The 204,122-nt window shown below is 53.6% G+C and carries 181 protein-coding genes, 4 tRNA genes and 1 pseudogene; 130 read left to right on the forward strand and 56 right to left on the reverse strand.

The annotated features are described in order from the left end of the window. Positions 1-317 (forward strand): EAL domain-containing protein (locus tag BMW46_RS09980; protein WP_143121448.1); only part of this gene is annotated, 317 nt, incomplete at its 5' end. Positions 318-692: 375 nt separating this feature from the next. On the opposite strand, the gene BMW46_RS09985 is transcribed toward BMW46_RS09980, so the two are convergent. After that, on the reverse strand, positions 693-2,705 hold the full coding sequence (locus tag BMW46_RS09985) for a polysaccharide biosynthesis protein (protein WP_074708405.1): 2,013 nt from the start codon (positions 2,703-2,705) through the stop codon (positions 693-695). Between the two features lies 1 nt (position 2,706). After that, entirely contained in the window at positions 2,707-3,735 is a 1,029-nt protein-coding gene (locus BMW46_RS09990; protein ID WP_256377034.1) for an MraY family glycosyltransferase, read from the reverse strand. A gap of 203 nt (positions 3,736-3,938) precedes the next feature. On the opposite strand from BMW46_RS09990, the gene BMW46_RS09995 reads away from it, so the two are divergent. The 3 genes from BMW46_RS09995 (at position 3,939) to BMW46_RS10005 (ending at position 9,496) form a co-directional block, all read left to right on the forward strand. Further along, entirely contained in the window at positions 3,939-5,207 is a 1,269-nt protein-coding gene (locus BMW46_RS09995) for a dicarboxylate/amino acid:cation symporter (protein ID WP_074708022.1), read from the forward strand. A gap of 336 nt (positions 5,208-5,543) precedes the next feature. After that, the gene (locus BMW46_RS10000; RefSeq protein WP_081355766.1) at positions 5,544-6,767 is read left to right on the forward strand and encodes a sialidase/neuraminidase family protein; all 1,224 of its coding nucleotides are present in this window, start codon (positions 5,544-5,546) and stop codon (positions 6,765-6,767) included. 251 nt (positions 6,768-7,018) lie between these two features. Beyond that, a complete protein-coding gene (locus tag BMW46_RS10005) occupies positions 7,019-9,496 on the forward strand; it encodes a TonB-dependent receptor (protein ID WP_256377035.1) in 2,478 nt (825 codons plus the stop codon). A gap of 46 nt (positions 9,497-9,542) precedes the next feature. Here the strand turns inward: BMW46_RS10005 and serB are convergent, their stop codons facing one another. Further along, the gene (gene serB, locus BMW46_RS10010; protein WP_074708027.1) at positions 9,543-10,373 is read right to left on the reverse strand and encodes a phosphoserine phosphatase SerB; all 831 of its coding nucleotides are present in this window, start codon (positions 10,371-10,373) and stop codon (positions 9,543-9,545) included. Positions 10,374-10,874: 501 nt separating this feature from the next. On the opposite strand from serB, the gene BMW46_RS10015 reads away from it, so the two are divergent. Further along, positions 10,875-11,738: an SH3 domain-containing protein gene (locus BMW46_RS10015; RefSeq protein ID WP_074708029.1), complete on the forward strand. Its 864-nt coding sequence runs from the start codon at positions 10,875-10,877 to the stop codon at positions 11,736-11,738. A gap of 3 nt (positions 11,739-11,741) precedes the next feature. On the opposite strand, the gene BMW46_RS10020 is transcribed toward BMW46_RS10015, so the two are convergent. The 4 genes from BMW46_RS10020 to BMW46_RS10035 all read right to left on the reverse strand — a co-directional run bounded on the left by BMW46_RS10020 (position 11,742) and on the right by BMW46_RS10035 (position 20,337). Then, positions 11,742-13,379: a sensor domain-containing diguanylate cyclase gene (locus tag BMW46_RS10020; RefSeq protein WP_074708032.1), complete on the reverse strand. Its 1,638-nt coding sequence runs from the start codon at positions 13,377-13,379 to the stop codon at positions 11,742-11,744. A gap of 187 nt (positions 13,380-13,566) precedes the next feature. Continuing rightward, positions 13,567-17,034, reverse strand: coding sequence for a transcription-repair coupling factor (gene mfd / locus BMW46_RS10025; protein WP_074708034.1), 3,468 nt, complete (start codon positions 17,032-17,034; stop codon positions 13,567-13,569). A 225-nt stretch (positions 17,035-17,259) separates the two neighbouring features. Beyond that, the gene (gene recJ / locus BMW46_RS10030; protein ID WP_074708037.1) at positions 17,260-19,101 is read right to left on the reverse strand and encodes a single-stranded-DNA-specific exonuclease RecJ; all 1,842 of its coding nucleotides are present in this window, start codon (positions 19,099-19,101) and stop codon (positions 17,260-17,262) included. 72 nt (positions 19,102-19,173) lie between these two features. Continuing rightward, entirely contained in the window at positions 19,174-20,337 is a 1,164-nt protein-coding gene (locus BMW46_RS10035) for a DUF1207 domain-containing protein (protein ID WP_081355776.1), read from the reverse strand. A 337-nt stretch (positions 20,338-20,674) separates the two neighbouring features. Here BMW46_RS10035 and BMW46_RS10040 point away from each other — a divergent pair, with 337 nt between their 5' ends. Further along, complete coding sequence (locus tag BMW46_RS10040; RefSeq protein WP_081355768.1) at positions 20,675-21,004, forward strand: DMT family transporter; 330 nt, start codon at positions 20,675-20,677, stop codon at positions 21,002-21,004. Positions 21,005-21,249: 245 nt separating this feature from the next. After that, complete coding sequence (locus BMW46_RS10045) at positions 21,250-22,368, forward strand: PEP-CTERM sorting domain-containing protein (protein WP_074708042.1); 1,119 nt, start codon at positions 21,250-21,252, stop codon at positions 22,366-22,368. 377 nt (positions 22,369-22,745) lie between these two features. Here BMW46_RS10045 and queF read toward each other — a convergent pair whose 3' ends face one another. Then, positions 22,746-23,165 carry a preQ(1) synthase gene (queF, locus tag BMW46_RS10050; protein ID WP_074708045.1) on the reverse strand — a complete coding sequence of 140 codons (420 nt, stop codon included), beginning with the start codon at positions 23,163-23,165 and terminating at the stop codon, positions 22,746-22,748. Between the two features lie 143 nt (positions 23,166-23,308). Between queF and smc the strand changes: the two genes are divergently transcribed. From smc to def, 7 genes are all read left to right on the forward strand, one after another. Continuing rightward, the gene (gene smc, locus BMW46_RS10055; protein ID WP_074708047.1) at positions 23,309-26,872 is read left to right on the forward strand and encodes a chromosome segregation protein SMC; all 3,564 of its coding nucleotides are present in this window, start codon (positions 23,309-23,311) and stop codon (positions 26,870-26,872) included. A 7-nt stretch (positions 26,873-26,879) separates the two neighbouring features. After that, a complete protein-coding gene (locus BMW46_RS10060; RefSeq protein WP_074708050.1) occupies positions 26,880-28,205 on the forward strand; it encodes a cell division protein ZipA C-terminal FtsZ-binding domain-containing protein in 1,326 nt (441 codons plus the stop codon). Positions 28,206-28,234: 29 nt separating this feature from the next. Continuing rightward, the gene (gene ligA, locus BMW46_RS10065; RefSeq protein WP_074708416.1) at positions 28,235-30,313 is read left to right on the forward strand and encodes an NAD-dependent DNA ligase LigA; all 2,079 of its coding nucleotides are present in this window, start codon (positions 28,235-28,237) and stop codon (positions 30,311-30,313) included. A 12-nt stretch (positions 30,314-30,325) separates the two neighbouring features. Continuing rightward, the gene (gene galU, locus BMW46_RS10070) at positions 30,326-31,210 is read left to right on the forward strand and encodes a UTP--glucose-1-phosphate uridylyltransferase GalU (protein WP_074708052.1); all 885 of its coding nucleotides are present in this window, start codon (positions 30,326-30,328) and stop codon (positions 31,208-31,210) included. Between the two features lie 64 nt (positions 31,211-31,274). After that, positions 31,275-31,820, forward strand: a complete 546-nt coding sequence (locus BMW46_RS10075) for a hypoxanthine-guanine phosphoribosyltransferase (protein ID WP_074708055.1) — start codon at positions 31,275-31,277, stop codon at positions 31,818-31,820. 16 nt (positions 31,821-31,836) lie between these two features. Continuing rightward, complete coding sequence (locus tag BMW46_RS10080; protein WP_074708058.1) at positions 31,837-32,583, forward strand: S-methyl-5'-thioinosine phosphorylase; 747 nt, start codon at positions 31,837-31,839, stop codon at positions 32,581-32,583. Then, a complete protein-coding gene (gene def / locus BMW46_RS10085; protein WP_074708060.1) occupies positions 32,573-33,106 on the forward strand; it encodes a peptide deformylase in 534 nt (177 codons plus the stop codon). The genes BMW46_RS10080 and def overlap by 11 nt, the downstream gene beginning before the upstream one ends. Before the next feature lie 55 nt (positions 33,107-33,161). Here def and BMW46_RS10090 read toward each other — a convergent pair whose 3' ends face one another. From BMW46_RS10090 to BMW46_RS10110, 5 genes are all read right to left on the reverse strand, one after another. Next, a complete protein-coding gene (locus BMW46_RS10090) occupies positions 33,162-33,749 on the reverse strand; it encodes a shikimate kinase (protein ID WP_177171081.1) in 588 nt (195 codons plus the stop codon). Between the two features lie 102 nt (positions 33,750-33,851). After that, positions 33,852-34,142: an EF-hand domain-containing protein gene (locus BMW46_RS10095; RefSeq protein ID WP_143121449.1), complete on the reverse strand. Its 291-nt coding sequence runs from the start codon at positions 34,140-34,142 to the stop codon at positions 33,852-33,854. Positions 34,143-34,416: 274 nt separating this feature from the next. Beyond that, positions 34,417-34,764 (reverse strand): hypothetical protein, encoded by a 348-nt coding sequence (locus BMW46_RS10100; RefSeq protein WP_074708065.1) that lies wholly within the window; start codon positions 34,762-34,764, stop codon positions 34,417-34,419. Further along, complete coding sequence (locus tag BMW46_RS10105; RefSeq protein WP_074708068.1) at positions 34,761-35,129, reverse strand: hypothetical protein; 369 nt, start codon at positions 35,127-35,129, stop codon at positions 34,761-34,763. The genes BMW46_RS10100 and BMW46_RS10105 overlap by 4 nt, the downstream gene beginning before the upstream one ends. Positions 35,130-35,166: 37 nt before the next feature. After that, entirely contained in the window at positions 35,167-35,580 is a 414-nt protein-coding gene (locus tag BMW46_RS10110; RefSeq protein WP_074708070.1) for a DUF883 family protein, read from the reverse strand. A gap of 528 nt (positions 35,581-36,108) precedes the next feature. On the opposite strand from BMW46_RS10110, the gene rpsB reads away from it, so the two are divergent. From rpsB to BMW46_RS10175, 13 genes are all read left to right on the forward strand, one after another. Continuing rightward, a complete protein-coding gene (rpsB, locus tag BMW46_RS10115; protein WP_074708073.1) occupies positions 36,109-36,855 on the forward strand; it encodes a 30S ribosomal protein S2 in 747 nt (248 codons plus the stop codon). Positions 36,856-36,934: 79 nt separating this feature from the next. Beyond that, the gene (gene tsf, locus BMW46_RS10120) at positions 36,935-37,843 is read left to right on the forward strand and encodes a translation elongation factor Ts (protein WP_074708075.1); all 909 of its coding nucleotides are present in this window, start codon (positions 36,935-36,937) and stop codon (positions 37,841-37,843) included. A gap of 15 nt (positions 37,844-37,858) precedes the next feature. Beyond that, positions 37,859-38,575: a UMP kinase gene (gene pyrH, locus BMW46_RS10125; RefSeq protein ID WP_074708077.1), complete on the forward strand. Its 717-nt coding sequence runs from the start codon at positions 37,859-37,861 to the stop codon at positions 38,573-38,575. A 135-nt stretch (positions 38,576-38,710) separates the two neighbouring features. Next, positions 38,711-39,268, forward strand: a complete 558-nt coding sequence (gene frr / locus BMW46_RS10130) for a ribosome recycling factor (protein ID WP_074708080.1) — start codon at positions 38,711-38,713, stop codon at positions 39,266-39,268. Positions 39,269-39,384: 116 nt separating this feature from the next. Continuing rightward, positions 39,385-40,182, forward strand: a complete 798-nt coding sequence (uppS, locus tag BMW46_RS10135) for a polyprenyl diphosphate synthase (RefSeq protein ID WP_074708082.1) — start codon at positions 39,385-39,387, stop codon at positions 40,180-40,182. A 44-nt stretch (positions 40,183-40,226) separates the two neighbouring features. Further along, entirely contained in the window at positions 40,227-41,039 is an 813-nt protein-coding gene (locus BMW46_RS10140) for a phosphatidate cytidylyltransferase (RefSeq protein ID WP_074708085.1), read from the forward strand. Positions 41,040-41,041: 2 nt separating this feature from the next. Beyond that, entirely contained in the window at positions 41,042-42,229 is a 1,188-nt protein-coding gene (gene ispC / locus BMW46_RS10145) for a 1-deoxy-D-xylulose-5-phosphate reductoisomerase (RefSeq protein ID WP_074708087.1), read from the forward strand. A 304-nt stretch (positions 42,230-42,533) separates the two neighbouring features. Next, positions 42,534-43,901, forward strand: a complete 1,368-nt coding sequence (gene rseP / locus BMW46_RS10150) for an RIP metalloprotease RseP (RefSeq protein ID WP_074708090.1) — start codon at positions 42,534-42,536, stop codon at positions 43,899-43,901. Positions 43,902-43,904: 3 nt separating this feature from the next. After that, on the forward strand, positions 43,905-46,187 hold the full coding sequence (gene bamA / locus BMW46_RS10155; protein ID WP_074708093.1) for an outer membrane protein assembly factor BamA: 2,283 nt from the start codon (positions 43,905-43,907) through the stop codon (positions 46,185-46,187). Between the two features lie 14 nt (positions 46,188-46,201). After that, on the forward strand, positions 46,202-46,729 hold the full coding sequence (locus tag BMW46_RS10160; protein ID WP_074708095.1) for an OmpH/Skp family outer membrane protein: 528 nt from the start codon (positions 46,202-46,204) through the stop codon (positions 46,727-46,729). 109 nt (positions 46,730-46,838) lie between these two features. Continuing rightward, positions 46,839-47,279, forward strand: coding sequence for a 3-hydroxyacyl-ACP dehydratase FabZ (fabZ, locus tag BMW46_RS10165; protein ID WP_074708098.1), 441 nt, complete (start codon positions 46,839-46,841; stop codon positions 47,277-47,279). A 32-nt stretch (positions 47,280-47,311) separates the two neighbouring features. Then, entirely contained in the window at positions 47,312-47,911 is a 600-nt protein-coding gene (rnhB, locus tag BMW46_RS10170) for a ribonuclease HII (RefSeq protein ID WP_074708101.1), read from the forward strand. 215 nt (positions 47,912-48,126) lie between these two features. Beyond that, the gene (locus BMW46_RS10175; RefSeq protein ID WP_074708103.1) at positions 48,127-48,621 is read left to right on the forward strand and encodes an FKBP-type peptidyl-prolyl cis-trans isomerase; all 495 of its coding nucleotides are present in this window, start codon (positions 48,127-48,129) and stop codon (positions 48,619-48,621) included. 44 nt (positions 48,622-48,665) lie between these two features. On the opposite strand, the gene mutS is transcribed toward BMW46_RS10175, so the two are convergent. From mutS to BMW46_RS10190, 3 genes are all read right to left on the reverse strand, one after another. After that, positions 48,666-51,383, reverse strand: coding sequence for a DNA mismatch repair protein MutS (mutS, locus tag BMW46_RS10180; protein WP_074708106.1), 2,718 nt, complete (start codon positions 51,381-51,383; stop codon positions 48,666-48,668). A 36-nt stretch (positions 51,384-51,419) separates the two neighbouring features. Next, positions 51,420-54,116, reverse strand: a complete 2,697-nt coding sequence (locus tag BMW46_RS10185) for an MGH1-like glycoside hydrolase domain-containing protein (protein ID WP_074708109.1) — start codon at positions 54,114-54,116, stop codon at positions 51,420-51,422. Positions 54,117-54,258: 142 nt separating this feature from the next. After that, positions 54,259-55,080, reverse strand: coding sequence for an inositol monophosphatase family protein (locus BMW46_RS10190; RefSeq protein ID WP_074708111.1), 822 nt, complete (start codon positions 55,078-55,080; stop codon positions 54,259-54,261). A 226-nt stretch (positions 55,081-55,306) separates the two neighbouring features. Here BMW46_RS10190 and BMW46_RS10195 point away from each other — a divergent pair, with 226 nt between their 5' ends. The 8 genes from BMW46_RS10195 (at position 55,307) to galU (BMW46_RS10235) (ending at position 64,256) form a co-directional block, all read left to right on the forward strand. Beyond that, positions 55,307-56,107 carry an RNA methyltransferase gene (locus BMW46_RS10195; RefSeq protein WP_074708421.1) on the forward strand — a complete coding sequence of 267 codons (801 nt, stop codon included), beginning with the start codon at positions 55,307-55,309 and terminating at the stop codon, positions 56,105-56,107. A gap of 310 nt (positions 56,108-56,417) precedes the next feature. Then, positions 56,418-56,891, forward strand: coding sequence for a Fe-S cluster assembly transcriptional regulator IscR (iscR, locus tag BMW46_RS10200; protein WP_074708114.1), 474 nt, complete (start codon positions 56,418-56,420; stop codon positions 56,889-56,891). 61 nt (positions 56,892-56,952) lie between these two features. Further along, a complete protein-coding gene (locus BMW46_RS10205) occupies positions 56,953-58,110 on the forward strand; it encodes a cysteine desulfurase family protein (RefSeq protein WP_074708116.1) in 1,158 nt (385 codons plus the stop codon). Positions 58,111-58,796: 686 nt separating this feature from the next. Continuing rightward, positions 58,797-59,585, forward strand: coding sequence for an MlaA family lipoprotein (locus BMW46_RS10215; RefSeq protein WP_256377036.1), 789 nt, complete (start codon positions 58,797-58,799; stop codon positions 59,583-59,585). Positions 59,586-59,775: 190 nt separating this feature from the next. Continuing rightward, positions 59,776-60,180, forward strand: a complete 405-nt coding sequence (locus BMW46_RS10220; RefSeq protein ID WP_074708125.1) for a DUF4870 family protein — start codon at positions 59,776-59,778, stop codon at positions 60,178-60,180. A gap of 391 nt (positions 60,181-60,571) precedes the next feature. Then, a complete protein-coding gene (locus tag BMW46_RS10225; RefSeq protein ID WP_074708127.1) occupies positions 60,572-61,351 on the forward strand; it encodes a Crp/Fnr family transcriptional regulator in 780 nt (259 codons plus the stop codon). Between the two features lie 225 nt (positions 61,352-61,576). Further along, entirely contained in the window at positions 61,577-63,121 is a 1,545-nt protein-coding gene (locus tag BMW46_RS10230; protein ID WP_074708130.1) for a cytochrome B6, read from the forward strand. 100 nt (positions 63,122-63,221) lie between these two features. Continuing rightward, a complete protein-coding gene (gene galU / locus BMW46_RS10235; protein WP_074708132.1) occupies positions 63,222-64,256 on the forward strand; it encodes a UTP--glucose-1-phosphate uridylyltransferase GalU in 1,035 nt (344 codons plus the stop codon). 205 nt (positions 64,257-64,461) lie between these two features. Here the strand turns inward: galU (BMW46_RS10235) and asd are convergent, their stop codons facing one another. From asd to BMW46_RS10260, 5 genes are all read right to left on the reverse strand, one after another. Next, positions 64,462-65,331, reverse strand: a complete 870-nt coding sequence (asd, locus tag BMW46_RS10240) for an archaetidylserine decarboxylase (protein ID WP_074708135.1) — start codon at positions 65,329-65,331, stop codon at positions 64,462-64,464. Between the two features lie 130 nt (positions 65,332-65,461). Continuing rightward, positions 65,462-67,282: an ABCB family ABC transporter ATP-binding protein/permease gene (locus tag BMW46_RS10245; protein ID WP_074708138.1), complete on the reverse strand. Its 1,821-nt coding sequence runs from the start codon at positions 67,280-67,282 to the stop codon at positions 65,462-65,464. 173 nt (positions 67,283-67,455) lie between these two features. After that, entirely contained in the window at positions 67,456-68,418 is a 963-nt protein-coding gene (cbbX, locus tag BMW46_RS10250; protein WP_074708140.1) for a CbbX protein, read from the reverse strand. Between the two features lie 185 nt (positions 68,419-68,603). Beyond that, positions 68,604-69,038 (reverse strand): ribulose bisphosphate carboxylase small subunit, encoded by a 435-nt coding sequence (locus tag BMW46_RS10255; protein ID WP_074708142.1) that lies wholly within the window; start codon positions 69,036-69,038, stop codon positions 68,604-68,606. Positions 69,039-69,061: 23 nt separating this feature from the next. Then, positions 69,062-70,531: a ribulose-bisphosphate carboxylase large subunit gene (locus tag BMW46_RS10260; protein ID WP_074708145.1), complete on the reverse strand. Its 1,470-nt coding sequence runs from the start codon at positions 70,529-70,531 to the stop codon at positions 69,062-69,064. A gap of 141 nt (positions 70,532-70,672) precedes the next feature. On the opposite strand from BMW46_RS10260, the gene BMW46_RS10265 reads away from it, so the two are divergent. Continuing rightward, positions 70,673-71,608 (forward strand): LysR family transcriptional regulator, encoded by a 936-nt coding sequence (locus BMW46_RS10265; protein ID WP_074708147.1) that lies wholly within the window; start codon positions 70,673-70,675, stop codon positions 71,606-71,608. A gap of 64 nt (positions 71,609-71,672) precedes the next feature. Here BMW46_RS10265 and BMW46_RS10270 read toward each other — a convergent pair whose 3' ends face one another. From BMW46_RS10270 to BMW46_RS10290, 5 genes are all read right to left on the reverse strand, one after another. Next, the gene (locus BMW46_RS10270) at positions 71,673-74,846 is read right to left on the reverse strand and encodes a multidrug efflux RND transporter permease subunit (RefSeq protein WP_074708149.1); all 3,174 of its coding nucleotides are present in this window, start codon (positions 74,844-74,846) and stop codon (positions 71,673-71,675) included. After that, positions 74,843-76,078, reverse strand: coding sequence for an efflux RND transporter periplasmic adaptor subunit (locus tag BMW46_RS10275; protein ID WP_074708152.1), 1,236 nt, complete (start codon positions 76,076-76,078; stop codon positions 74,843-74,845). Before BMW46_RS10275 ends, BMW46_RS10270 begins: the two co-directional genes overlap by 4 nt. Before the next feature lie 127 nt (positions 76,079-76,205). Then, on the reverse strand, positions 76,206-77,630 hold the full coding sequence (locus BMW46_RS10280) for an efflux transporter outer membrane subunit (RefSeq protein ID WP_081355769.1): 1,425 nt from the start codon (positions 77,628-77,630) through the stop codon (positions 76,206-76,208). Then, a complete protein-coding gene (locus BMW46_RS10285) occupies positions 77,627-80,743 on the reverse strand; it encodes an efflux RND transporter permease subunit (RefSeq protein WP_074708154.1) in 3,117 nt (1,038 codons plus the stop codon). The genes BMW46_RS10280 and BMW46_RS10285 overlap by 4 nt, the downstream gene beginning before the upstream one ends. Positions 80,744-80,777: 34 nt before the next feature. After that, positions 80,778-82,019: an efflux RND transporter periplasmic adaptor subunit gene (locus BMW46_RS10290; RefSeq protein ID WP_081355770.1), complete on the reverse strand. Its 1,242-nt coding sequence runs from the start codon at positions 82,017-82,019 to the stop codon at positions 80,778-80,780. A gap of 95 nt (positions 82,020-82,114) precedes the next feature. Between BMW46_RS10290 and BMW46_RS10295 the strand changes: the two genes are divergently transcribed. The 18 genes from BMW46_RS10295 (at position 82,115) to BMW46_RS10385 (ending at position 103,706) form a co-directional block, all read left to right on the forward strand. Beyond that, the gene (locus tag BMW46_RS10295) at positions 82,115-82,738 is read left to right on the forward strand and encodes a TetR family transcriptional regulator (RefSeq protein ID WP_074708428.1); all 624 of its coding nucleotides are present in this window, start codon (positions 82,115-82,117) and stop codon (positions 82,736-82,738) included. 445 nt (positions 82,739-83,183) lie between these two features. After that, on the forward strand, positions 83,184-83,702 hold the full coding sequence (locus tag BMW46_RS10300; RefSeq protein WP_074708157.1) for an Rrf2 family transcriptional regulator: 519 nt from the start codon (positions 83,184-83,186) through the stop codon (positions 83,700-83,702). Between the two features lie 67 nt (positions 83,703-83,769). Next, positions 83,770-84,114, forward strand: a complete 345-nt coding sequence (locus tag BMW46_RS10305; RefSeq protein WP_074708159.1) for a HesB/IscA family protein — start codon at positions 83,770-83,772, stop codon at positions 84,112-84,114. A 110-nt stretch (positions 84,115-84,224) separates the two neighbouring features. Continuing rightward, entirely contained in the window at positions 84,225-85,661 is a 1,437-nt protein-coding gene (sufB, locus tag BMW46_RS10310) for a Fe-S cluster assembly protein SufB (RefSeq protein WP_074708162.1), read from the forward strand. Further along, positions 85,658-86,446: a Fe-S cluster assembly ATPase SufC gene (sufC, locus tag BMW46_RS10315; RefSeq protein ID WP_074708165.1), complete on the forward strand. Its 789-nt coding sequence runs from the start codon at positions 85,658-85,660 to the stop codon at positions 86,444-86,446. The genes sufB and sufC overlap by 4 nt, the downstream gene beginning before the upstream one ends. Continuing rightward, entirely contained in the window at positions 86,443-87,765 is a 1,323-nt protein-coding gene (gene sufD / locus BMW46_RS10320; protein ID WP_081355771.1) for a Fe-S cluster assembly protein SufD, read from the forward strand. Before sufC ends, sufD begins: the two co-directional genes overlap by 4 nt. Beyond that, a complete protein-coding gene (locus BMW46_RS10325) occupies positions 87,762-89,021 on the forward strand; it encodes a cysteine desulfurase (protein ID WP_074708170.1) in 1,260 nt (419 codons plus the stop codon). Before sufD ends, BMW46_RS10325 begins: the two co-directional genes overlap by 4 nt. Next, positions 89,021-89,503: a Fe-S cluster assembly sulfur transfer protein SufU gene (gene sufU / locus BMW46_RS10330; protein ID WP_074708172.1), complete on the forward strand. Its 483-nt coding sequence runs from the start codon at positions 89,021-89,023 to the stop codon at positions 89,501-89,503. The genes BMW46_RS10325 and sufU overlap by 1 nt, the downstream gene beginning before the upstream one ends. 22 nt (positions 89,504-89,525) lie before the next feature. Next, positions 89,526-90,086, forward strand: a complete 561-nt coding sequence (locus BMW46_RS10335; RefSeq protein ID WP_074708175.1) for a NifU family protein — start codon at positions 89,526-89,528, stop codon at positions 90,084-90,086. 240 nt (positions 90,087-90,326) lie between these two features. Next, positions 90,327-90,740 (forward strand): protoporphyrinogen oxidase HemJ, encoded by a 414-nt coding sequence (hemJ, locus tag BMW46_RS10345; RefSeq protein ID WP_074708180.1) that lies wholly within the window; start codon positions 90,327-90,329, stop codon positions 90,738-90,740. 100 nt (positions 90,741-90,840) lie between these two features. Beyond that, positions 90,841-91,941, forward strand: a complete 1,101-nt coding sequence (gene aroB / locus BMW46_RS10350) for a 3-dehydroquinate synthase (RefSeq protein WP_074708182.1) — start codon at positions 90,841-90,843, stop codon at positions 91,939-91,941. Then, on the forward strand, positions 91,934-93,055 hold the full coding sequence (locus BMW46_RS10355) for a deoxyguanosinetriphosphate triphosphohydrolase (RefSeq protein WP_074708185.1): 1,122 nt from the start codon (positions 91,934-91,936) through the stop codon (positions 93,053-93,055). Before aroB ends, BMW46_RS10355 begins: the two co-directional genes overlap by 8 nt. Positions 93,056-93,248: 193 nt before the next feature. Next, complete coding sequence (gene hemE / locus BMW46_RS10360) at positions 93,249-94,346, forward strand: uroporphyrinogen decarboxylase (RefSeq protein WP_074708187.1); 1,098 nt, start codon at positions 93,249-93,251, stop codon at positions 94,344-94,346. Positions 94,347-94,426: 80 nt separating this feature from the next. Next, positions 94,427-95,110 (forward strand): response regulator transcription factor, encoded by a 684-nt coding sequence (locus BMW46_RS10365; RefSeq protein ID WP_041352815.1) that lies wholly within the window; start codon positions 94,427-94,429, stop codon positions 95,108-95,110. After that, positions 95,049-96,365 (forward strand): sensor histidine kinase, encoded by a 1,317-nt coding sequence (locus BMW46_RS10370; protein ID WP_256377037.1) that lies wholly within the window; start codon positions 95,049-95,051, stop codon positions 96,363-96,365. Before BMW46_RS10365 ends, BMW46_RS10370 begins: the two co-directional genes overlap by 62 nt. Positions 96,366-96,754: 389 nt before the next feature. Next, a complete protein-coding gene (locus tag BMW46_RS10375) occupies positions 96,755-99,502 on the forward strand; it encodes a YbcC family protein (RefSeq protein WP_074708194.1) in 2,748 nt (915 codons plus the stop codon). After that, a complete protein-coding gene (locus BMW46_RS10380; RefSeq protein ID WP_074708197.1) occupies positions 99,499-101,391 on the forward strand; it encodes a proton-conducting transporter transmembrane domain-containing protein in 1,893 nt (630 codons plus the stop codon). The genes BMW46_RS10375 and BMW46_RS10380 overlap by 4 nt, the downstream gene beginning before the upstream one ends. Before the next feature lie 662 nt (positions 101,392-102,053). Continuing rightward, positions 102,054-103,706, forward strand: a complete 1,653-nt coding sequence (locus BMW46_RS10385) for a SulP family inorganic anion transporter (protein WP_074708199.1) — start codon at positions 102,054-102,056, stop codon at positions 103,704-103,706. A 171-nt stretch (positions 103,707-103,877) separates the two neighbouring features. On the opposite strand, the gene rsgA is transcribed toward BMW46_RS10385, so the two are convergent. From rsgA to BMW46_RS10400, 3 genes are read right to left on the reverse strand one after another with little or no spacing between them, the layout of a single operon-like run. Then, the gene (gene rsgA / locus BMW46_RS10390) at positions 103,878-104,819 is read right to left on the reverse strand and encodes a ribosome small subunit-dependent GTPase A (RefSeq protein ID WP_074708202.1); all 942 of its coding nucleotides are present in this window, start codon (positions 104,817-104,819) and stop codon (positions 103,878-103,880) included. Then, positions 104,816-105,157, reverse strand: a complete 342-nt coding sequence (locus BMW46_RS10395; protein WP_074708204.1) for a 4a-hydroxytetrahydrobiopterin dehydratase — start codon at positions 105,155-105,157, stop codon at positions 104,816-104,818. Before BMW46_RS10395 ends, rsgA begins: the two co-directional genes overlap by 4 nt. 31 nt (positions 105,158-105,188) lie before the next feature. Next, complete coding sequence (locus tag BMW46_RS10400) at positions 105,189-106,445, reverse strand: M48 family metallopeptidase (RefSeq protein ID WP_074708207.1); 1,257 nt, start codon at positions 106,443-106,445, stop codon at positions 105,189-105,191. A 108-nt stretch (positions 106,446-106,553) separates the two neighbouring features. On the opposite strand from BMW46_RS10400, the gene orn reads away from it, so the two are divergent. Both orn and glgP read left to right on the forward strand, forming a co-directional pair. Beyond that, positions 106,554-107,108, forward strand: coding sequence for an oligoribonuclease (gene orn / locus BMW46_RS10405; RefSeq protein WP_074708430.1), 555 nt, complete (start codon positions 106,554-106,556; stop codon positions 107,106-107,108). Between the two features lie 81 nt (positions 107,109-107,189). Continuing rightward, positions 107,190-109,748 (forward strand): alpha-glucan family phosphorylase, encoded by a 2,559-nt coding sequence (gene glgP / locus BMW46_RS10410; RefSeq protein WP_074708209.1) that lies wholly within the window; start codon positions 107,190-107,192, stop codon positions 109,746-109,748. A gap of 78 nt (positions 109,749-109,826) precedes the next feature. Here the strand turns inward: glgP and glgA are convergent, their stop codons facing one another. The 4 genes from glgA to BMW46_RS10430 all read right to left on the reverse strand — a co-directional run bounded on the left by glgA (position 109,827) and on the right by BMW46_RS10430 (position 114,350). Next, a complete protein-coding gene (gene glgA, locus BMW46_RS10415) occupies positions 109,827-111,317 on the reverse strand; it encodes a glycogen synthase GlgA (RefSeq protein ID WP_074708212.1) in 1,491 nt (496 codons plus the stop codon). Positions 111,318-111,509: 192 nt separating this feature from the next. Then, a complete protein-coding gene (gene glgB, locus BMW46_RS10420; protein WP_074708214.1) occupies positions 111,510-113,750 on the reverse strand; it encodes a 1,4-alpha-glucan branching protein GlgB in 2,241 nt (746 codons plus the stop codon). 64 nt (positions 113,751-113,814) lie between these two features. Further along, positions 113,815-114,039 carry a hypothetical protein gene (locus BMW46_RS10425; protein WP_143121451.1) on the reverse strand — a complete coding sequence of 75 codons (225 nt, stop codon included), beginning with the start codon at positions 114,037-114,039 and terminating at the stop codon, positions 113,815-113,817. Positions 114,040-114,128: 89 nt separating this feature from the next. After that, a complete protein-coding gene (locus tag BMW46_RS10430; protein WP_074708219.1) occupies positions 114,129-114,350 on the reverse strand; it encodes a hypothetical protein in 222 nt (73 codons plus the stop codon). Positions 114,351-114,728: 378 nt separating this feature from the next. On the opposite strand from BMW46_RS10430, the gene glgC reads away from it, so the two are divergent. From glgC to BMW46_RS15595, 3 genes are read left to right on the forward strand one after another with little or no spacing between them, the layout of a single operon-like run. Then, positions 114,729-116,006 (forward strand): glucose-1-phosphate adenylyltransferase, encoded by a 1,278-nt coding sequence (gene glgC / locus BMW46_RS10440; RefSeq protein ID WP_074708224.1) that lies wholly within the window; start codon positions 114,729-114,731, stop codon positions 116,004-116,006. A gap of 44 nt (positions 116,007-116,050) precedes the next feature. Continuing rightward, complete coding sequence (locus BMW46_RS10445) at positions 116,051-117,751, forward strand: glycoside hydrolase family 57 protein (RefSeq protein WP_074708227.1); 1,701 nt, start codon at positions 116,051-116,053, stop codon at positions 117,749-117,751. Then, on the forward strand, positions 117,717-117,878 hold the full coding sequence (locus BMW46_RS15595) for a hypothetical protein (RefSeq protein ID WP_218141788.1): 162 nt from the start codon (positions 117,717-117,719) through the stop codon (positions 117,876-117,878). Before BMW46_RS10445 ends, BMW46_RS15595 begins: the two co-directional genes overlap by 35 nt. A 193-nt stretch (positions 117,879-118,071) precedes the next feature. Here the strand turns inward: BMW46_RS15595 and BMW46_RS10450 are convergent, their stop codons facing one another. After that, the gene (locus tag BMW46_RS10450; RefSeq protein WP_074708230.1) at positions 118,072-118,482 is read right to left on the reverse strand and encodes a hypothetical protein; all 411 of its coding nucleotides are present in this window, start codon (positions 118,480-118,482) and stop codon (positions 118,072-118,074) included. Positions 118,483-119,261: 779 nt separating this feature from the next. Between BMW46_RS10450 and BMW46_RS10455 the strand changes: the two genes are divergently transcribed. The 8 genes from BMW46_RS10455 (at position 119,262) to BMW46_RS10490 (ending at position 131,953) form a co-directional block, all read left to right on the forward strand. After that, entirely contained in the window at positions 119,262-120,224 is a 963-nt protein-coding gene (locus tag BMW46_RS10455; protein ID WP_256377038.1) for a DUF6733 family protein, read from the forward strand. 504 nt (positions 120,225-120,728) lie between these two features. Then, a complete protein-coding gene (locus BMW46_RS10460; RefSeq protein WP_074708232.1) occupies positions 120,729-121,211 on the forward strand; it encodes a hypothetical protein in 483 nt (160 codons plus the stop codon). A 522-nt stretch (positions 121,212-121,733) separates the two neighbouring features. Further along, positions 121,734-122,057, forward strand: a complete 324-nt coding sequence (fdxA, locus tag BMW46_RS10465; RefSeq protein WP_074708235.1) for a ferredoxin FdxA — start codon at positions 121,734-121,736, stop codon at positions 122,055-122,057. Between the two features lie 25 nt (positions 122,058-122,082). Next, positions 122,083-124,875 (forward strand): PD-(D/E)XK nuclease family protein, encoded by a 2,793-nt coding sequence (locus tag BMW46_RS10470; protein ID WP_074708238.1) that lies wholly within the window; start codon positions 122,083-122,085, stop codon positions 124,873-124,875. Further along, on the forward strand, positions 124,872-128,474 hold the full coding sequence (locus BMW46_RS10475; RefSeq protein ID WP_074708240.1) for a UvrD-helicase domain-containing protein: 3,603 nt from the start codon (positions 124,872-124,874) through the stop codon (positions 128,472-128,474). Before BMW46_RS10470 ends, BMW46_RS10475 begins: the two co-directional genes overlap by 4 nt. A gap of 121 nt (positions 128,475-128,595) precedes the next feature. Then, on the forward strand, positions 128,596-129,684 hold the full coding sequence (gene mltB / locus BMW46_RS10480) for a lytic murein transglycosylase B (RefSeq protein WP_074708243.1): 1,089 nt from the start codon (positions 128,596-128,598) through the stop codon (positions 129,682-129,684). Between the two features lie 173 nt (positions 129,685-129,857). After that, a complete protein-coding gene (locus tag BMW46_RS10485) occupies positions 129,858-131,288 on the forward strand; it encodes an ATP-binding protein (RefSeq protein ID WP_074708246.1) in 1,431 nt (476 codons plus the stop codon). Between the two features lie 11 nt (positions 131,289-131,299). Continuing rightward, a complete protein-coding gene (locus BMW46_RS10490; protein ID WP_074708248.1) occupies positions 131,300-131,953 on the forward strand; it encodes a response regulator in 654 nt (217 codons plus the stop codon). A gap of 161 nt (positions 131,954-132,114) precedes the next feature. Here the strand turns inward: BMW46_RS10490 and BMW46_RS15600 are convergent, their stop codons facing one another. The 3 genes and pseudogenes from BMW46_RS15600 to BMW46_RS15965 all read right to left on the reverse strand — a co-directional run. Continuing rightward, positions 132,115-132,381 carry a hypothetical protein gene (locus BMW46_RS15600; RefSeq protein ID WP_218141789.1) on the reverse strand — a complete coding sequence of 89 codons (267 nt, stop codon included), beginning with the start codon at positions 132,379-132,381 and terminating at the stop codon, positions 132,115-132,117. Next, a complete protein-coding gene (locus BMW46_RS15820) occupies positions 132,381-132,533 on the reverse strand; it encodes a hypothetical protein (RefSeq protein ID WP_256377039.1) in 153 nt (50 codons plus the stop codon). The genes BMW46_RS15600 and BMW46_RS15820 overlap by 1 nt, the downstream gene beginning before the upstream one ends. Before the next feature lie 17 nt (positions 132,534-132,550). After that, a pseudogene (locus BMW46_RS15965) lies at positions 132,551-132,652 on the reverse strand (hypothetical protein); the annotation flags it as partial. 626 nt (positions 132,653-133,278) lie between these two features. Between BMW46_RS15965 and BMW46_RS10505 the strand changes: the two are divergent. The 4 genes from BMW46_RS10505 to BMW46_RS15605 all read left to right on the forward strand — a co-directional run bounded on the left by BMW46_RS10505 (position 133,279) and on the right by BMW46_RS15605 (position 134,985). Next, a complete protein-coding gene (locus tag BMW46_RS10505) occupies positions 133,279-133,596 on the forward strand; it encodes a DMT family transporter (RefSeq protein ID WP_074708251.1) in 318 nt (105 codons plus the stop codon). Positions 133,597-134,130: 534 nt separating this feature from the next. After that, entirely contained in the window at positions 134,131-134,340 is a 210-nt protein-coding gene (locus BMW46_RS15150) for a hypothetical protein (protein WP_143121452.1), read from the forward strand. A gap of 265 nt (positions 134,341-134,605) precedes the next feature. Further along, entirely contained in the window at positions 134,606-134,809 is a 204-nt protein-coding gene (locus BMW46_RS10515; protein ID WP_074708256.1) for a S24/S26 family peptidase, read from the forward strand. Then, on the forward strand, positions 134,797-134,985 hold the full coding sequence (locus tag BMW46_RS15605; protein ID WP_218141791.1) for a type II toxin-antitoxin system RelE/ParE family toxin: 189 nt from the start codon (positions 134,797-134,799) through the stop codon (positions 134,983-134,985). The genes BMW46_RS10515 and BMW46_RS15605 overlap by 13 nt, the downstream gene beginning before the upstream one ends. Before the next feature lie 201 nt (positions 134,986-135,186). Here the strand turns inward: BMW46_RS15605 and BMW46_RS10525 are convergent, their stop codons facing one another. Both BMW46_RS10525 and BMW46_RS10530 read right to left on the reverse strand, forming a co-directional pair. Continuing rightward, positions 135,187-135,420 carry a hypothetical protein gene (locus BMW46_RS10525; RefSeq protein ID WP_143121453.1) on the reverse strand — a complete coding sequence of 78 codons (234 nt, stop codon included), beginning with the start codon at positions 135,418-135,420 and terminating at the stop codon, positions 135,187-135,189. 108 nt (positions 135,421-135,528) lie between these two features. Further along, positions 135,529-136,290 (reverse strand): Kazal-type serine protease inhibitor domain protein, encoded by a 762-nt coding sequence (locus BMW46_RS10530; RefSeq protein ID WP_074708261.1) that lies wholly within the window; start codon positions 136,288-136,290, stop codon positions 135,529-135,531. Between the two features lie 1,262 nt (positions 136,291-137,552). Here BMW46_RS10530 and BMW46_RS10540 point away from each other — a divergent pair. Further along, the gene (locus BMW46_RS10540) at positions 137,553-137,972 is read left to right on the forward strand and encodes a response regulator (RefSeq protein WP_074708266.1); all 420 of its coding nucleotides are present in this window, start codon (positions 137,553-137,555) and stop codon (positions 137,970-137,972) included. A 289-nt stretch (positions 137,973-138,261) separates the two neighbouring features. Here the strand turns inward: BMW46_RS10540 and BMW46_RS10545 are convergent, their stop codons facing one another. After that, positions 138,262-138,675: a hypothetical protein gene (locus BMW46_RS10545; RefSeq protein WP_074708269.1), complete on the reverse strand. Its 414-nt coding sequence runs from the start codon at positions 138,673-138,675 to the stop codon at positions 138,262-138,264. A 571-nt stretch (positions 138,676-139,246) separates the two neighbouring features. Here BMW46_RS10545 and BMW46_RS10550 point away from each other — a divergent pair. Beyond that, positions 139,247-139,705 (forward strand): hypothetical protein, encoded by a 459-nt coding sequence (locus BMW46_RS10550; protein WP_074708272.1) that lies wholly within the window; start codon positions 139,247-139,249, stop codon positions 139,703-139,705. Positions 139,706-140,022: 317 nt separating this feature from the next. On the opposite strand, the gene BMW46_RS10555 is transcribed toward BMW46_RS10550, so the two are convergent. Genes BMW46_RS10555 through BMW46_RS10565 form a run of 3 tightly spaced genes read right to left on the reverse strand, consistent with a single transcriptional unit; the run spans position 140,023 to position 143,869 of the window. After that, entirely contained in the window at positions 140,023-141,096 is a 1,074-nt protein-coding gene (locus BMW46_RS10555) for an ABC transporter ATP-binding protein (protein WP_074708274.1), read from the reverse strand. Positions 141,097-141,123: 27 nt separating this feature from the next. Beyond that, positions 141,124-142,833: an ABC transporter permease gene (locus tag BMW46_RS10560; protein WP_081355774.1), complete on the reverse strand. Its 1,710-nt coding sequence runs from the start codon at positions 142,831-142,833 to the stop codon at positions 141,124-141,126. A gap of 22 nt (positions 142,834-142,855) precedes the next feature. After that, positions 142,856-143,869, reverse strand: a complete 1,014-nt coding sequence (locus tag BMW46_RS10565) for a Fe(3+) ABC transporter substrate-binding protein (RefSeq protein ID WP_218141792.1) — start codon at positions 143,867-143,869, stop codon at positions 142,856-142,858. Positions 143,870-144,315: 446 nt separating this feature from the next. Between BMW46_RS10565 and BMW46_RS10575 the strand changes: the two genes are divergently transcribed. After that, the gene (locus BMW46_RS10575) at positions 144,316-144,636 is read left to right on the forward strand and encodes a heavy metal-binding domain-containing protein (RefSeq protein WP_011380091.1); all 321 of its coding nucleotides are present in this window, start codon (positions 144,316-144,318) and stop codon (positions 144,634-144,636) included. Positions 144,637-144,691: 55 nt separating this feature from the next. On the opposite strand, the gene BMW46_RS10580 is transcribed toward BMW46_RS10575, so the two are convergent. After that, positions 144,692-145,393 (reverse strand): SDR family oxidoreductase, encoded by a 702-nt coding sequence (locus BMW46_RS10580; protein WP_074708279.1) that lies wholly within the window; start codon positions 145,391-145,393, stop codon positions 144,692-144,694. A 245-nt stretch (positions 145,394-145,638) separates the two neighbouring features. Between BMW46_RS10580 and BMW46_RS10585 the strand changes: the two genes are divergently transcribed. Together BMW46_RS10585 and BMW46_RS10590 are read left to right on the forward strand one after the other, a co-directional pair. Further along, positions 145,639-146,463 (forward strand): SDR family NAD(P)-dependent oxidoreductase, encoded by an 825-nt coding sequence (locus BMW46_RS10585; RefSeq protein ID WP_074708282.1) that lies wholly within the window; start codon positions 145,639-145,641, stop codon positions 146,461-146,463. 117 nt (positions 146,464-146,580) lie between these two features. After that, the gene (locus BMW46_RS10590; RefSeq protein WP_218141793.1) at positions 146,581-148,014 is read left to right on the forward strand and encodes a carotenoid oxygenase family protein; all 1,434 of its coding nucleotides are present in this window, start codon (positions 146,581-146,583) and stop codon (positions 148,012-148,014) included. Positions 148,015-148,092: 78 nt separating this feature from the next. Here the strand turns inward: BMW46_RS10590 and BMW46_RS10595 are convergent, their stop codons facing one another. The 6 genes from BMW46_RS10595 to BMW46_RS10625 form a co-directional block, all read right to left on the reverse strand. Next, positions 148,093-149,163: an AI-2E family transporter gene (locus tag BMW46_RS10595; RefSeq protein ID WP_074708287.1), complete on the reverse strand. Its 1,071-nt coding sequence runs from the start codon at positions 149,161-149,163 to the stop codon at positions 148,093-148,095. 287 nt (positions 149,164-149,450) lie between these two features. Beyond that, positions 149,451-149,861 (reverse strand): GlcG/HbpS family heme-binding protein, encoded by a 411-nt coding sequence (locus BMW46_RS10605; protein ID WP_074708292.1) that lies wholly within the window; start codon positions 149,859-149,861, stop codon positions 149,451-149,453. A gap of 88 nt (positions 149,862-149,949) precedes the next feature. After that, entirely contained in the window at positions 149,950-151,980 is a 2,031-nt protein-coding gene (locus BMW46_RS10610) for a sodium-translocating pyrophosphatase (RefSeq protein WP_074708295.1), read from the reverse strand. Positions 151,981-152,136: 156 nt separating this feature from the next. Then, positions 152,137-153,396: a 6-phosphofructokinase gene (locus tag BMW46_RS10615; protein WP_074708440.1), complete on the reverse strand. Its 1,260-nt coding sequence runs from the start codon at positions 153,394-153,396 to the stop codon at positions 152,137-152,139. A 191-nt stretch (positions 153,397-153,587) separates the two neighbouring features. After that, complete coding sequence (gene adk / locus BMW46_RS10620; protein WP_074708298.1) at positions 153,588-154,241, reverse strand: adenylate kinase; 654 nt, start codon at positions 154,239-154,241, stop codon at positions 153,588-153,590. 111 nt (positions 154,242-154,352) lie between these two features. After that, complete coding sequence (locus tag BMW46_RS10625; protein WP_074708301.1) at positions 154,353-157,133, reverse strand: valine--tRNA ligase; 2,781 nt, start codon at positions 157,131-157,133, stop codon at positions 154,353-154,355. Positions 157,134-157,835: 702 nt separating this feature from the next. Here BMW46_RS10625 and BMW46_RS10630 point away from each other — a divergent pair. Beyond that, positions 157,836-158,945: a hypothetical protein gene (locus BMW46_RS10630; protein ID WP_081355777.1), complete on the forward strand. Its 1,110-nt coding sequence runs from the start codon at positions 157,836-157,838 to the stop codon at positions 158,943-158,945. Positions 158,946-159,031: 86 nt separating this feature from the next. Here the strand turns inward: BMW46_RS10630 and BMW46_RS10635 are convergent, their stop codons facing one another. From BMW46_RS10635 to BMW46_RS10645, 3 genes are all read right to left on the reverse strand, one after another. Next, positions 159,032-159,439, reverse strand: a complete 408-nt coding sequence (locus tag BMW46_RS10635; RefSeq protein ID WP_074708304.1) for a hypothetical protein — start codon at positions 159,437-159,439, stop codon at positions 159,032-159,034. A 77-nt stretch (positions 159,440-159,516) separates the two neighbouring features. Further along, positions 159,517-159,939, reverse strand: coding sequence for a DNA polymerase III subunit chi (locus BMW46_RS10640; RefSeq protein ID WP_074708307.1), 423 nt, complete (start codon positions 159,937-159,939; stop codon positions 159,517-159,519). Then, on the reverse strand, positions 159,936-161,492 hold the full coding sequence (locus BMW46_RS10645) for a leucyl aminopeptidase (RefSeq protein ID WP_074708309.1): 1,557 nt from the start codon (positions 161,490-161,492) through the stop codon (positions 159,936-159,938). The genes BMW46_RS10640 and BMW46_RS10645 overlap by 4 nt, the downstream gene beginning before the upstream one ends. A gap of 192 nt (positions 161,493-161,684) precedes the next feature. Between BMW46_RS10645 and BMW46_RS10650 the strand changes: the two genes are divergently transcribed. The 3 genes from BMW46_RS10650 (at position 161,685) to BMW46_RS10660 (ending at position 163,997) form a co-directional block, all read left to right on the forward strand. Continuing rightward, positions 161,685-162,188 (forward strand): methylated-DNA--[protein]-cysteine S-methyltransferase, encoded by a 504-nt coding sequence (locus BMW46_RS10650; protein WP_074708445.1) that lies wholly within the window; start codon positions 161,685-161,687, stop codon positions 162,186-162,188. Further along, positions 162,175-163,086 carry a site-specific tyrosine recombinase XerD gene (gene xerD / locus BMW46_RS10655; protein ID WP_074708312.1) on the forward strand — a complete coding sequence of 304 codons (912 nt, stop codon included), beginning with the start codon at positions 162,175-162,177 and terminating at the stop codon, positions 163,084-163,086. Before BMW46_RS10650 ends, xerD begins: the two co-directional genes overlap by 14 nt. Positions 163,087-163,319: 233 nt before the next feature. Next, a complete protein-coding gene (locus tag BMW46_RS10660) occupies positions 163,320-163,997 on the forward strand; it encodes a YiaD family glycine zipper/OmpA-like lipoprotein (RefSeq protein WP_074708315.1) in 678 nt (225 codons plus the stop codon). A gap of 166 nt (positions 163,998-164,163) precedes the next feature. Here BMW46_RS10660 and BMW46_RS10665 read toward each other — a convergent pair whose 3' ends face one another. Continuing rightward, positions 164,164-164,640 (reverse strand): YbaN family protein, encoded by a 477-nt coding sequence (locus BMW46_RS10665; protein WP_081355775.1) that lies wholly within the window; start codon positions 164,638-164,640, stop codon positions 164,164-164,166. Positions 164,641-164,809: 169 nt separating this feature from the next. Here BMW46_RS10665 and BMW46_RS10670 point away from each other — a divergent pair, with 169 nt between their 5' ends. The 50 genes from BMW46_RS10670 to BMW46_RS10920 all read left to right on the forward strand — a co-directional run bounded on the left by BMW46_RS10670 (position 164,810) and on the right by BMW46_RS10920 (position 201,431). After that, a complete protein-coding gene (locus BMW46_RS10670; RefSeq protein ID WP_074708317.1) occupies positions 164,810-165,292 on the forward strand; it encodes an FKBP-type peptidyl-prolyl cis-trans isomerase in 483 nt (160 codons plus the stop codon). 172 nt (positions 165,293-165,464) lie between these two features. After that, positions 165,465-165,549: transfer RNA gene (locus BMW46_RS10675), tRNA-Tyr, on the forward strand. A gap of 172 nt (positions 165,550-165,721) precedes the next feature. Beyond that, positions 165,722-165,795: transfer RNA gene (locus BMW46_RS10680), tRNA-Gly, on the forward strand. Positions 165,796-165,883: 88 nt separating this feature from the next. After that, positions 165,884-165,958: transfer RNA gene (locus BMW46_RS10685), tRNA-Thr, on the forward strand. Positions 165,959-166,004: 46 nt separating this feature from the next. Then, positions 166,005-167,195, forward strand: a complete 1,191-nt coding sequence (tuf, locus tag BMW46_RS10690) for an elongation factor Tu (protein ID WP_074708320.1) — start codon at positions 166,005-166,007, stop codon at positions 167,193-167,195. A gap of 94 nt (positions 167,196-167,289) precedes the next feature. Next, a tRNA-Trp gene (locus tag BMW46_RS10695) sits at positions 167,290-167,365 on the forward strand. Positions 167,366-167,530: 165 nt separating this feature from the next. Then, complete coding sequence (secE, locus tag BMW46_RS10700; protein ID WP_074708322.1) at positions 167,531-167,875, forward strand: preprotein translocase subunit SecE; 345 nt, start codon at positions 167,531-167,533, stop codon at positions 167,873-167,875. Continuing rightward, the gene (nusG, locus tag BMW46_RS10705) at positions 167,875-168,408 is read left to right on the forward strand and encodes a transcription termination/antitermination protein NusG (protein WP_074708325.1); all 534 of its coding nucleotides are present in this window, start codon (positions 167,875-167,877) and stop codon (positions 168,406-168,408) included. Before secE ends, nusG begins: the two co-directional genes overlap by 1 nt. A gap of 117 nt (positions 168,409-168,525) precedes the next feature. After that, positions 168,526-168,957: a 50S ribosomal protein L11 gene (rplK, locus tag BMW46_RS10710; RefSeq protein ID WP_011380112.1), complete on the forward strand. Its 432-nt coding sequence runs from the start codon at positions 168,526-168,528 to the stop codon at positions 168,955-168,957. Between the two features lies 1 nt (position 168,958). Beyond that, positions 168,959-169,651 carry a 50S ribosomal protein L1 gene (gene rplA / locus BMW46_RS10715; protein ID WP_074708327.1) on the forward strand — a complete coding sequence of 231 codons (693 nt, stop codon included), beginning with the start codon at positions 168,959-168,961 and terminating at the stop codon, positions 169,649-169,651. A gap of 428 nt (positions 169,652-170,079) precedes the next feature. Next, a complete protein-coding gene (rplJ, locus tag BMW46_RS10720) occupies positions 170,080-170,604 on the forward strand; it encodes a 50S ribosomal protein L10 (RefSeq protein ID WP_074708330.1) in 525 nt (174 codons plus the stop codon). 78 nt (positions 170,605-170,682) lie between these two features. Next, positions 170,683-171,063 (forward strand): 50S ribosomal protein L7/L12, encoded by a 381-nt coding sequence (gene rplL, locus BMW46_RS10725; RefSeq protein WP_011380115.1) that lies wholly within the window; start codon positions 170,683-170,685, stop codon positions 171,061-171,063. Between the two features lie 168 nt (positions 171,064-171,231). Beyond that, complete coding sequence (gene rpoB / locus BMW46_RS10730; RefSeq protein ID WP_074708333.1) at positions 171,232-175,305, forward strand: DNA-directed RNA polymerase subunit beta; 4,074 nt, start codon at positions 171,232-171,234, stop codon at positions 175,303-175,305. 102 nt (positions 175,306-175,407) lie between these two features. Then, a complete protein-coding gene (rpoC, locus tag BMW46_RS10735; protein ID WP_074708336.1) occupies positions 175,408-179,637 on the forward strand; it encodes a DNA-directed RNA polymerase subunit beta' in 4,230 nt (1,409 codons plus the stop codon). An 89-nt stretch (positions 179,638-179,726) separates the two neighbouring features. Then, entirely contained in the window at positions 179,727-181,136 is a 1,410-nt protein-coding gene (locus BMW46_RS10740) for an aspartate aminotransferase family protein (protein ID WP_074708338.1), read from the forward strand. Between the two features lie 421 nt (positions 181,137-181,557). Beyond that, positions 181,558-181,935: a 30S ribosomal protein S12 gene (rpsL, locus tag BMW46_RS10750; protein ID WP_011380119.1), complete on the forward strand. Its 378-nt coding sequence runs from the start codon at positions 181,558-181,560 to the stop codon at positions 181,933-181,935. 86 nt (positions 181,936-182,021) lie between these two features. Further along, on the forward strand, positions 182,022-182,492 hold the full coding sequence (gene rpsG, locus BMW46_RS10755) for a 30S ribosomal protein S7 (protein ID WP_011380120.1): 471 nt from the start codon (positions 182,022-182,024) through the stop codon (positions 182,490-182,492). Positions 182,493-182,622: 130 nt separating this feature from the next. Then, complete coding sequence (fusA, locus tag BMW46_RS10760) at positions 182,623-184,713, forward strand: elongation factor G (RefSeq protein ID WP_074708343.1); 2,091 nt, start codon at positions 182,623-182,625, stop codon at positions 184,711-184,713. A gap of 23 nt (positions 184,714-184,736) precedes the next feature. Further along, complete coding sequence (gene tuf, locus BMW46_RS10765; protein WP_074708320.1) at positions 184,737-185,927, forward strand: elongation factor Tu; 1,191 nt, start codon at positions 184,737-184,739, stop codon at positions 185,925-185,927. Positions 185,928-186,013: 86 nt separating this feature from the next. Beyond that, complete coding sequence (rpsJ, locus tag BMW46_RS10770; RefSeq protein ID WP_011380122.1) at positions 186,014-186,322, forward strand: 30S ribosomal protein S10; 309 nt, start codon at positions 186,014-186,016, stop codon at positions 186,320-186,322. Positions 186,323-186,431: 109 nt separating this feature from the next. Beyond that, entirely contained in the window at positions 186,432-187,142 is a 711-nt protein-coding gene (gene rplC, locus BMW46_RS10775; RefSeq protein ID WP_074708346.1) for a 50S ribosomal protein L3, read from the forward strand. Beyond that, complete coding sequence (gene rplD, locus BMW46_RS10780) at positions 187,142-187,762, forward strand: 50S ribosomal protein L4 (RefSeq protein WP_074708450.1); 621 nt, start codon at positions 187,142-187,144, stop codon at positions 187,760-187,762. Before rplC ends, rplD begins: the two co-directional genes overlap by 1 nt. Further along, positions 187,759-188,094 carry a 50S ribosomal protein L23 gene (gene rplW, locus BMW46_RS10785; protein WP_074708348.1) on the forward strand — a complete coding sequence of 112 codons (336 nt, stop codon included), beginning with the start codon at positions 187,759-187,761 and terminating at the stop codon, positions 188,092-188,094. The genes rplD and rplW overlap by 4 nt, the downstream gene beginning before the upstream one ends. Next, positions 188,094-188,927, forward strand: coding sequence for a 50S ribosomal protein L2 (gene rplB, locus BMW46_RS10790; RefSeq protein ID WP_074708351.1), 834 nt, complete (start codon positions 188,094-188,096; stop codon positions 188,925-188,927). The genes rplW and rplB overlap by 1 nt, the downstream gene beginning before the upstream one ends. A gap of 6 nt (positions 188,928-188,933) precedes the next feature. Continuing rightward, complete coding sequence (gene rpsS / locus BMW46_RS10795) at positions 188,934-189,215, forward strand: 30S ribosomal protein S19 (protein WP_074708352.1); 282 nt, start codon at positions 188,934-188,936, stop codon at positions 189,213-189,215. A gap of 11 nt (positions 189,216-189,226) precedes the next feature. Further along, positions 189,227-189,574, forward strand: a complete 348-nt coding sequence (gene rplV, locus BMW46_RS10800) for a 50S ribosomal protein L22 (protein ID WP_074708355.1) — start codon at positions 189,227-189,229, stop codon at positions 189,572-189,574. A 15-nt stretch (positions 189,575-189,589) separates the two neighbouring features. Next, complete coding sequence (rpsC, locus tag BMW46_RS10805) at positions 189,590-190,450, forward strand: 30S ribosomal protein S3 (RefSeq protein ID WP_074708357.1); 861 nt, start codon at positions 189,590-189,592, stop codon at positions 190,448-190,450. Next, a complete protein-coding gene (gene rplP / locus BMW46_RS10810; protein ID WP_074708360.1) occupies positions 190,434-190,850 on the forward strand; it encodes a 50S ribosomal protein L16 in 417 nt (138 codons plus the stop codon). The genes rpsC and rplP overlap by 17 nt, the downstream gene beginning before the upstream one ends. A gap of 2 nt (positions 190,851-190,852) precedes the next feature. After that, positions 190,853-191,053 carry a 50S ribosomal protein L29 gene (gene rpmC, locus BMW46_RS10815; protein ID WP_074708362.1) on the forward strand — a complete coding sequence of 67 codons (201 nt, stop codon included), beginning with the start codon at positions 190,853-190,855 and terminating at the stop codon, positions 191,051-191,053. Continuing rightward, entirely contained in the window at positions 191,050-191,316 is a 267-nt protein-coding gene (gene rpsQ / locus BMW46_RS10820) for a 30S ribosomal protein S17 (protein ID WP_074708365.1), read from the forward strand. Before rpmC ends, rpsQ begins: the two co-directional genes overlap by 4 nt. 197 nt (positions 191,317-191,513) lie before the next feature. Then, complete coding sequence (gene rplN / locus BMW46_RS10825; protein WP_011380133.1) at positions 191,514-191,882, forward strand: 50S ribosomal protein L14; 369 nt, start codon at positions 191,514-191,516, stop codon at positions 191,880-191,882. Between the two features lie 22 nt (positions 191,883-191,904). Further along, positions 191,905-192,222, forward strand: a complete 318-nt coding sequence (gene rplX, locus BMW46_RS10830; protein WP_074708367.1) for a 50S ribosomal protein L24 — start codon at positions 191,905-191,907, stop codon at positions 192,220-192,222. 34 nt (positions 192,223-192,256) lie between these two features. Further along, a complete protein-coding gene (gene rplE / locus BMW46_RS10835; RefSeq protein WP_011380135.1) occupies positions 192,257-192,796 on the forward strand; it encodes a 50S ribosomal protein L5 in 540 nt (179 codons plus the stop codon). Positions 192,797-192,802: 6 nt separating this feature from the next. Further along, positions 192,803-193,108 (forward strand): 30S ribosomal protein S14, encoded by a 306-nt coding sequence (gene rpsN, locus BMW46_RS10840; protein WP_074708370.1) that lies wholly within the window; start codon positions 192,803-192,805, stop codon positions 193,106-193,108. A gap of 145 nt (positions 193,109-193,253) precedes the next feature. Beyond that, entirely contained in the window at positions 193,254-193,649 is a 396-nt protein-coding gene (rpsH, locus tag BMW46_RS10845) for a 30S ribosomal protein S8 (RefSeq protein WP_074708373.1), read from the forward strand. A gap of 11 nt (positions 193,650-193,660) precedes the next feature. After that, positions 193,661-194,194: a 50S ribosomal protein L6 gene (rplF, locus tag BMW46_RS10850; RefSeq protein WP_074708376.1), complete on the forward strand. Its 534-nt coding sequence runs from the start codon at positions 193,661-193,663 to the stop codon at positions 194,192-194,194. 11 nt (positions 194,195-194,205) lie between these two features. Beyond that, on the forward strand, positions 194,206-194,562 hold the full coding sequence (gene rplR, locus BMW46_RS10855; RefSeq protein ID WP_074708378.1) for a 50S ribosomal protein L18: 357 nt from the start codon (positions 194,206-194,208) through the stop codon (positions 194,560-194,562). Positions 194,563-194,582: 20 nt separating this feature from the next. Next, the gene (gene rpsE, locus BMW46_RS10860) at positions 194,583-195,125 is read left to right on the forward strand and encodes a 30S ribosomal protein S5 (RefSeq protein WP_074708381.1); all 543 of its coding nucleotides are present in this window, start codon (positions 194,583-194,585) and stop codon (positions 195,123-195,125) included. Continuing rightward, entirely contained in the window at positions 195,122-195,310 is a 189-nt protein-coding gene (gene rpmD, locus BMW46_RS10865; protein ID WP_011380141.1) for a 50S ribosomal protein L30, read from the forward strand. Before rpsE ends, rpmD begins: the two co-directional genes overlap by 4 nt. After that, positions 195,311-195,742 carry a 50S ribosomal protein L15 gene (gene rplO, locus BMW46_RS10870; protein WP_074708383.1) on the forward strand — a complete coding sequence of 144 codons (432 nt, stop codon included), beginning with the start codon at positions 195,311-195,313 and terminating at the stop codon, positions 195,740-195,742. It abuts the gene before it with no gap. Positions 195,743-195,759: 17 nt separating this feature from the next. Continuing rightward, positions 195,760-197,088, forward strand: coding sequence for a preprotein translocase subunit SecY (secY, locus tag BMW46_RS10875; protein ID WP_074708386.1), 1,329 nt, complete (start codon positions 195,760-195,762; stop codon positions 197,086-197,088). 17 nt (positions 197,089-197,105) lie between these two features. Beyond that, positions 197,106-197,324, forward strand: a complete 219-nt coding sequence (gene infA, locus BMW46_RS10880; protein WP_011380144.1) for a translation initiation factor IF-1 — start codon at positions 197,106-197,108, stop codon at positions 197,322-197,324. A gap of 17 nt (positions 197,325-197,341) precedes the next feature. Next, on the forward strand, positions 197,342-197,455 hold the full coding sequence (gene rpmJ, locus BMW46_RS10885; protein ID WP_074633734.1) for a 50S ribosomal protein L36: 114 nt from the start codon (positions 197,342-197,344) through the stop codon (positions 197,453-197,455). Between the two features lie 52 nt (positions 197,456-197,507). Continuing rightward, positions 197,508-197,885 (forward strand): 30S ribosomal protein S13, encoded by a 378-nt coding sequence (gene rpsM / locus BMW46_RS10890; RefSeq protein WP_074708389.1) that lies wholly within the window; start codon positions 197,508-197,510, stop codon positions 197,883-197,885. Positions 197,886-197,930: 45 nt separating this feature from the next. Next, a complete protein-coding gene (rpsK, locus tag BMW46_RS10895) occupies positions 197,931-198,320 on the forward strand; it encodes a 30S ribosomal protein S11 (RefSeq protein ID WP_011380146.1) in 390 nt (129 codons plus the stop codon). 9 nt (positions 198,321-198,329) lie between these two features. After that, entirely contained in the window at positions 198,330-198,956 is a 627-nt protein-coding gene (gene rpsD, locus BMW46_RS10900) for a 30S ribosomal protein S4 (protein ID WP_011380147.1), read from the forward strand. A gap of 33 nt (positions 198,957-198,989) precedes the next feature. Continuing rightward, a complete protein-coding gene (locus tag BMW46_RS10905) occupies positions 198,990-199,994 on the forward strand; it encodes a DNA-directed RNA polymerase subunit alpha (RefSeq protein WP_074708391.1) in 1,005 nt (334 codons plus the stop codon). Next, a complete protein-coding gene (gene rplQ, locus BMW46_RS10910) occupies positions 199,981-200,373 on the forward strand; it encodes a 50S ribosomal protein L17 (protein WP_074708394.1) in 393 nt (130 codons plus the stop codon). Before BMW46_RS10905 ends, rplQ begins: the two co-directional genes overlap by 14 nt. A gap of 210 nt (positions 200,374-200,583) precedes the next feature. Beyond that, positions 200,584-200,943, forward strand: coding sequence for a hypothetical protein (locus BMW46_RS10915; protein WP_074708396.1), 360 nt, complete (start codon positions 200,584-200,586; stop codon positions 200,941-200,943). A 59-nt stretch (positions 200,944-201,002) separates the two neighbouring features. Further along, positions 201,003-201,431: a hypothetical protein gene (locus BMW46_RS10920; RefSeq protein ID WP_074708399.1), complete on the forward strand. Its 429-nt coding sequence runs from the start codon at positions 201,003-201,005 to the stop codon at positions 201,429-201,431. Between the two features lie 61 nt (positions 201,432-201,492). Here the strand turns inward: BMW46_RS10920 and BMW46_RS10925 are convergent, their stop codons facing one another. Continuing rightward, positions 201,493-202,620, reverse strand: a complete 1,128-nt coding sequence (locus BMW46_RS10925) for an NAD(P)/FAD-dependent oxidoreductase (protein WP_371113505.1) — start codon at positions 202,618-202,620, stop codon at positions 201,493-201,495. 174 nt (positions 202,621-202,794) lie between these two features. Then, on the reverse strand, positions 202,795-203,706 hold the full coding sequence (gene gluQRS / locus BMW46_RS10930) for a tRNA glutamyl-Q(34) synthetase GluQRS (RefSeq protein ID WP_074708403.1): 912 nt from the start codon (positions 203,704-203,706) through the stop codon (positions 202,795-202,797). Positions 203,707-204,122 lie beyond the last annotated feature (416 nt).

Consider the following 204,122-nt stretch of genomic DNA (forward strand, 5'->3'; position numbering starts at 1 on the left):
TGGCTATTGACGATTTCGGTACCGGCTATTCCAGTTTGTCCTATTTGCGGCAATTTGCCATCGACCGGCTAAAAATAGATCAAAGCTTCGTTCGTAATCTTCCCGAGAACATCGACGCCAAAGCTATTATTTGCGCCATTGTAGCGATGGGGCGCAGCCTTGGCCTACGTGTAATGGCGGAAGGTGTAGAGACGGAAGCGCAAGCTCGCTTTCTTCAAGACATCAATTGTGCGGAAAGCCAAGGTTATCTATATGCAAGCCCCATGATGCCAAATGATTTTGAAGCGTGGCTAAAAGGCAGGAAGCCAGGTTTTTAGGTGCTCGCACTACCATTCATTAACCCCTCTGCCGGGGGTCACTTTTTAAGCATTAACAGCCCTAATGGAAGCCCCTGGTATTAGCAGGCGTCTGTGGTATTAGCGCGAAGGCCGCAAGGTGATGGATTTTTCCCGCAATACCTTTTATCGCTACCCATCAGTGATGGAATCAGGTGTATTGATGTCGCTATGGACGTCGGAGAAAGTCGGATGTCAAGAATTCGATTGAAGAAGCAACTGAGCCACTATAGCCATTTTGCCACCTTGCTCTATCACGCACCCTGGTATCCATCTCAAACGGCGCAATCGCAAGCATTCCACCCGCACTCAGCTTTGTGTCAAAAGCTGCAATGGCAATGTAACAAGAAGCAACGCCTATGCGATACGGGACTGGCGAACCTGGGAAACGGGAATAATTGATTCCGCACTCGAATATTCCGGAACCCATCTGGGCAGCTCCCGCTTGACCTCTTCGTCGCTCAGGACCGGATGCTCCTCAAGCCATGCCAGCAGAGCCGTCAGCCATTTTTTGTCTACCTGACGCGCTTGCGCGATACGCAATTTGGGGTGGGGTGTGGGAAGCGTATTTTCGTCATCCGCCAACAGTTCTTCGTAGAGTTTTTCACCGGGACGCAAGCCATTGTAAACAATTTTTATTTCATCCTCGCTCAATCCGGAAAGACGAATCAGATCTCGCGCAAGATCGGCGATTTTGATCGGTTCGCCCATATCCAGCACGAAAATTTCGCCTCCACGCCGCTTTCCGCCCATCAACCCCGCCTGTAGAACCAACTGCGCTGCTTCGGGTATGGACATGAAATAACGGGTGATTTCCGAGTGCGTTACCGTTATCGGTCCCCCTTTTTCAATCTGCTCCCGGAACTTGGGAATCACGCTGCCCGCGCTGCCCAGCACATTACCGAAACGCACCATGACGAATCGCGGCTCCTGCCTCCTTTCAAGCCTGCTGCCCAGAACAATTTTCCCGGAGGCATTTTCGACAGGACTGTCAGGAGATGCAATCGACTGCTGTAACGCCTGGCATACCATTTCAGCCAGGCGTTTGCTCGCACCCATGACATTGGTCGGGTTGACGGCCTTGTCGGTCGAAATCAGGACGAATTTCTCCACTCCGTACCGGATGGCGGTTTGCGCGAGGACATAGGTTCCACGCACGTTGTTCAGCACCGCCTGCCATGCATTTTCCTGTTCCATCAGGGGCACATGCTTGTAGGCGGCTGCATGAAACACGATAGCCGGTCGGTATTGCAGGAATACCTGTGATAAACGCGCTTCATCCTTGACATCGCCAATGGCGAATATCATGGGAATCTCTGGAAAATCGGCCTGGAATTCCTGTTCTATGCTGTACAGCGCAAATTCATTCAATTCAAACAGCACCAGTTGAGCCGGTGTAAATTTGGCGATCTGCCGGCATAACTCCGATCCGATCGAACCACCCGCGCCTGTAACCAATACCGTTTTTCCCGTCAGTAAATCGTGTAGTCCATCGTTATCCAGCACGACGGGATCCCGCCCCAGCAAATCTTCCGGCTCGACCGTCCGGATTTGTGACACCTTGATGTTGCCGCTCACCAGATCGTTATAGGAAGGGACGATCAAAGCCTTTACCCCTGCCGCCGCGCACAGTTGCAAGGCTCGACGACGGTCGCGCAGGAGGCGGTCGGGACGGCGGCGATCAGAGTGGGCGCGATAGGATTTGCGGCGATCTGAAGCGGAGGAGGTGAGGGCGATAATGGCATGCGCGACACCCAGTTTCCGGGCTACCTCCGGCAGATCGTTGATGCGGCCCAGCACTTTGAACCCGTGCAGCATCAGCCCCCGCTTGGCCGGATCGTCGTCAAGGAAGCCTGCGACGCGCCATTCCACATTGCGCGTCAGCTCTTTTACCAAACCGACAGCAGCATCACTTGCTCCTATCACAAGGACGAGACTGCCCCCCGTTTTACTTCGACCGTAGAGCCGGTGCTCTTTCCAGAACCGGTAAGCGAGACGGCTGCTTCCCATGATGAACAGCAGCAGGATGGGAGCCAGTATCAGCACCGTTCTGGGGACACCGACCAGTATCTGGAACATGTATAGCACCAATGGGACGGCTGCGGCCGAGGCGGATACGGCAAACAGGATGCGCCGCAGATCAGGCAGGCTTGCGTAATGCCAGAGTCCACGATACAGGCCAAAGAATAAGAAGGCCGCTGCGTGTATCGGGACCACCCACGGCAGGATCTCTTCTAAAGATGCCAGATAAACGAAGGGTATCTCGAAATTGAAGCGGAACAGGTAAGCCAGCGACCAGGCGATGGCGGCAGCTACAACATCATGCCCGAATGCAATAACCGTTCTTATGTTGAGTTTGGGTGCTGGCATGCTATGAACCGTCTGCGCCATGCCCCAGACGGCGATCGCAAAGGCGCATCATGATCAGATAAATTCCGATCCACGCGATCACCATTCCGAACTGGACGTTCGTGTGTTGCCGAGTCGCCCAGAGGGCGCTGATGGCTGTGGCTGACATCAGAACGTAACCGATCAGAGCCGTATTGCGATGACCCAGACCGCTTCGCACCAGGCGCTGGTAATAATGCTCGCGATGCGCCCGCCAGATTTTTTCGCCTCGCAGTCCGCGTTTTATCAAGGTGACGGAAGCATCGACGATAAACGGCGAAAATACGAGCAAGGGAAACCAAGCGGGCCAGCAGCCATTCATCCATCCCATCATACCTAATGCCGCAGCAAGGAACCCGAGCGGAATCGAGCCCGCGTCTCCCATGAAAATGCGCGCGGGATGAAAGTTAAACAACAGAAAAGCCGCTGCTGCTGCGGCAATGCAGAAGTTGGCAATTGCAAAGGTCTCGTTTCCGGAAATCCATGCTGTCGCTCCATAGCAACTGAAACCGATCAGTGTCATGCCGCCTGCCAGTCCATCCGAACCATCCATGAAATTATAGAGGTTGAGCATCCAGGTAATACCGAGTGCGGCTGCCACGGCGACAAGCCAGCCGTGAGCGGTAGCAAGGGTCACGGCAGAAAACCAGGTTCCGAGCGCCGTATAGATGACAAGCCTTGGCCATACAGGCAGGCTGCGAACATCATCGGCGAAAGATATCGTTACCAGCAGCACAACTGCAATCCATATCGACACCGGTGGTTTTACCGGCAGAAACGTCCATGAGACGAAAATCCCCGACATCAGCCCCAGGCCTCCTGTGCGGGGAACGGGACGAGTATGCAGCGATCGGGAGTTCGGCTGGTCCAGGATTTTGAGAACATTCCCTTTGATCAGATACGAAATTGTCCCTAGCGACATGGCAAACGCTATGAATGGTGGGATCAGATATGAAATCGAGGAGCCGGAATTCATGATCGGATTATAGCCCTGATGACTTATGAGGCGCATGCGTGCATACTTCAGGCCATGCCAGTCCATTGCGCGGGGAGGATGGGGTCAATAATAACGATTTTCGATCCTCCCTCGCCAGCACCTCATTTGCTCTGCACAGTCCACTTCCAGCCCGCGATTATGTTCGACATTGTCGGAAGAATATTCTGAAAATGTCTGTACGAGTTCGCACATAGCAGCGCACGTCATAAAAAACATTGATGAAAAAAATCTCGCTCAATACGCAAATATTGTGGGGTGTATTCGCCGGACTCTTCCTGGGTCTGGGTTTATCCCTGCTCGATGAAGAGTCAGCTACTTTTCAGGTCGGATTATATGCCGCCGAGCTGCTTGGAACGCTGTTTATCGACCTGCTGAAAATGGTGCTCATTCCGCTCGTGTTCACATCGATCGCAGTAGGTGTGGCCAACTTGCGGGTGCACCAGCAGATGCATAAGGTATGGAAAGCAACCCTTGGTTTCTTCCTGCTTTCGATGGCGCTGGCTGTTCTGCTGGGTTTGACTGCCGCCAACATTGTCCGGCCCGGAGAAGGGTTGCAGCTTGCAATGTTCCAGGATGACATGCAGAAGTTTCAGGCCGCGCAGATGCCTTTAACGGAGTTTATTGCGCAACTGCTTCATTCGCTGTTTCAGAACCCCATGACAGCCCTGGCTCAGGGTAATGTGCTCGCAGTGGTCGTTTTCGCACTCTTGCTGGGCATTGCAATGGTGGTGGGCGGGGACCGCTACGCCAACATCCTCATACTGCTGCAGGAGCTGCTAGAGCTGATGCTGATGCTGGTTGGCTGGATCATGCGCCTTGCTCCGCTCGGCATCATGGGGCTGCTGGTAAAACTCGCTGCCACACAGGACGTGGCTTTACTTGCCACGTTGGTCGAGTTTATCGTTGTAGTGATTGGGGCCACTCTGTTGCACGGAATAGTAGTGCTTCCGCTGATTCTTTATCTGGTCACGGGAATGACGCCGTTCAAATTCTGGCGCGGCGGCCGCGAAGCACTGATAACAGCTTTTGCGACCAGCTCCAGCTCAGCCGCTTTACCCGTCACGTTACGCTGCGTGGAACAGCACCTGCATGTCAAACGCGACATTGCCGGATTTGTCATCCCATTAGGTGCAACATTGAATATGGATGGCACCGCTTTGTACGAAGCCGTGGCAGCATTGTTTGTGGCCAACCTTGTCGGGATAGAACTTAATCTCGCACAGCAGATGATCGTGTTTTTGACTGCGATGCTGGCTGCCATGGGTGCTCCGGGCATACCCAGCGCCGGAATGGTCACCATGGTGGTCGTGCTGCAATCGGTCGGCTTGCCGGCGGAGGCTATCGCCATTCTGCTGCCTGTCGACCGCTTACTGGATACATTCCGCACCGCTGTCAATGTCGAGGGGGACATGGTGGGGAGTCTGGTCGTGCAGAAATGGGTGAGGAAGGAGTCTATGGGTGGTTCCAGAAGTGGTTCCGAAGGGTAAGAGATATTAAGGGCCCGAAGAGGGGGTAGCGGTTTCCCGGCTACTTTCTCGAGGACAGATTGGACTGCGGTGACAGCCAGACGCGCCGAGCTCAATATGGCTTTACCGGTCTTCCTCGCGACGTTCTCCATCGAAGTTCTCTCCATAGGTGCATGGATTACCTCCTCTTCATCGTGTGACTCTCGATCATTCCCGATTTGCTGGCAAGACCTGTAGCGGGGTTGCAAGGCCCTTCATTTCGAAAATGCCCGGAAGCTCTTCAGGTGCGACAATTTGTCACATTCCCACCCTTTCCGAAATCGATTATTCTTGTATCGCTATTCCATGAGGAAGTCGATGTTTGCCATCCCGGGTTTTGCCGGACTCTTTCTGGCGCTTGTTTCCACAGCTGCCGTTGCAGCAGAGCCGCATTCGACCGGTGAAACCCATCATCATCCGGCAATGCATTCCGCAAAATCCGCCAAGACCACGTTGGCGGTAGGGGTGACCCTGGATCAGGATGGGCGGTTATGGCTGGCGAGAGTTGTCGACCAGCGCTTGCTGGTTTCCTGGTCGGAAGACGGCGGGAGCAGTTTTTCCGAGCCCGCAGTTGTAACACCTGAACCGGAAAACATATCCATTGATGGCGAGAATCGTCCCAAGATCGAAGTTGCGCGTGATGGCAGCGTACTTGTGACCTGGACGCAGGTCCTTCCGCAGAAATATTCCGGCAATGTGAGGTTTTCACGTTCAACCGACTCGGGCCGGACGTTTTCAAAACCCATTACCCTCAATGACGATGGCCGCGTGACCAGTCACCGCTTCGACTCTCTGGCAATCGACGGGGACGGGAGGGTGATGGTTGCCTGGCTGGATGCGAGGGATCGTGATGCAGCAAGGGAAAAAGGCGAAGAGTACCGGGGTGTATCGCTCTATACCACGCAATCGCTCAACAATGGTGAGAGTTTTGGCCGGAATCGAAGAATTCAGGAGCACACGTGCGAATGCTGTCGGACAGCGCTTACCTGGAGCAGGGACGGACCAGTCGTTTTACTGCGGAATATTTTTGGGGCCAATACCCGTGATTTTGCCGTAGTCAATCTCGATAAGGGCGGCATAAGAAGGGTAAACCGTGACGAATGGCAGGTCGATGCGTGTCCGCACAATGGAGGAAGCCTTGCAACGGACCGAAGGGGGCAGTTGCATCTCGTCTGGTTCACAAATGGCACGGCAGATCAGGGATTGTTCTATAAGCGGATCGATGGCAATTGGGAATCGAAACCCAAGCCGATAGGCAACCTGGACGCGCAGGCAAATCATGCTTCAGTGGTTGCCGATGGAGAAACCGTCATTCTTACCTGGCGCGAATTCGATGGAAATGCTTATTCCGCAAAGATGATGTACTCAAATGATAGTGGCGAATCCTGGAGTGAACCGATGCGCGTGATGGAATCCGCTGGCGCGACCGACTACCCTGTGCCGCTGATCGATAACAGGAAAGTTCTGATCGTCTGGAATACTGCAAAGGAAGGTCTGCGTATTTTACCGATCGAGCGGGTGACCGCCCGATATTCCGGTTAGCCTAAATTCCCCTCTGGATAGACAACGAGCGGCGGATGCGTGGCGCGGAAAACGAGTGCAAGCATCCGGCATGGCTGTGCTTATCAATAATAAATAAATCGAGAAAGATAATTCAGGTCATGAAACGGATTCCTTTTGCTCTGGTTGGTTTGCTTTGCGTCCCGTCAACGTGGGCGATTCAAGAGATAGAGCAGCCAAAACAGTTTTTCCAGAAAAGAATTCCCGCTCGTCTACCGGCCAACAGTTCATCCATGAATCCGCCGCAGGTAGATGCACCCGTTTCACTAGTGGGAAGTGAGATGCGCTCGGGAACGCTGGTGGCGGAAACGACAGCCGCAACGACATCCGGTCAACTGCAGATCGATGAAACCGGTGGCAGCGGCAAACCGGATAAGGATAGAGAGGATAAGGAGGACAAGGGGGATAAGGGGGACAAGGAGAAGAAAGATGATACGCCAGCGGTTCAAAAAGAAACCGTCTTCAAGGAAATGGTTGTCACCGGTGAGACGGAGCGGGATACGCACTTTACTTCCCCCTCGACACGCGTGACGCGGACTCAGATCGAACGACAGAATGCGCAGACTACGGAAGAAGTGCTCAAGTACATGCCCAGCTTGCAAATCCGCCAGCGCTACGTGGGCGATCCCAACGGTGTTCTGGGCATCCGCGGTGCGGACATGTTCTCGACCGCGCGCAACATGGTTTATGCCGATGGTCTGCCTTTGCACAACTTCCTGCAGGCAACCTTCAATGGTGCGCCGCGCTGGTCACTGGTGGGACCGAACGAGATCGATTCTGTCGATGTCGTATATGGTCCCTTCTCGGCTGAGTATAGCGGCAACTCGATTGGCGGCGTCATCAACATAAAAACTCGCATGCCGCACAAGCAGGAATTCTACGTCGAGAGCAGTCTTTTCATCCAGCCGTTCAAGATTTATGGGCCGGACAAAGGAACGTTCATAGGCGATCGGCAGTATGTCTCGTACGGTAATCGGATTCAGGACAAGTTTACGGTATTTCTTGCCTACAACCGGCTGGAAGCGCAGAGCCATCCGCAGTCTTATTTTATCGACAACACTGGACTATTTGATGTGCCGGGGGGAACGCCGGTTAGCGGCGGCGTCCGAACCCCGGATACGCGCGGGACGCCCAGCGTCATTTATGGCGATACCGGACCGGAAAAGGTGAATACTCACCTGTTCAAGGGTAAATTCGGGTATGACATTACTTCCAATCTTCAGGCGCTCTTTACAGTGGCGTATGAAGATCGAACCCGCAACCAGAATCACCCCCGCAATTACCTGCGCGATGCGAGTGGGCAGCTGTTCTGGGGTGGGACTGCTCCCCCCTGCTGTGCAGACCCAGGCAATGCGTCTCTGAGTGGTGCCCGTTTCGATGTGGTGCAGCGTGGTTTTGGCGGCAGCCAGGACAAGCGCGAGACGCTGAATCTGGGTTTGTCGCTTCGCGGCGCTCTGACCCCTGACTGGAACATCGATACTACCATGAGCTATTTCGATGTCCTGAAGGATATTCGCGCTTCGGCCTTTTTCAATCAGGGTGATCCGGCCAATACCGGGGCCGGGCAGCTGCAGGATTTCCGGAGATTCAGCTGGTTGAATTACGATCTCAAGTTGAGCGCGCCTGTGCTGCTGGGTAATGACAAAGTATCGTTTCTGGCCGGATATCACTTCGACCAGTACAACCTGAGTTTCCGGCAATATTCCCTGACCGATTATTCGACCTTGGCCCGAGGCGCATTGCAGGCCAATCGGAACAACGATGGGCAGACATCGATGCATGCAATGTTTGCGCAATCCACGTTCCGATTCCTGCCACAATGGGATGTTACCGCGGGAGTACGCCAGGAGTGGTGGGCAGCAACGAAAGGGGTGGTGGGTAACCTCGCGGTGCCGGATCGCTCCCAGGCGGCAACCTCACCCAAAGTTTCAGTAGGATATGAACCAGGACAGTGGAAATATCGCTATTCTTTCGGGCGCGCCCATCGTTTTCCGGTTATTGCGGAGCTTTATCAATCCTTAAGCACCCCCACGAGCATACTGACCGCGAATGCAATGCTCAAGCCCGAAAATGGCGTGCACCATAACTTCATGGTCGAGTATGGGCTGCCTAAAGGCTATATCCGGGTAAATGCCTTTCGGGACGATATCAAGGATGCCATTCAGCAGGTAAATACTGTCTCGGGTGTAGTTATTACCAGTGGATTCCAGAATATCGGCGAGGTCAGTACGACTGGAGTGGAACTGATCTACGATCAAAGGCGGGTTCTGGGTTCAAAACTCGATTTCATGTTCAATGGCACCTGGATGAACGCGAAAGTGGAAAAAGGACCGATCGTGGATTTCACTACATCTACCGGCGTACCCGCTGACTATAATCTAACCGGTAAGCAAATCATTCGTCTGCCACACTGGCGAGCCAATTTTTTTGGCACTTATCATATGACTGAGGCTTGGGATATCTCTCTCTCAGGCCGGTATACCAGCGACTCGTTCAACGACCCCGACAACGGGGATCATGTAAACAACGTATTCGGCTCCCAGAGCGATTTCTTCTTCATGGACTTCAAGACCAGCTATCGTCACAAGTTCCAGAACGGTCTGAAAAGCCGGTTTTCATTTGGCATCAGCAACCTCAACAACGATAAGGCCTGGGTGTTTCACCCCTATCCGCAACGCACATACCTGGTCGAGGCCGCGTTCAGTTATTAGGGAGATCGACTGGGGCGGAACCCGGTTCCGCTACTTCTAGCATTGTTCACTGGAACAGATTGACTACGCCATCGAGCCCGACATGGTTGAGCGCGTAAGTAGCTTTCGCCTGTACCACCGGTTTTGCATGATAAGCAATGCTGACCCCTGCCTCCTCCATCATTTTGAGATCATTGGCACCATCGCCGATGGCAATGACCTGTTCCCGCTTCAGTCCCAGTTCTTCGCGCACTTTTTTCAGCACTTCCCCTTTTCCGCTCGCCCCGATGATATCTCCCAACACCTTGCCTGTCAGTTTGCCATCTGAGACCTCAAAGCGATTGGCCGCGGCATAATCGAGATCCAGCCTGGTTTTTACTCTGTCAGTAAAAAAAGTGAAACCACCGGAAATGACCATGGTTTTGAGACCAGCGGATTTCATGTGTTGCAGCATCTTTTCCGCTCCGGGGCTCAACCGAACCCGTTCGTCATATACCCGCTGCAGGGCGTCTTCATCCAGTCCCTCCAGCAATGCCGTTCGGAGTCGCAGGCTTTCTGCAAAGACGATTTCCCCACGCATGGCCCTTTGGGTGATTTCCGCAACCTGCGCCTTTACGCCCTGCATATCCGCGATCTCATCAATGGATTCGATCGCGAGCAGGGTTGAATCCATATCCATCGCAACCAGGCCAAAATCGGATAGCCGAGCCGATGGGTCGACGAAAGCAAAATCAAGATCCGCTTCAGCACAATATGCGGCCACCTCTTCCCGCCGGGCTGCATTTTTAAGCCGGAAGGCTTGCCCCGTGATACGTTCGATATGGTTTGCGTCGACCAGTTTCGCCAGTTCCCTTAAATCGCTGTTCTGGATTTCAAGTCCTTGTATGATGAGGTTCATGTTGTTGTTCCAATTATTGTCAAGAATGTCCGACAGCCGTGCAAGGAAAGCCGAAGGAACTCGTTCGGCGGTGGCGTTTCCTGCGAATGGGCGTGGAGCAGTTAGAGCGTTGCCCCTGTATGCGGGTGGCGGCAATCAAAGTTAACATTTACCGCCTGAAATGTTCAATGTTGAAAGAAGCGCGTGTTTTTAGCGGAAGCGGATATTTTTCATAAACCTAGCATTTTGCCATCAATCTCCAATAACTTCCATATGCATTCTCTCTCTATCTTGATCTCTTCGCAATCTCTCGAATAATGAGGTGAACCCGGCCTGATTCTCGAAGAAGCCCACTTTGCAGGGCTATATAATCCTAATCCTGATATCAGCTTCTTCCAGTTTCGAGCGATCATTGGGCATGTTAACCGGGATCGCACAATCGGTTCTTTCAGACGTGCGCCTGACGTCGGGTAATAATAATCATCCAAAGTATTTCTATATAAGAATCGGAGTTGAAAAATCGTGCAATTACTCAGACAGGCCCTCAGACTTTACAGATATCTGAAAATGTGGCCGGAGAAAATATCCGCTCAAGTCGTATTCGTGCTTATTGGTATGAATATTGCCGCGTGCAGCCATATCCAGAAAGTGCATTCAACCGCACCCGAGCCCACAGGAAATTTCCCCCTCGCCCGTGAAATGGCACAGTTTGAATTCGGCTGCAGCAACCTGCGTGCGGAAAGGGAGGCACAGCAGCAGGAAATTCAACGCTTGCAGAAGCTGCTGGCAGAGAAAGAGGCCTATATTCGCAGTCAGGAAGTGCGGCAGCAGGATCAGCAGAAGGCGTTGCAGGAAACCAGCAACCGCGCCGCGCATGCTCAAGTCAGGCTCAGGCGGCTGGCCACCCGCCCTACCGCCGCCTCCACCATAGCAGAGGTTGAAATGGGCATGGAAAACCTGAAATCTTCCTCCTTTACAGGTTCCGAACCGATTCTGCAAACCCAGGCGCAGCGTTTGCTGGACGCGGCCGCTCACGCGTATGCGGTGGACAATTATGCCGCTGCAATGGATTACGCCTCGCAGGCGCGTGAATTCATCAACATGATGAGGAACAACAGTACGCGCAAAGCCTCCGATCCACAACAGGTCACCGTGCTGTTCCAGGTACCCATTCCGCTGCGCGCCATTGCCAACAGTAAGCTGCGTGAAAAACCGGGGCTGAAGGCACCGATTCTGGGAGTGCTGAAAAAAGAGTCGGCAATGACGGCAGAGGCCTATAGAGGAGAGTGGTTGCAAATTCTTACCGCAGATGGCCGGTCGGGATGGATATTCAGTACGCTGGTGGAGGCGCAGGTGGCCAAAGGAATCGATATGGTTGTCAAATAGGATTTAGCGGGAGAAGTATGCCCGATTGCGGCCGGTGCGCTTGGCTTCGTAAAGTGCATTGTCGGCGCGGGAGAATACTGCTGTCGTTGTGCTGTCGTCGGGTCGGCACTCCACGGCCCCGATACTTACCGTGATTGATATCGTCGATTTTCCGACCCGGTAGGTCAGGTTTTCCACATGGGCGCGGATGCGCTCAGCGGTTTTGACAGCCTGATCGATGTAGGTCTCGACCAGGATGATGATAAATTCATCGCCCCCGTAGCGCGCCGCATAATCAATACTGCGGATCGACTGGAGAAGGATTTGCGCAACCTTGGCCAGGATTTTGTCGCCGGTAATATGGCCGTATGTGTCATTGAGTGTCTTGAAGTGGTCGATATCCAGCATTAGCAGTGCAAAGGGCCGTTGCGTGCGTCTGAATCGCGCGAGTTGATCGGCCAGGATGGCATCGAGCTTGTTGCGATTATAGAGGCCGGTGAGGCTATCGGTAATCGAGAGTGTTTCAAGCATCCGGTTTTGTTGCTGCATGGCTTCATGCGCAGCCATGATTTCGGCGTGGTTCCGGCGCAATCTGTCTGCCATCTGGTCAAATACCTTCGTGAGGTGACCGATCTCGTCATTTCGCGTTGCGGAGAGCCGCACTTCCAGGTCACCATCTGCGATCCGGTCCGCCGCACGCATAAGACGTTGCAGCGGCACGACGATTGAGCGCCCCATCTGGAATGCCGCAGCGGCTACGATTAGAACCAGCGTGCCGACCAGTATCAGGAGCATATTGCGCAGTTCGATCCAGTCGCCATAGACGGCAGCCCGGTCGCGCTCCGCCAGAATGGTAAGGGGGAATTCACGGGATACATCGGCCAGACCGATTACTTCATGGCGTGTCAATCCCCCGAAAAACAGGGATTTGCCAGGTCGTGCGAGAAGATCCCGCAACGAGGAGGCATCGAGTTGCGCCATGGTTTCTCCCTCTGTCGGGGTGCCGATGAGAACACGACCGTCCGGATCCAGCAGAAATACCTCGCCCGGCGGTGATGTCGAAGAACTCTTCAAATGGGGCTGCAGGTTGCGCAGGTCAAGCACGGCTATCAGGGCGCCCATCAATACGTTGTCGTATGACAATACCGGAACCGCGACGCTGAGAGTCGCAGTGCTGTACTGCTCGTTCCAGTGAGGGGGGGCGATCACAAGACCTTCCGTGACCGAGTTTTGCGGCCACTCATCGGGGAGGGTTGCTCCCGCGGGTTTTTCGGCGCTGCTGGCGATAATTTTTCCGGATGCGTTCATCACGGTCAATTCCCGTATCGCATCGAGTTTTCCCTGAACAGACTGCAGGTAACGCGCGAGAGCTCCCGGGTATTTGGCCGACATATCCGTGCGGCGCTGATAAGATGCGGATAATGCTTCGATGACCGCCCCGGATGCTGCGGTAACGTGCGCTTCATGCGCGCGCCTGTCGAGCCAGAATTCTATTTCCCGGCCCGCATAATCCGTGAGCGCGCGAAGCTCGCGTGTGACATTGGCGTTGATCTGCGCTTCACTCTGCCTGAATGTCAATAATCCGAGCCCCAGCGACGGGATCAGCGTAGCCATGGTGGCGAACACCACGAGTTTGCTTTTAATGCTCTTTAGAAGCGCCATTGGACGGAGTTCCGGATAAAGGTTACTTAATGGACAAATACTGTCAAAAATTCAGCAGAATTATTCCGAAAAACAGCGATTGAAATGAGGCTGCAGATCGCTAGATCAATGTCCCCGGGACCGACGCAATTCTATATACCCCGTTTCCGCCTCCATCTACTGAGAATGCGTCGCTTTCCACCCTATCTTATGTGCTCAATTCGATAAACAAGTCCATTATCCGCCTGACCCGTTCTCTCGCCTCCGCGATGCACGTTTTTATTTTCAATCGATCAGGTCCGGAAAGCTGGTAGTCGCGGCTGCGCTGAAGAAGGGCGACAATCCTTGCAGCATCCACGGGGGGATTGGGTGTAAATTGAACCTGAATGGATTCGCTGCTTGCCTCAACACGAATGATTCCCAGCGGCGCTGCAGCGATACGTAAACGGTGGCAATCGAGCAATGCCTTGACCGGATCCGGTAATAGGCCGAAGCGATCCGTCAATTCAATCTGCATTTCATCCAGTTGCTCATCGCTGGTGCAATTGGCCATGCGTTTGTACAGGATCAGCCGCTCATGTATATCACTGCAATAATCCTCCGGCAGCAAAGCGGGAACATGCAAGTTGATTTCCGTGGCAACCCCAAGGGGGTGTTGCATGTCGGGCTCCTTGCCTTCCTTCAGTGATCGCACGGCCGCATCCAGCATACTGGCGTAGAGGCTGAAGCCGATTTCCTGTATCTCGCCGCTTTGGGATTCCCCGAGGACTTCACCGGCGCCGCGAATCTCGAGGTCGTGCATGGCGAGGTAGAAGCCGGCCCCGAGCTCTTCCATGGACTGAATGGCCTCCAGGCGCTTCCTGGCCTGAGTCCCCAATGCCTCTTCCTCCGGTACCAGCAGGTAGGCGTACGCCTGATGATGGGAGCGTCCTACCCGCCCACGCAGTTGATGCAGTTGCGCCAGCCCGAATTTATCCGCCCGATGAATGATAATGGTATTGGCAGTGGGCACATCGATGCCGGTTTCGATGATGGTTGTACAGAGCAGCAGATTAAACCGCTGCTGGTAGAAATCTTTCATCACATGCTCCAGCTCGCGTTCCCGCATTTGTCCGTGGGCGATGCCTATTCGCGCTTCGGGCAGCAGGCGGGCGAGCTTGTCATGCATCGTCTGGATGGTACTCACCTCGTTATGTAAAAAATATATCTGCCCGCCCCGCTTCAACTCCCGCAGACAGGCCTCGCGAATGATTCCCTCGGAAAAACGGTTTACAAAGGTTTTGATGGCCAGCCGCCGTTGCGGCGCCGTTGCAATGACGGAGAAATCGCGCAATCCCTCCAATGACAAGGCCAGTGTGCGTGGAATAGGCGTGGCGGTAAGTGTCAGGACATCCACTTCGGAGCGGAGGCTTTTCAACTGTTCCTTGTGGCGCACACCAAAACGGTGCTCCTCGTCGATAATGACCAACCCCAGGTTTTTGAATCTGACGCCTTTCTGGATCAGCTTATGCGTACCGATCACGATGTCTATCTGCCCGTCCGCGAGGCCCGCCAGCGCCTGGGCCTGCTCCTTGCCTGAACGGAAACGCGACAGCTCGGCAATTTTAACCGGCCATTCTTCCGCGATCAGGCCGAAACGATCCGAAAAATTCTGGAAATGCTGTTCCGCCAGCAGCGTGGTAGGAACCAGCACCGCGACCTGCCTGCCATCCGCGACCGCGACAAAAGCCGCCCTTAGCGCCACCTCCGTTTTGCCAAAACCCACATCTCCACAGATGAGCCTGTCCATGGGGCGGGCGGAGGTCAGGTCGTCGATTACCGCAGCGATGGCGCTCGCCTGATCCGGGGTTTCCTCGAATCCGAAACCTTCGACGAACGCCTCGTAATCCTGCTCTTTCAGCCGAAATGCGTGGCCAACGCGGGCGGCACGCTGGGCATAGATGTTGAGCAGTTCCGCCGCGGTATCGCGTACCTGCTGCATCGCCTTGCGCTTTGCCTTATCCCACTGGCCGCTGCCCAGCTTATGCAGGGGTGCGGATTCCGGTGAAGCGCCGCTGTATCGTCCGATAAGATGCAGTTGCGAGACAGGTACATACAACTTGTCGCCACTAGCGTATTCCAGCGACAGAAACTCCGTTTCGCCTTCTCCCAGATCCATGCTGACGAGCCCGAGATAACGACCTATGCCGTGTTGTTCATGTACGACCGGATCGCCCGCCTTGATCTCTGACAGATCGCGCAGAACGGCATCGGCGACCGCGCTGGTCTTGCGCGAATCCCGTTCACCCCGGCCGTGCAGGTGTCTGGCATAGAGCTCGCTCTCGGTTACAAAAGCTATTCCTTTCGCCGGGTGTATGAAGCCATTGTGCAACGGCCCCACACCGAGCACGAAGGGTTTAGTGCTTGCGCGAAATTGCGCATAGTTGTCGCATATGTCCGGATTGAGCCTGTATTGCCTCAAATGATCGGCAATCAACTCACGCCTGCCCAGACTTTCGGCAAGGAGCAACGTTCTTCCCCCTCCGGAGGATTCGAATTCAGCAATAAAGGCAGAAAGTTTTTCCGCCGGATTCACGGCGCGACGATCGACCTGGAGCGGGGGCAAAGGAATGCTGAAACCTTGCATCTCGACTCCACCGGTTTTCTTCGCCAGTTCTTCCGACGGGATCTCGATGCGCGGGTAGGGTTTCAACGCGCCGAAGAATGCTTCCGTGGTAAGGAACAACTCTGCGGGTTTCAGTAGCGGCCGGTCGCTGTCGCCCCGCAGAAGCTGATAGCGCGCCTGAGTGTCATGCCAGAAACTCTCTACCATTTGATAAAGTTCATGATGCAGGCACAACAGCGCTGTTTGCGGCAAATAATCGAACAGTGTGGCAGTATGCTCAAAAAAAAGAGGCAGATAGTACTCGATACCCGCGGGACTGCCACCCTTGCTGATATCCTTGTAAATGAGGCTTCTGGAAGGATCTCCCTCGAATTTTTCACGGAATCTGCCTCGAAAGCGGGTACGGCCTTCTTCATCGAGAGGAAACTCGCGCGCCGGCAGTAATCGTATCTCGGTAACCGGATAAACGCTTCTCTGGGTATCGACGTCAAAGGTGCGGATGGTTTCGATTTCGTTATCGAGCAGGTCGATCCTATAGGGCAACGGGCTTCCCATCGGAAACAGGTCGATCAGTCCGCCACGTACGCTGTATTCCCCCGGTGAAAGTACCTGAGTCACATGGCTGTAGCCAGCCAGGGTCATCTGGCTGCGCAACGCGTTCAGGTCAAGGGTTTCGCCGCGAGCGAGAAAGAAAGTGTGTGCTGCCAGGTACTCGGGCGGCGGCATGCGGTACAGGGCCGTGGTGACAGGCACAATCAATATATCGCAGGCGCCATTCATGAGTTGGTAGAGCGTCGCCAGTCTTTCGGAAACGAGGTCCTGATGCGGCGAAAAAGTATCGTAGGGCAACGTTTCCCAATCCGGCAGTAGCCGGGTTCTCAGCTCCGGGGCAAAAAAAGGTATTTCCTCCAGCAGTCTTTGGGCGTCCAAAGCGCTTGCCGTAATAATGGCAACGGGCTTTGCTTTCGCTTCCAGCGCCAGTTGGGCGAGGACAAGCGAGTCGGAAGATCCGTCAAAGTGACCGTAGCGAATAGTCGATCCGGATGAGGGAATGGTCAGCTTGAATGCCATTCTGTTTTAATTTGAGTCAGGTGGTTTTAATAAATGACAGCAGGTAACAATAGGGTGAGCGCCGGGCGCGAAAAGTCAATGGATTGTAATCAAACAGGAATTGGACAACCACCCCAACGGAATTTGACCCTCGCGGCATCATGCTAGCCGGTCGAATATTATATGTCAGCCATGGAGCGGATATTCTGGGTAAACGCGGCGTACGAAATGAACGAGGATTCGTGATTACATCATGGTTGCTTCTGACCAATGCTCCAGGACAAATTGCAGGGAAACGTCACCCTTGAAGTCATTTACCTGTAACCGATAAACGGCATCTATTACCCCGGGAAGAGGCCCGTCGTGGAGGAACAGTATGGCGTCATAAAGAAAGACTGATTTCTCCGGCTGGTCGTTTCCGGTTTCGGCCCCCGCCTTTCTTAATTTTAATTTAAGGTGCTTTTGTCCGACGACACGCTGGTCTTCCACATGAAAGCGGCTGCGAAATGCAGGTTGCGGGAATCCTTGTCCCCATACCTGCCGCACGAGCTGTTCCGCCAGTTCCAGAGTTATTTCGGATTCGTCCAGATCCCCGTCGGTTTCGATGACTCGTTTGAGATCCGCCGGCCCCAGCAGTTCCCTGGCAGTTTGTTCGAAGGCGTCACGGAATTTTTCGAAATCGCATGTACGAATGGTCAGACCAGCTGCCGCGGAATGACCTCCGAATTTAAGCAAAAGTCCGGGACAGCGTTTGGAAACCAGATCCAGCGCATCTCTCAAGTGGAAGCCCGGTATGGACCGTCCCGACCCTTTCAGCTCATCCTGGCCTCCCGGTGCAAATGTGATAACCGGGCGATGAAATTTATCCTTTATGCGCGACGCCAGTATGCCGATTACCCCTTGATGCCAGCCAGGATCGAAGAGGGTCAAGGCATAGGTGTTCGTCGCCTCTTGCGAGGAATCATTTGAGGGGAATACGCCTGACCCCTGGGGCATATTCGATGGCCGCAGGGGGGACGAGTCCTGCAAACTACTGCTACCAGAAAAGATATTCTCCAGCATGTTCAGCGCACTATCCCGCATGTCGGATTCAATTTCCTGCCGCTTCCGATTGAATGTGTCCAGTTGCAGCGCAAGCTGGGCAGCGCGCGAGGGGTCATCGGTAATGAGGCACTCGATTCCCAGGGACATATCGTCCAGCCGTCCTGCCGCGTTCAGTCTCGGTCCAATCATGAAACCCAACTCGTAGGCGGAGGTTTGCCTGAAATTCCGGCAGGCGATGTTGATCAGAGCATTGATGCCCGCGCATCCGCTTCCCTTGCGAATGCGTTTCAAACCCTGCTGTACCAGGAGCCGATTGTTGTCGTCGAGCTTCACGACATCTGCCACCGTGCCCAGCGCAACCAGATCCAGCAGGCTTCCCAGATTTGGTTCCTGCTGCGGAGATACAAACATGCCTTTTGCGCGCAACTCGGCCCGCAGCGCGAGCATGACATAGAACATGACGCCCACACCGGAGAGGTGTTTGCTGGGAAAATCACAGTCCGGTTGATTGGGATTGACGATGACGACCGCCTCAGGCAGCGTATCGCCTGGAAGATGATGATCAGTGACGAGAACCTGCATTCCGAGGCGATTAGCCTCGGCAACGCCTTCCACGCTGGCGATGCCATTATCGACCGTAATCAGAATATCCGGGCGATGAACACCGGCGGCAGCCACTCGTACGATCTCCGGGGTAAGACCATAGCCGTACTCGAAGCGATTGGGGACGAGGTAGTCGACCTGGGCGCCGAATTTCCTCAATGCGCGTATTCCTACGGCACAAGCCGTAGCGCCATCCGAATCATAATCGGCTACGATCAGCAGGCGCTTGCGGAGTGCAATCGCCGTCGCCAGAAATTGCGCCATTGTCGTTGCATTCTTCAGGCGTGCAAAGGGGATTAGCCGGGACCAATCGATCTCGAGCTGGCCTGGCTCTTCGATACCGCGTGCAGAATAGACACGGGCCAGGACGGGGTGGAAACCGTGCCGGATTAGTGTATCAAAAGTCTGATGAGGGTAATTGCGGACGATGATATTGGGCATGTCAGGGATAGAAGCTCAGACACGCCCAGTATAACGCTTTACACTTCCCGGTTTTTTTACAGTGATGAGCGGTCAGAAATGGTAGTGCGCTCCAATACCGAGATAGTCCACCCGCTGCCTGAAAAACTGGCCCGTCGGGGAGTTTCCGTGAAAATACTCAACCAGGAACTGAAGGTTGCGGCCGAATGCCCGGAAGTGATCCAGTTGAACCCCTGCCCGCGCGGATACATCGGCATTCCAGTCGTTCTGCTGATGGTTCTTGAGGTCAACCGCCACGATCGGCCGCAGCGGTAAAAACGCGATCCGCCATGGGCTTCGAAACTCGACACCATATTGTATAGACCAAGGCTTGATGGTGGAGGGTTCCTTGTGGAAGATTCCACCTCCGCCGCCGTAAACCCTCACCCCGTACGGAAGTTCATAAGACAGCCTGAGATCGGCTCCCTCATAGCTGAGGTTGATCCGCTCCAGGTCGGTTAACCTGCGCAGTAACAATTCATCCCCAAGATGAGAGCTTTGATGATAGATACGTCCGAAAGCAGAAAAGTGACCTGCCCGCACGCTTCCATAAGCGGATGCTATGAAATCGGTATTGATGAGATCGGCCGAAGGCGCGCCGAGGTTGAAATCGCTGAAGACGGCAGCTTGAAGACCTGCTTCCCACTGTACAGTGGATTGTCCGAAATTCGCGCGATAGAAGGGAATGGTTTCACCAAAGCTGACAGCGGCATTGTTATTTCCGTCAATATTGTTTCCGACATAATTGCGATATGCGGCGGAGAAATGCGCCCAGCGCGGATCCGCCAGTAAAGGCTTGAACAAATGCCCTTCGGGTAGCATTCCGGTTGCCAAAACGGTGGGACCCGCCGCGGGTACGCCTGCTTCGGTCTCGGTCGTTCCCGCTCCAGGCTCCCGAGAGGTGACGGAAGGGTGTTGAATAGGCTTGAATGCCTCGCGCTCCGCGGTCCTGCTGACACTTTCTTCCGCTATGGTGACCCCGGCCACTCCCGGAATTTTCGATAGTGCCTGAACAATCTGCGCACGGTTCTCGGATTTCAGTTTATCCTCGCTTACAGTAATGATGCCATCTTTCACCACCAGAGTCGGAATCTCCATTCCAAAGCCATGTTTCAGGACACCCGCTGCGTAACCGGCGATATAGGCATCCTCCGTTACTGCAGCATGGACAGTTGAGGTAAAAAACAACATGACTGCGATGATATTCAGATAACGCACGGTTTCCCCTTTTTTGATATTCAATCGAGAACAGAATGCGACATTTAGCCTTTCTGCTGCTTTGTGTGCTTCGCGACTGGCTCTTTGCTCGCCAGAGCGGTGTATAAGAAATAATGTGCTAAAAGACCGGGAAGTAAAAAGACTTCGGGTTCCATTTTAAAATAGTGTTCACGTTGCCGCCCGTAAACTCCGCGCTCAATGGAGGAGCCCGCAAACCGCGGGGACCGTGGAATGCTAGTGGAGAACCCCTGACAAGTCGGTATGATTGCGCACACATCGCGCATTGAGACTGATTGTCCTCATTGCGCTTTTCTGAAATGGCTTGAGGATGCCCGGTATGCAATGGTTTTTCCTGTCTGTTGCAATTGTCAGTGAGGTGGTGGCAACCTCAGCCCTGAAATCGAGTAATGGTTTTACGCAGTTCTGGCCATCAGTAGTTGTCGTGGCGGGCTATGCCGTTGCTTTCTTCTTTCTCTCCCTTGCCTTGCGCACCCTGTCTGTGGGAATCACATACGCTGTCTGGTCTGGCGTCGGCATCGTCCTCATATCGCTTGTCGCCTGGTTCTTTCTCGGGCAAGCGCTCGATGGTCCTGCTATCCTGGGTCTCGCGCTCATTGTTGCCGGCGTGGTTATCCTGAACGTATTTTCCAGATCCACCATTCATTGACGGATATTCTGGTCCGAGAAGGAAACTCCGGGAAGAAATACAGGACTAATTCTCCATTTCCCCGTTCGTCCACTTTTATCGCCGCTTTCTTCACCCGGTGTACCAACGTCCAATTGTTTTGGCAGTGGGAGTTGCTACGATTCGATTCACCTGCCCGCCCGGCTTGTTACGGCCTCTCCAATCGGCAATAACGGAATACGAGACCGAACCGGCATTGTGAGAATGGGCTTGGGATCGGAGATCGAATGATGAGTATCAGGAAAATTGTCTGGCAGTTGAGCATGTGTGCGGGGATTACGCTTTCGGCAAATGCGTACGCGCTCGCGTTATTTCAGTCCGAATCCGTCGCGTCTGCCGCCCCACAATTCGAATATCATATTTCCTGGGGCAGGGGGGAAGCGGATGGTCCTGAGGGTACAGCGGGACATTCAAGTCATCCATCCTGGAACCGGTCGCCGAACTTCCTTCTGCCGTTGGCTGCGGGATATTTCGATATGCTTCCCCCGTTCGAGAATCTTGCTTCTCCATCAACCGGTTTATATCTTACTCTGCTCAAAGGGGATGAAGCTTTCGTCGTCAATATTGCAGGTTTCACCAATGATGAGGCAGGGCTGGTAAACATGCTCGCCCTTCCGGATCTGTTCATGCAAGCACAGTGGCAGCCCGTCGAAGGCAACTCACAAATTACACCGTTTACCCCACATTCTTCTTATAGTGGCAACGTAGCTCGGGCAAGAAATACGCCGCAAGAATGCGCGCAACTGCGCGAGGTTCGGAGAAGCAGGCTGGAGCTAAGGGATGGGGACTGCATTGGCTTCGGGGGTGGTTCGGATGGAAGCGGTAATGCGAATAGAAATGGGAGCAGGGCTGGGGGAGGCTCCAACGCCATCATCGCTCGAAATAGAAATGCCCGTGACAGCAATGCCGGTGATGGCGCCTATATCGGAGGTAGCGGTGGCGGAGGTGGAGGTGGACCGGGGGGGGGGCGTGACGCTGCCACTCCAGGTACAGACGAGAATGGCAATGGCGGCGGCATGTCTCCACCAAGCAGTAATAATTCTGACCCGGATAATGGCAGTGAAGGCAATCCGGGCGGAACCGAAGGGAGCGGGTCCAACCAGGATAATGAGAATGGTGGAACGGGCGAAGGCAGCAATGGGGGAGGAGGAACCGGAGGAGAGGACGGAAGTAGCGGGAATGGCGATACCGGGAACTGGAACAACCCGGAGGAAGGGGAGGGTCCGCCCCCAAGCGAAGTAACGGAAGTAACGCTCCTCCCTGAGCCCGCTACACTAGCGCTTCTCGCACTGGGTCTGGCTGCGCTGTACGCCGTGCGCAGAAATCAGGGCAAGATTGCCGGCTGAATCTGCCCGGAACTTATAAAAGGAGACTGCAGCACATACTGTCACAGACGCGATCATTTCGCGTAAGATTTCCTGCCCTTTTTCCACGCCGTCGCCGTGGTTCGTCCCTTTTTACCTGGCATGGAAGCCGAAAAAGTGTCAATCTGCTTTCCGATGCCAGGTCGAATTCTGATTAGCCGGGATAAAATCGGCTAGAGCGTTTCTTTCATTATTCAAATCAGTGCTGGCGATGTTTGCCATTCGTGCAACTTCCCGACAGGGCGCCGCGATTATTTCATCCGCATGTTTCTTCAGGTGGATCGCCGGCTGGCATGGCGGCGGGTGTCACTTGCTGAACAGGGTTGCATCCCGTGGCGGATTGGTGGTGGATGGCAGACTCATCCGCGCGTGGAGGGTTGGCTATCGAAACGGAAGAGGTCTACGGAGGGCAAGGGAGCCCAGCCGGATTGACGGTGGTCTGCAACGACCGTGGTGAAAATGCCGCCACGCACGTAGAATTTTGCTGTGAGACGTAGATAACGAGGCTCCAGGGTTGTGGCCAAGTCATCGACAATCCGGTTTGTCACCGCTTCGTGGAAAGCGTTCTCGTCACGGAAAGACCAGATATAGAGCTTGAGGCTTTTAAGTTCGACACACTTCTTGTCAGGAATATAATCAAGAATCAGGGTCGCAAAATCGGGCTGGCCGGTTTTGGGGCACAAGCAGGTAAACTCGGGAATCTCCATATGGATATGGTAGTCCCGCTCCTGAGTAGGATTGGGGAAGGTTTCCAGGTTTTTATCGGGGTGGCTGGGCATTCTCTTATCTCTGTCAAAATCGGTTAGAATGAGCTCCCTTGGGAGGCTTTTCCCAGGATGATTCGAAATGTTCCCGAACCGGAAGCTTCATCCAGGAGGTTACCTTCTGCGGCTGCACATTATAACTGCTTGCAAACGACAAATTGCGTCTCTCCCACATCAAACTCGCTGGTTTCAAATCCTTTGTTGATCCTACGGAAATTCCCCTTCCAGGGGATCTAGTGGGAGTCGTGGGCCCCAATGGGTGCGGGAAATCCAATGTCATCGACGCTGTCCGCTGGGTTCTGGGGGAATCAAGAGCCTCCGCGCTACGCGGTGAATCGATGCAGGACGTCATTTTTAACGGCTCCACGACCCGCAAGCCCGTGGGCAGGGCCAGTGTGGAGCTGGCGTTTGACAACAGCCTTGGCAAGGCAGCAGGGCAGTGGTCGAGTTATGCGGAGATTTGCATCAAGCGGGTACTGAGGCGCGACGGAGAATCCACATACTACATCAATAATATTCATGTGCGGCGTCGCGATATTGCCGATATTTTTCTTGGCACCGGGTTGGGAGGGCGCGGCTACGCCATCATCGAGCAGGGAATGATTTCCCGCATCATCGAAGCCAAGCCGGAGGAGCTTCGTGTATTTCTGGAGGAAGCAGCCGGTATTTCCAAATACCGGGAGCGGCGGCGTGAGACGGAATCGCGCCTGGCGGATACCCGCGAAAATCTTCTGCGCGTAAACGATATCTGCCAGGAGTTGGAAAAGCAATTAGTGCGTCTTGGGCAGCAGGCGGAAATAGCCCGCCGGTTCGAGGACTTGCAGAGTCGATTGGACAAGGCACAAAATCTACTGTGGTTTGCCCGTAAACAGGAAGCTGCCTCGCAACGGGCACTGGCGGAAAAGGAAATTCAATCTCTGCAAACAACCCAAGAAGCCGAGGCGGCGGCGTTGCGCAGGGCCGAAAGGCAGCTTGAGGAAAAGCGCGCGGACCATTTTGCGGCGAGCGATCTTTTGCATGATGCTCAGGGCGAGCTGTATGCAGCCAATGCCGAAGTGGCGTACACTGAACAGCAGATACAGCACGTGCGGGAAAATTATCAGCGCATCGCGCAGCAGATTGCCGCAATGAGGCACCAGCTTGAGCATTATGCCACGCAGGCCGATACTGCGGCGGACAGCTTGAATCGCTGGCGCGAGGAGTACGAACAGGCGCGATCGGGCAGCGAGGCGAGCAAACAGAAAGCCACGGTGGAGAATGAAAAATTGCCGCTGGCCGAGACCGCTTTTCGCACGCGTCAGGAAAAGCTTGCCGAGGTGCAGCGTGACCTGCTGCTGGCGGAGCAGTCGGAGCAGCTCGAAAAGAGCCATCGCGCCCATGCCGAAGAAGCACTTCAGCAGCTCGAAATACGCCGCAAGCGATTGCTGGTTGAGTACGCCGCCTTGCCTGAATCAAAGATCGAGGAGTTATCGGATCTGACCCGCGAGGCGGAAGCGACTGCTCACGATCTGAAACAAAAGCAGGAGGAGTTTGGGCAAACAGAAAATCTGCTGCTTGACGCTGAGGAAGTCAAACGCGAGTTTGTGCGCAACGTGCAGGCGCTGGAACAGCAGGTCGTGCAGGCTGAAGCGCGGCTGAGCGCGTTACAGCGTCTGCAGGGACGTCTTGAAAGCAGTGAAGGACTGAATACCTGGTTTGCAAGGCATCGGCTCGATTCTCTACCGCGGTTGTGGCAAGGCATACAGATAGAGAAAGGGTGGGAAGACGCGCTTGAAGCTGTCCTGCGCGAACGTTTGAACGGTACACGCGTGGCGCAGTTGGAGGTGGCGCTCGAGTGGACCAATCCTCCGCCAGGGAAGTGTGCGCTGTTCGAGCCGGCAGGGATGAGGCTGCAAAAGGCTGGAAAGGTAGCAGAGGCTGAAGAGGGAGTCGACAAACCTGCCAGAGACGGGGAAGCAGGAGTCGCATTGCGGTCCTATCTGACCTGCAGCGATACGAGCGTAAAATCTGTAGTGGATGAATGGCTGAACGGTATATTTGCGATTGATAGCCTTGAAGCAGGGCTCTCCCGGCGAAACCTGCTCTCGCCGGGTGAAATGCTGGTGACACGGGAAGGTTGTGTGGTTACCTCTCATAGCCTCACCTTTTACTCCCCTGACTCGCAGTTGCATGGCGTGCTTGCACGGCAGCGGGAGATCGCGCAGATTGAAGTGGAAATGGAGGCGTTGAGAGCGAAGCTCGATGTCGAGCAGTCGGCGCTCGATACCGCAGGAAACACGTGTTACGATCTGGAGTCATCCCTGTCCAGTCTGCGCCAGGAGAATGAACAGCTTCAGCAATTGCACCATAATGTGCAGATGCAGGCATTGAAGCTGACACAGACGGTCGAACGCAGCGAGCAGAGACGCAAGCAGATCGATAGCGATCTGGCGGAAATCGAGCAGCACGCAGAGGCAGAGGCTTCCCGTCAGGGCGGTGCCGAAGCAAGGCTGAGCGAGCATGGCGTGCGGATCAAATTCCTGCAGGAGCAGGTACGAACGGAACAACTTGCGCGAGATGCCGCTGAAGAGTCGCTCATCAGTCAACGCCGTCTGGCTCAGAATGCATCAAGGGAAATGCAGGAAGCTGTCTTTCATGAAAAAACCTGCGAGCATAAGATTGCTGAAGCGGAAAATGCTATCGAGGGAATCGAGCGGAGCGTGGGTGAACTCAAAGCTCACCTGGAAAAATTGCAAGTCGAGCAAGACAGTTTCGATGAAGGCCAGTTGGTTGGAATGCTGGAGGAACGGCTGACGTTGCGTGAGCAGCGTGAACAGAAACTGGCGGAGGCGCGTAATGCCCTCGAAGCCCTTGCTACGGAATTGCGGCAGATAGAGCAGGAGCGAATGGCTTCCGAACAAAAATTGCATCCGTTGCGGGAGGCTATCAACCACATGCGTCTCAAGGAGCAGGAGGCGCGAATTACCGAGAATCAGTTTTGCGAACAACTGCAGGGATGCGAAATTCCTGAAGAAGAATTGATAAACTCTCTGGGAAAGACGCGTCCTGCCGCATTGCAGAGCGAGGTGAACCGGCTGCGTGGCGACATCACTGCGTTGGGGCCGGTCAATACCGCCGCGCTCGACGAATTGCAGTCTTGCCAGACTCGAAAGACCTATCTCGATTCACAGGCGCAGGACCTGGAAGAGGCGTCGGAAACACTCAGGAATGCAATACGGCGCATAGATCGTGAAACCCGCGAGCGGCTGCTCGAAACGGTTGAGAAGGTCAATGCTCATCTGGGCGACATGTTCCCCACCATATTCGGGGGTGGCCATGCGAAGCTGATGCTGAGGGGTGAAGAAATTCTGGATGCGGGCGTACAGATTGTCGCTCAACCGCCGGGCAAGAAAAACAGTTCGATTCATTTGTTATCCGGTGGCGAAAAGGCGCTGACCGCGCTGGCGTTTGTATTCTCTCTATTTCAACTCAACCCGGCACCCTTTTGCATGCTGGATGAAGTGGACGCTCCCCTGGACGACAGCAATACTGAACGTTTCTGCAATCTTGTGCGGAAGATGTCGCGTCAAACCCAGTTTGTATTTATCAGTCATAACAAAATTACCATGGAAATGGCGCAGCAATTAATAGGGGTTACCATGCAGGAGAAAGGTGTGTCGCGCGTGGTGGCGGTAGAAATGGAGGAGGCTGTAAGACTGGGCGATACAGCCTTGGCAACGTGAAGCGACCATGGGCAACCTAAGTGAATTGCAAATCAGCCTGATCGGCATTGGCATCGTCGTGGTGCTCGGCGTAATCGTTTTTAACTGGACGCAGCAACGCCGCTACCGTCGGAAAGCAGAGCAGGCATTCAGCCGGGAGCACGAGGATATACTCCTGGGAGCGGGTGTATCTGCCAAAGGAGAGGAAAGAATAGAACCTCGCCTCAGCACCGGCGCCGAACCACACGATCCCGAAGCCGAACCCAGTACGCATTCGAGTGCTTCCCCGGAAGTAGCCGAACCGGCCCAGAAAGCGAACGTCAATCCAGCCCTCCATCCTCCATCCAGGCCGAAGGCCGGGAAAGCGGGTGAGCGCACCTGGTTTAAAGGACCTGCTTCATTCAGTGTGCCTGCCCGCAGATCGGTCGATGAAGATTCCCGCCATGAAGGAGCCGTTGTTCGCGAAAGATTCAGTATACCTGCCGCCCCATCGGGTGATGAGGAAAGGCCGGTCGAAGGGGACAATGTCTCCGAAGCAGTGGATTATGTGGTTGAGATCGCCCGTGAGACACCGTTCGCGGATTTAACCCTGGCGGAAGTACTGGATCGTAAATTTGATTTCAGCAAGCCGGTGCGGTGGATGGGGAAGCAGGAAGCAGATGCATCCTGGGAAGAAATCGCGCCGGATACACGTGGCCGGGAGGGCAGGGCGAGCTACGTCAGTCTGAAGGGTTGCCTGCAACTGGCTGATCGCGCAGGACCTGTGAGCGAAGTGAGCCTGGGTGAATTTCGCGACATGGCGGAAAATTTTGCGGCTCGCGTCAATGCAACTGCCCGTTGCCCCGACATATATAAGAGCTACAGGCGGGCCTTGATGCTCGATGAATTCTGTACCCAGGTGGATGTCATGGCCGGCATCAATATCATCAGCAGGGATAACAGCGTTTTTACCGGCGCCAAGATCCGCGTCATGGCGGAAGCATGCGGATTCAAACTGGGGAACGAGGGGATGTTTCATTACCGGGACGAAAACAACGTTGTTTTGTTTTCCCTGGGCAATTATGAGCCAGCTCCTTTGCTTCCCGACAATATCCGAATGCTCACCACTCGTGGCATCACACTTTTTCTTGATGTGCCGCGAGTTGCCAATGGTGAACGCGTTTTCAACCAGATGGTGCATCTGGCTGAAACTTTCTCCGAAGCGCTCGGAGGCTTCATGGTGGATGACAACCGCGTACCATTGAGTGACAGCGGTATCCGGAAAATCAAGCAACAATTGAGCAGCATTCAATCCGTGATGATATCGCGCAATATCCCGCCAGGGGGCCAGATAGCGCTGAGGCTGTTTGCGTGAGTGAACGCCTGAGCGAGATATCGCGCCATATGCGGGAATTGCGCGATGCAATCGAACTACATAATATCCGTTATTACGAGCTGGACACTCCGACGATTCCCGATGCGGACTTCGACAAGCTGTTCCGCGAACTGGAGGAGCTCGAGCAACGTCATCCGCAACTCATAACGCCCGATTCCCCCACTCAGCGCGTTGGTATTCCTCCCCTCAAGGCGTTTCCCCAGGTCGTTCACCGTACGCCAATGCTTTCCCTGAGCAATGCATTCACCGAGGGTGAGGTAGAGGCATTCGATCGGCGTGTACGCCAGTCCCTCGGCATCGCACACGTCGAGTATGCGGTAGAGCCGAAATTCGATGGTCTGGCCATAAGCCTCTGCTATGAGAACGGCATGCTTGTCTCGGGAGCCACCCGCGGGGATGGCTACATCGGAGAGGATGTGACCTTGAACCTGAAAACCATTCGCAGCATTCCTCTTGGCCTGAGGGTAGGAGATGGGGGCGCCGAAGTTCCTGCATTTCTGGAGGTCCGGGGTGAGGTATTGATGTTGAAAGCGGATTTCGAGCGATTGAATCGGCAGCAGCGTAAAAAGAACGAAAAGACCTTTATAAATCCGCGCAATGCTGCCGCAGGTTCCTTGCGGCAACTCGATCCCCGTATTACTGCCAATCGCAACCTGAGGTTCTTCGCATATGGTATCGGTGTCTGCGAAGGGGGAAATATTCCCCATGATACACACAGCCACTTGCTTGACTATCTCTCGTCACTGCGTTTTCCTGTAATGCGTGAACGCAGGACGGTCACGGGCGTTGCCGATTTGTTGGAGTATCATCATGAAATAAATGGATTGCGCGAACAATTGCCTTATGACATCGATGGTACGGTGTACAAGGTCAACGAATTGGAATATCAGGAAAAACTCGGTTTTGTATCGCGCGCCCCGCGATTCGCGCTCGCCCATAAGTTTCCAGCGCAGGAGGCAACGACCGAGTTGCTTGGAATCGATGTGCAGGTGGGCAGAACGGGAGCACTGACTCCGGTGGCGCGCCTCAAGCCCGTATTCGTCGGAGGCGCGACTGTCACCAATGCGACCCTGCATAACGAAGATGAGATCCGGCGTAAGGACGTCATGATCGGTGATCGGGTAACGGTAAGGCGAGCGGGAGATGTGATTCCGGAAGTGGTCGCAGTTCAGAAGGAAAGCCGGCCGTCGAACGCGAAACCTTTCGTGATGCCTGAGCACTGTCCGGTGTGCGGCTCCAGGACGATTCGCCTGCCCGGAGAAACCATGACCCGCTGCACGGGCGGATTGTTTTGCCCCGCTCAACGGAAACAGGCAATTCTGCATTTTGCCTCGCGTCGCGCCATGAACATCCACGGGCTGGGCGACAAGCTGGTGGATCACCTGGTGGACAATGCCATCATTCGAACCCCCGCAGACTTGTATAAGCTGGGGCTGGCCGCGCTCGCAGCGCTGGATCGGATGGGGGAGAAATCGGCGGGAAATATTATCAATGAAATTGAAGAAAGCAAAGACACGACCCTGGCTCGATTCATCTATTCCCTGGGTATTCGCAACGTGGGCGAGGCTACTGCGAGAGACTTGGCCCGCTATTTCGGAGGACTCGATCGCCTGATGGACGCAGATGTAGAAACTTTGCAGCAGGTATCGGATGTAGGGCCGGTCGTCGCCCAGAGCATTGCCGATTTTTTTGGCGAAAGGCACAATCGTGAGGTTGTAGAGCAACTGCGCGCCGCGGGAATCCGCTGGAAAGAAGATGGGGGAACACAGACAACAGATCATGCAGCCGGTTCTGCACATCCGGAAGCAGACGCGGCAAGCAGCAAAATTGCCGGCAGGATCTTTGTACTGACTGGAATACTGCCGACCATGAGCCGGGAGGAGGCCAGGGAGAAAATTGAAGCGATGGGAGGAAAGGTTGCGGGCAGCGTGTCCAAAAAAACCGATTACGTCGTCGCAGGCGCGGATGCGGGCAGCAAGCATGACAAAGCGCTTGAATTAGGAGTGACACTTCTCGACGAAGCCGAATTGATACGATTATTGCAGGCTTCACAAGCAGATAACAGTTCGACGCAAGCGGATTCCTGAACGGGTGGTTTAATGCCAAAAATACGTAAAGCAGTTTTTCCGGTGGCAGGAATGGGTACCCGTTTTCTCCCCGCGACGAAGGCAAATCCCAAAGAAATGATGCCTGTTGTAGACAAACCGCTGATTCAGTACGCGGTTGAAGAGGCGATCGCAGCGGGTATCACGGAGATGATTTTCATAACGGGCCGTCACAAGCGTGCCATTGAAGACCATTTCGATAAAGCGTACGAAATAGAAAGCGAGTTGGAGGCCCGTGGCAAAAATGAAACGCTGGAAATGCTGCGCAGCATCCTGCCCAAAAACATTCATTGCATTTACATCCGGCAATCGGAAGCACTGGGGTTAGGGCACGCTATCCTTTGCGCGCATCCCGCGGTAGGAAATGATCCTTTTGCCGTGCTGCTGGCAGACGACTTGCTCGTGGGCGATGAGCCGATCATGCGGCAGTTGGGCAAGGTGTACGAGGAGAACGGTTGCTCCATTCTGGCCGTACAGAATGTCGAGCCTGAAGATACCATCAATTATGGCATTGTGAAATGCGGGCCCGGAATGAACGGCTTGCATCCCATTACCGGCATCGTGGAAAAACCTGACCCGAAGAATGCTCCCTCTAGGCTGGGTGTCGTCGGACGTTATATTTTGACCCCGAAAATCTTCGAGCACCTGGAAAGGGTGCAGCCGGGCGCCGGAGGGGAGATTCAGCTGACCGATGGAATCGCCTCACTTTTGCGGGAAGAGCGGGCGCTGGCCTATGAATTCCACGGAACGCGTTACGATTGCGGGAGCAAGATAGGATACCTCAAGGCAACGATTGCGCTGGCGCTCCAGCATCCGGAGGTCGGGCGTGAGTTTGCGGCGTATCTCGACGCCAGATGCACGGGGCATACCAGCGTCTAGCCATCTATCCGCTGCCCGATCGAATTTTTCCTGTTCCTTATTCTTCATCAGATTACCCGTGCCGATGCTCCCATACCAGGATGCACAGAAAATTCTGAGAGAAGCAGAGCAGATATTTCCTGCCGATGTTGTAGTGGAAACCGTCAGGCGTATGGCAGCCGATATTACGGCTGTCCTGGCACATCGTTATCCTCTGGTGTTGAGCATCATGGGGGGCGCCGTCGTGTTTACCGGGCAACTGCTTCCCCTGCTGCAATTCCCGCTTAATTTCGACTATCTTCATGTCAGCCGTTACGCTGAAAAGACGCACGGTGGCAGGATCGACTGGAAAGTCTCGCCGGGCGAGAATGTGCAAGACCGGGTCGTACTAGTGGTGGATGATATCCTTGACCAGGGAATCACGCTCGCCGCCATCCGTGAATGGGTGATGAGCCACGGCGCAGCAGCATTTTATAGCGCCGTTTTTGCCGAAAAGGATATTGCTAGTCCCAAGCCGGTCAGCGCGGATTTTGTAGGTCTTGTGGTTCCGAACCGCTACGTCTTCGGCTTCGGCATGGATATCTATGGGGCATGGCGAAATTTGCCCGCCATCTATGCCTTGAAAGAGTGAGGTAAAATCCAGAAATATGCTTGCAATTATTGGCGGGACCGGAATGGCCCAGCTTGAGTGCCTTGAAATTTCCCATCAGAAAGTTGTAACGACTCCTTATGGGGAACCATCAGGTCCTCTGACTTTTGGCAAGATACGTAACAATACCGTCGTTTTTCTGGCGCGTCATGGATACGGCCATACGATTCCCCCCCACGAGGTGAATTACCGCGCCAACCTGTGGGCATTGCAGTCGGTGAACCTGACAAGGGTGATAGCGGTTGCTTCGGTAGGGGGAATCCGTCCTGATCTCGCACCGGGTACGGTAGTGATTCCCGACCAGATCATCGACTATACCTACGGTCGCAAATATACCTATTACGATGGCAAGGACCGGTCAGTGACCTACATCGATTTCACCGAGCCCTACTGTCCTTTGACTCGCAAGCGTCTCTTGGAAGCAGCAGGACGTGCCGGCGAAAAGGTGCTTGATGGAGGGGTTTATGGGGCGACCCAGGGGCCGCGACTTGAAACTGCAGCTGAAGTCAACCGGCTGGAGCGGGATGGGGTTGACATGGTTGGAATGACCGGTATGCCTGAGGCCGCCCTTGCCAAGGAGTTGGGCCTGTGCTATGCAACCATGGCAGTAGTCGCAAATTACGCGGCCGGCCGTAAAAGCAGTGCTCATCTCATCCGTCTGGATGAGGCCCATGCCGTTCTGGAAAAAACGATGGTCAGGGTCAGAAATATTCTCGAATGGGTGGTAACGCTCGATGCCGATTAAACCTGTCCTCAAAATGGGGGATCCCCGCTTACTGGAAGTGGCTCGGAAGGTGGAGAATTTCAGCACGCCTGAGTTCGAAGCATTGCTGCGAGACATGCATGATACGATGGAGGCGCTGGAGGGTGCCGGCCTGGCTGCGCCACAGATCGGGATCGGCCTGCAGGTTGTCATTTTCGGGGTGAAGCGTAATTCGCGCTATCCGGATGCGGAGGAGGTGCCCTACACGGTATTGGTAAATCCGGTCCTGACCCCCCTCACGGAATATATGGAGCAGGATTGGGAAGGCTGTCTGAGCGTTCCCGGCATGCGCGGGATGGTTCCCCGGTATGCCAGAATACGTTACGAGGGTTTGGATCAATATGGTAATAGCATAGACCGGACGGTGGAGGGGTTTCACGCGCGCGTGGTGCAACACGAATGCGATCACTTGCAGGGGATTCTCTACCCGATGCGGATTACCGATTTTCGTACGTTCGGTTTTACCGATGTGCTGTTCCCGGACAGACCGCCCTTAGCCGAGTAGCGGTTTTCCAACCGGCGGAGAGGGAAACGAACAGAACTTCCAACCGGTTTTGATTTTATCCGGTGCGGGATGAGATCGTCAGTTGTTGTGCCAGCGATTGAGCTAGATGCCGGGGGCTTCGTTTCCCGCTCTCAACCACGATATGCGCTGTCTCCCGATATAACGGGTCACGCTGCACAAACAGTTCAGCCAGTCTCGCGCGGGGGTCGGAAGTCTGCAGCAGCGGACGGTTCTTGTCATGCCGGGTGCGGCGCCACAGGTCATCGATGGATGCTCGCAGATATATCACGGTGCCGCCGTGCTTCAGCATTGTCCGGTTTACTCCACTCAATACGGCTCCGCCTCCCGTTGCCAGAATGATATTCCTTGCATTCATGAGTTCGGACAGTATCTCGGTTTCGCGCCTGCGAAAGCCTGCTTCTCCTTCGATCTCGAAGATCGTGGGAATGCTGACACCCGTTCGCTTCTGTATTTCCCGATCCGAATCGTAAAAGGTTTTTTCCAGGAAATGGGAGAGGAGCCTGCCCACCGTCGTTTTTCCGGCACCCATCATCCCAACCAGGAAGATGTTTCCGGTGACTGTGCGATCGTCAGCCTCCCCTTTCGCATCAACTGCGGGAGCAACTGCATCTGTTGAAATCATTGGGGGAATTGTAGCGGAAATATAAGTGTTGCACCTATTCCACCACCTCGAGTTTTCGGTATTCCGCCCGATTTTTCACAGGAATATCAAAAAGGCCGCTACTTACTTCTCCCGGATAGGAGGTGCTTTGGTGAACTCATTCCTGTTCAACCTGCCATCCCGATCGATATCAAGACTATGGAAAACCTGGGGAGACATTTTCTGCACCGCGGCTTCCTTCATGGTTATGTACCCATCCTCGTCGGCGTCGTACAGTTCCCAGGGGGGTGTGATAACCTCACGCGCATCCGGTTTTCGTTCCGCGGAAACTTCCGCGAGAACCACCGCCGGAAGGCTGAAAGCAATGATGATCAACGGAATGGTGAGGCTTCCTGATATATAGCGATTTTTCAAGTCAGCTCCACTGAATTGCGGTTGGGTTGCGGTTGCATGTAGGGAGGGGGCGGAGGAAGCAGAAAACTCCGCCCAGCCGTATGGATTGGGATTCCTCACCTAATTCATCAGAAAGTAAACGATGATTAAAACAAACGCAGGTACACCCAGAAGCCAGGCGATAAAATATTTTCCCATCATAATTCTCCCGAGAAAATTGGAAAACCTTTCTCCATGACCAATTTTTTCCTGTGCTTTTTAAGTGCTGTTGCTTTTATTACTCCTACACTCGAAGTTACATCCGCCGCCGGGAATTCAGCGATCTTATTACCGCCGGCAGAACCTCACGCATGATCAGCGTTCTCGCGCTGCTGCCGAGGGCGCCGGAGGACAGAGCAATGCCGCTTTTTACCGCTTTGCTCAACGATCTGGAGGGTACTGCGGACAACACGACTAACAGACCCAGCGAGATAGAGTAGGGGTGGCGCGCTATGAACCTGAATGTCCGGCTCCGCGGAAAAACATCGTCGCCCATCGCCTGCGTCTGCTCATCCTCATGTCCATACCTGGATCGATATTCCCTGCGGCTGGCATGCATCCGCTCCAACAGCGCCTTTTTTTCATATTCCAGCGAGGTGCTCATACGATATCCTTCATCAGCTTGATATCCTGCTGTAGTTCATCACGCACGGTATCAAAAGCTGAAACAGGATCTGTCTGACCGGGGGTTGCGAAATAAACTACAAAGGCAGTCAATGCATAGAAAGCGACAATTCCCCAGGCTGAGACCACGCGATAGGGGGTGTCCCAGAAAGTAACTATAACGGCAACTCCCGCGAACACAAGAGTCAGGACGGAGAGAAACGTTATTACGACGTAGCCGATCAGCCGTCGCTTGAAGTTCCTCCCCTGAATCTCCACGGATATTTTTACCAGCTCAATGTATTCGCTGAGGCGTTCCAGGATGAGAACTCCAATTTCTTTCGCTTTTTTAATGGTCTCAAACATGGCGGTTCATCTCGAACTAAGTGGCGGAACGCGTAGCTTAGCGACGGGCCAGCAACAGGCCGATTATCAGGCCGATCCCAGCCGCGTAGCCAACCGATTGAAGAGGGTGTTCACGTATGCACTCCTTCGAGCACTCGACGGCATAGTCGAATTGCTCTTGGGCATCCTCCGCCAAGTCGTGGGCAGCCTCGCGGGTGTCAGCAATTTTTGCCATCAGTTTTTCCTTAGCTTCTTCCAGGTCAACGTCTGACAGATTGGGAATGCGGGAAATGAGATCATCCAGGTCAGCTCTCAGCTTTGCAAATTCGTCCCTTGCCACCGATCCGACTTCCTGGCCTGCCGATTTCGCTGCCCGGCCTACATGCCGGGCCGCATCGCCCGCATGCTGAGTCATATTTTCTGCAGCTTCCCGAGTATCGCTCGCCGCATTCTTTGAGTTATCCTGTGCCATATTCTTCTCCTTTTACTTTTAATTGGTTTCATTGAAAGATAGGCGGTACTTGTTCAGTACGCGTCAGGTGCCAGTTTCCGGCAGTTGCAATTGCCGGTCTGTTCGTTGACACACATAGCACATCCGTAGGTTCCAATCCACAGATTCCTCTCGGTTCCCCTTCGCCAGAGGGCGCTCCTTTTCTGTGAATAGTGGAAATAGTGGACCACTGTATCCGTACCCTGGCGTTACACAAGTTCAATTGAGTGAATCAATTCAGGAATGGTATAATCTATAGTTAACTCGGTCTCGCCCAGTTTTGCAGAGTCAGGTTTGTTTGCAAGATTGCGTCCTGCTGCCATTTTTCCCGCGGGTACTGCTTCGCGCCGCTACAGTTGCTGCGGTAGCGTTGATTACTGCATGCAGATGGGACGGCCAAGTTAAACGTCAGTTCAAATTCACACATCTGCCTGTTTCGAAAAGGGTGCTCTGCATTGAAGGGGAGCGACTATGGCGGATGGAGGCTCAACCCTTAAAGGAGAAAATTTTATGTCAGTAACGATGCGGCAAATGCTGGAGGCGGGCGTTCATTTCGGGCATCAGACCCGCTTCTGGAGTCCCAAGATGGCGCCCTATATTTTTGGTCATCGCAACAAGATACACATCATCAATCTGGAAAAAACGCTGGTGATGTACCAGGAAGCAATGAATTACGTGCGTCAGTTGGCGGCCAACAAGGGCACGATTTTATTTGTCGGAACCAAGCGCCAGGCACGGGATATCGTGCACGAGGAAGCGATGCGCTGCGGGTCGCCCTTCGTCGACCAACGCTGGCTCGGTGGAATGCTCACCAACTTCAAGACGATCAAGCAATCCGTTAAAAGACTCCATGATATGGAAACGATGATGGAGGATGGAACGCTCGACAAGCTTTCCAAGAAAGAAGCATTGGATCTGCAGCGCGAACTGGAAAAACTCAATCGCAGTCTGGGAGGCATCAAGGACATGAAGAGCCTGCCGGATGCCATGTTCGTCATTGATGTCGGCTATCAGAAAGGAGCGATAACCGAAGCCAGGAAGCTTGGTATTCCTATTGTCGGTATTGTGGACAGTAACCATAGTCCGGTCGGCGTGGATTATGTCATTCCCGGCAACGACGATTCCAGCCAGGCCATTCGCCTATATGCCCGCGGTGTTGCGGACGCCATCCTGGAAGGCCGGAATCAGGCCATCCAGGAAATTGTACAAGGCGATTTCGAGGAAGCGGATGAGGCAGTAGCCGGCGAACAGGGATAAATTTCGTCGGAGTGGGGCACGTGAATCCGTGCCGGGCGCACATCCAGCGCTTCTTTTTTGAAAATTATCTGGAGCGAATATGGCGGAAATCACCGCACAAATGGTGAAGGAATTGCGCGAGATGACTGGTCTCGGCATGATGGAGTGTAAGAAGGCCTTAACTGAAACCAGCGGAGACATGAAAGCCGCAGAAGACCTTCTGCGGATCAAAAGTGGCGCCAAGGCGAGCAAGGCAGCCGGACGGACTGCAGCGGAAGGGATGGTGGCGGCCCATATCGTGCGTGACGGCAAGAGCGGTGCACTGGTGGAAGTCAACTGCGAAACCGATTTTGTCGCAAGGAACGAAGACTTCATCAGCTTTGCGCACAGTCTTGCAGAATTGCTGACAACGGAAAGCATAGCGGACAACGAGGCGCTCGCAAATGCCAGGTTGTCAAACGGTGAAAGCGTGGAGGAGTTCCGGAAAGCGCTGGTAATGAAGCTGGGCGAAAATATCAGCATACGCCGTTTTGCGCGCCATCAGGTAGCCGGTTCGCAGGATCGTCTTGCTTCCTACCTGCACGGTGCAAAAATAGGCGTCATGGTCGATTATACGGGTGGCGATCAGGCCCTGGGCAAGGACCTCGCGATGCATATCGCCGCCAGCAAGCCGGTATGCGTGTCAAGCGAGCAGGTTTCTCCGGAGCTGCTGGAGCGTGAACGCCAGATATATACCGCCCAGGCAGCGGAGAGCGGGAAGCCAGCCGATATCGTTGCGCGCATGGTCGATGGCCGTATTGCCAAATATCTTGCCGAGATAACGCTTCTGGGGCAGCCGTTTGTCAAAAATCCCGATCAGACGGTGAAACAACTGCTCGCAGAAAAATCCGCCCAGGTCAACGGTTTTACCTTGTATATCGTTGGAGAAGGGATAGAAAAGAAATCTGGCGATTTTGCTGCCGAAGTCATGGCGCAAGTGGGTCAGGCCAAACAGGAAAAAGCGTCTTAGCCCGCCGGATTGATTATGACCATACCCGCTTATAAGCGCATCCTGCTGAAGCTCTCGGGCGAAGCTCTCATGGGTGACGATAGTTATGGCATCAACCGGGATGTAATCGAACGAATCGTGGCCGAGATAGCCGAAGTGAATCAGCTGGGTGTCGAGGTTGCGGTAGTGATAGGCGGTGGCAACATTTTCCGGGGGATGACCTCCTCCGCGGAAGGCATGGACCGGGCGACCGCGGATTATATGGGGATGCTGGCTACTGTCATGAATGCGCTGGCGTTACAGGATGCGATGCGGCGGGCCGGGCTGGTGAGCAGGGTGCAATCCGCCCTCCGCATCGATCAGGTGGTGGAACCGTATATTCGGGGCAAGGCAATACGCTACCTGGAGGAGGGCAAAGTAGTCATTTTTGCCGCCGGCACCGGTAATCCATTTTTTACGACCGATACAGCGGCGGCTCTACGGGGAATGGAGATGAACGTGGATATCGTGCTCAAGGCCACCAAGGTCGATGGCGTATATACCACCGATCCCAAAATAAATCCGGATGCAGAACGCTACCAGAGACTGTCGTTCGATACAGCCATTGCCGAGAATCTCAAGGTGATGGACGCCACGGCACTGACGTTGTGCCGCGACCAGAAGCTTCCGCTCAAAGTCTTCAGTATCTTCAAGGCGGAGGCATTGAAACGGGTAGTCATGGGTGAGGAAGAGGGTACGTTGGTGGAGGTCTGAGTGCTTTCTGGCTACCTTGGCTATCTGGCCGGACTATAGGGGGCTACAGCTTGAATTGTCGGCATCGTGCTGCGGCATGGACGCCGAAACAGGGACGTCCCGGGTTATATATCATTTACGTCATTTCTAACTACTATGATTGCCGAGATAAAAAAATCCGCCGAGCAGAAAATGCAGAAAAGCCTGGAAGCATTGAAACTGGATCTGGGCAAGATACGAACCGGACGTGCCCACACAGGTCTGCTGGATCACGTCACTGTGGATTATTACGGGAATCCCACAGCAATCAACCAAGTGGCAAACATCAACCTTGCGGATGCCCGCACCATTACCGTGGCCCCATGGGAAAAAAAGATGCTGGGGTCGATAGAAAAAGCTATCCGCAATTCAGACCTGGGGTTGAATCCCGCGACCGTAGGCGAATTGATCCGCGTCCCCATGCCGCCGCTTACCGAGGAACGGAGGCGCGATCTCACCAAGGTGGTAAAGCATGAAGGGGAAGCGGCGCGCGTGGCAATGCGAAACATTCGCCGGGACGCAAATGCTCATCTCAAGGACTTGCTCAAGGAAAAGAAGATTGCCGAAGATGAAGAACGCCGGGGGCAGGATGATATCCAGAAGCTTACCGATCGCTATATTGCAGATATAGACAAGCTCCTCCAGGCCAAAGAAGCCGAACTGATGGCCGTATAAATGGAGTAATATTGCGGGAAATGAAAGCATATGTTTCCGCTTGCCTGTTCTGGAATAGCCGGACCCTGAAATAAAAATACCTTTGATTTCAATTTTGAATCTCAACCGTATTCTCCATGCCAGCCATCATCAGTTCGACCCGGGAAATACCTGAAACTGGGGAAGTTCCCCAGCACGTCGCCATTATCATGGATGGCAATGGACGTTGGGCAAAAAACCGGTTCATGCCGCGCATGGCAGGCCACAAGCGTGGGGTGGAGACAGTACGCTCCGCAATCCGGGCCTGCATGGAGCGAGGTGTCAAATACTTGACATTATTTGCCTTCAGCAGCGAAAACTGGCGCAGGCCACCTGAAGAAGTCGCGTTCCTGATGCAGTTGTTCATAAGCGTGCTGGAGCAGGAGGTATCCAAGTTGCATGAGAACGGTATCCGTTTCAAGGTAATCGGAGATCTATCGAAATTCGAACCGAAGATAGTCGACTTCATACGCAACGGCGAAGCGCTCACGGCTGCCAATGAACGCTTTACGCTTACTATCGCGGCCAATTACGGCGGGCGGTGGGATATCATGCAAGCTGTTCGAAAAATGCTCGCCGAATGCCCTCATCTGGCGACCACTTTCGATGAAAAAGACCTGATGCAGTATTTTGCCCTCAACCATGCGCCGGAACCCGATCTATTCATTCGTACGGGAGGCGAAAAGCGCATCAGCAACTTCCTTCTCTGGCAACTGGCATACACCGAACTCTATTTTACCGACACGTTGTGGCCGGATTTTGATGCGCGCGCCCTGGATCTCGCCATCCAGTCCTATCAGCAACGCGAGCGCCGATTTGGACGAACCAGCGAGCAGCTTCAGGCAGCGTCATCCTTGCGTGGAGGCAGAGAAGTCGCCGTGAAAGCGACGGCATAGCTTCCACACGTTCCGATCCGTGCTTTTTACTGATCGTCTCAACTATGCTCCGGGCACGGATTCTTACCGCCGTCATTATGCTATCCGTCTTTCTGGCGGCGTTATTCTATCTATCTTCCATCTTCTGGATGGCGCTACTGCTTGCGCTGACAACCGCCGGCTCGCTGGAATGGACCCGGCTTGCCAGGTTCTCTCTCAACCATACCATCGCTTACCTTTTATTAACGGTACTGCTGGCAAGCGAGCTCCTGTATGGATTGAGCGACGCAGTTGCTGTTGATCCCTATACGCCCTCATTTCTGGGGGTTTACGTTGCATCGCTGATATTCTGGATCTTCGGCGCGACGATTTTCCTGAAATCGAAGCGTCCTGTCGGGAGTGCCGTCCTGCTGGCGTTTATCGGCTGGCTGGTACTGTTGCCGACCTGTCTTGCGTTATACCAGCTGCGCGCAATCGATCCGCTCCTCCTGCTCGGTTTCATGGGCACCATTTGGCTATCCGATACAGCCGCGTATTTTTCCGGACGCACCTGGGGAAAAAACAAGCTCGCGCCGAGCATCAGTCCCGGCAAAACCTGGGAGGGGGTGGCTGGAGCCCTTGTTGCGGTACTGGTTTATGCGCTTATCTGGAGCTACAGCGAGGACGCGATTCCTGCCACGTTATTGATCCCGCTGCTGCTGCTTCTTGCCGCGCTGGGAATCGTGGGCGATTTATTTGAATCGCTGATGAAGCGTCACGCCGGACTCAAGGACAGCGGCACTATTTTGCCTGGCCACGGTGGTATACTTGACAGGATCGATGCACTGACTTCAACTCTGCCCATTGCGGCTCTGGCACTTCTCCTGCTACATACCTGATCATGATCGCTGTTCGTCATCTCACCATTCTGGGTTCCACAGGAAGCATCGGCGTAAGCACGCTGGATGTAGTGGCGCGTCACCCCGACCGCTTTCGCGTCGTAGCCCTTACCGCGAACAAGGGCGTCCAGAAAATTCTGGAACAATGCCGGCGTTTTGAGCCGCGCTATGCGGTGCTGCTGGATGAGGCCAGTGCGGAACGGCTGCAGATGGAAATTCGCGAGGCTGGCCTTGCCACTGAAGTGCTTTGGGGGGTGGATTCGCTGGAAAAGGTCGCTTCGCTGCCGGAGGTTGATACAGTGATGGCAGCGATCGTGGGCGCGGCCGGGATACGTCCGACATTTGCAGCGGCTGCGACCGGCAAGCGGGTATTGCTTGCCAACAAGGAAACAATGGTGATGGCCGGGCGCATATTCACGGACGTGGTCAAGGAAAATCACGCCACGCTGCTCCCGATCGATAGCGAACATAACGCCATTTTCCAGTCCCTGCCGCAGCACTTTAGCGGCGATCTGCGCGCGGTGGGGGTGCGTCGCATTCTGCTGACCGCATCAGGCGGGCCTTTTCGCCAGATGCCGCTGGCCGCACTGGAAAATGTAACCCCCGGGCAGGCGTGTGCTCATCCCAATTGGGTAATGGGGCAGAAGATTTCGGTCGATTCCGCTACCATGATGAACAAGGGGCTCGAAGTCATCGAAGCGCACTGGTTGTTCGAAGCCTCGCCCGAGCAAATAGAGGTCGTCGTTCACCCGCAGAGTATCATTCATTCCATGGTCGAGTATGTGGATGGCTCGGTATTGGCACAACTCGGCAATCCTGATATGCGTACTCCCATTGCCCATGCCCTCGGTTTCCCTGAACGGATCGAGACTGGAGTCAACCCCCTGGATATGTTCAAGGTCGCCCGGCTGGATTTCGAGGCCCCCGATTTTGAACGCTTTCCCTGCCTGCGGCTGGCATATCAGGCACTGGCAAGCGGGGGAAGCGCGCCGGCTGTGCTGAACGCCGCCAATGAAGTGGCGGTGGATTCCTTTCTCAGAGGTCTAATGCCATTCACGTCCATTCCCGCCATGATCGAGGATGTCATGCAGACAATTGGCCGCAGGGACATCGCGACTCTGGATGATGTGCTGGCGGCAGACGGCATGGCGCGCGAAGCGGCCCAAGAATGGCTGACGTGCCTCGCGTAAAGTGTCACAATCATCGGGCTTTCCGGCAGGTCGGACAACGGTTTATCCACCCGTTCTAAGGAAAGCTTCTCATTCATCCGGGAGCCGGACAGTTGGCTGGTTCCGTTAGCGCTTATGCGGGCACTATGGCAGATGTGAGCCCGCGGGGCGGCGGATTCGTTTGGGGGGTCAGCTCTACTAGTTTCGCCGCTTGCGCAAGCCCCATCAGTCCCAATTGCGGCTTCCATTTCATCCATGCGAAGATGGAAGACTTCTTTTATTTCCCCGTATCAGAGAGTCTGCCGGAACGCAGACCTGTAGAGGCATGACATTCCTTTTCACAATTGCTGCTTTCGTCGTTGCTCTCGGCTTGCTGATCGTGTTTCATGAATTCGGCCATTACCTCGTCGCTCGCTGGTGTGGAGTAAAAGTATTGCGTTTCTCCATTGGTTTCGGTCACCCGTTGCTGCGGAAGCAGGTAGGAAAAGACCAGACCGAATGGGTTATTGCCGCCTTTCCTCTTGGCGGCTATGTGAAGATGCTCGATGAACGTGAAGGAACGGTTGCGCCGGAGGAGTTGCCACGCTCATTCAACCGCCAGCCGGTTTTGCAGCGATTTGCTATCGTCGCCGCGGGGCCGGTCGCGAATTTTCTGCTGGCGATCGTCCTTTACTGGCTGTTGTTCATGCTGGGCATCAATGCGATGAAGCCTGTTCTCGGGCCTGTTGCTCCCGCAACCCCGGCAGCATTTGCCGGCTTGGAGAAGGGTGACATTCTGAGGCGAATCGAGGGCGAGCCGGTCGAAACCTGGCAGGATGCGCGCTGGCTGCTATTGTCCCATGCCGTGGAACGGCCTCCTTCACTTGCCGTAGAGGTGACTGACATCCATGGTCAGAGCGGGCTGCGGAGGCTGGATTTGAGCAACATCCAGGCGGATGATCTGGACGGGGAGTTTTTAAAGAAAATCGGCCTCAGCAGTTATCAGCCCGAGGTTAAACCCGTCATTTCGCAGGTGATACCCGATAGTGCCGGAAGCCGCGCCGGGTTGCTGCCGGGCGATGAAATCCTGGCAGTAAACGGGCGGAAAATTTCCCTGTGGCAAGACCTGGTGCAACAGGTGCGAGACCGGCCGGGATCATCGTTCATGCTGGAAATCCAGCGTGACGGTGCTGTGATCGACAAGGAGGTTGTTCCCGACAGCGTCACGGAGAATGGAGAAAAAATCGGGAAAATTGGAATTGCGCCGCGGATTGATTCCGATGAGATCGAAAAGCTGTTGATCGAAGTGCGCTATCCCTTGGGCACCGCTTTTACCAAGGCGGTAAACAAAACCTGGGAAACTTCGAAGTTCACCTTGCAAATGTTCGGAAAAATGCTGGCAGGTGAGGTGTCCTGGAAGAATGTAAGTGGCCCCATCACTATTGCCGACTATGCAGGAAAATCTGCCCAGATGGGTCTTTCGCCTTATCTGGGTTTTCTCGCCCTGATCAGTGTCAGTTTGGGAGTATTGAACCTGCTGCCCATTCCCGTATTGGATGGAGGGCATTTAATGTATTATGTCATCGAAATCGTCAAGGGCAGTCCGCTCTCCGCGAAAGCGATGGAAATCGGTCAGCAGGTGGGGATGGCACTCTTGTTTGCCCTGATGGCTTTTGCCATTTATAACGACATAAACCGCCTCATCCCCGGTTAAAGCATGAAAGTCAGGTATCTGGTCGCGCTTGTTTCTGCTTTGTGCGCTTCGGCTTCATGGGCACGCGAGCCCTTCGAAGTCAAGGACATCCGGGTGGAAGGCATACAGCGCACCGAGGCCGGAACCGTGTTCAGTTACCTGCCGGTGAAGGTCGGGGATGTGCTCGACGATGAAAAGGCTGCGGCGGCGATCAAGGCACTTTATGCCACCGGTTTTTTCAAGGATGTGCGGCTCGAATCCGAGAACGGTGTCCTGATCGTGGTGATAGAGGAGCGGCCGGCGATTGCTCAGATCACCATTGTCGGCGCCAAGGAGTTTGAGAAAGACAAGCTCAAGGAGGGACTGAAACAGGCAGGCCTGGCGGAATCCCGCATTTTCGATCGCTCGACGCTGGAAAAGGCCGAACAGGAACTCAAGCAGCAATATATGGCGCGCGGCAAATATGCCGTAAAAATCACCACAACCACAACCCCGCTTGAACGAAACCGGGTGGGCATTACCTTCCATGTGGACGAAGGTAGAACCGCCAAGATTCGCAAGATCAATATCGTTGGAAATAAAGCTTTCAAGGAAAAGGATCTGTTGAGTGCATTCTCGCTGCGGACTCCTGGCCTTTTGACATGGCTCACCAAGGAAGACCAGTATTCCAAGCAGAAGCTCGGCGGCGATCTCGAATCGCTCCGTTCCTATTACCTGAATCGCGGCTACCTCGAATTCAGCATAGAATCGACGCAGGTATCGATCACACCCGACATGCAGGATATTTACATTACGGTAAATATCGTCGAGGGCCCCAAATATGATGTTTCCGAAATCAAGCTTGCCGGTGAACTGCTGGTTCCGGAAGAGGAACTGCGCAAGCTCATACAACTCTCGGCGGGAGATACGTTTTCCCGCGAGAAACTGACGGAGTCCATCAAGCTCATCACCGACCGGCTCGGCGATGACGGCTACGCATTCGCCAATGTCAACGCCTCTCCCCAACTGGATAAGGAAAAGCAGCAGGTGGCGTTCACCTTTTTTATCGATCCCGGCCGTCGCGTCTATGTCAGACGCATCAATATTACTGGTAACTCCCGAACCCGGGATGAAGTGATACGGCGGGAAATGCGCCAGTTCGAGGGGGGCTGGTATTCAACCAGCAAGATAAACCGCTCCAAGACGCGGGTCGACAGATTGAATTACTTTACCGCCGTCAATGTAGAAACCCCGGCGGTTCCCGGTACCACGGACCAGATCGATGTGAATGTCGAAGTCAAGGAAAAGCCGACGGGCGCCGTCATGTTCGGTGCGGGCTATTCCAACATGGAAGGACTGATACTGAGCGGGTCTGTTGCGCAGGACAACATATTCGGTACCGGCAAGTTCGTCAATCTCATGGTGAATACCGGTAGCGTCAACAAGACCTATTCATTGTCCTATACCGACCCCTATTTCACCAAGGATGGTGTCACGGCAGGACTCGATCTCTATAAGCGGGTGCTCAACACGCGTACCCTGTCCTCCGTGATGAACTTCAATACCGACACGCTGGGTGCAGGTCTGCGTTTCGGCATTCCCATCAACGAAAATGACAGCATCATGGGGGGGCTGGGAGCGGAACAAACCACGATCGATCTTGGGCCTGACAGCCCCCAGCGTAATATCGATTTCGTGAACAAATTCGGGCGGACCACGATCAACATACCTGCAACGCTCAGCTGGAGGCGGGATGGCCGTGACAGTGCAATCTGGACAACTTCAGGAACCACGCAGCGCGTGTTCGCCGAGGTGGGCCTGCCGGGAGGAGACCTCACTTATTACAAATTGAGTTATGACCTTCGCTGGTATTTTCCCATCACCGAGATATTTACGCTGATGTTGAATGGAGAACTCGGATATGGGGAGGGCTATTCCGGTAAAGAGCTTCCCTTTTTCAAGAATTTCTTCGCGGGCGGCAATACCTCCGTGCGGGGTTACAACATCAGTTCGCTTGGTCCCAGGGACGCAACCAACAGAACCTTGGGAGGCAACAAACGTGCGGTAGGTAATATCGAGGTTCTGTTTCCGATGCCCGGCATGAGGAATGACCGCACGGTACGCCTGAGCGCGTTTCTGGATGGCGGCACGGTCTGGGGGCCTGGCGGGGTAAGGCCGGAGCAGGAGGGCTTGCGCTATTCTGCCGGTGTCGCCGTTACCTGGATATCCCCTATGGGACCGCTCAAAATCAGCGTGGCCCAGCCCTTGAACAGCCAGCCCGGCGACAATATACAGCGTTTTCAGTTTCAGTTTGGGCAACAATTCTAGATCCGGAGATAAAATTGAAACACAAGATACTGGGACGAACTTTAATCGCCATAACGTCCATTCTCGTCGCATCTATCTACGGAACCGCAAGCGCGCTGGCAGAAGATATCAAGATCGGGATTGTCGACACGGAGCGCATTCTGGCTGAATCCGCGCCCGCTGTCAGAGCGCTTAGAAAAATCGAAAAGGAATTCCTCCCGCGGGACCAGGAGCTCAAGAAACTTGCAATACAGGCGAAGGAGCTTCAGGATTTGCTGGAAAAAGAAGGAAAGCGCATGCCGGAAGCGGAACGCCGCAGCAAGGAGCGCGACTTGGCTGCGCTTAACCGGGAATACCAGCGCGGGCAACGGCAGTTGCGCGAAGATCTGAGCCTGCGCCAGAACGATGAGGTTGCGGCGCTTCAGTTGACCGCCACCAAGGCCATTCAAATCATTGCCGAGACCGAGAAGTACGACCTCATATTGCCCCTGCGCGATCTCGTCTACCGAAGTCCGCGAATCGATATTACTGACAAGGTACTCAAAGCGCTGGCCGACAAGTAGCTCTGTCGGGCAGGTGCAACGGCACATCCGCCTCTCCTCCGGATCATTCTCAATCCTCTGATCATCCTTTATTCACTTCTTATCAAGAACCCGGGAAAACATCGCGCTAATGGATATCCATGAAATTCTGAAATACCTTCCTCACCGTTACCCCTTGCTCCTCGTCGATCGCGTTCTCGCTTTCGAACCGGGAAAGAGTCTCACCGCGCTCAAGAATGTAACGATCAACGAACCTTTTTTTACAGGACACTTTCCTCATCATCCCGTCATGCCCGGGGTATTGGTGATCGAAGCGCTGGCGCAGACTGCTGCTCTTCTGACGCTCAAAACAGCCAATGTGGAAGCCGACGAGAATTCCATCTATTATTTCGTCGGCATCGATAATGCGCGTTTCAAGCGCCCGGTGGAACCGGGCGATCAACTGATACTCAAGGCTACAGTTCTGAGGGAGAGGATCGGAATCTGGAAATATGCGGCACGAGCGGAAGTGGACGGCCGCGTTGCAGCCGAGGCCGAACTGATGTGTACCGTCAGGCCAAAAGAGACCTGAAATACCTACGGAAGAGCGGGTGGAGTTGATGCATGTGCAGCAATGAATACCATTGGGTCTGCGGTGTGGATGAGGCAGGCAGGGGGCCGCTGGCAGGACCGGTGTTCGCTGCCTGCGTGATACTCGATCCGGCGTCTCCTATAAATGGCTTGGCGGATTCGAAAACGCTTACCGAGGGAAAGCGCAACAGTCTGACTCTTGCCATAAAGGCGCATTCGATTGCCTGGGCTATCGGGTTCGCATCCGTCAGGGAAATAGACCGGCTGAATATACTGCAAGCAAGCCTGCTGGCGATGAAACGCGCGATCGGAAAATTGCAGGTGACGCCAGCGCGGGTATTGGTGGATGGAAATCACAGTCCCCGCCTGAAATTTCCCGTCACTACCATCGTAAGGGGCGACAGCCTGGTGCCGGAAATTTCCGCTGCCTCGATTCTTGCCAAGACCGCTCGCGATGCCGAGATGATGGCGTTACACCGGCGTTTTCCCCGTTATGGCTTCGATCAGCACAAAGGATATTCCACGGAGCAGCATCTTGCCGCACTGAAAATTCACGGCGTTTCCATTGTGCACCGCCGCAGCTTTGCGCCGGTAAGAGAACTCATGGCAAATGAAAAAGCCCCGGAATCATGAATAAATCCTGCCCTGAATCATGTTTCCGCCAGGCTCCTGCTTCCGGCAATTTCCATTCCGCCTGACCGCCTGCCCTGCAAAAAAGCCATATTCCATTTAAGGACTGCGAATGCAATAATGAATGATTCTCGATGAAGGCATCGAGAGCATGGCTCTTAGCATTTTTATCATTTCCTGAGGAAATTCCTTATAACCTAACTTGCAGGCTCAACGATATGCGAATTGAAAAAGGCACCGTGGTATCGCTCAATTATATTTTGTCTGATTCAACTGGTGAAATTCTGGAGAAATCCAATTTTCCTGTAAGCTACCTCCACGGTGGTTACCATGATGAAATGTTTCCGAAGGTGGAAGAGGAGCTGACTCACAAAGAAGCAGGGTACCGTTGCCTGGTCGTGATGGAACCGGAGGATGCTTTTGGCGAATATGACAGCGATCTCGTGCGGGTCGAGTCACGTAGCCGCTTTCCCGAGGATGTCGTGGTGGGCATGAAGTTCGAAGGGGGCGAGGAAGAGTCGGACAATGTCCGGATTTATACAGTGACAGACATTGCCGAAGACAAGGTCGTGGTGGACGGCAATCATCCTCTGGCGGGGCAGTCGGTTCGATTTGAATGCCAAGTAACCGATGTGCGTCCCGCTACTGCCGAAGAGCTGGCTCATGGCCATGCTCACGGTCCGCATGGTCATGGCCACGGGCATGAGCATTAAGACGTGAGCCCGGTGGAGATCACCGTTAGAGATATAAGTCGAAGCTATTCTTTCTCTGCTGCCTTCTTCAAGGCGTAGAGCTGCTCCAGGGCCTGTTTCGGGCTCAAATCGTCGGGAACGATAGTGCGTAACAGTGCAAGTACGGGATGCTCCGGCGCGCTGTCATTTTTGTCAACGGAACCTTCCGGTATCCTGTCCTGCTTCCAGAAGAGATCGCCCCTGGAGAACAAGTCTCCCTGCGGCTGATTGCTCAACGCTTCCTGCTCAAGTTTCAGCAGATATCTTCTCGCTGTTCTTATTACCGGATCAGGCACCCCGGCCAATGCTGCCACCTGGAGACCGTAGCTCTGGCTGGCGGGCCCCTCGTTGACGGCGTGCAGGAACACGATATGATGCTTGTGCTCCACTGCGCGCAGGTGCACATTGGCGACCTGTGCAAACTCCTCCGCAAGCCGAGTCAATTCGAAATAATGTGTGGCGAATAGCGTGTAGCTGCAGTTCTTTTCCAACAGATAACGGGCGATTGCAAAAGCGAGCGCCAGTCCATCGAACGTAGAAGTTCCCCGACCCACTTCGTCCATCAGCACCAGGCTTTGTGCGGTGGCGTTGTGCAGGATATTCGCGGCCTCGGTCATTTCCATCATGAAGGTGGAGCGCCCTCCCGCGAGATCATCGGATGCGCCAATCCTCGTGAAAAGCTGATCGAGCGGTCCAATAAGTGCGCTTCTCGCGGGAACAAAACTCCCGCAATGGGCGAGCAGCGCAATCAGGGCAACCTGGCGCATGTAGGTAGACTTTCCGCCCATGTTGGGTCCGGTAATGACGAGCATCTGCCGCCTGCCACTCGCGCGAGCGCCAAGCTGGACATCATTGGCGATGAAGCTGTCCACTTGTTTTTCAACTACCGGATGCCGCCCTGCCTGAATTTCGATAATGCTGTCACTGGTAAAAAGGGGCAGGGTGTAGTCAAGTGCCAGTGCCCGTTCGGCAAAGGTCGCAAGGACATCCAGTTCGGCCACGCTGCGGGCAACCTGCTGTAGATGGTCGATATACTGCGAGAGGATATCCAGCAGCTCGCCATACAGCAGTTTCTCCCGCTCCAGTGCCCGGCTCTGCGCAGAAAGCGCCTTTTCCTCGAATGCTTTGAGCTCAGGCGTAATATAACGCTCGGCATTCTTCAGTGTCTGCCTGCGCCGATAGTCGTCGGGGATTTTCTCGGTGTGCGCATGCGTCACTTCAATGTAAAAACCATGCAGCCGGTTGTATTCCACCTTGAGATTCGCAATACCGGTACGGGTCTTTTCGCGGGTTTCGAGTTGCAGCAGGAATTCATCGCAATTGTTGTGTATCGCGCGCAGCTCATCCAGTTCGGCATCGTAGCCATCGGCAATCACGCCCCCGGTACGCAGCATCACCTCCGGTTCTTCCTTCAGCGATTTCTCCAGCAGCGCAATGAGAGCATTGTCTGGCGCCATCAAGTGGATGAGTGCCGCGACATGAGCGCTTACGTCACTGCCGTCGCTGCTGTCACTGCTTGTAGTGGCAGTACCGGCAACGGCGTTGTTGACTGCGGGCAGCCGTTTCAGGCTCTCGCGCAGCCCGGATAAGTCCCGTGGCCGTGCCGATTTCAGTGCGATACGAGCAGTAATGCGCTCGATATCCGTCACACGCTTCAAGCAGTCACGCACCGAAAGGCAGGGGCCTGATCCTGCTTCCCCCATTAAAAAAGATACACCGTTGAGCCGATTCTGGATCAGCCCGCGGTCGCGAAGCGGATGATGCAGCCAGTGGAGCAACAGCCGACTGCCCATGTTGGTCGAACAGGTATCCAGCAGGGACAATAAAGTGGGCGCCGCCTCGCCTCGTATGGTTTCGGAGATCTCCAGGTTGCGGCGAGTGGCGGCGTCCATGCGCAGATAAGTATCCTCCCGCTCAACCCGCAACCCCTTGATATGACCTATGCTGGCACCCTGCGTCAGCCGGGCATAATCCAGCAACGCGCTTGCGGCGCCGAGAGAAACATCCAGATCCTCGCAGCCGAAACCGGAAAGGTCATGGGTACCGAACTGCCGGGAGAGATTGCGCACAGCCGCGCCGGTATCGAACTGCCATGCCGGCAAATGCTTCACGCATAACTTCTCCTGCATCACCCTGTCGTTGATCCCGGCGAGATTCAGCGATTCCGGCAAAAGAATCTCGGCAGGCTTCAAGCGTTCGAGTTCGGCTGTGAGATTGTTCACCGAAGTCTCCATTACAGAAAATTGCCCTGCTGCAAGATTCAGCCACGCTAACCCCAGGGTGGATTCATGCACGAGCAAGGCAAGCAGGGCGCTGTCGCGCTTGTCCTCCAGGAGCGCAGCATCCGTCAGAGTGCCGGGGGTGATGATGCGTGTCACCTGGCGTTCTACCGGTCCTTTCGAAGTGGCGGGATCGCCCACCTGTTCGCAGATGACGACCGGTTCGCCAAGCTTGACGAGCTTTGCCAGATACTGCTCTGCCGCGTGGTAAGGCACCCCTGCCATCTTGATCGGCTCTCCCGCGGAGGTGCCGCGACGGGTCAGGGTGATGTCGAGCAGCTTCGCCGCCTTTTCTGCATCATCAAAGAACAGTTCGTAGAAATCCCCCATCCGGTAAAACATCAGCATATCCGGATGCTGCGCCTTGATGCGCAGGTATTGCTGCATCATGGGGGTATGGTTATTCAATACCACTTCAAATACTGTGGGATCGGTTGAAAGTCTAGCTTTACTGGATTGAGACATTCATTTATTTCTTTGTGAAGTAACCATTTAACCATGCTAAGTCTTTGCAGAACCCTGTTGCTTCCAAAACTCCGGAATCCCCTTCCGATATCGCCGCATCACCAGGTTCGCCACCAGGCCGGTCCAGCCGGTCTGATGAGCCGCGCCTAACCCCCGCCCGGTTTCACCGTGAAAATACTCATGGAACAGCAGCAGGTCGCGCCAATGAGGACTCGTCTGATGCGGGCTCTTTTCGGGGAAGGCCGGGATCAGCCCGGATTCATCACGGCGGAAAATATCCACCAGCCGTTCCGTCAGCGTATTGGCAGCGTATTTGAGGTCGATTTTGCAATGATTCAGGCAGGGGGCGGGAAAAGTAAAGGCATCACCGAGGTAACGGTGCATCTTTTCGATAGTCTGAATCAGCAGATAGTTGGTCTGCATCCACACCGGTCCACGCCAGTTCGAGTTGCCGCCGAAAAGGGGGGAGTCGGATTCGCCTGGAACATAACGGATGACAGCATTGCCGACGCCCGGGATATGGCCGAGGCTTCCTTGCGTGGCATGCCGCTTGGAGACGCTGCGCACGCCATGGGGTGAAAAGAATTCTTCTTCATCAAAAATCCGGGGCAATATCTTGACGAACATCGCAGGGGTCACCAGGGAGAGCAGATGTTCGCCCCGTTCATTGGTGTCGATGGGGCAGGCGCATATCACGCTCCCATCGAACATGCCGCCCTTGTGTTCCCATAGCAGTGCGGTGAAACGTTTGCGGTTTGCAAGCAGCCGGGCATCCACGACCTCACACGCAAACAGCGGAATGATGCCCACCCAGGAGAAAACGTCGATGCGGTGCGTCCTTCCATCCGGTTCTACGACAAGATCCTTGAAGAAGCCGTCGGTGTCGTCCCACAGGGAAACGCCTGCTCCGGTATGTCCGGCAATCGTATTGGCAATTGCCAGGAACTGGCTATAGGATTGGACAGCGATATTCTCATAGGCGGGATCTTCCACCGCAATTTCCAGCGCCATGACAGTCAATTGCAGGGAAAACATCGCCATCCAGCCGGTTGCATCAGCCTGTTTGAGTGTGTAACCCGGCGGGAGCGGCTCGGAGCGATTGTATACCGAGATATTGTCCAGTCCGAGGAATCCTCCCTCGAATACATTCGTGCCTGTTGAATCCTTGAGATTGATCCACCAGGTATGATTCAGCAAAAGCTTGTGCAGCACGCGTTTGAGGAAACCGATATCACCCCTGCCGCGCTGCACTCGCTCGGCCCGGAATACCTTGAGCGCGCCCATTGCGTGCACCGGCGGATTCGCATCGCTAAATGTCCATTCATATGCGGGGATTTGCCCGTTGGGATGCAGGTAGTTTTCATTCAGCAGCAGTTCGATCTGTTCCTTGGCAAAATCCACGTCGATGAGCGCCAGCGTGGCGCAGTGAAATGCGAGGTCCCAGGCGGCAAACCAGGGATACTCCCACGTGTCCGGCATGGAAATGACATGGGTCGCCTTGAGGTGGGGCCACGCGTGGTTGCGCACCTGCTGCCTTGATGCCAGCGGTGTTGCCTGGTCTCCTTTCAGCCAGCCGGAGACGTCGTAGTGATAGAACTGCTTGGTCCATATCATGCCCGCCAGTGCTTGCCGCAGGATGCGCTGGTCCTCGCTGGGGGCGTCGTCTGTCAGGAACGTGTGGAAAAAAGCATCGGCTTCGGCGCGGCGCTGCGCAAAAATCCTGTCCTGATTTTCGAACGGCTGAAGGTTAGGTTCAGCCGTGAGCACCAACTCGATCATGCCTGTTTTGCCAGATGGGATTGCGAGTTTATGCGCTGCGCCGAATTTTGTTCCCTTTCCCGCGGGATTTACAGCGGATTGCTCACCCTGCACGAGATAACGGTGAAAGGCATCCTTAACATATGCTCCGGCATTGGGTACGCCCCATAACCTGGTATTGTTGGTTTCATTCTCCGTATAGAGAAGATCGGCTTGCTGCCGGCCGTAGAGATAGTAGTTTCCCAGCGCGGGATGCTCTGCCATCACCCCCCAGGCAGCATTCCGGGGCGCGGAGGCGGCGTGCAGGAGAGGTTTTACCTCATCTTTTCCGGACCAGGACCAGTAATTGCGAAACCACAATTGCGGCAGCAGCCACAGTAAAGCTTCGTCTTTTCCTCGGTTGCTAGCAACTATGCGGATATGCAATTCATGAGGGGACGCCTTGGCGTAGAAGATTTCCACATCCCAATACCGGTCTTCCGAGAAAGCGTTGCTATCAATCAAGTTGAACGGCGGCTCTGCGCGCGAACGGCGAGCATTTTCCTCGATCAGCTGCGTATAGGGGAATGGGGATTGCGGGTATTTGTAGAGGTAATGAAGCCAAGCGTGAGAAGGCGTGGCGTCGAGGTAGAAATAGCATTCCTTTACGTCTTCTCCCCGATTACCCTGGTTTCCGGCGAGACCGAAGGCGCGCTCCTTGAGGATGGCATCCTTTCCGTTCCAGAGCGCCAGTGAGAAACAGAGATGCTGCGCTTCGTCCGAGATACCGCCCAGCCCGTCCTCATTCCAGCGATAAGCGCGCGAACGTGCCTGGTCATGGTCGAAATATTCCCAGGGCGTTCCATCCGGACTGTAGTCCTCCCGCACGGTGCCCCATGCGCGTTCTGAGAGGTAAGGTCCCCATAGACGCCAGGCTTCCCGGCCTTGCCGCTGGTTTTCCAATCGCTGCCGTTCGGCATCCGGGGAGGGGGACATGATGTTATTTCTCCGGTTGTTTCACACACCTTCCTTGCGTTGCCTATCTTCCTCGAACTGCCTGTCAGGATTGACGGCGATGAGTCGCGCCAGGAAAACTGAGATTACCGCTTCCGTCTTTTCACGGACGTCCCCGTCGGCATCATCCCGCGCCTTGAGCCGTCTTCAGTTCCGATGTCAGGTGTGGGGCAATAACCTGCAACAGTTGGCCGAAGACTTTCGGATTACCCGCAACCACGTTGCCGCTTTGCAGATAGGTATCGTTGCCTTCCATGTCTCCTACCAGTCCGCCCGCCTCGGTAATGAGCAGGCAGCCAGCCGCCATATCCCAGGCTGACAGCCCGAACTCCCAGAAGCCATCGTATCGTCCTGCCGCGACGTAAGCTAGGTCGAGCGCGGCGGAACCCGGGCGCCGGATCCCCGCCACCCGGGGCATGATATCCTTGAACATGGCAAGGTAAGCCTCGGCATGCGTGAATTCGCGAAACGGAAAGCCCGTGCCGATCAGGCAGTCGCCAAGCTTAGTGCGCTTGCTTACGCGCAAGCGGTGGTCATTGAGATAGGCGCCTGCTCCACGGCTTGCGGTGAATAATTCGTTGGCAGTCGGGTTGTAGACCACTGCCTGCGACAAAACGTTTTTATGCATCAATGCGATCGAAACCGAGTAATGCGGGAAACCATGAAGAAAATTGGTGGTACCGTCCAGAGGGTCAATGATCCACTGATATTCAGACTTGCTAGGATCACCTTGAGCGCCGCTTTCTTCTGCTAGAATGGAATGGCTGGGATAGGCATCGAGCAGCGTCTCGATAACCGCGTTTTCTGCGGCGCCGTCTACTTCGCTGACAAAATCGTTGTGCGCCTTGCGCGAGACATTCAGTAAATCCAGGTTCTGTGCAGCACGATTGATGATGCTGCCTGCGCGGCGCGCGGCCCTTACCGCGATGGTGAGCATGGGATGCATTTGTCGGAATTCAAAATAAAGTGAATAGTGGATTTTAACCCAGATAATCCATCAGGACGCGAGATGATAACGGGGCAAGTGGCGAGACGATTCTATCAATCGGGAAAAATCCGCAGCCAGGTCCATGAATCCGAGCGGGCGAAATGGCTACAAACTGACTGCTACGCTCGCACAGCCTCAGGAGGCCATCTCTAATGGAGCCTTTGATGGGCTATCCGGATTAAATGTGAATCCCCTCCATCTGCTCGATAAAGTCCGAATTATCCTGAGCCATACCAGCCATCCCGGTAACCTCGGGGGAGCGGCCCGGGCAATGAAGACCATGGGGCTGGATTCGCTCTATCTTGTGAATCCCAAGTTTTTCCCTGACAAGGAAGCTGAAAGACGGGCCACCGGCGCATTGGATATCCTCCATAAGGCAAAAGTCTGCGACACGCTCGATGAAGCGCTCAGCGGGACTGTTCTGGCAGCGGCAGTAACGGCCCGACCACGCGATCTCTCCCATGAAGTTTTTGATGGCCGGCAGGGCGCGGCCAAACTGCTCGATCTTGCGCAAAAGGATTTCGTTGCGCTGGTGTTCGGTACGGAAATGTCCGGACTTACCACGCTTGAGGTCAGCAAGTGCCAGATTATCATCCATATTCCAGCCAACCCGGAATATTCATCTCTCAATCTTGCCAGCGCTGTGCAGGTCATGGCGTACGAATTACGCACGGCCTGCATGGGTTTGGTGGAAACCACGCCTGCTTCGTCGACCCTGCGTGGCGGCGGGATGGCGGCCACGTTCGATGAAATCGAGTTGCTTTACGCTCACTTGGAGCAAGTCGCAATCAGTAGCGGTTTTCTCGATCCGCAGGAGCCGAAACGGCTGATGCAGCGCATGCGAAGGCTGTTTGCCCGCGCGCGGCTGGAAAAGGAGGAGGTCAATATATTACGGGGGATACTGAGCGCCTGTGAGAAGCGGATGCAGGCGAAGGCTGCCGCTTCCCTGCTTACTCCTGATGCTCCCGAATGCGAACGAAATTGAATGATGACGGGAAGAGTTGACGGCAGTCAGGTCTAAACGAAAGTAGCCGGACAAAATAGTTGACCATGACAAAGGGGATTTATATACTTGATCAATGTTGTCGGGTATTGGTTGTCGGGTATTGGAATTGTTTACGTGAGAAAGGCGTTCGGAGGGAGCATCTGCATTCAGGACGGGTGCGCGACGGGCGCTTTCGTTGAATTGAATCAGGAAGATTTGTTCGGAACGCTTTGTTCCGGCAACTCTGCGGGATTTGTCGCCGATTATTTTGTGGTTTCACTCAGTGTCAATTTCTATTCGGGAGCAGAAAATGCGGTTAACAACCAAGGGCCGTTTTGCAGTAACGGCAATGATCGATCTTGCGTTGCACAGCGCGGACGGGCCGGTTACATTGGCGGGTATCAGTGAACGTCAGAAAATTTCATTGTCTTATCTTGAGCAGTTGTTCGGAAAGCTGCGGCGCAGCAAGCTGGTGGGCAGTGTGCGCGGCCCTGGCGGCGGCTATCGCCTGACCAAACCCATGAACGAGGTATCTGTAGTAGACATTATTCTGGCTGTGGATGAGCCCATCGACGCCACCCAGTGCGGAGGCAAGGAAAACTGCCACAATGATCAGCGCTGCATGACCCACGATTTATGGGCGAACCTGAATGCGCGGATACGCGATTACCTGGCGCTGGTTACACTGGAGCAGCTCGTATCAAACCCCAAGGTGAAGGATATTGCTGTCTTGCAGGATTTGAGAGTCTGCTCCCCATCGCAACATCGTACAGTTCCTGCCTGAACGGTAAGCCGGTGGTTTCAAGTCCGATTCTCCATTTCGACGAGTTTGAAGGATCCGGTCGATGACTTACACCTATTTCGACCATAACGCCACGACTGCTGTCGATAAAACCGCGCTTGATGTCATGTTGCCGTATTTCCAGGAGGAGTACGGCAATCCCTCCAGCCGGCATGCTCCTGGCATTGCAGCTCGCCGGGCAGTTGATCGCGCGCGTGAGCAGGTGGGGGATGCAGTGGGGGTGCAGCCATCGCAGGTAATTTTCACCAGCGGCGGGTCGGAAGCCAATAATCTGTTTATTCAGGGTGCCGCGGGTTACATGAAGCCGGGACAGATTGCGATAAGCGCGATTGAGCATCCCTGCGTGATGAAAACTGCGCAGGAATTAGCGCGGGCTTCGCGCGGAAGCTGGAATCTGCGCCGGCTGGCAGTCGATAATCAGGGACGACTGGATCCGGCTGACCTCGACGAGGCACTGTCGCATCAACAGTCGGGGCTGGTTTCAGTCATGCTGGCAAACAACGAAACAGGCGTGATTCAGGATGTTTCGATGGTGGCGGAGAAGGCCCGCGCGCGAGGTGCCTGGATTCACACGGACGCGGTGCAGGCGTTTGGCAAGATATCTGTCGATTTTGCCTCGCTCAATGTACATGCCCTGACACTGTCATCCCACAAGATTTACGGTCCCAAGGGCGCCGCGGCACTTATCATGGATAAGCGGCTCCTGCTCAAACCTCTTATCTACGGGGGGGGGCATGAAAGCGGATTGCGTTCGGGTACCGAAAACGTTCCCGCAATTGTGGGATTTGGCGTGGCGTGCGAGTTAGTCAAGAGACGAATAGCGGAACATACCACGCATATCTCGGCATTGCGCCAGCAACTGGAGCGGGGCCTGCTGGAAATGGGCGGGACTGTTTTTGGTCTCGGCGCTTCCCGTCTGCCCAATACCTGCTATTTTGCGCTACCGGGTATCGAAGGAGATACTCTGGTAGTACGTCTCGATAAGGCGGGTTTCGCGGTGGCAAGCGGTGCGGCCTGTTCCAGTGTCAACCCCGGCCGAAGCCATGTGCTGGAAGCGATGGGGGTGGATCCCGCCCTGGCTCGTTGCGCTGTCCGGGTAAGTCTGGGCGCCTCCAATTCTTCGGAGCAAGTTGCTGATTTCCTTCGCGCTCTCAGTGCTATCGTGGGGGAACTGGAGCAGATGAGCGCACTTTCGATCTGATTGTTTCACTTGATACCCGTGAGGAGAGACCCTCGCGTGGTCATGTAGAGGTTAAAGAGGTTATACACGTTCACAGTTGAGTGGCTGGATGCATAGAGTATAAAGCGTCCAAAAGCTTTTACGAATCTCTCCTCACCGTATTTCCCCATCCGTTTCTCTTCCTACTCTCATTCTCTTCCCGCTGCTGGCCGGAAATTAGCAGCCAAGGCCCTGAAGGATTGCGGTCACTGGTTTAACGGATTGAAACTTTATTTGCCAGCTTCTTTCAGTTCTTCCAGGATTACATCTGGACTCCTTATCCGAGAACACCGGGAGCGAGGAATTCCGGCACCTCGCTCATGTCAAAACATCGTCATATCTGCAAAAGCGGGCGTCCCGATTTTTTTACGCGAGGATATGATAAGTCAATGGATTTCCGCTTCCGCGGAAATGATGATCAAGGTTTTGCTCAAGGGATTCTGTCCCTGCTACAAAATGGCTGCCTTTTGTCCGTGCAGCCTTCTGTCAACAATTTTGTTCCGGACAGTAGCGAGCCTCTTCCGTAAATTTTTCGCAGTGCCTGTCAGCCCATTCCCGGGCCCGTCTTTTTTATCTGCCATCAGAACGATTTATGTTTATACTTTGCGTTAGATGCCTCGCCATGTTTCATTGCTCCGTATCCTTTTTGTCATTTTCATTCATAATCCGTGACATATAACCGTATCACTGTCCTCTTGCTGCTTGCCTGCACAATGCTCGTCACAGGGTGTGCTACTACCCGCACGCAGGGATCGACAGCGCCGAACGATCAGAGCACAGACTATACGGATTCGATCGACCCATTTGAGGGTATCAATCGCAAGTTTTACACTTTTACCGATGTGATCGACCGGAAAATCGTCGAGCCGGTGGCGGAGGTTTATATTGATCACGTCCCCGTCCGGGTGCAGCGCTCAGTCGGGAATTTTTATGACAATATCCAGTATCCGAACGTCGTCCTGAATGATTTCCTGCAAGGCAAGGTACGCCAGGGGTTTCGTGACGGTCTGCGCTTCGTCGTCAATTCCACCATTGGTATCGCCGGGCTCTTTGATCCGGCTTCTTCCATGGGTTTCACCCAGCACGATGAAGATTTTGGACAAACACTGGGGGTGTGGGGGGTGAATGCAAACACTTACCTTTTTGTTCCCTTGCTTGGGCCTAGCAGCAATCGCGATGTTGCCTCATATCCAGTCGCTCTATTTACGAATGTCCTTTTCTATATCGGAACTTATGTGATCGGTGCCCCCCTCACGGTGCCGCTTTCCGTTTTGGGGGTCATTGACAAGCGGGCAAGATTGTCCGGTCCGATGAAAATCCGTGATGAAGCAGCGCTTGAGCCTTATCTGTTCGTACGCGATGCCTATTTGCAGCAGCGCAAGCATTTGATTTACGACGGAAATCCCCCTCCCGAGATTTACGACGATCCCGCGGAGGAGGAGCCAGCGGCTAAATAGCGTCCTATTAGCCGCCTGTTGCATGCGAATGTAGTAGCGCATGAGCTTGAGGCATGCGAGTCGTACGTTTTTCTGCCCGACGGAGTAGTGATCCGGTGGCGTATCCCTTGAAATCCTGCAAACGTGAGGCTGAGCAGGATGTATTGTTCTCCCCTCTTCCTTACCCGTAAAAGCGCGAGGAGCGTCAACCATGAGCGAGTTCGACCGAAGGATGGAACGTCCTGTATCTGCTGGACCGCTTCATCTCAGCCATCTCGTCTATCTGTTGCATGGTTTCAGCGTTCTGATGGGAATGCTGGGACCGGCATTCATCATTACGACCTTTCTCACCGGGTGGCCCTCGATCGTCGCAGTGATTCTCAACTACGCGAAGCGGAGCGATGTGCGCGGCACCTGGCTTGATTCCCATTTCGGCTGGCAGATACGCACTTTCTGGTACACCTTGCTTTGGTTGGTGATTGCAGCCCTGTTGTTTGCGACCATCATCGGCATCGGGCTTGCGTACATTCTCATCGTGGGCACAGGATTCTGGGTGGCATACCGCCTCATTCGCGGCTGGCTGGCATTGACGGAGGGCAGGCCCATGCCGATGTGAACGCACACTTCAGTCAACCCAATCGTCCTGGCTTTTGTATTCGCCTGTCCGATTCTTTCCCCTTGCTAGGTTCGTTTCCATTTCTGTCATCTTTCTTTGCCGGTCTTATCAATAGGACTTCGGAAGTTTATGTGTGCCACCGTACAGAATTCGGTAATTGCACTCGCTAATATCTACCATTCTGATTCTCCGGGTAGTAGAGATAAATGTTCTGAAGTCCTGAAATTGCAGAATGAAAATTGAAGACTGTCTTATGCCCGGAGAGGGGCAGAGTTGCAAAGGAATAAGCTCAGGCCTAGAAATACTGCTAATACTGCTATAAAACGACAAGCGTTATGGGCGACATGTACCGGCTACATTTTCCGATGCCAGACCTATATTGAAGTTCATCATGCTTCCACCGCAGAGTCCCAAGCAGAACAAGATTCTCGCAGCGCTGTCTCCCGGGAGCTATACCCGCTTACTGCCTCTTCTTGAGCATGTGCCCATGCCAGCCGGTCAAGTCATCTACGACCCTGGTCTTCCTTTCAAATATGTGTATTTCCCGACAAACTCCGTAGTTGCACGTCTGTATGAGACGGCAAGCGGAGCGTGTACACAGACCGGACTCATCGGAAACGAGGGGTTGGTCGGTGTTTCGGCGCTGCTGGGCGGGGAGAACTATTCTGCTCGCGTTCTGGTGCTGAGCACCGGTAAGGGTTATCGCATTAAAACCAGCTTCGTAAGGGATGAGTTTGAGCTGGGCGACGAACTGAGGCAATTCGTCCTGCGCTTTGCCCATGCTCTGATGGTCCAAACCGAACAGGTAGCCGTTTCCAATCGGTACCATACGGTTGATCAGCAGTTGAGCTATCTTTTATTGATGAGTCTGGATCGTCTGCCGGGAGATGAGCTTCATATAACCCACGAGCAGGCGGGAATCATGCTGGGTGTACGTCGCGAAAGTGTAACGGTTGCAGCGCACAAGCTTCAGGCAGCCGGTGCGATTCGCTGCCGCCGCGGACATCTTGCAGTTGCAGACCGCCAGCAACTGGAAGCAAGCGCGGGCGAGCAGTATGAGGTCGTAAAAAAAGAATACGAATGTCTGGCAGCGTTTTATGCTTCGCATGCTGTCCATTCTTCCGAACTGTCTCCTGCAAGATTCAAACGGTTTTTTCAGTCAGCCGAGTAAGCCAGGACATTGTCCGGCTGTCCGGCGCCTTCTGCCAGAAGTACTGGAATACTGCCTCCTCCCGATCCTGGCCTGACCGCGCGATCATGTGTGCGGTTTCGAACAGAGTTGTTTTCCTGGACATGACATTATTTCAATCGTTTAGCTGAATATGGGAAATCCGGACAAGAAAATGCGGGAATAAGTGCGTACTGGCTCCCCGCAGGTAAGAAAGGAGGATCGACAATGAAAAATATGAATATCCTTATCCTGAGTGCAGGATTCCTCAGCTTGAGTGCGGGAATGAATGGCGCCCTGAGTCAGGACGATCGCGCAAAGCATTCCGCAAATCGTGCCCCGCATGATGCGGTTGAAGATGCCCAGACACCTCGCCGCGTCTCTGTCACCCGGTCGGAGCAGAAAAAAGACGAACATGATCGTTCCAATATTTTTGATGCAAAGAATGCAATGCCTTCCTCGCCAGCTTTTGGGAACCAACCTGATAACGGAAAGGTTCTGGGATTTGATTTTTCCCGGGATCCGTTCAACGCCAAAAAGCCGATGCAAACTTTTGAGGAAATCATGAAAGCAGATGTGGCTGAGCGCCCAAAGGTAATGCAAACGCAGCGTGAATTGCTGCAGCGGCGATATGATTTGAAGCCCCGGCTGGATAAGGAGGCAAAAATGTCGCGCGGCAAGCCGCTGGCGGTGGGCCCCACGGCACGCTTATCGTCGGGCATGACGTGGCAAAAACTCGCCGGAATGGCGCCTGAAGAGATAAAGAGCAAAAACGCATTTCCATATCCAGCCCTTCCGCATCCCAAGCAATCCACGGGGGGTCAGGTGTTTCCCCAAATGCAGATCGACATGTTTCCCAGGCTGCAACGATTTGATGTCGATTTCGATTTACCTGAAGCATTCTTGCCGGAGTTTCCACCAGCGATATTCCTCCAGAATCGGCCTGAGTTAGGGGATGTGTCGCGGGGAGAGGTGGTTTCCATCAATAATTTTCATAGGTTATTTAAAGACATCTTGACCCCCGTCCAGCTCAACGGGTTGCAGATGCTACTCACGCCACTGCCTCAGGAAGAATTCAATCCGACGGACGATCGTAAAAGTACCGAACCGAGTCTTGGAGTAACTTGCCTCGATTGCCACATCAACGGCCACACGACCGGGCAATTTCATCTGAGTCCCGATATCCGCCCGGAAGAACGCCGATTCCGTCTCGACACGGTAAGCCTGCGCGGTATGTATAACCAGCAGATACACGGTTCGAAACGTAGCCTGCGTTCAGTGGAAGACTTCACAGAGTTCGAATTCCGTACCGCTTATTTCAATGGCGATCCGATCCGTGCAATGAAAAAAGGCTTTCCCGTATTTGACCGGATTCATGTAAGTCATATGGCACAGCTTCAGAACATGTTCGATTTTCCGCCCGCACCAAAACTCAAGAGTGACGGGAGACTTGATCCAGCCAAAGCCACGGAAAAGGAAATGCGCGGGGAGAAACTCTTCTTCGGAAAGGGGCAATGCGCAAGCTGCCACCAGCCTCCCACATTCCTGGATCATCAGATGCACGATCTGAAGCTCGAACGCTTCCTGAATGAACCAGGAGATGGACCGATAAAGACTTTCACACTGCGGGGTATCAAGGACAGCCCCCCGTACCTGCATGATGGCCGTTTGCTGACCCTTGAAGATACAGTCGAGTTTTTCAATCTGGTACTGGGGCTCAAGCTTACGGATGAGGAGAAGTCCGACCTGGTCGCGTATATGCGTCAACTGTAATTGATGCTCCCAAGGGAGCATATCTTTCGAGTTTCGCACTTTTGTAACGTCATCAGTGTATATATAGATGATATAGATGAAGTTTTAGGGGAGATCACTCATGAGCATTACTGCCACACCTGTAATAAATCGAAAAGATGTGCTTTCGTTGACTGCTGGACCCGCTGTTCGCAAATCCCCGCGAGCCGTGCGCAAGGCTGTGTTTCCCGTAGCTGGACTTGGCACCCGCTTCCTGCCCGCGACCAAGGCAGTAGCCAAAGAAATGCTGCCCATAGTGGACAAGCCGTTGATCCAGTATGCGGTGGAAGAAGCGGCTGCGGCAGGTATCGAAGAAATCATTTTCATCACCCATCGGAGCAAGCGCGCCATTGAAGATCATCTGCACCGGGCCGTGGAACTGGAAAGCGAATTGGCCTCCCAGGGAAAACATGCTTCGCTGAAAATGCTGCGACAGTTGACGCCGGGTGGCATTCATTTCAGCTTTGTCCGGCAGGAGGAGCCGCGGGGTTTGGGGCATGCAATTTACTGCGCCCGACATCTCGTGGGCAACGAACCGTTTGCCGTACTGCTTCCGGATGATTTGATCGATGGAGATCCTCCTGTGCTCGCCCAGATGGTGTCCCAGTATGAACAAGTCCAAAGTAGCCTCATAGCGGTGCGTCAGGTTACGCGCGAACAGACGCGGCGGTATGGAATCGTGGATGCTTTTGATGCAGATGCAGAGAACGATACCCTGAAAATCAGAGGAGTAGTGGAAAAGCCTTCTCCTGACGCTGCGCCATCCACGATGGCTATCGTAGGTCGTTACGTTTTGTCACCCGCCATCTTTGACTGCATCAGCAATCTCAACCCGGGAACAGGGGGGGAAATTCAGCTTACCGACGGAATCTCCCGTCTTCTCAAGCTGGAATCTGTCCTGGCCTACCGTTACCAAGGGAAGCATTATGATTGCGGCAGCAAGGCAGGCTTCCTGGAGGCAACCATCGCCTATGGTTTGCAGCACCCGGAAGTGGCGATGGAGTTCAGGGAAACCTTATTAAGGGTAGGACAGGAACTCATTCAGGAGTTTCAACATGATCCGGAACCTGTCGCCACTGTTGCGGACGAACCCATATTGAAGGCGGCTCAGGCATGAGCGGTTGCCTGAGAGAGTGACGATTCTTCAAAGATTGACCTTCCTCCTGACTCGCTCGACTCCATTCCGGGTCGTGCGGGCCATCGTGGAGATCAAGGAGGCTCATTACTTCCTGTATTTTCTTAGAGCACTTCTTTCAGTCCGCCTGCCCGTCGTCTCTGCGAGCAAGAGGAAAATGAGGAAAGTTTTTCTTTCTCTTTTCTCTTTATTTGGCAGGATCAGCTTTGGCCGCCATCGTTTCCCCGAACCGTATGGTTCGGCCGGGAGCCCAGGTAGGATTAAACGCTATTTCGTTTTTCGGGAATAACATTACCACTGTTGATCCCAATTGGAATCTGCCCATTTCATCCCCTTTTCTGAGCACCAGATCCGCGGAATCATACCGCCACTCGCGCACATCGCGCGCCCCTTCCGAATCCCGCGGGTTGACCACTCCATGCCATACGGTGGCTACACTCCCGACAATAGTGGCGCCCACCAGCACTAAAGCAAATGGTCCGAATTCCGATTCAAATATGCAAATCACCCGCTCATTGCGGGCAAACAACCCCGGGACGCCACGGACCGTTTTCGCGTTCACGGAGAACAGATCCCCCGGAACATAGATCATTCGGCTCACACGTGCATCTACAGGCATGTGGACCCGGTGATAATCCCTCGGGCTCAGATACAGTGTGGCAAAGTTGCCCCCATAGAATTTTTCTGCCAGCCGGGTATCCCCTCCCAGCAGGGCGGCAGCGGAATAATTGTGTCCCTTGGCTTGAAATATCTGGTCGCCGGAAATGACACCGAGCTGGCTTACGACGCCGTCGGCTGGACAAACATAATCCGCGTCAGATATCGGACGGCTTTCCAAAAGCAGCGGGCGGGTAAAAAACTCGTTGAAGGTTCGATAGCTGCGAATATCCGGGTTAACCGCTTCATTCATATTCACCCCGTAGCGCCAGACAAACCAGCGGATAAGAAGCGTGGTGAGATCACCGGCATCGGCATTGGCAATACGTCCCGCCAGCAGTGTCAGCGCATGTTTAGGCAATAAGTACTGAGGAAATACAGAAAGAGAAGCTGTCTGCATGGCAATTTTTGAGATAGAAATAGAGGCTATTATAGTGTATTAAGCGATCAATCTTCGTAAGTCGATTTTACTCCAGATTCGCGTCAACCAGATGTCATAATGTCCTTTCCGCCCGGATGCGAACCCCCTATTATAGCCTGTGTCCCAGGCCGCCGCTTACAAGTTGAAGTCTGGTTTGTTCTTCCTGTTGCTGTAGTTCCCACATATAAGTATAGGCTCCATTCATCGACAGGAGTTCCCGGTGAGTACCGCGCTCGACGATGCGACCATGATCCATCACCAGAATCTGATCGGAATCGACGATAGTGGATAAACGATGGGCAATCGTCAGCGTGGTGCGATTGGCAGCGATACGGCGCATCTCCCCCTGAATGCTTTTTTCCGACTTTGAATCCAGGGCAGAGGTGGCCTCATCAAAGATAAGGATTCCGGGATTTTTCAAGACCGCGCGAGCTATCGCTACCCGCTGCTTTTCACCGCCGGAAAGTTTCAATCCTCTTTCCCCCACGACCGTCTGGTACTTGTCCGGCAGACTCTCGATGAAATCGTGAAGATGAGCGGATCTTGCGGCTTCAAATACCTCCTCCGGGCTCGCCTCAGGATTGCCGTAGGAAATATTGTAATAAATGGTATCGTTGAACAGGACGCTGTCTTGCGGAACAATACCTATCGCCGCTCTCAGGCTGCTCTGGGAAACATCCCTGATATCCTGTCCATTTATCAGGATGCGCCCGCTGCTGACATCGTAAAAGCGAAAGAGTAACCGTGCGAGGGTGGACTTGCCTGATCCACTATGACCCACTACTGCGATGCTGGAGCCTGCGGGAATGTCAAAGCTGACATCAAACAGAATCTGGCGGTTCGGCTCATAACTGAAATTTACTGCTTCGAAGCGTACGGGTGCGTTTCCGGCAATAAGGGTTGCTGCACCTGGTTTATCCTGGATCTCTTCATTCTCCGCCAGTAAATTGAACATCTTTTCCATGTCCGCCAGAGAATGCTTGATTTCCCGGTAAACGAATCCAAGAAAATGCAGTGGCATATAGAGTTGGAGCATGTAGGCATTGACGAGCACCAGGTCTCCCAACGACATGGAACCCTGAATCACGCCGTCGGCGGCAAGCCACAGCAGCGCAGTTATTCCTATTGCTATGATGGCGCTCTGTGCCGAGTTGAGTACGGCCAAAGAAGTCTGGTTACGAACCGCCGCAATTTCCCATTTTTGCATGTGCTCATCGTAGCGCCGCGCTTCCCAGGATTCATTGCCGAAATACTTGACTGTTTCGTAGTTCAGAAGGCTATCAATTGCCTGAGTATTGGCTTTTGAATCCATGTCATTCATGGTTCTCCGAAAAATCATTCGCCATTCAGTCACGATGAGCGTGAGCGCAATGTAGGCTGCCAGCGTGCCAAGGATGATCACGGAAAACCAGATGCTGTACCCGGAGATGAGGATGATTGCAACTAGACTGATTTCCAGCAGAGTCGGGAGGATGTTGAACAGCATGAAATTGAGGAGAAACGAAATACCGCGGGTTCCCCGCTCAATATCCCGCGACATTCCTCCCGTCTGCCTTTGCAGGTGAAAGCGCAGCGACAGTGCATGCAAATGGCTGAATACCTTGATTGCCACGCGGCGAATGGCGCGCTGGGTTACCTTGGCGAACACGGCGTCACGCAACTCTCCGAAGAGTGTGCTGCAGAGACGCAGGAGACCATACGCTAACAGCAACAGAATCGGCAAGACCAGCAGGGCGCGGGGACGGTCAAGCGCGTCTATAATTTCCTTCAGTACCAGCGGTATTGCCACGTTGGCAAGCTTGGCCATGAACATCAATACCACTGCCGCCATTACCCTGCCTTTGAATTCCCATAAATAGGGCAGCAGCGTACGGACGGTCTTCCAGTCGTTCCGGTTGGTGGGCGGCTTTTCCAGACGGGTAGGGCGCATCGTTGAATTCCAGGTAATGAGGGTGGTTCAGAAGGAGTATAACGCGCCCTTATGTTAAGGCAGGGCAGATAAAAAAAGGCGCCCAATCGGGCGCCTTTTTGATCAATGCTGCAATGATAAACTACTGAATTTATAATATCGACAGATTCATGAGAGCGGCGTAGGAAGCGCTTTTATGTCGATTCCCCGGATAATTCCTGGCTTGCGCCCTCATCTCCATCCAGGTCGACAGCGCCTTCCAGGAATACACGGCTTGCCCGGATATCCTCCGCTTCGATGGTGATCAGATCGGTGCGTGACAGGTTTTTCTTTGCTCCTTCGAACAAACGGTTGGCTTGACGCAGCCTTGCGCGATCGAGGGCATTGCGTACGGAACGCGCATTGGCAAAATGCTCCATTTTCATCCTCAAGCGGATGTATTCGCCAAAGGTCTTTTCCGCTTCTGCACTGAAACGGTAATTCTGTGCTGCCAGCATAAGCTTGGCGATGGCCACCAGTTCATCCGGAGAATAGTCGGGAAAATCGATGTGGTGAGCTATCCGCGACCGCATGCCGGGATTGCTGCGGAAGAATTTGTCCATGCGGTCCTTGTAACCGGCGAGGATGACAACCAGATCCTCCCGGTTGTTTTCCATCACCTGCAGCAGGATTTCGATCGACTCAGCCCCATAATCGCGTTCATTCTCGGGTTTGTAGAGGTAATAGGCCTCGTCGATGAACAGCACGCCGCCCATGGCCTTCTTTATAACTTCCTTGGTTTTGGGCGCGGTATGACCGATATATTGGCCCACCAGATCGTCGCGGGTAACGGAAACAAGATGTCCTTCACGCACATAGCCCAGGCGGTGCAGGATCTCGGACATACGCTGCGCCACCGTGGTTTTTCCGGTGCCCGGATTGCCAGTGAACGACATGTGCAGACTGGGCGCACCGGCGGTAAGGTCCAGTTTCTTGCGGACACGATCCACCAGCAATAGGGCAGCGGTTTCGCGGATGCGGGTTTTCACTGGTTTCAAGCCAATCAGCTCGCGATCAAGCTTATCCAGTACTTCCTTGATGTTGGATGCTTGAAACTCGGCTTCCAGATCAATGGAACCGGTATCAGAAGGGGGAATTTCTTTCAGTTGTGTTGTCACGTTTAATCCACCCAAAAGGAAATAAAATATTAGGACCCGTACCTCGGTTATTGGTTTACCGGAAAGCGGCCTTCCATGGGATTATCAGGAAAATCAGGTCGATTGAGGCAGCAGGCCGGTTAAAGCGCCCGCTGCCCTGTCCGAAGTTGGCTATCCCCTTCCGGGGAAGGAAGGGGAGGAAGTCATCAGTACCGCTCGGATTCCGGCTTCTCGGTGGCGTAGGAGTGGACGGTGTAACGAATGTTACGGCCTTCCGTTTCCTGACGGACCAGGCCGAAGCCAGGCTCGTTCTTCGGACGGTTGACGATGTAGGACATAGCCGGGCTCTCCACACCGCGCGATGAGTCGAAAGCTGTGACACGGATGTAGTGGTTCGGATAGGTCTTCCGGCAATCGTTGATCTCCTGCAGGATACCGGCGGGGTCCTTCAGGTCGAACATCGGGTTGCCGAACATTTCCCAATACGTGTTGCGGGGATGTGGATCATCGGTATATTCAATCCCGATGGCCCAGTTGTTCTTCAGCGCGTATTTGATTTGCGCCGAAATCTGCTTGTCCGTCAGCGGGGGCAGAAAGGAAAATTGCCCTTGCGTGAGACGGTTTTGAAAATTGGTCATCATGATGTGGTTTCTCCTTGATACGATTAAACGCTGGCCGTTTCGCTCGGCACGAAGTCGGCGGTGTCGGTGGACTCATAGTTGAAGGTGATATCCTTCCACGTTTCCAGCGCCTGCTTGAGCGGCGTGCACCACCTGGCGGCTTCTTCCAGAATCTTAGGGCCTTCCTTCACATAGTCACGGCCTTCGTTGCGTGCTAGTACCATTGCTTCCAGCGCAACGCGATTGGCAACCGCACCGGCTTGAATGCCCTGAGGGTGCCCGATGGTACCCCCGCCAAACTGCAATATCACGTCTTCGCCGAGATAATCCAGCAATTGGTGCATCTGCCCGGCATGAATGCCGCCGGAAGCAACCGGCATGACCTTGTTCAGCGAAGCCCAGTCCTGCTCGAAGAACAGGCCATGCTCCAGGCTTACCGGGGTATGGCGGTCGCGCAGGGTATCGTAGAAGCCCTTGATCATGAGCGGGTCGCCTTCCAGCTTGCCGACAACCGTGCCTGCGTGAATGTGATCCACACCGGCCATCCGCATCCACTTGCAGATGACACGGAAGTTCATGCCATGGTTCTTCTGGCGCGAGTAGGTGGAGTTGCCGGCGCGGTGCAGATGCAGAATCATGTCGTTCTTGCGCGCCCACTTTGCCATCGACTGAATTGCGGTGTAGCCGATCACGAGGTCGATCATGATGATGACAGAGCCAAGGGACTTGGCGAATTCCGCACGCTCGTACATGTCTTCCATGGTGCCAGCGGTGACGTTCAGGTAATGGCCCTTGACTTCACCGGTAGCAGCAGAAGCCTTGTTGACTGCTTCCATACAGTACAGGAACCGGTCACGCCAGTGCATGAAGGGTTGCGAGTTGATGTTCTCATCATCTTTCATGAAGTCGAGACCACCCTTGAGTCCTTCATATACGACGCGGCCGTAGTTGCGACCGGAAAGACCCAGTTTCGGTTTGGTCGTTGCGCCGAGCAGCGGCCGCCCAAACTTGTCAAGGCGCTCGCGCTCCACGATGATACCGGTTGCGGGGCCCTGGAAAGTCTTCAGATAAGCCACAGGGATGCGCATGTCTTCGAGACGAAGCGCTTTCACCGCCTTGAAGCCGAATACGTTGCCGATGATGGAAGCCGTCAGGTTGGCGATGGAGCCCCCTTCGAATAAGTCCAGGTCGTACGCTATATAAGCAAAATACTGAGCTTCGGTCTTGGTACCGGGACCCGTGTTAGGCACCAACTCCGAACGATAGGCCTTCGCGCGATACAGTTCGCAGGCGGTGAGACGGTCGGTCCATACCACCGTCCAGGTTGCGGTGGAAGATTCGCCAGCGACAGCGGCGGCGGCTTCCTCATGATCTACCCCTGCCTGGGGCGTGATACGGAACAAGGCGATGATATCCGTATCCTTCGGTACATAGTCGGAATCCCAGTAGCCCATTTTCTTGTATGGAATTACGCCGGATTTGTAGCGTTCCTTGCCGGTAATTTCTTCACTCATGTCAGTTCTCCTCATAGGGGTAGTTAAAGGTGCTACGGAAAGAATTGTAACGGGTATTACTATAAATAACAGTCACATGTTTTGATTGTTATGATAATATTTTGCTTATATGCTTTCACTCTCCCATGAACCAGAGGCAAGATGCTGCATATTACGCTGCGGCAGTTAAAGGTCTTTGAATCGGTTGCCCGTCATCTGAGTTTTTCGCGCGCGGCAGAGTATTTGCATCTTACCCAGCCGGCAGTCTCCATGCAGATCAAGCAACTGGAAGACACTATTGAACTCCCGTTGTTCGAGCAAATGGGCAAGAAAATCTATCTGACCGACGCGGGACGCGAACTTTATCATTACAGCCGTGCCATCTCCCAGCAACTGGCAGACATGGAACTGGCGCTTGATGAACTGAAAGGGCTGGAACGGGGCAGGCTCAATATTTCAGTGGTCAGCACCGCCAACTATTTTGCTCCACATTTGCTGGCAAAGTTCTGCCAGCGCTACCCGCATATCACCGTCAGCCTCAACGTATCCAATCGGGAAATAGTGCTCAAGCAACTGTCCGACAACGTGATCGATCTTGCCATCATGGGTCAGCCCCCGGAAGGGCTGGATATTGCAACCGAATCATTCATGGAGAATCCCCTGGTTGTCATCGCTCCGCCGGAGCATCCGTTATGCAAGGTGCGGAAGATTCCCGTCAAGCGACTGGAGCAGGAAACATTTCTCGTGCGGGAACCGGGATCCGGCACACGCAGCGCGATGGAACGTTTTTTTGCATCGCACCATATTTCGCTGAGCAGGGGAATGGAAACGGACACCAGCGAGGCGATCAAACAGGCGGTCCAGGCGGGTATGGGCCTAGGCATCACCTCGCTGCACACGGTGGAACTGGAACTGGAAACGAAACGGCTGAAGATTCTCGATGTCGAGGATTTTCCCATTATGCGCTACTGGCATATCGTTCATCGAAAGCACAAGCGGCTCTCCAGCGTTGCGCAGGCATTCCAGGAATTTCTGCTGAAAGAGGCTCGCGGATTGATGCCGATGTCACACAAAAGGGCGGCCGAAGCCTGGTTATAGCTTTCTCCCCGTGGGCGTTCCAGCACCGGATGCTGCCGGTAGGAATGTTACCTGTTCAGGATGTTCACTCGTTTTCGACGGTGGAAGGAGGCTTACCCGACGTGGTGGGTGACGCTCCAACTTCTGGCTGCCTGCGCCGATATGTCATTTTTCTTATCACTACGAAAAAGAGAGGTACGAAAAAGATGGCAAGAAAGGTCGCAGCCAGCATTCCCCCGAAAACACCCGTCCCGATGGAATTCCGACTAGCGGCACCTGCGCCGGAAGCGATCACCAGCGGAAACACACCCAAGATAAAAGCCATAGAGGTCATGATAATGGGACGGAAACGAAGCCGTGCGGCCTCCATCGCCGCGTCGAGCAGAGGCTCTCCGTTTGCATATCGCTGATTGGCGAATTCCACGATCAAGATCGCGTTCTTTGCGGACAATCCGATCAATGTCACCAGCCCGATCTGGAAATAGATGTCGTTGGTCAATTCACGAACCCAGATAGCCAGTAATGCGCCTAAAATTCCGAACGGGATTGCAAGAATCACTGCAAGCGGAACTGACCAGCTCTCGTAAAGGGCGGCCAGCACCAGAAAGACCATGAGCAAGGCGAAGGCGAATACCAGAACCGATTTCCCTCCTGCCTGGCGCTCCTGAAAGGATATTCCGCTCCAGTCGATCGTATAACCTTTTGGCGTCAATATCTCATCTGCGATCTGTTCCAGCGCATCCAGGGCCTGCCCCGAGCTGTAGCCGGGGGCGGCGCCACCCAGTACGAGTGCGGAATTGAATCCGTTGAAGTGGGTGACGGGATCAGGCCCGCTGGTGAATTCGGTGGTGATCACCGAATTGAGTGGGATCATGACGTGGCCTTTGTCGTTCTGTGCACGCACGTAAACCTTCTCGATGTCGTCCGGGTTCGAGCGGTACTCCGGCAGAGCCTCTGTCTGGACGCGATAGATGCGCCCATATTTCACGAAGTCGTTGACATAAAGGTTACCGAAATAAGCCTGCATACTGTCGAAGACTTCAGAAATCGGCACGCCCAGGGCTTTGGCGCGTTCCCGGTCCACGCGCGCGTAAAGCCGGGGCGCACTTACGCGAAAATTGGTGCTGGCAGCGGCGATAGCAGGATGCTCCACAGCCTTGGCAATGAACTGCTGAGTAATCTCGGCAAACTCCGCGAAATCGCCTCCGCTCGGATCCTGCACTTGCAGGGTGAAGCCTCCAGTGGAGCCCAATCCTTGGATGGATGGGGCATTGAAGGCAAGAATCAGCGCTTCCGGTATCTTTGCAAACTCCTGGAAGGCGGATGCGATAAGGCCGGTGACATGTTCCCCGGCACTCCTGCGCGTGTCCCAGGGCTGGAGCGGAACGAACATCGTCGCCTGGTTCGCTCCCCGCGTGCCAAACACGAAGTTCTGTCCGGCCAGCACATCCGTTGAGTGTACCGCGGGAATCGACAGGAAGTATTGTTCGATCTTGCGCAATACATCAATCGTGCGTTCCCTGGAGGCTCCGTCCGGCAACTGGACAACGGTAATGAAATAGCCCTGATCTTCTTCCGGGAGAAAACTGCCGGGGATCGTTCTGAACAGGCCAAGGAGGACAAATATCATCACGGCAAAAATGCAGAGAGCGATCATGGATCGTTTCAATACCATCCCGACACCGTTTGTATAGCGTGTCTGCATCCAGTCAAACGACCGGTTGAACAGCTTCCAGTGCTTTGCGGGCTCACCATGCCCCGGTTTGAGAATAAGCGCACAGAGCGCGGGACTCAGGGTAAGCGCCACGAAGCCCGATAGCGCAACGGACAGGGCGATGGTAATCGCAAACTGTTTGTACAGTTCACCGGTGATTCCACCCAGAAAAGCGACTGGAACAAACACCGCGCCCAGCACCAGGACGATGGCAATGACGGGACCCGCCACTTCATCCATGGCGATCCTGGCCGCCTCCTTGGGCGGCAACCCCTCCCGCATATGTCGCTCGACATTTTCCACCACGACGATCGCATCATCCACCACGATCCCGATGGCAAGCACCAGGCCGAACAGAGTCAGGGTGTTGATTGAAAACCCAAGCGCTGCCATCCCGGCCAGGGTTCCGATCAGTGAAATAGGAACCGCGACCGCTGGAATGATCGTCGCCCTCCAGCTTTGCAGAAAAACAAAAACGACCAGTATGACCAGGAGCGTTGCTTCGACCAGTGTCTTCAGGACCTCCTTGATGGAAACATCGACGAATGTGGTGGTGTCATAGGGTATGTCATAGGAGACACCCGTTGGGAAACTGCGCGCGAGCTTGTCCATTTCCTGGCGCACCCGGTGAACTGTATCGAGCGCGTTGGCACCGGGGGCAAGAAAGGTCAGAATAAAGGTGTTGGGCTTTCCATTCCACCTCCCTTCGAGATCATACGACTGCGCACCCAGTTCTACTCTCGCTACATCCTTCATTCGCACCATGGAACCGTCGGGATACGCCCTTACGATCATATCCTCGAATTCCTTCACTTCGGTCATGCGGCCCTGGGTAATGACCGGGATGGTAAGCTCCGTTCCCTTGGGCGAAGGCTCCCGTCCTATCCTGCCGGCGGGAAAATCCCGATTCTGCTCGCGTACCACGGCCGCAATATCGGTGGGAGTGAGGTCCAGTTGCGCCATGCGGACCGGATCCAGGATCAGCCGCATGGAGTAATTCTGGCCGCCGAAGATAATGGCATCCCCTACGCCCGGAAGACGCTTGACGTTGTCAAGAACCCGCAGCAGCGCGTAGTTCGAGAGGTAAATGGTATCGTGCCGCGGGTCGGAAGAACTCAAGGCAATGACCGCCAGAAGATCAGGCGATGTTTTTTTCACGGTGATACCCTGGCGTACGACTTCGTCCGGAAGTTGCGGTTCGGCAAGGCGTTGCCGATTCTGCGTCTGGACCTGCGCGATATCCACGTCCGTTCCGATCTCGAACGTGAGCTTCATGGTCATATGCCCGTCGTTCGAGCTGGTGGATTCGTAATAAAGAAGATTATCGATCCCCGGAAGCTGGACCTCGATGGGGCGCGCGACGGATTCCGCAACGACTTCCGCGCTCGCCCCGGGGTAATCGGCGTCGATCTGCACCACGGGCGGAGTGATTTGCGGAAACTGCGCGATCGGCAGGCTTCTCAGCGCAACGAGCCCCACCACCACAATAATGATGGACAGGACGGACGCGAAAATTGGACGATCAATAAAAAAGCGGGAGCTCATGACGATTTCCCGCCCGCTTCACTCTCGGGCTCGCTGTGACTCGTGGGATGATCCTCCTTGTAGGGAATGGCCTTCACCGGGTTTCCAGGCTGAATCCGATGCAATCCTTCCACGACCACTTGCTCGCCTGGGCGAAGGCCGTTTTCGATCAACCAGTCTTTGCCATGCCAGGAACTTGCCGTGACGGGTCGAGATTGCGCCTTGCTCTCGGCATCGACGATATAGACGAAGGAACCCTGGGGTCCCAGTTGCACAGCCCGTTGCGGAACCAGGATCGCATCTGTCCGGATATAACCCTTGACACGGACATGAACGAATTGCCCCGGATAAAAATAGGATTGTCCGGGAGAAAAACCTCCTTCCGGATTCGGAAACGTGAATCTTCCCTCCAGGGTGCCGGTTTCCGGTCGTATGGATACGTCGGAGAAATCGAGCACGCCTTCCTGCGGGTACACGCTTCCATCGGAAAAGGTGATTACGCCCCGCAACTGGAAAATATCCGGCCTTTGCACTTTCTTCTCCGCCAGCTCACGCCGCCTCCTGAGAAGATAGCTTTCAGGAACATTGACATTGACGTACATGGGATCGAGCTGGTCGATGGTGGTCAGCAGGGTTGTCTGGGCGGATACCAGGCGGCCCTCATAGAAATGGCTGCGTCCTATCCGTCCGTTTACCGGGGCTGTGATGATCGTATTATCCAGATCGAATTTTGCCCTGATCAGGTCGCTTTGTGCTGCCTCCAGTCCTGCTTTGGCTGCCAGTGTTTCCGCGACTGCGTCATCGACACTCTTGCGGCTGACAGCCTGTTCCTCGAGCAGCGGTTTTACGCGCGCTTCTTCCTGCTCTGCCTGAACGACGCGGGCCTGGGCCTGCGCGACTCTCGCCTTTCCGCTGAAATAGGCCGCCTCGAAGGGCACCGGATCGATCAGGTAAAGCTTGTTGCCCTTCTTGACATTCGTCCCCTCGGTAAAAAAAACTTTCTTGATTATTCCCGTCACCTGCGGGCGAATCTCGACGGGACGAAAAGCCTGGGTTTGCCCGATAAACTCAGGCTCGTCGGGAACAGTCTGCGTGGTGACGGTAATCACTTCCACTTCGGGGACAGCCGGGGCCGGAACAGGCGGCGTTTTTTTGCAGCCGGAGAAAGAGGTCAGGATAAGGGCTGCGCCTATAGCGATGACAGCGGCGGCAGATGGGCGATTGAAAGGGGACCATGGGTGGGACAGATTCATGTACGCATCTCCTGCGGGCTGCCCTGAAAACCGAGGAGTAGCGATCCGCTGGTTAAGTGAGGGTGATGATAAGCAGTATTTTTATGGCAGGTCAGTTTTCAGATCTGCCGGTCTGACCCCTATGTCGTCAGACCGGCGTCCATCCGCCACCGAGCGCTTTGTATAGCTGGACCACGGATATCAGATGGAGGCGGTGCGTTGCCGCAAGGGCGAATTCTGCATCGAACAGATTCCGTTTGGCCAGTAGCACATCCACGTAACTGGTAATACCCCCTTTGTAGCGCAGATCAGCGATATACAGAGCCGAGCGCAGTGCATCCACTTGCTGTTCCTGCGCCTTGCGCTGTTCATTGGCGGTGCTTACCGCCACCAGGGCATCCTCAACTTCCCTGAATGCGAGCAGGATGGTTTGTTCGTACTGGGCAAGCATCTGCCTGGCTTGTGCTTCCACGGCACGCTGTTCCATTCCCAGAGCCTGCGCGTTGATCAATGGAACAGCCAGACCCAGTCCGCCTACCCCGAATTCGCTTCCGGAAAGGAGGAGATTGGACAGCGCCGGACTTGCCACACCCAGGAAACCGGTAATATTAAGCTTGGGAAATCGCGCCGCCTGGGCTGCGCCAATCCGGGCGGTTGCTGCTGCAAGGGTTTGTTCCGCCTGCAGGATATCGGGGCGTCGCTGCAGCAGTTCGGAAGGAAGTCCGGCTGGCACCTCTGGTATCAGCAACTGCTCCGTGAGGGAGCGTCCTCGCTCTATCGAAACCGGATTTCTCCCCAGCAATACACTCAGTTCGTTTTCCTTCTGGGCAGTCAGCCGTTGCAGTTCTGCCACCCGGGTGGCAGCATTCGCGCGCTCAGCTTCGAACTGATCTAGATCCAGCCTGGAGATGACCCCTCCCCGCAGTTGGGCTCGCGCAAGTGCCACCGACTCCTCCCATGAGTGCAGAGCATTGCGCGCAATATTCATCTGCATATCGAATTGCAGGAGATCGAAATACGCCTGCGCTACTGAACTTACCAGGGTCAGAACCACAGCGCGCCGATTTTCTTCCCGCGCCATCAAGTCAGCCAGGGCGGCTTCGTTTGAACGGCGGATGCGACCCCAGATATCGATTTCCCAATTCAGGGTTGTCTGACCGAAATAGCTGTAAGGCGTGGGAAATCCAGGGAATTTGAATCCTCCAAGGGTTCCGAAAGCAGGTGCATTGGCATTTGCGTCCATTTTCGGGAGGAAATCCATGCGTGCGGTAGCAAGGCGTGCCTCCAGTTCTTCAACGCTTGCTACCGCCTGCTTGAGGTCCTTGTTCTGGGCCAATGCGAGACGGATGAGCTGTTGCAGCTGATTATCATGCAGCAATTCCCACCAGGACAGGTTCGCAATGGACTGCCCCTCCGTTTGCGCCATACGAAACTTTTCGGATGTTTCGACATGAGGGCGAATATAGTCAGGCCCCATTGCGCAGGATGCAAGGAGCAGAGTGGAGAGCAACAACCCCATCCTGCTCCGCAGGCGTTCTCTCATGCCACGATGGCTCGTCACGATGTTTCTCATGATGTTTCCTGCGACAGGTTTTCGACTGGCTTACCTTTATTCTTGCGTGAAAGCCAGGTAAAAAACAAGGGAATAAATATTGTGGCAACAAAAGTGGCAAGCAGCATTCCCCCAAACACGCCGGTTCCCATGGAGCGACGCGCGGCAGCGCCTGCTCCCGTTGCGATCAATAGTGGCACGATACCCAGCACAAAAGCCATGGACGTCATGACGATGGGCCGGAAACGCAAACGCGCAGCCTCGACCGCCGCCTGTGCCACAGGCAGACCTTCAGCCATTTTCTGCGTAGCAAACTCGACGATCAGAATGGCATTTTTTGCAGCCAGGCCGATGAGCGTGATCAGGCCGATCTGAAAATAGATATCGTTCGGCATGCCTCGGGTCAAAACGGCAAGCAGGGCCCCCGCAAGAGCAAAAGGCACCGCCATGATAACGGCGAGCGGCAGGGCCCAGGTTTCGAACTGGGCAGCAAGAATGAGAAATACCATTATGATCGCGAAGCTGAAGGCAAAAATTGCGGCTGAACCGGTCCGCTTTTCCTGATAAGCCTGTCCCGTCCACGCAATCTGGTAGTCATCAGGCAAATTTTTTGCCGCAATCTCCTCTACAAGCCGGATAGCGTCGCCTGAACTCACACCAGGCGCACCGCCTCCCAGAATCTTTGCGGCAAGGAGGCCGTTGTAGCGTTCGAGCTGCTCCGCGCCCACAATGGTGCTGAGTTTGCTGAGGGCGGACATGGGTACCATCGCGCCGGATTGTGAGCGTACATACACCCTGCCGAGATCCTCGGGATGCATCCGGTATTGCGGTTCTGCCTGCATTTGCACCCGGTAGGTACGACCGGAGTAATTGAAATCGTTGATATACAGCGACCCCATCGTACTTTGCAGCGTGGCGTAAATGTCCGCGATTCTCACTTGCTGAGAAATCGCTTTTTCCTCATCCACTTCAACGAAGAATTGCGGCACGGTGGGACGGAAAAAGGTATTGATGCCGGCCAACCTCGGTTCCTGGTTCAGTGCAGCGATAAGATTGTTCACCACTGTGGATAATTGAACCGGATTAGCGCCTCCACGGCTTTGCACATAGACTTCGAAGCCGCCTGCGGTTCCCAGCCCGCGGATGGTGGGCGGGTTGAAGGAGATCGCGATTCCATCCGGCTGCTGCATTCCGATACCCATCAGCTTCTGGATGATGTCCTCCGCTGTTGCGTTCCGCTCCGACCAGTCCTTGAATGCGACGAACATGGTAGCAGAACTGGTTTTATTTCCGCCACCGATCAGGTCGAAGCCGTTTACAACGAATTGATGGGCCACGGCTGGATCATCCGCAATGCTCGCGCGTACCGCTTCCGCGGTTTTTGTCGTTCTGGCTAGTGTGGCGCCATCCGGCAGAATGGTTGCGGTGACAACATAGCCCTGATCTTCCGGTGGCACGAAACTCTCCGGTACTGTTTTGAACAGATAGGCCGATAAGACAATGATACTTAGGAATACGAAGGCACCGATAACCTTATGCCGCAGCGTGATATTGACCATGCGGATGTAAAAATTCGTCACCCGCTGAAAACCGCTGTTGAACGCAAGAAAGAACCGGGATTCACCGTGGGTATGCTTGAGCAGAATAGCGCACAAGGCAGGTGTCAAGGTCAGTGCCACCAGGCCGGAAATGGTTACCGCCACGGCGACGGTAACTGCGAACTGGCGATACAGTTCGCCTGCGATTCCCCCCATGAATGCAACCGGCACAAATACGGCGCACAGTACCAGGACAATCGCAACCACCGCGCTTGCAACCTGTTCCATGGAACGGATGGCGGCTTTCAGCGGCGACAGCTTCTCTTCGTCCATCAGCCGCTCGATATTTTCCAATACGACGATTGCATCATCCACCACAATGCCGATGGAAAGCACCATGGCGAAAAGCGTAAGCGTGTTGATGGAGAAGCCGAATACCCACAATCCGGCGAAAGTGCCCACGAGGGAAATGGGCACGGCAATAATGGGAATCAGCGTGGCGCGCCAGCTTTGCAGGAATAGATAAACAACCAGCAGAACAAGCACCATCGCTTCGCCGAGCGTCTTGACCACCTCCCACATCGAAGCTTTGACGAACAGACTTGTATCGTACGGCACCACATAGTCCATTCCCTCCGGAAAGTGTTTCTTCAGCTCTTCCATTTTGGCGACTAGCGCGTTTTTCGTGTCGAGCGCATTCGCACCGGGTTGCAGGAAGACGGGAATGCCGGCGCCGGGCTGACCATTCAAGGCCGTGCGAACATCGTAGCTTTGTGCCCCCAGCTCAATACGGGCGACATCCTTGAGGTAGAGGACCCCGCGCGGACCGTCCGCCCGCAAAATGATGTCACCGAACTGTTCAGGTGTTATCAGCCGACCTCTTGCATTTACGGTGTAAATCAGTTGCTGATCAGGCGGAGCCGGTTCCTGACCGATCTTGCCGGCAGCATATTGGGCGTTCTGCGCCTGGATAGCGGCAGTGATGTCCGTGGTAGTCACGCCCAGTTGGGCCATACGATCAGGATGCAGCCAGATGCGCATGGAGTAATCCTGGCCGCCAAAGACAGTGGCATCACCGACTCCATCCGTACGCCTCAGCTCGTCCATTATGTTGAGCGTGGCATAGTTGCTGAGATAGAGCGGATCATATTTGCCTTTCTCGGTCGAGATCAGCATGAAAACTATCAGGATGTCGTTGGAGCGCTTCTCAATTTTCAGGCCGGTGCGGCGCACTTCATCCGGCAGTCGTGGTAGCGCGACATTTACGCGGTTACTGATATTGAAAGTAGCCTGATCAACGTCCGTGCCGACCTCGAACGTTGCAGTAATGGTCAGCGTTCCGCTGGAGTCGGCGCTTGAGCTGAAATACAAAAGGTCCTGGACACCGCTCAATTGCTCTTCGATGGGGGCGGCCACTGTTTTGGTTAAGGTTTCAGCGCTGGCGCCAGGATAGGTCGCGGTTATCAGCACCGTAGGCGGCGCGATCTCCGGATATTGCGCAATGGGGAGCTGCAATGCGGCGGCGAGTCCGGAAAGAACGATGATAATGGAGATAACCGACGCAAATATTGGTCGCAGAATAAAAAATCTGGTCATGATTTATCCGGTGGTTTTCCGCCCGGTTTTTTGCTCAAACGGCTTTGCCGGAACCGGAATCAGACTGGGCAGGAGGTGTTCCCGGCGCTTCTCCGGGCGCGTGAGGGGTAACGGGCGAGCCGGGGCGAAGCTTGATGATGTTATCGACAATGACTTTATCGCCGGCTTTGAGTCCGTCAAGAATTACCCAGTCCGTACCCATCCACTTCCCGGTAACCACTGGCTTGGGAGTCGCTTCGTTTTTCTCGTTGATCACATACACTGACTGACCGCGGTCAGACGTTTGTATTGCATTCTGCGGGACGAGGAATACACCGTCACGCTGGCCAACGACCACTTTCGCCCTGACAAACTGTCCCGGCAGCAATTGCTGTTCCGCATTTTCGAACGTGGCGCGCAGTTGCTGCGTGCCCAGCAGCGGGTCGATCTGGCTGGCGGCGAAATTCAACTCCCCTTTCTTTTCGTATTCCGAGCCGTCCGGCAATATCAAGGTCACTTGTTTTACTTTTTTCTCGTTCAGGGGGCCGCCGAGCTGCATCAGCTCGTTATTCGACAGGCTGAAACGCACCCAGATCGGCGACAATTGCACCAGCGTGGTTAAAAGACTGCTGTTGGCTTCCACCAGGGCGCCTTCCGAAAACTGGAAGCGGCCCGAAATGCCGTTGACCGGGGCGGTTACGGAGGTATAGGAGAGACTGAGTTCCGCATCGCGCACGCGCACTTCGGCCTGCTGCAAGGCGGCGTGCGCAATCGCGTTATCGGAGACCGCATTATCATATTCGCGCTGGCTGATTGCCTGCGTATCCAGCAGGTCTTTCAGGCGTTTTTCTTCGCGTTCGGTCTGAATGATGCGGGCTTTCTGTTCTGCCAGTTGCGCCTTCGCCTGCGCAAGCGCATATCGGTAAGGTACAGGATCAATCAGAAACAGAGGTTGACCCGCTTTTACCTCTGCGCCTTCCTCATACAGGCGTTTGAGCAGAATACCCCCCACCCGGGGACGTATTTCGACCTCCTTGGCGCCTTCGGTCTGGGCCACGGCTTCGGCACTGATCGGTACGCTGGTAGGCTGCACCTCGATTACACTTACGGGAAGGGCCGGTGGATGAGGGGGTGTTTCTGGCTTCTTGCCACAGCCGGACACCGTAACGCTCAGGACGACGCTTGCAACAACACTTACGGCAAGCCGCGCGGTAGCGTACAGTAGGTCGGGCGTTTTTATTTGGCTGCACATTAACGAGTTGCCGGGTTTGTTTTTATAATCCTGCGTGGCTGTCATCCATGCTCCGTGCAGCTAAATTTGGAACTTGCATACATACGTGTATGTATGTAAATTATAAACCAACCTTCACAGATGTAAAGAGCGATTCGTACATGGCCCGAAAAACCAAGGAAAATGCGGAATTGACACGGCAGCGCCTTATAGATGCGGCGCGCCAGGTTTTTCTGGAGCGAGGCGTCGCCCGCACTACCATGGAGCATATCGCGCGCGAGGCCGGCGTCACAAGGGGAGCGGTCTACTGGCATTTCAACAATAAAATCGAGCTGATTCAGGCCATGCGCGAGCAGGTATTCCTGCCTCTCATCGATCGCATGGACGATACTTTGCTGGTTGAAGGCGTGGACGATCCTCTCGCCTGTATCGAAAATTTCCTGTGCGGCACGATCCAGGTTCTGATGGATAGCAAGGAGACCCGCCAGACATACGAAATCATGATGATCAAGTGCGAATACGTGGATGAGTTCGCCATGGTCTTGCAGCAGATTTTATTCAACTGCGCCCGCATTTCCGAGAAGCTGAAGCTGGTTTACGAACGCGCCAGGGTTCAGGAATTACTGCATTCATCTCACGATCCCGTGCAACTGGCCATTGATACCCATCTGTTCTTTATCGGGTTGCTGCACATGTGGGTGAAGGATACGGAGGGAAATCAGTTCCGGCATCAGGCAATTGAGCTGGTAGAGGCGCATATGAGACTGCGTCGCATTCCCTTCTGAACGGACTGTTCCCTATCCCTGAATCGAATGGAAGGAAGCCCTGCAGTAGGTCCGATTTCGTCGGACAATACGATACGAGGGTTCATTGCGGAACTCCGCTACTGCAATTCAAGTTGCTCTTGCTCCGTTTGTTCCAGGACGGGCTGCTGTCAGTTCAACCCTGTCCGCGGAAGTGATCAAATTTGCACGAGTGGCAATGTGTCCATTGCCGATGATTTTCTTTCGATTCCTCCCGCCGTTGATTCTATCGATACCGATTTGATATCGATAGAGGATTCATTTCAAGATTGTATATCTTCAGAAATGATGTCCATATAGTTGACTAAATCAATCAGGTATCTTATAGTTGACTAAATCAGTCATCTATTGAACTTCTGCTGACTGAGATATTTCTGAACCTATCTACTTAATCCGTGAATCCATCGAGAGCAAAGAGGAGTTCATCATGAGGCTAACAACCAAAGGACGGTTTGCAGTAACGGCGTTGCTCGATCTTGCGCTGCAACGTCAGACGCGTCCTGTGACACTTGCGGAAATCAGCCAGCGCCAGCAAATTTCGCTATCTTATCTTGAGCAATTGTTCGCCAAACTGCGTTCCCGCGGACTTGTCGATAGTGTAAGAGGTCCGGGTGGCGGCTATTGCCTTGCGAAAGACATGGGGCAAGTGTCGGTTGCCGAGATCATTCTTGCGGTTGACGAGCCTATCGATTCAACCCAGTGCAATGGAAAGGAGAATTGCCACAATGACAGGAAATGCATGACGCACGACTTGTGGACAAAGCTCAACGAACTGATTTTCGACCATCTTGGCGCAGTCACGCTGAAACAACTGGTCGATGAGCAGAGGGAAAGAGAGGAAAAGCGGAAGGCAAGAGAGGCGGGTGTGGTGCAGATGCTGGATATGCGGAAGGTTGCGCCTGAAAAGGTCATGCCCGACCGGAGCCGCACTGCAGTTTCTGCCTGACTTCAGTTTTGAATGCCGAACGCTTACTTTCGTTGTCATAATCGCATGGAGTAGACGGAGAATGGCGATGGCAATAACACTGACTGAAAACGCGGCGAAACAGATCCAGAAGCAGCTTGCGAAGCGAGGCAAGGGATTGGCCCTGCGGGTCGGGGTCAAGAAGGTGGGGTGTTCCGGATTTGCCTATACCTACGCTTATGCAGATGAGCTGCGCGAGAGTGATCGAATGTTCGAGTCCTGTAACGCTCATGTAGTGGTTGATGTCGACTTTCTGCCGTTTCTTGATGGTTCACGAATTGACTTTGTCAGAGAAGGACTGAACGAATCATTCAGGTTTGAGAATCCAAACGTCGATAATACCTGCGGCTGTGGTGAAAGCTTCAGTGTGAAAGAAGAGCCGGTCAAGGTCTAGCCCTTGGAAGTGGGTGCCGGAAACCGGATAACAGGAGCGGCAGTATTCGTAGCAAAGGAGTTGTCCTCTATTATTAAAAGAAAAGACATTCCGATATTGGAGCGAATCTCATGAGTGCAGTACTACAGAATCTGGTCAATCAGCCATACAAACACGGTTTCGTTACCGAAATCGAGTCCGATATCGCGCCAAAAGGCCTTAACGAAGATATTATCCGGCTCATTTCGACCAAGAAAAACGAACCTGCCTGGCTTCTCGACTTTAGGCTCAAAGCCTATCAGCAATGGCTCAAGATGGAAGAGCCGAAATGGCCCAATGTCAAGTATCGGCAGATCGATTTTCAGGCGATCAGCTACTACGCTGCGCCCAAGCCGAAAAAGAAGCTCAACAGCATGGATGAGGTCGATCCTGAGTTGCTTCGCACCTTCGAGAAACTGGGGGTGCCCATGCATGAGCGCGCGGCCCTGGCCGGCGTGGCGGTGGACGTGATTTTTGACAGCGTATCCGTGGCCACCACCTACAAGCAGAAGCTCGCGGAGGTCGGAATCATTTTCTGCTCCATTTCCGAAGCCGTGCATGCTTATCCTGAACTGGTGAAGCAGTATCTCGGTACGGTGGTGCCCGTGGGTGACAACTACTATGCAGCACTCAACTCAGCCGTTTTTACGGACGGCACCTTCTGCTTCATCCCGAAAGGCGTCAAGTGCCCGATGGATCTGTCGACCTACTTCCGCATCAATACGGAAGAGTCCGGACAATTCGAGCGCACTCTGATCGTTGCCGAGGAAGGGTCGTCCGTGTCGTATCTCGAAGGGTGCACGGCCCCAAGGTTCGATACCAATCAATTGCATGCCGCGGTGGTCGAACTGATCGCACTCGACAACGCCGATATCAAATATTCGACGGTACAGAACTGGTATGCGGGCGACGAGAAGGGGGTGGGCGGCATATATAATTTCGTAACCAAGCGGGGTCTGGCGAAAGGCGCCAATTCGCGCATCTCGTGGACGCAGGTCGAAACGGGATCCGCCATAACCTGGAAATATCCGTCATGCATACTGCAGGGGGAAAATTCCGTGGGCGAATTTTATTCGGTAGCGGTAACCAACAACTATCAGCAGGCAGATACCGGCACCAAGATGATCCATATCGGGAAAAACACCCGCAGCACCATCGTCAGCAAGGGTATTTCAGCCGGGCATTCCAATAACAGCTACCGCGGACTGGTCAGGATTGCTCCCACTGCCAGCGGCGCGCGCAACTATTCACAATGCGATTCGATGCTGATCGGAGACCAATGCGGGGCGCATACCTTTCCCTACATTCAAGTGCGTAACCAGAATGCCAAGGTCGAGCATGAAGCATCAACGTCAAAAATCGGCGAAGATCAACTGTTCTACTTTGCACAGCGCGGCATCGGCAATGAGGAAGCGGTTTCCATGATTATCAACGGTTTCTGTAAAGATGTATTTCAGCAACTGCCGATGGAATTTGCGGTCGAAGCGACAAAACTGCTTGGATTCAAGCTGGAGGGAAGTGTTGGATGATTCATCAGGATAGCAAAACGATTCTGGAAGTAAGCGGACTGCGAGCGGCAGTCGAGGGTGTAGAGATACTCAAAGGCGTTGACCTCATCGTTAAAAGTGGTGAGGTGCATGCCATCATGGGAACGAACGGCTCGGGCAAGAGCACCTTTGCCAAGGTGCTTGCCGGGCACAGCGCCTATCAGGTTACCGGAGGATCGGTATTGTTTGAAGGGCAGAATCTGTTCGATTTAGAACCGGAAGAACGGGCGCGTGCAGGCGTATTTCTTGCCTTTCAGTATCCGATCGAGATACCCGGTGTTTCCAACAGCCATTTCCTGCGCCTTGCCTACAATACCCTGCAGTCGCAGCGTGGAAAGGACGAACTCGATCCGCTGGAATTCGAGGATTTTGTGCGCGAGAAAATGAAATTGCTGGAAATGAATCCCAATTTCCTGGATCGAGGCGTCAACGAAGGTTTTTCGGGCGGTGAGAAGAAGCGCAACGAGATGTTGCAGATGGCACTGCTGGAACCACGACTGGCTATCCTGGATGAGACGGATTCCGGTCTCGACATCGATGCCCTCCGAATCGTTACCAATGGGGTAAACAAACTTGCAAACAAGGACAACGCAATCATTCTGGTAACCCATTATCAGCGCATGCTCAACTATATCGAACCGGATTACGTGCATGTAATGCGCGGCGGACGCATCGTTAAAACGGGCGGCAAAGAGCTTGCGCTCGATCTCGAAACGCGAGGTTATGACTGGGTAGGGGTTGAGCGGCGTGTCCCGGCAAGCGCATGAGCATGAGCCTCGTGAATAGCAACAGTTATCTCGAAAGCCTGCTTCGAGGACAACCGCGGCTGCCGCCCAGCCCTCTCGCCTGGTTTAACCAACTGCGGGCAAATGCAGTCGACCATGCGGGAAGGTTGAAGCTGCCCACGACACGGGATGAGGAGTGGCGTTTTACTGACCTTTCCCCACTCGTTCGCCAATCGTTCCAGCCCGCTCTTGCTGCACCGGCGTTGCAGGCCGCAGATGTCGAGCGTTTTTCCCTTGCGGAAGCTGCTATCAGGCTCGTATTTGTCGATGGCAAATACATGCCGCAACTTTCTACGCCGGCAGAACGCCTCGGAAACCGCGGCTTGATTGTCACCAATCTGTCATCGGCGATAACAGCGAATGCAGAGGCAATAGAGCCGCATCTGGGTCAGTATGCGCGCTTCGAGGATAATCTGTTTGCGGCGCTTAATACCGCATTCCTGCACGATGGTGCGTTGGTCATGGTACCGCGGGGTGCAGCGATCGATACGCCTGTACACGTGTTGCTCATTGCAACGCAACCGGAAGTGGCAAGTCATCCGCGCTGTCTTTTCATCGCTGAAGCGGGAAGCGAAATTACCATCCTCGAGGATTACGTCAGCCTGAATGACGCAATCTATGTGACCAATGCCGTGACCGAGATCGCTGTGGGAGATAATGCGCAGATCAGTCACATCCGGGTACAGCGCGACAGCACCGAAGCGTTTCATATCGGGAATTGTGCCGTTTCGCTAGGGCATGCCGGCCGCTACCGCTCTGTGAGCGTAGCGCTGGGGGCGCGGATTTCACGTTACGATCTGAATACAGTGCTCGATGCGGAGGGTGCTGAGTGCGCTATCGACGGGCTGGCATTGATCAATGGCCGACAGCTTGCCGATACACACAGTTCCATAGATCATGCCAAACCGAACTGTACCAGTCGTCAATTGCATAAATGCATTGCTGACGGTAGCGCGCATGCCGTGTTCAATGGCAAGATCATGGTTCGCCCGGGTGCACAGAATACGGATTCCGCGCAATCCAGCCGCAACCTCTTGTTGAATGCGAAGGCGCGTATCGATACCAAGCCGCAGCTCGAAATATTTGCGGATGACGTGAAGTGCGCACACGGAGCAACGGTGGGGCAACTCGATAGCGAGGAGTTGTTTTATCTCAAGAGCCGCGGCCTGTCCGGAGCTGCGGCGCGAAATCTGCTGACTTATGCGTTTGGTGCCGAGATCATTGATCGCATTCCCATCGCATCGCTCAAATACCGGCTTGAACGGACAGTGCTGGAACAAACCAAGAAAACTGAGCCATGAAAATCATAGATTCCACGCTGCAACCCCAGATTGATTCGACGCTCGACGTCGCGCGTGTGCGTGCCGATTTTCCGATTCTGAAGCTTCAGGTCGAAGGAAAGCCGCTGGTCTACCTCGATAATGCAGCCTCCAGCCAGATGCCGCAGCCGGTGATCGACCGCCTGGTGCGTTACCAGACAAGCCAGCACGCAAATATCAATCGCGGAGTGCATTATTTATCCGAGACTGCGACGGCAGAATATGAGGCGGTGCGCCGTAAATTGCAGCGCTTCATCAATGCGCGTGAAGACAGAGAGGTAATCTTTACCAGCGGAACGACAGATTCCATCAACCTCGTGATGCACGGGTATGGACGCAAATTCATCGGTGCCGGCGATGAAATCATCCTGACCACCTTGGAACATCATTCGAATATCGTTCCGTGGCAGATGCTGGCGGAAGAAAAAGGGGCAAGGATACGTGTCGTGCCCATCAACGATGCCGGTGAACTTCTCATCGATGAATACGAGAAGCTTTTCAACGAGCGCACGAAGTTTGTCGGTGTGATGCACGTATCGAATGCTTTGGGGACGGTCAACCCGATCAGGGAAATGATCGCCTTCGCGCATGCCCGCGGCGTTCCGGTGCTGGTGGATGGCGCGCAGGCTGCGCCGCATATGAAAGTGGATGTCCAGGATCTCGACTGCGATTTCTATGCATTTTCGGGACACAAGATGTGTGGTCCGACAGGCATCGGTATTCTGTACGGAAAAGCGGAATTTCTGGAGCGCATGCAGCCGTTCAAAGGCGGCGGCGACATGATTCTGTCGGTGACATTCGAAAGAACCACCTACAATTCCATTCCACACAAATTCGAAGCAGGAACTCCCCCCATTGCAGCCGCTATCGGGCTTGGCGCTGCCGTCGACTATTTATCGAATGTCGGTATCGATGCCATCGCCGCGTACGAGGTTGAATTGCTCACCTACGCAACCGAACAGATGCGCCAGATACCCGGAGTGCGCATCATAGGCACAGCAGCGAAAAAAACCGCGGTGCTGTCTTTCGAGATGGCGGGTGTGCATCCGCATGATGTCGGTACGCTTTTGAATCAGGAAGGCGTTGCCGTTCGCACCGGCCATCACTGCGTGCAACCTGTGATGCTGCGCCTCAAGGTGCCTGCCACCACACGCGCTTCGTTTGCGTTTTATAATACAATGGCTGAGGTAGATACTTTCATCGCTGGCATTCGTACTGTGCAAAAGATATTTATTTAATGACTACGAAATCTCTTTATCAAGAAGTCATTCTCGACCACAACAGGAAACCCCGCAATTACGGCAAGCTGGACAAGGCAAGCCACCACGCGGTCGGGCACAATCCGCTTTGTGGCGATCATCTCGATATCGATCTGAACCTTGAAGGGGAACATATCGAAGGTATTGCGTTCCATGGTGAGTCGTGTGCGATCTGCAAGGCATCTGCATCCATGATGACCACTGTTGTAAAAGGCAAGAGCCTTGCAGACGCGGAGATGCTGATCAAGGAATTCCGTGACATGGCCACGGGCACGCTGGATCTTGCCCACCCTCACCATCTGGGAAGGCTTACCGTATTTGCCGGCGTACGTGACCTGCCTACCCGCGTCAAATGCGCGATTCTCCCATGGCACACGCTTCACGCAGCGCTCAATTCCGTCAGCACCACCTCAACCGAAGCAGAGGATGATCCCATGCACGCCGCAATAGGGGACGCCTGAGCTTTTCGTCAAGGTACCAGAAATGCCGAAGATAGTTGAAATAGAGGGAACCCCCAATCGAAATGCGTTGAAATTCATCCTCAAGGAGCCGCTGACCTGGGGGGTAACACGTTCGTATGATAATGCCGAGCAGGCGAAAGGTGATCCGCTTGCCGAAGCGCTGTTTGACATCGATCATGTCACCAATGTGTTTTATGTGGATCGGTGGATCACGGTAACCCAGGATGGCGCGGCTGACTGGCAAGACCTGGCGCGCGAAGTAGCAGATCCTATTCGTGCCGCGCCGGCGGCAGATACCCAGACAGCCGCTACAGTTGCAGCCGCAAGTGCGGAAATTGCAAATTTAAGTCCTGAGGACCAGCAACGGCTCAAGCTGATCAATGAGATACTCGATGAGGAGATCCGCCCCTATCTCCAGAATGATGGAGGCGATCTCCATGTGCTTGGCCTTGAAGGCAACCGGCTGAGTGTTCACTACCAAGGCGCTTGCGGCACCTGTCCGAGTTCGATTACCGGAACATTGCGGGGCATCCAGAACATGCTGAGGTCGATAGAGCCTGATCTGGAAGTTGTTGCGGTCTGATATCCGCGGCGACATGCTCCGATACGCATCACGAACCCAGCTTCGGCCTGATGCCACTGTAATCAACCTTCCACGGAAGGAAGCTTTTCCACTTCTCGAGTCTTTCGCGGTGTTCATGTTCCTGGCACCGCGTTAGCGACCTGTCGTCCGCTTCAGTATATTTCAGTATATAGTATGCTTTTTGTACGGCGCTCAGTTCACAGCAACTGAACGCATGGGCTGTTTCCATTCGAAAAGCATATGCTCTGGGTAAAATCTTTTCATATCGTCTTCGTGGTAGCCTGGTTCGCCGGGCTATTTTATTTGCCGCGGCTCTTTGTCTATCACGCCATGACTACGGATTCCGCAGGCATGGAGCGGTTCAAAATCATGGAAAGAAAGCTCTATTATGGGATCATGACCCCCAGCGCGGTGCTGGCGGTCGTCCTGGGCCTGTGGCTCTGGCTGGGCTATGGCATTACGGGAGCCTGGCTGCATGCGAAGCTCGCTCTGGTGGTATTGCTGATTGCATATCACGGATACTGCGGCAGGCTACTGGCCGATTTCAAACGTGACCGCAATCGGCATGGCCATGTTTATTACCGCTGGTTCAATGAAGTACCGGTACTTATCTTGATCGCTGTCGTGATACTCGTGGTGGTGAAACCATGGTGAGCTAAGCGTAGGGATAATTGCCAGGGTTATCCAAAAGAACCGCTTGGACGCTGTTTATCGAAGCGTTCGGGCAGATCGCGCCTCCTTTCCCTTCACAATAATGCAAACAGTCACTGTTAATCTTGTCTCCACGCCAGCCCAACGCGGTTATCCGATCCATATCGGTGCAAACATCCTGGCTCAGCCCGAACTCATCCTGGATTACCTCGGCCAGAAGCGGGTGGCCATTGTCACAAATACTACGGTGGGGCCTTTATATCTCGACAAATTTCGTGCGGATCTTTCAGTTCACGGGATAGTTTCAGTTCCAATCGTTCTTCCGGACGGTGAGGAATACAAGAACTGGGAAACTCTCAACCTCATTTTCGATGCTCTCCTGACCCATCGCTGCGAACGCAATACACCCGTCATCGCCCTTGGCGGAGGAGTTGTGGGAGACCTGGCCGGTTTCGCCGCCGCCACCTATTTACGAGGTGTGCCGTTCATTCAGGTACCCACCACACTTCTGGCGCAAGTCGATTCCTCAGTTGGCGGTAAGACCGGGATCAACCATCCGCTGGGCAAAAACATGATCGGGGCGTTTTATCAACCCCAGGCGGTCATGGCGGATACGTCCACGCTCGATACATTGCCCGATAGGGAACTGCGCGCCGGCATAGCCGAGGTCATCAAGTATGGCCTTATTCGCGATCCGGCATTCTTTGACTGGCTTGAATCTCATGTTGATGCCCTGCTGGAACGTGACAATTCGATGCTTATAGAAGCAATAGAAAGGAGTTGTCAGCATAAAGCCGAAGTTGTGGAGGCAGACGAGCGCGAGAGCGGCATGCGTGCCTTGTTGAACCTGGGACATACTTTTGGACATGCAATCGAGAATGCCATGGGTTACGGCAACTGGCTTCACGGGGAAGCAGTGGCTGCGGGAACGATGCTGGCAGCCGAGGTATCACGACGTATGGGTATGATAGATGAGGGGGAGGTGGAGCGAATCCGGAATCTCTATGTGAAGGCCGGGCTGCCGGTGATTGCTCCGAATCTGGGTCCGGAAAAATATTTGCGTCTGATGGGACTGGACAAGAAAGTACAAGGCGGGAAAATGCGTTTCATACTGCTCGAGAATATTGGGCGGGCGGCGGTGCATGCGGATGTGCCGGCCGCGATACTGACCGAAGTTCTGACGGAATGTACGGCTGATGCATGAGCTGGCATCCTATGCGGTATCGCCTGCCAATTCCCGCGGTCGCCGCATTGCGGAAGAACCCTCTCCCGGTCGCACGCCTTTTCAGCGCGATCGCGATCGCATCATTCATTCCACCGCTTTTCGCAGGCTTGAGTACAAGACCCAGGTTTTCGTCAATCATGAAGGGGACTTGTTCCGCACGCGCTTGACGCACAGTCTCGAAGTGGCGCAGATCGGCCGCTCCGTAGCCCGGAATTTGCGCCTGAACGAGGATCTGGTTGAGGCTATCGCGCTGGCGCATGATCTCGGCCATACCGCCTTCGGTCATGCCGGGCAGGACGCGCTGAACGAGTGCATGAAGGAATATGGCGGCTTTGAGCATAATCTGCAATCCCTGCGGGTGGTGGATGTGCTGGAAGAGCACTATGGCGCATTCGACGGGTTGAATCTGTGCTTTGAAACCCGCGAAGGCATTCTCAAGCATTGTTCAAAGAAAAATGCGCTGGAGCTGGGGGACGTTGGTGAGCGCTTCCTCACGAATCGTCGGCCTTCGCTGGAAGCGCAAGTCGCCAATCTCGCTGACGAGATTGCTTACAACAATCATGACGTGGACGATGGCTTGAGATCCGGTCTCGTCACGCAGCAGCAACTTGAGGAAGTTGGCATATTTGTGCGTCATCTGGCAATGGCCAGACAGCAATACCCGAAAATCTCCGGCAGGCGGCTGGTCCATGAAACCGTGCGGCGGATGATCAATACGCTGGCGGGAGATTTGATCAGACAAAGCGCAGTGAATATCGAGCAGGCGCGTCCCGCCACGCTGGACCAAATCCGGACTGCTCCGCCGCTGATCGGATTCAGCAGGGAAATCGCGCAGGAGCAACAGGAGCTCAAAAAGTTTCTGCGGGAGCATCTTTACCGGCACTACAAGGTATCGCGCATGAGCGCAAAGGCACGGCACATCATCCGCCAGCTCTTTGACGCATTCGATTCGGATATCCGGTTGCTGCCTCCGGAATTCCAGTCCAGATATCAGCAGGACAAGCATCAGGCCATTGCCGACTATATCGCGGGCATGACAGATCGTTATGCCATCCGTGAATACCGGCGTCTTTTCGTTGTCGAGGAAAGCTGACAGATCATTCCCATTGTTGACCTTTTCGCGAATGACGTGTGCCTCGTTGGCCATTCATGGTAAGATGAAGGGTTGAAGGGGGCCTAACGGTTCCGGGGACTTGGCAGTCTCCAAGGCATACATTTCCACTGGTAGCTCTACAGGTAGTTTGAGCATCCGGCTTTTACTGATTTTTGCGATTGATCGGGTCTGAATGACAAGATTGAAGAACGATACCCTGCTCAGGGCCCTGCTGAGGCAACCCACTGAATACACGCCGGTTTGGCTCATGCGGCAGGCAGGGCGTTATCTCTCCGAATATAATCAGACGAGGGCTCGTGCGGGCAATTTTCTCGCGCTCTGCAAGAATCCTGACTTCGCCACCGAAGTTACAATGCAACCTCTCGCGCGATTTCCTTTGGATGCGGCCATCCTGTTTTCGGATATTCTGACGATTCCTGATGCGATGGGATTGGGACTATATTTTGCGGAAGGAGAGGGCCCCAGGTTCGAGCGCCCCTTGCGCGAAGAGTGGGAGATCCGGGCCCTTACCGTCCCAGATCCTGCTGTTCATTTGCGCTACGTCATGGACGCGGTTTCGCAGATACGCAAGACTCTGGATAATCGGGTTCCACTGATCGGGTTCTCCGGCAGTCCGTTTACGCTTGCCTGCTATATGGTGGAAGGGGCCGGCGGGACTGATTTCCGGCAAATAAAAACCATGCTGTACCGCCGCCCTGATTTGCTGCATCACATTCTCGATATCAATGCGCAGGCTGTCACCGCTTATCTGAACGCTCAAATCGAGTCCGGCGCGCAGGCAGTAATGATTTTTGATACGTGGGGTGGAGCGCTTTCCCACGCCGCTTATCAGCAATTTTCGCTGCGCTACATGACCCAGATACTGGCCGGGTTGAGGCGGTATCAGGGGGCTGAGCGTATTCCGAGCATTGTTTTTACCAAGGGCGGGGGGCTATGGCTCGAGAGTATCGCGGACAGCGGGTGTGATGCAGTGGGACTGGACTGGACCGTGAATATCGGAGAGGCCCGGCAGCGCGTGGGCCACAAAGTCGCTTTGCAGGGCAACCTTGATCCTGCCGTGTTATTCGCTGAACCGGGGGTAATTGCTGCCGAAGTGGAGCAAATTCTTGCGAGTTTTGGCGAAGGCAGTGGGCACATCTTCAACCTGGGACATGGCATATCGCAGTTTACGCCGCCCGAAAATGCGCTTACGCTGGTCGAAGCAGTTCACAGCCTCAGCCGGAGATTTCATCGTGCGGATGCCGAGGGAAACAGCAGTTTCGGCAGCTAGCGGATAAACAGAATTTTTTCACTTCGAATCTACATGATATTTTGATATTTCTGCAGGTCTGATTGTTTGGAACTCTTCACGTGCGCATACTTATTATTGAAGATGATCGGGCAATAGCCAGTAATCTATACGACTTTCTCGAAGCTCGCGGTCACAGTGTCGATGCGGCGGCTGATGGGATTACAGGGTTGCATCTTGCGGTTACACAGCAGTTTGATGGCATTTTGCTCGATCTGGGATTACCGGGTGCGGATGGTATAACACTGTGCCGGAAGCTTCGTCAGGAAGCGCATCTCGATACTCCGGTCCTGATGCTGACGGCGCGCGACACGCTGGAAGACAAGCTGAAAGGTTTCGATTGTGGGGCGGATGACTATCTGGTCAAACCCTTCGCCTTGAAAGAAGTTGAAGCGCGACTGGTTGCCATGCACAAACGTCGAAAGGGCAAGGTAACCAGTCGAACGCTGGAAACGGAGGATCTTTCCTTCGATCCGAAAACCCTCACAATCCGCTTCGCGGGCGCGAACGTCAAATTGCCGCCGAAATGCATTGGCTTGCTTGCAGTCATCATGAGCGAGCCTGGCCGCGTTTTCAGCCGCAGGGAGCTCGAATCGGAAGTATGGGGGGATGTGCAGGAAACCAGCGATACTCTCCGAAGTCACATGCACGAGCTTCGCCGCGCACTGACGCGCGCGGGTGGCTATGATCCAATCGAAACCGTTCACGGTCTCGGCTATCGGCTTTCCACGCGTGCCCGTAATTAGGCGTGGGCTTCGCCTTCGTGTTGCACTCGCGTTTGCGATATTCTGTATTGTCGTTGTCGGAACGCTGGGTGTCAGCCTGTATATCGCTTCCGATGACATCGAAGAAGCTCATATCGAGCAGATCATCGAAACCGAGATGGATTACCTGCTCCAGCGCTATCGCGAGCATGCGGACTTCGTGCCGCAGGAAGGTTCCAATCTCGAAAAATACATCATCCACGATCCCTCCGAAGAATCTCGCCTTCCTTCCTATCTGCAGGGACTGAGTTACAGGCGGCACAAGGTTTTTCGCGGCCCGGAGGAAGTCCGGGTCGCGGTGCATCACGTGGACGGAGTCAAGTTTCTTGTCGCCTATGAAATAGGTCTGCACGAAGCGCGGCAACGGGAATTGAAACTGCTCATCGTCCTGTCGCTCATTTCCGTCGTAGGTGTCGCAGTCGTGGTGGGATATCTGCTGGCCGGAGTGCTGGTCAAGCAGGTGACTGATCTCGCCGAGCAGGTGAGGCATCTCGCGCCGGGTGACATCCAGGGGGAAACGCTTACCCAGCCCGGGCAGGATGAGGAAGTGGCGCAGCTCGCGCGCGCGCTGGATGACTATCAAAGCCGCATAACCCGCATGCTGCGCAGGGAACAGGAGTTTACCGCCAATATAAGCCATGAGCTGCGCACACCGATTACAACTATCCTGACAAGCTGTGAGCTGCTGGTCGCGGAACCGAATTTCTCGGAAAGAGCGCGCATGCGGATCGGCATGATCGAAAGCGCCGCAACCCGGATGGGCGAGCAGTTGCAAGCCCTGTTATTTCTTGCGCGCGAGCAGTCGCTCGGGGTAATGGAACCCGTGGACCTGGCCGAGTGTGTCTACGATGCGGCAGAATCGATATGCGGGGAGATCTATCGAAAGCATCTTACATTCGAAGTCACGGTGGAACCGAAAGCCATGCTGACGCTGAATCGGCAGGCGATTCACACGGCTCTTGTGAATCTGCTGCGCAATGCGGTGCAATATACCAATAGCGGTTTCATACGGGTAAATTTCAAAGGCAACCGTCTTTCGATTTCCGATTCCGGTATAGGTATTGAGCCTTCCTATCTACCCCTCCTGTATGAACGCTTCTTCCGCGGTTCAACGCAAGGTGAAGGTCTGGGCATAGGGCTTGCCATCGTCAAGCGCATCTGCGACTACTATGGATGGAGCATAGAAGTCGAAAGCATGCCGGGACAAGGTGCGACCTTCCATATTGTATTTCCCTGACCCTCATTTTTCCTGGAGAGAAGCATTTCCCCGCAGGTTTCCCCTGACTGCCCGACATAGCGGAAGCTCTACAGTTCTCGCTATTCGATCTTCTGCAAAATCCGCGCTTTGCGGACTATTTCCACCACTTTCTCCTTCCTGAAGACGCCACTTTTTAGTGATCGGACCGCCGGGATGCCTGCCTCACCCGGTAAGGGTGCTCGTTTAAACTCTGTTTATCAGGGTATTTATCTTCACGAATTCTTCACAGGGCGTGTGTTAATTTGATATCTGAGTAAATACCTGAGTAAATTCCTCTGTTATTTTAAGTCAATGAATCGAGTTTATTTTAGTTAAAGGGAATCCTATCAACAGGTCAGAAGGCGTTACGAAGAAGAGGAGTAAAAATTATGCCAGCAGCAATAGACAAAGATGAAAATATTCAGAAAGAGGGAAAGAGGATCGAGTTGGTGAAGGATTCTCCAAAACAGTTTGCAGCTTCCGGTGCCGCCGCGGTAAGCGCACCGACTAACTCGGATAAACGAGCGGATGTCAGTCCGCTGCACGCGGAGCGGACTGGAGTCCAGGCGCAGGAAGTCTCCGTTTCTTCCTTCAATGAAGAGGAAGTGATCCATGACCTGCAGCACTATCTGCCCTCGCAGGCTCCGCTGAAAGATTTTATTCATCATAATACATTACACGCATTCCAGAACTATCCCTTCCATGAGGGAACGCGTCGCGCAAAAAAAATATTCGGATATTTTCCCTCTCTTCAACTTCGTGAATATAGAGACCTGTATGAAGCCGGGCGTATCCGCAAGGATATTCTTGAGCGGGTCATCTCCGAGCAGAAGGGCGCACAGTATCTTGAGGATTGGATGCAGCGGCTGCTTGAGAAGGAATATGACGACTCCGTTTCCCCCCGAATAGGCAAACTGAGGGCGAACTGGAAGCGTCATTATCCTATTGACCTGGATCTGATGGTTCACCCGCTTCTGTTCAGAATCCTGTGCAGCTACCTCGATCAGGGAATTTCAATATGGGGTTTCCCAATAGGGCACAAGGGTTTTCTTGCGGCCATGAAGGAAATGGAAGAAAAAAGCTTCGCCAGTTTCTTCAAGACAAAGAGAGCTAAAAAGCTTTTGGTGTCTGGAAACTGCAAGATGGAGGATCTGCTGAAGCTCCTGGTGGGGGATGAAACCCTCTATGCGCAGTATCTGTTTGACCAGCAGTTTGCGCACCCGGGTTGGTCGGGCATGGTAGCTTCCGTCGAGGCCCAGCCCGCCTCTCTCCTGAACCCGAAGAACATTACCGTTCATGACCTGGTTGTCTTCGAGCTTCTGCTTGAGATTGACGCGCTCGATTCCTATTTCGGAGAAAGTTGGCAACCCATTGCCCGCATTCTGGAAGAGCGGCCTGAACCGTTGTTCGACGATGTGCCCGAGACTGAGGTCGATACGGTTTTTTCCCTTTGGCACGATGCTTTTGAGTGGACGTACTACGACCAGGTGCTGACTGGAATAGCTTTGCAGGACAAGACCTGGGAAAGAAAGATCGAAAACAGAAGTTTCCAGACGTACTTCTGCATCGATGACCGGTTGACATCGTTCCGCCGGTACCTCGAGCAACTGGATCCGGATTGCGAAACGTTTACCACCGCCGGATTTTTTAACGTCGAACTGTATTATCAACCCGAGAACGGCAAGTTTTACACGAAATGCTGTCCCGCGCCGGTCTTCCCCAAATTCCTCGTCAAGGAAATCGGTAACAAGCAGAAGATAAAGAAGGAAGTACATTTTTCCAAGCTCACCCATTCGCTTTTCCAGGGCTGGTTTATTTCCCAAACCATCGGGTTCGTGTCGGCCCTGAGATTGGCCTTGAATGTATTCAAGCCGGGCGCGATGCCTGCCATGGCCTCATCTTATTCCCACGTGGACAAGAACGCGCGGCTAACCATCGAAAACAAGGACCCGAACGACAAGGAAAACGGTTTGCAGATCGGGTTTACGATTGACGAGATGGTCCAGCGCGTTCAGGGTGTCCTGACCAGCACGGGGTTAAACGGGGTAGATAAAACCTTTGCTCCCATCGTTTACATGATTGGGCACGGCGCGTCCAGCGTAAACAATCCTCACTATACCGCCTATGACTGTGGCGCATGCGGCGGCCGGCCCGGATCGGTGAATGCCAGGACGTTCTGTTACATGGCCAACCATCCCAAGGTAAGGGAAGCACTCAAAGAGCGGGGCGTCGTTATTCCACCCACTACCCAGTTCCTCCCGGGGCTGCACGACACCACGCGTGACGAAGTTGCCTTCTTCGATGAAGAGATTCTCTCCGAGGAAAACGCCGGAAAACACAGGAGGAATACGCTCGTCATCAATGAAGCGCTCGATCTCCACGCGAAGGAGCGGTCCAGAAGATTGGTATCCATTGATACCAAAATGAGTCCCAAGGAGATTCACGAGGAAATTCGCAGGAGATCCGTTTCGCTGTTCGAACCCCGGCCGGAGCTCAATCATGCGACCAATGCGGTAAGTATTATCGGCAGACGGAGTATTACGGAAAACCTCTTCCTGGACAGGCGGGCGTCCACGAGCACCTATGACTACCGCACTGATCCTGAAGGTAAGTTCCTCACCATGTCCATGGGCCCCATTGCGTTGGTTATGGGCGGTATCGACCTCGAGTATTTTTTCTCCCGGACCGACAATCACAAAATGGGTGCCGGAACGAAACTGCCGCACAACGTCATGGGTCTGATCGGGGTGGCCAACGGCGCGGATGGCGATTTGAGGACAGGGCTTCCCAGCCAGATGATCGAGATCCACGATCCCGTCCGTCTCCTAGTCATCATCGAACATTATCCCGATGTGGCATTGAAGGTGATCAAGTCGCAGACGGCAAACTATTCGTTTTATGAAAACTACTGGGTGCACTGCGTGGTCGTGCATCCGGACACCGGTGAGCTTTGGTTGTACAAGGACGGTAGTTTCTCGAAGATTTACAAGCCCCTGTTAAACGATCTGGAAACCGTATCGGATCTGAGCGCATTGATGGAACGGGCTAAGAAAGCGGAATCGATCGAAACCCTGGATGCGGTTCAAGAGAATTTACCTGTCTACTTTATCGAGAAGAAGGAGAGAGTGAAAAAATGACGATGCCGCTGCTAACCTCGCTGCTTGGGTTATTCATAATCATCCCGTTGATCGGGTTTGCGCTCACCATGCTCGTGCCGAAAAAGAATGAGGATGCCATTTCCTGGATAGCCTACTCCACTGTCGGTTCGCACATGGTTTTGGCCTGGATATTCCTGGTCCTCTGGCTGTTCGGCGGATACCCGACGCTCGAGACAATTGAGCTTATCCTGTATAACACGGAAAGTTACAAGTTTTTCATTTCATTCTATTTCGACAAAATTACCGCGGTTTATCTATTCGTCGGTTCCTTCCTCTGCTTTCTGGTTACCGTCTACTCCAGATGGTACCTTCATCGTGAAAGGGGCTATAAGCGGTTTTTCAACACCATCCTGTTCTTTTTCATCGGCTACAACATCATCATTTTCTCCGGTAATTTCGAGACGCTCTTCATCGGTTGGGAAGTTCTGGGAATCACGTCCTTCCTCCTGATCGGGTTCTACAGGGAGCGGTATCTGCCGGTAAAAAATGCGCTCAAGGTATTCACGGTGTTTCGCGTGGCGGATATGGGTTTGATTCTGGTCATCTGGATGAGTCATCATCTGTGGCACGAAAACATCACCTTCTCCAAGCTCATGCATCCGGAACTGGTTGCACAGACTCTTGAGGGCAACACGACATTGGGGATTTTGATCGGGTTGATGCTCCTGCTGGCGGCCGCTGTGAAATCGGGTCAGCTCCCGTTCTCTTCCTGGGTGCCCAGAGCACTGGAGGGTCCGACCCCGTCGAGTGCAATCTTTTACGGATCGCTCTCGGTTCATCTGGGCGTCTTCCTTTTGCTGAGAACGTTCCCATTCTGGGAAAATCAGCTCGTTGTGGTAGTGCCTGTCATTCTTCTTGGCGTGGCGACCGCCGTAGTCGCGACCCTTATTTCACGCGTACAGTCCTCGATCAAGACGCAGATTGCCTACTCTTCGGTGGCGCAGATCGGCATCATTTTCGTGGAAGTGGCGTTAGGGTTTTATGATCTTGCCTTGATCCATTTGGCAGGAAATGCATTCTTGCGGACGTATCAGCTTCTGGTTTCGCCATCGGCCGTGACCTTCCTGCTCCGCGATCAGTTCTACAACTTTGTTCCAAGGGAATACATCGACAAGCACTCCACATCCAAGCAAATCGAGTATGCGGCCTATATGCTGAGCGTGAAGGAGTTCAATCTCGATTCCTTCATGTATTTCTTCTTCTGGGATCCCGTGAAATGGATCGGCAGGAAGCTGAACCTGGTGTTATCCGGAACTGGCGGTTTCGTTATCGCTACCACACTTTTCCTCGTCGGCCTCGCCTGCCTGTACTACGAGCAGTCTTTACCGGTGGGGGTCCAGCAATTCCTGCCGACACTATTTGCCTTCATCGCCCTGATCGTCGTGCTGAAGTCTTTCTCGGAAAGAATGAGTCCCCAGTTGAGCTGGTACTTCGTCATCATGAATCATCTCTGGATCGCGCTCGCCATCTCGTTTTACGACGAAGTGACGACCCGGGAGATCGTTATTTATATAAGTGGCATCCTCCTTTCAGGTCTTGTGGGATATGCGTGTCTAGCACAACTGAAGTCACTCGAGCGGAAGGTGGATCTGAAGGAACCTCAGGGTCAGGGTCATGTCTATGAATACCCTACCCAGGCTTTCATTTTCCTGCTTGCGTGTCTGGGCTTGATGGGTTTTCCTATTACCCCATCATTCTTGGGAATAGACCTGATCTTCACCCATATTCACACAGACCAGGTCGTATTTGCATTTATTCTCGCACTGAGTTTCATCATCGTCGGTCTCTCCCTGGTCAGAATATATTCGCGGATTTATCTTGGACCTCATGTTAAAACTTACCATGCCGTCCCCTTCAAAAACTCGTGAAAGTGAAATTATGATATGAAAGTGGGAGTCCACAGACAGATCTGATGAAAGGCGCCGGCTTAAACCCAGGGAATCAGAAGCCATGCGAAAGAAATCCCGGAATAAAGTCGGCGCTCAACCAGGGTCTGAAAAGGGGTCTGAAAAGGAGTGTTATCAGGAAATAAGAAGGTACCTGAGTAATGAATAATAAGTGAACGCCTCAGAAGGTTTCGGAAGATGTATCCGATCTCGCGCGAGGGAGTAATAGAGGCGTAGACAAATTCATTTCTGACCGACTTCAGCACACACAACTACGCCTCATCAGAGGTAATAAAAGACAAAGTATGCGAAGCCTTACACTTCGAAAGAAAAAAGATGCGGGGGTGTAGAGGGGGAAAAGGGAAATGCGGGGTGGTATTCCGTATTTTGAGCAACTCCTCTAAAAGAGGGATGGGATAAAGGATGAATTATATCACAAATGTGAAGACGCATGGCGCAGGACACGAAAACTTGGTTGAGATGAACACACACATGTTTTATAGACGAAAAATACCGCGCATGAAGCTCTTCAAACCCTCTGGATAGCCTGCTGCTGAGAAACTTGGCAGGCGAATGGAAATTAATGGAAATATGAGACTTTTTTATTCAGGATATTAAAATCCAATTAACAGGAGTTATCACTGATGAGTTCAGCTACTGCTTCTACCACTAAACTGACAGTACCGAAAGACGGTCTGTCCGGGATGTTGGAGAACTTCCGGTACGATTTTATGGCCGGCTTCTTTGTCTTCCTACTGGCTCTGCCGCTTAGTCTAGGTATCGCCAAAGCTGGTGATTTTCCGCCCGCAATGGGTGTGCTTACCGCCATGATTGGCGGGCTGGTAGTCGCGTTCTTTGCCGGTTCACAACTAACCATCAAAGGCCCGGCAGCGGGCTTGATTACCATTGTCGCAGGTTGTGTTGCCGAAGTCGGCGGCGGTCCGGAAGGGTGGAAAATGGCCCTGGGCGTCATGGTCGTCGCGGGCGCGCTGCAAGTCGTTATCGGCTTTATGAGGGCAGGTTCGCTTAGCGATTTCTTTCCGTTATCCGCGGTGCATGGAATGCTGGCTGCGATCGGGCTTATCATTATTTCGAAGCAGGCGCACATCCTTCTCGGAATAGACCCAGCGACACTGGCGGGAATGGGACCTGTGAAGCTTTATGCGCATATTCCCCATTCCATCATGAATCCAAACGTGCCTGTGGCAATAGTCGGGATACTCAGTCTGGTCGTCCTGTTTGGATTGCCCAAGATAAAAAGCCCTTTAGTAAAGAAAATTCCAGCTCCAATGGTTGTATTGCTGATAGCTATCCCCGCTGCTATGGCTCTGGATTTCAAGGGAACGCAACCCGCTCATATCCTCGTGCATATCGGTGATTTCTGGAAGGAAATTGCTTTTAACGCCGATTTCTCGCAAATTGGAACAGGGGCGTTCTGGAAATACGTGATCATGTTCCTGCTGGTGGGAAGTCTGGAGTCCTGTCTTACCGTCAAAGCAGTTGACAGCCTGGATCCCTGGAGGCGCCAATCCAATTTCAACAAGGACTTGATCGCCGTCGGTGCCGGCAACACACTCGCCGCTGTAGTGGGTGGATCCCCAATGATATCGGAAGTGGCACGTAGTTCAGCCAACGTCGGTTTTGGTGCACGCACGCGCTGGGCCAATTTCTTCCATGGCCTCTGCCTGTTTGTCTCGATGCTGTTCCTGATCCCCGTGATCGAGATGATTCCGAATGCCGCACTGGCAGCCATGCTGATTTTCGTCGGCTACCGGCTGGCCTCGCCGCACGAGTTTTTCAAGACCTACAAGATTGGCAGCGAGCAGTTGACGATCTTCCTGGTTACGATTGCGGTGACGGTCGCCACTGACCTGTTGATGGGTATCGGGGCAGGTATTCTCGTCAAATTCGTCTTCCATATCGTAAATGGCGCATCGCTCGGCAACCTTTTCTCGGCGCGCTATCAACTGAAGCAGACGGGAAATCAGTACTATATGAACGTTCAGGATGCCGCAATATTTTCCAACCTGATCGGCTTCAAGAAGGTACTGGCCAAGTTTGAACCCAAAAAGGAAGTCGTTCTTGATTTCAGCCAGGCAACGCTGGTCGATCATACCTTCATGGAATTCCTGGAGCATTTCGAGGAGCAATATGTCGAAAAAGGAGGAGCGGTGACGGTGACAGGTTTCGAGCGCTTCCAACCTTTCTCTGCTCATCCACTCGCGGGAAGAAAGGCGAAGAAGGAAAAAGTCAGTGCTACCACGCCCTCGCTTGATGGTAGCCCATCGAGGGAGTGATGCCTGACCAGCAGGCTTCGTAATAAAAGTAATAGAAGCACGATGGACCGGAAATACGGTCCCTCGTGCTTTTTTTTGGCTTATGGAAAAGAACGTATCGCAGCTTTTATGATACGCAATGCCCTGTTTCGTACCGCCTGTATCGAACGGAAGTAAGTGGATTGGAAACCGCTACTGGATTTTCGTCCGGGAGGAAAAAGACGGAATGCGATTCGTGCTTAACGAAGTGATGAGTTTATGGTAGAGGTCAATGCGGCGTACGCTCACCTTGTTCTCCCGCATCGCATCCACCAATGCGCACCCTGGTTCGCCTGAATGGCGGCAGTTATTGAACTTGCATTTGCCGATGTAGGGACGAAATTCCCTGAATCCCCAGGCGATATCTTCAATGCTCAGATGCTGCAAGCCGAACTGCTGAATTCCCGGAGAATCTATGATTCGGGCATTCCTGTCGAGATGATAAAGCCGCGCATGAGTTGTCGTGTGGCGCCCTGCGTCGAGGGTGGCGGAAATGTCGGCAGTGGCACGCTCAGCGTCAGGAACAAGCGCATTGATGATGGTGGATTTTCCCATACCGGACTGACCGACCAGTACGCTGAGATGGTCTTCCAGATAGGGCAGCAGGGGTTTTACGTCGTTTCTGGCGCTGATGTGCAACAGAGTATAGTCGAGCTCTCGGTAGAGTGAGAGTCCGTTCAAGGCAACTCTGCTAGGGTCTACCAGGTCTGTCTTGTTGAGTACGATCAGAACACTGAGCCGTTGGCTTTCGGCGGCAACCAGGCAGCGATTTATCAGCTCCTCGCTGAAGCTTGGGACTGGCGCCACTACAATGATTACCTGGGTGGCATTGGCTGCAATGAGTTTCTCGCGGGAGAGATCACTACGATATAAAAGGGCGCTACGCGGTAAAATCCTTTCGATAACCCCCTGCTCAGGCCCCGTTTGATAGATTTCAACCCGATCGCCGCATGCCCCCCCCCTTTTTTTTCCGCGTAACACGCATATGAGCGTCGAGTCATCCGCAGTTTTAACGAGGAAATGCCTGCCGAAGGCCGCTACGATTTCTCCATGAAGGGGAGATGAGGTAACTGATGGGCGCCCAGGCAATCTCAAATTTGAAAAAGGGTGTCAATTTTCGCGGCGCAAATAAAGTCATTCTCCGACAAACCACCGATAGCATGGGTTGTGTATTCCACCTCACATTTGTTGTAACCGACAGTAATGTCGGGATGATGATCCTCCCGGTGTGATATCCATGCTACAGCGTTAACGAATGCCATTGTTTGATAGTAGTTCTTGAAGCTGAATTCCTTGCGAATCGTTTTTCCAAAATAATTCCAGCCATCGAGCTGCCGCATCAGCTGAGTTATTTCCTCCTGTGACAAAGGAGGCATCGCTCCTTCACAAGGCTTGCATTGTTTTGTAGCGAGATCATTGACAGTGGTATCCATTCGTGCTCCTGCTGATCAATATAGAACAAAGTTAATTATGCGCCAGACTTCTCAACCGCGCTATCCTCAGTGCGGCGGGCGGGTGCGAATCATAAAATGCCGAGTGCAGGGGATCCGGCGTGAGTGTCGATGCATTGTCCTGATAAAGTTTCAGGAGCGCGCGCACGAGGTCGGCTGTGGAAGCATTGTGGGCGGCATACTCATCCGCTTCAAACTCGTGTTTGCGCGAGTACAGGCTCGCCAGTGGCTGAAACAGGAAAGTGAACACAGGCATTATCAGGAAAAACAGCAACAACGCCATCGCCGTGGAGGGCACTGTTGCAACCGAGACACCCAATCCCTGGTAAAACCAGTCCTGTTGCATCAGGTAGCCGAGCCCCCAGAGAAACAACAGACTCATGGCGAATGTCCAGACAATGCGCTTTATGACATGGTGACGCCTGAAATGTCCTAACTCGTGCGCCAACACTGCTTCAATTTCCTGTGCATCCAGCCGGGACAGCAGGGTATCGAAGAAGACAATCCTTTTTGTTTTGCCGAATCCTGTGAAATAGGCGTTGCCATGATTGCTGCGGCGCGATCCATCCATCACGAAAAGACCGCTGGACTTGAAGCCGCATTTCCGCATCAGCTCTTCAATCCGCGTCTTCAAGGAAACATCGTTCAGCGGAGTGAATTTGTTGAAGATAGGGGCGATCCAGGTAGGGAAGATCGCCAGTACCAGCAAGTTGAAGATCATCCATGCCAGCCAGGCATAAAACCACCAGTATTCACCCATCCTTTCCATCAACCACAGGACGGCAAGCAGCAGCGGCATGCCCAGCACAATTCCCAGGGTAAACCGCTTTGCCAGATCAAGGAAGAACATGCGCGGCTTCATTTTGTTGAACCCGAACTGCTCTTCTATCACGAAGGTGCGATAGTAACTCAGGGGTACGCTCACTACGCTCGCCAGGAACATGACACTCGCGATAAGCGCCACCCCCTGCATCAATGGATCGCTCGTCCAGTTGGATACAGCGGTATGGAGAGCGTTCAGCCCGCCTCCGAGGGTGAGTATCAACAGCAGCACAACATCAAGCAGGATGCTGGCGTATCCGAGACGGGTTTTCGCACAAGTATAGTCAGCTGCTTTCTGGTGCGCCTTCAATGATATCTGTGATGAAAAATCCTGCGGAACCTGATCGCGATGTGAAATGACGTGCTCGATGTGCCGTTTCGCCAGCCACATTCGCATAATAAAAGTGACGGTCAGGACGGCAAGAAAAATGATAGTGAAAATAGGCATGTGCAAATGGGAGTTGTACTGCCCCCAAATCAGGATTTACGGTTGAAGGATGACTGATCAATAGTGATATGACACAATTACATGTCGAAAATTCAGGGCGATTCAATTATGACACAAGACAATGGCCGCCTCATCTGGATCGATATGGAAATGAGCGGGCTCAGCCCGGATAGAGACCGCATACTCGAAATCGCTCTGGTCGTAACAGATTCACAGTTGGATGTTCTTGCGGAAGCTCCGGTGCTGGTCTTGTCGCAATCTGAATCGGTGCTCGAGGGAATGGATAGCTGGAATAAATCCACGCATGCAAAATCGGGTCTGGTGGAAAAGGTGCGGGCATCCGGGCTTACGGAAGCCGAAGTGGAAGTCCGTATGATTGCTTTTCTTCAAGAACATATTTCTGCTGGAGTTTCGCCAATGTGCGGCAATTCGATCTGCCAGGATCGGCGTTTTCTGGCACGCTGGATGCCGCGGCTGGAAGCCTATTTCCATTACCGGAACCTCGACGTAAGCACCTTGAAGGAACTGGCAAAACGCTGGAAACCAGAAATTCTGGCCGGTGTGACGAAACAGTGCAAGCATGAAGCGCTGTCGGATATATACGACTCCATTGCGGAGCTGAAATATTACCGTGAACATTTCATGCAGGCGGTAGAGCCATGAGCCCGGTCGATATAAAAAAATCCCGGGACTAGGCCAGCTATTTCCGTACCTCATTTTTCAACTTCTCAGGGAAGATTGAGCATGTCGAAAGGCACCTTGTTTACCATTGCTGTCACCCCGAAGATACCACCCCGGCTGGCACGTCTCGAAGACCTTGCCAACGATCTGTGGTACAGCTGGGATCGAGCCACGCGCTCGCTGTTCTCACGCCTCGATCCGAATCTGTGGGGAGCCGTCGGACATAATCCGAAGGCTTTCCTCAAGCGTGTGGATGAAACGCTACTGCTCAAGGCAGCCGAAGATCAGGTTTTCCTGGCCAATTACAATAGCATAGTGTCCGCTTATGACTACTATCATTCGGAGACGTTGTGGAATGGCATTGATGCGAGCCTGAACCCGAGCGACAAGATCGCCTATTTCTGTTTCGAATTCGGTTTTCATGAGAGTTTCCCGATTTATTCGGGAGGGCTTGGCATTCTGGCAGGTGATCACTGCAAGGCAGCCAGCGACTTGCGCTTGCCATTGATCGGCATCGGCTTGCTCTACCGTCAGGGATATTTTTTCCAGACGATCGATAACCAGGGGAATCAGCAGGTCATTTACGCTGATTCGGATTTTTCGGATTTGCCTGTTGCGCCAGTCCTGCGGCAGGATGGATCCGAAGTACGAATAGAAGTGGAGTTGTTGCAACGCCCGGTGGCGATAAAGGTCTGGCGGGCAAAAATAGGACATGTCAGTCTGTATCTGCTGGACACGGATCTCCCTGAAAACTCACCGGGAGATCGCGACATCACGCATCAGCTCTATGGGGGCGACAGAGTGATGCGCATCGAGCAGGAGATCGTGCTTGGCGTGGGCGGGATCCGCGCGCTACGAGAAATGGGCATCGAGCCTACGATATGGCACATCAATGAAGGACACGCGGCTTTCATGATGCTGGAGCGCATTCGCGGCCACGTACAGCAAGGCCTGGATTTTCGCGCAGCGCTCGAAGCTGTAGCCGCTAGCACCGTATTTACGACCCATACAGCAGTGCCGGCCGGACACGATCATTTCAGCGATGATATGATCAACGCCTATTTTGAGCCGTTCTATCGTGATCTCAAAATTACACGCGAGGACTTTATCGCGCTTGGCCGTGTCCCGGGTAGTGATGATTTCAACATGACCGATCTCGCCATTCGGGCCTCACGCTATCAGAATGGTGTAAGCAAGATCCACGGGAATGTGTCTGCGCGCATCTGCAAGGATGTGTGGCCGCAGATCGAGCCGGAAGAAAATCCGATGTCATACATCACGAACGGGGTGCATGTTCCCACGTTTCTCGCGCAGGAATGGGCCGACCTGTTCGACCGCTACCTGGGATACGAGTGGCGCAATAACATGTGCGATACGGAATACTGGTCGCGCATCGATACCATTCCTGATCATTTGTTCTGGAGTGTTCGCCAAACTCTGAAATCACAAATGTTCTATGGCATACGCGCGCGCCTCACCACGCAGAATACCCGCAATCATGGTTCTGAAGCACATCTTGACCGGCTTCTGCGCTTCACCGATCCTATCAACCCGAACATTCTGACACTTGGCTTTGGTCGGCGCTTCGCCACCTATAAGCGCGCGACCCTGCTATTCGAGGATCTCGATTGGTTACGCAGAATCATGCTCGACCAGGAACAACCGGTGATGATCCTCTTTGCCGGAAAAGCGCATCCTGCCGACGTGCCTGGACAGGATCTGATCCGGAGAGTGAGTGAAGTTGCGCGAATGCCCGAATTCGAGGGTCAGATTCTCCTGGTCGAAGACTATGATCTCCGCCTTGCCCGTCGTCTCGTGGCCGGTGTGGACGTATGGATCAATAGTCCCGTGTATCCGTTGGAGGCAAGCGGAACCTCGGGCATGAAGGCAGGCATAAACGGAACCATCAATCTGAGCGTCCTCGATGGGTGGTGGGGGGAAGGCTATGACGGAAAGAATGGCTGGGCTATCAAGCCGGGACCCGAGAATATGGATGCAATGCGTCGCGACAAGGAGGAAAGCAAGGATTTTTATGAAACGCTGCAGGATCATGTAGTCCCCCTTTACTATAACCGCGATAAGCTGGGCTATTCTTCGGGCTGGGTAAAGATGGCCAAGAACTCGATGAAGTCGCTGCTGCCGCGTTACAACGCCACCCGCATGATGACCGAATACACTACGAAGTTTTACCTCCCGGCAAAAAAGCAGGGCGCGCTTTATGCGGCGGATGACTTCAGCAACGCAAGAAAGATAGCCACCTGGAAAGCGTTCGTAAGAAAGGCGTGGGCAGGCGTTACGATCCGGCGCCTGGATACGCCTTTCAGCCAGATCAGCTTCGGCGAGGCAGTGGATTTTCGTGTCGCAGTGAGGCTGAACGGGTTACATCCGGAGGATGTGGTGGTCGAACTGCTGATTTGTCGTCGATTGAAAAAGACTACGCTATGCTCGTTCAAGCATGTCCGCTTCCAGTTCAGGGGTATCGAGGAAGAATCAGCGGAGCACCTGTTCGAACTGGATCATACGCCCGATTTGTGCGGCAAGCTGGACTACTATATCCGGATTTATCCGTATCATGCTTTGTTGACTCATCCATTCGAAATGGGCATGATGGTGTGGCTCTAGGTTTCCTTCATCTGCCTCTGTCTTCTTCTTCTCTACCTGCCTCTGTCCGTCGTGCAGATATGGTGCTTGCGTTGGCGCCTATCGTTTCTGGTTGAGCAGCGACAGGTAGATTTTCTGGTAGTCGGCTGCGCTGGCACGCCAACTGAAATCCTGCGTCATACCGTTTCGAATCAAACGACGCCACACCGGTTTGTCACGATACGCCGCAACAGTCCTCTCCAATGCGCTCAGAAAGGCCGCGGGCGTCAGTTCATGAAATACGAAACCTGTGGCGGTTCCATCAGCCAGGCTCTCCGGCGTGTAGTCAACGACAGTATCGAGCAAGCCGCCCGTTCCATGAACGAGGGGAGGAGTGCCATAGCACTGGCTGTACATCTGATTCAGGCCGCAGGGTTCAAATCTGGATGGCATCAGGAAGCTGTCAGTCCCTGCCTCTATCAGATGCGCCAGTTTTTCGTCAAAACCGATACGTACCGCCATTTTTCCGGGATGATTTCTTGCCATCCGCATCAGTTCCTGCTCCAGCGTCGCTTCGCCACTCCCCAAAATAACGAGTTGCCCCGGTATGTCAATCAGTTGTGTGACGATCCGCAAAAGCAGATCATAGCCTTTCTGATAAGTGAGGCGGCTCACTGCGCCAAACAGCGGAACATCAGGATCGACGGTAAGCCCTAGTTGCTGTTGGAGCACTGTCTTGTTGATGACTTTGCCGGACAGATCATCCATCGAATAGTTTTGCTCAAGATGGGGATCATTGACGGGATTCCACTCATCGGAGATACCGTTCACGATCCCCGTGATGCGCTCGCGCCGCAGGGAGAGCAGTCCTTCCATGCCAAAACCGAGAGGCGGAACCTGAATCTCCCTCGCATAAGTAGGACTTACAGTGACGATGTGGTCGCAATAATAGAGTCCGGCTTTGAGGAAGGACATGCCTCCATAATATTCCACCCCTTCGACATGGAAGCTCGACTGAGGCAGTCCCAGTTGAGATACAGTCTCGGGGGAAAATACCCCTTGAAAAGCGAGGTTATGAATCACCATCAGAGACGCTGCCTTTGTTCCCTTATGGAAATGGAGGTAGGCAGGTACCAGACCGCTTTGCCAGTCATTGCAATGAACAATGTCCGGATGCCAGTCCAGAGGACTGGCGTCGCTTGCCAGAATGGCGCCGATTTTTGAGAGAAGACCAAAGCGTATCGCATTATCGGGCCAGTTGTGCCCCTCGGGGTTGGTGTAGGGGCCTCCGTCACGCCAGTAGAGTTCCGGGCAATCAATAACGAACAGGGGAACATTGCCAGAGGCGCCAAATGGCAACCTTGCCGATAGTAGTGTCGCTGCCGGAAATGAGGATTGAGCGGCAAATTCCGCTATCTTCTGCTTGTTTTTCAATCCGTTGAGTATCTGGGGATAACCCGGAATGAGTATGCGCACGTCCACTCCGAGCTCATTCAAGGCGGTGGGCAAGGCAGCACTCACTTCACCCAGCCCTCCGGTTTTGTTAAGAGGGTGAATCTCGGGTGTGATGAATAGAACGTCGAGGTGCGGATGTGATTGTGCAGGAGTCATGACTTTTTCCGTTTACTGTTCATTGTCATATGGGAGCTGGAGTTAACCTGAGCGGGGAGCATAGGCATAACGCCATGTGGCGCCCGCATGCTGAGGACCATTATTGATTATTGCCGCAGCATTACCAAGGAAACCCTAAACTTCAGTGGTTCCCAAGGCTATGGACTTGTTCCGGAGGATCAACCTGCTCCCTTATCCGTCGGTGCTGGTTGCAGGCAGATCAGTATGAACGAAAATGAGCCCAGCAAGCGGGGGCAGGGTGATAACAATTGAATCCGCCCGTTCCATGGAAGGCTGGCCGGTTGTGGGGATACTTCCCATGTTACCGAGATCGCTGCCGCCATAGTAACGAGAATCGCTGTTGAAGATTTCCTGATAGCTTCCCGCTGCGGGCACACCGATGCGGTAACGGCTGCGTGGAACCGGCGTAAAATTGAGTACCACCAGAGCAAACGAACCGTTCCGTGCAAAACGCAGATAACTGATCACGGAGTTGTCCGCGTCGTGACAATCCACCCACGAAAAGCCTTCCGGCTCAAAATCACGTTGATACAGTGCGGCAACGGAACTGTACAGTTGGTTGAGGTCACGCACTGCCATTTTTACTCCCTGATGCCAGCCATTGCTCAACTGATACCAGTCGAGTTCGCGCGATGAATTCCACTCCCGCCCCTGGGCAAATTCATTCCCCATGAAATTGAGTTTTTTCCCGGGATATGTCATCTGATAGGTAAACAGCAGGCGCAGGTTGGCGAATTGTTGCCATGCATCTCCGGGCATCTTGCCCAGGAGCGAACCTTTGCCGTGAACGACCTCATCATGGGAGAACGGCAGCACAAAGTTTTCGCTGTATGCGTATAACTGGCCGAACGTCAACTGCTCATGATGGAAACGCCGGTAGACCGGATCATTGCGCATATACACCAGGGTGTCGTTCATCCAGCCCATGTTCCACTTCATGGAAAAACCCAGCCCGCCGACGTAAGTTGGGCGGGATACACCCGGCCATGCAGTGGATTCCTCGGCAAGTGTCAGCGCCCCTGGAAATTCCTGATGCACCATGATGTTCAGTTCACGCAGAAAATCGATGGCTTCCAGATTCTCCCTGCCACCATATCTGTTGGGCAGCCATTCGCCCGGAAGTCGCGAATAGTCGAGATAGAGCATGGAAGCGACAGCATCGACACGCAGCCCGTCAAGATGAAATTCCGATAGCCAGTAGTGGGCGCTGGAAAGGAGAAACGATTTCACCTCATTGCGCCCGTAGTTGAAAATGTGCGTGCCCCAGTCCTGATGCAGGCCCATGCGAGGATCCTCATGTTCATATAGGGCACTCCCATCGAATCGGGCTAGGGCGAAAGCATCCTGCGGAAAGTGTGCGGGGACCCAATCCAGGATTACCCCGATTCCCTCCTGATGACAGGCGTTGATGAAAAATTTCAGATCATCCGATGTGCCGTAGCGGCTGGTTGCGGCAAAATAGCCCGTCGTCTGATAACCCCAGGATTCATCCAGGGGGTGCTCCGAAATAGGGAGCAACTCGATATGCGTATATCCCATTTCCCGCACATACGGGATCAAGTGACCGGCAAGTTCCCGGTATGAATAAAAACTTCCATTCGCGTGCCGTTTCCATGACCCGGCGTGAACTTCATAAATATTGAGCGGAGTGGCAAGCCAATCCCATACTGCGCGCTGGGCCATCCACCGCGCGTCGTCCCACGTCATCTTGCTGTCGGGTGGGGTACGGGCAGCAGTGCCGGGACGTACTTCATAATGGCGCGCATAAGGATCCGTTTTGAGAAGGATCGCGCCGGTATCCCGATTCCGGATTTCATATTTATAAAATGAATCCGTCGGCACACTGGGGATAAACAATTCCCATACTCCGCTCGGACCATGGGAGGCCATGGGGTGGATACGTCCATCCCAGCGGTTAAAGCTTCCCACCACACTGACGCGTTCCGCATTCGGTGCCCAGACGGAAAAACGAACTCCGGCAACCCCTTCCATTTCCACCAAATGAGAACCGAGCGTCCTGTAAGCCTGATGCAAGCGGCCCTCGTTGAACAGATACAGGTCATGTTCCGAAACTTGTGGAGGGAACGCATAGGCATCATAAGTATCATACACATATGCTGGTGCTTCGAAGGAAGCCTCTTCGATGCGTAGCTGATAAGGCCGAGGCAGCGGTATAAGTCCCCACCATTCAAAAACTCCGGCAGGATGGGCTCTTGTCATGTTTTCGAAACCGCCATCTGTATTGATCCAGATGCTTGCAGCATGAGGATGGAAGGCGCGCACGACCCAATGCCCATGTTCGGCATGGGCGCCAAGGAAGCTGAAAGGATCGTGTAGGCGCCCGGCCAGCAGGGCATGCAGCCGAGGATCTCGCTTGATGGAGGGACGCTGTATTGTAGGATATGCTCGCATGGATCGATTATAGCGTGGATAGTCCGGGTAGCGATGGCGGTAACTGCATACGAGCAGGACCGATTTACACGATGGGCGCGAGATTTTTGCCAAGAAACTGCGAGAGCAGAGCTTGGAAGCAACGCTGCGGTTCACGCGGGGCGTCATCAGGAAGGTCGAACGCAACATTGCCTGTCATATGGCAAAGGGCAGACAGAATATGTTCAAGTTCGCGCTCCGTCATGATGCGCTGGAGCAGGTCTTGCGTGGCTGGCGCCATGTTTCGTTGCCCGCTCTCCCGCATGTGCACAGTGCGTTCCGTGGCTGTAGGAGTTTCCCAAACTGGACTGCGTCAAGCCGAGCAGTTGCCGGCCTTCGCGGGTTTGAGGTCATCTCCTTTTAATGGTCAGTACATAAATAGGAGAGAACATTGTCGTCCTGCTCTAGCATTTCTTCCAGGTGTGCCGCGTTCTCTTCTTCCACGTCGATAAACGCCAGATCATGTTTACCGTTATAGCGCTGGACTGCATCTCGCCAAGAGCCGTCGCATGCAAGGGCGAGTGCGTTTACTGCAAACGACCTCTGATTGTTGGCGAAGATGATTTTGTAGCTTCTGGCCACTTTGCTTCTCCTCTTGATTTGGCTTGGTTAATCGGTTACTGCATGATTCACACTACACAGGAACATTGTTCCTGTTCCCAAGAGGGAAAGAGGGATATTTTTAGGAGCGGAGAGATGTCCAAAATCCTCGCGCTAACAGCTTATCGCGCGTCCCCGCACAATAATTTTTTTCGCTATTTTAGCCCGTTCCGCAATGACTTTGGCAACCTCAGGCTTTGGCCTGAGTGGGCAGTCCATAAGAGGAGCAGGCGGGGAAGAAACAGCCCCGGCCAGACAAGGCCTCTGCGCTTCCTTCAATTTAGCTGCAGAAAACTGCTGCAACTGCAGTAATATAATGGTAAAAGAGTCGCCCATGCGACAATTCAAGGGAGGTCCTGAATGAAATTGCCGGCTGACTTGCGCTCTTATAGCCAGATCACACGTAATTCAATAGCAATGATACTGGCGGGCGGCCGTGGCACCCGACTGCGGCAGTTGACCGACTGGCGGGCGAAACCTGCGGTTCCTTTCGGGGGCAAGTTCCGCATCATCGATTTCCCTCTTTCAAATTGCGTGAATTCCGGTATTCGCCGCATTGGTGTCGCAACGCAATACAAGGCGCAAAGCCTGATCAGCCATATCCAGCAGGGATGGGGATTTCTTGACGGACGGTTTCAGGAATTCATCGAACTGTTGCCGGCACAACAGAGAACCGAAGAAAGCTGGTACCAGGGAACAGCGGATGCCGTATACCAGAATATCGACATCCTACGGAGTCATAATCCGGATTACGTGCTGATTCTGGGTGGCGATCACGTTTACAAAATGGATTATGCCAAATTACTGGCCGATCACATTGCGAAATCCGCCGAGATGACCATTGCCTGTATCGATCTTCCTCTGGAGGAGGCGAGTGCTTTCGGAGTCATGAGTGTAACCAAGGACGGAAGGGTGACAGATTTCACCGAAAAGCCTTCAGTTCCCACAGCGGTTCCAGGTCGTTCGGGTTATGCACTTGTCAGCATGGGAATATACGTTTTCAAGGCTGATTTTCTTTTCGATCAGTTGATACGTGATCACGACGATCCGAACTCGTCGCATGATTTCGGCAAGGATTTGATCCCGCATCTTGTTCCACGGAGCCGTGTGTTCACCCACCGCTTCTCGGACAGTTGCGTGAACATGGTTTCTGGCGTACCGTATTGGCGCGATGTGGGCACAGTCGAGGCGTATTGGGAAGCCAATCTCGACCTGGTTCAGGTGACGCCCGATCTGAATCTGTATGATCAGGACTGGCCCATCTGGACGCATCAGGAGCAGCTACCTCCGGCCAAATTTGTCTTTGATAATGATGATCGGCGGGGGCAGGCGCTGGATTCCATGGTTTCCGGGGGTTGCATTATCAGCGGGGCAACCGTGCGCCGCTCGCTATTGTTTTCCAATGTGCAGGTACGAAGTTACAGCATGCTTGAAGACTCGGTGATATTGCCGAACGTGGATGTAGGTCGAAATGCACGGTTGAGGCGGGTAGTGGTCGACAAGAACTGCATCATTCCTCCCGGTCTGGAGGTGGGATTTGATCCAGTGGAAGACAGAAAGCATTTTTATGTGACGGAAACGGGTGTTACGCTTGTCACTCCGGAAATGCTGGGGCAAAAGATACATTACGTAAGATAATAGAAACGGATCTGGATAAGGTTGATCAAACAGGTGTGCGAGATATGCAACCAGTACAATTAGTCTTGCTGTGGCACATGCATCAGCCGGATTATCGCAATTACGAGACCGGCGAATTCATGCTCCCATGGGTATACCTGCACGCGATCAAGGATTACAGCGATATGGCTGCTCACCTTGAGGCCCACCCCCGTATGAAGGCGGTGATCAATTTCGTGCCGGTATTGCTGGATCAGCTCGAGGACTATGCTACCCAGTTTGCTTCTGGAGAGATCCGGGATCCGCTGTTGCGGTTGCTGGCCATCCCCAGCTTGGACGACGTTTCCGAAGAAGATCGGTTACGCGCCTTCGACAGCTGTTTTCGCAGCAATCATCTGACCATGATGCAGCCGTATCCTGCGTACAAGCGTCTGTACGACATCCATGAAATGTTGAGGGAATACGGGGACGGGGAATTGACCTATCTTTCCGGCCAGTATCTTGCGGATCTGCTGGTTTGGTATCACCTCGCCTGGACGGGTGAAAGTGTGCGGCGAAGCAGTGAGGTGGTGATCCAATTGATGACCCAGGCGAAGGGTTTCAGCTATGCAGATCGGATGCAATTGCTCGATGTGATTGGAGAAGTTGTGCAAGGCTTGATTCCTCGTTATCGCAAGCTGGTGGAATCGGGGCAGATCGAGCTTTCCACCACCCCGCATTACCATCCGCTCGCACCCTTGCTGATCGATTTTTCATCCGCTCGCGAGAGCATGCCGGGTTCAGCTCTGCCGACCGAACCGGTTTATCCCGGCGGGCGAAGTCGCGTCGCATCCCAACTGGTTTCCGCCATTGAAAGCCATGCCGCGCGTTTTGGCGCAAGCCCCGAGGGAGTATGGCCTGCGGAAGGAGCGGTATCAGCACCGCTACTTGAGATACTGGGTGAAAAAGGTTGTCAGTGGTGCGCCAGTGGGGAAGGGGTGCTGGCGAACAGTTTGCGTCATTCCTATCCGGGCGAGCCTCTGCCGGAGAGGAGTCGCTTTCTTTACCGGCCATATCGGGTTGACGGAAAAGCAGGCGATGTCATTTGCTTCTTCCGGGACGAGAAATTGTCGGACATGATCGGTTTCGAATATGCCAAGTGGTTTGGGCGGGACGCTGCCGAGCATCTGGCGCGATCTCTGGAGGAGATCGGGCATAGCGCATTGCCGGGAGAGAAACCGGTCGTGAGCGTGATTCTCGACGGTGAAAATGCCTGGGAATACTATCCCTACAATGGATATTATTTCCTCAATGATCTGTACGAAATTCTGGAAAATCATCCTTCCATCCATTCCACGACCTATCGCGACTATATCGCGTCCGAGAAAGGGACGGAAGCGGCGCGCCTGCCGGTTCTGACCGCGGGCAGCTGGGTGTATGGAACTTTCTCCACCTGGATCGGGGATCGGGACAAGAACCGTGCGTGGGATCTGCTGAGCGCCGCCAAGCACAGCTATGATCTTGTCATGCAAAGCGGGCGCCTGACTCCTGACGAAAGAAGGAAAGCGGAGCGGCAGCTTGCATCCTGCGAAAGCTCCGACTGGTTCTGGTGGTTGGGGGACTATAATCCGCCTTATGCGGTATCGAGCTTCGACCAGTTATTCCGCGACAATCTTGCCAATCTTTATGTCCTGCTGAAATTGCCTGTGCCCATCTCTGTCACTGAGCCAATCAGCCACGGAGGAGGGGTGCATGAAACGAGTGGTGCAATGCGGCGTGCTTCCTAAAGCCCTGCTTTTATTCCTTGTTTCTATTCCTGCTGGGAAGCAAAGCTTGGGAAGTTTTTTTCTGAAGCGCGGCGCGATGCCAATCCATTTCCCGCTTTTAGGATTTATGCTCTACGCGTCAGCCTGAGCAATACTCAAATCTTCTCACTCAGAGAGAGAAAGGGCTATCCGGGCAGAAAAAGGCGTTGCCGGAGTCTGCGCCGCTCATAAAATGCGCCTTACCTTCCTCTTCTATATGCTCGGTTTATCGTCAGGTTCCTATGAGCAAAAGTCAGGGTTTGCAGGGGATCCTGCAGTGGCCTTAAATAACTCCGCAGACTTCAGCAATGCTCGGTTTTTGTCGGAGGGGCGCAGAATGTATCTTCCGCGAGCTGTATTGCCATTCCTCGATATGATTCGGCTTCTCTGATATGGGCCTTTGCGGCATTGTCATATTTGCGTGCCAAGGCATGAGCATGCCCTTGTAGATCTTGAGCTTGCCTTCCGTAGAGATAGCTTTTGGCCTTGTACTGCTCAAGCAGCCGTTTTTGCTCCTGCGCTTTGGTTTGCATTTCCTTTGCTGCATCCTCGTGGTTCCTTGCTCTGGCCTCATAATCATTCAGGGTTACAACACTATGAACCTTCTTGGCATCCGAATCCTCCGTCACCTCTGCAAATGAAACCGCTGTCGTCAGCAAGGCGGCCGCCATAGCAAAAATATATGAAATAGCAACGAGCTTTCCTTTTTTCATCACTGTTCCCCTCTCGGCAGTTAGTCAATTGTGATTTTTTTGTGATGTTTTTGTTATTTTAAAGTGAAGACATCTTTTCGCCCATCAAGTTCCTCCAAGTAATTTTTTCTCAATGGGGGAATTCGAGGTCTGTTGTTGTCCTGTTTGGAGTGATGACAACAGGGGACAGGGAGAGCCAGAAAGATAGCCTGACGATTAAAAATCCACAAAGGAACTGTATAGCCAAAACAAAATAACCTTTCATAAGTCATTCACAAAGCCATCTCCGCGTTTCCGCCACTACCTTCTCCTGCTCAGCAATCGTCCACTGCAGGAGCAGACGCTAGTCAGTAACACACCCTTCCTTTTCCTTCTCCACACCCGGTATTGAGATAACACCGACGCTAGGATTATTTTTTCTCCAATTTATCCCACTTTTAACACTTTTTTATGGATTTTATTGCATATCCCCCCCACTTTTTTTATTAATTTATACATTTTTCACTTTTTTTTCACATTTTATCAACTTATACTTCACATGAACTTAACAATTTCTTAACAAATGTTAAGTTCATGGACCAAATGCTGAAGGACGAATTCAACATCACTCGATTACTTAAGAGAAAGGGAAGGGGAATAGAATGTCAGCAAAATTCAAGTCAAACGAAGGATGGAGGAAAAGCTCAACAAGGGAAGTAAAGAGTAAGTGCCTGGGTCTGCTTCTGCTTCTTGGAGGAAGTTGCACCTCATCCGCAGCACTTTTAGAAACCGATGCTGAACTGAAGAAGAAGCTGGAAATCTTGGAAGCGAGAATTGCGGAGCTGGAAGAACGGCTGGAAAGGACAGGGGGGCAAAAAGAAGACGCCAGCCCCAATTTCACTCTGGAAAAAAAAGACATCGGGATGGCAGCAGCTACGGGTTCATCTAACCCGGCAGCTCCAGCACATGGCGAAATTGGAGATAAGCTACCTGTCGTAAAGACCAAGGTTGCGGATGTAAAGCCCTTTCTGGATGAAAACGGCTGGCAGGAGGGCGGGAGCAAGGGCCACGGCTTTGACCGCAAGAAATTCCACGGGGGCGTGACTTTGAAGCAGGATGCGTTCTTTGGTTTTCAGACCATCCTTGATGCGGGTTATGAGATCACCGACAACATCGATTTCACTTTCTACAGTTGGCTGTGGACGAGTCCCAACTTTGGCCGCAGCCGGGTAGTTGCAGGGCCGGATGGCATGCAGGTCGATGCGGGTGGCAACGGGTTGTGGACGGAAGTCGGCATGGGGTTGAACTTCCGATTTTTCGACGATGCGCTGAGCATCAATCCCCAGATCGGCGTTCTCAACGGCGCTCTGCTATCCAGCCGGATCGTCGGCCGGGGTATCCGGGCGGCCGAAGGTGTGGTGCCCAACATCACCATCAACTACGACGACGATTACTTCACCGGTCAGGGATACTTTGCCTACTACGCGGCCATTCGCGATGAACGGGCGCGGGACTTCATCCATAATTGGGTGAGCCTTGGGGTCAAGCCAGCGCTGTTCAATCTCAAGAATTTTCCCGTCAACTCCGTTGGAGTTCATTGGGAGCACCTGCGGTTTCACGTCGATCGCATCGACGGAGCTCCTGGAACGCTCTACAACTGGATAGGACCCTATGTCGAGCTTGCGCTGCCCATGCATCTTGCCTTGCGCTTTGCTGCCGGAGCTGATCTGAAAGGAGAGGTGGCTAATGAGTTTTACCAGGCCAGTATAAAAATGCATTTCTAGTATGTTGGAGGTATGCGATGCATGATCCGATGCAATCAGGACGATTGGACCTGGGGTAAGGAAAGTTGCTGGGCATTACAGTTTTCTCAAGACGCAGCAGGCACCTGAAACGGATGGAATTTCAGATGTACAGAGAGTCAGTCCCGTCCGGAGCCGAAGGCGGGACTGGCCTGCAATCAGGCCATTGTCTGGAGTGGAAACATGGTCGTTTATTCCATAAATGTACAGGGAGTTCACTTGGCAGGTAAAACTCCACCATCAATACCCAAATCGATAGATCATATGACGAGCGCGGAGCTGCGAGCAGTAATAGTAGAACTGCGTCCTCCGGCAGTCAGTGAACTAGTAGAATGTGACCATGAGGTGTTGGCCGCTCGTCATGCGCGGAATGCTTTGCTGGCAAGATTGCGTCAGGTTCGATTAAGGCGCGCGAGAATGGAGCGCCAGTTGTGTCGATGGCGATCAGCGCACCCATTACAAGCCCATCTTCATGAACTTGGGCTTATGTCGTTCCGGTTTCTGGAGAGATGGAAGGTAATCAAGGAAACTATCGAAAGAGTAGCGCAAAAGCTCGCTGAAAAAGCTGATCAGGTGCAGGAGCATGCGAGAAATGTGGAGAGAGCCGTAGAGGTGAGGATTATTATGGAGCAAGCTCCTCTCAGGCAGTATATATCGGATCTCGAACGTCTGGAACGGCAGAAAATCATGCAGGAACTGGTCGAACGATGGCAGACTCATGAGTTTGATAACGCCCTGACAGTTTTCAAGATGCTTGCACTCAAACGTGAAATGAAAGCTTTTGGTTATGACGATAGCGGCGTTCACTGGCAGGCACTGCCAGAATCATTCCGCAAAATCATTGACAATTTCAACTGCTTACCCCGAGGGGCGAGATCTGTAGCTTTGGAGCGGATGAGATCAACGGCCCAACTCGATGGAAAAGATGCACGAAGGCTCATGCGCGAGATGGGACTGAGTTGGGACTAGCTTGTGCATAGATGCTGACCGTTGCTTCATCCGTAGTAGCCGCGATGTCATCTGACAGTTATCCGATTTGAGAGGTGCGATATATCGAATCAAATCTGAACTTCTACAACTTATACCTGCATAAGCTACAACTTCAACCGTCCCGTTCTGAAGTCAAGCACATTGAGCATAGAACCCTTCCTTCCCTGGCGAGCTTTTTTCGCGACTACTGACCGGTAGCAATTTGCCATGATGGCGATACTCTTACGTTGGACGCCACCGCATCGCGTTCGAATATCGAGCAAGTACTTTATCGTGTACCCGTAGCCACTTGGACAAAAGTGCGCTCCGACATATTCGCGCTCATCCGCTTGGTCGAATTGCAGACTCTCCCGAGTCCGGCACAGTTCAGTGACAGGGCAGGGTGCGCCACAGGTCTTAAACCCATGATTGCAGTATGGTTCGGGGTCTTGGGGTTATAGTGGTGTTCATAAAATTTCTGGTAAAATTGCGGATTCTCCAAGAGCTCAGCAAGGATCTGTCATGACTTATGTAGTAACTGAAAGTTGTATCAAATGCAAATACACGGATTGCGTGGATGTGTGTCCAGTGGATTGCTTTCGGGAGGGGCCCAATTTTCTGGTGATTGATCCTGACGAGTGCATCGACTGCACCTTGTGTGTGGCTGAGTGCCCGGTAGAAGCTATTTACTCTGAAGACGATGTGCCGGGAAGTCAGCAACATTTCATCGCACTCAATGCTGAATTATCCAAATCCTGGAAACCTATCATCGAGAAAAAGGATGCGCTGCCTGAGGCCGACGATTGGGCAAAGGTGACGGAAAAGCTGGAAGAGCTGGAACGCTGATTCAATAGCGGTAGTTTGCCGCGGCATGTCTGCCATTCCTCATTCTCTACAAATTCCTTTCCCCGAAGTTGTTGTAAATCGTATCGCCGGATTGAAAGCCGGCGATACGGTTGTGACTCCCAACAGGCGGCTCGCCATCACCCTCAGGCGCGAGTTCGATCGAATCCAGGCAGCGCAAGGAATTTCTGCTTGGGTTTCAGCCGACATTCTGCCAGTTTCCGCATTTATCGAGCGCATTTACGAAGATGCGCTTTATTCCATTCATGCATCTCATCTACCCCAGCTGCTTACATCTGCACAGGAGCAGTTCTTGTGGGAGGAGGTTGTCGTCCAATCGGCTGCTCCCGTCTTGCTCTCGGTGGCAGAAACCGCACGGTTGGCCCGGGAGGCGTGGATGCTTGCCCATGAGTGGCAGTTGATCCCCCGGCTCGGGAAATTCGTGTTGAACGAGGATTGCAGAGCATTCAGCGCCTGGTCGCACCGCTATGAAAATGTCACCCGCAAGGCTCGCCAGATCGACCGTGCACGTCTTTGCACGCTTGTAACCGGGTTGTGTGGTTCCTCTGGTATCGCGATACCGCAACGTCTGATTTGTTATGGTTTCGACAGCGTGACGCCCCAGTGGGCTGCGCTGCTGGCAAAGCTTGAGGAAGCGGGTTGCGAGGTCGATGAGGTGAGAGGAACCGGTCCGTCCGCGCAGCGGTTCGAAATGCCATACTCCGCAAACCGGGCTGTGCACCGGGTGGAATGTGACGTCAGCAATGACGAGATTTATCATGCCGCGGTGTGGGCGCGGGCCCGAATCGAGAGGGATAGCGCCGCTCGCGTCGGCATAGTGGTTCCGCCGCTTTCGGAGTATCGGAGTAGTCTCGTACGAATCTTCAGCTCCGTGATGGATCCGGATGTCCGTCAAGCCCTTCCCGGCGCACAACGGCACATGCCATTCAACATATCCCTGGGTGTTGCGCTGAGTTCGTACCCGCTGGTACATGCTGCATTCCTTGTGCTTGAGCTCATCCAGGGAGAAATCGAGTTCGAGCGTGCAAGCCTCTTGTTACGATCTCCCTTCCTGGCGGGGGCGGAGACCGAAATGCTTCCTCGCGCGCGGCTTGATGCAAAATTGCGCAAGCATGCCGAGCCTGTGATCACACTCGAACGCCTGCTTGTACTGGTAAAGCGTGAAAACAATGCGAATTGTCCAATCCTGGTGAAGCTGTTGTGGGCCTGCGAAAAGTTCCGCAGAAAAATGTCGACAGACGTGCAGCGTCCTTCCGCGCTGGCAAGAGCAATTTCCGATATCCTGCGGCTCGTCGGATTTCCAGGTGAAAGAACTCCTGACTCTTCAGAGTATCAGACGCTCAAAAAATGGCAGGACGTCCTCGCGGGTTTAGCCCTTCTTGATAACGTTACCACCGGCATGAGCTATCGCCAGGCTATCTCGCATCTGCGCGGGATGGCTGCCGATACCTTGTTTCAGCCAGAGACGCCGGACGTTCCCATCCAGATACTCGGCGTCTTTGAAGCTGGTGGGATGATGTTCGATCATCTCTGGGTGATGGGATTGTCGGATGAGGCCTGGCCGTTGCAACCACGCCCGAATCCGTTCCTGCCGATCGAGCTGCAGCGCGCCGAAAGGCTGCCCCTGGGCTCGCCGGCAGCCACTCTCGAACTTGCGTCCCGTTTTACGGATGGATGGCTGGCTGCATCGAAGGAAGTTGTTCTGAGTCACGCCCGCCATATCGGAAGCAGCGATACGCGTGAGCTGGCGCCAAGTCCGTTGATCGCACATATTGCTGCCAGCGATATCAGGCTTTTCGGCCTGCTTCCGGATTATGTGAAACATCGCGATCTGATCCATCGGGGACGCCGACTTGAGGGAATAAAGGATGAACCGGCGCCCGGGATAGTCTCTGGCAAAGGAGGAGAGGGCAGAGCTCGCGGCGGGGTGGCGGTGATAAAAGACCAAGCCGCCTGTCCATTCCGCGCGTTGGCGCTACATCGTTTGCATGCGGAAGGCTTGAAGACGCCTCATCCTGGACTTGATGCGGGAGAGCGCGGCACGCTGGTTCACGAGATGCTTGCCCAGGTATGGAGTCAGATCAAGAATAAGAGCGCACTCGACGCTTTGGCTGAGGACGAGTTGAGAACGCTACTGACCAGTGCCGCGGGGGAAGTCATTGCACGCATGAGCGCGAGGCATTCACATACTTTGTCAGAACGTCTTGCCCGGATCGAGCAGCGGCGGCTGGCAAGATTGGCCCGAGAATGGCTCGAAGAAGAGAGGAAGCGAAGCGATTTCACTGTAGTTTCCACCGAGGCCAGAAAGAGCATCGAAATCGCTGGACTCGCATTGAACACCCGGTTGGATCGCGTGGATGAACTCGCCGATGGTCGCCGGATTGTCATCGACTACAAAACACGGGCGCCTTCCGTGAACGCGATGCTGGGGGAGCGCCCGGACGAGCCTCAACTGCCGCTCTATCTTGTGGCCGCTGAGGTGGACGCTGCCGCCATTGCCTTTGCGCAAGTCAGGGCCGGGGAAATGCGGTACACAGCGCTTGCCCGCGACAACGATCTTTTACCCGACGTAAAGGGGTTCGCGGAATCACGCCACATCGATCGATATGGCTCGTGGGAAGCGCTCGTCGCAGCGTGGTTTGAGGCTCTTGTAAGCGTCGTTACCGATTTTTCCAGCGGTCATTCGCAAGTCGACCCCAAGAAATATCCACAGACCTGCCGCACATGCGATGTTCAGCCCTTATGCCGAATTTACGAGCGCGTAGCCACGGATTTCACCGCGCAAGGGGAGGAAGAATGAGTAATGTGCTTCCGCTGCGGCAGAATGCATCGAGTGTTCCGCCGGATGAGGCGGAACGGCGCCAAGCGCTCGATCCTGCCTGCTCATTCATTGTGCAGGCCCCGGCCGGCTCCGGTAAAACCGGACTTCTGATTCAACGCTACCTCAAACTGCTGGCTTGCGTCGAAGAACCGGAGGAGGTGGTGGCGATTACATTCACGCGCAAGGCTGCTGCCGAGATGCGCCAGAGGCTGGTGGCCGCGCTGGCCTCCGCCCAAAAAGCGGCTCCCTCATCCGGAGCCCAGGAAGCCGAACAGGAAAGCGAACATGAAAAAACGACGCGAACACTGGCTTATGCGGTGCTGCGACGGGATGCGGAGGCGTGCTGGCGCCTTGCTGACCATCCTGCTCGGCTACGCATTCAAACATTCGATTCGCTGTGCGCATCCCTTACCCGGCAGATGCCAGTGCTCTCCGGATTCGGAGGGCAGCCGGAAACGGTGGATGACGCCTCCGATCTATATCTCGAGGCAGCGCGCGCCACCCTTGCTCTGCTCGATGGCGACGATGCGGTTGCCGACGATGTCGAGTGTTTGCTGGAGCACCTCGATAATGATATCGGACGTATAGAAAAACTGCTTGTAGAAATACTGGCCCTTCGGGACCACTGGTTGCGGCACCTTCATGTCAGAGAGCGGTACGAGTTGGAAGCGGCATTAAGGAATGCGCGCCGGCAGGCATTACGGCGCTTGCGGGCATTATGGGCATCCCATCCTCCTGTCGCACAGGCTGAACTGCTCGCGTTGGCGAGATATGCGGGCAGCAATCTGGCCAATGGCGCGAGCCTGTTGGTTGAATACGAGCGCCTCAGTGCGCTCGACACCCTGCCTGGTTGTGAGGAGCAGGATGTTTTCTGCTGGTGTGCCATTTCGGAACTGCTCCTCACGAAAGGAGGAGATTGGCGCAAGCAGCATACCGTCAGGGAAGGTTTTCCACCCGCTGCACCTGGTATCAAAGCCGAAAAAGAAATTGCAAAGTCCTGGAAAGACCGGGCGCTACGATTGATTTCCCAGTTGGCCGCAAATGATGAGGGTTCGCTTCGCCAGTCGCTGCACGATATTCGCCTGCTGCCACCGCCTGCGTACACCGAGGGGCAGTGGAAAATACTCGGTTCGATCACCCGGCTGCTACCCTATGCTGTTGCGCAGCTCAAGCTCGTATTTCAGCTGCATGACAAGGTGGATTTTACCGAAGTGGCGCAGGCAGCATTGCGCGCCCTGGGTGACTCCGAGGCGCCGACAGATCTTGCACTCGCACTCGATTATCGCATTCGGCATTTATTGATAGATGAGTTTCAGGATACTTCGATCAGCCAGTATGATCTGATTACAAAACTGACGACAGGATGGGAGCCGGGCGACGGACGCAGCATGTTCGTGGTGGGCGACCCGATGCAGTCCATCTATCGCTTCCGCCAGGCTGAAGTCGGGCTGTTTCTGCGTGCTCGCGCTACCGGATTTGGGAATGTGACACTCAGTCCAGTTTCACTCTCCGCCAATTTCCGGTCACAGCGCGGTATCGTGGACTGGGTTAATGCGACGTTCGCAAGTGTCATGCCGCAGCGCGAGAATATTTCAACGGGTTCAGTACGCTACTCACCCTCCGTTGCCGTGCGCCCCGCCTTGCCAGATCCTGCTGTTAGTGTGCACCCATTCTTCAACGATGATCATGGGGCCGAGGGAGCGAAAGTGGTGGAGATTGTCGCGCGGGCGCAGCGTGATGAGAATTGCTCCACCACTGCCATTCTGGTTCGAAATCGCAGTCATCTGGCGGAAATCCTGCCTCGGCTCAAAAAAGCCGGGCTACGTTTCCGCGCGATCGAAATCGAAGGACTGAGCCGGCAGCCCGTAGTGCAGGATCTATTGGTCCTCACGCGCGCGCTGATGCACCCGGCGGACCGATTGGCATGGTTTGCGCTGCTGAGAGCTCCATGGTGCGGGCTTACGCTTGCAGACCTCCATGCTCTTGTGTCGGCTGCTCCCGGTCAATCTGATGAGGCGGGCGACCCCGACACCGCGCAAGTGGGAGAGGAAAACGCCGGGGCCGGTCCCGCCACCGCGTGGGAGTGGCTTCAGGATGAAAATCGTATCGCCTCTGTTTCGGCTGACGGCTATGAACGGCTGCTGCGGGTGCGCCATGTATTGAAGGCGTGCATGGCCAATCGGGATCGGCAATCCCTGCGGGCAACGGTTGAAGCTACCTGGCTGGCGCTGGGCGGCCCGGCGTGCCTCGAAGATGAGACAGGACTGGAAGACGCTTCAGCCTACCTTGATTATCTTGAATCGCATGAGGAAGCGGGAAGCATTCGCAGTCTCGCGGCATTGGAGGAAGGATTGACAGGTCTTTCCGCCTTGCCCGACGCGAAAGCGGACGATACCCTGCAAATCATGACCATCCACAAGGCCAAGGGACTGGAGTTCGACTGCGTGATTGTACCCGGGCTTGGCCGCTTGTCGCGCAGCGATGACAAGAAGCTGTTCATGTGGATGGAGCATTTGCGCGACGAATGGCCGGAAACGGAAGAGGAAGAGAAAGAGGAAAGCAGCGGGAAGAATGATCTGTTGCTTGCACCCATCCAGGAAACAGGTTCCGGGAGTGATCCAATCTATTCGTGGATTGTAAAGCTCGATGACGAGAAGGAATGCCTGGAGGATGGACGGTTGCTCTACGTAGCTGCAACACGTGCCAGAAAGCGTCTGCATCTTCTTGGCAGTACTGGCGTTATTAGCGGCAATGAAGGCAGGGTTGAACTTAAACCTCCACCGGCCAGGACTTTGTTGAGCAAAATCTGGCCTGCGGTCGAATCCTTTTATATGGAGGCTGCAGCAAAAGCAGTTTTTTCAGACCCCCCGTCATGCGGCGACAATAAAGAGCAGGAGCCGAGAGACAAACCCGTGATCGACCAGTCGCTTCGCCGTCTGGTATCCGGCTGGGAACTCCCGCCCGCCCCGCGCGCCCTACAGTGGAAGGCAGACCGGTCTCCTTTGCCCATCTGGAGGGAAGTCGAGTATTCCTGGGCTGGCGAGACAGCCCGGCTTGTCGGCAATATAGTCCACAAATGGCTGCAACGCATTGCCGAGGACGGGCTGGCTGACTGGAACGCCGCTCGAATCACGGAACTGCGGAATATTTTCCGGCGCCAGTTGATTGCATGCGGGGCGATCAGCACGGGTAAGGATGATTCTGATGATGCCGTAAAAAGAGTGATGGCAGCGCTCACTCATGCAGTGAGCGAGCCGCGCGGACGCTGGCTACTGGGACCGCAGCAGGAGGCGCGCAGCGAGTTGCGCATGACCGGCAACATGGCGGGCCAATACATGGATTTCGTGATAGACCGTACTTTTCGCGATGCGGCGGGTCAGCGATGGGTCGTTGACTACAAGACAAGCAGCCATGAAGGCGCTGATGTGGGGGGATTTCTCGATCGCGAGCAGGAGCGCTATCGCGATCAGCTGGATCGTTACGCTGCACTCATGCAGGCAGCGGAAGGACAGTCGGTAAGGCGAGGACTTTATTTTCCCTTGCTCAAGGGATGGCGGGAGTGGGGTGACGAGACTTGAAGGATGAAAAATAGAATCGTACATTTATTTGCCGAGGTACTCTTGATACGTCCCGAACTATTGGCTATCCCGACAACCCCGGTAGGGGTAAACCATTGGATTTTTATATGCAGGTGAATTTATGCGCTTTCTGATATATGCATTCGGTTTTTTTGCACTGACGGGATGTGTGGCAACCACGGTAGCTCCTCCGGCTGCTGAGCCGCGCCCGGAGATCGAAGGAAGAATCGAAAGGAAGGTTGAAGAAGGAATCGAAAGACAGGTTGAAGGGAAGATCGAAGAGGAGACAAAGGAGGAAGCAAAAGAGGGAGTCAAAAATTTCATCGGCGAAATGGTCGAAAGACACGGCTTTGTCCAGGCTGAACTGGAGGACATTCTTGGGCAGGCACAGTATCAGGGGGGAATCATCAAAGCGATTTCACAGCCTGCTACCGCAAAGCCGTGGTATGCATACCGGCCCGTCTTCGTCACGCCGAAGCGTATTGCCGCGGGTGTAGCCTTCTGGAACACAAATGCCCCGGAACTGGAGCGTGCCCGCAGGGACTTCGGGATTCCCGAGGAGATCATCGCAGCTGTAATCGGTGTCGAAACTTTTTACGGGACGCAAAACGGCAGGCACCGCATACTCGACGCCCTGACTACGCTTGCATTCAACTATCCCCGTCGCGCGGCCTTCTTTCGCGGAGAGTTGGAGCAATATCTCCTGATGGGACGGGACCAGCAGGCTGACCTCCTGAATATCAGGGGTTCTTACGCAGGGGCAATCGGCATCCCGCAATTCATGCCGAGCAGTTACCGGCGGTATGCGGTGGATTTCAATAATGACGGCAAGATCGATTTATCCGGCAGCGCAGCGGATGCAATCGGGAGCGTCGCCAATTACCTGAAGAGCTATGGATGGGAAGCAGGCCAGCTGATAGTGGTCCCCGCAATGGTGAATGGCGAAGATTACAGGGAAGTTTTATATTCTGGATACCCCCCGCGCTACACCGTGGCGGAGATTGGACAATGGGGTGTGACGCCCCGCTGGCATGCGCCGGCTGGCCGGCTGGCGACACTACTTGAACTGGAAGCGAAGAATGGAAAGGAGCACTGGCTGGCTTTTAATAATTTCCATGTCATTACCCGCTACAATCGCAGCGTAAATTATGCAATGTCAGTGTTGCAGCTGGCAGAAGAGATTCGGGCAGCGAGAGCCTCGAATTTATAGCGGTGAGAAACTCTCGTGCGATTTCTTTTTTTATGTTTTGTAAAGCATTCTGCTTTTCCCAATATCCTTTGCCTGAAGACCGTACAGAAGAATAAACTGAGCGAAATATGCAAATTCATGCCATGGAACGGCCGAGGTGAGAGACTGAATTGATCGAACTATGAAAGCCTTCAATGATCAGCCAGGATAAAAGGCACCTCAGCTCCGCCCACCCCCTTACGGATGAGCATGCTGACGCAAGTCAGGCGCTCCGTGAGCGTCTGAAAGAAATCACCTGTCTCTACGAAATTCGCCGTGGTATGGGGCCGGAATTATCGGTGGAGAACGTTTGCCGGCAGATTTTTCAGCACCTGATACCCGCGATGCAATTTCCGGAAATTGCTACCGCCATGATCGAGCTCGACGGCAGGCGCTTCACTTCCGAGACTCACGACGAAGGTCCTACGCACGAGCTGCAATCGACGATTAACGTCAACACCCATCCCTGTGGCCAGTTACGGGTCTTCTATCCGGGAGATAAACCCTTCCTGGTGCCGGAAGAACAGCGGCTCATCGACGCGGTCGCGACTGATCTGGGAAGGTGGTTTGAGCGCAAACAGATCGACGAGGCGTTGCGCGAGCGTCTGAAAGAAATCACTTGTCTCTACGAGATTCGCCATGGCATGGGGGTGGAATTATCGGTGGACAATGTCTGCCAGCAGATTTTCGAGCATCTGATACCCGCCATGCAATTTCCGGAAATTGCTACCGCCATGATCGAACTCGACGGCAGGCGCTTCACTTCCAAGAATCACGGTCAGGGTCTTACGCACGAGCTGAAATCGAAGATTAGCGCCAACAGCCATTCCTGCGGCCAGTTGCGTGTCTTCTATCCCGAAGACAAACCCTTCCTGGTGCCGGAAGAACAGCGGCTCATCGACGCGGTTGCGACTGATCTGGGGAGGTGGTTTGAGCGCAAGCATCTCGAGCAAACCCTGGTTTCCATAACGGAAGAACACCAGCGTTCGATCGGCCAGGATTTACACGACAATCTCGGCCAACAGATTGCGGCGATTGGTTATCAGGCCAAGGCGCTGCAGAAAAAAATATCCTCATTGGGGAGTATGGATGCGGCAACGGTCGCTGCTTCCATCGCGACTCAAGCGCAGGTCGCTGTGATGCAATGCAAGCAGCTTGCGCAGGGACTGCTCCCATTTGAACTGGAGACCAACGGCTTGGTGGCCGCACTGCGGGCATTTGCATCGAGAATCGCAATCACTTATAAGATTACTTGTGATTTTATATGCAAAAATGAGGTCCTTATCAAGGATAAGGATCTTGCACTTAATATTTACCGGATTGCCCAAGAGGCTACCAATAACGCAATACGCCATGGCAGCGCACAACATGTGACTATTTCGCTGGGTTCCGAGGAAGAAATGCTCCGTCTGTCGATACGCGATGATGGCGGCGGCTTTGGCGGCTTTAACACAAAACACGGAGCGACCTCAGGAATGGGTATTAAAATCATGCAATATCGCGCCCGCCAGCTTGGCGCCACACTGAAATTCGTGTCACATCCCGAAGGTGGAGTGGAAGTACGGCTCGAAATGCGAATGATGTAGGAGTTTCCGGTATGCCAGCTTCGAAAGCACAGGTAATGCTGGTGGACGACCATGCCATGTTGCGGCACGGCATGGCGATGCTTATCAATCTCGAGCCAGATATGGAGGTATTTGCAGAAGCCGGCGACGGCGACGAAGCGCTGGCCACACTTAAAGCGGGACATCATGCCGATATCGTTTTAATGGATGTGTCTCTCAAGACTCTCTCCGGTTTTGAGGTCATAAAAAGCATACACACCCTGCTCCCCGCATTACCCGTACTCGTCGTCTCCATGCACGATGAAGGCGTGTATGCGGAACGCGCTTTGCGGGCCGGGGCGCGCGGCTACGTGATGAAGCAGGAGCCGGGTGAAGTGCTGGTAACCGCTATCCACGAGGTATTAAAGGGAAATATTTATTTGAGCAAGCCAATGCATGCCAAGCTGTTGAATCGGGTCGCAGGCGGAAACTCGGAGCCTGAGCCTTTGATTAACAGTCTGACCCCCAGTGAGTTTGAGGTACTGCATTTGATTGGATCCGGACATAGCAGTCAGGAAATTGCCAAATTGCTTAGCCGCAGTATTAAAACTATCGAAACGCACCGCTTCAACATTCGTACCAAATTGAACTTGAAAGACGGCGCCGATTTGATACGTTATGCCACCCACTGGAGCGAAGCACAATAGCATATCTCCTGGAGGATGTATGAGGACTGTACAAAAACCATCATCTTGACCGAGCAGGACGATTGGATCAAGACACAGATTAAAGGGGGCATTACATCGACGACAGCCGTAACATTCTCCTGATGAAGATGGCGCGTTCCCTGGTCTTGAGTTCCCAACCATTACAATTTGAAGCTTATGCTTTTTCCTTGCTCACGCGGAGTGATCCAGTACCTGGTGCCCCGTGGGATTTTCGGAAAAAAGGCAGGACAAATAGTTTTCAGGCTGGCAATCAACTGCCGCGGCGTGCCCAAAAGTCGGCCGGCGAAACAATAGGATACTGCTCGCAAGGCTAGCAGATCCTTATCACCCGTAATGAGGTAGCGTGCCTGAGCAGCTTTTAAGATAGCCAGCACCAGCTGGTCGGCGGGATCACGCAACGCTGGCATCAGCGATGCTTTCGTTCTTCTGCAACTAGAGTATCAATCTCGGTCAAACCTTCTTCCTCGGGCACATCCCTGTACCTCTCAGCCAGATAGTTGCTGAGTTCATCGAAGCGATCGTACATGCGGCGGATGCGGGCAAACAGTTCTGCATCCACCGGAGCGCCACCGGCTTGCCATCCTTGCTGATGACGATGCTGTCATTACGATATTGAACCTGTTTGAGCATTTCTCCCAGATTCTGCCGGAAGTTCACGGCATTGACTTCAGTGATCATTCATCAGCCTCTTATAGTAATAATCAATATGGTCATTATGGTCATGAGTGTGCCTGATGTGTAGGATCAACATACCACTGAGATAAAAAGCACATTTTTTACCATGCGAAAATTCTTTCTGTGCCCATTTAAATCAACGTTTTTATGAAGAGAATTCAGCTCTCCTCTGGTCTATCCTTAAAGAGAGCGGTTCGGTTCGTATTAGGAGCTAGTCCGCTACCATTTCCCGCCAGAAGGCACAATGGGCCGACCAATAATAGGAGGATAAATTGATACGAAAACTTGTCTTTACTGCTCTTGCTGTGTGGGTTGCACGCCGGATTTCCCACAGTGGTCCAAGGGGGCGTCGTCGTTGAGGGATCGCTTGGCGGGATACCTTCGGTTTAACGAGACCGCTCCTTGCTTCGAGCATGATTTGCGCCACTGACCGCGTTGTATTGGCTGGTGGTGGCAGCGGCAACCCGGCCTACTTGCATGGTGGGTTGGTTGGAGCACGTCTTCTTCCTCATTAGACTCGTTGGCCTGACCAATTGGACGATGGCGTACTGACCTATTGCCGGGCTGCTCATCACGAGGCACCCGATAAATTTCCCTTGACCAATAATCGTTCAGATAGGAAAAGGAAAATGAGTTGGGTATACCTCGTTCTCGCCGGCCTGCTCGAGATTGGGTGGCCAGTCGGCCTGAAGATGGCGCAAGAGCCGGGGACGCGCTGGACCGGAATCACCGTGGCGGTTGTATTCATGTCCGTCAGCGGTTTCTTGCTGTGGCTTGCGCAGCGTCATATCCCAATTGGAACAGCCTATGCCGTCTGGACGGGTATCGGAGCTGCAGGAACGTTCCTCGTTGGCGTGCTGCACTATGGCGACCCAGCTTCCTTTGCCAGATACATGGGTGTAGTGCTGATTATCGCGGGTGTCGTGACACTCAAGCTGGCGCATTAGACCTGCAATTCAACCCAGTAGATTCACAGCAGATTCACGCCAGTACTGCTCAACCGCTGCCAGGATGCTATCACACATCTCACATACCGATGCACGCACCCAACCTCCGAAAGGCCGCGAGAGAGCCGAGCTTCATTATCCTAAATTAGGACCGTGGTAATTCCCCATATGACAATTCCAGTAACCAATATGGCAACAGTAGTAAGGATAATAGTCTGCTTCACTAAATAAATTTTCCTTTAGGTGAAGTGAGCGTGAGGCAGCGGGTCGATAGCCTCAGACGGGCGCGATCAGACTACCTTTACAGGACGGTTATTACGATTGTGCTAACGGATGATATGACGGAGAGGTGGGAAACTTCCTTGATCTCTTGCAGGAGTCTGTTTGCCGACTCATTTAGGGCAGCAGGCTTTGAGGTGCTGCATTTTCGCAAATGCGAAAAATATAATCAAGCTCATCCGGAAAACCTTGTTACTTCTGATGTGCCTCCTGCCTCTAATACTTGTTCTTACTGCGTCAGTACTTTTAAGCAAGTTGGCTTGTCTAGTCTACCAGGACATCAACCAGCTCAAGTTGAAAGACGGACGTGACATGATCCAGTGCGCGGGCGACATGATCATTTACGTTGCGGGATTCCCGGCGATCTATGGGTGCCAGTCGCTCTACTTCCAGGATGCCATCTTCCAGAAGCGGGCGGAAGTGCCGGCGCCCCTGGCAAGCGACCGGTTGGGAAGAGTATCTTGAAGAGATCAGTGGCAGTTTCCGTCTGAATGAAGCGTGGACTTCTAATGGTTGTGTTCGGCCTGAGTGCCCTGAGCCTCGTCTGCTGTCTTGCAGGGCTTAAGATCAATACGACGAAGAGCATTCCGTCGGAATTTACCGGCTGACGGATGTGCCGGTAGGGAAGGGAGAGTACATGATTTTCTGTCTACCGTAGATAGCCCTGTTCGATGAGGCGCGCAGCCGCGGATATATTGGCCCGGGTTTTTGCCCGGGGGGCTACGGGTACATGATGAAGCGCGTGCTGGGTGTCGAAGGCGATGTGATGTCATCCGGTGATGAGGGGATTGCCGTCAAGGGCAAGTTGCTGCCGGCAAGCGTGCCAAAGGAATTGGATTGCGCAGGCAGAGCGTTGCCCCGCTATGAGGTGGACGCCTGGCTGGCCCAGCTCGAAGGAGGTCAGGACATTGAGCCGCCAGAATGCCACCTCTGATCTGGTCGCCTCAGGCGCTGCAGGACGTGCAGCGCCTGTATCGCTTCCTCCCTAACAAGAACGCTGCTGCTGCCAAGCGAACCGTCAAGGCGATCTGCGAAAGCGTGAAAGTGCTTGCGCACCAGCCGGGTATCGGTCGCCGGGGCGAGGATATAAAGCCAGAGTATCGAGAGTAGATCATCGACTTCTAGGATAGCGGCTATATAGCCTTGTATCGCTATGACGATGGAACTGCAGTGATTCTGACCATGCGCCACCAGAAAGAGGTTGGCTACTAATGGACTTTGGGAGGGAGTAAGCATCAGTTGCAATACCCCTGCATCAATTTACCCAGATCTCTCCGAAGGCGATAATCTCCCGCCCTCTTGCTGCAGCCTTCAAGCACGCTCAAAACTTCCTTCCAGCCAGAGCGTCATTACTTGGTCGGCAAGCTCGTCCAGATCCCAGTATGACAAATCCACGTTAGCCATATTTTCAAGCAAGATACCGTCTTTCCTTGGATCGTCTGGTGAGGGCGCTACTCTGGCCGTGATACCGGATTGATGCACGGCGACTCGGGAAATCATCTCAAGCGTCCAGAGTGAACGCCAGTTCTCGTTATCCCAGTTCATGATGTCTGCTCCGATCCCTGGCCAGGAACGCGGGAGCGTTCCCGGCATTATCAACAACAGATGTACGTCGGCTAAACAATAGCAAGTACAGAGTGCTATTTCGGACATTTACTTCACGCAAATGCCGCTACAGTCAGCCCCGCCTCTTGCCGGGTCGCAATCATCGGAAGGATCATCCACACACTTCTTGCCTTCAGGGCATGGAAATCCGGCAATACCGCCGCACATTTGCCGGGGTTCTTTTCCCCCGTAGGCAGAGATTCCCTTGGGGGGATATTCGACTCGTTTGCCTCCTCCCGTCCTGGTCGGCTCCGCGGTACCAATTTTGACCGTTTCGCGGACCTGGCGCGATTCTATCGCTTCAACATCGATCGATTCGACTTCCCCATCTGTATGACGAGCGGTATAAACTCCGACGACGTCCAGAGGCACTGGGCTTTTCACAACCAGGAAGCCCTCCAGGAACGCAAAATCAACGCATACGCCATCAATTGGACAAAAATAGCCTGCAATGTCAAAGCAATTTATTCCCACCGCTCCGTCGGGCTGAAGCTCAGCCTCCTTGAATGGTGTCACATCAAACCGCCCCGGTTCCGAGCCAAACTGTCTCGCCAGCGCAACCTTGGCGGCGACACTGATTTTCTTGTCACTCGGGTTATGAATGTTGACAGCTGTACGATAAGTCCCTTGTGCCAGCATCCCGTCCTGGTGCGGGCGCAGCAGCGAGCACACTACCTTCGCGGAATACTGATATTCGGTCTTGATCATCTTTGAAGGTTTAACGGGCTCTGCTCGGGACAGGGGACTCATGAACAAACCACCTAATCCCACCAACACGGACAAGACACCGATCATCCGCAACTGTTTCATGATAAAGCCTCCTTTTTGTTGGGCTTGTACAATCGATTGCGGCGACCCATGAAATGTTTTCGTCATAGCGAGAGTCAGCATGACTTCATAGATGATTCGCCGATCGCACTCGGGGCAAACAGGAGCAAACCACTCAATTTAGTCATAGCAGCGTTTCCTTCATAGTCAAGCGAATTAGCTTCTGCTCCTGAAGAGCATCGCCTTAGTTCGCCAACGCACAGATGGACGTAGTCGTTCAGTTATGATGTTCCCGAAAATTTCCGTCATGGAGGCGATCAACATGACTGTGCCTGGATTCACTGCGGAGGTTGCTTTATATGGGTCTGGCAGCCACTACCGTGCATTTGGAGCTGTGCAGCAAATTACAGAAGTTCAGCTAGCGCAGCTAAGGGGCGCTCCCCGAACGTCTGCGCGTAGACCGGAAATTTCGGTTGCCGATTTTCCCTTCCAGACTGCGTGGCTTGAGTGCTTCTGTTCCACAACAGAAGGTTGGTGTTCTTGCTTGCCAAGGCGGGAGGTTATTACTGCCTGAGTCAATCAGGGCAATGTCCCGTCGGTTTTATATCCGTCACCTCTTCATTGCCGGTGGAGAAAGCCACCGAAAAATTCTTGCAGAAAGAAATGGAAGAAAAGGAGTTGCAGCTGGCATTAGTGCCTTTACATAGACTCTTTATTATCTGATTCCATCGCGCACTGCTGATCTCCTTGTTAGCGGCTGAGCTATAGATGCCGTATCATACGCCTTGCATATCCGGTGATCGCCTGTGGAAGAGGAATCAGGCTTTTAGATGCTTTCGCTTAGGGAAGCGGTGAAAATCACTGGAAAACTGACTCCGGAGTCAGGAGGGGCTTAAGGAACCGTAAAAGCATGGAAGTGCGAAGGCAATCGTAAAGGACGCGGCTGACAAGCTTTGACTCCGCTTTCCGTTTTCCAGTATTCCCTCTCGCTCAAACCCGCTTCGGCGGGTTTTGTTTATTGACACCCGCTTTTAAGCCCTATCGAGGCAAAGAACATTCTTTATCGGAAGCGCACAATCGGTCTTGAACATCCTTCCCAAGACCCACCCTTCTTATCTCTTATCGTTAACATTCTTAATTAAGAACTGATATTTCTATAAAAAGTCCTCGGGAAAGGGAGGGCAGAATAGAGTGTGATATCGCACGATGGGCGCAATTAGCCCGTGATACTGTCTGCTTTGATCGTCAACCAATGCCTTCTGGCACTGCCAAGGGCAAATTATCAAATCCAAGGTAGGCTACGGATGCAGACAGAAGATTTGGCGCTTCTTTCCGGACTCAAGGTCTTGATCGTGGATGACGAAGCAGGAGCCTTGGACGTCACGAAACGCATGTTGTCTTTCTATCAAGCCCAGGTCATCGTTTGCCTCAGTGCGGACGAGGGATTGAAGCAGCTGCAAGCGCACAGGCTGGATGTGATCGTTAGTGACATCATCATGCCCCACATCGATGGCTACCAGTTCATTCAGGCTGTGCGTAATTTTCCGTCAGAGAAAGGCAGGGATATTCCTGCGGTTGCGCTCTCTGTACTAAGTGAGGGAGAGGCGCAAGTCAAGGCGATCAATGCAGGTTTCCAGAAGTATCTTTGCAAACCTGTCCGGATCGCCGCGCTGATTGAAACGGTTGCAGATGTGGCAGGCATTAATCCCAATAATGCCCATTAATGAGCTTCCGAGACCGGAGCTTCCGAGACCGGTGGGTATTTCTATAGAGAAGAAGGGATAACTGCCTTCATTGATGAAACAAGCTATACCACTATTGACTTGGTTGCTGGATGCGAACGCGTGGGTGGTTGCCAGTTGCGGAAGTGAAGAATTTGCCGCGTGAGCACTTTCGTCCTCTGTATGCGGAATCGTGATCGTCAATACCGGGTTGAGCCAACTCCCGGCAAAATCGACGTTCCAGGTGAGTTACTGAAAACCGGGCTTATCCTATATCCTGGCTGCGGTTCACTCACATTGCCGGGCTTTGGCGGTCGGACGCAGCATGATTTTCATCGAGTTTCGATGCCATTTGACGATGCAAGGCGGCTTCTTTCATGTCGACCGCGACGGTCTCCTCGTGACGACGTATTAATGCTGCAGTATGCGATTGCAGATCCTGAGCTTGCCTGCCATAAAGATAGCTTTTATTCTTATACTGTTCCAGCAATTCCTTTTCTTCCTTCACTTTTGCCTGCATTTGCATAGCAGCATTTTCATAATATTTCGCTACGGCCTCATGATCGCTCGGGGTCGTGGCTTTCTGGACAGCCGCACGAATCTCAGGAGTGTCAATGGGCTCGGCTGCAATCGCCAAGGAACTCATCGATCCCAGTAGGACTGCCATCGATAACACTGCGAAGATATTTCCTAGTTTTGTTTTCATGATAGTAATGAACCCAAACAGGATGAAAGTAGCCTTATCCTATCTCAGTCAATACTATTAAGTATATTGGGGAAACTCTGGTTTTATACTAAGGGAAACCCTTAGAGTGGCAAGATGGAAGGGTATGGCGCACGCCTAACTCTGGAGCAGCGCGAACGCTATTGTGGTCCCGATGGATTAGAGGTTCAGGACAGAGAGCAATTCGAAATCTTCATCAATTGCAAGAACTTGAGAAATAGCCATGGACGAGATACGGATCGAGCATTCATCCAATGTCAAAGCTCCCCCTCCCAATCCCTGTCTTGGCTCCTCTTCAGTTTCATTTATGGTTCTTAACTTCAAAGAGCATGATAGGCAGATTGGCTGTAGTTGAAATGATCCTACCAAGTAATCATGCAGGCATTGACTGGGCGTCTTATGTCAGGTGGTCAGGACGCTTTCCGGACTTCCGCCATATAAAACTTGCATAAGGGTTTCCCTTAGTAAAAAACCAGGGTTTCCCCAATATACTCAATAGTATGGACTGAGTTAGGATGAAGCTGCTTTCATTCTATTTGGGTTCATTACTATCATGAAAACAAAATCAGAAACAGCTGTTGCGATCTTGTCCGCGATTGCTCTATTGGCTTCCTGCGCGCAAATGAGTCCTCTCGAAGCGCAGAATGAGGATATTCACAAGGCTGTAAAGAATGCGAGAACCTATACCGACCACGATAATCTGGCGAAGCAATATCGAAATGCCGCAAAAGAAATGCTGATAAAGGCAGAGGATCAAAAGAAACTCCTCCGGCATTACGAAGAAAAAAGCTATCTTTATGGTAGACAGGCGCAAGATAAGCAATCGTATACTTCAGCTTTATTGCATAAATACGAGCGAGCCGCGGAGGAAACTTTAAAGCAGGCTGCCTTTCATCAGAGAATGGCATCGGAACTTGCTCACGGCGATTATTCCACCTCAGCGGAAACACCGCCGGAGCGAAACTACGAGAATAATGCTGGGATCGGGTCAGACTCCAAAGACCAGATCTGAAGTTCCAGCAACGCCCTGAAGGCGCGTGGATATGCACCCGTTTTTCAACGCGCAGCGGATAGGATATGACAGCTAACCGGGGATGGGGGACTGCTTGAATGGAGGGTTGCTTGTATAGGGCGCCAGCATTCCAGAATGTAATGCATAGCAGGGTGCCATCCCGCAGCGACATTTGCCTTCCTGCCGCCAGACTCCTGGCGGCTTTTGCCTTGCGCGCCCGCCAGAAATAATATTGGTATCGAGGACCTACATCAGGTCAAAATCCCTCGACCAGGAAAGGTGTTACCGATGTCCGCCGGTCGGGAACAGGACTTTGGTCATGGTACAGACTGACTGAAGGCCACAACATGCTCCGCTTCCAGCCTGATTCCTATTTTTTCCCCTATCGCATGATTATGATGGCTTGGAACGAGCGACAGGGCGGTACTGCCGCCAGGCAGTTGCAGCGTATACAGGATGTCGGCGCCCCGGAATGCTTTTTGCATAACCTTGGCTTGTACGGGACTGGCGTCATCATGCACGATATCATCCGGGCGGATCAGCACATCTACCACGTTTCCCTCCTGGCATAGCTGGCAGTCCGGAGCGCATTGATGCGGGATATCCCCGGCCAGCGTGCCCAGTTCGATTTCCACCTGCTGTCGGTCGAGCATTTTTCCGGGAAGGAAGACGCCTTCTCCAATGAAATTGGCAACGAATCGATTGGCGGGTTTGTGGTAGAGATTATAGGCCGTATCCCACTGCTGGATTTCACCGTGGTGCATGACGCCAATCTCGTCTGCAATGGCAAACGCTTCATCCTGATCGTGCGTTACCAGAATAGCCGTGGCATTCTGGCTTTTGAGGATATCGCGGACTTCCAGGCTCAAGCGACCGCGCAGACTGACGTCCAGATTCGAGAAGGGTTCGTCCAGCAGTAGCAATTCCGGACGGGGCGCCAAAGCGCGCGCCAGCGCTACCCGCTGCTGCTGCCCTCCCGAGAGCTGGTGGGGGTATTTTTTTGCGGAATCAGCAAGGCCTACGGTTTGAAGCATCTCGTCGATGCGTGCAGAACGTTCGCCTTTTTGCATGCTATGCAGGCCAAAGCCGATATTGTCCGTGACGGACAGATGGGGAAATAGCGCATAGTCCTGAAATACCATTCCGATATGACGTCTTTCAGGCGGAATCATGACGCTAGTGCTGCTGATCACGGCGCCATTGAGCAGGATTTCCCCCGCAGAAACAGGCTCAAAACCGGCAATGCATCTCAGCACCGTAGTCTTGCCGCAACCGCTCGGGCCCAGCAGGCATCCGATGGCCCCTTTCTCGAGGGTGAAGGACAGGTCGTTCACCACCCTTTGCTGCCCATAGGCATGGCGGATATAACTTAGCTCAAGCAGTGTTCCCATGACGCAATCCGACCTATTTTTTGCAAACTATTTTTCGCTTTGCCGCATGAAAAATATCAGTGGTAGCAGGCCTGCCAGCACCAGCGCCACCGCAGGCAGGGCGGCCTGCTCCCATTCGCCTTCGGAAGTCATCTCGAAAATTCTTACCGCCAGGGTATCCCATCCAAAAGGCCGGGTCATCAGCGTGATGGGCATTTCTTTCATGACATCCACGAACACCAGGGTTGCGGCGGTAAATATTCCACTCCTCAGCATCGGCAAATGGATGCGGCGCAACATCGACCATCCACTCAAGCCGAGACCCATGGCAGCCTCATCGATGCTGCTGGTGATACGCTGCATGGCGCTGTCTATAGGGCTGTAGCTCACCGCGAGAAAGCGGGTCATATAGGCGATCAGCATGGTGGCAAGCGTGCCCTGAATAAGCAGTCCGGTTTCCATATGAAATAACTGCATGGCCATTTCGCTCAACTGGTTGTCGAGCCAGGCTATCGGGATGAAAATTCCCACTGCCAGAACAGTCCCGGGCAAGGCATAGCCAAGGGTGGAAATGCGCACTGCTGCACGTGTGGCGCGGCTGGGATGGCGGCGCGCAGCATAGACCATAAGCAGCGCAACCGAGCAGGTGAGCAGGACTGCAAAACCGGACAACAGGAGCGAATGCCAGAGGAATTCCAGATATCTCTGGTCAAAATCACGTGCAAAAACGTGCGTTGTCCATACAGCGAGTTGCGCGACCGGCAGCAGGAATGCAAGAAACAGCGTGGCCGAGGCAAAACCTGTGACTCCCCACTTTTGCCAGCCAGAAAGCGTGATGAGGTGAGCCCTCGCACTCTGCCGGATTTCCGCGTAGCGCATCTGGGAGCGGAACTGTTGTTCAAGGATGATCATGGCAAAGACGATCACAATAAGCAGTGACGCGAGTTGAGAGGCTGCGGGGAGGGAAAACATGGCAAACCAGGCTTTATAAATGGCAGTAGTGAAGGTATCGTAATTGAAGACCGCTACCGTGCCGAAGTCCGCCAGGGTTTCCATCAAAGCCAGCATGGCGCCGCCAGCGATCCACGGCCGCGCCATGGGAAGCGCTACTTTGAAAAAACCTTGTGTACGGCCGAGTCCCAGCGATTGCGCTGCTTCCAGCGAGCGTTTACCTTGGGTGAGGAAGGCATTGCGAGCCAGCAGATAGACATAGGGATAAAATGCCAGAATCATGACGATGATGACACCCGTCCTGCTGCGCACATTTGGAAACCAGAAGAGGTCAGGGCCGAACCACTCGCGCAGCGCGGTCTGGACGGGACCGATATAGTCGAAGAGGCCCAGTGCGACGAATGCGGTCACGTACGCGGGCATGGCAAACGGCAGCAACAGCGCCCACGAAAAGAATCGCCGTCCGGGAAATTCGCATACGGCGGTAAACCACGCCAGGCTCACGCCCAACAGCGTTACGCCGACAAGTACGCCCAAGGCAAGCCAGAATGTATTGACCAACAGGTCAGGCAGGATGGTTTCTGCCAAGTGCTGCCAGACTTCGCCAGTGGGGGTAAAAAGCGAAGAAACGACTGTGCCGACAGGTATCAGCACGAGCGCGGCGACCAGAAGGGGTATCAGGCGCCAGCCATGGGAAGCGTGATGGTTCGAGGTGGGAAAGCTGAAAAACCCCTTTCTTGTGCCTTGACTATCCGTCGTCTCCGTTCCCGTCCCCGCCTCCATCCCATTCGGCGCTTCTACCTCCACCCGACCATCACCCGGTTATATCTTACTTGTAGCCGGCGCGATCCATCAGTTTTACCGCTTCCGCTTGCAGTTCTCCAGCTTTGTTCACATTTATCGTATTCTGTTTGAAACTGCCCCACGCGGCTACGGCAGGATCGGTTTTGACTTTGGAGTTCACCGGATACTCCATGTTTACGTCGGCAAACAGATTCTGCGCTTTTTCCGAGGATAGAAATTCGATCAGCTTGATCGCCGCTTGAGGGTGATGCGCATATTTTGTCACGCCTGCACCCGAAATATTTACATGGACGCCGCTGTTGTCCTGGTTCGGCCAGAAAATCGCAAGCGGTAGTTTCGGGTTCTTTTTCATCAGACGCCCGTAATAATAAGTATTGACAATAGTGACGTCACATTTCCCTGCAGCAACGTATTCCATAGCCTTGGTGTCATCCGAAAGAGGATCGGTTGCAAGATTGGCAACCCAGCCCTTTACAATCTGCTCGGTTTTCGGTTCTCCATGCTCGGCAATCATCATTGCCACCAGCGACTGGTTGTATACTTTCTTGGAAGTGCGTACGCACAGGCGGTTCTTCCACTTGGGATCTGCCAGCGCTTCATAGGTTGAAAGGTCGGAGGGTTTTACCTTGTTGGTGTTGTAAACGATGGTACGGGCGCGTATCGATAAGCCGAACCATCGGTTCAAAGGATCCTGGAGATGAGCGGGAACATTCGTTTCGAGTATTTCTGACTCCACCGGACGCAACAGTCCCTCCCGCGCCGCCTCCCACAAGTTGCCGGCATCGGTGGTGAGCAGTACGTCAGCCGGAGTGTTTTTGCCTTCTGCCTTGAGGCGCGCGAGCAAGGGGCCTTCCTTATCGGTGACGAATTTGACAACAATGCCGCTATCCTTGGTGAAGGCATCGAACATCGGCTTGATGAGTTGCTCTATGCGTGCCGAATAGACGACCACTTCCTCCGCCCCGGATGCATCTGCGGTAAATAGCGTGACACAGCATATCATTGCGGTAAGATAACGATTGAGGCGCGCACTGGACATTTGATTTACTCCGGATATGAAGGCAGAAAGGCTAATATTATAAATGATAATAATTATCAGCAAAGCGGCACGTTAATATATCATGGATGAACCAGAACAAGTTCTTCCGTATCAGCGCTTGCAGCAGCTCCTTGCGATACCGGAGAGGCAGCGTACCGAAGCTCAATGGGATGAGATCAACGAACTCGAAATCGCGCTTACGCCGGTAAACCGGGCCAGCACGCCGGATCGGAATGTCCGCCGTAAAGGTGCCGTACCTCCAGAACAACCCAGGTCCCGGGATGGTACGCCAGGACCAGGGAGAAGGCCCCTGAAGAAACTTCGCAAGCGGCCCCCCAAAGCAGGCGGATCATGAGCGGTATCTCCCGTTGGGGATGGAGATTCGCTACCGGTGCGATGGAAGCGTCCTGACCTTTAACAGTTCCCTAATTCTAAGCGGGAGAAATATGCAACTTACTACAACACCGGGCATCGATGGGAAGCGTATTACCCGATATTGCGGGGTGGTGGCGGGCGAAGCAGTTCTGGGCGCCAATATATTCAAGGACCTCTTTGCGGGAATCCGCGATCTGGTGGGCGGACGTTCCGGAACCTATGAGAAAGAGTTGCAGCGCGCGCGGGACATCGCGCTCGAAGAACTGCAGCAGCGTGCGCACGACCTTGGAGCGAATGCAGTAGTGGGCATCGATATCGATTACGAGGTACTGGGAAAAGAAAATGGCATGCTCATGGTTTCCGCAAGCGGCACGGCTGTAATCGTCGAATAACCGGAGCGCGGGAGCTTATTGCGGCCAGACCAGTAATCAATCCGGCAGGAGTCCTCTACCACGGCACCGGCTTCCCGTCGTACTCAATGAACCTGCCGGAATCCTTAAGGGTGAGGCGATCGATCACCTGTCGCATGCCGGATACGCTTTGAGCAGACGAGATCAAGGCATTGGCTCCCCCCATGTCTGTTTTCACCCATCCCGGATGCAGTACCACCGCAATTACTCCCGCCTGTTTCAGGTCAATCGAAAGCGATTTGACCACCATGTTCACCGCCGCCTTACTGGACCGGTACATATAGCTTCCCCCGCCATCATTGTCCTCGATACTGCCCATTTTACTGCTGATGGTCACAATCTTTTTTTGACTGCTCCGGGCGATCTGTGATGCAAATGTCTGCGCCATCTTGAGTGTCGCCATGGTATTGACCAGAAACGTGCGCATCCAGGCTTCGTAATCCTCGCTCCTGAATATTCCCGAACGATGCGCCTCTGCGTAGATGCCGGCATTGTTGAGAAGCAGATCGATGGATTCGCCGGAAAGAGACCGCCCCAGCTCGTCGATTTGCCGGTGATCGGCAACATCAAGCGCATGTACCTTCATCCGCTCCGGATGCTGGTTTGCCAACATTTGAAGTTCTCCTGCTTTCTCAGGATGGCGCGCGCAGGCAAGAACACGCCAGCCTTCCGCTGCGTATTGACGTGCGAATTCAAGTCCAATCCCGCGGTTTGCGCCTGTGATCAGTGCAGTTTTCATAATCTTCTCCTCATGGGGATATACGGATCAGGTATTCGGGAGAAACGAACTCGTGGCGTGACAGGGTACTATAAAGAAGTATCGGAGGATGAATTTCACTGCATGATAAGCCAGTATTGCGGTTCCCGGCAGAGAAATTGGGAACCTGTCCCGGTAACAAAACTAGGAATTGCCCGGCAAGCCATGTTCCTGACTCATTATGTATAGAAAGCCCAAGGAATGGCAACTCTAAAAGGAAGAAACATATGGCCGACAAGATCGCGTTGGTAACCGGTGCTTCCAGTGGTATCGGCAGGGCAACAGCAGAACTTTTTGCCCAGAACGGATATTATGTATTTGCTCTCGCCCGGCGCATGCACAGGCTGGAACAGATACGCTCCAGCCATATCGAGCCCATCTGCCTAGATGTGACCGATGATGCAACTGTCCGCCAGGTGGTAGCCCACATCATATCGACCCACGGGCGAATCGATGTGCTGGTGAATAACGCCGGGATCTGTCAGCCGGGCGCCGTCGAATGTGTTCCGCTCGAAACCGCTCATCGGCAGCTCGAGGTCAATCTTTTTGGCTATGCGAGATTCATGCAAGCGGTGCTTCCGCACATGCGGGAGCAGCGATCGGGGTGTATCGTCAATATTGTCTCCGCGCTGAGCAGGATTTCAGTTCCCGGTTTCGGTTGGTATTCGGCCTCGAAGTATGCCATCGAAGCGTTGACTGACGCGGTGCGGGGGGAGGTGATGGAGTTTGGCATCAATGTCGTGCTGATCGCCCCCGGATTGATAAAGACCGAGTTTGTGCCAAATCAGTTGAGGGCACTGGAGAGAATCCCGCACTCCACAGCCTATGAAAGACTTCTTGCGGGCGTACATAATCTGGTGGCGGGAGAACCCGAAGCGCCGGGTCCGGAAATCATCGCAAAGGCAGTATTGAGCGCGGTGAAGGTATCCAGACCTCCCGTTCGTCATGCGCTGCCTCTCGATTCCAAAATGTCGGTTATGGCAAGATGGCTGCTTGGGGGACGCCTCTTCGCCTGGGTGATTCGGCTCCGGATGAAATTTTCCCGGGGATAAGCTATCAATCGAAATGACTACCCATCTACGAGCCAGGGTTCTGTCATCGATTCGGGACTCCGCCCAGCCGATTTTCATGAACATTCGCTCTCTGCTTTTGCAACAACGGGGGGTCGAATGAAAGGAGATGCTAAAATGACATGCGATTATAAGAAAGGGTTTGCAGATCAAACAAAAGAAATCACTGTTTCTTCGCTAGAGGTAGAGGGCGTTATTCCCGACTGGCTATCCGGCACGCTCGTGCGTAACGGTCCTGCCCGTTTCCGTTTGGAAGGCAAGACACTTAACCACTGGTTCGATGGCCTGGCAATGCTGCATAAGTTCGATATTGCCAATGGCCACATCAGCTACGCGAATAGGTTCCTCGACACCCCCGCTCTTCGAGCGGCTAAAGACGGAAAAATGAAATATGGAGAATTTGCCACTGATCCCTGCCGCTCCTTGTTCAAGCGTATTACTCAAGTCTTTACAGGGTCAACATCCGGCGCCAATGCTAATGTGTCTATCGGAAAGATTGCCAAAGAATTTGTAGCTCAAACAGAAACTCCGCTACCCGTTGCTTTCGACGTAGATACCCTCAAGACTATAGGTATTGTCAGTTACAGCGACGGGCTGAAGGGGAATTTGACAACTGCTCACCCGCATCAGGATCAAGGTGATCAATTTAACTACCTGCTCAGCTTTGGTCACAAATCTACATACAATGTCTACAGGTTGTCTGATGGCAGCAAAAAGCGCCAACTGATAGGCAGCTACAGCACAGGCAGACCATCGTATATGCATAGTTTTGGACTCAGCCAGCAATATTTAATTTTGATGGAATTTCCGTTGGTGGTGAATCCAATAAGCATGTTGGTAAGAGGTAAGCCATTTATAGCAAACTACACATGGAAACCTGAGCGCGGCACGCGCTTCTCGCTCGTTGATCGCCAGACGGGGGAAGTCAGATATGCGCACACTGACGAAGCCTGGTTCGGCTTTCACCATGTCAATGCATTTGATAATAACGACCATAGCAAAATAGACCTCGACATTATTGTGTATCCCGATGCGGACGTAGTGCAATACTTCTACCTGAACTCATTACTCAACAAGCGGAACCAGGAGGCATACCCTAAAAACGAATTAAGGCGATTTACTATCGACGTGCCCGCCGGCACCGTTAGTTCCCGAAGGTTGGTTGACCATTCAGCCGAACTGCCGCGCATAAATTATGAGCAATGCAACCGCAAAACGTACCGATATGTTTACGCGAATGGTATTGCAAGACAGGGGGAATCGGCTTTTCTTGATACTGTCGTTAAATTTGATCTGACAGGCGACGTCAAGGAGTGGCGGCAGGACGGTCAATATCCTGGCGAGTCCGTATTTGTGGCACGGCCAGACGCTCGATCCGAGGACGACGGCATATTGCTGACGGTGGTCCTGGATTCTACTGCGAACAATTCGTATCTGCTGCTGCTCGATGCGCGGGATTTGTCGGAAATTGCTCGTGCAAGTGTTCCCCAGCACGTGCCATTTGGTTTCCACGGGGCGTATATTCGTTCGTAATCACGATCAGAACTCCCGTTCCTGATCCCTGTCCTGGCTTCTCTTGAACTTCATTTCAGGCGAAGCCTATCTTGCGCCTCAATCTTTTTTTTCGATCCTGGGAGTCTCCATTGATGCAGCGAAGAGATCCCATGCGGACATGAACAATGCTGCGATAACTGGCCCGATCACAAAGCCATTGAGGCCGAACAGGACCAGTCCCCCGAGTGTCGAGATGAGCACCACGTAATCCGGCATCCTCGTATCTCGTCCCACCAGGACTGGGCGTAAGAGGTTGTCAACCAATCCGATTACGAACACGCCGAACGCGATGAGAACGGTACCCTGCCAGACAGCGCCGGTAAACAGGAAGTAGATGGCCACCGGGATCCAGATGAGGCCGGCGCCGACTGCCGGTATCAGGGAAAGAAACGCCATCACGAAGCCCCACAGCGGAGCCCCTTGAATGCCGAGAAAATAAAATATCAGACCGCCCAAGGTGCCCTGAAGGGCGGCAACGACGACGTTGCCCTTGACGGTTGCGCGAATGACCGTAGTGAACTTGCTGGACAAGTGCCGTTTGTGTTCCATGGTAAGAGGCATTGCCTGCTTGATCTTTGCCGCCAGACTGTCGCCATCACGCAGCAGAAAAAATAGCACATACAGCATGATGCCGAAGCTCACGAAAAATCCAAAAGCGTTCTGACCAATGCCAAGCGCGTGCGTGGCGATGAACTGGCTGCCGCGCAAGATACCGCTTGATAGCATGTCCTGCAACTCCGCGATATTGGTGAGCCCCGAGCGGTCGAGCAGGTTGACCAACCACGGGGGCGCAGCGCTCATGATTTGCTGGAAATACATTCCGAAATTCAACTCACCGGTGCGGATTTTCTGGTAGATGAGGGCTCCTTCCTGCAGGAGCGAAATTGTCATCAGGGTGACCGGAAGAATCACGATGACCAGAACGAGCAACAATGTGATGAACGCGGCGAGGTTGCGCCGCTGTCCGAGGGCGGCCAGCAGCCTGCGATGAAACGGTGTAAATATGATGGCAAGAACGGCCGCCCAGAATACGCTGCCGTAAAAAGGCAGCAGTATCCAGATGAATGCCACGGAGACGGCAATCAACATCAGTAAAAAGGCTTTTTGCCGCAACTCGGGGGAGTTCATGTGCAGAGATGTTTAATAACCGGTTACGATGACGTTATGGAGTCATCCTACCTTAACTCAGCCTCAAGTTGATAGAGGAATACGAAAAGAAAATTAAAAGTCAACTCAGCGCGAACAGATAGAGCCGATGGCAAGGTCTGGGAGTACGAAGCCTGAGAATACGGGGTGCCCAAGAGGAAATATTCTTCTGCCGGCCTACCCCGAATTTTCTCCGGATTTGCCAGGAGGAGGGGCAGCAGGCTCTGAGCGTAGAATACCCGCTGTATCCTGCGTCCCAAGCAATCTTCTCAGGTATTTTTGAGGAGCGCCTCCAGTCCTGCCCGGGCAATCTGCGCATCCTGATGGGAGCGCACACCGCTTACTCCCACGGCGCCGATGAACTGCCCTTCCGCCACGATCGGCAAGCCCCCCTCGATGGGCAGGGTGCCCGGCAGACCAAGATAACGGATGCTTCCGGCAGCCACCTGTTCTTCCCAGATTTTGGTCGGACGGCGGAATGCAATGGCTGCCCGCGCCTTTTGTATTGCAACTTCGACACTGCCAAATTGTGTTTCATCGAGGCGCAGCAAGTAGATAAGATGAGCACCATCATCGACGATCGCAATCACCACCGGCCAGTTGTTGCGCGTGGCTTCTGCTTCCGCGGCGGCGGCAATAACCTTGGCATCGTCGAGCGTGAGCACGTTTTTTTTATTCATAAAGCAAGCCCTCCGGGTATATGTGAGATTTGGGGTCCCAAAACAAAACACGCCGGAAGGTCCGGCGTGTTTTGGAGAACGCAAAAAATTATAACAACGGCACAATCAGGAGCGCCACGATATTCATGATCTTGATGAGCGGGTTCACGGCCGGACCCGCAGTATCCTTGTAAGGATCGCCTACTGTATCACCTGTAACGGCTGCCTTATGCGCTTCCGAACCTTTTCCACCGAAATGGCCATCTTCAATGTATTTCTTGGCGTTATCCCAGGCGCCGCCCCCTGCGGTCATCGAAATTGCCACGAAAATGCCTGTAATGATTGCGCCGATCAATACCCCGCCAAGCGCAACCGGACCCAGCATGAGGCCGACGATCAGGGGAACGGCAACCGGAAGCAGGGAGGGAAGGATCATTTCCTTGATCGCCGCCCTTGTCACCATATCCACCGCACGCGAGTAGTCGGGCTTGGCTGTTCCTTCCATGATTCCAGGGATTTCCTTGAACTGGCGCCGGACTTCCACCACTACCGAGCCGGCAGCACGGCCCACGGCCTCCATCGCCATAGCGCCAAACAGGTAGGGAACCATGCCGCCGAGGAACAGGCCGATGATGACCATATGATCGGACAAATCAAAGGTCACGGATTTGCCGCCGCTCGCGAGCGCATGGGTGTAGTCGGCGAACAGAACCAGCGCAGCCAGACCGGCAGAGCCGATGGCGTAGCCCTTGGTCACGGCCTTGGTGGTATTGCCAACGGCATCCAGAGGATCGGTGATATCGCGCACTTCCGACGGCAAGCCTGCCATTTCGGCGATTCCACCGGCATTATCCGTGATGGGGCCGTAGGCATCCAGCGCAACGATAATTCCGGCCATGGAAAGCATCGAGGTGGCGGCGACGGCAATGCCATACAGACCCGCCAGTTCGTATGTGATCCAGATGGAAAGACATACAACAATAACCGGCCACGCTGTTGCCTTCATCGAAACCCCCAGACCGGCAATGACATTGGTGCCATGACCGGTGCTGGAGGCTTCTGCGATATGGCGTACCGGTTTGAATTCTGTTGAAGTGTAGTATTCAGTGATCCAGACCATCGCAGCGGTGAGCGCCAGGCCAACCAGTACAGAGAGGTAAAGATTGGTTGAGGAAACCAGTTTCCCCTCGATCATTACGCCCTCACCGAGCATGATAGTCGTGATGGGATAGTAGGCAATTGCCGCCAGTCCCCCGGCAACCGCCAGCCCACGATAAAGCGCATTCATGATTTTGCCGCCCTCACGTGCCTTGACAAAGTAACAGCCGATGATGGAAGCAATAATCGAAACGCCACCCAGTACCAGCGGATAGAGCACCGCATTCGGACTGTCGGTGATAAGCAGTCCACCCAGCAGCATGGTCGCGATAATGGTAACGGCGTAGGTTTCAAACAGGTCCGCAGCCATTCCTGCACAGTCGCCCACGTTATCGCCCACGTTGTCGGCAATCACCGCGGGGTTGCGCGGGTCATCCTCAGGGATACCGGCTTCCACCTTGCCGACCAGGTCCGCGCCGACGTCAGCACCCTTGGTGAAAATTCCTCCGCCGAGACGGGCGAAAATGGAGATCAGCGAGCTGCCGAAGGCAACCCCCACCAAAGCATGAGTGGCTTGCGATTCACTTGCGCCCATGCCGACCAGAAGGGCAAAGTAGCCAGCCACGCCCAGCAAACCCAGGCCAACCACCAGCATACCGGTAATGGCTCCCCCCTTGAAGGCAACATCCAGCGCAGCATTGAGACCATGCCGCGCTGCTTCCGCCGTGCGTACATTCGCACGCACCGATACGTTCATGCCGATATACCCGGTCAGCCCCGACAAGAATGCGCCCAGAGCAAACCCAACGGCAGTCTGCCAGCCCAAAGCAAGAAAGATTGCCATCAGCAGAATAACACCCACTATGCTGATGGTGGTGTATTGGCGGTTCAGATAAGCCGAGGCGCCCTGCTGAATCGCCGTGGCAATATCCCGCATGCGTTCATTGCCTGCTGGCAACGCTACAATCCACCTTATCGAAACCACTCCATAAAGGAGTGCCGCCATCGCGCAACCAATTGCGATGATTAAACCAGTACTCATTTAAATCTCCAGTTAAAATCGGCTATGGGGAAACGCATACAAGAAAGATGCAGCGTTATCGTTCACAGAGAGTGCTGCTCAGCGGTTGCTTTGCTGCCGGTGCACACTCCTGTGAACAATATGTATGCGCTTCCGGTTACGCCAGGTTAAAGCGGCTCAAAGTGTGAAGCCGCTCAATTTTTTCGGGACCGCCACATTCTTCAACCGTACGTAGTCCGGCAGGCCACCCTTGTAGGGCGGATAGTCTTCGCCCTCGATAAGCGGTGCCAGATATTCCCGGCACAGGTCAGTGATGCCAAAACCATCTTCGGTGATAAAGTTCTCGGGCATCATTTTTTCGACATTGGCGACTTGCGACAACTGCGCCATGCCTACTTTCCACTGGTAGGGCCTGGCGGAAATACGTTCTATGGTAGGCATCACGGAGTTGTGCCCCTGGGCTGCGAATTCCACCGCAGCCTGGCCCATGGCGTATGCTTGCTCAACGTCGGTTTTGGAGGCGATGTGACGTGCCGCGCGTTGCAGATAGTCCGCCACGCCCCAGTGATATTTGAGTCCGAGCCCCTCCTTCACCATGTTCGCCACCACCGGCGCTACCCCACCCAATTGCGCATGCCCGAACGCATCGCGCACCCCCTGGTCGGAGAGGAATTTGCCGTCATCTCCTTTTACGCCCTCCGATACCACTACCGAGCAGTAGCCGAATTTCTTGACACAACTATCCACTTTGGCGAGGAATTTCTGTTTGTCGAAGCTGATTTCGGGGAAGAGAATGACGACGGGAATTTCACGCTCCGGGCTGGACGCCAGGCCTCCCGCGGCTGCTATCCAGCCGGCGTGTCGTCCCATTACTTCCAGCACGAACACCTTCGTGGACGTTGCTGACATGCTTGCCACATCGAAGCTGGCCTCGAGTGTGGATACAGCGATGTACTTCGCCACCGAGCCGAAGCCAGGACAGCAGTCCGTGATGGGAAGGTCGTTATCCACCGTTTTTGGCACATGAATGGCCTGAATGGGATAGCCAAGTGTGCCGGACAGTTGCGATACCTTGAGACATGTGTCCGCTGAATCGCCACCGCCGTTGTAGAAGAAATAGCCGATGTCATGAGCCTTGAATACTTCGATCAGGCGTTCATATTCCCGCCGGTTCTGTTCAAGGCTTTTCAGTTTGTAGCGGCAGGACCCGAATGCTCCGGAGGGTGTGTACCGCAACGCGCTGATTGCGGCATCGGATTCCTGGCCGGTATCGATCAGATCCTCGGTAAGCGCGCCGATGATCCCGTTGCGCCCTGCATAAATCCTGCCTATCTTTCCGCTTTGCTTGCGGGCAGTTTCAATTACACCGGCTGCGGAAGCGTTGATGACGGCCGTAACGCCGCCGGACTGAGCATAAAAAGCATTTTTTGCTGCCATATTTCTCCCCCGATTATTTAAATCTTCCAACATCTACCGTCAGCGTACGCACGCTTTCTCCCGTGGCGCAACAGTGCTGGCGCCATACATGCAGACGGCAACGAGGACTACTGCCGTTGCGTATTGCTCTCTTAGCGAATTAAAACGGCGGTGATACCAGGCTTGAGTTCCACCAGGAGTTTTGACTGAAGCTATCTCAGCGACGCAAAAATGGCGTCGCGGATTGTTTCCACTGATCCGGCCCCCGTGATTTTCACATACCTGGGAGCATCTTTTTCGCCACTAGCTGACCAGCTGGCATAGTATTCTACCAATGGTTCGGTCTGGGCGTGATAGATTTCGAGCCGTTTCCGGATCGTTTCCTCTTTATCATCATCACGCTGTATCAGCGGCTCGCCGGTTACATCATCCTTCTCATCGACCCGAGGCGGACTGAATATCAGATGGTAAATACGCCCCGAGGCGGAATGTACTCGCCGGCCGGAAAGGCGCCTGACAATCTCTTCATCGGATACATCAATTTCAATGACGAACTGGACAGGCACTTTGGCAGCCTTCATCGCATCCGCCTGCGGGATGGTGCGGGGAAAGCCATCAAACAAAAAACCCTTGCTGCAATCCGGCTGTGCAATGCGCGCTTTCACCAGACCGATGATAACGTCATCCGGAACAAGACCGCCCTCGTCCATGATCTTTTTGGCCATGAGACCCAGTTCGGTGCCTTCCTTGACAGCTGCGCGCAGCATGTCTCCTGTCGATATCTGCGGAATGCCGAAATGCTCCTTGATGAAGTTGGCTTGAGTTCCCTTTCCCGCGCCGGGACCACCCAATAAGACGATTATGATTATTCCTCCTTTTTATAAAGCCCGCTGGCGAGGCGGGAGGCGAGATTCATTTTGTTGTCAAACAAGAGATTATAGCGCAGGCCATCCGCCTCTTGAACTTTTTGACCCGATTCAGCAACCCAGTTTCTGAAGTTGCTCTTTCAGTTTCCCCAATGTCGTTCCGAAACTGGCAAGGCGTTCTTTTTCCTGTTCCACCACCTTTGCCGGTGCGCGCGCCACAAAATTACTGTTGGCGAGCTTGGTTTGCGCCTTCTCCATTTCCGTCTGGACACGGTCGAGCTCTTTGGTCAGCCGCTCACGCTCCGCAGCAATATCAATCTCGATTTTCAGCATCAGCCTGAATTCACCGACGATTGCCACCGGTGCTTCGGCGGGGGGCAGATCCTGTTCGATTTCGACATCCGACAATTTGGCCAGCGCCTTCAGATAGGGAGAAAAGCTGGCGAGTGTTTTTCCGTCGCCTACGGCCAGAAGCGGTACCCTCGATGCCGGGGAGAGGTTCATTTCGCCCCGTAGCGTGCGGCAGGCGTTGATCATCTCCTTGAGCGCAGCGATATTCCCGATTGCGGTTGCGTCGAGCTTGGAGGGATCGGCTTGAGGGTAGGGTTGCAACATGATGCTCACCCCTTGCTTGCCAGCGAGCGGGGCAATGTTCTGCCACAATTCTTCGGTAATAAACGGGATGAGGGGGTGGGCAAGTCTTAAAGCCGTTTCCAGGACGCGAGCCAGGGTGCGGCGGGTAGTGCGCTGTACCACTTCATTGCCGGAATTCAGCTGTACCTTGGCGAACTCCAGATACCAGTCGCAATACTCATCCCAGACGAATTCGTAGATTTCGCGAGCTGCCATGTCAAAGCGGTAATCCTGATAAGCCTGCGCGACCGCGGTTTCCGCCTGTTGCAGCCGGCTGATGATCCAGCGGTCGGCATCCGAATATTCCAGAGGCACCGATTCCGCCACGCCGGTATCTTTGCCTTCGCAATTCATCAGCACGTAGCGCGCCGCATTCCAGAGCTTGTTGCAGAAATTCCGGTAGCCTTCGCAGCGCTGCATATCGAACTTGATATCGCGGCCGTGAGAGGCGAGGCTGGCAAAAGTAAAGCGCAGTGCATCGGCGCCGAACGCCGGGATTCCCTCCGGAAACTGCTTACGCGTGGTTTTTTCGATGGATTCGGCCTGCCGCGGGTTCATCAGACCGCTGGTGCGTTTGGCGATCAACTCCGGCAATGCAATGCCGTCGATAAGATCCAGTGGATCCAGCACATTGCCTCTGGATTTGCTCATCTTATGGCCTTCCGCATCGCGGATGAGGCCGGTGATATATACCTCCCGGAAAGGCACTTTGCCGGTGAAATGCAGGGACATCATCACCATGCGCGCTACCCAGAAAAAAATGATGTCGAAACCGGTAACCAGAACGGAGGTCGGCAGGAATGTTTCAAGCTCCGGTGTCTTTTCCGGCCAGTCCAAGGTGGAGAATGGCCACAGTGCGGATGAAAACCAAGTATCCAGCACGTCCTCGTCCTGCATCAGCTTGCGCCCGCCCGCCAGCCGTTGCGCTTCCTCCAGGTTATGCGCGACAAAGATGTTATTGTCCTCGTCGTACCAAGCGGGAATCCGATGGCCCCACCATAACTGGCGGGAAATACACCAGTCCTGGATATTTTCAAGCCACTGGTTATATACGTGCGCCCAGTTTTCCGGAATGAATTTCACTTCTCCACTTGCCACCGCCTCCAGGCCCCGCCTCGCCAGACCGTTCATGCTGACATACCATTGATCGGTCAGCATCGGTTCAACGACAGCCTGGGTGCGATCCCCGCGCGGCACCATCAGCTTGTGCGGTTTTGTTTCAACCAGCAGATTCTGTCCTTCAAGATCGGCGACAATTTTCCTGCGGGCCGCAAAACGATCCAATCCCTGATACTCGGCGGGCGCCAGGTCATTGATTTTTCCATCCAGGGTAAGAATACCGAGCGGAACGAGTTTGTGCCGCTGTCCTATCTGGTAGTCGTTGAAATCGTGCGCGGGAGTGATCTTGACGCACCCCGTGCCAAATGCCGGGTCGACATAAGTGTCTGCGATGATGGGGATGCTGCGCTCGCATAGTGGCAGGCGCACGTGGCGGCCGATCAGGTGCCGGTAGCGCTCATCGTCGGGATGCACGGCTACCGCCATATCACCCAGCATGGTTTCCGGGCGGGTAGTGGCAACAATCAGTCCTTCCGGTTTTGCCCCATCCTGATTCCCTCCGGCATCCTTTTCGAAGGGATAAAGAATATGCCAGAGCGATCCTTCTTCTTCTACCGATATCACTTCGAGGTCGGAAACGGCAGTTTGCAACACAGGGTCCCAGTTCACCAGACGTTCCCCGCGGTAGATGAGGCCTTCGCGATAAAGCCGCACGAAAACTTCAGTCACGGCGCGGGAGAGTCCCTCGTCCATGGTGAAGCGTTCGCGCGACCAGTCGCAGGAGGCGCCCATACGGCGCATCTGGCGGCTGATGGTGGAGCCGGATTCCTCTTTCCACTCCCACACACGTGTGAGAAACGCCTCACGTCCCAGATCGCGCCGGTCAATGTTCTGCTGATCCAGTTGGCGTTCCACCACGATCTGGGTGGCAATTCCGGCATGATCGGTACCAGGTTGCCATAATGTGTTATCTCCACGCATGCGGTGATAACGCGTCAGGGCATCCATCAAGGTATGTTGAAAGGCATGCCCCATGTGCAGGGTGCCGGTCACGTTGGGCGGCGGCAGCATGATGCAGTATGCGGATGCTTGATCGCCCGCAGTCCCCCCTGGTCCCGCCCTGAAATAGCCTTCGGCCTCCCAGCGCGAATACCAGCGGCGTTCGATAGTCCGGGGATCAAAGCTTTTTTCGAGTTCCATACTGTCGATCGTCTGGCGGAAAACCCGCAATTATAACGGAAGGCGCAAGGACCGAAAGCGCAGTCCCCTCTTAACTGTGCCCCCATCTTGTCCGGTCAGGGCATTCCATGAAAGCATTGGGAATCTGTCCCGCTATCCTTATTGATCCGGCCAGCAAGTACGATGAATCTCGTCGTTCCGGCCCTGACTCGGAATCCAGTCAAATCTAATGGCATGCTTCTTAGAACGTCACGGAATACCCGCTTCCGCCGTATGAAGTTTGTACTGTCTGCTCGCCGACTCCGCAACAAGCCCGTTTCGCAGGTGCCAGAGGCAGACCCTAATCAGCCCCTGCACTCTGCTGAAGGCCGCTCATGCCGACTCTTCAGCTTGCTCACTTTAAGGTCTTGCAATCTGCCTTAATCTCGCTTAAAAATAATTGAGATCGGGAAGATTTTGATTGAGGCTTTCCCCGACTGGGGGATAAGCCTGTTGATAACTCGTCAAGCCATGTCTTGGCTTGAGTTTCATTATTGCCCAAAATACAGTGCCTTGCCATCGCTGGATAGACCGATCGGCTCATATACTTTTTGCCTGACAGATTTTAAGCTGCATTGCTGTAATGGCAGGTGGAGAGCCATGTGGCGCGAAGGGGAGAGCTTTCGGTATGGGATTGGCAAATGGGAGAGCCTTGCATCCCTGAAACCATTTACTGGAGAGAGAATGATGAAAATGACCAATGACTCCAGAATGCAGGGTTTGCTCCCGCTGTTGGTCTTGAGTACCGGATTGTGCTTTGTTTCCCCCGCCTTTGCACAGCTACAACGTTTATATATTCTGGATCTCAAAAGAAACCAACTGATCACTCTTATGCCGAGTGAAATGACGGGTAACGCTACCGGCATCAATAACGCTGGCCAGGTAGCATGGTACACCATCAAGGAATATGGGCACGCTTTCATCACCGGTCCCGACGGCGTTGGCAGAACCGATCTCAAGACACTGGGCGGTGATTCCAGCGCAACCTTTGGCATTAATGATGCGGGGCAGGTGGTAGGATGCTCACAGACAGCCACAGGTAATTTGCATGCTTTTATTACCGGCCCTAACGGCGTGGGCATGACAGACCTGGGGACACTGGGAGAACATGCCAGTTACGCCACCAGCATCAATAATGCTGGCCAGGTGGCAGGGTATACCGTCAAGGAATATGGGCACGCTTTCATCACCGGTCCCAATGGCGCGGGCATGACCCATCTGGAAAGCCTGCCGGACGGACTCGCAACTGTTGCTCATGATATCAATGATGCCGGACAGGTGGTCGGGAGAGGCGTGAGGCACGCTTTTATCACTGGCCCCAATGGCGTGGGGATGACGGATCTCGGGACGCTGGGTGGAGATTACAGTGTCGCCTATGGCATCAATGATGCCGGGCAGGTGGCAGGGGGTTCCAGCACGGCTGCGGGTTATACGCACGCTTTCATCACTGGTCCCAATGGCGTGGGGATGATGGATCTCGGGACGCTAGGTGGAGGTTACAGTATCGCTACTGACATCAACGATGCCGGACAGGTGGTGGGATGGTCTACCATGGCTGCCGGTGATAACCATGCCTTTATCACCGGTCCCAATGGTATAGGCATGATGGACCTCAATTCACTGGCCTGGTTGCCGCCCGGATATGTTATAACGGGCGCCATCAGCATCAATGACAGGGGACAGGTCGTCGTTATTGCCGATCTTCCCAAACCCGAGGCCTATATGCTGATATTCGCTGGCCTGGGCCTGGTCGGGTTTCTGGTATGGTGGCAGAAGTCGGGAAGCAGAGCCTAGTATGGAGGCAGCGCCCCTGGTCCCTGCCGGTTTTCCAGGTCAAGTGCGACGGGCCAGAATGTGGTGGGCCTGCTTCACTATTGTTTTCAAAGACCGAACAGGCGTGATTTCAGTGCCTGTATCAGTGCCTTGCGTGTCTTCGAATTCAAGGCGACGCCGGTTTCTTCCAGCGCCCCATCCAGAATTTTTTCCAGCAGCACGGTTATATCGGCGGGGGAAAGTGTCGAAGGCGCGGAATGCATGACTTCCGTGAGGGTGGGTATGCTGCCGCCGGACGGGGATCGCGTGGCAGCCACCTCTGTGAGGGTGGGGATATCGTCTGCCCGTGCCTGCTTCGTCGCGGTCCCGGACAAACGGGATGAGCCGGTGGCCAGGTGGCTATCGCTGTCAGCCAGCGGCGTGGATGATGCGCCCTGATGCCTGCTCAGCAGTACTTCCAGTTTGTGCAGGATTTCGTCATATTCACCCTGCGAGGCTTTTTTACTGTTTGTCATTGAACTGCCGGCTGATAAAGGGAGGCGGGGGAATTCCGGGAATTGATGTCTGCGGCGTAATTTGACGAATTGCCAGGCTACCCGGGGCTCAGGCGGTGATGCCGTATTTCGTAGCCACGATCCTGATAGAACCGGTAGCGTTTCCTTGCCGCCTGGGTATCTTCCTCCGTGTTGCCGGCAATTTCAATCAGCCGCCGGAAACGGCTGAAGAAAGGAGGGTTTTCAGGGCCCAGGTTGAGCAATACATCATCGTGCGGCGGATTCCTTCCACTATCGCTGAGTGTTACCGGCGTGAACTCAGCCAGCTTGTCGCCTGTCTGGCAGTGTGGAATAAAATCGGTCGCAGAGAAAGTCCACAGCAACTTATCGATCTGCTCGACTGTAGCCGTGTCAGGCGCGTAAATCATGACCTTGAATCCTTTCCGTACTGCTGTTGCAACCAGACGGCAGGCGGTGTGGAGCCGATCTCCCCCGCCCGAGTAGAAGTCGATTACCGTCATTCCTTCGATTTACGCCGGCTTTTGCGGCTGCCGGTCTCGCCGGTGTTACCGGATTGTTTGGTAGTCCGGCTGATCAGAAACTGGGTGAGCAGCGGTACCGGACGTCCAGTCGCGCCTTTTTCCTTACCGGATTTCCAGGCGGTGCCGGCTACGTCGAGGTGCGCCCAGCGATATTTTTTGGTGAACCGCGACAGGAAGCAGGCGGCGGTAATGGTTCCCGCAGCGCGGCCTCCGATATTGGCCATATCGGCGAAATTACTTTTAAGTTGCTCCTGATATTCGTCGAACAGCGGCAGACGCCAGGCGCGATCCACTGCACGCTCCGAAGCATCCAGCAGTTCCTGGGCCAGTTCGTCGTCATTGCCAAGCAGACCCGAGGCAACGTGACCCAGCGCTATGACGCAAGCCCCGGTGAGCGTAGCAATATTGATGACCGATTCCGGCTCATAGCGCTCCGCGTAGGCCAGGGCGTCGCACAGGATCAGCCTGCCTTCGGCATCCGTATTGAGAATTTCTATGGTTTGCCCCGACATGCTGGTAACAACATCGCCCGGTTTGGTGGCATTGCCACCGGGCATGTTTTCGGTAGCCGGAATAATGCCAACCACATTGACTGGAAGACCCATTTTTGCTACTGCGTCAATGGTGCCCAGTACGCTGGCGGCCCCGCACATGTCGTACTTCATTTCATCCATTTCCGGCGCTGGCTTGAGGGAAATGCCGCCCGTATCGAAGGTGACGCCCTTTCCTACCAGCACAACAGGTTTTCCCTTCTTCGCCCCTCCCCAATATTCCAGGGCAATCAGCTTGGGAGGCTGGCGGCTGCCGCGCGCCACGGCCAGCAATGCGCCCATGCCAAGATCCTCCATATCCTTTTGCTCCAGCACCGTCACCTTGAGCTTGTAGGTCTTGGCCATACTCATGGCCTGCTCCGCAAGATAGGTCGGGGTGCAGATGTTAGGTGCAAGATTGCCCAGATCCTTGGCCAGACTCATGCCATCGGCCACGGCCAATCCTTGCTGCAGAGCCTCCTCACTGGCGGCCTGTTCCTCCTCGGTGAGCGACTTGATAATACCGAGGGTAATTTTTTGCAGCTTCGGTTCGGCTTCCTCGACCTTGCTTTTCAACCGGTCGAAGCGGTACATGCTTTCCAGCCCGCCGATCGCGATTTGCAGGACTTTCCAGGAGAGATCGCGGTTTTTTACGGGCGCTTCCAGCAGAAACAGGATAGCATCGGCAGCGCCAGTGTCAGATAGCGCCTTGAACACTGCGCGTACTGCATCCCGGTATCCCTTGTCGCCGAGTTCCTGCTCCTTGCCAAGCCCTACCAGCAATACGCGCTCGCAGGCGCTATTGGGCACATTATGGAGCATCAGTGTCGAGCCCGCTTTGCCTTTCATATCTCCCCGACCCAGGATGCCGGTAATGTAGCCATTTGCAGATTTATCCAGGGCTTCGGCAGCAGGGGTCAATTTTTGTTGTTCGAAAATGCCTGCAACCACACAGGCACTACGCTGCTTTTCGGGTGTTCCGTTCTTTATATTAAATTTCACAGCTTGCTCCTCGATTCAAGGCTTGCGGGCAGATTGTTCAAACCGGATAATGCTTCGATTATCGCCGGACTATTCGCATAAAGTCAAAGCAGATACGGGACCGTTTCCAAAAATCTCATAATGGAATTCCTGTTCACTCTGCAATGCGGCTGCACGGTGAGCGGCAGTGTCGGAGTGATAGGGGAGGAATGGATGATCAGACAGAAGTCGATACGGCGGGTGAAGCCGCCAGAAGATTATCAGGCCAAGCTTGCCACACCGTTTGCCGTGCTGGGCCTTCGCACGGACGAAGACTGGCTGACCGATATAGAATACCTGCCGCCGGATACGCCCACTCTCGTTCCGCAAAATCCTCTCGCCAGGGAAGTATGTGATCAGTTACAGGCTTACCTTGCCGATCCTGGTTTCGCGTTCGACCTGTCACTGCACATCGGCGGGACGATTCATCAGCGCCGTGTCTGGCAAGCCATCCAGGATATTCCGGCCGGTGCAACGCGCAGTTATGCCGCTATCGCGATGGAGTTGCATTCCGCCCCGCGCGCAGTGGGACAGGCATGCGGAGCCAACCGGCTGCCCATCGTTATTCCCTGTCATCGTGTTATCGCCAAAAGCGGGAGTCTGGGAGGTTTCATGAACGCCAGCGATGGATTGCCGCTCACCATTAAGCGCTGGCTATTGCAGCATGAGGGTATCTGAGCAGAACGCGGAACTGCTCGATGAATTTTGCGATGCGCTGTGGCTGGAAGATGGGCTCTCGCGCAATACAATGGAGAGCTATCGCAGCGATCTGGAGCAGTTCGGTGACTGGTTCGTCCGACAGAAACCGGGCGACAGCAGTTTCCTGATAGTCACGCATTCCGATCTGCTTGGATTCATGGCGGGCAGGTTTTCCGCTGGAATGAAGGCCAGCACCACCAGTCGCGCACTCTCGAGCCTAAAGCGGTTTTACCGCTTTCTGTTGCGCCAGGGAAAGATCAATGCAGATCCCACCCTCAATATCGATACACCCAGGCTTCCTCGCAACCTGCCGGTGAGTTTGACCGAGGCCGACGTGGAAGCCCTGCTTGGCGCACCCGACGTGAGCCTTCCGTTGGGATTACGGGATCGCGCCATGCTCGAGGTGCTCTATGCAAGCGGCCTTCGGGTTTCAGAGCTGGTGAGCCTGGAAAGCGGACAGATCAGCCTGGACATGGGTGTGGTGCGCATCATGGGGAAGGGGGGAAAAGAGCGCCTGACGCCGCTGGGAGAAGAGGCGCTGGAATGGGTGATCCGCTACATCAAGGAAATCCGTTCTGGCCTGCTGGATGGAAAATCGAGTAATGCGCTGTTCGTCACTTACCGCGGTGCAGGCATGACTCGTCAGGCTTTCTGGTATCTGATCAAACGCTATGCGCGGCAGGCCGGTATCACGAAGCCGTTGTCGCCACATGGATTGCGTCATGCCTTTGCGACTCATCTGCTCAATCATGGTGCCGATTTGCGTGTGGTGCAATTGCTGCTCGGTCATGCGGATATTTCAACCACGCAAATATACACTCATGTCGCACGCGAAAGATTGAAAAAGATCCACGAAATGCATCATCCGAGAGGGTGAGGCAAAATTTTACGGGCCGGAACCCCGATCGAAGAAAATTACTTTCCCCCTCCATAAGAAACAAATCCTATCGACATAGGCTCAGCTAGGCCAGATTGCCGGCAAACGGGTAATGCTCAAGATTGAACTGCCTCTGCCGTTGAATCTGCTTGTAACTCTGCTAAAGTCTAAGGAACCACTGAAGAGGCTATCAGGAATTCTCAAGCAATAATTCCCCCAAAATAGGAGAAGTCATGCGGAAGCAATTATCGGTTATTTCAATAACGACGGTTTTGGCATTGAGTGGCTGTGCCAGTTCACCCGAAACCCAGAGTACCAGAACGAGAGACACTGCCATAGGCGCCGGCATTGGCGCAGGCACGGGCGCATTGATTGGAGCAATTGCGGGTAAGGGGAAAGGCGCGGCAATCGGTGCAGCGGCTGGGGCTGGGCTCGGCGCCATCGCCGGAAACGTGTGGTCCCGGAGAATGGAAGAGCAGAAACGCGAAATGGAGCAGGCGACAGCGGGAACAGGGGTGGAAGTTGTGAAAACCTCTGATAATCGCCTGCGGCTGGATATCCCCAGCGATATTTCATTTGATACTGGCCGCGCCGCCATCAGGCCGAACTTCAGGCCTGTCCTGGATAGCTTTGCCACCAGCCTGAACAATAATCCCGTTACAGAGGTGACTGTTATCGGCCATACGGACAGCTCGGGCAGCGATGCAGTCAACAACCCCTTGTCCTTGAACCGGGCAGCCAGCACGCGGGACTATCTGGTGAGCCGCGGGGTTTCTCCAAACCGGGTAAGGATCGAAGGCCGGGGCTCGCGGGAGCCTATTGTCGCCAATGACACGCCTCAGAACAGGGCAAGGAATCGCCGGGTTGAAATTTATGTTGCTGAACCGAAAGAGGCTTCCCAGCAATACTAGGGAAAGCGATGAACATCTTACAGGTACGCGTCCTCTCGAGGAGGATGTGTACCGTCTGGGGAGCTTTTATATGTGTGGAACCGGTGTTTCCCCCGCATGGGATAGAACGGTTGTAGCAAGTATGTAATTGCCATCTTCCCATCTGGCGGCAGCGCCGCCATGCTCGTCATGCATCAGTATCCGGTTCTCTGACCGGAATTCGCCAGACGAAGGTTATCAGGATGACCCCCAGCAGAACGAGCATCCCCTGATGCCAGACAGAGGGCATCACCAGGATCGAGCTCCCCAGCGACAGCACCAGCAACAGATATACCCAACGCTTGACTTTGCGTGGGATGCTGCGATGTTCCATCCATTCGCGAATAATGGGACCAGTGATGCGATTGGTCAGGAGTTTGTCGTGGAAGTGCTTGGAACTGCGGGCAAAACAGGCGGCTGCCAGCAGCACAAATGGGGTTGTCGGGAGTACTGGCAGCACAATCCCCACCACGCCGAGTATCAGGGCGACGAATCCTGCCACGAGATAGAGGGAGCGCACAAAACGCGAGTCATGCAGGCGTGCAGGTGATCCTCCCGGCTCCCGGGAACATGTCTCTTTGCTGGTAAATATCTCTTCGACCTTTTCATTTAAGCGATCCTGCATGAACTCTCCTTCATACGCTTCACGCTCCACTAATGAGTACATGGGCAATGACCAAGGAATCCCTGAACGAAAACGAAAGCCTTCATGACGCTACAGTCGCCCTATGGGTTGGCGGTATAATAAGAGGCAGTAAGTATGAAAGGTTTTCATTTCAATTTTCGAGGTTCTCATGTCCAGGGTAAATACACTGATCAGTTTGGGAATATTCATGCTGGGCGCTTTGCTGTTGCCCCAGCCCGCCATTTCGGAAATGGGACAGACCCTTTCTGCCGTGACCCAGCCCATCAAGCAGGATACCAAAATAGGAAGCGGTGAAGAAGCGGCGGTCGGCAAGATGGTTGAATTGCACTATACCGGCTGGCTTTACGATGCGAGCGCTCCTGACAAAAAGGGTGAGAAGTTCGACAGCTCGCGTGACCGTGGTACGCCCTTCTCGTTCCTTGTTGGCGCGGGACGGGTCATCAAAGGTTGGGACCGAGGTGTGATCGGGATGAAGGTGGGAGGCCAGCGCACGTTGATCATTCCGCCCCAACTGGCGTACGGGTCGGAAGGGCGGGGAGCTGTCCCGCCAAACGTGGGAGCTATCCCGCCAAACGCTACCCTGATTTTCGAGGTAGAGCTTTTGGGAGTGCGTCAGGGTTCGACACACTGATATCACCGATTTTCGCGCGCCGTGGCTGCCCGCCGCGGGAACGCGGAATTTTACCCGATCCAGATCAACTCATTGTTTTCCCCTCGCGCGGATAATACCTGCGCCAGATTAAAAACCCTGAAATCCACGTTGACTTATCCGCGTGAAACATTCACAATTAACGGTTTCGTTTGGAGGGGTTCCCGAGCGGTCAAAGGGATCAGACTGTAAATCTGACGGCTCTGCCTTCGAAGGTTCGAATCCTTCCCCCTCCACCAGATCAGCAGCTGATAATGCGGGCGTTGTAGATTTCTGCGTCTTGAACGCTTTGCGTGGTGAGGTTGGTTTTGGTTCTGGTGAATGGGAGCGCAGGTTGTGCGGTTCGATGATTTTTTCTCCGAAGAGCTGTTGAATGCTTCGCTGGATTTTCTGGTCCTGATCGTGCTCGATGCGGGTGTAGCTCAATGGTAGAGCAGAAGCCTTCCAAGCTTACGACGAGGGTTCGATTCCCTTCACCCGCTCCAGACTCGGAGCGGAGAGATGAGTGTTAATTAAAAACATTAGAAAATTGGCAAAATTGTTGCGGAGTATTGTTTAGGCAAGGACGTGCTTGCCCATGTAGCTCAGTGGCAGAGCACTCCCTTGGTAAGGGAGAGGTCGCCAGTTCAATCCTGGCCATGGGCTCCATAGGCGTCAATTACAGAACTCAAAAAAATGCTTTAAAAGGGACATCATGGCAAAGAGCAAATTTGAGCGGACGAAGCCGCACATCAACGTAGGGACGATAGGGCACGTGGACCATGGGAAGACCACGTTGACGGCGGCGATCACGATGGTATTGGCGAAGAAGTTTGGTGGGGAAGCGAAGAGTTATGCGCAGATAGACTCGGCGCCTGAAGAGAAGGCGCGGGGGATCACGATCAACACCTCGCACGTGGAGTATGAGACGGAGAAGCGGCATTACGCGCACGTTGACTGTCCTGGTCACGCGGACTATGTAAAGAACATGATCACGGGTGCGGCGCAGATGGATGGTGCGATTCTGGTGGTATCGGCGGCGGATGGACCGATGCCGCAGACGCGGGAGCACATTCTTCTGGCGCGGCAGGTAGGAGTTCCCTACATTATCGTCTACATGAACAAGGCGGACATGGTGGACGATGCGGAGCTTCTGGAGTTGGTGGAAATGGAAGTGCGGGAACTGCTGTCCAAATACAACTTTCCGGGAGATGATACCCCGATAGTGATCGGTTCTGCATTGAAGGCGCTGGAAGGCGACCAGAGCGACATAGGCGAACCTTCGATCTACAAGCTTGCGGCAGCGCTGGACAGCTACATACCGGAGCCGCAACGGGCGGTGGATGGCGCTTTTCTGATGCCGGTTGAAGACGTTTTTTCCATATCTGGTCGTGGCACGGTGGTGACGGGGCGTGTTGAGCGTGGCGTCATCAAGGTAGGGGAAGACATCGAGATCGTGGGATTGAGGCCTACCACCAAGACGGTGTGCACGGGCGTTGAGATGTTTCGCAAGCTTCTGGACCAGGGGCAGGCTGGAGACAACGTAGGCGTATTGCTGCGGGGCACCAAGCGCGAGGAAGTGGAGCGCGGGCAGGTGCTGGCCAAGCCTGGGAGCATTACCCCGCACACCAAGTTCACAGCCGAGATTTATGTTCTGAGCAAGGAAGAAGGTGGGCGTCACACCCCCTTTTTTCAGGGATATCGTCCGCAGTTTTACTTCCGCACGACGGATGTGACGGGAGCAATCGAGTTGCCTGCGGGCACGGAGATGGTGATGCCCGGGGACAATGTGTCGGTGACGGTAAACCTGATTGCGCCGATTGCGATGGAAGAAGGTCTGCGTTTTGCGATTCGTGAAGGCGGCAGGACCGTTGGCGCAGGCGTCGTGGCAAAAATTATCGAATAGAGCGTCTTGCCCGAGGTCGACTCCAGCGTTGAAGAGCCTTACATTCGTATGTGTTCAGGTGAGTTCTTCATTTTTTTACCTTTGTTCAAAGTACAGGCCAGTAGCTCAATTGGCAGAGCGTCGGTCTCCAAAACCGAAGGTTGGGGGTTCGATGCCCTCCTGGCCTGCCATCAGGAAATGTCATTTCAAAATCGTCAATAACTGCATGTTTCCAGGGGAAGCAGGGCCTCGTAATACGTTGTTATTTCGGGTCGTGCAGTGAGGTTGCGCATGAATCTTGCTCGCGCCCCGCTTCGTCTGCTGGCAGGCATTAAAAGGCAGAGTGGGATAGGTTAGTGGATAAGATCAAGTTGGGATTCGCGCTTCTGCTGCTGATTGCGGGTATTGCCGGATTCTATTACCTGCGCGAGAGCGCAATGGTAATTCGCGTCATTTCAGTTCTCGGGGGCCTCGTTCTTGCGACCGTGGTGGTGTCGTTCACCACTCAGGGCAAGCAGTTTTACGCGTTCAGCAGGGAGTCGTGGGAAGAGACCAAGAAGGTGGTATGGCCAAACCGGAAGGAAACGGTGCAGACGACGGGTATCGTTTTTGCCTTCGTTCTGGTAATGGCCATGTTCCTGTGGATGATAGACGCGGGCCTGCTGCTGGCGGTGAAATATCTCATGGGACAGGAAGGGTAATGGAAAAGAAGTGGTATGTGGTTCATGCCTACTCCGGTTTCGAGAAGAGCGTGCAGCGTACGCTGAAGGAGCGGATCAGTCGCGCTGGAATGCTGGACAAGTTCGGGCAGATACTCGTTCCTGTGGAAGAAGTCATCGAGATGAAAGCAGGACAGAAAAATCTCAGCGAACGGAAATTTTTCCCGGGCTACGTACTGGTCGAGATGGAGATGACCGACGAAACATGGCACCTGGTCAAAAACACGCCGAAGGTGACGGGCTTCATTGGCGGTACGGCCATGAATCCTACGCCTATCAGCGAGAAGGAAGTGCAGAACATTCTCCATCAGATTCAGGAAGGGGTGGAAAAACCCAAGCCCAAGATTCTTTTCGAAACGGGCGAGGCGGTGCGTGTCAAGGAAGGACCATTTACGGATTTTCACGGCAACGTGGAAGATGTCAATTACGACAAAAGCAAGCTCCGGGTTTCAGTGTCCATTTTTGGACGTCCCACACCTGTAGAGTTGGATTTCAGTCAGGTCGAGAAAGCCTAGTATAGTAAGGGTTAAGGGTTTCCGGAAGTGCCGGAAGGCCTCGGTCACATATTGCATATCGCATATTGTTAAGCGGGGAGGGCCTCAAGGGCTCGTTTGAACCCGATAGGAGAGCAAATGGCAAAGAAAATAGTCGGCTATATCAAATTGCAGGTGCCGGCGGGGAAGGCAAACCCCAGTCCGCCAATAGGCCCTGCCCTGGGGCAGCGGGGACTCAACATCATGGAGTTCTGCAAGGCATTCAATGCGGCAACGCAGAAAATGGAAGTCGGATTGCCGGTTCCGGTCGTCATAACCGCTTATGCCGACAAGAGCTTCACCTTTACCATGAAGACCACGCCCGCTACCGTCCTGATAAAGAAGGCAGCGGGAGTGGGCAAGGGAAGCGCGAAACCCCATACAGATAAGATAGGACGGTTGACACGGAAGCAAATGGAAGAAATCGCCCAGATAAAAATGCCGGATCTGACTGCCGCAGACATGGACGCGGCAGTCCGTACCATTGCGGGTAGTGCTCGCAGCATGGGCATAGAAGTGGAGGGCGCATAACATGGCGCGCCTATCCAAACGCCTCAAGGCGATCTCGGAAAAAGTGGATCGCACGAAATATTACCCGTTGCAGGATGCGCTCAATCTCGTCAGGGAAACAGCGATCGCGAAATTCGACGAGTCCATCGATGTGGCCGTCAATCTTGGGATAGACGCAAAAAAATCTGACCAGGCAGTGCGTGGGTCTGTGGTGTTACCTGCGGGTACGGGAAAGACCGTGCGGGTGGCCGTATTTGCGCAGGGCGACAAGGCCCGGGAAGCGGCGGCAGCGGGGGCTGATATTGTCGGCTTTGAAGATCTCGCCGAGCAGATCAAGGGGGGCAATATCGAATTCGATGTGGCTATCGCCAGTCCCGATGCAATGCGTGTTGTAGGACAACTGGGGCAGATACTCGGTCCGCGTGGCTTGATGCCTAATCCCAAGGTGGGAACGGTAACGCCGGACGTGGCCGGTGCGGTAAAAAACGCGAAAGCCGGTCAAGTTCAGTATCGCGCCGACAAAGGAGGTATCGTCCAGTGCACCATCGGACGCGCCTCGTTCACGGTGGATGCCCTGACTCAGAACATAATGGCGCTGATCGACGCGCTCAATAAATCCAAGCCTGCCGCATCCAAGGGCATTTACCTAAGGAAGATATCAGTCTCGAGCACAATGGGAATAGGTGTTCGCGTGGATCAGACAAGCATGCGATAGGTGCGAGTACTGGATTCCCCGTTGTTTTAAGTATTGTAAGACTTTGGGCCGTCGGGAAGGCGCAGGGCGCTTTTCCGACGGGTTATCAAAGACCGCTGGGGTATTGGCATGGCAGGCGAAGTGGATTCGCCCAGTTTATTGCTCAGTTTGGTGTTGAGTGAGCCATTGTCCGAGACTTAATCTGCATGGTGAAGGGCCTGTGCCCGGTGTTCTGTGCCGGGCTGCATTTCCCTATTTCCCTGGCTACCCAGCGCAGATGGCGTGCCCAGAAACAGGAAAAGATTCCACTCCTGATTTAAGGTCGCCGGTTTCGCGGTGTGAGATCGCGTATGGGGGGAGGGGGTCAGAATCTCGGATCAACCCGAGGTTAAGACTCCCAAACCAGCATACCACACTTATTGCCGCATTTTAACTGATGGAGAAGTACCTTGAGTCTAAATTTAGATGAGAAAAAAGCGGTGGTCGCTGAAGTCAGCGCGCAAGTAGCCAAAGCGCAGGCCATCATCATCGCGGAGTACCGCGGACTGGGGGTCGGGCATATGACGCAGCTGCGGGCGAAGGCGCGGCAGTCGGGGATATATTTCCGGGTGCTTAAGAATTCGCTGGCACGCAGAGCGGTTTCGGACACCCCGTTTTCGGGATTGTCCGAGCATATGGTCGGGCCTCTCGCTTACGGCATCGGCAGCGATCCGGTTGCGGCGGCCAAGGTGCTGCACGAGTTTTCGAAGGGTAACGACAAACTGGTGATCAAGGCTGGGGCCATGGCAAACCATGTAATTTCCAGCAGTGAGATTGCCAGTCTGGCCTCTCTGCCAAGCCGCGAGGAGCTTCTTGCCAAGCTGCTGGGCACGATGCAGGCGCCTGTCGCCAATTTTGTGCGGACTCTGAATGAAGTTCCCGCACGTTTTGTTCGTGGCCTCGCTGCTGTTCGCGACCAGAAAGAAACCGCTTGACCCGGGGCTCAGTCACTGTGGGTCACTGTGGGACCGATATACCATCATAGTTATTGGATTAATTATCAGGAGAAAATCATGGCTATAGCCAAAGCAGAAATTTTGGATGCGATTGCAAATATGACTGTGCTGGAGCTTTCCCAGCTCATCAAGGAAATGGAAGAGAAATTCGGTGTTTCCGCTGCCGCTGCCGCGGTTGTGGCAGCGGCGCCGGCAGCAGGCGCTGCCGCAGCCCCCGCAGAGGAACAAACTGAATTTACCGTGATGCTGACTGCGGTGGGTGAAAGCAAGGTAAATGTGATCAAGGTGGTGCGTGCCGTTACCGGCCTTGGCTTGAAAGAAGCAAAAGATCTGGTGGACGGTGCACCCAAGCCAGTCAAGGAAGGTATTGCCAAAGCGGATGCGGAAGCCATCCAGAAGCAGCTTGCTGAAGCAGGCGCCACTGCTGAAATCAAATAAAAGAAAAACAGTAAAAAAAGCCGGCGGCATTACCCCATGCCGCCGGTTCTGGCGTTTTTTGAATTTTGATGGCGTGTTTTGTGCGGCAGAACACCAAGCGCGCTGGCCAAAACAAGTACTCTGTTCTCTATTTTCTGTCAATCCATCTTCTGATCTTCCGGAGAGTCCATGAGTTATTCGTTCACCGAGAAAAAACGTATTCGTAAAAGTTTCGCCAAGCGTGCAAGCGTCTTGCCGATTCCCTTTCTTCTCGCTACGCAAATCGAATCTTACGCTGCTTTCCTGCAAGCCCACGTCGATCCTGACCAACGCGCTCCGGAGGGGTTGCAAGCCGCCTTTCTGTCGATCTTTCCGATCGAGAGTCATTCCAGGAATGCACGCCTCGATTTCGTCAATTACGTACTCGGTGCGCCTCCTTTCGACGTGAAGGAGTGTCAACAACGTGGCCTTACCTATGCTTCTCCCCTGCGGGCGAAGGTGCGCTTGACCATTATGGATAAGGAGGCGTCCAAGCCGACCGTCAGGGAAGTGAAGGAGCAGGAGGTTTACATGGGCGAGATTCCGCTCATGACGAATACCGGCTCGTTTGTGATTAACGGCACCGAACGCGTAATCGTGTCCCAGTTGCATCGTTCGCCTGGGGTATTTTTCGAGCACGATCGCGGTAAAACGCATTCATCCGGTAAATTGCTTTTTTCCGCACGTATCATTCCTTACCGCGGTTCCTGGCTTGATTTTGAGTTTGATCCCAAGGATTACCTCTATTTTCGGGTCGACAGGCGTCGCAAAATGCCCATTACCGTGCTGCTGAAGGCCATTGGATATACACCCGAGCAGATCCTGGAGAATTTCTTTTCTTTTGACTCTTTCTATATATCGCGGAAAAGTATTCTTTTTGAGCTGTTACCGGAGCGTTTGCGGGGTGATACCGCGCGCTTCGATATCCTGTCGAAAAGCGGCAAGGTTATAGTCCAGAAGGACAAGCGCATTACTGTGAAGCATGTGCGCGAAATGCAGCAAGCGGGTATAGACAGGCTTGAGGTGCCGGAAGATTTCCTGTTGGGGCGGGTGTTGGGCCACAACGTAGTGGATAAGGAAACGGGAGAAATTCTCGCGCTTGCCAATGATGAAATTACGGAAACCTTGCTTGGTAAGCTGCGGGATGCCAATGTAGAAGAGATCCGTACGATTTATACCAATGATCTCGATCAGGGCGCATATATATCGCAAACGCTCAAGATAGACGAAACCGCAGATGAGATGGCCGCGCAGGTTGCGATCTACCGCATGATGCGACCGGGTGAACCTCCTACCGAGGAGGCAGTCAAAGCACTCTTCATCGGATTGTTCTATGCCCCCGAACGCTATGACCTCTCAGTGGTAGGGCGAATGAAATTCAATCGCAGGGTCGGTAAGACAGAGTTGGATGGGCCGACCACGCTATCCAATGAAGATATCATTGCAGTGATCAGGATTCTGGTAGAGCTCCGTAACGGTCGTGGGGAGATTGATGATATCGATCACTTGGGCAATCGCCGCGTACGCTCCGTGGGTGAATTGGCGGAAAACCAGTTTCGCTCTGGCCTGGTGAGGGTCGAAAGAGCAGTAAAAGAACGTCTGAGTCAGGCCGAATCAGAGAATCTGATGCCGCATGACCTGATCAATGCCAAGCCGGTATCTGCGGCGGTGCGTGAGTTCTTCGGTTCCAGTCAGTTATCGCAGTTCATGGACCAGACCAATCCACTCTCTGAAATCACGCACAAACGTCGTGTGTCCGCGCTTGGGCCTGGTGGTCTGACGCGCGAGAGGGCGGGGTTTGAGGTCCGTGACGTACACCCGACTCATTATGGGCGGGTATGTCCGATCGAAACGCCAGAAGGCCCCAACATTGGTTTGATCAACTCGCTGGCGTTATATGCCCAGACCAATGAATACGGCTTTATGGAAACGCCTTATCGCAAGGTAACAGACGGTTTGGTCACTGACGAGATTCATTTTCTTTCAGCCATTGAGGAGGGGCAATATGTAATTGCCCAGGCAAACGCCGAACTGGATGGAGACGGCAGATTCACCAATGACATCGTTTCCTGCCGCCATAAGAACGAGTTTACCCTAGCGACCCCCGACCGGATTGAATATATGGACGTGGCGCCTGCGCAGATTGTCTCGGTGGCCGCCTCGCTGATTCCCTTCCTGGAGCATGATGACGCCAACCGGGCATTGATGGGTTCCAACATGCAGCGGCAGGCGGTGCCTTGTCTGCGCGCCGAGAAACCTCTGGTCGGAACGGGAATCGAGCGCGTCGTTGCCGTCGACTCCGGCACCGCGGTAAAAGCGGTGCGGGGCGGCGTCGTGGATTATGTTGACGCGAGCCGTATCGTGGTGCGGGTGCACGACATCGAGACGCGTGCGGGTGAAGTGGGCGTAGACATCTACAACCTCACGAAATATACGCGTTCAAACCAGAATACCAATATCAACCAGCGGCCGCTGGTGAAGGTGGGCGATGTGATCGCGCGCGCAGATGTGGTCGCGGACGGCGCTTCCACCGACAAGGGTGAGCTTGCGCTGGGGCAGAACATGCTGGTCGCGTTTATGCCGTGGACCGGTTACAACTTCGAAGATTCCATTCTCATTTCCGAGCGTATTGTGGCGGATGACCGCTTTACCTCCATTCATATCGAAGAATTGTCGGTGGTAAGCCGCGATACCAAGCTTGGAACCGAAGAAATTACCGGCGATATTTCAAACCTGTCGGAGGCGCAGCTAGGCCGTCTGGATGCTTCGGGCATTGTGCATATCGGGGCCGAGGTGGAAGCCGGTGACGTGCTGGTGGGCAAAGTGACGCCCAAGGGGGAAACCCAGCTTACGCCGGAAGAAAAACTGTTGCGTGCAATTTTTGGCGAGAAAGCTTCCGATGTGAAGGATACTTCCCTGCGAGTGCCATCCGGCATCTCCGGAACGGTGATCGATGTACAGGTCTTCACCCGGGAAGGTATCGAACGGGACAAGCGTGCGCAGCAAATCATTGACGATGAGCTGAAGCGGTACAAGAAAGATCTGGCCGATCAGATGCGGATCGTGGAGGCTGACGCATTTGTCCGGATCGAGCGCCTGCTCATCGGCAAGATTGCCACCGGCGGTCCCAAAAAGCTTGCCAAAGGTGCGACCATCACCAAGGAGTATTTGGAAAGCATTGACCCCCACCATTGGTTCGACATACGGCTGGCGGATGAAGGGGCGAGTGTACAGCTCGAACAGATCGAAGAGGGCCTGGCGCAAAAACGCAAGGCATTCGATGCGGCCTTCGAGGAGAAGAAAAAGAAGCTCACCCAGGGCGATGAGTTGCCTCCAGGCGTGCAGAAAATGGTCAAGGTATACGTGGCGGTGAAGCGGCGCCTTCAGCCGGGAGACAAAATGGCCGGCCGTCACGGCAATAAGGGGGTCATTTCGAAGATCGTGCCAGTGGAGGATATGCCTTATATGGCCGATGGCACCCCCGTGGATGTGGTGCTGAATCCGTTGGGTGTACCGTCACGCATGAATGTGGGGCAGATCCTAGAGACGCATCTCGGCTGGGCGGCTAAAGGTCTGGGACAGAAGATCGGCGATATGTTGCGCGCAGGCAAGGAGGCCGCCGAGCTGCGAGCCTTTCTTGACAAGATATATAACACCAGTGGAAAACCGGAAGATATTACCTCCTTGACCGACGGGGAAATCGCGGATCTGGCAGGAAACCTCCAGGATGGAGTGCCCTTCGCCACACCGGTATTTGATGGCGCCACGGAGCAGGAAATCAAGGACATGCTTGAACTTGCCGGTTTACCGCGTTCAGGACAGGTGACCCTTCATGATGGTCGTACCGGGGAGGCCTTCGATCGCCCGGTTACCGTCGGTTACATGCATGTGCTGAAACTGCACCACCTGGTGGACGACAAGATGCACGCCCGTTCAACCGGTCCCTACAGTCTTGTCACTCAGCAGCCGCTCGGAGGCAAAGCCCAGTTCGGGGGCCAGCGTTTCGGAGAAATGGAGGTGTGGGCGCTCGAAGCGTACGGATCCGCCTATACGCTGCAAGAAATGCTGACAGTCAAATCGGATGATGTGAACGGGCGCACGAAAGTATACGAGAGCATTGTGAAGGGCGACCACAAGATCGATGCGGGCATGCCGGAATCCTTCAACGTGCTGGTGAAGGAAATCCGGTCGCTGGCCATGGATATCGACCTGGAGCGGCATTAGCAATTTTTATTCTGGAGGTATGAGAATCAGATACCTTTTTGCTGCGTTTGCTTTTTCACCGGATAATTTTTTGCATAGACCCCTGATCAACAGGAGTGACAAATGAAAGCACTGCTTGATTTATTCAAACAGGTTACCCAGAAAGAAGAGTTCGATTCGATCAAGATCGGTCTGGCTTCTCCCGAGAAAATACGTTCCTGGTCCTATGGTGAGGTGAAGAAGCCGGAAACCATCAATTATCGTACGTTCAAGCCCGAGCGAGACGGCCTGTTTTGTGCAAAAATCTTTGGTCCCGTAAAGGATTACGAGTGCCTTTGCGGAAAGTACAAGCGTTTGAAACATCGCGGCGTGATCTGCGAGAAATGTGGTGTCGAGGTCACGTTATCCAAAGTGCGGCGCGAACGCATGGGCCATATCGAACTGGCCTCCCCTGTGGCGCACATCTGGTTCCTGAAATCATTGCCATCCAGATTGGGGATGGTGCTGGATATGACCTTGCGCGATATAGAGCGGGTGCTCTATTTCGAGGCGTATGTAGTAACGGATCCGGGGCTGACGCCTCTCCAGCGATGCCAGTTGCTGACGGATGACGATTACCGGGCCAAAACCGAAGAATATGGGGATGATTTCCGCGCGAGCATGGGCGCGGAAGGTATTCGTGATCTGTTGAATACCCTGAATATTCGTGTAGAAATCGATGATCTTCGCCGTGAAATGGGAACGACCGGCTCCGAAACGAAGATGAAGAAGATTTCCAAGCGCCTGAAAGTGTTGGAAGCATTCAGCAAATCCGGCATCAAACCGGAGTGGATGATCCTGGCCGTGCTGCCCGTACTGCCTCCCGAATTGCGGCCACTGGTGCCACTGGATGGAGGACGTTTTGCAACTTCCGATCTCAACGATTTGTATCGTCGCGTCATTAACCGCAATAACCGATTGAAACGTTTGCTCGAACTGAAGGCACCGGAAATTATCGTGCGCAACGAGAAGCGCATGCTGCAGGAAGCGGTGGATTCACTGCTGGATAACGGCCGTCGCGGCAAAGCCATGACGGGCGCCAACAAACGCCCGCTGAAATCGCTTGCGGATATGATCAAGGGCAAGGGGGGGCGCTTCCGCCAGAACCTGCTTGGAAAACGCGTGGATTATTCCGGACGGTCGGTCATCGTGGTGGGGCCGCAGCTCAAGCTGCACCAGTGCGGTTTACCCAAGAAAATGGCGCTGGAATTATTCAAACCCTTTATCTTCAATAAGCTGGAGATAATGGGTATCGCCAGCACGATAAAGGCTGCGAAACGTGAGGTCGAAAACGAAAGCCCGATCGTGTGGGACATCCTGGAAGATGTCATTCGCGAGCATCCTGTAATGCTGAACCGGGCGCCGACCCTGCATCGGCTGGGTATTCAAGCGTTTGAGCCGGTCCTGATAGAAGGCAAGGCTATCCAACTGCATCCGTTGGTATGCGCCGCTTTCAACGCGGACTTTGACGGCGATCAGATGGCAGTCCACGTGCCGCTTTCGCTGGAAGCGCAAATGGAGTGCCGCACGCTGATGATGTCGACCAACAACGTCTTGTCGCCGGCTAACGGCGAACCCATCATCGTGCCGTCGCAGGACATCGTGCTGGGGCTGTACTACACCACGCGCGAGAGGGTTAATGCGCGGGGCGAGGGCATGTATTTCGCCAATATCAGCGAAGTTTCCCGTGCCTACGAGAATCGGGTTATCGAGCTGAATGCCCGAATTTCCGTGAGGATCCCTGAATATGAGCTGGGTGCGGACGGAGAGCGGCGCGAAAAGATCACGCGTTATGAAACCACGGTAGGACGCGCATTATTGTCGGAGATTCTCCCTACCGGGCTGCCTTTCCCGCTGATCAACAAGGTACTCAAGAAAAAAGAAATCTCCAAGCTCATCAATGCAAGCTTCCGTCGCTGTGGCCTGCGCGAAACCGTGATTTTTGCCGATAAGCTGATGTATGCCGGTTTCAGCTATGCCACTCGGGCTGGGATTTCGATCTGCCTGGACGATATGCTTACCCCCGCGCAGAAGGATGCGATCATCAGTGCCTCCGAGAAGGAAGTGCAGGAGATCGAACTCCAGTATACGTCCGGTCTTGTCACCCAAGGTGAACGTTACAACAAGGTTGTGGACATATGGGGCCGCGCAGGCGACCAGGTTGCCAAGGCGATGATGGATCAGCTCGGGGTCGAGCCGATCATCGATCCGGAAACTGGAGGCGCTAAAACGGGCGAGTCAGGAAAACCTCTGATTCAGGAATCGTTCAATTCCATCTATATGATGGCGGATTCGGGCGCTCGCGGTTCTGCTGCCCAGATCCGTCAGTTGGCAGGAATGCGCGGATTGATGGCCAAGCCGGATGGTTCAATCATCGAAACGCCTATCACGGCTAATTTCCGCGAAGGATTGAACGTTCTGCAGTACTTTATTTCCACTCACGGTGCGCGCAAGGGTCTGGCCGATACGGCGCTGAAGACGGCCAACTCTGGCTATCTTACCCGCCGGCTTGTCGATGTGACACAGGATCTGGTCGTAACCCAGGAGGACTGTGGCACCAGCAACGGCGTGGTGATGAAGGCATTGGTCGAAGGTGGCGAGGTCATCGAAGCGTTGCGCGAACGCATCCTCGGCCGTGTGGTGGCCAATGATATTATCAATCCGGAGCATCAGGCGGTGATTTATCCGGCAGGCATGCTGCTGGATGAAAATGCAGTGGATGCCATCGAGATGCTGGGTATAGATGAAGTGAAGGTTCGCACTCCGCTTACCTGTGAAACCCGCTATGGTCTGTGTGCCAAATGTTATGGACGCGATCTGGGGCGCGGTACCCCGGTCAATGTTGGCGAAGCGGTGGGCGTGATCGCCGCTCAGTCGATCGGTGAGCCTGGCACTCAGCTGACCATGCGCACTTTCCATATCGGCGGGGCGGCTTCCCGAACCGCGGTCGCAAGCCAGGTCGAGAGCAAATCCAACGGTATTGTGCGGTATTCACCAAGTATGCGCTATGTGACCAATGCACGTAGCGAACTGATCGCGATTTCCCGCAGCGGCGAAGTCGTGATTCAGGATGATAACGGACGTGAGCGGGAACGGCACAAGGCGCCGTACGGTGCGACCTTGCTGATTCGTGACGGAGAAGTCGTGAAAGCGGGGCAGGTACTGGCGGCATGGGATCCGCATACGCGTCCAATCATTACTGAATACTCTGGCAAGGTCCGCTTCGAGAACGTGGAAGAAGGCGTGACGGTAGCCAAGCAGATAGATGAGGTTACCGGTTTGTCCACGCTGGTGGTGATCGATCCGAAGCGCCGCGGGGTGGTGCAAACGAAGGGATTGCGTCCGGTGGTGAAACTTCTGGATGACGAGGGAAAGGAAGTGCGGCTGGCGGGCAGTAATTTGTCGGTTCACATCACCTTCCAGGTAGGTTCCATCATCACTGTTCGGGACGGGCAGCAGGTCAGCGTGGGCGAGGTTCTCGCGCGTATTCCACAGGAAAGCTCGAAAACGCGGGACATTACGGGCGGTTTGCCTCGCGTTGCGGAATTGTTTGAAGCGCGTTCCCCTAAGGATGCGGGCGTACTGGCAGAAGTCACCGGAATCGTATCCTTCGGCAAGGATACCAAGGGCAAGCAACGGTTGGTCATCACTGACCTGGATGGGGTGTCGCACGAATATCTCATTCCCAAGGACAAGCACGTGACTGCCCATGATGGACAGGTGGTGAACAAGGGAGAAAGCATCGTCGACGGTCCTGCTGATCCACACGATATTCTCCGTCTGCTGGGGGTGGAAGCGCTGGCGCGCTATATCACCGACGAGGTGCAGGATGTGTACCGCTTGCAGGGCGTCAAGATCAACGATAAGCACATCGAGGTGATAGTACGTCAGATGCTGCGCCGTGTGCAGATCGTGGATTCCGGCGATACGCGCTTCATTCCGGGTGAACAGGTTGAACGCGCCGAAATGCTTGCGGAAAACGAACAGGTTGAATTGGAGGACAAGAGGCCGGCAACCTATGAATATATGCTGCTGGGCATCACCAAGGCTTCGCTGTCCACCGACTCGTTCATTTCGGCAGCCTCGTTCCAGGAGACTACACGGGTGCTGACCGAAGCGGCTATCATGGGCAAGAAGGATGATCTGCGCGGACTGAAAGAAAACGTTATTGTAGGACGCCTTATTCCCGCAGGTACGGGTTTGACCTTTCACAATACCCGCAAGAGGCAGCGCCTCATGCTGGATACCGGGGAAGCGCCTCCTTTGAGTGAGGAAGAGACAGGAGAAATTAGAAACAGTGGATACGCTGTCTGAAAACAGGCGGGGAAAGGGAAGCTCGCGAGCCTCATCCTGCTCACTGGCAATGTTGGCATTTAGCCTAGGGTGTCTGACGGAATCGAATCATGCCCATCGATATTAATGCCATCATTGCCGAAACTCGCGGCAAAAACTTCGAGCTTTACGAAGAGCATATAAATCCGGTCTTCGTCAAGGTACTGCGTACACTTGGATTCAATCGAGCCTGGGTGAGAGGGGAGGGTGCTTATCTCTGGGATGAGACAGGCACGCGCTATCTCGATTTTCTGACCAACTGGGGTGTTTTCAATTTCGGGCGGCGGCATCCTGCTATCCGTAATGCACTGCAGCAGGTAATGGATTCCGAGTTTCCCGGCTGGGTGGGTTTTGATGCTCCGCCGCTCGCCGCGGTACTGGCGCGCGAACTGGTAAAACGAATGCCTCCGGGGCTGGATACTGTTTACTTCAGTAACTCCGGTACGGAAGCAATCGAAGCTGCAATCAAATTTGCACGTGGGTATACAGGCCGGCCCTCTACTGCACATCTCGCCAAGGCATTTCACGGCCTGACCATGGGGTCCTTGTCACTGAACGGGGAAGCAAGTTTTCGCAGGGGCTTTGAGCCAATGCTTCCTGGCAGTTCAGAAGTGAAAATGGGTGACCTGGCCGCACTGGAAGCGCGTCTGGCAAAGGGCGATGTCGCGGCCTTCGTCTTTGAGCCGATACAGGGTAAGGGTGTCAATATTGCCAGTGACGAGTACCTGCTGGGTGCACAGGAGTTATGCCGAAAATATGGCACCTTGATGGTTTGCGACGAAATTCAATGTGGTATGGGTCGCACTGGGCGTTTTCTGGCCAGTCAATGGGTTCCCGATTTCCGGCCAGATATCGTCTGTCTTTCCAAGGCGCTTTCCGGAGGCTATATTCCAGTCGGCGCGACGATTACCCGACGTGCCGTCTACGATAGTGTTTACGACAGTCTGCATCGTGCGATCGTTCATGCATCCACTTTCGGGATGGGCAATATGGCGATGGTCGCAGCTTTGGCCTCACTCAGCGTTCTGGACGATGAGAAGCTCATGGATCGGGCCATTGTACTCGGGGAGCGTTTCAGGAAAGGAATCGAGGCGATGGTGCCGCGCTTCGAATTTCTCAAGGGGGTGCGGCAGCGCGGGCTCATGATTGCAATCGAGTTTGGCCAGCCGGAATCAATGTCGCTACGAGCTGCATGGGCAATGGTCAACAAGATGGATGAAAACCTTTTTGCTCAGGCAATCGTTCTTCCGCTTCTTGACGATCATCATATTCTTACCCAGGTAGCAGGTCATGCCATGCCCATTGTCAAAATTCTGCCGCCGCTGAATATCGACGAGAGCGATGTCGACTGGTTCCTCGCCGCGCTCGAGGATGTCATGATAAAATTGCACAAGTTCCCGGGCCCCGCCTGGGAGGTTTTGAAGAAGCTCGGCAACCATGCGCTGACTGCCAAAAAGCGCGAGGCGCGAGTAACTGCATGAGATGCATGGCAGGGACACGAACTGGACTGTTCTTTATCGGGTTTCCTTATGTTGAATTCCTGACAGGTTTGCTGTATTCCGCATTTGATTGAGGTTGTTCAGGAGTTTTACCGCAGCGCAATCCATAGCTACCGCACGGTTGATTTCGACTCGCGGTCCTGTTTTGTAATCTGCTTTTGTTTCAAAGTCTCTGATGGTTGTCGAGCAGGATTTTTCCGCTTCGCACCATTTCGCCCCTGGTAAAACTGTCATTGCTTATTGAAAACAAAAAGGCTTTAGCTTGACAGGGCAAGATAAAGTCCATAGAATTCGCAGTTTTTTAGCCGCCGGCGGATCGACAGCGTGAGCGGCTGGACAGGGAAGTAAATTTATATTGGCAGCGGGACAGGTGAGTTGTCCTCCCGTTTTTCTGGAAAATAAAATGCCGACAATCAGTCAGTTAGTACGTAAGCCGCGCGCGGCGAAACCTCTGAAAAGCAAAGTTCCTGCATTGGGAAACAGTCCTCAAAAGCGGGGAGTTTGCACACGGGTTTATACCACCACGCCCAAAAAACCGAATTCGGCTTTGCGCAAGGTGGCGCGTGTCCGCTTGACTAATGGCTTCGAGGTATCCAGTTATATCGGTGGAGAAGGTCACAATCTTCAGGAACACTCGGTAGTTTTAATTCGGGGCGGTCGTGTCAAGGATCTGCCGGGCGTGCGCTACCATACTGTCCGGGGCAGTCTGGATACTGCCGGAGTCAAGGATCGCAAGCAGGGGCGATCGAAATACGGCGCCAAAAAGCCGAAGTCGGCTTAAAAACAATTTGAATTCCTGACACAACCAGACGATTGATCGAGATTGCCCCGATAACGTAAGTTGAATAATTACGCCAAGGTTAGAAAATGCCAAGACGGAGAGAAGTTCCAAAACGCGAAATTTTGCCGGACCCAAAGTACCATAATGCCGAAGTGGCAAAATTTGTCAATGTATTGATGACGCGAGGCAAGAAATCCGTGGCGGAGCGGATTATTTACGGGGCCATGGATCAGATTCATAAGAAAACGGGCAAGGATCCGGTGGAAGTATTTACGCAGGCGCTGTCCAATGTCCGTCCAATGGTGGAAGTAAAAAGCCGCCGCGTTGGCGGCGCCAACTATCAGGTTCCGGTGGAAGTCCGGTCGATTCGGCGTAACGCCCTCGCAATGCGGTGGTTACGTGATGCGGCGCGTAAAAGAGCTGAAAAATCCATGGGCGCCCGGTTGGCAGGTGAGTTGGCAGAAGCTGCCGAAGGCAGGGGTGGGGCGGTCAAGAAACGCGAGGAAGTTCATCGTATGGCCGAGGCGAACAAGGCATTTGCGCATTATCGATTCTGACGGCAATAATGGGGCAGGGAGACCTGTCATCATGACCTGGTTTGCCTGATTCGGATTGAAAAGTCGCTGATTTTTAGCTGCCGGGAGCATTGTGCCACCGGCAGTTTTCCAATTTTAAGGCTAGAAAACTGTGGCAAGAAAGACACCTATCGAACGTTACCGAAATATCGGCGTCATGGCGCATATAGATGCCGGAAAAACTACGACCACTGAACGCATCCTGTTCTATACAGGCGTATCGCATAAGCTTGGTGAAGTGCATGACGGTGCGGCTACCATGGACTGGATGGAGCAGGAGCAGGAGCGCGGCATTACAATTACCTCCGCCGCCACCACATGCTTCTGGAAAGGGATGGATCATAATTACCCGGACCATCGCATCAATATCATCGATACGCCGGGCCACGTTGATTTCACCATCGAAGTGGAGAGATCGTTGCGTGTTCTCGATGGTGCCTGCACTGTATTTTGTGCAGTGGGGGGCGTGCAGCCCCAGACCGAGACGGTATGGCGTCAAGCCAACAAATATAAGGTTCCCCGTCTTGCTTTTGTCAACAAGATGGATCGTGCCGGCGCCAATTTCATGCGTGTTTATGAGCAGATACAAAGCCGACTCAAGGCGCATCCCGTGCCCATTCAGTTACCGATAGGCGCGGAGGACAAATTCGAGGGCGTTGTTGATCTGATCAAGATGAAGGCTATTCATTGGGACGATGCCAGTCAGGGGATGAGATTCGAGGAACGCGATATTCCCGCGAATATGGTTGAAGATGCCAAATCCTGGCGCGAGAAGATGGTGGAGTCGGCTGCCGAGGCGAATGAAGAACTGATGAACAAATATCTGGAAGAAGGCGATTTGTCGCCTGCGGATATTAAGCAGGGTCTTCGCATTCGCACTCTTGCCAATGAAATCGTGCCCATGCTCTGCGGATCTGCCTTCAAGAATAAAGGCGTGCAGGCAATGCTTGATGCCGTGCTGGATTATTTGCCATCCCCAGCCGACATCGAGGCAATTGACGGCGAGAAAGAGAGCGGGGAGCACGCTGAGCGCCATGCGAGTGATGAGGAACCGTTTGCTGGTCTTGCTTTCAAGATTGCCACTGATCCCTACGTCGGTCAGTTGATTTTTTTTCGCGTTTACTCGGGAGTCGTAACCTCTGGTGATACCGTTTATAACCCGATCAAGGGGCGCAAGGAGCGGATTGGAAGACTGTTGCAGATGCATGCCAACCAGCGTGAAGAAATCAAGGAAGTCCGGGCGGGGGATATAGCTGCGGCAGTGGGCTTGAAGGAGGCGGTTACCGGGGACACGCTATGTGATCCTGGCGATGTCATCACTCTGGAGCGCATGGTATTTCCGGAGCCAGTGATTCACGTTGCGGTGGAACCGAAAACCAAGCTGGATCAGGAAAAAATGGGCATCGCATTGAATCGTCTTGCCCAGGAAGATCCTTCCTTCCGTGTGCGTACCGATGAGGAATCCGGCCAAACCATCATTTCCGGAATGGGCGAGCTGCATCTGGAAATCATTGTGGATCGGATGAAACGTGAATTTGGCGTCGAAGCCAATGTGGGGGCCCCTCAGGTGGCCTATCGCGAAGCAATCCGGAAATCGGTGGATGTCGAAGGCAAATTCATCAAGCAGTCCGGCGGCCGGGGTCAGTATGGGCATGTCTGGATCAAGATGGAGCAGAACGAGGCCGGCAAGGGCTTCGAGTTTGTTGATGCAATCAAGGGTGGAACCGTGCCCAGGGAATATATTCCTGCGGTGCAGAAAGGCCTTGAAGAAACACTTCCGAATGGCGTGCTGGCGGGTTTTCCGGTGGTGGATGTCAAAGTCACATTGTTCGACGGCTCTTACCATGATGTCGATTCGAATGAAAACGCGTTCAAGATGGCTGCCTCGATTGCATTCAAGGATGGTATGCGCAAAGCCAATCCTGTACTGCTGGAACCGATGATGGCCGTAGAGGTGGAAACGCCCGCAGACTTCATGGGGAATGTCGTAGGGGATTTGTCCTCCCGACGTGGCATGATTCAGGGCATGGACGATCTGCCTGGCCTCAAGGTCGTACGCGCAGAAGTGCCGCTGGCGGAAATGTTTGGCTATGCAACTTCGTTACGGTCTGCAACTCAGGGCCGGGCTACATATACGATGGAATTCAAGCATTACGCCGAAGCGCCGAAGAACGTGGCCGAAGCGATCATAAGCAAGAAATAATCGTCATCAAATAAAGGGACATCATGGCAAAGAGCAAATTTGAGCGGACGAAGCCGCACATCAACGTAGGGACGATAGGGCACGTGGACCATGGGAAGACCACGTTGACGGCGGCGATCACGATGGTATTGGCGAAGAAGTTTGGTGGGGAAGCGAAGAGTTATGCGCAGATAGACTCGGCGCCTGAAGAGAAGGCGCGGGGGATCACGATCAACACCTCGCACGTGGAGTATGAGACGGAGAAGCGGCATTACGCGCACGTTGACTGTCCTGGTCACGCGGACTATGTAAAGAACATGATCACGGGTGCGGCGCAGATGGATGGTGCGATTCTGGTGGTATCGGCGGCGGATGGACCGATGCCGCAGACGCGGGAGCACATTCTTCTGGCGCGGCAGGTAGGAGTTCCCTACATTATCGTCTACATGAACAAGGCGGACATGGTGGACGATGCGGAGCTTCTGGAGTTGGTGGAAATGGAAGTGCGGGAACTGCTGTCCAAATACAACTTTCCGGGAGATGATACCCCGATAGTGATCGGTTCTGCATTGAAGGCGCTGGAAGGCGACCAGAGCGACATAGGCGAACCTTCGATCTACAAGCTTGCGGCAGCGCTGGACAGCTACATACCGGAGCCGCAACGGGCGGTGGATGGCGCTTTTCTGATGCCGGTTGAAGACGTTTTTTCCATATCTGGTCGTGGCACGGTGGTGACGGGGCGTGTTGAGCGTGGCGTCATCAAGGTAGGTGAAGACATCGAGATCGTGGGATTGAGGCCTACCACCAAGACGGTGTGCACGGGCGTTGAGATGTTTCGCAAGCTTCTGGACCAGGGGCAGGCTGGAGACAACGTAGGCGTATTGCTGCGGGGCACCAAGCGCGAGGAAGTGGAGCGCGGGCAGGTGCTGGCCAAGCCTGGGAGCATTACCCCGCACACCAAGTTCACAGCCGAGATTTATGTTCTGAGCAAGGAAGAAGGTGGGCGTCACACCCCCTTTTTTCAGGGATATCGTCCGCAGTTTTACTTCCGCACGACGGATGTGACGGGAGCAATCGAGTTGCCTGCGGGCACGGAGATGGTGATGCCCGGGGACAATGTGTCGGTGACGGTAAACCTGATTGCGCCGATTGCGATGGAAGAAGGTCTGCGTTTTGCGATTCGTGAAGGCGGCAGGACCGTTGGCGCAGGCGTCGTGGCAAAAATTATCGAATAGCAACAGGATCAAGGATCGGATTTAAGATTTACGCAGGGTGCGTGGTCGGCAATTCGGAATCCGAGTCCTCAACCTGAGGTTGGATTATGCAAAGTCAGAAAATACGTATTCGTTTGAAAGCGTTCGATTACCGGTTGATAGACAAATCGGCGCTGGAGATCGTGGAAACCGCAAAACGCACCGGTGCCGTCGTCAAGGGTCCGGTGCCTCTGCCAACGCGCATCGAGCGTTTTGATGTGCTTCGTTCGCCTCATGTCAACAAGACTTCACGTGATCAATTCGAAATCCGGACTCATTTGCGGCTGATGGATATCATGGATCCAACCGATAAAACGGTGGATGCGTTAATGAAGCTGGATTTGCCTGCCGGAGTGGATGTCGAGATAAAGTTGTAGTTTTCCAACGCAACTCTGAGTATGTTCGCAACGAATAACTCGAGTTCCTGTTCAATCAACATAAATTGCCGGTCAATTGTAATCGGCACCTTTTAGAAGGGTAATTAGAATGAGTTTAGGGCTCGTCGGCCGCAAGGTCGGCATGACTCGTATTTTCACCGAAGAAGGTGATAGCCAGCCCGTCACAGTGCTGGACGTGTCTAATAATCGTGTCACACAGATCAAGACGTCGGCCACTGACGGGTATTCCGCGGTGCAAGTCACATTTGGCAAGCGTCGGGCCATTCGCGTAAACAAACCTTCGGCCGGGCATTTTGCCAAGGCAGCTGTAGAGGCGGGAGAGATTCTGAGAGAGTTCCGCGTCGCAGAAGAAACCCTTGGAACCCTCAGCCCCGGCACAGTTATTGGGTTGGATATTTTTCAGCCGGGGCAGAGAGTGGATGTAACCGGTATCTCGATCGGAAAGGGCTATGCCGGCGCCATCAAGCGTCACGGCTTCGCTTCTAACCGGGCGAGTCATGGTAACTCACGGTCTCATAATGTTCCTGGTTCCATCGGCATGGCGCAGGATCCCGGGCGCGTCTTCCCCGGAAAGCGTATGTCCGGTCATCTGGGAAATGTGAGGCGCACCATTCAAAATCTGGAAATACTGCGAATCGATGCCGAGCGCGGGCTGTTGATCATCAAAGGTGCCATTCCCGGATCGAAGGGGGGGGACGTGACAGTTTCGCCAAGCGTTAGATCTGCAAGGCCGACCAATAACGGCAATGTCAATGCCGCCGCAAAAGGCGGCGCGAAATCTGGCAAGAAGGGTGGATGATGGAACTTAAACTGATTGACGATAATGGGCAGTCGTCTGCAAGCGTTTCAGCTTCCGAAACCCTGTTTGGCCGGGAGTATAATGAAGCCCTCGTGCATCAGGTTGTAACAGCCTATCTTGCCAATGCACGCAGCGCCAACAGGGCGCAAAAGGCTCGATCGGATATCGCCAAATCGACTCGCAAGCCATGGCGGCAGAAGGGTACGGGACGCGCTCGCGCCGGTATGGCGTCGAGCCCTCTATGGCGGGGCGGAGGGAAAATATTTCCCAACAGCCCGGAGGAAAATTTCAGCCATAAAGTCAATCGCAAGATGTATCGCGCGGGTATCGGCGCGATTCTCTCGCAACTCGTTCGTGAAAACCGATTGTCGGTAGTGGAAAATTTTATTGTTGATGCACCGAAGACGAAAGTATTGGCACAGAAGTTGAAAGATATGGGACTGGATCAAGTCATGATCATTACAGATAACATTGATGAGAATCTTTATCTCTCGTCAAGAAATCTTCCGCTCGTCAAGATTGTTGAAGCGGGTTATGCTGATCCAGTCAGCCTTATGCGCTTCGCAAATGTAGTAATTACGCGTAATGCGCTGGCAAAAATGGAGGAGATGCTTGCATGAGCGGCCAAACATTCAACCCTGAGCGCCTGATGCAGGTGATACTGTCGCCTCAGATATCGGAAAAAGCGACGTTTATAGGCGAGAAACACAATCAGCTTATCTTCCGCGTGGCTCCAGATGCAACAAAGCCGGAAATCAAAGCCGCAGTGGAATTGATATGGAAGAATCAAAAGGTTGAAGTGGAAAGCGTGCGCATATCCAATGTCAAAGGCAAGGAAAAGCGTTTTGGCCGTTTCATGGGGCGGCGCGGTGGCTGGAAGAAGGCTTACATCAGCATCAAGGCCGGCCAGGAAATCAATTTTTCTGAAATTGCCCAAGGAGAGGTCAAGTAATGGCGCTGGTTAAAGTCAAACCGACCTCTCCAGGTCGTCGGGCGGTAGTCAAAGTCGTCAATGCTGGCCTGCACAAGGGTGCACCTTACCCGCACCTCCTGGAGAAGCAGAATCATACTGCCGGACGTAACAATAAGGGGCAAATCACTACCCGTCACATGGGCGGGGGTCACAAGCAGCATTACCGCATCGTGGATTTCCGTCGTAACAAGGATGGAATCGCGGCCAAAGTGGAACGGCTGGAATATGATCCGAATCGCAGTGCGAATCTCGCACTTCTCTGCTATTCCGATGGCGAACGCCGCTACGTTATTGCGCCAAAAGGTGTCATTGCAGGCATGCAACTGATGAGTGGCGCAGATGCGCCTATAAAAAACGGCAATGCGTTGCCGTTGCGCAATATCCCTGTCGGCAGCATCATTCACTGCGTGGAAATGATGCCGGGTAAAGGCGCACAACTTGCTCGTTCAGCTGGAGCTTCGGTTCAACTTCTCGCGCGCGAGGGAGATTATGCCCAATTGCGTCTGCGCTCGGGGGAAATCCGCAGGGTACATGTGAACTGTCGTGCGACGATCGGGGAAGTAGGAAACGAGGAACATAACCTGCGAGCTATCGGCAAGGCAGGAGCCCAGCGATGGCGCGGCATCAGGCCAACGGTGCGTGGGGTGGCGATGAATCCGATAGACCATCCCCATGGCGGGGGTGAAGGTAAAACAGCGGCGGGACGTCATCCTGTCAGTCCGTGGGGAACGCCTTCCAAGGGTTTCCGCACGCGGGTAAACAAGCGTACCGACGGCATGATTGTGCGACGTCGTTATTCAAACAAGGGATAATGAATCATGGCTCGTTCTATAAAGAAAGGCCCATTTGTTGATCTGCACCTCCTGTCCAAAGTGGAGGCCGCTCGTGAAACCAATGACAAGCGACCTATCAAGACCTGGTCGCGCCGCTCAACGGTATTGCCGGATTTCATTGGCTTGACGATCGCCGTGCATAACGGAAAGCAGCACGTTCCAGTATATGTTACTGAGAACATGGTTGGGCACAAGCTCGGCGAGTTTTCTCATACACGTACTTTCAAGGGGCATTCCGGCGATAGAAAAGCGGCTGGAAGGAAATAGGAATAATCACCATGGAAACAACTGCTGTATTGCGCGGAGTCAGGTTGTCTGAGCAGAAAGGCCGGCTCGTTGCGGATCAGATCCGTGGATTGCCGGTGGAGCGCGCACTCAATCTGCTTGCATTCAGTCCGAAAAAGGCTGCAGTCATCATTCGTAAGCTTCTCGAATCAGCCATCGCAAATGCCGAGCATAACGAGGGGGCTGACATAGACGAGTTGAAGGTGTCCAAGATATATGTCGACAGGGGACCATCGCTCATGCGTACCAGTGCGCGCGCCAAGGGGCGGGGCAATCGCATTGTCAAGCCAACTTGTCACATTCTTCTTACTGTTGGCGATAAAGCCAGCAACAAAAAATAAGGCTGAACAGGCATTATGGGACAAAAAATACATCCGACAGGTTTTCGGCTTTCCGTCCTGAAGAACTGGTCATCCAAATGGTATGCCAACGGAAAAAATTTTCCCGGCATGCTGAACGAAGACATCAAGGTTCGGGAATATTTGAAAAAGAAACTGGCGCATGCGTCTGTCGGTCGCGTGGTTATCGAACGGCCATCGAAGAATGCGCGTATCACGATCTACAGTTCACGCCCAGGGGTAGTGATAGGCAAGAAAGGTGAGGATATCGAGGTTTTGCGGGGAGCGCTGCAAAAGCTCATGGGTGTCCCGGTGCATGTAAATATCGAAGAAATCCGCAAACCGGAAATTGATGCACAGTTGATTGCCGACAACATCGCGCAGCAACTGGAAAAGCGCATTATGTTCCGCCGTGCAATGAAGCGTGCTATGCAGAATGCGATGCGTCTGGGTGCTCAGGGTATCAAGATCATGAGTTCAGGTCGGTTGAACGGCATTGAAATTGCCCGTACTGAATGGTATCGGGAAGGACGTGTGCCCCTTCATACACTGCGGGCCGATCTCGATTACGGAGTCTCGGAGGCCAAGACAACCTATGGCGTGATCGGAATCAAGGTTTGGGTATTCAAGGGTGAAGTGATAGGTCGAGGTGAGCAGGCCGGTGCGGGTACAGCCGCAACGCAGGCGCTCCCCCCGGCGGGAGAACCGGAAACCAGGCGTCCGCCGCGCAGGCCGGCGGGAAGGGCAGATGCCAGATCGGACGGGAAAGCTGGTGAGAAGAAAGCTCCCAGAAAGTCTGATAGCAGTTCTGAGGAACCCGCCACAAAGCCAGCAAAGAAGCCAGTAAAGCCAGGAGTGAACGATGCAGCAGCCAGCTAGAACAAAATATCGCAAGCAGCAAAAAGGGCGGAATAAGGGCATTGCAACCCGGGGCGCCAAGGTCAGTTTTGGCGAATACGGACTCAAGGCCGTGGGACGGGGGCGTTTGACAGCCCGGCAGATCGAAGCTGCGCGACGCGCGATGACCCGCCATATAAAGCGGGGCGGGCGTATATGGATTCGTATTTTTCCGGACAAACCCATTTCGCATAAACCCGCCGAAGTCAGGATGGGTAACGGAAAGGGTAATCCGGAGTACTTCGTGGCAGAAATTCAGCCAGGCAAAATGTTGTATGAAATGGATGGTGTCGACGAGGTGCTGGCGCGACAGGCCTTCCGGCTCGCGGCTGCCAAGCTTCCGATCCTGACAACTTTCGTTGTACGACAAGTAGGCGGTTAATCATGAAATCCAGAGCCAAGGAACTCAGAAACAAGAATCCCGTGGAATTGCAGCAGGAGTTGCTGGAGCTGCTGAGGGCGCAGTTTGGTCTGCGGATGCAACATGCAACCCAACAGTTAAGCAATACTTCCCAGCTGAGCAATATTCGCCGGGACATAGCGCGTACCAAAACCATTCTTAGCCAGAAGGCAAGACAGTCATGAGCGAAGCGAATTTAAACCGTACTCTTAGCGGAAAAGTAGTGAGTGATAAAATGGACAAGACTATTACTGTTCTGGTTGAACGTAAGGTCAAGCATCCGCTTTACGGAAAGATTATGGTTCGCTCCAAAAAATATCACGTTCATGACGAAGCCAATGAGTTTCACACCGGGGACGTGGTGGTGATAGAAGAATGCCGTCCGCTATCCAAAACAAAAGCCTGGCGTGTCGTCAGATTGATGCAGAAAGCCGAACAGGTGAGTTGATTACGAGGAAAACGGGCTTTTGGAAGTGTTTTCTTCCTTGTTTTTGTAATCAGGTTGCCTTATAATTCTGCCTCTTCATTTTTCAGATATCTTAATTTTTTGCGGCCTGTAAATTCTGGCGGCATTACAACCCGAACGGGTTCCAATACTATCAAGCCTTTTATTAGGCTGGAAAAGTTGGAGAGAGTGAGTAAATCATGATCCAAATGCAATCCATTCTGCAAGTCGCCGACAATACCGGCGCACGGTCGCTTATGTGCATCAAGGTGTTAGGCGGTTCTAAGCGACGTTATGCGGGTATTGGCGATATTATAAAAGTCAGCGTAAAGGATGTGGCGCCTCGTGGTCGCGTCAAAAAAGGTGAAGTGTACAATGCAGTCGTAGTACGAACTTCAAAAGGGGTGCGTCGCGCGGATGGATCATTAATCAAGTTCGATGGCAACGCCGCAGTACTGTTGAATGCCAAACTGGAACCAATCGGCACGCGCATTTTTGGTCCTGTTACACGTGAGTTGCGTACTGCACGTTTCATGAAAATTGTTTCGCTTGCACCTGAAGTACTGTAGGGCGCGAGATAAGGAATCAAACATGAGCAAAATAAAGAAGGGAGATGACGTAGTTGTCATCTCCGGCAAGGACAAGGGTAAACGTGGCACGGTTCTGCGCGTCATGAAGCCGGATCTTGTGGTCGTTGAAGGTGTCAATCGCCTCAAGAAGCATCAGAGACCCAATCCGAATAAAGGCGACACGGGTGGAATCGTCGAACTGGACAGTCCTATCCAGGTTTCAAACATTGCAATCTACAATCCCACAACCCGGAAGGCAGACCGGATAGGTTTCAAAGCCGTTGAAGGAAAAGGCAAGGCTCGCTGCTTCAGGTCGAATGGGGAGCTGATTGATGCCTAAGGGTTAGGACCTAAGGGTTAGGGGAAAACAATATATGGCGCGTTTACAAGAGTATTACCGTAGTACTGTAGTCCAGCAGTTGATGGAGCAATTTGGCTATAAGTCTGTGATGGAGGTGCCGCGCATTCGCAAAATTACCCTTAATATGGGGGTGGGCGAGGCGGTTGCCGACAAAAAAATCATGGATAACGCTGTGGGTGACATGCAAAAGATTGCAGGCCAGAAGCCTGTGGTGACGAAAGCCAGAAAATCCATTGCCACTTTCAAGGTGCGTGATGGCTATCCGGTAGGCTGCATGGTTACGCTGCGCCGCGTTCGCATGTACGAATTCCTCGACCGTCTAGTGAATATCGCTATACCGCGTATTCGCGACTTTCGCGGTATTTCGGGTAGATCCTTCGATGGGCGCGGCAATTATAATATGGGTATAAAGGAGCAGATCATTTTCCCTGAGATCGAATATGACAAAATCGATGCCTTGCGGGGGATGAACATCACGATTACCACGACTGCAAAGACAGATGCGGAAGCAAAGGCATTGCTGGCAGCATTCAAATTTCCATTTAAAAACTGAGGGAGCATGGCTAAGGTAGCTGTTATTAACCGTGATCTGAAACGTCGGAAAATCGTCAAAAAATTCGAGGCGCGACGTGCTGAGCTATTGGCGACCATCAATGATGCCAGCGTAGGTGACGAGGACCGTCATTCGGCCAGGATCAAGTTGCAGATGTTGCCGCGCAATGCCAGCCCAGTCCGGTTGCGCAACCGCTGCTCGCTCACAGGCCGCCCTCGAGGGGTATACAGCAAATTTGGGTTGGGTCGTGGCAAGCTTCGTGACATCGCCATGAGCGGAGAGATTCCGGGCATGATCAAGGCGAGCTGGTAGGGAGTGAGGGTAATAATTGATGGCGTTTGATTCAAGGAATCGAACAGACCGCGTAAATTTATGGATCAGATCCAGTATGGTCAATGTGGTTTCAAGGATTTCGTATTCGCCGGTAACGAAAATCGGATTTCCAGAGGTATTCTAGATGAGCATGAGTGATCCCATTGCAGACATGCTGACGCGGATTCGAAACGCGCAGCTATCTGAAAAAACATCTGTCGTAATGCCTGCCTCCAAGCTCAAAGCGGCTATTGCTCAAGTGCTGAAGGATGAGGGGTACGTCGAGGATTTTATAGTTCATGAGGCCGGCGGAAAATCGATACTGGATATCAGTCTGAAGTATTACGCAGGACGTCCGGTAATTGAAAAAATAGAGCGTGTCAGTCGTCCTGGTTTGCGGATATATAAAGCCAGCAATAAACTCCCCAACGTAATGAATGGCCTGGGAGTGGCTATCGTGTCGACATCGAAAGGCGTAATGACGGAAAGAAAAGCGCGCGCAAACGGTGTAGGCGGCGAAGTGTTATGCATTGTGGCGTAAGGGTATAGAAAATGTCTCGAGTGGGTAAAAATCCTGTTTCAGTTCCGGCAAATGTCGAAGTCAGGCTATCCGGCTCAGAAGTGGAGGTAAAGGGTCCGCTGGGTATGCTGCGTCGCGAGCTTGTTTCGGATATTTCGATTGAGCGCAAGGACGAAAGCCTGCTAGTGAAAGCGGCAGATGATTCCAAGCATGCCAACGCAATGTGGGGGACCACCCGTGCGCTGCTCGCCAATATGGTGAAGGGCGTCACCACAGGTTTTGAGAAAAAGCTGATTCTGGTTGGCGTAGGATATCGCGCCCAGGCTGCAGATAACGTCCTTAACCTGACGTTAGGGTTTTCTCATCCAATCGCTCACAAGATGCCCGAAGGTATCAAGGTCGAGACTCCCAGCCAGACCGAGGTTATCATCAAGGGCATGGACAAGCAGCAGGTAGGACAAGTGGCTGCGGATGTACGTGCATACAGGGAGCCGGAGCCATACAAGGGCAAGGGCGTGCGTTATGCGGACGAAGTCATCGTCCTGAAGGAAACGAAGAAAAAATAGTCAGGGTAAATATGCCGAATTCCATAGAATCCCGTTTACGCCGCGCGCGGCAAACGCGTGCCAAAATTGCTGAATTGAAAGTGGTGCGACTGGCAGTTCATCGTAGCAATTCTCATATTTATGCGCAATTGATAGACGGCTCCGGCAGCAAGGTGCTCGCCAGCGCATCCACTCTCGAGCCGGAACTGCGCAAGGAGCTCCCCAATGGAGGAACGATTACCGCAGCGGCAGTCGTGGGTAAAAGAGTTGCAGAGAAGGCGCGGGGTCTCGGCATTGAGACGGTTGCGTTCGACCGTTCAGGCTTCAAATACCATGGGCGTGTGAAAGCATTGGCTGACGCTGCCCGTGAAAATGGCCTCAAATTCTGAGTGAGGAAGGATGAAGGATAATGGCTAAAATGCAGGGGCGGATGCAAGGTAAGGTGACTCCGGGCGACGACCGCGGAGACGGACTCAAGGAAAAAATGGTGGCCATCAATCGCGTTACCAAGGTGGTCAAAGGAGGACGTATTCTGGGCTTTGCTGCTCTGACGGTTGTCGGGAATGGCGATGGCGGCGTGGGCATGGGTAAGGGTAAATCCCGCGAGGTACCCGTAGCGGTACAAAAGGCGATGGACGAGGCGCGCCGCAAGATGATCAAGGTGAGTCTCAAGAATGGAACACTCCAACATCCGGTAATTGGACGGCATGGTGCGGCCAAGGTATACATGCAGCCGGCATCGGAGGGGACCGGCATCATTGCCGGCGGGCCGATGCGCGCAATATTTGAAGTAATGGGTGTACACAATATCCTTGCCAAATGTATTGGCTCGACTAATCCATACAATGTTGTCCGTGCGACTCTCAACGGCCTGCAGGCGATGAGTAACCCCGCCGAGATAGCTGCCAAGCGGGGCAAGAGTGTCGAAGAGATTCTGGGGTTGGAAAAATGACGCAAAATCCGAAGAAGATAAAAGTAACCCTGGTCAAGAGTCTGATAGGAACGAAACAGGCACATCGAGCAACTGCTCGAGGATTGGGACTACGTCATGTCAACAGCAGCGTGGAAGTGGAAGATACCCCCGCGGTGCGAGGCATGATCAATAACATTTATTACCTCGTAAAGAGTGAGGTTTAGATGCAACTGAATTCCATTAAACCAGCCCCTGGCGCCAAGCATCCAAAGCGCCGGGTAGGTCGTGGTATCGGCTCCGGTCTTGGCAAGACCGCCGGGCGTGGACATAAGGGGCAAAAATCCCGTGCGGGCGGTTTTCATAAAGTCGGCTTTGAAGGGGGACAAATGCCCTTGCAACGGCGATTGCCCAAGCGCGGCTTTGTTTCGCCCACAAAAAAGAATGATGCGGAGGTGCGTCTGTCTGCGCTTGGCAGAATACCAGGCGATACCATCGATATCCTGATCATGAAGCAGGCAGGACTCGTCTCCGGTTCCACTCTGAACGTCAAGGTAATACTTTCGGGAAAGATCGAGCGTGCAGTGAAGCTTCAGGGCATTCCGGTAACCAAGGGCGCGAAAGCAGCCATTGAAGCTGCTGGTGGTAGTGTCGAATAAGTACGAGAGGATATATATTGGCCGCTAGCGACTCCCTGCGGGGACTTTCCGGAAAACTTGGCGACTTGAAGCGCCGGTTATGGTTTTTGCTGTTCGCATTGGTTGTCTACCGCATCGGCGCGCATGTGCCAGTACCCGGTATCGATCCGGTTGTACTGAAGGATCTGTTCGAATCGCAGCAGGGCGGCATCCTGGGCATGTTCAACATGTTTTCCGGTGGCGCCCTTTCCCGCTTTTCGATATTTGCCCTGGGTATCATGCCGTACATTTCGGCATCCATTATCATGCAGTTGGGCACAGTGGCATTCCCTTATCTCGAGGCACTGAAGAAAGAGGGTGAGTCAGGGCGCAGAAAGATTACCCAGTACACCCGGTATGGTACTCTGGGTTTGGCGCTGGTTCAGGGTTATGGTATTTCGATCGCACTACAATCCCAGCCTGGCCTGGTGATCGAGCCCGGCCCGATGTTCCTGCTGACCACGGTTATAACATTGGTGACAGGCACCATATTTCTCATGTGGCTGGGAGAACAGATTACCGAACGCGGCATTGGCAACGGAATTTCGCTCATTATATTTGCCGGGATCGCTGCAGGTCTTCCAAGTGCAATTGGAGGCACGCTGGAGCTGGTGCGAACGGGCGCCATGCACTTCCTGGTGGCGCTTGGAATTTTCGTGGCGGCCACAGTTGTTACGGGATTCGTTGTCTTTGTCGAGCGGGGGCAGCGCAAGATACTGGTGAATTATGCAAAGCGTCAGGTTGGACGCAAGGTTTATGGTGGTCAAAGCTCTCACTTGCCGCTTAAGCTGAACATGTCCGGCGTGATCCCGCCGATCTTTGCTTCCAGCATCATATTGTTTCCCGCTACGCTGGCTGGTTGGTTTTCGACGGGGGAATCAATGGACTGGCTGAAGGATATAAGCGGGGCGTTATCGCCCGGACAGCCGGTTTACGTGATCATGTACGCGGCAATGATCATATTTTTCTGCTTTTTTTATACGGCGCTGGTGTTCAACCCCAAAGAAACTGCGGAGAACCTGAAAAAGAGCGGGGCATTTATTCCCGGCATTCGGCCAGGTGATCAAACGGCACGATATATTGAGCGCATCATGTTGCGCCTTACTCTCACCGGTGCGATCTACGTAACGCTCGTGTGTCTGTTGCCGGAATTTTTGATTTTGAAGTGGAATGTTCCATTTTATTTTGGTGGAACTTCCCTGCTTATTATCGTCGTGGTAACGATGGATTTCATGGCACAGGTGCAAGCCTACATCATGTCTCACCAGTATGAGAGCCTGTTGAAAAAAACCAACTTCAAGGGCGGTGGCGGATTGCCGGCGAGATAAAGTGCATCAAGGATAGGATGGCAAAGGAAGAAACCATACAAATGCAGGGCGAGATTCTGGAAACGTTGCCAAATGCGACGTTCCGGGTCAAGCTGGAAAACGGACATATAGTGTTGGGACATATTTCCGGCAAGATGCGGATGCACTACATTCGGATTCTGCCGGGAGATAAGGTAACGGTAGATCTGACACCATACGATTTAAGCAGGGCGCGTATTACGTTTCGTGCCAAATAGCCGGAGAGGGGTAAATAATGAAAGTACTGGCATCGGTAAAAAAAATTTGCCGGAATTGCAAAATCATCAGACGCAACCGGGTAGTGCGCGTGATTTGCACAGATCCGAGGCATAAACAGCGTCAGGGTTGATTCGGCTACGCATTCTAAGATGTTATAATCCAAAATTTTTGTAGGAAAACGTATGGCCCGTATTGCTGGAGTAAACATCCCCAACCATCAGCATGCTGAAATTGCGCTGACAGCGATTTATGGCATCGGTCGTGCGAGAGCTCGTGAGATTTGTGAGGCGACTGGAATCAGCGCATCGACCAAGATGAAAGATGTAACCGACGCGGAAATGGACAAGTTGCGGGATAACGTCGCGAAATTTGTGGTCGAAGGCGATCTCCGGCGGGAAGTTTCAATGAATATCAAACGCCTGATGGACCTCGGCTGCTACCGGGGATTGCGTCATCGTCGTGGGCTCCCGGTACGAGGTCAGCGTACCCGCACGAATGCCAGGACGCGTAAGGGACCCAGGAAGGCCGTTCGTGCTTCCAGCGCCAAGGCAGGAAGATAAATTTTAGCCAATCAACCGAATGGCAGGGCAGAAGGATAGATCAATATGGTAAAAGCAGCCACGCGAGTACGCAAGAAAGTCAAAAAGAACGTAGCGGAAGGTATTGCGCATGTACATGCTTCGTTTAATAACACTATTGTGACGATAACGGACCGTCAGGGGAACGCGCTATCGTGGGCTACTTCCGGAGGGGCGGGTTTTAAGGGGTCACGCAAGAGTACACCGTTTGCCGCCCAGGTTGCAGCCGAGCAAGCCGGCAGGGCTGCACAGGAATATGGGGTAAAGAACCTCGAAGTGCGTATAAAAGGTCCGGGACCAGGGCGGGAGTCCGCAGTGCGTGCACTGAATGCAGCCGGTTTTAAAATTACCAGTATTTCGGATGTGACACCCGTTCCACATAACGGTTGTCGGCCGCCGAAGAAACGTCGTATTTAAGGAGTTACTGTGGCGAGAAATCTTGATCCCAAATGCCGTCAATGCCGACGTGAGGGTGAGAAGTTGTTCCTTAAAGGTGAGAAATGTTTTACCGATAAGTGCGCCATCGAGCGCCGAAATTACGCGCCTGGGCAGCACGGTCAGAAAAGTGGTCGTCTATCGGACTACGGAGTGCAATTACGCGAAAAGCAGAAGCTGCGCCGGATATATGGAGTGCTGGAGCGTCAGTTCCGTAATGGTTACGAGCTTGCGGAGAGGCAGCGCGGCGTTACGGGCGAAAATCTCCTGCAATTACTGGAATGCCGGCTTGACACGGTTTCCTATCGCATGGGGTTTGGCGCATCGCGGTCCGAGGCACGTCAGATCGTCCGTCATAACGGAATTCTGGTAAATGGCAGGAGAATCAATATTCCTTCCTATCAGGTAAAACCGGGAGACGTTATAGAGGTTGCAGAAAAGGCAAAGAATCATTTGCGCATCAAGGCATCCGTGGAAGCTGCCGAACAGCGGCACTTTCCGGAATGGCTGGAGGTGGACACTAAAGCCATGAAGGGAACTTTCAAGAACAAACCCGAGAGATCCGATTTACCGTCAAGCATTAATGAATCCCTCGTAATTGAATTGTATTCCAAGTAATGAGTCGCCACGTTTCCGCAAAAGGATCAGGCTATGCAAAGTAACACCTTTCTTACGCCGCGTATTATCGATGTGCAGAATATATCGCCGCTCCATGCCAGAATTACCATGGAGCCGTTCGAGCGCGGCTATGGCCATACGCTGGGCAACGCGCTACGACGTATTCTGCTTTCATCGATGCCGGGATTTGCGCCAACGGAAGTTCAGATCAGTGGTGTCGTTCACGAATACTCCGCCTTGGACGGCGTGCAGGAAGACGTGGTTGATATCCTGCTCAATCTCAAAGGTATTGTCCTGAAATTGCACAATCGTACAGAAGCACTTCTGACCCTGAGTAAAAAGGGGGAAGGAACGGTTACTGCGGGCGATATCGAGGGAGGACATGATGTCGAGATCATTAATCCCGATCATGTTGTTGCGCACCTTACATCTGGCGGCAAGCTGGATATGCAGATCAAGGTGGAAATGGGCCGGGGCTATGTGCCGGGAACTGTCCGCCAGCTGGCGCGCGAAAGCCGTGCTATCGGCAGCATTCTGCTGGATGCATCTTTCAGTCCCGTGCGACGGGTAAGTTATGCGGTGGAAAGCGCACGGGTTGAACAACGCACCGATCTGGACAAGTTGGTCATGGACATCGAGACCAACGGTGTCGTTGATCCCGAGGAAGCAATCCGGTATGCGGCAAAAGTCCTGGTCGAGCAACTCTCCGTATTTGCGGACCTCAAAGGCACACCCCTGCCCGTGGAACAACCGAAATTACCTCAGATTGATCCGGTGCTGCTTCGGCCGGTGGATGATCTTGAGCTCACCGTACGTTCCGCGAATTGCCTCAAAGCGGAAAATATATATTATATTGGCGACCTGATTCAGCGGACGGAAACCGAGCTATTGAAAACCCCTAATCTGGGACGGAAATCCTTGAATGAAATCAAGGAAGTACTTGCTTCTCGCGGGTTGACGCTGGGCATGAAGCTGGAAAGCTGGCCGCCTTCCAATCTTGATAAGGGTAAAAAGGATACAAGTCATGCGGCACCATAATGGACTAAGGAAGCTTAATCGCACGAGCAGCCATCGCTCGGCCATGTTGCGGAACATGACCAACTCACTGTTGCGGCACGAGGTTATAAAAACGACTTTGCCCAAGGCCAAAGAGTTGCGTCGAGTTATCGAGCCGATGATAACGCTTGGGAAGAAACCATCGCTGGCTAATCGTCGACTTGCGTTTGACCGGTTGCGGGATCGTGACATGGTTGGAAAACTGTTTAGCGAGCTAGGTCCCCGTTACCAGACCCGCAATGGCGGATATCTGCGTATTCTCAAGTTTGGATTCCGCAAGGGCGATAACGCGCCCATGGCGCTGGTTGAATTGATGGATCGGCCGGAACAGCCAGCCACAGACACGGAAAGTACAGGTTAGGGAGAGTTTTTGGAAGAGAAAAAAGCCGGGGTCATCCCGGCTTTTTTGTATTACCCTATTATAATTTCCAGCGGGCGACATACGATCCAGATTCCGGTATGTCAGGCTGTTCGGATATATGCCGAAGCTGCGTCTATCCCGGAATTCGCATCGGTTTTACCCCCATAAAGACACAATTGGTTTTTTTCCTGTACAGAGAGGACAGCCCTGATGGATCTTGCAGATTGGACCGATGAGGAACTTTATTCGGTACGTGAGAAGCTACAAACCTGGTGTGTTAAACGGCAGGAGCCTACGTGGACGAACAAATTCTTGAACTGGACAGGATTCATGGGCGCTTTTTCTATTCTCACCGGGCTTATGGATATTTTCTTTGGTGGGCCGGCACCAGTAAATGTTCTTCTGGTTGTTTTCGGGGCTCTTGCATGTTTTTCATGGTACAAGGGTGACAAACAACGAAAGAAGAATATCCAGTTTCTCAAAAAACTTGACCAGGAAATTGCCCGTCGAAGTGATAAGAGCAAAAAGAATCCACCTGCTATCGGAGACGTCCAAGAACATATCTCCTAGTGAAGCCTCGCAATCAGCATCTCCCTTTCCGAGTCGCCGGGTGATCACAGGGAGGCGGATTGGAGCAGGGCGAAAACAGGGAAGTTTTTGCATCTCTTTGCCAGTTTCTCTGGATGCAAGGACACCTGATCCCTCTTATATATGACCTCAACCATGAGGTTTATTCTGGTCAGGGCATTACGTTGCCAGCATTGAAAGCGCTGGAAGCAACTGGTTTGATATCTGTGAGCCCGGCGGGATATGTAAAGAAAGGGTTTGGTCAACACACGCGGTTGTTTTATTTCGGAAGACCGACAAAAATACGATTCCTCGAGGAAGCCGGCAATCAACTTGATCTTGGTCATGTGCTTCTGACAGATAAGGGAAAAGCGCGGGCGCAGGCGGTAGTAAACTGCGACGTGCAGAGTAATCAACTGTTTTATGAATATGTAGTCGAAAAGTGGCTTCAACAAGGACTGGTGGTATCCTCCATTCTCCGAAAGCAGTGATTTGGCTATTTTTCCTTTTTCATCTGTTGCATTCGAGTAATGCACAGCCCTTCTTTTTTCTTCAAACCAGGTAGGTGTCAAGTCCTGTCAATAGCAAATCATATTGCGCTTCGACCAATTCCTTGATCACCATGGCCGGCATGCCTCCAACTACATTGCCTTCCAGGGCCAGCCAGCCTATTGCATCCGTTGGTCCCAGACTCACTACATAACCTAAATCCCGATGAAGGTAAGGCTCAAGCAATCGCAAGGCGCCTGAGTGACGCAGGATATTCCGGGCAGTAAGCATTCCTTTTCTTACCGCGGATTGCGCGGTCATAGTGTTGGAGCCTGGAGCATGGTAAACGCAGCAATCTCCCGCTGCAAAAATGTTCGGCAACGTCGTGCCTTCAACTATTACCTGTCCAAAGACGTTGGCAGAAAATGGTGTTTCCAGTTTTTTACCAATGAACAGGAAGGAGATTGAAGAGGGCAGGGTAAACTCGTGCCCCGGCGGGTTATCGCCCAATAGAATCTGCTCCCCCTGTTGTCCGAGATAACGGGTATCAGGAAAAAATTCGATCCCCAGTTCGGTCATTTTGGATTGGGTATAGGTGGAAAAGCCGATGGGGAACTGATTGAGTACCCGGTTCTCGCCATGGACAAGACGCAGATTGCACCCGATCTGATAGCGCTTGAGGAAATGAGCGATTTCAAAAAGAAATTGAATTCCCGTTGCTCCCCCACCTATCACTGAAATAGATGGCGCGATGGCGCTGGCTTGGCTTAACCGCTCATGAAACAAATCGGAGCCCGATATGGCCATGAAGTCGAGCAGATCAAAGACATTCTCCGGTTTATTCACCTGCACTACAGGAGAGCCTGAGGCGAGGAGCAGATAGTCAAATTCCAGTATTTCGTCATTGACTTCAAGGAATCTATCGTTCTGCCACTGCCGCAGAACCGTTTCACTCGGATTCAGTTTTGCCCAAACGTGGCGGCAGCCAAAACGATTTTCCAGCGTGGAAAACGGAATCAGGAAATCGTCCAGTGGATACCGGAAAGTTTCGTGGAGATGAGTAATCTTGAGATGTTCGAACCTGGGATCAATGATGACGACATCAGCTTCCGGCATGTGGCGCAAAAGGGTAACCAGTGCCGCGATGCCGGCATAGCCTCCGCCGACCACGATAATCTTGAGTCGCTTCAATCTAGGTATGTAAAATGGCAGAAAAGGCACGTTCTTCCTTGAAAAGCAGATAAAATCTCGTATTTCTTGTATTTTCCAGTATAAACTCGTCTCTAAACCGGTAGCGCTAGCAGTTTAGTAACTAGTAGCCCGGTCTTCATTTCATCTATTATCAATCCGGCAAATTCGATCCGGTTAAAACATGAGGGACATGTTTTTTGGAATTGCCTCCCGATTCCAATTTTCGATTGCCCATATCCAGAACGACCTCAAGCTGCTCGCGCTTACTTCCGGCGGCGGTGTCTGGCCGAGAAACCGGATGGCCTTCACGAGCTGCAAAACGGGATGCGAAATATCCACTGGCGCTGCCTGCGTCTGCTTACTGAGTTTTTCGCCTCGTGCGTTGACTACTACGGGGAGGTGCATATAAGAGGGGATGGAGTAGCCTAGCAGTTTTTGCAGGTGAATCTGACGGGGAGTCGAGTTCAGTAAATCACCTCCCCGCACCACGTGAGTAATACCCTGTGCGGCATCATCCACCACGACCGCTAGCTGGTAAGCAAAAACTCCGTCCGCGCGACATATCACAAAATCGCCTATGTCGCGCTGAATCCGTTGTTGCCGTATGCCTTGTACTCCGTCCTCAAATTCAATCAGGTCATTATTTGTATATAGTCGCCATGCACCGGAAAACTCGAGTTTATGTTTGCGGTCGCGGCAAGTTCCGGGGTAGACAGGTCCTTCTATTCCAAGAACTGAGGAATCGGCAATTTCCTTACGACTGCAACTGCAGCGATAAATAAGCTGCCGTTTTTCAAGTGTCGACAATGCCGCATGGTAGGCCTCCTGGCGCTGCTCTTGATATACCACTGAGTCATCCCATTCCATCCCAAGGAGATGCAGGGTATTCAAAATTTCTTCTGAAGCACCTGGAATTTCACGCGCCGTATCGAGATTTTCGATCCTGACCAGCCATTCTCCGCCCTGTGATCTTGCCTCCAGATAACTGCCTACAGCAGTGACAAGAGAACCAAAATGCAACGGTCCGGTAGGAGAGGGGGCAAACCGGCCGCGATAGACCGGTGAGAAAGGGAAGGCATTTTCCACCCGTTAATCTTGATTAATGGAGCCTCACAATACCCATTGAACTCCCAGATTCTTATTCTCCAATCGCTCTATCCAGCGGGATAACATGATGAGTATACTCAAATAACGAAACATATGGCGAGTTACGACGCTCTTAGCGAATGGACAGAGAAAATAAGTATGGGAAAGAACGAAATTACTATAACCTTTTTAGCAAGATGGGTTTATACTGCTGAAGCTTCTCGATAACTCATGGATAAGCAATGATTTCATCTTATGCGATCTGACCATATTGCAGATTTCAAGGAGCAGGAGGTGAATCTTGGCATGAAGTTTGCCTTATTTACCCTCTGACAAACTGCTTGACTTAAGTGTATGGCGGGGAGTAGTCTTTACGGGCTTATGGGTATGTAAAGTACTGGTAGTGGCAATATAGG

Source organism: Nitrosospira multiformis, from assembly GCF_900111585.1.
GTDB lineage: Bacteria > Pseudomonadota > Gammaproteobacteria > Burkholderiales > Nitrosomonadaceae > Nitrosospira > Nitrosospira multiformis_B.

Bases quoted from the DNA above. Each gene is read 5' to 3' on its own strand.
- BMW46_RS10445 (WP_074708227.1), top strand. From the start codon at position 116,051: ATGCAACCAGTACAATTAGTCTTGCTGTGGCACATGCATCAGCCGGAT.
- def (WP_074708060.1), top strand. From the start codon at position 32,573: ATGCCGATTAAACCTGTCCTCAAAATGGGGGATCCCCGCTTACTGGAA.
- BMW46_RS10635 (WP_074708304.1), bottom strand. From the start codon at position 159,439: ATGACAAACAGTAAAAAAGCCTCGCAGGGTGAATATGACGAAATCCTG.
- rplL (WP_011380115.1), top strand. From the start codon at position 170,683: ATGGCTATAGCCAAAGCAGAAATTTTGGATGCGATTGCAAATATGACT.
- BMW46_RS10005 (WP_256377035.1), top strand. From the start codon at position 7,019: ATGAATCCGCCGCAGGTAGATGCACCCGTTTCACTAGTGGGAAGTGAG.
- BMW46_RS10110 (WP_074708070.1), bottom strand. From the start codon at position 35,580: ATGGCACAGGATAACTCAAAGAATGCGGCGAGCGATACTCGGGAAGCT.
- asd (WP_074708135.1), bottom strand. From the start codon at position 65,331: ATGCAGACAGCTTCTCTTTCTGTATTTCCTCAGTACTTATTGCCTAAA.
- BMW46_RS10080 (WP_074708058.1), top strand. From the start codon at position 31,837: ATGCTTGCAATTATTGGCGGGACCGGAATGGCCCAGCTTGAGTGCCTT.
- BMW46_RS10905 (WP_074708391.1), top strand. From the start codon at position 198,990: ATGCAAAGTAACACCTTTCTTACGCCGCGTATTATCGATGTGCAGAAT.
- BMW46_RS10105 (WP_074708068.1), bottom strand. From the start codon at position 35,129: ATGTTTGAGACCATTAAAAAAGCGAAAGAAATTGGAGTTCTCATCCTG.
- BMW46_RS10590 (WP_218141793.1), top strand. From the start codon at position 146,581: ATGAAAGGAGATGCTAAAATGACATGCGATTATAAGAAAGGGTTTGCA.
- BMW46_RS10380 (WP_074708197.1), top strand. From the start codon at position 99,499: ATGACGATGCCGCTGCTAACCTCGCTGCTTGGGTTATTCATAATCATC.
- bamA (WP_074708093.1), top strand. From the start codon at position 43,905: ATGAAAGTCAGGTATCTGGTCGCGCTTGTTTCTGCTTTGTGCGCTTCG.
- BMW46_RS15600 (WP_218141789.1), bottom strand. From the start codon at position 132,381: ATGCCAGCGTTGCGTGATCCCGCCGACCAGCTGGTGCTGGCTATCTTA.
- xerD (WP_074708312.1), top strand. From the start codon at position 162,175: ATGAGGGTATCTGAGCAGAACGCGGAACTGCTCGATGAATTTTGCGAT.
- BMW46_RS10020 (WP_074708032.1), bottom strand. From the start codon at position 13,379: ATGGCGCTTCTAAAGAGCATTAAAAGCAAACTCGTGGTGTTCGCCACC.
- BMW46_RS10355 (WP_074708185.1), top strand. From the start codon at position 91,934: ATGCATGAGCTGGCATCCTATGCGGTATCGCCTGCCAATTCCCGCGGT.
- iscR (WP_074708114.1), top strand. From the start codon at position 56,418: ATGCGGTTAACAACCAAGGGCCGTTTTGCAGTAACGGCAATGATCGAT.
- BMW46_RS10245 (WP_074708138.1), bottom strand. From the start codon at position 67,282: ATGCGCCCTACCCGTCTGGAAAAGCCGCCCACCAACCGGAACGACTGG.
- BMW46_RS10740 (WP_074708338.1), top strand. From the start codon at position 179,727: ATGCCCATCGATATTAATGCCATCATTGCCGAAACTCGCGGCAAAAAC.
- mltB (WP_074708243.1), top strand. From the start codon at position 128,596: ATGCGCTTTCTGATATATGCATTCGGTTTTTTTGCACTGACGGGATGT.
- rplX (WP_074708367.1), top strand. From the start codon at position 191,905: ATGAGCAAAATAAAGAAGGGAGATGACGTAGTTGTCATCTCCGGCAAG.
- BMW46_RS10670 (WP_074708317.1), top strand. From the start codon at position 164,810: ATGTCCAGGGTAAATACACTGATCAGTTTGGGAATATTCATGCTGGGC.
- fabZ (WP_074708098.1), top strand. From the start codon at position 46,839: ATGGATATCCATGAAATTCTGAAATACCTTCCTCACCGTTACCCCTTG.
- hemE (WP_074708187.1), top strand. From the start codon at position 93,249: ATGACAAGATTGAAGAACGATACCCTGCTCAGGGCCCTGCTGAGGCAA.
- rpmJ (WP_074633734.1), top strand. From the start codon at position 197,342: ATGAAAGTACTGGCATCGGTAAAAAAAATTTGCCGGAATTGCAAAATC.
- BMW46_RS10610 (WP_074708295.1), bottom strand. From the start codon at position 151,980: ATGAGTACTGGTTTAATCATCGCAATTGGTTGCGCGATGGCGGCACTC.
- serB (WP_074708027.1), bottom strand. From the start codon at position 10,373: ATGAACCTCATCATACAAGGACTTGAAATCCAGAACAGCGATTTAAGG.
- BMW46_RS10220 (WP_074708125.1), top strand. From the start codon at position 59,776: ATGAGCGAGTTCGACCGAAGGATGGAACGTCCTGTATCTGCTGGACCG.
- hemJ (WP_074708180.1), top strand. From the start codon at position 90,327: ATGCTCTGGGTAAAATCTTTTCATATCGTCTTCGTGGTAGCCTGGTTC.
- mfd (WP_074708034.1), bottom strand. From the start codon at position 17,034: ATGGCATTCAAGCTGACCATTCCCTCATCCGGATCGACTATTCGCTAC.
- BMW46_RS10045 (WP_074708042.1), top strand. From the start codon at position 21,250: ATGATGAGTATCAGGAAAATTGTCTGGCAGTTGAGCATGTGTGCGGGG.
- BMW46_RS10300 (WP_074708157.1), top strand. From the start codon at position 83,184: ATGAGGCTAACAACCAAAGGACGGTTTGCAGTAACGGCGTTGCTCGAT.
- rpsH (WP_074708373.1), top strand. From the start codon at position 193,254: ATGAGCATGAGTGATCCCATTGCAGACATGCTGACGCGGATTCGAAAC.
- rseP (WP_074708090.1), top strand. From the start codon at position 42,534: ATGACATTCCTTTTCACAATTGCTGCTTTCGTCGTTGCTCTCGGCTTG.
- rplB (WP_074708351.1), top strand. From the start codon at position 188,094: ATGGCGCTGGTTAAAGTCAAACCGACCTCTCCAGGTCGTCGGGCGGTA.
- BMW46_RS10580 (WP_074708279.1), bottom strand. From the start codon at position 145,393: ATGAAAACTGCACTGATCACAGGCGCAAACCGCGGGATTGGACTTGAA.
- BMW46_RS09995 (WP_074708022.1), top strand. From the start codon at position 3,939: ATGAAAAAAATCTCGCTCAATACGCAAATATTGTGGGGTGTATTCGCC.
- BMW46_RS10295 (WP_074708428.1), top strand. From the start codon at position 82,115: ATGGCCCGAAAAACCAAGGAAAATGCGGAATTGACACGGCAGCGCCTT.
- glgA (WP_074708212.1), bottom strand. From the start codon at position 111,317: ATGACTCCTGCACAATCACATCCGCACCTCGACGTTCTATTCATCACA.
- BMW46_RS10000 (WP_081355766.1), top strand. From the start codon at position 5,544: ATGTTTGCCATCCCGGGTTTTGCCGGACTCTTTCTGGCGCTTGTTTCC.
- rpsL (WP_011380119.1), top strand. From the start codon at position 181,558: ATGCCGACAATCAGTCAGTTAGTACGTAAGCCGCGCGCGGCGAAACCT.
- BMW46_RS10185 (WP_074708109.1), bottom strand. From the start codon at position 54,116: ATGTCCCCCTCCCCGGATGCCGAACGGCAGCGATTGGAAAACCAGCGG.
- rpoC (WP_074708336.1), top strand. From the start codon at position 175,408: ATGAAAGCACTGCTTGATTTATTCAAACAGGTTACCCAGAAAGAAGAG.
- BMW46_RS10265 (WP_074708147.1), top strand. From the start codon at position 70,673: ATGCTGCATATTACGCTGCGGCAGTTAAAGGTCTTTGAATCGGTTGCC.
- BMW46_RS09985 (WP_074708405.1), bottom strand. From the start codon at position 2,705: ATGCCAGCACCCAAACTCAACATAAGAACGGTTATTGCATTCGGGCAT.
- galU (WP_074708132.1), top strand. From the start codon at position 63,222: ATGAGCATTACTGCCACACCTGTAATAAATCGAAAAGATGTGCTTTCG.
- BMW46_RS10385 (WP_074708199.1), top strand. From the start codon at position 102,054: ATGAGTTCAGCTACTGCTTCTACCACTAAACTGACAGTACCGAAAGAC.
- rpsE (WP_074708381.1), top strand. From the start codon at position 194,583: ATGGCTAAAATGCAGGGGCGGATGCAAGGTAAGGTGACTCCGGGCGAC.
- rpsQ (WP_074708365.1), top strand. From the start codon at position 191,050: ATGAGCGAAGCGAATTTAAACCGTACTCTTAGCGGAAAAGTAGTGAGT.
- tuf (WP_074708320.1), top strand. From the start codon at position 166,005: ATGGCAAAGAGCAAATTTGAGCGGACGAAGCCGCACATCAACGTAGGG.
- BMW46_RS10640 (WP_074708307.1), bottom strand. From the start codon at position 159,939: ATGACGGTAATCGACTTCTACTCGGGCGGGGGAGATCGGCTCCACACC.
- BMW46_RS10625 (WP_074708301.1), bottom strand. From the start codon at position 157,133: ATGGAACTCGAAAAAAGCTTTGATCCCCGGACTATCGAACGCCGCTGG.
- BMW46_RS10090 (WP_177171081.1), bottom strand. From the start codon at position 33,749: ATGATTTCAACAGATGCAGTTGCTCCCGCAGTTGATGCGAAAGGGGAG.
- glgC (WP_074708224.1), top strand. From the start codon at position 114,729: ATGAAATTGCCGGCTGACTTGCGCTCTTATAGCCAGATCACACGTAAT.
- BMW46_RS10395 (WP_074708204.1), bottom strand. From the start codon at position 105,157: ATGGATACCACTGTCAATGATCTCGCTACAAAACAATGCAAGCCTTGT.
- BMW46_RS10475 (WP_074708240.1), top strand. From the start codon at position 124,872: ATGAGTAATGTGCTTCCGCTGCGGCAGAATGCATCGAGTGTTCCGCCG.
- BMW46_RS10205 (WP_074708116.1), top strand. From the start codon at position 56,953: ATGACTTACACCTATTTCGACCATAACGCCACGACTGCTGTCGATAAA.
- frr (WP_074708080.1), top strand. From the start codon at position 38,711: ATGATTGCCGAGATAAAAAAATCCGCCGAGCAGAAAATGCAGAAAAGC.
- BMW46_RS10515 (WP_074708256.1), top strand. From the start codon at position 134,606: ATGATGAAGCGCGTGCTGGGTGTCGAAGGCGATGTGATGTCATCCGGT.
- ligA (WP_074708416.1), top strand. From the start codon at position 28,235: ATGCGGGAATTGCGCGATGCAATCGAACTACATAATATCCGTTATTAC.
- BMW46_RS10470 (WP_074708238.1), top strand. From the start codon at position 122,083: ATGTCTGCCATTCCTCATTCTCTACAAATTCCTTTCCCCGAAGTTGTT.
- BMW46_RS10140 (WP_074708085.1), top strand. From the start codon at position 40,227: ATGCTCCGGGCACGGATTCTTACCGCCGTCATTATGCTATCCGTCTTT.
- BMW46_RS10595 (WP_074708287.1), bottom strand. From the start codon at position 149,163: ATGAACTCCCCCGAGTTGCGGCAAAAAGCCTTTTTACTGATGTTGATT.
- rpsG (WP_011380120.1), top strand. From the start codon at position 182,022: ATGCCAAGACGGAGAGAAGTTCCAAAACGCGAAATTTTGCCGGACCCA.
- BMW46_RS10575 (WP_011380091.1), top strand. From the start codon at position 144,316: ATGCAACTTACTACAACACCGGGCATCGATGGGAAGCGTATTACCCGA.
- BMW46_RS10190 (WP_074708111.1), bottom strand. From the start codon at position 55,080: ATGCATCCCATGCTCACCATCGCGGTAAGGGCCGCGCGCCGCGCAGGC.
- BMW46_RS10040 (WP_081355768.1), top strand. From the start codon at position 20,675: ATGCAATGGTTTTTCCTGTCTGTTGCAATTGTCAGTGAGGTGGTGGCA.
- rplA (WP_074708327.1), top strand. From the start codon at position 168,959: ATGGCGCGCCTATCCAAACGCCTCAAGGCGATCTCGGAAAAAGTGGAT.
- BMW46_RS10505 (WP_074708251.1), top strand. From the start codon at position 133,279: ATGAGTTGGGTATACCTCGTTCTCGCCGGCCTGCTCGAGATTGGGTGG.
- BMW46_RS09990 (WP_256377034.1), bottom strand. From the start codon at position 3,735: ATGCGCCTCATAAGTCATCAGGGCTATAATCCGATCATGAATTCCGGC.
- sufB (WP_074708162.1), top strand. From the start codon at position 84,225: ATGAGTGCAGTACTACAGAATCTGGTCAATCAGCCATACAAACACGGT.
- BMW46_RS10585 (WP_074708282.1), top strand. From the start codon at position 145,639: ATGGCCGACAAGATCGCGTTGGTAACCGGTGCTTCCAGTGGTATCGGC.
- pyrH (WP_074708077.1), top strand. From the start codon at position 37,859: ATGACCATACCCGCTTATAAGCGCATCCTGCTGAAGCTCTCGGGCGAA.
- BMW46_RS10605 (WP_074708292.1), bottom strand. From the start codon at position 149,861: ATGAATAAAAAAAACGTGCTCACGCTCGACGATGCCAAGGTTATTGCC.
- BMW46_RS10565 (WP_218141792.1), bottom strand. From the start codon at position 143,869: ATGTCCAGTGCGCGCCTCAATCGTTATCTTACCGCAATGATATGCTGT.
- rpsC (WP_074708357.1), top strand. From the start codon at position 189,590: ATGGGACAAAAAATACATCCGACAGGTTTTCGGCTTTCCGTCCTGAAG.
- BMW46_RS10275 (WP_074708152.1), bottom strand. From the start codon at position 76,078: ATGAATCTGTCCCACCCATGGTCCCCTTTCAATCGCCCATCTGCCGCC.
- aroB (WP_074708182.1), top strand. From the start codon at position 90,841: ATGCAAACAGTCACTGTTAATCTTGTCTCCACGCCAGCCCAACGCGGT.
- orn (WP_074708430.1), top strand. From the start codon at position 106,554: ATGACACAAGACAATGGCCGCCTCATCTGGATCGATATGGAAATGAGC.
- BMW46_RS10230 (WP_074708130.1), top strand. From the start codon at position 61,577: ATGAAAAATATGAATATCCTTATCCTGAGTGCAGGATTCCTCAGCTTG.
- rplP (WP_074708360.1), top strand. From the start codon at position 190,434: ATGCAGCAGCCAGCTAGAACAAAATATCGCAAGCAGCAAAAAGGGCGG.
- BMW46_RS10225 (WP_074708127.1), top strand. From the start codon at position 60,572: ATGCTTCCACCGCAGAGTCCCAAGCAGAACAAGATTCTCGCAGCGCTG.
- rpoB (WP_074708333.1), top strand. From the start codon at position 171,232: ATGAGTTATTCGTTCACCGAGAAAAAACGTATTCGTAAAAGTTTCGCC.
- BMW46_RS10630 (WP_081355777.1), top strand. From the start codon at position 157,836: ATGATGAAAATGACCAATGACTCCAGAATGCAGGGTTTGCTCCCGCTG.
- rpsJ (WP_011380122.1), top strand. From the start codon at position 186,014: ATGCAAAGTCAGAAAATACGTATTCGTTTGAAAGCGTTCGATTACCGG.
- BMW46_RS10255 (WP_074708142.1), bottom strand. From the start codon at position 69,038: ATGATGACCAATTTTCAAAACCGTCTCACGCAAGGGCAATTTTCCTTT.
- rplF (WP_074708376.1), top strand. From the start codon at position 193,661: ATGTCTCGAGTGGGTAAAAATCCTGTTTCAGTTCCGGCAAATGTCGAA.
- recJ (WP_074708037.1), bottom strand. From the start codon at position 19,101: ATGCCCAATATCATCGTCCGCAATTACCCTCATCAGACTTTTGATACA.
- rplR (WP_074708378.1), top strand. From the start codon at position 194,206: ATGCCGAATTCCATAGAATCCCGTTTACGCCGCGCGCGGCAAACGCGT.
- rpsN (WP_074708370.1), top strand. From the start codon at position 192,803: ATGGCTAAGGTAGCTGTTATTAACCGTGATCTGAAACGTCGGAAAATC.
- rplW (WP_074708348.1), top strand. From the start codon at position 187,759: ATGAGCGGCCAAACATTCAACCCTGAGCGCCTGATGCAGGTGATACTG.
- BMW46_RS10375 (WP_074708194.1), top strand. From the start codon at position 96,755: ATGCCAGCAGCAATAGACAAAGATGAAAATATTCAGAAAGAGGGAAAG.
- rplV (WP_074708355.1), top strand. From the start codon at position 189,227: ATGGAAACAACTGCTGTATTGCGCGGAGTCAGGTTGTCTGAGCAGAAA.
- rpmD (WP_011380141.1), top strand. From the start codon at position 195,122: ATGACGCAAAATCCGAAGAAGATAAAAGTAACCCTGGTCAAGAGTCTG.
- BMW46_RS10665 (WP_081355775.1), bottom strand. From the start codon at position 164,640: ATGCAGGATCGCTTAAATGAAAAGGTCGAAGAGATATTTACCAGCAAA.
- rplN (WP_011380133.1), top strand. From the start codon at position 191,514: ATGATCCAAATGCAATCCATTCTGCAAGTCGCCGACAATACCGGCGCA.
- BMW46_RS10660 (WP_074708315.1), top strand. From the start codon at position 163,320: ATGCGGAAGCAATTATCGGTTATTTCAATAACGACGGTTTTGGCATTG.
- BMW46_RS10335 (WP_074708175.1), top strand. From the start codon at position 89,526: ATGCCGAAGATAGTTGAAATAGAGGGAACCCCCAATCGAAATGCGTTG.
- BMW46_RS10490 (WP_074708248.1), top strand. From the start codon at position 131,300: ATGCCAGCTTCGAAAGCACAGGTAATGCTGGTGGACGACCATGCCATG.
- BMW46_RS10450 (WP_074708230.1), bottom strand. From the start codon at position 118,482: ATGAAAAAAGGAAAGCTCGTTGCTATTTCATATATTTTTGCTATGGCG.
- galU (WP_074708052.1), top strand. From the start codon at position 30,326: ATGCCAAAAATACGTAAAGCAGTTTTTCCGGTGGCAGGAATGGGTACC.
- BMW46_RS10100 (WP_074708065.1), bottom strand. From the start codon at position 34,764: ATGAGCACCTCGCTGGAATATGAAAAAAAGGCGCTGTTGGAGCGGATG.
- rnhB (WP_074708101.1), top strand. From the start codon at position 47,312: ATGTGCAGCAATGAATACCATTGGGTCTGCGGTGTGGATGAGGCAGGC.
- BMW46_RS15595 (WP_218141788.1), top strand. From the start codon at position 117,717: ATGAAACGAGTGGTGCAATGCGGCGTGCTTCCTAAAGCCCTGCTTTTA.
- rplC (WP_074708346.1), top strand. From the start codon at position 186,432: ATGAGTTTAGGGCTCGTCGGCCGCAAGGTCGGCATGACTCGTATTTTC.
- BMW46_RS10260 (WP_074708145.1), bottom strand. From the start codon at position 70,531: ATGAGTGAAGAAATTACCGGCAAGGAACGCTACAAATCCGGCGTAATT.
- glgB (WP_074708214.1), bottom strand. From the start codon at position 113,750: ATGCGAGCATATCCTACAATACAGCGTCCCTCCATCAAGCGAGATCCT.
- tsf (WP_074708075.1), top strand. From the start codon at position 36,935: ATGGCGGAAATCACCGCACAAATGGTGAAGGAATTGCGCGAGATGACT.
- BMW46_RS10305 (WP_074708159.1), top strand. From the start codon at position 83,770: ATGGCAATAACACTGACTGAAAACGCGGCGAAACAGATCCAGAAGCAG.
- BMW46_RS10615 (WP_074708440.1), bottom strand. From the start codon at position 153,396: ATGGCAGCAAAAAATGCTTTTTATGCTCAGTCCGGCGGCGTTACGGCC.
- BMW46_RS10060 (WP_074708050.1), top strand. From the start codon at position 26,880: ATGGGCAACCTAAGTGAATTGCAAATCAGCCTGATCGGCATTGGCATC.
- rpsS (WP_074708352.1), top strand. From the start codon at position 188,934: ATGGCTCGTTCTATAAAGAAAGGCCCATTTGTTGATCTGCACCTCCTG.
- BMW46_RS10175 (WP_074708103.1), top strand. From the start codon at position 48,127: ATGCGAATTGAAAAAGGCACCGTGGTATCGCTCAATTATATTTTGTCT.
- BMW46_RS10485 (WP_074708246.1), top strand. From the start codon at position 129,858: ATGATCAGCCAGGATAAAAGGCACCTCAGCTCCGCCCACCCCCTTACG.
- sufC (WP_074708165.1), top strand. From the start codon at position 85,658: ATGATTCATCAGGATAGCAAAACGATTCTGGAAGTAAGCGGACTGCGA.
- ispC (WP_074708087.1), top strand. From the start codon at position 41,042: ATGATCGCTGTTCGTCATCTCACCATTCTGGGTTCCACAGGAAGCATC.
- BMW46_RS10325 (WP_074708170.1), top strand. From the start codon at position 87,762: ATGAAAATCATAGATTCCACGCTGCAACCCCAGATTGATTCGACGCTC.
- BMW46_RS10525 (WP_143121453.1), bottom strand. From the start codon at position 135,420: ATGAACTGGGATAACGAGAACTGGCGTTCACTCTGGACGCTTGAGATG.
- BMW46_RS10550 (WP_074708272.1), top strand. From the start codon at position 139,247: ATGAAAACAAAATCAGAAACAGCTGTTGCGATCTTGTCCGCGATTGCT.
- BMW46_RS10270 (WP_074708149.1), bottom strand. From the start codon at position 74,846: ATGAGCTCCCGCTTTTTTATTGATCGTCCAATTTTCGCGTCCGTCCTG.
- rpmC (WP_074708362.1), top strand. From the start codon at position 190,853: ATGAAATCCAGAGCCAAGGAACTCAGAAACAAGAATCCCGTGGAATTG.
- BMW46_RS10075 (WP_074708055.1), top strand. From the start codon at position 31,275: ATGCTCCCATACCAGGATGCACAGAAAATTCTGAGAGAAGCAGAGCAG.
- rplO (WP_074708383.1), top strand. From the start codon at position 195,311: ATGCAACTGAATTCCATTAAACCAGCCCCTGGCGCCAAGCATCCAAAG.
- BMW46_RS10650 (WP_074708445.1), top strand. From the start codon at position 161,685: ATGATCAGACAGAAGTCGATACGGCGGGTGAAGCCGCCAGAAGATTAT.
- BMW46_RS10915 (WP_074708396.1), top strand. From the start codon at position 200,584: ATGGATCTTGCAGATTGGACCGATGAGGAACTTTATTCGGTACGTGAG.
- rplQ (WP_074708394.1), top strand. From the start codon at position 199,981: ATGCGGCACCATAATGGACTAAGGAAGCTTAATCGCACGAGCAGCCAT.
- BMW46_RS15605 (WP_218141791.1), top strand. From the start codon at position 134,797: ATGCCACCTCTGATCTGGTCGCCTCAGGCGCTGCAGGACGTGCAGCGC.
- BMW46_RS10290 (WP_081355770.1), bottom strand. From the start codon at position 82,019: ATGACAGCCACGCAGGATTATAAAAACAAACCCGGCAACTCGTTAATG.
- BMW46_RS10285 (WP_074708154.1), bottom strand. From the start codon at position 80,743: ATGACCAGATTTTTTATTCTGCGACCAATATTTGCGTCGGTTATCTCC.
- sufU (WP_074708172.1), top strand. From the start codon at position 89,021: ATGACTACGAAATCTCTTTATCAAGAAGTCATTCTCGACCACAACAGG.
- BMW46_RS10400 (WP_074708207.1), bottom strand. From the start codon at position 106,445: ATGCCTATTTTCACTATCATTTTTCTTGCCGTCCTGACCGTCACTTTT.
- BMW46_RS10460 (WP_074708232.1), top strand. From the start codon at position 120,729: ATGTCGTTCCGGTTTCTGGAGAGATGGAAGGTAATCAAGGAAACTATC.
- uppS (WP_074708082.1), top strand. From the start codon at position 39,385: ATGCCAGCCATCATCAGTTCGACCCGGGAAATACCTGAAACTGGGGAA.
- mutS (WP_074708106.1), bottom strand. From the start codon at position 51,383: ATGTCTCAATCCAGTAAAGCTAGACTTTCAACCGATCCCACAGTATTT.
- nusG (WP_074708325.1), top strand. From the start codon at position 167,875: ATGGAAAAGAAGTGGTATGTGGTTCATGCCTACTCCGGTTTCGAGAAG.
- rplK (WP_011380112.1), top strand. From the start codon at position 168,526: ATGGCAAAGAAAATAGTCGGCTATATCAAATTGCAGGTGCCGGCGGGG.
- BMW46_RS10530 (WP_074708261.1), bottom strand. From the start codon at position 136,290: ATGAAACAGTTGCGGATGATCGGTGTCTTGTCCGTGTTGGTGGGATTA.
- infA (WP_011380144.1), top strand. From the start codon at position 197,106: ATGGCAAAGGAAGAAACCATACAAATGCAGGGCGAGATTCTGGAAACG.
- queF (WP_074708045.1), bottom strand. From the start codon at position 23,165: ATGCCCAGCCACCCCGATAAAAACCTGGAAACCTTCCCCAATCCTACT.
- rpsM (WP_074708389.1), top strand. From the start codon at position 197,508: ATGGCCCGTATTGCTGGAGTAAACATCCCCAACCATCAGCATGCTGAA.
- BMW46_RS10540 (WP_074708266.1), top strand. From the start codon at position 137,553: ATGCAGACAGAAGATTTGGCGCTTCTTTCCGGACTCAAGGTCTTGATC.
- rplD (WP_074708450.1), top strand. From the start codon at position 187,142: ATGGAACTTAAACTGATTGACGATAATGGGCAGTCGTCTGCAAGCGTT.
- rplE (WP_011380135.1), top strand. From the start codon at position 192,257: ATGGCGCGTTTACAAGAGTATTACCGTAGTACTGTAGTCCAGCAGTTG.
- BMW46_RS10280 (WP_081355769.1), bottom strand. From the start codon at position 77,630: ATGAGAAACATCGTGACGAGCCATCGTGGCATGAGAGAACGCCTGCGG.
- BMW46_RS10370 (WP_256377037.1), top strand. From the start codon at position 95,049: ATGATCCAATCGAAACCGTTCACGGTCTCGGCTATCGGCTTTCCACGC.
- BMW46_RS10545 (WP_074708269.1), bottom strand. From the start codon at position 138,675: ATGAAAACAAAACTAGGAAATATCTTCGCAGTGTTATCGATGGCAGTC.
- rpsK (WP_011380146.1), top strand. From the start codon at position 197,931: ATGGTAAAAGCAGCCACGCGAGTACGCAAGAAAGTCAAAAAGAACGTA.
- sufD (WP_081355771.1), top strand. From the start codon at position 86,443: ATGAGCATGAGCCTCGTGAATAGCAACAGTTATCTCGAAAGCCTGCTT.
- tuf (WP_074708320.1), top strand. From the start codon at position 184,737: ATGGCAAAGAGCAAATTTGAGCGGACGAAGCCGCACATCAACGTAGGG.
- glgP (WP_074708209.1), top strand. From the start codon at position 107,190: ATGTCGAAAGGCACCTTGTTTACCATTGCTGTCACCCCGAAGATACCA.
- fdxA (WP_074708235.1), top strand. From the start codon at position 121,734: ATGACTTATGTAGTAACTGAAAGTTGTATCAAATGCAAATACACGGAT.
- BMW46_RS10555 (WP_074708274.1), bottom strand. From the start codon at position 141,096: ATGGGAACACTGCTTGAGCTAAGTTATATCCGCCATGCCTATGGGCAG.
- rpsB (WP_074708073.1), top strand. From the start codon at position 36,109: ATGTCAGTAACGATGCGGCAAATGCTGGAGGCGGGCGTTCATTTCGGG.